At 68.8% G+C, this 229568-nt stretch carries 206 protein-coding genes, 7 tRNA genes, 1 other RNA gene, 1 pseudogene and 1 riboswitch (2 of these 216 cut by a window edge); of the genes and pseudogenes, 71 read left to right on the forward strand and 144 right to left on the reverse strand.

Annotation, left to right across the window (positions count from 1 at the left end; all coding sequences use genetic code 11):
- The 4 genes from gnd to LF262_RS02365 form a co-directional block, all read right to left on the reverse strand.
- Nucleotides 1-1213: the 5' portion of an NADP-dependent phosphogluconate dehydrogenase gene (gene gnd / locus LF262_RS02350; protein WP_235778663.1), read on the reverse strand. 227 nt of this gene lie to the left of the window's left edge; only the first 1213 of its 1440 coding nucleotides appear in the window; the start codon lies at nt 1211-1213; its stop codon lies beyond the left edge, outside the window.
- A 343-nt stretch (nt 1214-1556) separates the two neighbouring features.
- Nucleotides 1557-1629 (reverse strand) — tRNA-Val (locus LF262_RS02355).
- A gap of 110 nt (nt 1630-1739) precedes the next feature.
- A complete protein-coding gene (locus LF262_RS02360) occupies nt 1740-2234 on the reverse strand; it encodes a peroxiredoxin (RefSeq protein ID WP_235778664.1) in 495 nt (164 codons plus the stop codon).
- Nucleotides 2231-2647, reverse strand: coding sequence for a DUF3052 domain-containing protein (locus LF262_RS02365; RefSeq protein ID WP_372462709.1), 417 nt, complete (start codon nt 2645-2647; stop codon nt 2231-2233). The genes LF262_RS02360 and LF262_RS02365 overlap by 4 nt, the downstream gene beginning before the upstream one ends.
- A gap of 440 nt (nt 2648-3087) precedes the next feature.
- Between LF262_RS02365 and aceE the strand changes: the two genes are divergently transcribed.
- From aceE to fabF, 6 genes are all read left to right on the forward strand, one after another.
- Nucleotides 3088-5829 carry a pyruvate dehydrogenase (acetyl-transferring), homodimeric type gene (gene aceE / locus LF262_RS02370; RefSeq protein WP_235778666.1) on the forward strand — a complete coding sequence of 914 codons (2742 nt, stop codon included), beginning with the start codon at nt 3088-3090 and terminating at the stop codon, nt 5827-5829.
- A 167-nt stretch (nt 5830-5996) separates the two neighbouring features.
- The gene (locus LF262_RS02375; protein ID WP_235778667.1) at nt 5997-7235 is read left to right on the forward strand and encodes a PucR family transcriptional regulator; all 1239 of its coding nucleotides are present in this window, start codon (nt 5997-5999) and stop codon (nt 7233-7235) included.
- Nucleotides 7236-7344: 109 nt separating this feature from the next.
- Nucleotides 7345-8298, forward strand: a complete 954-nt coding sequence (locus LF262_RS02380) for an ACP S-malonyltransferase (protein ID WP_235778668.1) — start codon at nt 7345-7347, stop codon at nt 8296-8298.
- A gap of 2 nt (nt 8299-8300) precedes the next feature.
- Nucleotides 8301-9356 (forward strand): beta-ketoacyl-ACP synthase III, encoded by a 1056-nt coding sequence (locus tag LF262_RS02385; protein ID WP_268933478.1) that lies wholly within the window; start codon nt 8301-8303, stop codon nt 9354-9356.
- A 101-nt stretch (nt 9357-9457) separates the two neighbouring features.
- On the forward strand, nt 9458-9703 hold the full coding sequence (locus LF262_RS02390; protein WP_235778670.1) for an acyl carrier protein: 246 nt from the start codon (nt 9458-9460) through the stop codon (nt 9701-9703).
- A 98-nt stretch (nt 9704-9801) separates the two neighbouring features.
- The gene (fabF, locus tag LF262_RS02395) at nt 9802-11037 is read left to right on the forward strand and encodes a beta-ketoacyl-ACP synthase II (protein ID WP_235778671.1); all 1236 of its coding nucleotides are present in this window, start codon (nt 9802-9804) and stop codon (nt 11035-11037) included.
- Between the two features lie 70 nt (nt 11038-11107).
- Here fabF and LF262_RS02400 read toward each other — a convergent pair whose 3' ends face one another.
- The 16 genes from LF262_RS02400 to LF262_RS02475 all read right to left on the reverse strand — a co-directional run bounded on the left by LF262_RS02400 (nt 11108) and on the right by LF262_RS02475 (nt 23064).
- Complete coding sequence (locus LF262_RS02400; protein ID WP_235778672.1) at nt 11108-11611, reverse strand: DUF3145 domain-containing protein; 504 nt, start codon at nt 11609-11611, stop codon at nt 11108-11110.
- 190 nt (nt 11612-11801) lie between these two features.
- Nucleotides 11802-12734, reverse strand: a complete 933-nt coding sequence (locus tag LF262_RS02405; protein ID WP_235778673.1) for a tyrosine recombinase XerC — start codon at nt 12732-12734, stop codon at nt 11802-11804.
- Between the two features lie 179 nt (nt 12735-12913).
- Nucleotides 12914-13828: a DNA-processing protein DprA gene (gene dprA / locus LF262_RS02410; RefSeq protein WP_308190480.1), complete on the reverse strand. Its 915-nt coding sequence runs from the start codon at nt 13826-13828 to the stop codon at nt 12914-12916.
- A 338-nt stretch (nt 13829-14166) separates the two neighbouring features.
- Entirely contained in the window at nt 14167-15717 is a 1551-nt protein-coding gene (locus tag LF262_RS02415) for a YifB family Mg chelatase-like AAA ATPase (protein ID WP_235778674.1), read from the reverse strand.
- Nucleotides 15717-16073 (reverse strand): YraN family protein, encoded by a 357-nt coding sequence (locus LF262_RS02420; protein ID WP_235778675.1) that lies wholly within the window; start codon nt 16071-16073, stop codon nt 15717-15719. Before LF262_RS02420 ends, LF262_RS02415 begins: the two co-directional genes overlap by 1 nt.
- 101 nt (nt 16074-16174) lie before the next feature.
- Nucleotides 16175-16498 carry a DUF2469 domain-containing protein gene (locus tag LF262_RS02425; protein ID WP_208712739.1) on the reverse strand — a complete coding sequence of 108 codons (324 nt, stop codon included), beginning with the start codon at nt 16496-16498 and terminating at the stop codon, nt 16175-16177.
- A complete protein-coding gene (gene rnhB, locus LF262_RS02430) occupies nt 16495-17241 on the reverse strand; it encodes a ribonuclease HII (RefSeq protein ID WP_235778676.1) in 747 nt (248 codons plus the stop codon). Before rnhB ends, LF262_RS02425 begins: the two co-directional genes overlap by 4 nt.
- 35 nt (nt 17242-17276) lie before the next feature.
- On the reverse strand, nt 17277-18032 hold the full coding sequence (gene lepB / locus LF262_RS02435) for a signal peptidase I (protein WP_235778677.1): 756 nt from the start codon (nt 18030-18032) through the stop codon (nt 17277-17279).
- Nucleotides 18032-18718: a signal peptidase I gene (lepB, locus tag LF262_RS02440; protein ID WP_235778678.1), complete on the reverse strand. Its 687-nt coding sequence runs from the start codon at nt 18716-18718 to the stop codon at nt 18032-18034. The genes lepB (LF262_RS02435) and lepB (LF262_RS02440) overlap by 1 nt, the downstream gene beginning before the upstream one ends.
- A gap of 17 nt (nt 18719-18735) precedes the next feature.
- The gene (rplS, locus tag LF262_RS02445) at nt 18736-19095 is read right to left on the reverse strand and encodes a 50S ribosomal protein L19 (RefSeq protein WP_235778679.1); all 360 of its coding nucleotides are present in this window, start codon (nt 19093-19095) and stop codon (nt 18736-18738) included.
- Between the two features lie 226 nt (nt 19096-19321).
- Nucleotides 19322-20131 (reverse strand): tRNA (guanosine(37)-N1)-methyltransferase TrmD, encoded by an 810-nt coding sequence (gene trmD / locus LF262_RS02450; RefSeq protein WP_235778680.1) that lies wholly within the window; start codon nt 20129-20131, stop codon nt 19322-19324.
- Nucleotides 20132-20644, reverse strand: a complete 513-nt coding sequence (gene rimM, locus LF262_RS02455; RefSeq protein WP_235778681.1) for a ribosome maturation factor RimM — start codon at nt 20642-20644, stop codon at nt 20132-20134.
- A 124-nt stretch (nt 20645-20768) separates the two neighbouring features.
- Nucleotides 20769-21011, reverse strand: coding sequence for an RNA-binding protein (locus tag LF262_RS02460; protein WP_235778682.1), 243 nt, complete (start codon nt 21009-21011; stop codon nt 20769-20771).
- A 1-nt stretch (nt 21012) separates the two neighbouring features.
- Complete coding sequence (rpsP, locus tag LF262_RS02465) at nt 21013-21420, reverse strand: 30S ribosomal protein S16 (RefSeq protein WP_235778683.1); 408 nt, start codon at nt 21418-21420, stop codon at nt 21013-21015.
- A gap of 194 nt (nt 21421-21614) precedes the next feature.
- Nucleotides 21615-22073 (reverse strand): hypothetical protein, encoded by a 459-nt coding sequence (locus tag LF262_RS02470; protein WP_235778684.1) that lies wholly within the window; start codon nt 22071-22073, stop codon nt 21615-21617.
- Between the two features lie 97 nt (nt 22074-22170).
- Nucleotides 22171-23064, reverse strand: coding sequence for a VOC family protein (locus LF262_RS02475; protein ID WP_235778685.1), 894 nt, complete (start codon nt 23062-23064; stop codon nt 22171-22173).
- Between the two features lie 217 nt (nt 23065-23281).
- A riboswitch (TPP riboswitch) is annotated at nt 23282-23389 on the forward strand.
- On the opposite strand from LF262_RS02475, the gene thiC reads away from it, so the two are divergent.
- Complete coding sequence (thiC, locus tag LF262_RS02480) at nt 23388-25139, forward strand: phosphomethylpyrimidine synthase ThiC (protein ID WP_308190481.1); 1752 nt, start codon at nt 23388-23390, stop codon at nt 25137-25139. Its footprint overlaps the riboswitch before it by 2 nt.
- A 111-nt stretch (nt 25140-25250) precedes the next feature.
- Here thiC and ffh read toward each other — a convergent pair whose 3' ends face one another.
- Complete coding sequence (gene ffh / locus LF262_RS02485) at nt 25251-26840, reverse strand: signal recognition particle protein (protein WP_235778686.1); 1590 nt, start codon at nt 26838-26840, stop codon at nt 25251-25253.
- Nucleotides 26841-26981: 141 nt separating this feature from the next.
- Between ffh and LF262_RS02490 the strand changes: the two genes are divergently transcribed.
- Complete coding sequence (locus LF262_RS02490) at nt 26982-28520, forward strand: glucose-6-phosphate dehydrogenase (protein WP_308190482.1); 1539 nt, start codon at nt 26982-26984, stop codon at nt 28518-28520.
- Between the two features lie 73 nt (nt 28521-28593).
- On the opposite strand, the gene LF262_RS02495 is transcribed toward LF262_RS02490, so the two are convergent.
- The 4 genes from LF262_RS02495 to LF262_RS02510 all read right to left on the reverse strand — a co-directional run bounded on the left by LF262_RS02495 (nt 28594) and on the right by LF262_RS02510 (nt 32353).
- Nucleotides 28594-28932: a P-II family nitrogen regulator gene (locus LF262_RS02495; protein WP_235778687.1), complete on the reverse strand. Its 339-nt coding sequence runs from the start codon at nt 28930-28932 to the stop codon at nt 28594-28596.
- Entirely contained in the window at nt 28929-30356 is a 1428-nt protein-coding gene (locus LF262_RS02500; RefSeq protein WP_235778688.1) for an ammonium transporter, read from the reverse strand. The genes LF262_RS02495 and LF262_RS02500 overlap by 4 nt, the downstream gene beginning before the upstream one ends.
- A gap of 273 nt (nt 30357-30629) precedes the next feature.
- On the reverse strand, nt 30630-30968 hold the full coding sequence (locus LF262_RS02505; protein ID WP_235778689.1) for a P-II family nitrogen regulator: 339 nt from the start codon (nt 30966-30968) through the stop codon (nt 30630-30632).
- Nucleotides 30965-32353 carry an ammonium transporter gene (locus LF262_RS02510; RefSeq protein WP_235778690.1) on the reverse strand — a complete coding sequence of 463 codons (1389 nt, stop codon included), beginning with the start codon at nt 32351-32353 and terminating at the stop codon, nt 30965-30967. The genes LF262_RS02505 and LF262_RS02510 overlap by 4 nt, the downstream gene beginning before the upstream one ends.
- 207 nt (nt 32354-32560) lie before the next feature.
- Between LF262_RS02510 and LF262_RS02515 the strand changes: the two genes are divergently transcribed.
- A complete protein-coding gene (locus LF262_RS02515; protein ID WP_235778691.1) occupies nt 32561-33784 on the forward strand; it encodes an MFS transporter in 1224 nt (407 codons plus the stop codon).
- 91 nt (nt 33785-33875) lie between these two features.
- Here the strand turns inward: LF262_RS02515 and ftsY are convergent, their stop codons facing one another.
- The 7 genes from ftsY to coaD all read right to left on the reverse strand — a co-directional run bounded on the left by ftsY (nt 33876) and on the right by coaD (nt 41945).
- Entirely contained in the window at nt 33876-35096 is a 1221-nt protein-coding gene (gene ftsY / locus LF262_RS02520) for a signal recognition particle-docking protein FtsY (RefSeq protein WP_235778692.1), read from the reverse strand.
- A gap of 52 nt (nt 35097-35148) precedes the next feature.
- Nucleotides 35149-38775, reverse strand: coding sequence for a chromosome segregation protein SMC (gene smc / locus LF262_RS02525; protein ID WP_235778693.1), 3627 nt, complete (start codon nt 38773-38775; stop codon nt 35149-35151).
- A gap of 60 nt (nt 38776-38835) precedes the next feature.
- A complete protein-coding gene (gene mutM, locus LF262_RS02530) occupies nt 38836-39795 on the reverse strand; it encodes a bifunctional DNA-formamidopyrimidine glycosylase/DNA-(apurinic or apyrimidinic site) lyase (protein WP_235778694.1) in 960 nt (319 codons plus the stop codon).
- Nucleotides 39796-39801: 6 nt separating this feature from the next.
- A complete protein-coding gene (rnc, locus tag LF262_RS02535; RefSeq protein ID WP_235778695.1) occupies nt 39802-40515 on the reverse strand; it encodes a ribonuclease III in 714 nt (237 codons plus the stop codon).
- Nucleotides 40516-40533: 18 nt separating this feature from the next.
- Entirely contained in the window at nt 40534-40737 is a 204-nt protein-coding gene (rpmF, locus tag LF262_RS02540) for a 50S ribosomal protein L32 (protein ID WP_235778696.1), read from the reverse strand.
- A gap of 30 nt (nt 40738-40767) precedes the next feature.
- A complete protein-coding gene (locus tag LF262_RS02545; RefSeq protein WP_235779273.1) occupies nt 40768-41298 on the reverse strand; it encodes a YceD family protein in 531 nt (176 codons plus the stop codon).
- A gap of 164 nt (nt 41299-41462) precedes the next feature.
- Entirely contained in the window at nt 41463-41945 is a 483-nt protein-coding gene (gene coaD, locus LF262_RS02550; protein ID WP_235778697.1) for a pantetheine-phosphate adenylyltransferase, read from the reverse strand.
- A gap of 80 nt (nt 41946-42025) precedes the next feature.
- Here coaD and LF262_RS02555 point away from each other — a divergent pair, with 80 nt between their 5' ends.
- A complete protein-coding gene (locus LF262_RS02555; RefSeq protein ID WP_235778698.1) occupies nt 42026-43264 on the forward strand; it encodes an aminotransferase class I/II-fold pyridoxal phosphate-dependent enzyme in 1239 nt (412 codons plus the stop codon).
- Nucleotides 43261-44040, forward strand: coding sequence for a spermidine synthase (locus tag LF262_RS02560; RefSeq protein WP_235778699.1), 780 nt, complete (start codon nt 43261-43263; stop codon nt 44038-44040). The genes LF262_RS02555 and LF262_RS02560 overlap by 4 nt, the downstream gene beginning before the upstream one ends.
- 78 nt (nt 44041-44118) lie before the next feature.
- On the opposite strand, the gene LF262_RS02565 is transcribed toward LF262_RS02560, so the two are convergent.
- From LF262_RS02565 to LF262_RS02590, 6 genes are all read right to left on the reverse strand, one after another.
- Nucleotides 44119-44316, reverse strand: a complete 198-nt coding sequence (locus LF262_RS02565; protein WP_235778700.1) for a hypothetical protein — start codon at nt 44314-44316, stop codon at nt 44119-44121.
- A gap of 93 nt (nt 44317-44409) precedes the next feature.
- Complete coding sequence (locus LF262_RS02570; RefSeq protein ID WP_235778701.1) at nt 44410-44760, reverse strand: hypothetical protein; 351 nt, start codon at nt 44758-44760, stop codon at nt 44410-44412.
- The gene (gene rsmD, locus LF262_RS02575; protein WP_235778702.1) at nt 44757-45389 is read right to left on the reverse strand and encodes a 16S rRNA (guanine(966)-N(2))-methyltransferase RsmD; all 633 of its coding nucleotides are present in this window, start codon (nt 45387-45389) and stop codon (nt 44757-44759) included. The genes LF262_RS02570 and rsmD overlap by 4 nt, the downstream gene beginning before the upstream one ends.
- 21 nt (nt 45390-45410) lie before the next feature.
- Nucleotides 45411-47648: an ATP-dependent DNA helicase RecG gene (locus LF262_RS02580; RefSeq protein WP_235778703.1), complete on the reverse strand. Its 2238-nt coding sequence runs from the start codon at nt 47646-47648 to the stop codon at nt 45411-45413.
- Nucleotides 47632-48627, reverse strand: coding sequence for a DAK2 domain-containing protein (locus tag LF262_RS02585; protein ID WP_235779274.1), 996 nt, complete (start codon nt 48625-48627; stop codon nt 47632-47634). Before LF262_RS02585 ends, LF262_RS02580 begins: the two co-directional genes overlap by 17 nt.
- Before the next feature lie 22 nt (nt 48628-48649).
- The gene (locus tag LF262_RS02590) at nt 48650-49630 is read right to left on the reverse strand and encodes a thiamine-phosphate kinase (protein ID WP_235779275.1); all 981 of its coding nucleotides are present in this window, start codon (nt 49628-49630) and stop codon (nt 48650-48652) included.
- 118 nt (nt 49631-49748) lie between these two features.
- Here LF262_RS02590 and LF262_RS02595 point away from each other — a divergent pair, with 118 nt between their 5' ends.
- Nucleotides 49749-50339 carry a DUF3515 family protein gene (locus LF262_RS02595; RefSeq protein WP_235778704.1) on the forward strand — a complete coding sequence of 197 codons (591 nt, stop codon included), beginning with the start codon at nt 49749-49751 and terminating at the stop codon, nt 50337-50339.
- Between the two features lie 10 nt (nt 50340-50349).
- Here the strand turns inward: LF262_RS02595 and LF262_RS02600 are convergent, their stop codons facing one another.
- The 6 genes from LF262_RS02600 to leuC form a co-directional block, all read right to left on the reverse strand.
- Complete coding sequence (locus tag LF262_RS02600) at nt 50350-51471, reverse strand: D-alanine--D-alanine ligase family protein (protein ID WP_235778705.1); 1122 nt, start codon at nt 51469-51471, stop codon at nt 50350-50352.
- A 4-nt stretch (nt 51472-51475) separates the two neighbouring features.
- Entirely contained in the window at nt 51476-52474 is a 999-nt protein-coding gene (locus LF262_RS02605) for an NAD(P)H-dependent glycerol-3-phosphate dehydrogenase (protein ID WP_235779276.1), read from the reverse strand.
- Between the two features lie 80 nt (nt 52475-52554).
- Entirely contained in the window at nt 52555-53307 is a 753-nt protein-coding gene (locus LF262_RS02610) for a lysophospholipid acyltransferase family protein (protein ID WP_235779277.1), read from the reverse strand.
- Nucleotides 53308-53339: 32 nt separating this feature from the next.
- A complete protein-coding gene (gene murA / locus LF262_RS02615) occupies nt 53340-54665 on the reverse strand; it encodes a UDP-N-acetylglucosamine 1-carboxyvinyltransferase (protein WP_235778706.1) in 1326 nt (441 codons plus the stop codon).
- Nucleotides 54666-54810: 145 nt separating this feature from the next.
- Nucleotides 54811-55410 carry a 3-isopropylmalate dehydratase small subunit gene (gene leuD, locus LF262_RS02620; RefSeq protein ID WP_235778707.1) on the reverse strand — a complete coding sequence of 200 codons (600 nt, stop codon included), beginning with the start codon at nt 55408-55410 and terminating at the stop codon, nt 54811-54813.
- Between the two features lie 15 nt (nt 55411-55425).
- A complete protein-coding gene (gene leuC / locus LF262_RS02625; RefSeq protein ID WP_235778708.1) occupies nt 55426-56853 on the reverse strand; it encodes a 3-isopropylmalate dehydratase large subunit in 1428 nt (475 codons plus the stop codon).
- A 136-nt stretch (nt 56854-56989) separates the two neighbouring features.
- On the opposite strand from leuC, the gene LF262_RS02630 reads away from it, so the two are divergent.
- Both LF262_RS02630 and LF262_RS02635 read left to right on the forward strand, forming a co-directional pair.
- The gene (locus LF262_RS02630; protein ID WP_235778709.1) at nt 56990-57709 is read left to right on the forward strand and encodes an IclR family transcriptional regulator; all 720 of its coding nucleotides are present in this window, start codon (nt 56990-56992) and stop codon (nt 57707-57709) included.
- A gap of 42 nt (nt 57710-57751) precedes the next feature.
- On the forward strand, nt 57752-58294 hold the full coding sequence (locus LF262_RS02635) for a DUF1697 domain-containing protein (RefSeq protein ID WP_235778710.1): 543 nt from the start codon (nt 57752-57754) through the stop codon (nt 58292-58294).
- Between the two features lie 141 nt (nt 58295-58435).
- Here the strand turns inward: LF262_RS02635 and LF262_RS02640 are convergent.
- The 14 genes from LF262_RS02640 to ilvD all read right to left on the reverse strand — a co-directional run bounded on the left by LF262_RS02640 (nt 58436) and on the right by ilvD (nt 73831).
- Nucleotides 58436-58508: transfer RNA gene (locus LF262_RS02640), tRNA-Glu, on the reverse strand.
- A gap of 106 nt (nt 58509-58614) precedes the next feature.
- A tRNA-Glu gene (locus tag LF262_RS02645) sits at nt 58615-58687 on the reverse strand.
- Between the two features lie 65 nt (nt 58688-58752).
- Nucleotides 58753-58824, reverse strand: a tRNA-Gln gene (locus LF262_RS02650).
- Nucleotides 58825-58977: 153 nt separating this feature from the next.
- Nucleotides 58978-59811: an HAD family hydrolase gene (locus tag LF262_RS02655; RefSeq protein ID WP_372462710.1), complete on the reverse strand. Its 834-nt coding sequence runs from the start codon at nt 59809-59811 to the stop codon at nt 58978-58980.
- Nucleotides 59804-61327, reverse strand: coding sequence for a glutamate--tRNA ligase (gene gltX / locus LF262_RS02660; protein ID WP_235778711.1), 1524 nt, complete (start codon nt 61325-61327; stop codon nt 59804-59806). Before gltX ends, LF262_RS02655 begins: the two co-directional genes overlap by 8 nt.
- A 132-nt stretch (nt 61328-61459) precedes the next feature.
- On the reverse strand, nt 61460-62248 hold the full coding sequence (locus tag LF262_RS02665) for a fumarylacetoacetate hydrolase family protein (RefSeq protein ID WP_235778712.1): 789 nt from the start codon (nt 62246-62248) through the stop codon (nt 61460-61462).
- Nucleotides 62249-62378: 130 nt separating this feature from the next.
- Complete coding sequence (locus tag LF262_RS02670) at nt 62379-63491, reverse strand: branched-chain amino acid aminotransferase (protein ID WP_235778713.1); 1113 nt, start codon at nt 63489-63491, stop codon at nt 62379-62381.
- 153 nt (nt 63492-63644) lie between these two features.
- The gene (locus LF262_RS02675) at nt 63645-64697 is read right to left on the reverse strand and encodes a 3-isopropylmalate dehydrogenase (protein WP_235778714.1); all 1053 of its coding nucleotides are present in this window, start codon (nt 64695-64697) and stop codon (nt 63645-63647) included.
- Between the two features lie 222 nt (nt 64698-64919).
- Nucleotides 64920-66479 (reverse strand): methionine--tRNA ligase, encoded by a 1560-nt coding sequence (gene metG / locus LF262_RS02680; protein WP_235778715.1) that lies wholly within the window; start codon nt 66477-66479, stop codon nt 64920-64922.
- A 155-nt stretch (nt 66480-66634) separates the two neighbouring features.
- Nucleotides 66635-68227 (reverse strand): phosphoglycerate dehydrogenase, encoded by a 1593-nt coding sequence (serA, locus tag LF262_RS02685; RefSeq protein WP_235778716.1) that lies wholly within the window; start codon nt 68225-68227, stop codon nt 66635-66637.
- A gap of 128 nt (nt 68228-68355) precedes the next feature.
- The gene (gene ilvC / locus LF262_RS02690) at nt 68356-69381 is read right to left on the reverse strand and encodes a ketol-acid reductoisomerase (RefSeq protein WP_235778717.1); all 1026 of its coding nucleotides are present in this window, start codon (nt 69379-69381) and stop codon (nt 68356-68358) included.
- Nucleotides 69382-69417: 36 nt separating this feature from the next.
- A complete protein-coding gene (ilvN, locus tag LF262_RS02695; RefSeq protein ID WP_235778718.1) occupies nt 69418-69930 on the reverse strand; it encodes an acetolactate synthase small subunit in 513 nt (170 codons plus the stop codon).
- A 2-nt stretch (nt 69931-69932) separates the two neighbouring features.
- The gene (locus LF262_RS02700) at nt 69933-71807 is read right to left on the reverse strand and encodes an acetolactate synthase large subunit (RefSeq protein ID WP_235778719.1); all 1875 of its coding nucleotides are present in this window, start codon (nt 71805-71807) and stop codon (nt 69933-69935) included.
- A 296-nt stretch (nt 71808-72103) separates the two neighbouring features.
- Nucleotides 72104-73831: a dihydroxy-acid dehydratase gene (gene ilvD, locus LF262_RS02705; RefSeq protein ID WP_235778720.1), complete on the reverse strand. Its 1728-nt coding sequence runs from the start codon at nt 73829-73831 to the stop codon at nt 72104-72106.
- A gap of 152 nt (nt 73832-73983) precedes the next feature.
- Between ilvD and LF262_RS02710 the strand changes: the two genes are divergently transcribed.
- Nucleotides 73984-74445 carry a hypothetical protein gene (locus LF262_RS02710; RefSeq protein ID WP_235778721.1) on the forward strand — a complete coding sequence of 154 codons (462 nt, stop codon included), beginning with the start codon at nt 73984-73986 and terminating at the stop codon, nt 74443-74445.
- Between the two features lie 112 nt (nt 74446-74557).
- Here LF262_RS02710 and LF262_RS02715 read toward each other — a convergent pair.
- A tRNA-Lys gene (locus LF262_RS02715) sits at nt 74558-74630 on the reverse strand.
- Nucleotides 74631-74816: 186 nt separating this feature from the next.
- Between LF262_RS02715 and LF262_RS02720 the strand changes: the two genes are divergently transcribed.
- The 7 genes from LF262_RS02720 (at nt 74817) to LF262_RS02750 (ending at nt 83883) form a co-directional block, all read left to right on the forward strand.
- A complete protein-coding gene (locus LF262_RS02720; RefSeq protein WP_235778722.1) occupies nt 74817-75311 on the forward strand; it encodes a peroxiredoxin in 495 nt (164 codons plus the stop codon).
- A 28-nt stretch (nt 75312-75339) separates the two neighbouring features.
- A tRNA-Leu gene (locus tag LF262_RS02725) sits at nt 75340-75421 on the forward strand.
- Nucleotides 75422-75546: 125 nt separating this feature from the next.
- Nucleotides 75547-77214 (forward strand): ABC transporter substrate-binding protein, encoded by a 1668-nt coding sequence (locus tag LF262_RS02730; RefSeq protein WP_235778723.1) that lies wholly within the window; start codon nt 75547-75549, stop codon nt 77212-77214.
- 116 nt (nt 77215-77330) lie between these two features.
- Entirely contained in the window at nt 77331-78821 is a 1491-nt protein-coding gene (locus LF262_RS02735) for a malate:quinone oxidoreductase (RefSeq protein ID WP_235778724.1), read from the forward strand.
- 116 nt (nt 78822-78937) lie between these two features.
- A complete protein-coding gene (locus LF262_RS02740; protein WP_235778725.1) occupies nt 78938-82144 on the forward strand; it encodes an efflux RND transporter permease subunit in 3207 nt (1068 codons plus the stop codon).
- Between the two features lie 105 nt (nt 82145-82249).
- The gene (locus LF262_RS02745; RefSeq protein WP_235778726.1) at nt 82250-83380 is read left to right on the forward strand and encodes a CE1758 family FMN-dependent luciferase-like monooxygenase; all 1131 of its coding nucleotides are present in this window, start codon (nt 82250-82252) and stop codon (nt 83378-83380) included.
- Nucleotides 83381-83448: 68 nt separating this feature from the next.
- A complete protein-coding gene (locus LF262_RS02750; protein WP_235779279.1) occupies nt 83449-83883 on the forward strand; it encodes a MarR family winged helix-turn-helix transcriptional regulator in 435 nt (144 codons plus the stop codon).
- Nucleotides 83884-83903: 20 nt separating this feature from the next.
- Here LF262_RS02750 and LF262_RS02755 read toward each other — a convergent pair whose 3' ends face one another.
- Nucleotides 83904-84707, reverse strand: coding sequence for a transglutaminase-like domain-containing protein (locus tag LF262_RS02755; RefSeq protein ID WP_235778727.1), 804 nt, complete (start codon nt 84705-84707; stop codon nt 83904-83906).
- Between the two features lie 22 nt (nt 84708-84729).
- Entirely contained in the window at nt 84730-85602 is an 873-nt protein-coding gene (locus LF262_RS02760) for a hypothetical protein (RefSeq protein ID WP_235778728.1), read from the reverse strand.
- A gap of 42 nt (nt 85603-85644) precedes the next feature.
- Here LF262_RS02760 and LF262_RS02765 point away from each other — a divergent pair, with 42 nt between their 5' ends.
- From LF262_RS02765 to LF262_RS02800, 8 genes are all read left to right on the forward strand, one after another.
- Nucleotides 85645-86373: a DUF1684 domain-containing protein gene (locus LF262_RS02765; RefSeq protein ID WP_235778729.1), complete on the forward strand. Its 729-nt coding sequence runs from the start codon at nt 85645-85647 to the stop codon at nt 86371-86373.
- A 131-nt stretch (nt 86374-86504) separates the two neighbouring features.
- Nucleotides 86505-87230, forward strand: a complete 726-nt coding sequence (locus LF262_RS02770) for a FadR/GntR family transcriptional regulator (RefSeq protein ID WP_235778730.1) — start codon at nt 86505-86507, stop codon at nt 87228-87230.
- 91 nt (nt 87231-87321) lie between these two features.
- A complete protein-coding gene (locus LF262_RS02775; protein WP_235778731.1) occupies nt 87322-88464 on the forward strand; it encodes an asparaginase in 1143 nt (380 codons plus the stop codon).
- 88 nt (nt 88465-88552) lie between these two features.
- Nucleotides 88553-90043, forward strand: coding sequence for an aspartate ammonia-lyase (locus LF262_RS02780; protein ID WP_235778732.1), 1491 nt, complete (start codon nt 88553-88555; stop codon nt 90041-90043).
- A gap of 64 nt (nt 90044-90107) precedes the next feature.
- On the forward strand, nt 90108-91637 hold the full coding sequence (locus LF262_RS02785) for an amino acid permease (protein ID WP_235778733.1): 1530 nt from the start codon (nt 90108-90110) through the stop codon (nt 91635-91637).
- Nucleotides 91638-91741: 104 nt separating this feature from the next.
- Nucleotides 91742-92770: a glycosyltransferase family 2 protein gene (locus tag LF262_RS02790; protein ID WP_235778734.1), complete on the forward strand. Its 1029-nt coding sequence runs from the start codon at nt 91742-91744 to the stop codon at nt 92768-92770.
- A complete protein-coding gene (locus LF262_RS02795) occupies nt 92767-93186 on the forward strand; it encodes a GtrA family protein (protein WP_235778735.1) in 420 nt (139 codons plus the stop codon). Before LF262_RS02790 ends, LF262_RS02795 begins: the two co-directional genes overlap by 4 nt.
- Before the next feature lie 19 nt (nt 93187-93205).
- Entirely contained in the window at nt 93206-94984 is a 1779-nt protein-coding gene (locus LF262_RS02800) for a glycosyltransferase-like membrane protein (protein ID WP_235778736.1), read from the forward strand.
- A gap of 25 nt (nt 94985-95009) precedes the next feature.
- Here LF262_RS02800 and LF262_RS02805 read toward each other — a convergent pair whose 3' ends face one another.
- From LF262_RS02805 to LF262_RS02830, 6 genes are all read right to left on the reverse strand, one after another.
- Entirely contained in the window at nt 95010-96167 is a 1158-nt protein-coding gene (locus tag LF262_RS02805; RefSeq protein WP_235778737.1) for a cysteine desulfurase family protein, read from the reverse strand.
- On the reverse strand, nt 96164-97129 hold the full coding sequence (gene nadC / locus LF262_RS02810) for a carboxylating nicotinate-nucleotide diphosphorylase (protein ID WP_235778738.1): 966 nt from the start codon (nt 97127-97129) through the stop codon (nt 96164-96166). The genes LF262_RS02805 and nadC overlap by 4 nt, the downstream gene beginning before the upstream one ends.
- A 1-nt stretch (nt 97130) precedes the next feature.
- The gene (gene nadB / locus LF262_RS02815; protein WP_235778739.1) at nt 97131-98816 is read right to left on the reverse strand and encodes an L-aspartate oxidase; all 1686 of its coding nucleotides are present in this window, start codon (nt 98814-98816) and stop codon (nt 97131-97133) included.
- Nucleotides 98813-100099, reverse strand: coding sequence for a quinolinate synthase NadA (nadA, locus tag LF262_RS02820; RefSeq protein ID WP_235778740.1), 1287 nt, complete (start codon nt 100097-100099; stop codon nt 98813-98815). The genes nadB and nadA overlap by 4 nt, the downstream gene beginning before the upstream one ends.
- Nucleotides 100096-100983 (reverse strand): NUDIX hydrolase, encoded by an 888-nt coding sequence (locus LF262_RS02825; protein WP_235778741.1) that lies wholly within the window; start codon nt 100981-100983, stop codon nt 100096-100098. The genes nadA and LF262_RS02825 overlap by 4 nt, the downstream gene beginning before the upstream one ends.
- Nucleotides 100984-101146: 163 nt before the next feature.
- Nucleotides 101147-101617: an Lrp/AsnC family transcriptional regulator gene (locus LF262_RS02830; protein WP_235778742.1), complete on the reverse strand. Its 471-nt coding sequence runs from the start codon at nt 101615-101617 to the stop codon at nt 101147-101149.
- A 309-nt stretch (nt 101618-101926) separates the two neighbouring features.
- Here LF262_RS02830 and LF262_RS02835 point away from each other — a divergent pair, with 309 nt between their 5' ends.
- The 5 genes from LF262_RS02835 to LF262_RS02855 all read left to right on the forward strand — a co-directional run bounded on the left by LF262_RS02835 (nt 101927) and on the right by LF262_RS02855 (nt 106907).
- Nucleotides 101927-103270 carry an amino acid permease gene (locus tag LF262_RS02835; protein ID WP_235778743.1) on the forward strand — a complete coding sequence of 448 codons (1344 nt, stop codon included), beginning with the start codon at nt 101927-101929 and terminating at the stop codon, nt 103268-103270.
- Between the two features lie 357 nt (nt 103271-103627).
- Nucleotides 103628-104629, forward strand: coding sequence for a thiamine pyrophosphate-dependent enzyme (locus LF262_RS02840; RefSeq protein ID WP_235779280.1), 1002 nt, complete (start codon nt 103628-103630; stop codon nt 104627-104629).
- Nucleotides 104622-105695 carry an alpha-ketoacid dehydrogenase subunit beta gene (locus LF262_RS02845; protein ID WP_235778744.1) on the forward strand — a complete coding sequence of 358 codons (1074 nt, stop codon included), beginning with the start codon at nt 104622-104624 and terminating at the stop codon, nt 105693-105695. The genes LF262_RS02840 and LF262_RS02845 overlap by 8 nt, the downstream gene beginning before the upstream one ends.
- Nucleotides 105688-106017: a biotin/lipoyl-containing protein gene (locus LF262_RS02850; RefSeq protein ID WP_235778745.1), complete on the forward strand. Its 330-nt coding sequence runs from the start codon at nt 105688-105690 to the stop codon at nt 106015-106017. Before LF262_RS02845 ends, LF262_RS02850 begins: the two co-directional genes overlap by 8 nt.
- Before the next feature lie 71 nt (nt 106018-106088).
- Nucleotides 106089-106907 (forward strand): alpha/beta fold hydrolase, encoded by an 819-nt coding sequence (locus LF262_RS02855; RefSeq protein ID WP_235779281.1) that lies wholly within the window; start codon nt 106089-106091, stop codon nt 106905-106907.
- Between the two features lie 22 nt (nt 106908-106929).
- On the opposite strand, the gene LF262_RS02860 is transcribed toward LF262_RS02855, so the two are convergent.
- Nucleotides 106930-107436: a hypothetical protein gene (locus LF262_RS02860; protein ID WP_235778746.1), complete on the reverse strand. Its 507-nt coding sequence runs from the start codon at nt 107434-107436 to the stop codon at nt 106930-106932.
- 172 nt (nt 107437-107608) lie between these two features.
- Between LF262_RS02860 and LF262_RS02865 the strand changes: the two genes are divergently transcribed.
- Genes LF262_RS02865 through LF262_RS02890 form a run of 6 tightly spaced genes read left to right on the forward strand, consistent with a single transcriptional unit; the run spans nt 107609 to nt 114349 of the window.
- Nucleotides 107609-109192: a fumarylacetoacetate hydrolase family protein gene (locus LF262_RS02865; RefSeq protein ID WP_235778747.1), complete on the forward strand. Its 1584-nt coding sequence runs from the start codon at nt 107609-107611 to the stop codon at nt 109190-109192.
- A complete protein-coding gene (locus LF262_RS02870; protein ID WP_235778748.1) occupies nt 109189-109896 on the forward strand; it encodes a GntR family transcriptional regulator in 708 nt (235 codons plus the stop codon). Before LF262_RS02865 ends, LF262_RS02870 begins: the two co-directional genes overlap by 4 nt.
- Nucleotides 109897-109953: 57 nt before the next feature.
- A complete protein-coding gene (hpaE, locus tag LF262_RS02875) occupies nt 109954-111507 on the forward strand; it encodes a 5-carboxymethyl-2-hydroxymuconate semialdehyde dehydrogenase (protein ID WP_235778749.1) in 1554 nt (517 codons plus the stop codon).
- A gap of 44 nt (nt 111508-111551) precedes the next feature.
- A complete protein-coding gene (gene hpaD / locus LF262_RS02880) occupies nt 111552-112718 on the forward strand; it encodes a 3,4-dihydroxyphenylacetate 2,3-dioxygenase (RefSeq protein WP_235778750.1) in 1167 nt (388 codons plus the stop codon).
- Nucleotides 112719-112721: 3 nt separating this feature from the next.
- On the forward strand, nt 112722-113507 hold the full coding sequence (gene hpaH / locus LF262_RS02885) for a 2-oxo-hept-4-ene-1,7-dioate hydratase (RefSeq protein WP_235778751.1): 786 nt from the start codon (nt 112722-112724) through the stop codon (nt 113505-113507).
- Complete coding sequence (locus LF262_RS02890; protein ID WP_235778752.1) at nt 113492-114349, forward strand: HpcH/HpaI aldolase family protein; 858 nt, start codon at nt 113492-113494, stop codon at nt 114347-114349. Before hpaH ends, LF262_RS02890 begins: the two co-directional genes overlap by 16 nt.
- A 144-nt stretch (nt 114350-114493) precedes the next feature.
- Here LF262_RS02890 and LF262_RS02895 read toward each other — a convergent pair whose 3' ends face one another.
- The 4 genes from LF262_RS02895 to LF262_RS02910 all read right to left on the reverse strand — a co-directional run bounded on the left by LF262_RS02895 (nt 114494) and on the right by LF262_RS02910 (nt 118538).
- Complete coding sequence (locus tag LF262_RS02895; protein ID WP_235778753.1) at nt 114494-115120, reverse strand: DnaJ family domain-containing protein; 627 nt, start codon at nt 115118-115120, stop codon at nt 114494-114496.
- A gap of 286 nt (nt 115121-115406) precedes the next feature.
- A complete protein-coding gene (locus LF262_RS02900) occupies nt 115407-116201 on the reverse strand; it encodes an alpha/beta fold hydrolase (RefSeq protein ID WP_268933481.1) in 795 nt (264 codons plus the stop codon).
- 179 nt (nt 116202-116380) lie between these two features.
- On the reverse strand, nt 116381-117742 hold the full coding sequence (locus LF262_RS02905; RefSeq protein WP_235778755.1) for an MFS transporter: 1362 nt from the start codon (nt 117740-117742) through the stop codon (nt 116381-116383).
- Nucleotides 117743-118001: 259 nt separating this feature from the next.
- Nucleotides 118002-118538, reverse strand: a complete 537-nt coding sequence (locus LF262_RS02910) for a flavin reductase family protein (RefSeq protein ID WP_372462734.1) — start codon at nt 118536-118538, stop codon at nt 118002-118004.
- A gap of 207 nt (nt 118539-118745) precedes the next feature.
- Between LF262_RS02910 and LF262_RS02915 the strand changes: the two genes are divergently transcribed.
- Complete coding sequence (locus LF262_RS02915; protein ID WP_235778757.1) at nt 118746-119462, forward strand: IclR family transcriptional regulator; 717 nt, start codon at nt 118746-118748, stop codon at nt 119460-119462.
- 78 nt (nt 119463-119540) lie between these two features.
- On the opposite strand, the gene LF262_RS02920 is transcribed toward LF262_RS02915, so the two are convergent.
- From LF262_RS02920 to LF262_RS02940, 5 genes are all read right to left on the reverse strand, one after another.
- Nucleotides 119541-122684 carry an AAA family ATPase gene (locus LF262_RS02920; protein WP_235778758.1) on the reverse strand — a complete coding sequence of 1048 codons (3144 nt, stop codon included), beginning with the start codon at nt 122682-122684 and terminating at the stop codon, nt 119541-119543.
- Nucleotides 122681-123844, reverse strand: a complete 1164-nt coding sequence (locus tag LF262_RS02925) for an exonuclease SbcCD subunit D (protein ID WP_235778759.1) — start codon at nt 123842-123844, stop codon at nt 122681-122683. Before LF262_RS02925 ends, LF262_RS02920 begins: the two co-directional genes overlap by 4 nt.
- 82 nt (nt 123845-123926) lie before the next feature.
- Nucleotides 123927-124922: an MIP/aquaporin family protein gene (locus tag LF262_RS02930; protein WP_235778760.1), complete on the reverse strand. Its 996-nt coding sequence runs from the start codon at nt 124920-124922 to the stop codon at nt 123927-123929.
- A gap of 79 nt (nt 124923-125001) precedes the next feature.
- Nucleotides 125002-125370 carry a DUF202 domain-containing protein gene (locus LF262_RS02935; protein WP_235778761.1) on the reverse strand — a complete coding sequence of 123 codons (369 nt, stop codon included), beginning with the start codon at nt 125368-125370 and terminating at the stop codon, nt 125002-125004.
- Nucleotides 125367-125723 carry a YidH family protein gene (locus tag LF262_RS02940; RefSeq protein ID WP_235778762.1) on the reverse strand — a complete coding sequence of 119 codons (357 nt, stop codon included), beginning with the start codon at nt 125721-125723 and terminating at the stop codon, nt 125367-125369. The genes LF262_RS02935 and LF262_RS02940 overlap by 4 nt, the downstream gene beginning before the upstream one ends.
- Nucleotides 125724-125853: 130 nt before the next feature.
- On the opposite strand from LF262_RS02940, the gene LF262_RS02945 reads away from it, so the two are divergent.
- Entirely contained in the window at nt 125854-126834 is a 981-nt protein-coding gene (locus LF262_RS02945) for an ADP-ribosylglycohydrolase family protein (RefSeq protein ID WP_235778763.1), read from the forward strand.
- Nucleotides 126835-126878: 44 nt separating this feature from the next.
- Here LF262_RS02945 and LF262_RS02950 read toward each other — a convergent pair whose 3' ends face one another.
- Nucleotides 126879-127499: a DUF4395 domain-containing protein gene (locus tag LF262_RS02950; protein WP_235778764.1), complete on the reverse strand. Its 621-nt coding sequence runs from the start codon at nt 127497-127499 to the stop codon at nt 126879-126881.
- Nucleotides 127500-127579: 80 nt separating this feature from the next.
- Nucleotides 127580-128608 carry an exonuclease domain-containing protein gene (locus LF262_RS02955; RefSeq protein ID WP_235778765.1) on the reverse strand — a complete coding sequence of 343 codons (1029 nt, stop codon included), beginning with the start codon at nt 128606-128608 and terminating at the stop codon, nt 127580-127582.
- Nucleotides 128609-128713: 105 nt separating this feature from the next.
- Here LF262_RS02955 and LF262_RS02960 point away from each other — a divergent pair, with 105 nt between their 5' ends.
- Nucleotides 128714-129496, forward strand: a complete 783-nt coding sequence (locus tag LF262_RS02960; RefSeq protein WP_372462712.1) for a DedA family protein — start codon at nt 128714-128716, stop codon at nt 129494-129496.
- Between the two features lie 28 nt (nt 129497-129524).
- Here LF262_RS02960 and rdgB read toward each other — a convergent pair whose 3' ends face one another.
- From rdgB to clpS, 6 genes are all read right to left on the reverse strand, one after another.
- On the reverse strand, nt 129525-130157 hold the full coding sequence (gene rdgB, locus LF262_RS02965) for an RdgB/HAM1 family non-canonical purine NTP pyrophosphatase (protein WP_235779283.1): 633 nt from the start codon (nt 130155-130157) through the stop codon (nt 129525-129527).
- A gap of 68 nt (nt 130158-130225) precedes the next feature.
- A complete protein-coding gene (gene rph, locus LF262_RS02970; RefSeq protein ID WP_268933482.1) occupies nt 130226-130990 on the reverse strand; it encodes a ribonuclease PH in 765 nt (254 codons plus the stop codon).
- A gap of 85 nt (nt 130991-131075) precedes the next feature.
- Nucleotides 131076-131873, reverse strand: a complete 798-nt coding sequence (locus LF262_RS02975; protein WP_235778766.1) for an MBL fold metallo-hydrolase — start codon at nt 131871-131873, stop codon at nt 131076-131078.
- Entirely contained in the window at nt 131870-132835 is a 966-nt protein-coding gene (gene murI / locus LF262_RS02980) for a glutamate racemase (protein WP_235778767.1), read from the reverse strand. Before murI ends, LF262_RS02975 begins: the two co-directional genes overlap by 4 nt.
- The gene (locus LF262_RS02985; RefSeq protein WP_235778768.1) at nt 132828-133409 is read right to left on the reverse strand and encodes a DUF2017 domain-containing protein; all 582 of its coding nucleotides are present in this window, start codon (nt 133407-133409) and stop codon (nt 132828-132830) included. Before LF262_RS02985 ends, murI begins: the two co-directional genes overlap by 8 nt.
- Nucleotides 133402-133719, reverse strand: coding sequence for an ATP-dependent Clp protease adapter ClpS (gene clpS / locus LF262_RS02990; RefSeq protein ID WP_235778769.1), 318 nt, complete (start codon nt 133717-133719; stop codon nt 133402-133404). Before clpS ends, LF262_RS02985 begins: the two co-directional genes overlap by 8 nt.
- Nucleotides 133720-133789: 70 nt before the next feature.
- Between clpS and LF262_RS02995 the strand changes: the two genes are divergently transcribed.
- Nucleotides 133790-135118, forward strand: coding sequence for a nicotinate phosphoribosyltransferase (locus LF262_RS02995; RefSeq protein WP_235778770.1), 1329 nt, complete (start codon nt 133790-133792; stop codon nt 135116-135118).
- Nucleotides 135119-135133: 15 nt separating this feature from the next.
- Here LF262_RS02995 and LF262_RS03000 read toward each other — a convergent pair whose 3' ends face one another.
- The 9 genes and pseudogenes from LF262_RS03000 to LF262_RS03040 form a co-directional block, all read right to left on the reverse strand.
- Nucleotides 135134-135727, reverse strand: coding sequence for an isochorismatase family protein (locus LF262_RS03000; protein WP_235778771.1), 594 nt, complete (start codon nt 135725-135727; stop codon nt 135134-135136).
- Nucleotides 135728-135797: 70 nt separating this feature from the next.
- Complete coding sequence (locus LF262_RS03005; protein ID WP_372462713.1) at nt 135798-137606, reverse strand: DEAD/DEAH box helicase; 1809 nt, start codon at nt 137604-137606, stop codon at nt 135798-135800.
- Nucleotides 137603-139006: an MFS transporter gene (locus LF262_RS03010; RefSeq protein WP_235778772.1), complete on the reverse strand. Its 1404-nt coding sequence runs from the start codon at nt 139004-139006 to the stop codon at nt 137603-137605. The genes LF262_RS03005 and LF262_RS03010 overlap by 4 nt, the downstream gene beginning before the upstream one ends.
- 70 nt (nt 139007-139076) lie before the next feature.
- Complete coding sequence (locus LF262_RS03015) at nt 139077-139412, reverse strand: DUF3039 domain-containing protein (RefSeq protein WP_235778773.1); 336 nt, start codon at nt 139410-139412, stop codon at nt 139077-139079.
- A 26-nt stretch (nt 139413-139438) separates the two neighbouring features.
- Nucleotides 139439-139830: pseudogene (locus LF262_RS03020) on the reverse strand (sugar phosphate isomerase family).
- A 43-nt stretch (nt 139831-139873) separates the two neighbouring features.
- Nucleotides 139874-141472 carry a transporter gene (locus tag LF262_RS03025; protein WP_235778774.1) on the reverse strand — a complete coding sequence of 533 codons (1599 nt, stop codon included), beginning with the start codon at nt 141470-141472 and terminating at the stop codon, nt 139874-139876.
- On the reverse strand, nt 141457-142230 hold the full coding sequence (locus LF262_RS03030) for an ABC transporter ATP-binding protein (RefSeq protein ID WP_235778775.1): 774 nt from the start codon (nt 142228-142230) through the stop codon (nt 141457-141459). The genes LF262_RS03025 and LF262_RS03030 overlap by 16 nt, the downstream gene beginning before the upstream one ends.
- 14 nt (nt 142231-142244) lie before the next feature.
- Entirely contained in the window at nt 142245-143252 is a 1008-nt protein-coding gene (locus LF262_RS03035) for a tetratricopeptide repeat protein (protein ID WP_235778776.1), read from the reverse strand.
- A gap of 108 nt (nt 143253-143360) precedes the next feature.
- Nucleotides 143361-145085 carry a DUF8094 domain-containing protein gene (locus LF262_RS03040; protein ID WP_308190483.1) on the reverse strand — a complete coding sequence of 575 codons (1725 nt, stop codon included), beginning with the start codon at nt 145083-145085 and terminating at the stop codon, nt 143361-143363.
- 186 nt (nt 145086-145271) lie between these two features.
- Here LF262_RS03040 and LF262_RS03045 point away from each other — a divergent pair, with 186 nt between their 5' ends.
- The gene (locus LF262_RS03045; RefSeq protein ID WP_372462714.1) at nt 145272-146579 is read left to right on the forward strand and encodes an AI-2E family transporter; all 1308 of its coding nucleotides are present in this window, start codon (nt 145272-145274) and stop codon (nt 146577-146579) included.
- Nucleotides 146580-146636: 57 nt separating this feature from the next.
- Here LF262_RS03045 and LF262_RS03050 read toward each other — a convergent pair whose 3' ends face one another.
- Both LF262_RS03050 and LF262_RS03055 read right to left on the reverse strand, forming a co-directional pair.
- Nucleotides 146637-147434: an alpha/beta hydrolase gene (locus LF262_RS03050; RefSeq protein ID WP_235778778.1), complete on the reverse strand. Its 798-nt coding sequence runs from the start codon at nt 147432-147434 to the stop codon at nt 146637-146639.
- A gap of 49 nt (nt 147435-147483) precedes the next feature.
- The gene (locus LF262_RS03055) at nt 147484-147828 is read right to left on the reverse strand and encodes an Rv1322 family protein (RefSeq protein WP_235778779.1); all 345 of its coding nucleotides are present in this window, start codon (nt 147826-147828) and stop codon (nt 147484-147486) included.
- Nucleotides 147829-147917: 89 nt separating this feature from the next.
- Between LF262_RS03055 and nucS the strand changes: the two genes are divergently transcribed.
- The 3 genes from nucS (at nt 147918) to LF262_RS03070 (ending at nt 150412) form a co-directional block, all read left to right on the forward strand.
- Nucleotides 147918-148613 (forward strand): endonuclease NucS, encoded by a 696-nt coding sequence (gene nucS / locus LF262_RS03060; RefSeq protein WP_235778780.1) that lies wholly within the window; start codon nt 147918-147920, stop codon nt 148611-148613.
- Between the two features lie 60 nt (nt 148614-148673).
- Nucleotides 148674-149915 carry an N-acetylglucosamine-6-phosphate deacetylase gene (locus tag LF262_RS03065; RefSeq protein WP_235778781.1) on the forward strand — a complete coding sequence of 414 codons (1242 nt, stop codon included), beginning with the start codon at nt 148674-148676 and terminating at the stop codon, nt 149913-149915.
- A 293-nt stretch (nt 149916-150208) separates the two neighbouring features.
- Entirely contained in the window at nt 150209-150412 is a 204-nt protein-coding gene (locus tag LF262_RS03070) for a cold-shock protein (RefSeq protein WP_235778782.1), read from the forward strand.
- Between the two features lie 106 nt (nt 150413-150518).
- On the opposite strand, the gene LF262_RS03075 is transcribed toward LF262_RS03070, so the two are convergent.
- The 25 genes from LF262_RS03075 to LF262_RS03195 all read right to left on the reverse strand — a co-directional run bounded on the left by LF262_RS03075 (nt 150519) and on the right by LF262_RS03195 (nt 179986).
- A complete protein-coding gene (locus LF262_RS03075) occupies nt 150519-153029 on the reverse strand; it encodes a bifunctional lysylphosphatidylglycerol flippase/synthetase MprF (protein ID WP_235778783.1) in 2511 nt (836 codons plus the stop codon).
- A complete protein-coding gene (locus tag LF262_RS03080; protein WP_235778784.1) occupies nt 153026-154345 on the reverse strand; it encodes an alpha/beta hydrolase in 1320 nt (439 codons plus the stop codon). Before LF262_RS03080 ends, LF262_RS03075 begins: the two co-directional genes overlap by 4 nt.
- A gap of 7 nt (nt 154346-154352) precedes the next feature.
- A complete protein-coding gene (locus LF262_RS03085) occupies nt 154353-154784 on the reverse strand; it encodes a DUF2550 domain-containing protein (RefSeq protein WP_235778785.1) in 432 nt (143 codons plus the stop codon).
- 10 nt (nt 154785-154794) lie between these two features.
- On the reverse strand, nt 154795-155076 hold the full coding sequence (locus LF262_RS03090; RefSeq protein WP_235778786.1) for a F0F1 ATP synthase subunit epsilon: 282 nt from the start codon (nt 155074-155076) through the stop codon (nt 154795-154797).
- A 1-nt stretch (nt 155077) separates the two neighbouring features.
- Complete coding sequence (atpD, locus tag LF262_RS03095) at nt 155078-156529, reverse strand: F0F1 ATP synthase subunit beta (protein WP_235778787.1); 1452 nt, start codon at nt 156527-156529, stop codon at nt 155078-155080.
- A 67-nt stretch (nt 156530-156596) separates the two neighbouring features.
- Nucleotides 156597-157487, reverse strand: a complete 891-nt coding sequence (locus tag LF262_RS03100) for a F0F1 ATP synthase subunit gamma (protein WP_235778788.1) — start codon at nt 157485-157487, stop codon at nt 156597-156599.
- Between the two features lie 77 nt (nt 157488-157564).
- A complete protein-coding gene (atpA, locus tag LF262_RS03105) occupies nt 157565-159202 on the reverse strand; it encodes a F0F1 ATP synthase subunit alpha (RefSeq protein WP_235778789.1) in 1638 nt (545 codons plus the stop codon).
- A 90-nt stretch (nt 159203-159292) separates the two neighbouring features.
- On the reverse strand, nt 159293-160126 hold the full coding sequence (locus LF262_RS03110; protein ID WP_235778790.1) for a F0F1 ATP synthase subunit delta: 834 nt from the start codon (nt 160124-160126) through the stop codon (nt 159293-159295).
- Nucleotides 160126-160680: a F0F1 ATP synthase subunit B gene (locus LF262_RS03115; protein WP_235778791.1), complete on the reverse strand. Its 555-nt coding sequence runs from the start codon at nt 160678-160680 to the stop codon at nt 160126-160128. Before LF262_RS03115 ends, LF262_RS03110 begins: the two co-directional genes overlap by 1 nt.
- A gap of 56 nt (nt 160681-160736) precedes the next feature.
- On the reverse strand, nt 160737-160940 hold the full coding sequence (gene atpE / locus LF262_RS03120; protein WP_066498570.1) for an ATP synthase F0 subunit C: 204 nt from the start codon (nt 160938-160940) through the stop codon (nt 160737-160739).
- An 80-nt stretch (nt 160941-161020) separates the two neighbouring features.
- Nucleotides 161021-161821: a F0F1 ATP synthase subunit A gene (atpB, locus tag LF262_RS03125; protein WP_235778792.1), complete on the reverse strand. Its 801-nt coding sequence runs from the start codon at nt 161819-161821 to the stop codon at nt 161021-161023.
- Nucleotides 161822-161909: 88 nt separating this feature from the next.
- Nucleotides 161910-162200 carry an AtpZ/AtpI family protein gene (locus tag LF262_RS03130; RefSeq protein ID WP_235778793.1) on the reverse strand — a complete coding sequence of 97 codons (291 nt, stop codon included), beginning with the start codon at nt 162198-162200 and terminating at the stop codon, nt 161910-161912.
- Nucleotides 162193-162705 (reverse strand): hypothetical protein, encoded by a 513-nt coding sequence (locus LF262_RS03135; RefSeq protein WP_235778794.1) that lies wholly within the window; start codon nt 162703-162705, stop codon nt 162193-162195. Before LF262_RS03135 ends, LF262_RS03130 begins: the two co-directional genes overlap by 8 nt.
- Before the next feature lie 115 nt (nt 162706-162820).
- Nucleotides 162821-164359, reverse strand: a complete 1539-nt coding sequence (locus LF262_RS03140) for an MraY family glycosyltransferase (protein ID WP_235778795.1) — start codon at nt 164357-164359, stop codon at nt 162821-162823.
- Between the two features lie 3 nt (nt 164360-164362).
- A complete protein-coding gene (locus tag LF262_RS03145) occupies nt 164363-166258 on the reverse strand; it encodes a glycosyltransferase (protein WP_235778796.1) in 1896 nt (631 codons plus the stop codon).
- Between the two features lie 58 nt (nt 166259-166316).
- Nucleotides 166317-167117, reverse strand: a complete 801-nt coding sequence (locus LF262_RS03150) for an L-threonylcarbamoyladenylate synthase (RefSeq protein ID WP_372462715.1) — start codon at nt 167115-167117, stop codon at nt 166317-166319.
- A gap of 80 nt (nt 167118-167197) precedes the next feature.
- Entirely contained in the window at nt 167198-168244 is a 1047-nt protein-coding gene (locus tag LF262_RS03155; RefSeq protein ID WP_235778798.1) for a N5-glutamine methyltransferase family protein, read from the reverse strand.
- Nucleotides 168241-169314: a peptide chain release factor 1 gene (gene prfA / locus LF262_RS03160; protein ID WP_235778799.1), complete on the reverse strand. Its 1074-nt coding sequence runs from the start codon at nt 169312-169314 to the stop codon at nt 168241-168243. The genes LF262_RS03155 and prfA overlap by 4 nt, the downstream gene beginning before the upstream one ends.
- Before the next feature lie 101 nt (nt 169315-169415).
- Nucleotides 169416-171560, reverse strand: a complete 2145-nt coding sequence (gene rho / locus LF262_RS03165) for a transcription termination factor Rho (RefSeq protein WP_235778800.1) — start codon at nt 171558-171560, stop codon at nt 169416-169418.
- Nucleotides 171561-171874: 314 nt separating this feature from the next.
- On the reverse strand, nt 171875-172876 hold the full coding sequence (gene thrB / locus LF262_RS03170; protein ID WP_235778801.1) for a homoserine kinase: 1002 nt from the start codon (nt 172874-172876) through the stop codon (nt 171875-171877).
- Complete coding sequence (gene thrC / locus LF262_RS03175) at nt 172876-174006, reverse strand: threonine synthase (protein ID WP_235778802.1); 1131 nt, start codon at nt 174004-174006, stop codon at nt 172876-172878. The genes thrB and thrC overlap by 1 nt, the downstream gene beginning before the upstream one ends.
- Complete coding sequence (locus tag LF262_RS03180) at nt 174006-175406, reverse strand: homoserine dehydrogenase (RefSeq protein WP_235778803.1); 1401 nt, start codon at nt 175404-175406, stop codon at nt 174006-174008. The genes thrC and LF262_RS03180 overlap by 1 nt, the downstream gene beginning before the upstream one ends.
- A gap of 31 nt (nt 175407-175437) precedes the next feature.
- Nucleotides 175438-176979, reverse strand: coding sequence for a diaminopimelate decarboxylase (gene lysA / locus LF262_RS03185; protein WP_235778804.1), 1542 nt, complete (start codon nt 176977-176979; stop codon nt 175438-175440).
- Nucleotides 176980-176981: 2 nt separating this feature from the next.
- Nucleotides 176982-178640: an arginine--tRNA ligase gene (argS, locus tag LF262_RS03190; RefSeq protein ID WP_235778805.1), complete on the reverse strand. Its 1659-nt coding sequence runs from the start codon at nt 178638-178640 to the stop codon at nt 176982-176984.
- Nucleotides 178637-179986 (reverse strand): MFS transporter, encoded by a 1350-nt coding sequence (locus tag LF262_RS03195; RefSeq protein WP_235778806.1) that lies wholly within the window; start codon nt 179984-179986, stop codon nt 178637-178639. Before LF262_RS03195 ends, argS begins: the two co-directional genes overlap by 4 nt.
- Nucleotides 179987-180008: 22 nt before the next feature.
- On the opposite strand from LF262_RS03195, the gene LF262_RS03200 reads away from it, so the two are divergent.
- A complete protein-coding gene (locus LF262_RS03200) occupies nt 180009-180251 on the forward strand; it encodes a DUF2630 family protein (RefSeq protein WP_235778807.1) in 243 nt (80 codons plus the stop codon).
- A gap of 96 nt (nt 180252-180347) precedes the next feature.
- Nucleotides 180348-180423: transfer RNA gene (locus LF262_RS03205), tRNA-Arg, on the forward strand.
- A gap of 188 nt (nt 180424-180611) precedes the next feature.
- On the opposite strand, the gene catA is transcribed toward LF262_RS03205, so the two are convergent.
- Nucleotides 180612-181469, reverse strand: a complete 858-nt coding sequence (catA, locus tag LF262_RS03210; protein ID WP_372462716.1) for a catechol 1,2-dioxygenase — start codon at nt 181467-181469, stop codon at nt 180612-180614.
- A gap of 251 nt (nt 181470-181720) precedes the next feature.
- Between catA and benA the strand changes: the two genes are divergently transcribed.
- From benA to LF262_RS03240, 6 genes are all read left to right on the forward strand, one after another.
- Nucleotides 181721-183154 (forward strand): benzoate 1,2-dioxygenase large subunit, encoded by a 1434-nt coding sequence (benA, locus tag LF262_RS03215; RefSeq protein WP_235778809.1) that lies wholly within the window; start codon nt 181721-181723, stop codon nt 183152-183154.
- 43 nt (nt 183155-183197) lie between these two features.
- On the forward strand, nt 183198-183716 hold the full coding sequence (gene benB / locus LF262_RS03220; protein ID WP_308190484.1) for a benzoate 1,2-dioxygenase small subunit: 519 nt from the start codon (nt 183198-183200) through the stop codon (nt 183714-183716).
- 21 nt (nt 183717-183737) lie between these two features.
- On the forward strand, nt 183738-184799 hold the full coding sequence (gene benC, locus LF262_RS03225; protein WP_235778810.1) for a benzoate 1,2-dioxygenase electron transfer component BenC: 1062 nt from the start codon (nt 183738-183740) through the stop codon (nt 184797-184799).
- Nucleotides 184796-185608 carry a 1,6-dihydroxycyclohexa-2,4-diene-1-carboxylate dehydrogenase gene (locus LF262_RS03230; RefSeq protein ID WP_235778811.1) on the forward strand — a complete coding sequence of 271 codons (813 nt, stop codon included), beginning with the start codon at nt 184796-184798 and terminating at the stop codon, nt 185606-185608. The genes benC and LF262_RS03230 overlap by 4 nt, the downstream gene beginning before the upstream one ends.
- A gap of 140 nt (nt 185609-185748) precedes the next feature.
- A complete protein-coding gene (locus LF262_RS03235) occupies nt 185749-187191 on the forward strand; it encodes an MFS transporter (RefSeq protein ID WP_235778812.1) in 1443 nt (480 codons plus the stop codon).
- A gap of 88 nt (nt 187192-187279) precedes the next feature.
- Nucleotides 187280-190225, forward strand: a complete 2946-nt coding sequence (locus LF262_RS03240) for a helix-turn-helix transcriptional regulator (protein ID WP_235778813.1) — start codon at nt 187280-187282, stop codon at nt 190223-190225.
- On the opposite strand, the gene LF262_RS03245 is transcribed toward LF262_RS03240, so the two are convergent.
- On the reverse strand, nt 190180-190890 hold the full coding sequence (locus LF262_RS03245; protein ID WP_235778814.1) for a DJ-1/PfpI family protein: 711 nt from the start codon (nt 190888-190890) through the stop codon (nt 190180-190182). The genes LF262_RS03240 and LF262_RS03245 overlap by 46 nt on opposite strands.
- Nucleotides 190891-190959: 69 nt before the next feature.
- On the opposite strand from LF262_RS03245, the gene hrpA reads away from it, so the two are divergent.
- Entirely contained in the window at nt 190960-195066 is a 4107-nt protein-coding gene (hrpA, locus tag LF262_RS03250; RefSeq protein WP_235778815.1) for an ATP-dependent RNA helicase HrpA, read from the forward strand.
- Between the two features lie 23 nt (nt 195067-195089).
- On the opposite strand, the gene LF262_RS03255 is transcribed toward hrpA, so the two are convergent.
- From LF262_RS03255 to LF262_RS03265, 3 genes are all read right to left on the reverse strand, one after another.
- Nucleotides 195090-195518 carry an HIT family protein gene (locus tag LF262_RS03255; RefSeq protein ID WP_235779288.1) on the reverse strand — a complete coding sequence of 143 codons (429 nt, stop codon included), beginning with the start codon at nt 195516-195518 and terminating at the stop codon, nt 195090-195092.
- Between the two features lie 116 nt (nt 195519-195634).
- Nucleotides 195635-196555, reverse strand: a complete 921-nt coding sequence (locus tag LF262_RS03260; RefSeq protein ID WP_235778816.1) for a sulfurtransferase — start codon at nt 196553-196555, stop codon at nt 195635-195637.
- Nucleotides 196556-196778: 223 nt separating this feature from the next.
- Nucleotides 196779-197462, reverse strand: a complete 684-nt coding sequence (locus LF262_RS03265; RefSeq protein ID WP_235778817.1) for an MBL fold metallo-hydrolase — start codon at nt 197460-197462, stop codon at nt 196779-196781.
- Between the two features lie 41 nt (nt 197463-197503).
- Here LF262_RS03265 and LF262_RS03270 point away from each other — a divergent pair, with 41 nt between their 5' ends.
- Entirely contained in the window at nt 197504-198025 is a 522-nt protein-coding gene (locus tag LF262_RS03270; protein WP_235778818.1) for a Fur family transcriptional regulator, read from the forward strand.
- Nucleotides 198026-198065: 40 nt separating this feature from the next.
- On the opposite strand, the gene LF262_RS03275 is transcribed toward LF262_RS03270, so the two are convergent.
- The 5 genes from LF262_RS03275 to LF262_RS03295 all read right to left on the reverse strand — a co-directional run bounded on the left by LF262_RS03275 (nt 198066) and on the right by LF262_RS03295 (nt 203429).
- On the reverse strand, nt 198066-198977 hold the full coding sequence (locus tag LF262_RS03275; RefSeq protein ID WP_235778819.1) for a metal ABC transporter permease: 912 nt from the start codon (nt 198975-198977) through the stop codon (nt 198066-198068).
- Nucleotides 198974-199843: a metal ABC transporter ATP-binding protein gene (locus LF262_RS03280; RefSeq protein WP_268933483.1), complete on the reverse strand. Its 870-nt coding sequence runs from the start codon at nt 199841-199843 to the stop codon at nt 198974-198976. Before LF262_RS03280 ends, LF262_RS03275 begins: the two co-directional genes overlap by 4 nt.
- Nucleotides 199844-199884: 41 nt before the next feature.
- A complete protein-coding gene (locus LF262_RS03285) occupies nt 199885-200850 on the reverse strand; it encodes a metal ABC transporter solute-binding protein, Zn/Mn family (protein ID WP_235778820.1) in 966 nt (321 codons plus the stop codon).
- A gap of 117 nt (nt 200851-200967) precedes the next feature.
- Nucleotides 200968-202059: a hemolysin family protein gene (locus tag LF262_RS03290; protein WP_235778821.1), complete on the reverse strand. Its 1092-nt coding sequence runs from the start codon at nt 202057-202059 to the stop codon at nt 200968-200970.
- Nucleotides 202059-203429, reverse strand: coding sequence for a hemolysin family protein (locus LF262_RS03295; protein WP_235778822.1), 1371 nt, complete (start codon nt 203427-203429; stop codon nt 202059-202061). The genes LF262_RS03290 and LF262_RS03295 overlap by 1 nt, the downstream gene beginning before the upstream one ends.
- A 410-nt stretch (nt 203430-203839) precedes the next feature.
- Here LF262_RS03295 and LF262_RS03300 point away from each other — a divergent pair, with 410 nt between their 5' ends.
- The 5 genes from LF262_RS03300 to LF262_RS17205 all read left to right on the forward strand — a co-directional run bounded on the left by LF262_RS03300 (nt 203840) and on the right by LF262_RS17205 (nt 210413).
- Nucleotides 203840-207691 carry a multifunctional oxoglutarate decarboxylase/oxoglutarate dehydrogenase thiamine pyrophosphate-binding subunit/dihydrolipoyllysine-residue succinyltransferase subunit gene (locus LF262_RS03300; protein ID WP_235778823.1) on the forward strand — a complete coding sequence of 1284 codons (3852 nt, stop codon included), beginning with the start codon at nt 203840-203842 and terminating at the stop codon, nt 207689-207691.
- 225 nt (nt 207692-207916) lie between these two features.
- Nucleotides 207917-208519 (forward strand): GDSL-type esterase/lipase family protein, encoded by a 603-nt coding sequence (locus LF262_RS03305; protein ID WP_235778824.1) that lies wholly within the window; start codon nt 207917-207919, stop codon nt 208517-208519.
- Between the two features lie 138 nt (nt 208520-208657).
- Complete coding sequence (locus LF262_RS03310; protein ID WP_308190485.1) at nt 208658-209512, forward strand: DUF4097 family beta strand repeat-containing protein; 855 nt, start codon at nt 208658-208660, stop codon at nt 209510-209512.
- Entirely contained in the window at nt 209509-210252 is a 744-nt protein-coding gene (locus LF262_RS03315) for a PadR family transcriptional regulator (RefSeq protein ID WP_235778825.1), read from the forward strand. Before LF262_RS03310 ends, LF262_RS03315 begins: the two co-directional genes overlap by 4 nt.
- An 86-nt stretch (nt 210253-210338) precedes the next feature.
- Nucleotides 210339-210413, forward strand: coding sequence for a 50S ribosomal protein bL37 (locus LF262_RS17205; RefSeq protein WP_369299106.1), 75 nt, complete (start codon nt 210339-210341; stop codon nt 210411-210413).
- A gap of 103 nt (nt 210414-210516) precedes the next feature.
- Here the strand turns inward: LF262_RS17205 and rsrA are convergent, their stop codons facing one another.
- Together rsrA and LF262_RS03325 are read right to left on the reverse strand one after the other, a co-directional pair.
- Nucleotides 210517-210774 (reverse strand): mycothiol system anti-sigma-R factor, encoded by a 258-nt coding sequence (gene rsrA, locus LF262_RS03320; protein WP_235778826.1) that lies wholly within the window; start codon nt 210772-210774, stop codon nt 210517-210519.
- Nucleotides 210771-211436, reverse strand: a complete 666-nt coding sequence (locus tag LF262_RS03325; RefSeq protein WP_235778827.1) for a sigma-70 family RNA polymerase sigma factor — start codon at nt 211434-211436, stop codon at nt 210771-210773. Before LF262_RS03325 ends, rsrA begins: the two co-directional genes overlap by 4 nt.
- A 198-nt stretch (nt 211437-211634) precedes the next feature.
- On the opposite strand from LF262_RS03325, the gene LF262_RS03330 reads away from it, so the two are divergent.
- The 7 genes from LF262_RS03330 (at nt 211635) to LF262_RS03360 (ending at nt 218596) form a co-directional block, all read left to right on the forward strand.
- Nucleotides 211635-212234 (forward strand): DoxX family protein, encoded by a 600-nt coding sequence (locus LF262_RS03330; protein ID WP_235778828.1) that lies wholly within the window; start codon nt 211635-211637, stop codon nt 212232-212234.
- Nucleotides 212231-213604, forward strand: coding sequence for a 3-phosphoshikimate 1-carboxyvinyltransferase (gene aroA / locus LF262_RS03335; RefSeq protein WP_235778829.1), 1374 nt, complete (start codon nt 212231-212233; stop codon nt 213602-213604). The genes LF262_RS03330 and aroA overlap by 4 nt, the downstream gene beginning before the upstream one ends.
- A 1-nt stretch (nt 213605) precedes the next feature.
- Nucleotides 213606-214712 (forward strand): ribosome small subunit-dependent GTPase A, encoded by a 1107-nt coding sequence (gene rsgA / locus LF262_RS03340; RefSeq protein ID WP_235778830.1) that lies wholly within the window; start codon nt 213606-213608, stop codon nt 214710-214712.
- 53 nt (nt 214713-214765) lie between these two features.
- On the forward strand, nt 214766-215584 hold the full coding sequence (gene hisN, locus LF262_RS03345; RefSeq protein WP_235778831.1) for a histidinol-phosphatase: 819 nt from the start codon (nt 214766-214768) through the stop codon (nt 215582-215584).
- A gap of 134 nt (nt 215585-215718) precedes the next feature.
- Nucleotides 215719-216483: a class I SAM-dependent methyltransferase gene (locus LF262_RS03350; protein ID WP_235778832.1), complete on the forward strand. Its 765-nt coding sequence runs from the start codon at nt 215719-215721 to the stop codon at nt 216481-216483.
- Nucleotides 216484-216594: 111 nt separating this feature from the next.
- Complete coding sequence (locus tag LF262_RS03355) at nt 216595-217875, forward strand: Nramp family divalent metal transporter (RefSeq protein ID WP_308190486.1); 1281 nt, start codon at nt 216595-216597, stop codon at nt 217873-217875.
- 10 nt (nt 217876-217885) lie between these two features.
- Nucleotides 217886-218596, forward strand: a complete 711-nt coding sequence (locus LF262_RS03360) for a metal-dependent transcriptional regulator (protein WP_235778833.1) — start codon at nt 217886-217888, stop codon at nt 218594-218596.
- A 24-nt stretch (nt 218597-218620) separates the two neighbouring features.
- Here LF262_RS03360 and LF262_RS03365 read toward each other — a convergent pair whose 3' ends face one another.
- From LF262_RS03365 to LF262_RS03415, 11 genes are all read right to left on the reverse strand, one after another.
- Nucleotides 218621-220093 (reverse strand): MFS transporter, encoded by a 1473-nt coding sequence (locus LF262_RS03365; protein ID WP_235778834.1) that lies wholly within the window; start codon nt 220091-220093, stop codon nt 218621-218623.
- Nucleotides 220094-220234: 141 nt separating this feature from the next.
- Nucleotides 220235-220603: a transfer-messenger RNA gene (ssrA, locus tag LF262_RS03370) on the reverse strand.
- Between the two features lie 104 nt (nt 220604-220707).
- The gene (locus LF262_RS03375) at nt 220708-222024 is read right to left on the reverse strand and encodes a glycoside hydrolase family 3 N-terminal domain-containing protein (protein ID WP_235778835.1); all 1317 of its coding nucleotides are present in this window, start codon (nt 222022-222024) and stop codon (nt 220708-220710) included.
- A 37-nt stretch (nt 222025-222061) separates the two neighbouring features.
- The gene (smpB, locus tag LF262_RS03380; protein WP_235778836.1) at nt 222062-222532 is read right to left on the reverse strand and encodes an SsrA-binding protein SmpB; all 471 of its coding nucleotides are present in this window, start codon (nt 222530-222532) and stop codon (nt 222062-222064) included.
- A 69-nt stretch (nt 222533-222601) separates the two neighbouring features.
- Nucleotides 222602-224173 carry a M23 family metallopeptidase gene (locus LF262_RS03385; protein ID WP_235778837.1) on the reverse strand — a complete coding sequence of 524 codons (1572 nt, stop codon included), beginning with the start codon at nt 224171-224173 and terminating at the stop codon, nt 222602-222604.
- A gap of 27 nt (nt 224174-224200) precedes the next feature.
- The gene (gene ftsX, locus LF262_RS03390; RefSeq protein ID WP_235778838.1) at nt 224201-225115 is read right to left on the reverse strand and encodes a permease-like cell division protein FtsX; all 915 of its coding nucleotides are present in this window, start codon (nt 225113-225115) and stop codon (nt 224201-224203) included.
- The gene (ftsE, locus tag LF262_RS03395; RefSeq protein ID WP_235779291.1) at nt 225112-225828 is read right to left on the reverse strand and encodes a cell division ATP-binding protein FtsE; all 717 of its coding nucleotides are present in this window, start codon (nt 225826-225828) and stop codon (nt 225112-225114) included. Before ftsE ends, ftsX begins: the two co-directional genes overlap by 4 nt.
- A gap of 117 nt (nt 225829-225945) precedes the next feature.
- The gene (locus tag LF262_RS03400; RefSeq protein WP_235778839.1) at nt 225946-226968 is read right to left on the reverse strand and encodes an alpha/beta fold hydrolase; all 1023 of its coding nucleotides are present in this window, start codon (nt 226966-226968) and stop codon (nt 225946-225948) included.
- Nucleotides 226961-227617, reverse strand: coding sequence for a TetR/AcrR family transcriptional regulator (locus LF262_RS03405; RefSeq protein WP_235778840.1), 657 nt, complete (start codon nt 227615-227617; stop codon nt 226961-226963). The genes LF262_RS03400 and LF262_RS03405 overlap by 8 nt, the downstream gene beginning before the upstream one ends.
- Entirely contained in the window at nt 227614-229173 is a 1560-nt protein-coding gene (locus LF262_RS03410) for an AMP-binding protein (protein WP_235778841.1), read from the reverse strand. The genes LF262_RS03405 and LF262_RS03410 overlap by 4 nt, the downstream gene beginning before the upstream one ends.
- Nucleotides 229170-229568, reverse strand: the 3' portion of a protein-coding gene (locus tag LF262_RS03415) for a branched-chain amino acid ABC transporter permease (protein WP_235779292.1). 666 nt of this gene lie beyond the right edge of the window; 399 of the gene's 1065 nt are visible here — the last part of the coding sequence; the start codon falls outside the window, past its right edge; its stop codon occupies nt 229170-229172. The genes LF262_RS03410 and LF262_RS03415 overlap by 4 nt, the downstream gene beginning before the upstream one ends.

A 229568-nucleotide genomic window follows, 5' to 3' on the forward strand; every position in this document is an offset into this window, starting at 1 on the left:
GCCACGCCGGGACAGCCTTGCCCACGGACGCGACGAAGGCCGGAGCGAACAGGAGGTTCGCCGGGGCCTCAGAGCCCTTGTAGGCCTCCATGATCACCTTCAGGAGGTCGGCGCGGATGATGCAGCCTGCGCGCCAGAGCGAGGCAATCTGATCGAGCTTGAGGTCCCAGCCGTACTCCTTGGCCGCGCTTCCGAGCATGTCCAGGCCCTGCGCGTAGGAGATGAGCTTGGAGGCGTAGAGCGCCTGACGGACGTCCTCGACGAATCCCTCGGGGACCTCGACCTCGGCCTTGTGGCCCTCCAGCGTGTTCTGGGCGATAGCGCGCTGGGCGGTCTGGGAGGAGATCCCGCGCGCGAACACGGACTCCGCGATCCCTGATACCGGGGAGCCGAGGTCGAGCGCGGACTGGACCGTCCAGCGGCCCGTGCCCTTCTGGCCGGCGGCATCCACAACGACATCGACGAACGGCTTGCCCGTCTTCACGTCGACATGCGCGAGGACCTCTGCCGTGATCTCGATCAGGAACGAGGACAGCTCGCCCCGGTTCCACTCCCCAAAGATCTTCGCCTGCTCGGCAGGCTCGATGCCGGCCGCGCTGCGAAGGAGGTCGTAGGCCTCGCCGATCACCTGCATGTCGGCATACTCGATGCCGTTGTGCACCATCTTCACGAAATGACCCGCACCGTCGGTGCCGATCCACGCACAGCACGGAGCGCCGTCGTCTGCCTTCGCCGAAATCTTCTCCAGCAGCGGCCCGAGGGCCTTGTAGGACTCCTCGGAGCCGCCCGGCATGATGGACGGGCCGTTCAGTGCGCCCTCCTCGCCGCCGGACACCCCTACCCCCACGAAGTGCAGGCCCTTCTCGGCCAGGGCGGCCTCGCGCCGACGAGTGTCCTGGAAGTGCGAGTTGCCGCCGTCAATCACAATGTCGCCCTCCTCCAGGAGGGGAACGAGCTGGTCCACGACCGCGTCCACCGGCGCGCCGGCCTTGACCATGATCAGCACCCGGCGCGGCTTCTCCAGCGCGTCCACGAGTTCCTGCAGGGTCTCGGTGCGCACGAAGTCGCCGTCATCTCCGTGCTTGGCGAGCAGGGCGTCCGTCTTCTCCATGGAGCGGTTATGCAGCGCCACGGTGTAGCCGTTGCGCGCGAGGTTTCGGGCAAGGTTGGCGCCCATCACCGCAAGGCCGGTGACGCCGATCTGTGCAGGCATGTACTCTCCGTCTCTTCACTGGGAATCCGAGGTCAAGGGTAGTTGACCGGGCGGCTCTTTGACATCGTATTTCGGTATGCCTCAATTTTGTGGCAAGCGATTGCCAGCAAACCTTCTACAGGAAGGCGCCAGGTAACCACGATCGGAACGCGAGGGCTGCGTGTTCGATTTGAATCCTTGCGGGGCTCACCCTATATTCATCTGCAGAGCCTCCCGCCGCGGCGAACCCCCCAATGGCCGCGGCGGGAGGCTCATTCCATGCCCGTACGCGCCCGCGCACCCCCTGCAACGGAAAACGCCCGCGACTCCGGAGCAGAACTCCGGACCACGGGCGGTGCAGCAGTGGGTCCTACCGGGATCGAACCGATGACATCCACGGTGTAAGCGTGGCGCTCTACCAGCTGAGCTAAAGACCCTGGCCTCCAGGACGAACACGGCGCCCTGACGGGCTCCAAGACTACCCCACACCGAGGTGAGGTCGAAACGACGGCGACCACCCATCGTCGTCAGGGCTATCGACCCAGGCCTAGGCGCTCGGAACGCCGACAATCTCTGCCAGCGCCTCCCAGTACGCCCCGATTTCCCGGGCCTGGCCACGCGGGTTGATCACCCGGTACCGGACCACGCCGCGGCCGTCGAGGATGAATGTCCCGCGCAGTGCCATGCCGCTGTCCTCATCGAATACGCCGTAGCGGCGTGCCACGTCCCCGTGCGGCCAGAAGTCTGCCAGGAGCGAGAACTCAAATCCCTCCGCGGCCGCATACGCGCGCTGGACAAACTTGCTGTCCACGGACACGGCGAGAACCCGCGCATCGGCCCTCGCGAACGGTTCCCAGCCGTGACGGATCTGGGACAGTTCCTCCGTGCAGATCCCGGAGAACGCGAATGGGAAGAAGTGCACCACCAGAGGGTGCCTACGGAGTGCCGACAGCCTGACGGGCTCACCGAACTGGTTGGGCAGCTCGAAGTCCGGGGCGGCCTCGCCGAGACGCGGCGAACCGGCATCCGAAACTGTAGTCATTGCTTCTTCCGCACAAGCCGGGTTGCGCTCCAATCCTTGGACACGCCTACTGACGACGTCGAGTGGAGGCCCGCTGTAGGAGCGGCCTCCTGCACCTCGACAGGGCGAACATGCCCCTCGCGGCCCTGCTTGGGGGTAAGGAGCCACACGACGCCAGCCTCATTGAGCGTCGTCTGCGCGTCCATGAGCATGTCGACCAGGTCGCCGTCACCCTCGCGCCACCACACGATGACCGAGTCGACCACGTCATGGTCTTCCTCATCGAGGAGATCGGACCCCACAGCCTCCTCGATCGCGTCGCGCAGTTCGAAGTCCACGTCCTCGTCGTAGCCGAACTCCTGGATCAGGTCGCCGTCCTTGAAACCCAATCGCGCCGCCACATTGCTATCCGCGGCGGTGTCGGTCTCGCCCACGTCGTGTCCTCCTTTGTCTGCTGTGCGCATGGCACTTCTCGAGCGGGGCCATCGGGATGCCTCCACGAGGGAAGCGCGCCTTGACCGTGACGCCTGCCGTAGCTATAAGCCAACTACGTTTGGCCCGCTGCTTCAAGCGCGCGCTGCATCGACGGCCCCGCGCCACCGCGGAAACCACCCGCTCGGCCGCACCCAGCGCGCCTGCACCGCATTCCGTACCGCGCTCAAACATCGTGAACATGAACGGCCGTACCCTGTCCCGCTAACTATCCCTTCCCGCGCGCGGCTAGAGTGGCAACTGAACGGCTTGGACCCGAAAGACCTTGGGCTCCCGGACGCTCAGAGTACGAACGGCCCTGCACGCACAGGGCAACGCGACGAGACTGCCCGTTGGCGGCTGCCACCAGCTCCGGCCCACGGGCTCGAAAAGAGGTTTGGACGTGTCTGTAGGAGAAGAAACCTCGCACATCCTCAGCGGCCTGACGGATCAGCTGCCGGACCGTGACCCCGAGGAGACCGGCGAGTGGATCGAGTCCCTCGACTCACTCATCGAAGATCAGGGGACGGCGCGCGCGCAGTACATCATGCGCAGCCTCCTCCAGCGGGCGGGCTCTCGGAGCGTGGGCGTGCCGATGGTCACGACCACGGATTTCGTGAACACCATCCCGGCGGACCAGGAGCCCGAATACCCGGGCAACGAGGAGTTCGAGCGCCGGTACCGCGCGTACATGCGCTGGAATGCCGCCATCATGGTGCACCGCGCCCAGCGGCCGGGCATTGGCGTGGGCGGCCACATCTCCACCTATGCCGGCGCCGCGACGCTATACGAGGTGGGGTTCAACCACTTCTTCCGAGGTAAGGACCACCCCGGCGGCGGGGACCAGGTGTTCTTCCAGGGCCACGCCTCCCCCGGCATGTACGCCCGGGCGTTCATGGAGGGACGCCTGTCAGAGGAGGACCTCGACGGGTTCCGCCAGGAGAAGTCGCGCGAGGGGCACGCCCTCTCGTCCTATCCGCACCCCCGCCTCATGCCGGAGTTCTGGGAGTTCCCGACGGTGTCGATGGGCATCGGGCCCATGAACGCGATCTACCAGGCCCAGACCAACCGGTACCTGCACAACCGCGGCATCAAGGACACCTCCGAGCAGCACGTCTGGGCGTTCCTGGGCGACGGCGAGATGGACGAGCCCGAATCGCGCGGCCTGCTCCAGCTCGCGGCGAACGAGAACCTCGACAACCTCACCTTCGTGATCAACTGCAACCTCCAGCGCCTGGACGGCCCTGTGCGGGGCAACGGCAAGATCATCCAGGAGCTCGAGGCGTTCTTCCGGGGCGCGGGCTGGAACGTCATCAAGGTTATCTGGGGCCGCGAGTGGGATTCCCTGCTGGAGCGCGACGACAACAACCAGCTCGTGAAGATCATGAACGAGACGCTCGACGGGGACTACCAGACCTACAAGGCCGAGTCCGGCGGGTTTGTCCGCGACCACTTCTTCGGCAAGACGCCCGAGACGAAGGAGCTCGTCGCCGACTACACGGACGAGCAGGTCTGGAACCTCAAGCGCGGCGGCCACGACTACTGGAAGGTCTACGCGGCCTACCGGGCCGCCACCGAGTTCACGGGCAAGCCGAGCGTGATCCTTGCCATGACCGTCAAGGGGTACGGCCTGGGTCCGCACTTCGAGGGCCGCAACGCGACCCACCAGATGAAGAAGATGACCCTGCAGGACCTCAAGGACTTCCGCGACCATCTGCGGATTCCGATCACGGACGAGCAGCTCGAGGCCAACCCCTACGAACCGCCGTACTACCACCCGGGGCAGGACGCCCCTGAGATCCAGTACATGATGCAGCGCCGCAAGGAGCTCGGCGGCTTCCTGCCGGAGCGCCGTGACCCCCACGAGGGCATCGTGCTGCCAGCCGAGAAGGCCTACGAGGTCGCCAAGCGCGGCTCCGGCAAGCAGCAGGCCGCGACCACCATGGCGTTCGTCCGCTTGCTCAAGGACCTCATGCGGGACAAGGAGTTCGGCAAGCGGATCGTGCCGATCGTTCCCGACGAGGCGCGCACCTTCGGCATGGATGCGTTCTTCCCGACCGCGAAGATCTACAACCCGAAGGGCCAGAACTACCTGTCCGTGGACCGGGACCTCGTCCTGGCCTACAAGGAGTCGCCCCAGGGCCAGATCCTCCACGCCGGCATCAATGAGGCCGGTTCGGTGGCCGCCTTCACAGCCGCCGGGACCTCCTACGCCACCCACGGCGAGACGCTCGTGCCCGTGTACGTCTTCTACTCGATGTTCGGCTTCCAGCGCACCGGCGACGGAATCTGGGCCGCAGGGGACCAGATGGCCCGCGGCTTCATCATCGGCGCCACTGCTGGCCGCACCACCCTCACGGGCGAAGGCACACAGCACGCCGACGGCCACTCCCCCATTCTGGCGTCGACGAACCCGGCCGTCGTGGCGTATGACCCGGCGTACGGCTACGAGATCGGGCACATCGTCAAGGCCGGCCTCGAGCGGATGTACGGCGGGCAGCACCCGAACCCGAACGTCATGTACTACCTGACGGTGTACAACGAGCCGATCGTCCAGCCCGCCGAGCCGGAGGAGCTTGACGTGGAGGGCGTGGTCAAGGGCATCTACCTCCTCGCCCCGGCCAAGATCGATGGTCCTCGCACCCAACTCCTGGCCTCTGGAGTTTCCGTGCCGTGGGCGCTCGAAGCGCAAAAGATCCTCGCCGACGAGTGGGGCGTCTCCGCAGATGTGTGGAGCGTCACTTCATGGAATGAGCTGCGCCGCGATGGTCTCGCAGCCGAAGAGGAGGCCTTCCTCAATCCCGGACAGGAGCCGCGTGTTCCGTTCGTGACCCAGCAGATGGCTGGCGCAACCGGACCGATCGTCGCGGTCACGGACTACATGAAGGCAGTGCCGGACCAGATCCGCCAGTTCCTGCCCAACGAGTTCGCAACCCTCGGCGCCGACGACTTCGGCTTCGCGGATACCCGCGCCGCTGCGCGCCGGTACTTCCACATCGACGCCCACTCGGTCGTGGTGCGGGCGCTGCAGATGCTCGCCCGCCGCGGCGAGGTCGACGCCGAGGCACCGCGCCAGGCGTTCGAGCGGTACCGCCTGCTCGACGTCAACGCGGGGACGACCGGAAACGCGGGCGGCGAGAGCTAACCCAAGTAGTCCGGCCCGCGAGCCTGCTGGCGTTCGCGGCCACCGCCGACGGCGGCCCGCCCCATCTGGGAGGGCCGCCGTCGTGCGTCTGGAGATGTGGCCTTGCACACGGCTGCTTGTAGCCTTCACACAAAAGCCCGGGCCGAGCGCTCGCTATGCTCTTGTCCATGGCCCAGCCGCAGCACTCCCCCGGCAGCTCAGCGAACAGCAAGCTGACCATTTCCCCCGCCAAAGCGGAAACAGTCAAGAAGCTCCGGGCCAATGTCGGGCAGCTCTCGACGACCACGATGCGCGAGCTCGAGCGTGCGCTGCCCTGGTACTCGCGCCTCAGTGCGGACGAGCGCTCAGCCTTGGGGCTCGTGGCCCAGAACGGCATTGCGGCGTTCGTCACCTGGTATGAGCGGCCCACCCTGCCCACGTGGATCCTCTCGGACGTCTTCGGAGCGGCGCCGACGGAGCTCACCCGCTCGATCAGCCTTCAGAAGGCCCTCCAGCTCATCCGCATCGTGGTCGAGACGGTCGAGGACCAAGTCCCACATCTGGCTCCCGAGGATGACCAGCCCGCGCTCCGCGAGGCCGTGCTGCGCTACTCCCGTGAGGTCGCGTTCGCTGCGGCCGATGTCTATGCGCGTGCCGCCGAGACCCGCGGCTCATGGGACACCCGGCTAGAGGCCCTGATCGTGGACGCAATCCTTCGCGGAGAGAACACCGATGCGCTGCGCTCACGCATCGCCGCCCTCGGATGGAAGGCCCAGGAGCGGTTCACGGTCATGGTGGGGTCGTCGCCGCTCGAGCCCAGCCCCACCTATGTGGGAGAGCTCCGCCGCACAGCAGGACGATACGCGCAGGACGCACTCGTAGGCATTCAAGGTGATCGGCTCATCCTGATCCTCGGCGGACTCGAGGACGCTCAGCTCGCGATGTCCCGGCTCGCGGAGCTGTTCGCTCCCGGTCCGGTGGTCTACGGGCCCGAGGCGGCGACGCTGCCCGAGGCCAGCACGTCGGCCCAGGCCGCCTTCGCTGGCCTCTCGGCCGCGCGCGCATGGCCGAATGCTCCGAGGCCCGTCTCTGCTGACGACCTGCTGCCGGAGCGTGTCGTCGCAGGCGACGACGCGGCCCGCCGGGCGCTCGTGCAGAAGATCTACCGCCCGCTTGTGGCCGCGTCGAACGGACTCGTCGAGACCTTGGGCGCGTACCTCGAGCTGGGGCATTCGCTCGAGGCCACAGCCCGCCAGCTCTTCGTCCACGCGAACACCGTCCGGTACCGGCTGCGCCGGGTATGCGACGTCACCGGATGGGATCCGCTCCTTCCGCGCGAGGCCTTCGTCCTCCAGACCGCCCTCGTGGTCGGCCGCCTTGCCGCACCGCCGAAACCGCCGCCCGAACGGCAGCCGCAACGCTCCTGAGCTCGCTGTCCCGACCGGGCCGCGTTGTAGACTTTCTACAAACGGTGTTCTGGAGCTTGGTACGCGTTGCCCCCGCTTGGATGCCCCTCGATTTGGAAAGCTTGGTTACGTGCTAGCAATTGTCTGCCCTGGACAGGGCTCACAGACGCCCGGGTTCCTCGCGCCTTGGCTCGAACTGCCCTCCGTCGCCGACCGCCTCGGCGTGCTCGGCGAGGTCGCGGGCCTCGATCTCGTGGCCCACGGGACCACGTCCAACGAGGAGACGATCAAGGACACGGCGGTTGCGCAGCCGCTGCTCGTGGCTGCGGGCATCGTTGCGGCAGAGGCGATGTTCGACGCCGAGCTCTCCGACCTTCCCGTCGTGCTCGCGGGGCATTCGGTGGGCGAGATCACGGCATCCGCCCTCGCCGGCGTCCTCAGTGCTGAGGACGCGATGCGCTTTGTGGCTGTCCGTGCGCGAGGCATGGCACGGGCCGCTGCCCTCACACCCACCGGCATGAGCGCCGTCGTGGGCGGAGACCGCGAAGAGGTCCTGTCTGCGATCGCTGCGGCGGGCGCCGAGCCCGCCAATGTGAACGGAGGTGGTCAGATTGTGGCTGCCGGGACGTTCGAGGCACTCCAGAAGCTCGCGGACAATCCGCCCGCCAAGACACGCGTCATCCCGCTCAAGGTGGCGGGTGCGTTCCACACGCAGCACATGGCCTCCGCGGTCGCCGATCTCGAGGCCCTCCGCCCGGACCTCACGGTTCGTGACCCAGATGTTCCACTTCTGTCGAATTTCGACGGCGCCGAGGTCACCTCGGGCGATGCCGCAGTCGCGAGCCTGGTGGCTCAGGTGTCGCGGCCGGTCCGGTGGGACCTCTGCATGGAGACCCTGGTGGACCGCGGGGTCACCGGCCTCATCGAGCTGGCCCCGGCCGGCACCCTCGTCGGCCTCGCAAAGCGAGGCATGCCGGGTGTGAAGACGGTGGCCCTCAAGACCCCTGCCGACGTCGATGCTGCCCTTGCGCTGTTCGCCGCCGACGCCATGGGCGACGCCCAGACCAACAAGGAGACAGTGTGAACATGCCCACGCTGAAGCAGGCCGAGACCCACCCCCACGCCCGGATCGTCGGCATCGGCGGATACCGTCCGTCCATCGTCGTCACCAATGACGACGTCTGCCAGTGGATCGACTCCTCTGACGAGTGGATCCGGCAGCGCACCGGCATTGTGACCCGCCGCCGGGCGCCTGAAGACGTCAGCGTCCTCGACATGGCCGAGGGCGCGTCCCGCGAAGCGCTCGTCTCGGCAGGGATTGACGGGAGCCAGCTCGGCGCGATCATCGTCTCGACCGTCTCCCACCCGTACGCAACGCCGTCGGCCGCTGCGGCCCTCGCCGACCGCCTCGGCGCGACCCCTGCACCCGCCTACGACATCTCGGCAGCCTGCGCCGGCTACTGCTATGGAATTGCTCAGGGCGACGCGCTGGTGCGGGCCGGGGCCGCAGACTACGTCCTCGTGGTCGGCGCCGAGAAGCTCAGTGACTTCATCGACAACACCGAGCGGAGCATGTCCTTCCTGCTCGGCGACGGGGCAGGCGCGGTCGTGATCGGCCCGTCCGACACTCCCGGGATCGGCCCGTCCGTGTGGGGCTCCGATGGGAGCAAGTGGAACACCATCGGGATGACGCACTCCCTCCTGGACATCCGTGACCTCTCCGACGAGGCCGAGCGCAACGGAGCCGGCAACGCCGCCGCGGTCCTGGGCACGGAGGCCAAGATCTGGCCGACCCTCCGCCAGGACGGCCAAAGCGTGTTCCGCTGGGCGGTATGGGAGATGGCGAAGATGGCCAAGCGCGCGCTGGAGTCCGCCGGCATCGGCCCAGAGGACCTTGCGGCCTTCATCCCGCATCAGGCCAACATGCGGATTATCGACGAGATGGTCAAGCAGCTCAAGCTGCCTGAGACGGTCCTAGTCGCCCGGGACATCGCCGACTCCGGCAACACCTCGGCGGCATCCATCCCGCTCGCCACGATTCGCCTGCTGGAGGAGCATCCGGAACTCCATGGCAAGCTCGCCCTGCAGATCGGCTTCGGCGCGGGCCTCGTATTCGGTGCCCAGGTCGTGGCCCTCCCGTAAGACCATGGCGCACCCCGCCCGGGGTGAGCCGAGACCACGCCGCGGAACGCGGCTGGAACCCTGATCCGGCGGAGCGCCGGGAACCAAGAGAAGGAGCCGACATGGCAACGAACGAAGAGATCCTCGCCGGTCTGGCCGAGATCGTCAACGAGGAGACTGGCCTCGCCACCGACGCGGTCCAGCCCGACAAGTCGTTCACGGATGACCTCGACATCGACTCGATCTCGATGATGACCATCGTGGTCAACGCCGAGGAGAAGTTCGGTGTCCGCATCCCCGACGAGGAGGTCAAGAACCTCACGACCGTCGGCGACGCTGTCGACTTCATTGCCAAGGCCCAGGCCTGAGGACGTCACCTCGGCGGCCGGCGCCCCGTGCGCCGGCCGCTTCCTTTCTCCCGCCGGAGCTTCTCTGGCATCCTCCGCACCACGGAAAGTAGCAATGCATGGCTCGCAAAGTTGTTGTGACCGGCCTCGGCGCCACGACGCCGATCGGCGGCGACGTACCCACCCTGTGGCAGAACGCCCTCAAGGGAGTCTCCGGGGTCAGCAGACTCACCGATGACTGGGTCGAGCAGTACGAGCTGCCCGTCAAGATTGCCGCCAAGCTTTCCACTCCCGCCGAAGAGGTCCTCAGCCGCGTCGAGATGAAGCGGATGGATCCCTCCACCCAGTACGGCGTCATTGCCGCACGGGAGGCGTGGAAGGATTCCGGGATCGAGGAAATCGACCACGACCGGCTCGCGGTGGCATTTGCCACCGGCATCGGCGGCGTGTGGACTCTCCTGAACGGGTGGGACACCCTCAAAGAGAAGGGCCCCCGCAGAGTCCTGCCGATGACTGTCCCCATGCTGATGCCCAACGGTGTCGCTGCTGCCGTGAGCCTGGACCTCGGGGCTCGGGCCGGTGCCCACACGCCCGTTTCGGCATGCGCCTCCGGCACCGAGGCCATGGCTGTCGGGCAGGACCTCATCCGATCGGGCAAGGCTGACGTGGTCATGGTCGGCGGTGCGGAGGCGGCGATCCATCCCATGCCTCTTGCCTCGTTCGCCGCGATGCAGGCGCTGTCCAAGCGCAACGACGATCCCGAGCATGCCTCCCGCCCGTATGACATCGATCGGGACGGGTTTGTCATGGGCGAGGGCGCCGGGGCTCTCGTGCTAGAGGCCGAAGAGCATGCACTCGCCCGCGGCGCACGGATCTACGCAGAGCTTGCCGGCACTTCCGTCACGGCCGACGCTTACCACATCACCGCCCCCGATCCCGAGGGTCTCGGTGCGACGCGCGCGCTCAAGGCAGCGATGTTCGATGCGCGGGTCCAGCCTGAGGATGTCGTGCATGTCAATGCCCACGCCACGTCGACCCCTGTGGGCGACAAGCCGGAGTACACAGCGCTCAAGGCCGCCCTTGGCGCCCACGTGGACGGTGTGGCGGTCTCTGCCACCAAGTCCCAGATGGGGCATCTCCTCGGGGCGTCGGGTGCGGTCGAAGCTGTCCTCACTGTTCTGGCGGTCAAGGAGCGGCGCGCACCCGCAACGATCAACCTCGACCATCAGGATCCCGAGATCCCGCTGGATGTGGTCACGACGGCGCGGGAACTTCCTGAGGGCGACATCATTGCCCTCAGCAACTCGTTCGGCTTCGGCGGGCACAACGCAGTCATCGTGATCCGCAACCACTGACCTGCATGCTGCAGCGAAGGGGACCCTCCGATCGGCGGGTCCCCTTCGCTGTGGAGGATGGATCTGGACGTCAGCCGACCTGATGGAGCCAACGGACGGGCGCGCCCTCGGCCGCGTGGCGGAATGGCTCGAGTTCCTCGTCCCAGGCCTCGCCGAGGGCGAGGGAGAGCTCTTGATAGACGACGGCGGGGTCCCCTGCACCGGATTCGTACGCGTAACGGATCCGATCCTCGGAGACGACGACATTGCCGTGGACGTCCGTCATGGCGTGGAAGATGCCGAGCTCGGGGGTGTGGGACCACCGGGCACCGTCCACGCCCGGGCTCGGCGCTTCGGTCACCTCGTAGCGCAGATGCGTCCAGCCGCGCAGCGCCGACGCCAGCCGCGCCCCGGTGCCGGGCTTGCCGGCCCAGGACATTTCGGCGCGCAACATTCCCGGAGCGGCAGGCTGGGCCGTCCAGTCGAGGTCCGTGCGCTTGTCAACGACCGAGCTGATGGCCCACTCGACGTGGGGGCACAGCGCGCTCGGTGCCGAGTGCACGAACAGCAGACCACGGGTCATCACTGCAGACATTCCATCCTCCATCGCTGTCGGTACGTCTTCCCCTACGACCGTCAGCTGGCGGTGTCCATCGATCCGCGGCTATGAAATTGTCCCGCTCGGTTGCGACGCCCGCATGAAGTGTCTTCACGAGGGCCCGCACCAAGCGGTTTCCCAACCATTCTGCCGGACGCCGTGGCGATGCGCCAGTGCGGCCCGCCGACTATGCGCGCGGATGGGCCGCGATATAGCTGGCCCGGAGGCGCTCGACCGAAACGTGCGTGTACAGCTGGGTGGTCGCGAGGCTCGCATGGCCCAGTAGCTCCTGCACGCTGCGGAGATCAGCCCCTCCGTCGAGGAGATGGGTTGCCGCTGTGTGTCTGAGTGTGTGCGGCCCACGCGCCGACGTGTCGCCCAACCCGCGGAGCGCACGGTCGACGACCTCGCGCGCCTGCCTCTGCCCGAGCCGGGCACCACGCCTTCCGAGGAAGAGCGCGGCTCCGCTGTGGGCGTTCGCCAGCGCGACGCGTGCGCTTAGCCATTCGGTGAGGGCCTCACCGGCAGGTGCTCCGAAGGGGACTGTGCGCTCCTTGTCGCCTTTGCCGAGGACCCTGAGGGTACGCCTTTCGAAGTCGACGTCGTCGACGTCCAGCCCCACGAGTTCACCGACTCGGACCCCGGTGGCATACAGCACCTCGATGAGGGCCAGATCGCGAACGGCGACCGCGTCGCCGCACCCCGCCTCAACCGCCGCATCATCGACGAGTCGCCGCGCCTGGCCTTGATGGAGGACCTCGGGAAGGTTCTGCTGCCGTTTGGGAGCCGCGAGGCGGATCGAGGGGTCCGAGTGGATGAGCGACTCCCGTGCGGCCCAGCCGAGGAATGACCTCGCCGCGGCAGATCTGCGCGCGAGCGTGGACCGGGAGAGCCCGGAGTCGCTCTGGCGCCCAAGCCACCGGCGCAGCATCGGCAGGTCGATCGCCCCCAGATCTACCGCTCCATCCCCGGCGGCGGACTCAAGCATGGACCTCAGGTCGGACTCGTAGGCGCGGACCGTATGGGCTGACCGGGATCGTTCGAGGGAGAGGTACCGCAAGAAGGCTGCGAGAGGACGGTTCAGCGAATCCGTGACGGACGGCCTGTCCTCGCCTTCCATCGACCTCTCCTCCCGAGCAGACCGCCGCGCATTGCGCTGATTCCCCTCCCAACGATCCCCCGAACGATGGGGTCCGCCAAGCCGACACGCCCCGAAGACCGGGATCCTGCTACCGCATGCCGCCGCTGGTCGAGGCCAACGTTCTCCATGGGGCCTGTAACTGCGGTCGGTTCCCGTCCTCAGGCGTCCTGGGTGCGCCGCCACCCGCCCTCGACGCGTTCGGCGAGGCCTGAGAGCGACAACCTCCCGAGCCCGGCCCGGGTCTCCGCTTCGCTCAGTCCGGCCACCACAGCGAGATGCCCGATCTCGGCGCCTCGGCGCACCGGAAGCGCATCAAGGACCATGAGGTCGACGAGCGATAGCCCGTCATGTGGCTTCACGGGTACGGTCCTATCCTCTACAAGCCCCTCACCGGCTTGCCTGATAAGCTCGTAAGCTTCCTTTGCCTCGGTAACGCACGTTGCGCCATCGCGCAGAAGACGGTGGCATCCGGCCGAGTTGGCGCTGTACACGGAGCCGGGGACCGCGGCGACGTGACGGCCTAGGTCCACGGCCCTACGCGCAGTGCTCAAGGCGCCGGACCGCCAGCGCGCCTCCACCACGATCGTCAGTGCCGACATCGCCGCGATGAGACGATTGCGCTTCAGGAATCGATGTTTTGACGGAGAGGCCCCCGGCGGGAGCTCGGACACAAGGTGCCCGCGCTTGGCGATCTCGCGCAGCAGGTCCTCATTGCCTGATGGGTAGTAGCGGTCTGCCCCTCCGGCAAGTACGGCGACGGTGGGCACAGCCGGGCCAGACGAGGTGAGCGCAGCCCGGTGTGCCTGCCCGTCGATCCCATATGCACCACCGCTGATCACCGTGAGGCCCTGGTCAGCGAGTCCCCGTGCCAGCTCGCCTGCGACGGACAGGCCATAGCCCGTGGCATCCCTCGAGCCGACGATTGCGACAGTTCGCTCATAGTGCGGCAAGGGCTCCTCACCGCGCACCCACAGGCATAGCGGAGCCTCCGCTCCAAGGTCCACGAGGCCCTCGGGCCATTCGGGGTCTTCCGGAATGACCAGCCGGCCCCCGAACCGGGCTATCGATTCCACGTCCCGTTCAGGTGCGAGATGCTCAACACGAGGACGCCACCTCTCAAGCGCTGCCGACATGGTGCCAACGGCGTTCCCAGTCCGCTCCCCTGTTGATCCCCCACGGGTCCCGGCAGCCTCACCGAGGACCCTCGCGAGGGATGTCATCTCCTCAGCAGTTGCCCGCCCACAGGCGATCCGAAGAGCGTCCTGAGGCCCAAGCGCCTCTACCAGGAGCGTTCCCATGGCATCCAGCGGCTCGAAGAGCCTCGAAAGTGCCGCGCGCGCTAGCCGTGTCTGGTCCATGGCCGCCCCTCCTGCGGTGCCGATCCAGCCGCCGCATACTCGATGCTCGCTGCTCATGCCGCCGCCACCGCCTGCCGCAGGAGGAGGGCTTGACCCACTTCGTCGTCGCCGGGCCGATCGATCCCGCCCAAGTCAGCCACCGACCAAGCCAAGCGCAATACCCTGTCGAATCCGCGCGCTGTCAGCGTGTTGTTGGCCATCGCGCGGTCCAATGACGCCGTGGTGGCGGAATCGAGCCTCAGTTGACCGCGCAGAAGCCGACCTGGGACTTGGGAATTGGTCTCGAGACCGAAGGGCCGGAGGCGCTCTGCCTGCCGCCGCCGCGCGTCCACCACTCGTGATGCGACGTCCGCCGTGGCTTCACCGGTGGGCCCGGCGCCGAAGTCGGCAGCCGACAGCTTGTTCACAGGGAGCTGTATGTCCACCCGGTCGAGGAGCGGCCCAGATATGCGGCTAAAGTAGCGGCGCTTCGCCTGGGCGGTGCAGGTGCATTCAAGGCCTTTTCCAATGCCCTTGCCGCAGGGGCACGGATTGGCAGCGAGGATGAGCTGGAACCGCGCCGGATATGCGGCTGTGCCGGCAGCACGATGGATCACGAGCTCGCCGCTCTCGAGCGGCTGGCGCAGTGAGTCGAGGACTCGCCGCTCGTATTCGGGAGCCTCGTCGAGGAACAGAACTCCTCGATGCGCAAGCGAGGCGGCACCGGGTCTCGGGATACCGGACCCTCCGCCGATGATCGCCGCTGCGCTGGCGGTGTGGTGTGGGCTCTCGAAGGGGGGCCGCCGGATCAGTCCCCGACCGCTCCCCGCCACCGCCGAGAGCGAGTGGATCGCGGTCACCTCCATGGCTGCCTCGTCCTCGAGATCCGGCAGGATTCCCGGAAGCCGCTCGGCAAGCATCGTCTTACCCGCCCCCGGGGGCCCCACCAGCATGAGGTGATGGCCTCCCGCGGCCGCTACCTCGAGCGCAGCGCGGGCCTCTGACTGCCCCGAGACATCGCGCAAATCCGGCTCCGCGAGCGGTGTGGGCCTCGCGCTCATCTCCGCCTCACTCCTGTCGACTGACTGAGCGGGTGGGACAGCCACCGCCTTGGGATCTGCGCCAAGGTCGAGCGCGAGCTGCCCTAGCGACGCGTAGGAATGCACGCGCGCCCCGGGGACGAGCTCAGCCTCCTGCGCATTCGCGAGTGCGACCACGACGTCGGGACGACCGCAGCGCACGGCAGCCATGACCGCCGGGAGGACGCCTCGCACGGACCGCAGCTGCCCATCGAGGCCGAGCTCTGCGAGGAACACGACGCCAGCGGGCGGCCTGAGGTCCCCCGCAGCAGCGAGGGACGCGACCGCTATGGCCAGATCGAAGCCCGTGCCACGCTTGGGAAGCGATGCGGGAATCAGGTTCACGGTGAGCTTGCGCCTGCTCAACGGGAGCCCACTGTTCTTCGCCGCGCTTCGGATACGCTCACGGGCCTCGTTCAGCGCAGAGTCGGGCAGACCAAGCAGGACGAAGTTCGGGAGCGTCTGCCCGATATCGGCCTCGACTTCCACGAGATACCCGTTGAGGCCCACGAGTGCCACACCGAGAGCCCTGCCGACGCCGCTCATCACGCCACGCCCTTGAGGTGCTCGAGGACCGACTGCGCACCTGCCGGGCCGGTCACAGCGACGACGTCGATGCGTCTCGCGTCGCTGCGCACTCCATGTCCCTCGGCCCACGCTCCCAGAAGGCGGATGATGCGTCCCAGCTTGCAGGCATCGACCGCCTCGAAAGGGTGCCCATAGTCCCACGAACGCCGCGCCTTGACCTCGACCGCCACGAGTGCGCCCGCATCGGCGGCGACGATGTCCAGCTCGCCGCCCGAACCCCGCCAATTGCGGTCCAGAATCACCGCGCCCGTCGCCCGAAGGTACTCTTCCGCGAGTCGTTCCCCGCGCTGACCGAGTCTGTCCTTAGCTCTCATGGGACCAGACTCGCCCCTCGGCGATCCGGCGGGGAACGGGGATTTTGCGCTATGTGGACGACTCGCCGAGGCATACTCCTGTGGAGGAGAAGCCAGCGGCCTCAGGTACCCAGGCCGCCCTTGGGAAGGCCCAGATCCTCAACCTTGGGAAGCTCCTCCACATTGACATCCTTGAAGGTGATGACCCGCACGCTCTTGACGAAACGCGCACTCCGGTACACGTCCCAGACCCATGCGTCCTGGAGGGTGAGGTCGAAGTACACCTCGCCGTCGGCCGAGCGGGCTTGGAGGTCTACATGGTTGGCGAGGTAGAACCGGCGCTCCGTCTCCACCACGTAGCTGAACAGAGAGATGACGTCCCGATACTCGCGGTAGAGCTGGAGCTCCATGTCCGTCTCATAGTTCTCAAGGTCTTCGGCGCTCATAGTCCTATCTTCCTCCCCGTGAAATCTGCGTCGGCCTCGAGGACGACCTCGTCCGCGAGCCCCTCGCACACTGCGGTGCCGAGATGCCACGAACGGCGATGCAGGACAGTGGGCCCATGCTCGAGGATCGCTGCCCGGTGCTCGGGAGTCGCGTAGCCTTTGTTCACAGCCCAGCCGAACCGGGGATCATCCGTGCCGTAGCGGATCATGAGTTCGTCGCGTGCAACCTTGGCCACGATGCTCGCTGCGGCGACCGCTTGGCACGAGAGGTCCGCCTTGATCGTCGTCTGGACGGGGAGCACCGGCAGTGCCATCGGCGGGTCGAAGAGTGAGCTCTGGCCGCCGCGCGAGAGCCAGTCGTAGTTCCCATCGAGATGGACGACGTCAGGAACGACGCCGGACGCTGCGAGCTCCTCGAGGGCCCGCACGCCGGCGAGGCGGAGCGCCTCCATGAGCCCGACCGCGTCGATCTCCTCGGCGCTGGCCTGCCCGACCGCGGCGCCGATGCCCCACGAGCGGATGAGCGGTACGAGCTCCACACGCCGCTCAGGCGTGAGGAGCTTGCTGTCCCGGAGGACCGTACGCGTCACCACACTGCGAGCATCGACCACGACGACACCGACGGTGACCGGACCGGCCAAGGCTCCCCGGCCCACCTCGTCGCATCCCGCGACGAGTGGCCCGTAGGCGGAGGCAAGCCTGTTGACGAAGCGCAGGGTCGGTGCTGAGGCCCTTCTCGGCACCGCTCCGTGTGCCTTCCCGGCTGCTACGCGGATACTCATTTCGGTGCGGGCACGTCTTTGAACGTGTCGGGGTAGCTGTCGAGGGCATGGATCCGGTTCAGCGGCCACGCGATGACCGCGGCTTGGCCCTCGACGTCTGCGATGGAGACGAAGCCTGAACCCGGCTGGGCGGCGTCGTGGTACCGGGAATCTGACGAGTGGTTCCGGTTGTCGCCCATGACCCAGATGTGTCCCGCCGGTACGGTGACATCGAACGGGACCACGCGGGGGACCTCCGCCGGATTGACGTACGGCTCGGTCAGCGCCTGGCCGTTGACGGCGATGTGCTGGGACGTGTCGCAGCAGACGACATGGTCCCCCGGAAGCCCGATCACGCGCTTGATGAGGTGCTGCTGCGACGTGTCCGGGAGCAGGCCCACGAATTCCAAGGCGTCCGTCAAGGGGTTCGCAGGGGCCGACGGAACCGCCGGCAGCCAGCCCTTCGTGTCCTTGAACACGGCGACGTTGCCGCGCTGGAGGGCAAAGTTCCGGGGCACGAACAGGTTCACGAAGATCCGGTCGTTCTCCTCGAGGGTGGGAACCATCGACTCAGAGGGGATGTAGAACGCCTTGAACAGGAATGTCTTGATGAGGAAGGACAGGACGATCGCGACCCCGAGGATGATGGCGACCTCGCGGATCCAGGCCATGAGTCCACCGCGCTTGGCGTCGTCGTCGTGCCCGCCGACACCTGTGCCCGCACGTTCCGGCACCGCCCCGGCGGCGTCGGATCCGGCGTGTCGGCTGCGCATCACTTGGTGTCCTTCTCCTTGGTGTGGGTGGTCAACCCGCCCAATCTATCAAGCGGCCAGAGGATCGCCACCGGCCTGCCAATCACCTTGTCCTCGCGTACGAGCCCCCCGCCGGGCGCGCCAAGCAGTGCCCGGGAGTCCGCGGACTCCGAGCGGTGGTCGCCGAGGAGCCACAGGCGCCCGGCCGGCACGACGACGTCGAACACCTGAGCGCTCGGCGCATCGCCGGGGTAGAGGTATGGCTCCTCGAGCGGCACTCCATTCAGCTCGATCTTCCCACCGGCCGTGCAGCAGCGCACACGGTCTCCGCCGACTCCCACCACTCGCTTCACGTACACCGTTTCATTGGGCACGAGGCCGAGCCACTCGGCGACGCCCCGCACGACGTCGGCGGGCCAGCCGCGGCCGGACGAGAGGGGGGCGAAGGAGCCACGCCCGTCGAAGACCACCACGTCTCCCCGGGCAATCGGGGCCGAGTCGAGAGTGGCGCGCACGACGGCGATGCGGTCGCCCTCGTCCAGGAGCGGCTCCATGGAGCCCGAGGGGATGTAGAAGGCCTCAAACAGTACGGCCCTGATCACGCCCCACACGACGAGGGCGAGAACCAGGGCGATAACGACCGAGCGCCAGCCCCGGAGTCGGGACTGGCGCTCTGTTGCTGCCCTGGAGACGGCGTTGTTGCGCACGCTGGGCGCCGCGGGGACTACTTGCCGGCGGTGTAGTCGCGCTTCTCCTTGATCTTCGCGGCCTTGCCACGGAGCTCGCGCATGTAGTAAAGCTTTGCGCGGCGGACATCACCCTTGGTCACAACTTCGATCTTGTCGATGATCGGCGAGTGCACGGGGAACGTGCGCTCGACGCCGACACCGAAGGAGACCTTGCGGACCGTGAAGGTCTCGCGCACACCGTGGCCCTGACGGCCCACGACGAAGCCCTGGAAGACCTGGACGCGGGAGTTCTTGCCCTCGATGATGTTCACGTGCACCTTGATGGTGTCGCCGGGACCGAAGCTGGGGACATCGGAGCGCAGCGAGGCGGCATCGACAGAGTCGAGGATGTTCATGATCTTCTCCTGGCAGATGCCACAGGTCACCTGCTTTGGTGTACGGGCCGCACCGCACGAAAGCGACCGGACCCGAATCCTTGACCGCCTGCCGAAAGCCCCGGCGCGGCGGCGTGTCCTTCACCGTTGGCTCAGGCCCCCTGTGGCAGGTCCAAGCCCGGCAGACACAACGATCCATTGTGCCACATCGACGGCTCGTCCGTCACCTTCGCGGGCCGGAACAGGCCTAGCTCGCGACCCTGCGCAGCCGGCCGTCCACAACCTCGTATCCGAGCTCGCGCAGCACGGCCCGCTCGCCCTTGCCGAAGGGCGCCGCCTCGGCTCCCTCGAGCAGTTCGGGGCGCCGCGCCACGGTGCGCCGCAGCTGCTGTTCAAGCCGCCATGACGCGATCTTCCCGTGGTTGCCTGAGAGGAGGACCTCTGGGATGTCCAAGCCCCGCCACGACGAGGGCTTCGTGTAGACGGGGTACTCGAGGAGGCCAGCGGAGTGGGACTCCTCGACAAGCGACTCGGGATTGCCGACGACGCCGGGCAGGAGTCGCCCGACGGCCTCCACCATGGCCATCACCGCCACCTCTCCCCCATTGAGCACATAGTCCCCGAGGCTCACCGGGCGCACCTCGAACCGTTCGCCGGCCCAGTCCAGGACCCGCTCGTCGATGCCCTCATAGCGCCCGCACGCGAACGCGAGCGTGGGCTCCTCTGCAAGCTCGTAGGCCATGGCCTGGGTGAAGACCGTGCCCGCCGGGGACGGCACGACCAGCACGGGGCGGCGCGGATTATCGGCGGCGCCGTGCGCACCGGCCTGCCTCTCGAGGACGTGCTCGAGGGCGAGCGCCCAGGGCTCGGGCTTCATGACCATTCCGGCGCCGCCGCCGTAGGGCGTGTCGTCGACCGTGCGGTGGCGGTCGAACGTGAAGTCGCGCAAGTCGTGCACGGCCAGCGTCAAGAGCCCGTCCTCCTGGGCACGGCCCAGCAGGGAGAGTCGCAGCGGGGCCAGGTACTCCGGGAAGATGCTGACGACATCGATCCGCACCTAGCCCTCCCGGTTGAGCTCGAAGAGGCCCGGCGGCGGCACGACGACGATGAATCCGCCTTCGGGATCGACTTCGGGAACGATCTCGTCGACAAACGGCACGAGCACCTCGCCCTGGGGGGTATCGACGACGAGGAGGTCCTGGACGGGCATCGTCTGCAGCGCCACCACCGTCCCAACGTCGCGCCCGTCGACGCGAGCGACCAGACCTACAAGCTCGTGCTCGTACCAGCCCGCATCGTCATCGTCCTCGAGCTCTTGGGTGTCCACGAACAGCTTCGCCCCGCGGAGCTCCTCGGCCCGGTTGCGGTCCGCAACTTCGGCGAACGAGAGGAGGAGGACGTCCTTGTTCCACCGCGCTCCGCGCAGGGTCAGCGGCCCGTGGGCCGCGGGCTCGACCGTGAACTCCGCGCCGGGGACAAACCGCTCGTCCGGGGCGTCGGTGAGGACATGGACGGTGACCTCGCCACGGATGCCGTGTGGCTTGCCGATCCTTGCGACCTGGACGTGCATCGGGTTCTGCGCTCTCCTCGAAGTGGGCGGCCCCCAGGCCTTCGTACTGGCGGATTGGGGGTGCAAAAGCTCCGGCCCCTCACCCTAGCGGGCGGAGGGGCCGGTGTACTGTGGCGGACCGGTGTCAGCGGCGCCTGTCGGTGTCGACCACGTCGACGCGGACCGGCTCGCCGTCTGCAAGGGCAGCGATCACTGTCCGCAGCGCGCGGGCGGTGCGTCCCTGACGGCCAATGACCCGGCCAAGGTCGTCCTGGTGGACGCGCACCTCGAGGATGTCCCCGCGGCGATTGCTCTTTGTCTGGACCGCGACGTCATCCGGGTTGTCCACGATGCCGCGGACAAGGTGCCCGAGGGCCTCGGCGAGCAAACTACTCAGCCTCGGCCTCGGCGGGAGCCTCGGCCTTGGCCTCAGCCTCCTTGGACGCCTTCGGCGCCTCGGGAACGATCACGGAGCCCTTATCGGGAGCCACGAAGGCCTCCTTGCCCTTGGGCATCTTCAGCGTGCCCTCGGCACCGGGAAGGCCCTTGAACTTCTGCCAGTCACCCGTGACCTTGAGGATCGCCGCGACCTGCTCGGTCGGCTGGGCACCGACACCGAGCCAGTACTGGGCGCGCTCGGAGTTGACCTCGATGAACGACGGGTCCTCGGTGGGGTGGTACTTGCCGATCTCCTCGATGGCACGGCCATCGCGCTTGGTGCGCGAGTCCGCGACGACGATGCGGTAGTACGGGGCGCGCATCTTGCCGAAGCGCTTGAGTCGAATCTTAACGGCCACTGGTGTGGTCACTCCTGTTTCTGCACATAAGGCGAGCCCGGACTTTTCCGCTCCCGTGGGGCGGGCCGTACTTTGCCTGGGCTCCGATGGACGCGATGCGCACGGAGAGAGGGGACCGCGCGGATCGGGTACCTGTCTATTGTGCCAGATGCGACGCCGTTTTGCATGCTGAGGGGCGCACGCGCCATAGCGCGTCAGGAACCCGCCCAGACGTAGAGCTCCTGCCGGTCCGAGTCGTCGACATCGGCCGCGAGCTTCGCGAGCTGCTCGACGTAGTCGTACGCTTCCTTGGAGTCGAACGGGAGGTCCTCCTGATCGACCCAGGCGGCGGCGACGAGCTCGACGGCGTTGCCCTCGCCCTCCTCCGACTCGTACCCGAGGAGTTCGGCCAGCGCGCGCACCATCGTTGGCGGCACGGCCAGGAGACTGTCGGAGGCGACGTCCACCATCGTGAGCTCGTAGTCCGCCCCGGGGGCGTGCACGGCTGCGCCCACGAGGGTCCCGAGCTGCTCGATCTCGTAGTCGGAGACGCCGGGAATGCGGAGTCCGCCGGCGTCGTCGGCAACTCCGACCTCGTCCAGCTGGGCCGCGCGCTGGAGCGCATCGGTGTGGGTGGAGACGAAGATTTCGGCGAAGGGACTGGGAGCGGACACTTCTTCCCCCTCTACGGGCGCTTGGCGGTTCGCCATGGTTGAACGGCTCAACGTGCCCGCGGGAACCGCGGACACGTTGAGCGTAGCGCAGGGAGTCTCAGGCTTCCATGACAGCCATGCGGAGGTGGTTCCTCCACGGATCCTCGAAGCGGAGCTCCGCACCGGTGTGCGCTGTGGCGACGCCCGCGACCCTGAGTCGGTCCGCCGCAGCGAGCAGGTCATCCTGCGCTGGAACCCTGATCAGGACCTCGCCGAGGCCGAGTGTGTCCTTGCGGGGGCCCGCTCCTCGCGAGTTCCACACATTCATGGCCATGTGGTGGTGATACCGGCCTGCCGAGACGAAGAGGGCCTGGCCGTGCCACCCCGCCGTCCTCTCGAACCCAAGGGTGTCGACATAGAACTTCTCGGCCGTCGCGACATCGCCCACCTGGAGGTGGACATGGCCGATGCCGGCAATGGCCTCGCGCTGTCCGCCCAGCGAAGCCTCGGTGAGGTTCTGGTTCAAGAAGGCCTGGGGAGGCAGCGGGAGGCTGTCCATGACCACCTGGCCGCCCTTCCACTCCCAGGACTCGCGCGGCTTGTCGAAGTAGAGCTCGACCCCATTGCCCTCGGGGTCAGTGAAGTAGAAGGCCTCGGAGACGAGATGGTCGGCGCTGCCGGCGAAGAGCCGCGGATCGTACTGGGCGGCGGTGGCGACAGTCGCCGCGAGGTCCGCCCGGTTGTCGAACAGGATCGCGGTGTGGAAGAGCCCCGCTTCACCGCGTCCGGGAATCTGCAGGCCGGCGGCCGGGCTCAGGTGGATGACCGGGAGCCCCTTGCGGCCGAGGTAGACGCCGCCGAGCGATTCCGCGATCGGAACGAGGCCGAGGGCACGCTCGTAGTAGTCGAGCATGAGCTTCATGTCCCCGACCTTGAGCATGACGGTGCCCATGGAGAGGTCTGCGGGGAGAAGGTCCTCGGCGGGCAGTGCGGGTGCGGCGGGGGTGCTCATGGCGGCTCCTGGATGGTCGGCGTCTGAAATCAAGGCTACGTTAACTTGAACCTTCAATCAACGTCGACTATTCCCTGGCGATTGGTCAGGCGCGTCCGATCTGCGCGCCTTCGCGGAACACCCGCAGCCCACGCCGCGCGCGGCTCCCGCGAGGATCCGCCCGGTGAGCCGGCCGACGTAACCCATGTACTGAGCGTAGCGATCATGCTAGGGTCCAACGCGTCCACACGGGTGCCCTCGCAAGGGCTGAGATCAGGCTGACGCGGCCTGCGACCGTCGAACCTGTCCGGGTCATGCCGGCGTAGGAAGTGAGGGCTCAGCACATGAGCACATCTGAAATGGAACAGCACCCCGCCCACTCGCTCGCCTTCATCGAGGATTCCGAGCATGGCATCCGGGTCCCGGTCACGGAAATCGCGCTCGACGACTCCCCCAACGGCGAGGCCAACGCGCCACTTCGGGTGTACCGCACGTCGGGCCCGGGCAGTGACCCGGTGGTCGGGCTCCCGGCGTACCGGGCCACGTGGATCGCTGACCGGGACGACGTCGAGGAGTACACGGGCCGCGAGCGGAACCTGCTCGACGACGGCCGCTCGGCAGTGCGGCGCGGCGCAGCATCCGAGGAGTGGAAGGGTGCGAAGCCCGTCCCGCTGCGGGCCAAGCCCGGGCGGCGGGTCACGCAGATGCACTACGCCCGCGCCGGCGTCGTCACCCCCGAGATGCGCTACATCGCGCTGCGGGAGAACTGCGACGCCGAGCACGTCCGCTCCGAGGTTGCCGCCGGCCGGGCCATCATCCCGTCCAACATCAACCACCCGGAGTCCGAGCCGATGATCATCGGCAAGGCGTTCCTCGTGAAGATCAACGCGAACATCGGCAACTCCGCGGTGACGTCCTCCATCGCCGAGGAGGTCGACAAGCTCCAGTGGGCCACCAAGTGGGGCGCCGACACCGTCATGGACCTCTCCACGGGCGACGACATCCACACGACCCGCGAGTGGATCGTCCGCAACTCCCCCGTCCCGATCGGCACAGTGCCGATCTACCAGGCGCTTGAGAAGGTCAACGGCGACGCGTCCGCGCTCACGTGGGAAGTCTTCCGGGACACCGTGATCGAGCAGTGCGAGCAGGGCGTGGACTACATGACGATCCACGCGGGCGTGCTGCTGCGCTATGTCCCGCTCACCGCGGACCGCGTCACGGGCATCGTCTCCCGCGGCGGATCGATCATGGCGGGGTGGTGCCTCGCGCACCACGAGGAGAACTTCCTCTACACCCACTTCGACGAGCTATGCGAGATCTTCGCGCAGTACGACGTCGCGTTCTCCCTCGGCGACGGGCTGCGCCCTGGCTCGACGGCGGACGCGAACGACGCCGCACAGTTCGCCGAGCTGGACACGCTCGCCGAGCTGACGAAGCGTGCGTGGAAGTACGACGCGCAGGTCATGGTAGAGGGGCCCGGGCACATCCCGTTCCACCTCGTCCGCGAGAACGTGGAGCGACAGCAGGATCTCTGCGACGGCGCGCCGTTCTACACGCTGGGCCCGCTCGTGACGGACGTCGCCCCGGGCTACGACCACATCACCTCGGCGATCGGCGCCACCGAGATCGCCCGGTACGGCACCGCGATGCTCTGCTACGTCACCCCGAAGGAGCACCTCGGCCTGCCGAACAAGGACGACGTCAAGACCGGCGTGATCACATACAAGATCGCCGCACACGCCGCGGACCTCGCGAAGGGCCACCCGGGTGCCCACGAGCGCGACGATGCCCTCTCCAAGGCACGGTTCGAATTCCGCTGGCGCGACCAGTTCTCGCTCTCCCTCGACCCGGCCACGGCCGAGGCCTTCCACGACGAGACCCTTCCCGCCGAGCCGGCCAAGACCGCGCACTTCTGCTCGATGTGCGGGCCGAAGTTCTGCTCCATGCGGATCTCGCAGGACATCCGGAACGAGTTCGGATCGAAGGAGGCGCAGGAGGCGATCGCGGGGATGGCACAGAAGTCCGAGGAATTCCTTGCCTCCGGCGGGAAGGTGTACCTGCCCGAGACGATCGCGGTCGGCGCGCCGGAATAGCCCGCCCTCCTCGGCTAACTCACCCCGTGAGACGCCGAGGGTGGCGTGAGACGCCGAAGGGGCGCCTCCCAGCGGAGGCGCCCCTTCGGCGTCGTGCTCAGGCTGTCGCTGCTACTTGCCGAGGTACTTCTCGAAGCCCTTGGGCAGGTTGAGGGACGCCGGATCGAAGTCCTCCGCCTGGGCGCCGAAGGACGAGCCCTGAGCCGCGCTGACCGCTTTCGAGGCTCCGGCGGCGCGGCGTGCCTCCGCCTCGCGCAGCTGCTGGGCGGCCTTGGCCGGGTTGCCGGACTTGGCCTTCTTCTTGCCCTTGGCGAGACCCTTCTTGGAGCCGCCGAGCCCCCCGCGGAGGCCGGGCATCCCCGGCATGCCCGGAATGCCGCCGCCCTGGGCCATCTTGCGCATCATCTTCTGCGCCTGCCCGAAGCGCTCGAGGAGGCCATTCACCTCGGAGACGTGCACTCCCGAGCCCTTGGCGATGCGGGCGCGGCGCGATCCGTTGATGATCTTGGGGGCGACCCGCTCGTGCGGAGTCATGGACCGGACAATGGCCTCGACGCGATCGATCTCGCGCTCGTCGAACTGCTCGAGCTGCTGCCGGAAGTTCTGCGCACCCGGCATCATCATGAGCATCTTCTTCATCGAGCCCATCTTGCGGATCTGCTGCATCTGGGCGAGGAAGTCCTCGAGGGTGAAGTCCTCCTGGTCGGCGAACTTCTTCGCCATCCGGGCGGCCTCGTCCTTGTCCCAGCTGGCCTCGGCCTGCTCGATGAGCGTGAGGACGTCGCCCATGTCGAGGATGCGGGAGGCCATGCGGTCCGGGTGGAACAGTTCGAAGTCGTCCAGGCCCTCGCCCATCGAGGCGAACATGACCGGACGGCCCGTCACGGACGCGACGGAGAGGGCCGCACCGCCGCGCGCATCGCCGTCGAGCTTTGAGAGGACGACGCCGGTGAAGTCGACGCCCTCCTCGAAGGCCTTCGCGGTGTTGACTGCGTCCTGTCCGATCATCGCGTCGATGACGAAGAGAACCTCGTCGGGGTTGACGGCGGCGCGGATGTCCGCGGCCTGCTGCATGAGCTCGGCGTCAACGCCGAGACGACCCGCGGTGTCGACGATGACGACGTCGTGTAGGCGGCTGCGTGCCTCGGCCACACCGTCCCGCGCGACGGCGACCGGATCGCCGGTCGGCGCCTCGAACTCGGACTGGACGCCCGGATGCGGCGAGTAGACCGCCACCCCGGCGCGCCGCCCCACCACCTCGAGCTGGGTGACGGCGTTGGGGCGCTGGAGGTCGGCGGCGACGAGGATTGGCGAATGCCCCTGCCCCTTGAGCCACTTCCCGAGCTTGCCGGCGAGGGTGGTCTTGCCGGAGCCTTGGAGGCCAGCGAGCATGATCACGGTCGGGGGGTTCTTCGCGAGGCGCAGTCGGCGGGTCTCGCCGCCGAGGATCGTGACGAGCTCCTCATTGACGATCTTGACGATCTGCTGGCTCGGGTTGAGGGCGCCCGAGACCTCTGCGCCGAGCGCCCGTTCGCGGATGCGCGCAGCGAAGTCGCGGACTACGGGTACCGCGACGTCCGCATCGAGGAGCGCGCGGCGGATCTCGCGGACTGTGGCGTCGACGTCCGCCTCGCTCAGGCGGCCCTTGCCGCGGAGATTCTTGAACGTCGCAGTTAGACGGTCCGAAAGGGAGTTGAACACGTGCCCGAGTCGCTTTCAGTCGTGGTTCAGGGAGGTGAGCGCTGGACCCAGCGGTCCGGCGATCTGGTGCGGCTGAGCCGCGAGAGCGGTTCGAGCCATCCTTAAGGTTACCAACCTAGCGAAGGATGGCATGCTGGCCTCGTGACGACGCAGACAGGGAACACGGCCCAGAGGACCGAGCGCGTAGGCGAGGAGCCGGGCGGGGAACGGCGGGAACGGCCAGCCACGGCCGTCCGGAGCCTCCTGATTCTGGGGGCGTCGGGAGACCTCACGGGCCGCTTGCTCTTCCCGGGCCTCGCCCGCCTCCTCGCCACCGGCAGGCATGCCGGCCTCACCGTAGTCGGCGCCGGTGCCGAGGATTGGACAGCGGAGCAGTGGCGGCAGCGTGTTCACGACGCGACGGCGGATGCCCTCCGGGACGCGACGCCCGAGGGCCGCACCGAGCTCGAACGTCTCCGCAGAGACTCGGCCTACCTGCAGGTCGACGTCACAGCCCCCGGCGCCCTCGCCGCCGCGATCGCGAAGCTCCCGGCGCCGGTGGCCGTCTACTTCGCGCTGCCGCCGGCTGTGGCCCAGAAGGCCTGCGGGCTCCTGGCCCCCTCGGATCTCCCGGAGGGCACCCGCCTGGCGCTGGAGAAGCCCTTCGGCACCTCGGCGGACTCGGCGGCGAAGCTCAATGACGCGCTGCGCCGGCTCGTGCCGGAGAGCCAAATCCACAGGGTGGACCACTTCCTGGGCAAGGGCACGGTCCTGAACATCCTGGGCCTGCGCTTCGCGAACAACTTCCTCGAGCCCGTCTGGAACCGGGACCACATTGAGAAGGTCGAGATCCTGTTCGACGAGGACCTGAGCCTCGAGGGCCGGGCCGGATACTACGACCGTGCCGGCGCGCTCCGGGACATGATCCAGAGCCACCTTCTCCAAGTCATGGCAGTCCTCGCCATGGATCCGCCCGCGCATCTCGACGAGCGCGACCTGCGGGACCGCATCAGCACACTGCTGCGCTCGGCGAGGGTCGACGCGCCGTTCAGTTCATCCACGCGTCGCGCCCGGTATACGGCCGGGAGCATCCATAGCCGCGACGTGCCGGACTACACGGCCGAGCCCGGCGTCGATGCCTCGCGGAACACGGAGACCCTCGCCGAGGTGACAGTGACCCTCGCAAGCTGGCGCTGGGCGGGGGTGCCATTCATCCTCCGTTCCGGCAAGTCCTTGGGGGCCAGGCGGAAGGAGGCCGTGGTGACGTTCAAGCCGGTGCCCCATCTTCCGGTGGGGTTCCGCGGTGTCGACGAGCCCAATCGCCTCCGCATCGGCTTCGGCCCCGATGTGCTCCAGCTCGACGTTGACGTCAACGGTCCCGGCGACGTGCTGACCTTGAATCGAGTCACCCTCGACGCCGATCTCAGCGAGACCGCTCTGCTTCCGTACGGCGAGGTCCTCGATGGGGTGCTCAACGGCGACCCCCTCCTGTCCGTGCGCGGCGACACGGCCGAGAGCTGCTGGCGGATCGTGGAGCCCGTGCTGGAGGCCTGGGCCGCCGGCGACGTGCCGATGGACTCCTACCCCGCCGGAAGCCGTGGGCCAGAGGGGTGGGCGACGTCACAGCGTGGCGACGACGGCACTGCCCCAGAGGATGGCACTTCCGCAGAGGATGGCACTTCCGCGGGCTCGCGCCGCTGACTGCCGGCAGCAGGAGCGGGCGCACGACGGCGCGTGCGCTCCCGCCGCTGGGTGCCTGCCCCGGTGCTCGGCTTCAGATCGCGGAGGCGCCGCGTTCTCCCGTGCGGACGCGAACGGCGTCGTGGACATCCAGAATCCAAAGTTTGCCGTCGCCTTGGGAGCCGGTCGAAGCAGCCGTGATGATGGATTCGAGGACCTCCTCGGCCTGCTCGTCCGTGGTGAGGACCTCGACCCGGATCTTGGGGATGAGGTCCACGCTGTACTCGGCGCCACGGTACACCTGGACGTAGCCACGCTGGCGACCGTAGCCGCTCGCGCCGCTGACGGTCAGGCCCTGGACGCCCTCGGACTCGAGCTGTTCACGGATGGCGTCGAGCTTCTCTGGCCGGACGATGGCGGTAATGAGCTTCACGGGCCAACAGTACCCGCGGAGACCGCTCCGGCCAGCACCCCCTCTGGATGGGCCGCGGGGCGCGGGGCGCCGGAGGAGTGGAGCTTCTCGAGATGCTGCTCGAGGAGCGCCTCGACCGTGTGCCGGACGCCCTGCGGGTGAAAGCCGCCGCCCGTGGCAGACGAGGGCGAGGCGTACGCGGTCTCGGCGTGGATCACGAGGTCGACACCGGTCTCCTCGACGTCCCTGGCCACCCGGAAGCCCATGACCGCCTTGATCGCGAGACCGAGCCCGAGTGCGACGCTGAAGGAGTATGCGAGGACGACCACGGAGCCGAGGGCCTGGGTCCCAAGCAGGGCGAAGCCGCCGCCGTAGAACAGCCCCTGGCCGGGAACCGGTGCGGCCGGATCGGCGGCGAGGCCGATGAAGAGCGTGCCGACGATCCCGCCCACGAGGTGCACGCCCACCACATCCAGCGAGTCATCGAAGCCCAGACGGTATTTGAGGCCCACCGCGAGCGCGCACACGGCGCCCGCCACGAGGCCCAGGACGACGGACCACAGGGGATCGATCGTGGCGCACGACGGGGTGATGGCCACAAGCCCGGCCACCGCGCCGGAGGCCGCTCCGAAGGAGGTGGCGTGGCCATCCCGGATCCTCTCGACCGCCAGCCATGAGAGCACCGCGGCGCAGGGGGCCACGAGAGTGTTGATCCAGGCGAAGGCGGCCTCGCCATTCGCGCCGAGGGCGGAGCCGGCGTTGAAGCCGAACCAGCCGAACCAGAGGAGGCCGGCGCCGAGCATCACGAGCGGGAGGTTGTGCGGCCGGTGTTCGGGGTCCTTCCCGAACCCGACCCTGCGCCCGAGGACCAAGGCGAGCGCGAGGCCCGCGGCGCCCGCGAGGACCTCGACCGCCGTTCCGCCGGCGAAGTCGATGAGGCCGAGATTATTGAGCCAGCCACCGATGAAGGTCCCGTTCGCGTCCTTCTTCGAGTCGAAGACCCAGTGGGCCACCGGGAAGTAGACGAGGACGGCGAAGGCCCCAGCGAACACCATCCACGAGCCGAACTTGGCACGGTCGGCGATCGCGCCAGAGACGAGCGCGACGGTGACGGTCGCGAAGACCCCCTGGAACCCGACGAATACGATCTCGGGGATGGTGCCCACGAGCGGCATGTCCGCCCCGGTCGCAAGCAGGTTGTGCAGGCCGAACTCCTCGAACGGGTTGCCGAAGAGCCCGCCTCCCGCGTCAGTTCCGAACGCGATCGAGTATCCGAAGAGAACCCACAGGACACCGACGAGGGCGAGGGCCCCGAAGCTCATCATCATCATGTTCAGCATCGACTTCACCCGGGTCATGCCCCCGTAGAAGATGGCAAGGCCCGGGGACATGAGGAGCACGAGGGAGGCCGAGACGAGGACCCAGGCGGTGTCACCGGTGTTCATTTCGGGGTGGCCTTTCGACGAGACGTGACCAGTCCTTCCAAGAATCGCTTCCCGGTGTTTCCTTCCGGCGCCACGCATGTTGCCCTCGTGTTACGGGATGTGGCGAGAAGTTAAGGGTTCATCACACCGACGTTAACGCGATGTTTCGCGGCTCTCGTCCGGCCTCCCTCTCCCTGCCCCCGCCACACAGAAGCAGACGACGGCGGGGGGTGGCCCGCCGTCGTCCGTCGTGTTCTCCGCCCGACTCGCTACCCGTTCGGCGGTGCAACGCCGCTAGATGGCAGCCGCCCCGCGCTCGCCTGTCCTGACCCGGATCGCCTCGTGGACGTCCACAGTCCAGACCTTGCCATCGCCGGCCTGGCCGGTGTTGGACGTCGTGATGATCACGTCGAGGATGTCATCCGTCTGGTCATCCGTGGCGAGGACCTCGATGCGGATCTTCGGGAGGAGGTTGACGCTGTACTCCGCGCCGCGGTAGACCTCGGTGTAGCCGCGCTGCTGGCCGTAGCCGCTCGCCGCACTCACCGTGATGCCCTGGACCCCGTAGGCCTCAAGGGCTTCACGGATCACGTCGAGCTTCTCGGGGCGCACGATCGCCGTGATGAGTTTCATGCGTTGATCCTCTTTCCCTTGGGATTCGTCAGGAGATCGTCTGCATTGAATGCGTCGGCCTCGGCCTGGGCTTTCGAACCGAGCGGATGGAAGCTGGCACCAGTCGAGCCTGCCGTTCCGGCCGAGTAGGCCGTCTCGGCGTGCAGCGCGATGTCGACGCCCGCCTCTTCGGCCTCCGTCGAGACACGGAAGCCCATCGTCTTGGAGATGATCCAGCCGATCACGAGGGAGAGGACGAACGAGTACACGAGCACCGTGCCGGCGCCTAGCGCCTGCTTGCCGAGGAGCTCGAAGCCACCGCCGTAGAAGAGGCCCTGGCCCTTGGACGGGGCGCCGGGGCCCGCCGCGAGGCCGATGAAGAGCGTTCCGACGATGCCGCCAACGAGGTGGACCCCCACCACGTCGAGCGAGTCGTCGTAGCCGAAGCGGTACTTGAGGCCCACGGCGAGAGCACAGACCGCGCCGGCAATGAGGCCGAGCACGATGGCCCACAGGGGCGAGATCGCCGCACACGCGGGGGTGACGGCCACGAGCCCCGCCACTGCGCCCGAGGCCGCACCGAGGGACGTCGCGTGGCCGTCGCGAAGCTTCTCCACGATGAGCCATCCGAGTACCGCCGCGCAGGGAGCCACGAGCGTGTTGATCCAGGCGAACGCAGCCACGCCGTTGGCCCCGAGGGCGGAGCCCGCGTTGAACCCGAACCACCCGAACCACAACAGGCCCGCGCCGAGCATCACGAAGGGGAGATTGTGCGGGCGGTGGTTGGGGTCCTTGCCGAAGCCGCTGCGCTTGCCGAGGATGATGGCGAGGGCAAGGCCAGCCGCGCCGGCGTTGATGTGGACCGCGGTGCCGCCAGCGAAGTCGATCACGCCGAGGCCGTTGAGCCAGCCCCCGATGAAGTTGCCGTCGGCGTCCTTGTTGGCGTCGAACACCCAGTGCGCGACCGGGAAGTAGACCAGGATCGCGAAGAAGAACGCGAAGACCATCCAGGCGCCGAACTTGGCGCGGTCCGCGATCGAGCCGGAGATGAGCGCCACCGTAATAATGGCGAAGACGCCCTGGAAGCCGACGAATGCCAGTTCCGGAATCGTCCCGGCCAGCGGCATGTCGTCTCCCGTGGAGAGGGTCCCGTGGAGGGCGAACTTGTCGGCGTTGCCCACGAGCCCACCGAACCAGTCGGAGCCGAAGGACATCGAGTACCCGACGAGCACCCAGAGCACGCCCACGAGGGCAATGGCACCGAAGCTCATCATCATCATGTTCAGGACGGACTTGGCGCGCGTCATGCCGCCATAGAAGAACGCGAGCCCAGGCGTCATGAGCAGCACGAGCGCTGCCGAGGCGAGCACCCAGGCGGTGTCTCCCGCGCTGAGGGTGGGTGTCATGGCATTGCCTTTCGAGGGGAGGACGGGGACCTGCACGGACCCTGCGCCGGGCGGTGTGCTCGCCGGCGTTTGGGCCTGATGGGACTAGATTCCTCCAACGGTGTTTCGATGAGGCGCGGGCCACATTGCGCGGCCGTTACAAGTGGCTTGCGGGCGTTAAGGGTCTGTCACGGGAACGTTTCAGAGGTGTTTCGTTAGGGTGGGTCCATGCCGAGTGCCGTTCCCCGCACGCCCGTGCCCCGCGACGTCTGGGTGCTCGTGGCCGCGGCGTTCGTCATCGCGGTCGGCTTCGGACTTGTGGCCCCTGTGCTTCCGCAGCTGGCTACGAGCTTCGGCGTGGGAGCAACGGCCGCCTCGGTGATCGTGAGCGCCTTCGCACTCGCCCGGCTCACGCTGGCACCCACCGCCGGCTCGCTGGTGGACAGGCTCGGGGAGCGGCCCGTCTACGTCATCGGCCTGCTGCTTGTGGCGGCTTCGAGCGCCGCATGCGCCTTCGCACCCGACTACTGGACGCTCCTCGCCGTCCGGGGTCTCGGCGGGATCGGGTCCACGATGTTCACGATCTCGGCCTCGGGCCTCATCGTGAGGCTCGCCCCGCCAGACGCCCGGGGCCGGGTGAGCGGCGTCTACGCGGCGTCGTTCCTCCTGGGCAATATTGCCGGGCCCGTGATCGGCGGGCTCCTGGCGGGCTTCGGCCTGCGGGTGCCGTTCCTTGTCTATGCGGCCGCACTGGTGGTCGCCGCCGCAGTCGTCCAGCTGCTCCTCGGTCGCGGATCGGTCACCGAGGCGCGCACGACGGCGGCCGGGCGGCCGCCGCTGCTCCTCACCGAGGCCCTCCGAGAGGCCCCCTACCGGGCCGCCGTCGGCTCCAACTTCGCCAACGGCTGGGCCGCCTTCGGCATCCGGATGGCGCTCGTCCCTCTCTTCGCGACCGCGGCGCTCGGGGCCGGCCCCCAAGCGGCAGGACTGGCGCTCGCCCTCTACGCCGGAGGCACCGCCGCAGCGCTCACCTTCTCGGGCAGGCTCGCGGACCGCTGGGGCCGCCGGCCCGTCGCGGTCCTGGGGCTCGTGGCCACGGCTGTTCCCACGGCCTTCCTGGGGTTCAGCGGCTCCGAGCCGGTCTTCTTCGCGCTCTCGGTGGCCGCAGGATTCGGGGCCGGGTTCCTCGGGCCGTCGCTCCAGGCCACTGTCGCCGACACTATCGGCTCCGACCGCAGCGGGGGCAAGCCGCTCGCGGTCTTCCAGATGGCCTCCGACGTCGGCAGCATCCTCGGACCGCTCGTTGCGGGAGCCCTGGCCGATGGGATCGGCTACGGCTGGGCCTTCGCGGTGTCCGGGGTCTGCCTGCTCCTCGCCGTGCCGCTGTGGGCTTGGCGCGCAGCGGCAGAACCAGAGAGGCGGCTCCACGTCCGCGAGGACAAGCACACCTGACACAGCCCAGCCCCATCAGGATCCGCTCAACCGTGCCGCGTGGCGATGGTGGGCGCCGGGTTTCCCGAGCGCCGTCGCGCCTTCAGCGGTGTCAGGCGAGGATCGCGTCCACGAAGTCCTCGGCGTCGAAGGGAGCGAGATCGTCCGGGCCCTCGCCGAGTCCCACGAGCTTGACGGGTACTCCGAGCTGCTTCTGGATCGCGACGACGATTCCGCCCTTGGCCGTGCCGTCGAGCTTCGTGAGGACGATGCCCGTGATGTCAACGACCTGGCCGAAGACCTTCGCCTGGGTGAGGCCGTTCTGGCCCGTCGTGGCGTCCAGGACGAGGAGGACCTCGTCAACCTCGGCCTGCTTCTCAATCACACGCTTGACCTTGCCGAGCTCGTCCATGAGGCCGACCTTGTTCTGGAGGCGGCCCGCGGTGTCCACCATCACGACGTCGACCTCCTGCTCGATGCCGGCCTTGACCGCCTCGAAGGCGACCGAGGCAGGATCAGCGCCGTCGACGTCCGACTTCACGGTGGGGACCCCCACACGCGCGCCCCAGGTCGCCAGCTGCTGGGCAGCGGCGGCACGGAACGTGTCCGCAGCGCCGAGCAGCACATCCTTGTCCTCGGCGACGAGAACTCGTGCGAGCTTGCCCACGGTCGTGGTCTTGCCCACGCCGTTGACGCCGACCACGAGCACGACGGCCGGCCTGCCATCCGCGCGGGAAACCTTCAGCGAACGATCCATGCCCGGATCGACGAGCTTGACGAGTTCTTCCCGGAGCATCGACTTGACTTCGTCGGGGCTGCGCGTGCCCATGACCTTGACGCGGTCGCGCAGGGTGTCCACGAGCTCGAGGCTGGGCTCAGTGCCGATGTCCGCGAGCAGGAGGGTCTCCTCGACCTCGTCCCACACGTTCTCGTCGATCGTGTCGCTCGCCAGCAGGGCGAGGAGACCCCTGCCGAACAGGTTGTTGCTCTTGACGAGCCGCTCCCGCAGGCGCTGCAGGCGACCAGCGACGGGTGCCGGTGTCTCGGTGGGGACGCGCTCGATGACAGACTCGTCGAGCACATCCTGCTCGGGCGCCTCCCCCACGGGCCCGGACGGCGCCGGTAGGGTGCCGACGCCACCGGGTGGGGCCTGTTCGGCGTCGAGGGCGCTGGGGCGGTCCGACGTGATGACCGGATCGTTGGCGTCGCGAGGCCCGGTGTAGTCGATCTTCTTCCGGCGGCCACTCACGAGGCCGATGACGATCCCGGCGATGACCAGGACCACGATTGCAATGATGATGATGACGGGCAGCAGGGCGGAGAGGTCTGTCACGACACCTAGCTTCTCACAGCCCCACCACGCGCCTGAGCCGTGTGGGCACCCCTCACGCCTCGACCCGCTCGAGCTTCTGACCGATCACGGCCGAGACGCCGTCGCCCCGCATCGACACGCCGTAGAGCGCGTCCGCGACCTCCATGGTGCGCTTCTGGTGCGTGATCACAATGAGCTGGCTGGATTCGCGCAGTTCCTCGAAAATCGTGATGAGCCGGCCCAGATTGGTGTCGTCGAGGGCGGCCTCTACCTCGTCCATCACGTAGAACGGCGAGGGCCTTGCCTTGAAGATCGCGACGAGCAGCGCGACGGCAGTGAGTGAGCGTTCCCCGCCGGAGAGGAGCGAGAGCCGCCTGATCTTCTTTCCGGCGGGACGGGCCTCGACCTCGATGCCGGTGCCCAGAAGATCCTCCGGGGCGGTCAGTACGAGCCGGCCCTCACCACCCGGGAAGAGGCGGCCGAATACCCGCTGGAACTGGACGGCTGTGTCCGCGAACGCTTCCGCAAAGACCTTCTGCACCCGCTCGTCGACCTCGGCGATGATCTGGAGCAGGTCCTTGCGGCTCTTCTGCAGGTCCTCGAGCTGCGACGCAAGGAACTGGTGCCGTTCCTCGAGCGCGGCGAATTCTTCGAGGGCGAGCGGATTGACCTTGCCGAGCGCGGCCAGGTCACGCTCGGCCTTCTTCAGGCGCTTCTCCTGCTCCGCCCGCACAAACGGCTTCCCCCTCGCGAGGGGCCGGCCGTCGTCGTCCACCTCGACGCGGAGCGCAGCCCACTTGTCCTCATCCTCCCCGGGGGGAACCGGGACGGGCTGGTCCGGTCCGAACTCACGCACCAGATCCGCCGCTGCCACGCCCAGCTCGTCCACGGCGCGCTCGGCGAGGGACTCGAGGCGGAGCCGCTGCTCGGCCCTAGCAAGCTCGTCGCGGTGTGCGGCGTCGTTGAGATCAGCGAGCTCACGCGTGAGCTCGTCGTTGCGGCGGCGCAGCACGCCGAGCCTCTCATCGAGCTCGGCGCGACGGGCCTCCGCCTCGTCCCGTTCCCGACCAGCATCGTCGACGGCCCTGTCCATCCTTGCCAGACCGGTTTTCGCCGCTGCCGCAACGGAGCTCGCCCGGGCTGCATCCCTCGCCCTGCGTTCAGCCCGGCGGCGCGCTTCTTCTGCCGCACGTCGCTCGGACTCGGCCGCGCGCTCGAGCGACTGCACCCGGGCCTCGAGGGCACGGCGCTGCTCCTGCGCCGCACGCAGAGCGAGCCTGGCCTCGAGCTCGCGTGCGCGGGCCGTCGCCGCCTCGGCCTGGAGCCGGTCCCTGTCCCCCGAGTCCGGTTCCTCGGAGTCGGGGGCCTCCTCGGCGAGCTCGAGCCGCTCGGCCGCGGCCTCGAGGGCGAGCTGCTCGGTCTCGAGCTGTGCCCTAGCTGATTCGAGGGCGGCGCGGTGACGCTCTTCCTCGGCCGATGCCCCGCGCAGCTGAGTGCCGAGCGCCGCGAGCTTCTCAGCCACCGCAGCGAAGCGCGCATCCGAGTCGTTCAGGGCGGCCAGGGCTGCCTCCGCACGCTCCCGCGCCTCGCGCTCGCGCTCCTGGGCACCCGCGAGGGCGAACCCACACCGCTCGTACTCCGCCTGGGCCGCCGTGTGCTTCTCGCGGGCCGCGTCGAGTAGACCCTGGAGCTCGATCGTCGAGGGTGCGCCGGGGGATCCTCCGCGCAGGCCCGCAGCGGTGACCACATCGCCGTCCTGCGTCGTCACTGTGAGCGTTGGACGGGAGGCGACCATGTCGATCGCCTCCCCGAGGGTGGGCACGACGGCGGCCTCCCGGACCAAGCGGGCGACCGTACCGGCAATGCCGGGGTCCGCGTCGACGACGTCGGCGAGCCACCGCGCTCGATCGGGGAGCACGTACCCGGGATCGGGACCCCGCGGACTCTGTGCCCGAGACACTGGAAGGGGGGAATCATCTGTACCTGGGACATCGGGGGCGGCGACGAGCAGGGCAGCCTGGCCGGCGTCGTCCGCCTTGAGCTCGGCCAGCGCCGCGGCCGCAGCCTCCGTCCCAGCGATCGCGAGGCCCTCCGCAAAGGGGCCGAGCACGGCGGCGGCAGCAGCCTCGAAGCCGGGCTTGACGCTGATCAGTTCCGCTACCCGTCCGAGCACGCCCAAGGCGGTTGCCGCGACGGCGCCCGTTCCGTCACGATCCTTGAACCCGGCCGTAAGCGCCTCAATGCGCGCCTCCTGGGCGTGCCGCTCCGCGGCGGCCCTCCTCCGCCGCTCGAGGAGCACCTCCCGCTCGGACTCGGCGGCCGCCAGCTCGGCCGCGGCCTCCTCGTACTCGGTGTCGAGGTCCTCCTCGCCCGACTCCACACCAGCAATCTGCGACTCGAGGACCGTGTACTCGATCTCCGCGGCACGCTGGCGCTCGGCGGCGCCTGCGAGGGTCTCGCGCAGGCGCCCTATCTCACCCTCGGCCGACTCGACGCGGCTCCTCGCTGCAGCGACCTGCCCTGCGAGACGGGCGAGCCCCTCGCGCCGGTCGGCCTGTGCCCGCAGGAGCGCGGTATGGCGACGGTCCGCTGCGGAGGCGGCCTCCTCGGCGGTGAGCCGTGTCTCCTCGGCCTCGGCGAGGGCTTCGCCACGCAGCTCGACGGCATCGTCGACGGCCTCGAGCTCGAGCCGCAGCTCCCCCGCCTGCCGCTCGAGGGCCTCGGGGCTCCGTCCGCGGGCAGGAGGCTCCGAGGATCCAAGGAGGCGACGGCGCTCCTCGGCGAGCGAGGCGAGCGCCCTCAGCCGCTCGCGCCCCTGTGAGAGTCGGTACCAGGTCTCGCGCGAGGCGTTGACCAATGGTGTTGCGGCGGCAGCGGAGCGCTCGGCCTCGGCCTGGGTGCGCCGGCCGGCATCAAGCTCGCGCTGGACTGCGATGCGTCGCGCATCCAGGGCGCTCTGGTCCGCCTCCTCCTGCTCCATGGCTGTGCTCAGTGTGACGATGTCATCGGCAAGCAGGCGTGCGCGGGCGTCGCGGACGTCTGCCTGGATGCTCTGGGCACGGCGCGCGACCTGCGCCTGCCGGCCGAGAGGCCCCAGCTGGCGCCGCAGCTCCGCAGTGAGGTCGCTGAGCCGGGCGAGGTTCGCCTGCATGGCCTCGAGCTTGCGCACGGTGCGCTCCTTGCGGCGACGGTGCTTGAGGATCCCTGCCGCCTCCTCGATGAAGCCGCGGCGGTCCTCCGGGGTGGCGTGCAGGACGCGGTCCAGCTGCCCTTGGCCCACGATCACGTGCATCTCGCGGCCGAGCCCGGAGTCGGAGAGGAGTTCCTGAATGTCCAGGAGGCGGCAGGGGCTGCCGTTGATGGCGTACTCGGATCCGCCCGCCCGGAACAGGGTCCGCGAGATGGTGACCTCGGAGTACTCGATCGGAAGGGCGCCGTCTGCATTGTCGATCGTGAGGGCCACATGGGCCCTGCCGAGCGGGGGGCGACCCGCGGTCCCGGCGAAGATGACGTCCTCCATCTTCCCGCCCCGGAGCGTCTTGGCACCCTGCTCCCCCATGACCCAGGCGAGGGCGTCGACGACGTTCGACTTGCCCGATCCGTTGGGGCCGACGACAGCCGTGACCCCGGGCTCGAACTCGAAGGTCGTAGCCGAGGCGAAGGACTTGAAGCCGCGGATCGTCAGGGTCTTCAGGTACAAGGGTCTACGGGCCTCCTCTCGTGTCGCTCATTGTGCCACCGGGGGCCGACAGAACGCGTGCTACCAGCGGGCGTTGCGCGGAACCGGCTGGCAGCGCGTGCACCGGTACGAGGAGCGGTTCATGAAGGGCTCCCGGACAATGAGCCCCGCTGCGCCCTCCTGGGCACACCGACGGCAGGCGAGGCCCACGCGGCCGTAGGCATCGAGGGAGCGGGAGAAGTACCCCGATGCTCCATTGACATTGACGTACAGCGAGTCGAAGCTCGTGCCCCCTGCGGCGAGGGCCCGGGCCATGACGTCCCGGACGGCTTCGGCAACGCGTTCTGTCTCCCGCCGCCGCAGCGTGTCCGTTGGCCTCGCGTAGTGCAGGCGCGCATTCCACAGGGCCTCGTCCGCGTAGATGTTCCCAATCCCGGACACGAGGCGCTGGTCGAGGAGAGCGCGTTTGATGCCTGTGCGGCGCGAGCGCAGACGGTAGTGGAATGCGGCCGGGTCGAACAGGGGATCCAGCGGATCCCGTCCAATGTGGGAAACCTCAGGCGGGACGAGCGCGAGGGAGGATTCCGCGCGGCCGCCCGGACCGCCGTCGTGCGTCGCCACGAGGGGGACCACGGCGAGGCCGCCGAAGATGCGCTGGTCCACGAACCGCAGCTCGGCGGGCATCCCCCGGACCTCGCTGAGCCGGAGACGGACCTTGAGGTGCTTCTCATCTGGCTGGCCCGCGTCCTCCACGAGGAGCTGGCCGCTCATGCCCAGGTGTGCAAGGAGCGCTGTATGCGGTACGTAGGCGGGGTCCGCCGGATCGTCCTCCGGGCCCGCGAGGGGCATCCACAGGTACTTGCCACGGCGGACCGCATCGAGTACCCGCGCGTCCTCAAGCTGTCCGCGGAAGTCCTGGGCACCGCGTGCGTGCCGTCGAACAGAGCGGGGATCCACCACCTGCGCCGACTCGATGCGCCGGCCCACCACCCATGCGGCCAGACCCCTGCGCACCACCTCGACTTCGGGGAGCTCCGGCATCTCCCCTCAGCTGCTCTGCTGTTCGGCAACGCCCGCTGCGCCGTCGGGGCCGAGTACCTTCCACGCATTCGCCGCGGACTGCTGCTCGGCCTCCTTCTTGGAGTGGCCGGTTCCGGTCCCGTAGGCGGTGCCGCCGATGAGCAGTGTGGCCGTGTACACGCGGGCGTGGTCCGGCCCATCTCCGACCACCGCGTAGTGGATGGTGCCGAGCTGGCGGTTCGCGGCCAGTTCCTGGATGTGGGTCTTCCAGTCGGTGCCCGCGCCGAGCACAGCGGCATCCTCGAGGAGCGGCTTGACGAGCCGGACGACGAACTGCCGCGCCGTCTCAAGGTCATTGGAGATGAACGTGGCGCCGATGAGCGCCTCCATGGTGTCGGCGAGGATCGAGGACTTGTTCTTCCCGCCGGTGAGCTTCTCGCCCTGGCCGAGGAAGATGAAGTCGCCCACGCCGATGCGCCGCGCAATCGCGGCGAGCGCGCGCGTGCTCACGACGGCGGCGCGCCGCTTCGCGAGGTCGCCCTCGCTCAGGCTTGGGTGCTCACGGTACAGGAGCTCGGTCACGGAGAAGCCGAGGATGGAGTCTCCGAGGAACTCGAGGCGCTCGTTGGTGGGGATCCCGCCGTTCTCGTAGGCGAAGGAACGGTGGGTCAGGGCAAGACGAAGCGTCTCGGCGTCGATGTCGACGCCGAGACGCTTCGCAAGCTCGTCATGAGGGCTCATGCGCGAGAGTCCACCGAATCAGGCGTCGGCGACCTTGCGGCCCTTGTACTCGAGGAAGAGCTCGGTCCCTGCGGAGTCGGTGACGACCTTCGCCTGATGCGGCAGGCTGTACGTCACGCGGCCGTTCTCGACGGTCTTGACCAGAGTCGGGACGGAAGCCTTCCACTGCGAGCGGCGGGCGCGGGTATTCGAGCGAGACATCTTCCGCTTGGGAACAGCCACGGCTAACTCATTTCTCTAAAGTGCCAACACTTACTCATCGTCGTGCCGGTCTGGCTTCGCCAGATCTGCCAAGGCAGCCCACCGGGGGTCGACGACCTCATGGTGGTGCCCCGGCTCGTCCGCGAGCCGCACTCCGCATTCGGAGCACAGGCCTTCGCAGTCTTCCCGGCACACCGGCTGGAACGGCAGCAGCGGTACCACTGCGTCCCGCAACACCGGCTCAAGATCGATGGAATCGCGCTCGACTCGACGTTGCTCTTCATCGTCTTCTCCATCCGAGAAGCCCATGCCCTCGAAGAAGAAAAGCTCTTGCACCTCGGCATCGAGTCCGTACTCGATAGGATCCAGGCACCGGCCACATTCACCCGTCACCGTGACGTGCGCGGTCCCCGAGACCAGGATCCCCTCGTGCACTGACTCGAACTTCAGGCCCAGATCCACGGGGGATCCTCGCCTGACGCCGATGAGCGCCACACCGAGGTCGCTCGGTGCGGGTACATGCTCCGTCAGGGTCCGCATCGCCCCCGGGCTGCGCCCGAGATCCTTGACGTCGAACATCAAAGACGAACGTGCCACGCGCTTAATGAGAACTCCTGTAGAACATAGACCGACACACTATCCTAGCCTCTGCGGCTCCGCGCCCCAAAACGGACAGGGGCTCACGGCAGGACAACGTGCTGCTGCGCCCGTCTATTCTAGCCGCTCTGCGGGGCGGGCGTGGGAGATCAGCGCTCTGGGCGCGTCTCCGCGAGCCGCACGAGCACTGAGCGCGGCACGAAGTCGGAGACATCGCCGCCAAGATCGTGGACCTCCTTGATGAGCGTCGAGGAGAGGTGGACGTAGTGCGCTTCAGCCGGCAGGAAGACGGTCTCGACGCCGGTGAGCTGTCGGTTCATGATGGCCATTGGCAGCTCGTAGTCGAAGTCCGACGACGAGCGCAGCCCCTTGACCACGGCAGTGGCACCCCGCTCGCGGCAGAATTCCGCCAGCAGTCCGTCTCCCATGGGCTCGACGAGGATGCCGCTGATCGCCCCGAGGGTGCGCCGGGCCATGGTGAGCCTCTCCTCGACGCCGAACCGGTACTTCTTCGCATAGTTCGTCGAGACAGCCACGATGACCTCGTCGAAGAGGTTCGCGGCACGCGCGATCACCTCGAGATGCCCATTATGGATGGGATCGAAGGAACCGGGGCACACCGCGCGTCGCATACGCCTCAAGATACTGCATGGCCTTGGTCACCGGGCCACTCTTCCGCCGTCGGCATGGCCCGCATCGATAGCATGGGCGGATGACATCGGCACAGCAGCGACACGTGCAGGCGGGACCCGCAGAGCGTTCGGCGTGGCAGCGTACGGCCGCGGGCGCCAACCTCCTCGGTGCGGACGGCAAGCTCGGCGTGACGATCTTCGAGGAGATGACGTCCCTGGCGGTGAAGCACGGGGCGATCAACCTCGGCCAGGGCTTTCCCGATGAGGACGGCCCGGCGGAGATGATGGAGGCCGCACGCGCGGCGATCCTGAACGGCGCCAACCAGTACGCGCCCGGGCAGGGCATCCCCCGCCTGCGGGAGGCCGTCGCCGTGCATCAGGAGCGCTTCTACGGCATCACGCTGGACCCCTGGCGCGAGGTGATCGTCTCGACCGGCGCGACGGAGGGCATCGCCGCGGCGGTCCTCGCCCTCGCGGGGCCCGGCGACGAGGTCCTGACGTTCGAGCCGTTCTACGACTCCTACGGCGCCATGATCGCCCTCGCCGGGGCCGAGCACGTCACCGTGCCGCTGCACGCGCCGTCGTTCCAGCCACACCTCGCCGAGCTCGAGGCTGCGTTCACGCCCCGGACGCGGCTCGTCATCGTGAACAACCCGCACAATCCGACAGGGGCAGTGTTCGGCCGCGACGTGCTCGCCCGGATCGTGGAGCTCGCCGGGAAGCACGACGCCGTGATCCTCACCGACGAGGTGTATGAGCACCTCGTGTTCGGCGAGCCGCACATTCCCGTGGCCTCACTGCCGGGCGCGGCCGCGCGGACACTCACGATCTCCTCCGCGGGCAAGACGTTCTCGTTCACGGGCTGGAAGGTCGGCTGGGTGACGGGCCCAGAAGAGCTCGTGGCGCGGGTGCGCACCATCAAACAATTCCTGACGTACAGCTCCGGCACCCCGTTCCAGGAGGCCGTTGCCCAGGGGCTGGACTACCCTGACGAGTTCTTCCGGGGCATTGCCTCTGCGCTGGAGGCCAAGCGGGACATTCTCGCCGAGGGGCTTCGGGCCGCGGGCCTGGACGTGTTCATGCCGCTGGGCACGTACTTCATCACGGCGGACGCCGCGCCCCTCGGATTCGACGACGCGCTGGACCTCGCGCGCCGGCTCCCGGAGCTCGTGGGCGTCGCGGCCATCCCGGTCTCGGTATTCTGCCACCCCGAGGGCGCCGAACGGACGCGCTCGCTGCTGCGGTTCGCCTTCTGCAAGAAGGAGCCGCTCCTCGCCGAGGCCGCCGCCCGGCTCTCACGGCTCGTGGACCTCGTGTGAGCGAGCAGAGGGCCACGCGGTTCCTGCGCGGCATCGGGGCGCATGCCTCCGTGGAGCCGGACGAGATCGTGGCCGGGGCGTACATCCTGTCCATCGCGGGCGCCGAACAGTCCCACGTGGACCTGGCTCACCCCGAGCATGTCTTCTACGCGTACCTCCGCCGCATGGCGAACGTCGTCGACCTGATCGCGCCCCACGGAGAACCCATCCGGGCCCTGCACCTCGGCGCCGGTGCACTGACCCTCGCACGGTACATCGAGTCGACCCGGCCCGGTTCGCCCCAGACGGCGGTCGAGCTTGAGCGCGAGCTGCTCGACTTCGTGCTCGAGCAGCTTCCCCTCCCGCCTAGCACGGACCTCTACGCCCACCTCGGGGACGCGCGGTGGGAGCTTCCGGCGGTATCCGCAAGAGGGCCGTTTGACGTGATAGTGCTCGACATCTTCTACGGCCCGGACGCACCACAGCACATCGCGCACCGGGACTTCTACGCCGAGGCGTCCGCACTGCTGTCCCCGCACGGCGCCGTCCTCGTCAACATCGGCGACGATCCCCCCCTGACGCTCGTGCGCTCGCAGCTGACCGCGATGCGCTCGGTCTTCGACCACGTCGCGGCACTGGCGGAACCGGACATGTTCACCGGGAGGTTCCCCGGAAACGTCGTGGCGATGGGGGTGCAGGGCTCCTGGCCGGATGGGTGGACCTCGGCCCTCCCCGCGGCGGGCCCGCATCCGACCCAACTGCGGTGCGGCGTTGAGCTGGACAGACTCGCCGGCTAGACCAGTCCGGTACGAGTGCGGTGGAAGGCGTGATCACGACGCCGGCCTGCCCTCCCGCCGTCGCCTCGGCCCCGGCTGTCAGCTCGCGAGCTTCTGCTCCGCGAGGCGTTTGACCCATTCAGGGGTCGGCCGGTTGAGCCGCTCGTCAAGCACCACCCGGAGCTTGGCCGCGGCAATCTGAACCCGTCGGTCGGACGAGCCCGGGCGCCGCTCGGGCGTGGGCTCCTCGGTGTGCCGCCCGGTGTCCTCGCCGGGGAGCGACTGATCCTTGCTCACGGCCTCTCCTTGCCTGCCTGCCGGTATTTGCCTGCCAGCGGGTACCCCCCAGTATCCCCTGAGCCGCGCGGGGGTGTCCACGGCGCGCGGAAGCTACTGGCCCTCATCGCCGAGCTCCTCATCAAGACCAGCATCCTCTGCCTCAGCAATCGGCTCAATCCAGACGGCGTCCAGCAGTTCGAGTTCCTCGTCGCTCGCGATCAGGTCGCTCTTGGCCAAGCTCGCGAGCACCATGGTTCCCATGGCCGCGAGCTGCGGGTCCGGCGATACCGACGCCTCGAGTGCCCATTCGGTGCGCCGCCAGAACTCCGCCCTGCGATCCGCGTACGAACGCTGGCGGAGGGTGCCGAGCCCGATGACTGCCGCGACGACGGCCGCCGCAAGCGTCCCGAGCGGAGCGAGCGCCGAGACGACCTCCCACCACTGCGGTTCCGGAACCGTCATGGCGCAGTTGTGCGCGGCGACCGGGATTCTTCCTGCCCGCCGACCGCGCCCTCCTCACCATCGCTCGAAGGCTCGGCGAACCAGAGGTGCGTCTCGCCGTACTTGCGGTCTCCCATCGGGGCCATTCCGACTGGCCAGGCAGGCTCGGGCGAACGGGACGAGCGCTCGACGACGACAATGGCGTCCGCAGCGAGGTGCGGGGTGAGGGATTTGAGGACAAGAGCTGTCTGTTCCTCGCCCAAAGCGTACGGGGGATCCATGAAGACGAGGTCCCAATGCCGCCCCGGGACGGTTGCCTCGAGGAAGGAAACGACCTTGCCTCGGTGCACGGTCACCGCGCGCCGACCGACCGCGTCGTTCACCGACCGCGCGTTCCGCTGACAGGTGCTCGCGGCCTTCGCGTCCGATTCGACGAGCTCCGCGGTGGAGGCTCCACGGCTCACCGCCTCGACTCCCAGAGCGCCGGAGCCGGCATAGAGGTCGAGCACACGGGCGCGGGTGATCATTCCGAGGGCCTCAAGCCTCGAGAAGAGGGCCTCCTTCACGCGGTCCGTGGTGGGCCGCGTCGCAGAGCCGGGGACGGACGCGAGAGGCGTGCCCCCGCAGATCCCCGCGATGATCCTGCTCATCGTGCTGCCCGAGATATCGTCTCAACCACGCTCGAGGAACACCTCCTTCTCCGGTTCGAGGTATGCGTCGATGGATGCTCTCAGGTCGGCGTGCCGTTCCAGGTCCGGATCGTCGCCCACGATCTGGAGGGCGTCCGCGCGGGCCCGCTCGATGACGTCGGCGTCCCGCAGGACCCGCAGCAGGCGCAGGGTGGAGCGACGCCCCGACTGTGTGGCCCCGAGGATGTCACCCTCGCGGCGGTTTTCAAGGTCCTTCTGGGCCAGGACGAAGCCGTCGGTGCTCGAGGCGACGGCCTCTAGTCGCGTCCTGCTCGGGTGCCCCGGCTCGAGGGAGGTCACGAGGAGGCATGTGCCCTGATGTCCCCCGCGGCCCACCCGACCGCGGAGCTGATGGAGCTGGGCGATCCCGAACCTGTCGGCATCGAGGATGACCATGAGTGTTGCGTTCGGCACGTCGACGCCGACTTCTACGACAGTGGTCGCGACGAGAAGGTCAGTGGATCCCGAGGCGAACGCCTCCATCGCGGCAGCCTTCTCGGTTCTCTCGAGCCTGCCGTGCAGGACGCCGACCCGGGTTCCGGCGAGCGCGGGCTCCTCCGCGAGCTGGGCGACGACGGCGGCCACGGAAGCAGCAGGCTGGCGCTCCTCGAGCGGGCCCAGTGCCGTTCCTCCCCACGTAGCCTCGTCGAGGGCCTCGAGGTCACCCTCGTCCTCCCCCGACTCGCCGATCGTGGGGCAGACCACGTAGACCTGCTGCCCGGCGTCGATCTCCTCCCTCGCCCGCGCCCAGATCCGGCGTTCCCATGAAGGGTTCTCCACGAGCCCGACCACATGGGTAGCGATCGGCGAACGTCCGGCCGGGAGCTCGCGCAGCACCGACGTCTCGAGGTCCCCGAACACCGTCATGGCGACGGTCCGGGGAATCGGCGTCGCGGTCATGACGAGCAGATGCGGGGTGGCGAGGCTCTTGGCGCGCAAGGCGTCGCGCTGCTCCACGCCGAAGCGGTGCTGCTCGTCCACGACCACGAGGCCGAGATCCGCGAATTGGACGTGCTCCGAGAGAAGGGCGTGGGTTCCGACGACGATTCCCGCCTCGCCGCTCGCCGCCGCAAGGAGCGACCGCCTGCGCTCGCCGCCACTCTGCGAACCGGTGAGCAGGACGACCTCCACGTCAGGCACGTCAGAAGCTCCCGCGCTGAGGATCCCATCCCGGGCGAGGGGGCCGAGCGTGCGGCGGATCGACTCGTAGTGCTGGCTGGCGAGCACCTCGGTGGGGGCCAGCAGCGCGGCCTGCCCGCCGTCGTCGACCACCTGCAGCATTGCGCGCAGGGCGACCACCGTCTTGCCTGAACCAACCTCACCCTGCAGGAGCCGGTTCATCGGGTGGTTCGCGGCCAGCTCGGCCGCCAGCGTCCTGCCAACGTCGCGCTGCCCCTCGGTCAGGGTGAAGGGGAGCCGGGCGTCGAACGCCTCGAGGAGACCACCTCGGCGCGCGGGGCTGGGGCGGGACGGCAGCTGAGCGTGCTGGGCCTTGCGCCGGGCGAGGGCGGTCTGCAGCACGAGGGCCTCCTCGTACTGGAAGCGCCTCCGCGCGAGCGCCCATTCCTGGGCGTTCACCGGAGTATGGACCATGCGGTAGGCCTCGGCGATAGGTGGCAGCCCGTAGTGCTCCCGCAGCGCGGCGGGGAGAGGGTCTGGGAGCGTGGAAAGGTCAATCTGGGCTAGAAGGGTCTCGGTTGCCTGGGCGATCTTCCAGCTGGGCAGCTTGGCCGTCGCGGGATACACCGGGATCGGCTTGTCGGCGAGCTCCTCTGCGCTCAGGCCGTCCGCGGAGCCCCCGTCGAGCAGGACGTAGTCCGGGTTCGTGAGCTGGAGCCGGCCGCGGTACGTCCCGACGCGGCCGGAGAACATGGCGACTGTGCCGGGCGTCAGCTGCCTCGCAGCCGCAAAACTGTTGAAGAACGTGAGGCTGATCGTGTCGAGGGCGCCGTCGAGGCCGTCAGTGACGAGGACCTCGGTGATGCTTCCCCTGCGTGCGGCCATCTTCCGGTTCGTGACCTTCACGACCCGCGCGAGAAGCGTGACGTCGGTATCGACCGGGAGCTCGGCGATGCGGGTGAGCTCGCCCCGCTGGGCATAGCGGCGCGGGAAGTGGTCCAGGAGGTCTCCCGCCGTCGCGAGGCCGAGGTGGTCCTTGAGCTTCTTGGCCGAGGCTCCCCCGATGAGCTTGGCCAAGCCGATCTCACGCTGAGCGGCCACGCGTTCGCTCCTCAGTGAAGCCGTCCGACGGCGCGTCCTCCCCTGCTTGACTCTCGGAGCGCAGCTCGGTCAACGCGACGCGTTCCGGCTCGCCGGCCGCACCGATGAGCGCAAGGGCCTTCTCCGGATCCACGACGTGGACGTGCACGCGCCAGCGGCACACGCCCGACTCGTCGTCGAAGGCCCCGACTGGGCTCATGATGACCGAGTCGCCCACCTCGTCGAGGCGCTGGCGGAGCCCGGCCGCGTCGAGCGGGCTCAGCTGGATCGTGCACATGATCTCGACACCCTCGGCCTCCGGTTGGGATCCATGGATGTGGGGGTCCTGAACCCTGAAGCCGTGCAGCGTCTCGAGCGTGTCCTCGGGGATCCCCTCCCCTAGGACCGCGGTGCGCAGCGCGGCGAGGACCAGGAGCAGCCCCACCCCGCCGGCGTCGACCACGTGCGCCGAGGTGAGGATGCCGAGCTGGGTCTCCGTGGCGACGACGGCACCCAGGGCAGCCTCGACGGCGCCGTCAAGCGCCGCAGCGAGGGCCACGTTGCTGTCCTCGTCGGCACTCGCCGCCGATGCCGCGGCCGCGCCTTCCGCGGCCGCCTCGAGCACGGAGAGCATGGTGCCGCCCACGGGGTCGCTCAGGGCGGACCATGCCCGGATCTGGGCCCTGTGGAGCGCGCGGGCCAGCATCGGTCCGCTCATGCGCACCTGGCCGGCCAACGCGGCAGCGAAGGCATCGAGGAAGACGGCGAAGAGGGTGCCGGAGTTGCCCCAGGCCTCCTCCATGGCAGCCTGCCCAGCAGCTCCGAGCAGCTTTCCGAGGTCCGTGCCCGGCGTCTCGGCAGCCGTCGAGGAGGCCGCCCGCACCGTGTGGTAGAGATTCGTGCCGGTATCGCCGTCCGCCACAGGGAAGATGTTGATGGCGTCGAGGCGGTCGCTGTGGTTGCCGAGCGCGGTCTCGGCATCGGCGAGCCACCGCCGCATGGCGGCGGCATTCGAGGCGATCTTAGCGTGCAAAGTGATCCCATCCGCTCGGTTGCGCGGGGCGCCCGGCGACGGCGACACCGCCCGGCCCACCTGCCGCAGGCACCACCGAGCCTATCGCAGTGAAGCCGCGGGGAAGCTGTGCGGAGGGCTCGAATGCGGCGAGCAGTCCGTGGTCCTCGCCCCCGCCCAGGACCCACAGGAGCGGATCCGCCCCCATGAGGCTGGCCGGGCCGGCGAGGAGCTCGGCGTAACCACGGAGCACGGCCGCATCGAGGTCGAGCACCACGCCGCTCGCCCGGCCCAGCCGGTCCCCGTCCTTGAGGAGCCCGTCCGAGAGGTCCATGAGGGCGTTAGCCCCCGCACGCGCCGCCTCCGGGCCGGCGGAGAGTGGCGGCTCGGGCCGGCAGTGGGCGCGGATGACGTCGCGGAGCGCGGCCTGCAACCCTTCGTACGCGGGGCCGTGCTCGAGGAGGGCGAGCCCCGCAGCGGCCCAGCCGAGCCTCCCGGCCACGGCAAGCACGTCCCCCGGGCGCGCACCCGAGCGCAGGAGCGGCGCGCGTCCCTCGAGGTTCCCGAGCACCGTCACGGTCACAGACAGCTCCCCGCCCATCCCGAGGTCCCCGCCGGCGACCGTGCAGCCCGCCGCCCCCAGGGAGCGGATGGCCTCGACAAGTCCGTCCGCGAGCCCGTCCACCCATTCGGCCTCCGTCTCCGCGGGAAGCGTGAGGCTCACGACCATACCGGTTGCCACAGCGCCCATCGCATTGATGTCGCTGAGGTTCTGCGCGGCAGCCTTCCACCCGACGTCGGCACCGGAGCTGTGGTACCCGTTGGGCCAGAAGATCCTAAAGTCCTGACCCTCGGTCTGGGTGTCAGTGCTCACCACGACACGTCCGTCGGGGGCGGCGAGCACCGCGGCGTCGTCCCCGGGCCCGAGCAGCGGCGAGCCCAGTACCGCGAGCCGGGGGAAGATCCGCGCAAGGAGCTCGCCCTCGCTCATCTCACGCACACGGGTGCCGAGCCCCTCGGAATCTGCCACACCCCCAGCCTATCGGCGCCGGCCCCGCGCTCCGCGGCGGTAACCTGAAGAGACCCCCATGTCCCCCGGATGGAGAAGCATGTCCGCACCCAGCCACGCCCGCACGGCCCGGTACGGCGCCTCGGCACTCCTGCTCGTCCTCGGCTCGGCGCTCGCCGGCTGTTCCGCGCCCGTGACCGTCCAGCCCGCGCCGAACGCTGCGAATCCCGCATGTGCTCCTCTCATGCTCGCGCTCCCAGACACACTCGGTAACGCACAGCTGCGCAAGACGACAAGCCAGGCGACTGCGGCCTGGGGCGACCCGTCCGCGGTCGTGCTTCGGTGCGGTGTAGCCTCTCCTGGCCCGACGACGGATCGCTGCGTGAGCGTGAACGGGGTCGACTGGGTGATCAAGGAGAACAGCACGGAGGGCGGCTCTGCATCAGGCGTTGCGCCGGGCGGGGGCCCGGCGTCGCCCTCGCCCGCTCCGTCAGTTACGCCGGAGGAAACCGGAGGGACTTACACGCTCACCACGTTTGGCAGGGAGCCTGCTGCAGAGCTGCTCTTGGATGCGGGCCGGATCAGTTCTGCCACGGTGCTCGCAAGCCTCTCCCCCGCGGTGTCCAAGATCCCGGCGACCCGCCACTGCGTCGGCCAGGAAGACCTCGCAAAGCTGCCCGCCAACGGCTGATGGAACGTGACTAGCGGAGGCCAGTGGGACGGGCGAGGGCGAGCTGGATGAGCTCGTCGATCAGGTCGCTGTAGCCGATCCCGGTCGCGGCCCACATGGCCGGGTACATGCTGATGGGCGTGAATCCCGGCATCGTGTTGATCTCGTTGATGATGAATTCGCCCTCGGGCGTGTAGAAGAAGTCCACCCTGCTCAGGCCTTCGCCGGAGACGGCGTCGAACGCGGTTCCTGCGAGCTCGCGCACCCGGTCGATGGCCGCCTGCGGAAGGTCGGCGGGGCATGAGAGCGAGGCGGCATCGTTCTCGATGTACTTCGCCTCGAAGTCGTAGAACGTGTGCTGCCCGCCCTGCACGACGATCTCGCCGGGCAGCGAGGTACGGGGCGCGTCGCATCCGCGGCCCTCGAGCACGCCGCACTCGATCTCCCGGCCCGTGATGGCCGTCTCGATGACGAGCCTCAGGTCGTGCCGGCGCGCCTCCGCGATCGCGGCGTCAAGTCCCTCGGGACCGTCCACCTTGGAGATGCCGACCGAGGAACCCGCGCGGCACGGCTTCACGAACACGGGGAATCCGAGACGGCCGACGGCGTCACGCACCGCCTCCGGGTCACGGCGCCACTCCTTGTCGGTCACCGTGACGTACGGCCCGACGGCGAGACCTGCCGCCTCGAAGGCCACCTTCATGAAGTGCTTGTCCATCCCCACCGCAGAGGCGAGGACACCGGCACCCACGTAGTGGACGTCGGCCAGCTCGAGCAGGCCTTGGACCGTGCCGTCTTCGCCGAAGGCACCGTGGAGGAGCGGGAAGACCACGTCGACGTCGCCGAGCTCGCGCGGCACTTGGTTGGGCTCCGTCACGACAAGGTGGGCGGCTCCGTTGGACTCTGCGAGGCGCACGGTGGACTCGCTGGCCTGGACCTCGGGCGGGTGGCCTGCGTTGAGCGCCCACTGGTGCCAGTCTCCGCGCGAGAGGACCCACTGGCCCTCTCGCGTGATCCCGACGGGCACTACCTCGTACTTGTCCGTGTCGATGGCGCTCATGACGCCCGCTGCAGTCACGCAGCTCACGGCGTGCTCGCTCGAGCGGCCGCCGAAGAGGAGAGCCACGCGCGTCTTGTTCTTGGTCTCTGTCACGCTTTTAGTCGCCTTCTGACTTGAGCTGCCGGGCGAGCAGCAGTGGTTCGAGCTGGTCTACCGGTAGCTCACCCTTCAGGACGGCCACGACGGCGGAGGTGATGGGCATGTCGACGCCGTGCCGCTGGGCGAGCTCGAGCACAGCGGGGGCCGACTTGATGCCTTCCGCGACCTGGGTCATGCGCGCGCCGACCTGGTCGACGTCCATGCCCTGCCCGAGGAGGCTGCCGGCGGTGTGGTTGCGGGAGAGCTTCGAGGAGCAGGTGGCGACGAGGTCACCGAGTCCCGCGAGCCCGGACATGGTGATGGGATCGGCGCCGAGGGCCACGGCGAGGCGGGTCGTCTCCGCGAGGCCACGTGTAATGACGGTGGCCTTGGTGTTGTCCCCCATCTCCTTGCCCTCGCAGATCCCGACGGCGAGGGCGATCACGTTCTTGACGATCCCGCCGATCTCGACACCGACCACATCCGTGCTCATGTAGGGGCGAAAGTAGGGGGCGGTACAGGATTCGGCGATCCACTGGGCCGTCTCGTGGTCCGTGCACGCGACTACGGCTCCTGTCGGCTGGGAACGCGCGATCTCCATGGCGAGGTTCGGTCCCGAGAGCACGGCGATCTGAGAAGTCGGAAGGCCGGTCAGCTCCGCGATGACCTCGCTCATCCGCTTGTCAGTGCCGAGCTCGAGCCCCTTCATGAGGGAAAGCACGACGGCGTCGGGCGGCACGTGCGCCGTCCAGCCAGCCAACTGTGAGCGCAGCGACTGCGCAGGCACGGCCAGGACCACGAGTTCGGCGCCGTCGAGGGCCACAGCCGGGTCCACTGTGGCGGTGATGCCCTCGGGCAGCATGATGCCATCGAGGTACTTGACGTTGCGGTGCCGGGAGAAGTCAGCGACAACCTCGGGGCTGCGCCCCCAGACGCGGACGCTGCGTGCGAAGCCATGGGTGGCCGCGGCGTCTCCGAGGACCTTGGCGAACGTGGTGCCCCAGCTTCCAGCTCCCATGACGGCGATGCGCCGAAGGGGTCCTCGCGCGGACGCCTGCGCGGCGGCGACCGCGGTGTTCGCGGTGTTGTTCCGAAGGCTCACGCGGACGTCCCCCCGCGCTCGACATCGCGCCCCCGGAGGGTCTGCTGATGCTGCGAGGGGTCCCAGCGCTGCGCGGGCGCCTGTTCGCCGCGGAGTTCCGCGAGCAGTGCTGTGATCGCGTCCATGATCCGATCGGTGGCTGCGACCAGCGTGGTCTTGTCGAGAGGGTGGTCCGCCAGATCGCTCAGGTCCACCGGGTCGCCCACGAGCACAACGGCCTTCTTGCGCGGGAACGGGTACAAGCGCTTGGCGTAGCGGGGAAACAGCTCGTGGTCGCCCCAATGGGCAATGGGCACCACGGGCGCGCCCGTCTTGAGCGCGAGCCGCGCTGCCCCCGTATGGCCCTTCATGGGCCACAGGGCAGGATCGCGCGTGAGAGTTCCTTCGGGGTAGACGATGATCGCCCCGCCCTCGTCGAGGACCTGCCGTGCGACCTCGAGTGACGATCCGGCACCGGTGCCGCCGCGGTCCACCGGAATCTGCTTGGTGGCACGCATGAGCTGCCGGAGGAACGGAGGCTTGAAGAGTCCGGCCTTGGCGAGGAAATGCGGCGGTCTGCCCTGGTTGTAGAGCATGTGCCCCACCGTCAGGGGGTCGATCTCCGTGCAGTGGTTGGGGCACGCGATGAACCCTCCCCCGCCGGGCAGGTTCTCTAGCCTCTCGATGCCCCTCCACTCCTTTCGCATGAACAGGTTCAGGAGGGGTCGGGCAATGCCGGCAGCGAGGGCGAATCCGGCCTTCTCGCCCATAGTCTCGCGTGCGGCCTTCTGCGGCGAATCGCTCACTTAGCTTCCTCGAGGTCGAAGTCCGCACCGAGCGCACTGAGCTTCTCGGTGAAGTGCTCGTAGCCGCGCCGGATCACGCCGACCCCGGTGGCGCGCGAGACGCCCTCGGCGGCGAGGGCCGCGATGAGGTGGCTGAACCCGCCTCTCAGGTCCGGGACGTCGAAGTCCGCGCCATGCAGCGCAGTGGGGCCGGAAATGACCGCGGAGTGCAGGAAGTTGCGCTGGCCGAACCGGCAGGGCACGCTGCCTAGGCACTCGCGGTGGAGCTGGATGGTGGCTCCCATGCGGACGAGTGCTTCCGTGAATCCGAATCGGTTCTCGTACACAGTCTCGTGCACAATCGAAACACCCTCGGCTTGGGTCAGGGCGACGACGAGCGGCTGCTGCCAGTCGGTCATGAAGCCGGGATGGACGTCGGTCTCAAGGACGAGCGGCGTGAGCTTCCCACCGGGGTGGTAGAAGCGGATGCCCTCCTCGGAGATGGTCAGGCCGCCGCCGAGCTTCCTGTACACGTTGAGGAAGGTCATCATGTCCCGTTGGCTCGCACCCTCGACGAAAATGTCGCCCCCGGTGGCGAGCGCCGCGGACGCCCAGGATGCCGCCTCGTTCCTGTCTGGGAGGGCACGGTGGGTGTAGCCGCCCAGCTCAGGCACGCCCTCGATCCGGATCGTGCGGTCGTTGAGTATTGCGATGATGGCGCCCATCTTCTGGAGCACTGCGACCAAGTCGACGACCTCGGGCTCGATGGCAGCACCCGTGAGCTCGGTGACACCCTCGGCGCGGGTCGCGGAGAGGAGAACCTGCTCGGTCGCGCCGACGCTCGGGTACGGCAGGGAGATCTTGGCTCCCTTGAGCCCGTGCGGCGCAGAGATGCTGATGCCCCCAGGGCGCTTCTCGACGACGGCGCCGAACCTGCGCAGGACGTCGAGGTGGAAGTCGATGGGCCGGTCGCCGATGCGGCAGCCGCCCAGATCGGGGATGAACGCCTCTCCGATCGAGTGGATGAGCGGACCGCAGAGGAGGATTGGAATGCGGGAGTCACCGGCGTGGGCGTCGATGTCCGCCACCCGGGCGGTCTTCGCATTGGTGGGGTCGAGCGTGAGGTCACCGGTCATCGGATCTCGTTCAACTCTCACGCCGTGCAGCTGCAGCAGGCTCGTGACGATGTCGACGTCCTTGATCTCCGGGACACTGCGCAGCTGGGACGGCGCGTTGCCCAGGAGTGCGGCCACCATGGCCTTCGGAACGAAGTTCTTGGCGCCCCGGACGGTTACCTTGCCCGACAGCGGAATCCCGCCCCGGACGGTCAGGACACTGCTCATCTGCACCTTGTTCCTCACTGGCCCCCAGAGCCTCACCGCACGGTCCCGCCGGGTGCGGAACCCTGCTAAGCATAGAAGCTCGCGTCCGGGGAGGTGAAAACCCCGAACGCGAGCATCACGTCGAGTCGCGCCCTGACGGCATGCGTCAAGTCCGCGCGGGGAGGGTGGTGGGCTTGAAGGAAGAGCGAGTGCGCTCGAAAGCGGCGATCTCGTCCCCGTGCTGGAGCGTGAGCCCGATGTCGTCGAGGCCTTCCAGGAGGCGCCAACGGGTGTAGCCGTCAATCTCGAATGGGGCGACGATGTTGCCGCATGTTGCGGTCTTGGACTCCAGGTCCACCGTGATCGTGGTGCCCGGGTGGTTCTCGAGCTCCTTCCAGATGAGCTCGATGTCGTCCTGGGCTACGGCAGCGGCCAGAAGCCCCTGCTTGCCTGAGTTGCCCCGGAAGATGTCCGCGAACCGGGACGAGAGGACCACCTTGAAGCCGTAGTCCTTGAGGGCCCACACGGCGTGTTCGCGGGATGAGCCCGTGCCGAAGTCGGGGCCGGCCACGAGCACGGAGCCCTTGTCGAATGGCGCCTGGTTGAGGATGAAGGACTCGTCCTTGCGCCAGCTCGCGAAGAGGGCGTCCTCGAAGCCAGTGCGCGTGATGCGCTTGAGGAACACGGCCGGGATGATCTGGTCGGTGTCCACGTTGGACTGCCGCAGCGGGACTCCGATGCCGGTGTGGGTGGTGAACTTCTCCATGGCTGGTGTCCTTCCTTAAGCCGCGGCGCCCGCGGGGACGGGGTCGAGGTCCGAGGGTGATGAGAGCGTTCCGCGGATCGCGGTGGCTGCCGCGACGACGGGCGAGACGAGGTGGGTACGGCCGCCCTTGCCCTGGCGCCCTTCGAAGTTGCGGTTCGAGGTCGATGCGCAGCGCTCCCCCGGGGCGAGCTGGTCGGGGTTCATGCCTAGGCACATGGAGCAGCCCGCGAAGCGCCACTCGGCGCCGAACTCGGTGAACACCTTGTCGAGCCCCTCGGCCTCGGCCTCGAGCCGCACGCGAGCCGAGCCGGGAACCACCAACATGCGGACGTTCGGATCCTTCGTCCGGCCTCGGACGATCTCGGCGGCGGCACGAAGGTCCTCGAGGCGCGAATTGGTGCACGAGCCGAGGAACACCGTGTCGACACGGATGTCCTTCATCGGCGTGCCCGCCGCGAGGCCCATGTAGTCGAGCGCGCGGCGCGCTGCCGACTTGGCGTTCTCGTCGGCGAGCTCGTCCGGGTCGGGGACGGTCTGCGAGAGGGAGACGCCCTGACCGGGGTTCGTGCCCCACGTGACGAACGGCTCGAGCATGTCCGCGTCTAGGAATACCTCGGCGTCGAACACCGCGTCGTCATCCGTCTGCAGCGTGTTCCAGTACTCGACCGCGGCGTCCCACTCGGGGCCCTGCGGCGCGTGGGGGCGGCCCTTCATGAACTCGTACGTCGTCTCGTCAGGGGCGACCATGCCCGCTCGAGCACCTGCCTCGATCGACATGTTGCAGATGGTCATCCGAGCTTCCATCGACAGCGCGCGGATCGCTGACCCGCGGTACTCGAGCACGTAGCCCTGGCCCCCGCCGGTGCCAATCTTGGCGATCACCGCGAGGATGATGTCCTTCGAGCTGACCCCCGGCCGCAGCGTCCCCTCGACAGTGATGGCCATCGTCTTGAACGGCTTGAGCGGCAGCGTCTGGGTAGCCATGACGTGCTCGACCTCGGACGTCCCGATGCCCATCGCGAGGGCGCCGAACGCACCGTGAGTAGACGTGTGCGAGTCACCGCACACGATCGTCAGCCCGGGCTGGGTCAGGCCGAGCTGGGGTCCCACGACGTGGACGATGCCCTGCTCCTTGTCACCCAGGGAGTGCAGGCGCACGCCGAACTCGGCGCAGTTCGACCGAAGGGTCTCAATCTGGGTCCGGCTCGTCGGATCAGCGATCGGCTTGTCGATGTCGATCGTGGGCGTGTTGTGGTCCTCGGTCGCGATCGTGAGGTCCGGCCGGCGGAGCTGCCTGCCCGCGAGGCGGAGGCCCTCGAACGCCTGCGGAGACGTCACCTCGTGCACGAGGTGGAGGTCGATGTACAGCAGATCCGGCTGCCCGTCCTCGCCTTTGCGCACCACATGCGCGTCCCAGACCTTCTCGGCCAGTGTGCGTCCCACGGCCTACTCCCTCCAGCTCGTGCCAGTGTGCCTGGCCAGCCTCCGTGGCTGTCTCTGTACCAGTGGACCAGCGGAGGGCCCAAACTGGCCACCCCACCGACTTGCATCTCAGATAATGAGACGCCAATATCATCCTATGGACAATTCTAGTGGCGTTGGAGTGATCGACAAGGCTGCCCTCGTGCTCGACGCACTCGAGGCGGGCCCGACCACCCTCGCCCAGCTCGTGGCTGCGACCGGCTTGGCCCGCCCCACCGTCCACCGCCTCGCACTCGCCCTCGTGCATCACCGGCTCGTGGCCCGGGACATGCAGGGAAGGTTCGTGCTCGGCTCCCGCCTCGTCGAGCTCGCCTCCGCTGCCGGCGAGGACCGCCTCATCGCCGCCGCCGGGCCGATTCTCGTCCAGCTCCGGGACGCGACCGGGGAGAGCGCGCAGATCTTCCGCCGCCAGGGCGACTCGCGCGTCTGCGTGGCCTCGGCCGAACGTCCCGTGGGACTCCGCGACACGATCCCCGTGGGCACCCAGCTGACGATGAAGGCAGGCTCGGCCGCACAGGTCCTCGTGGCCTGGGAGGACCACGACAGGCTGCTCGAGGGGCTGAACCAGGCGCGCTTCACCCCCACCGTCCTGGCCGGCGTCCGACGCCGCGGCTGGGCTCAGTCCCTCGGCGAGCGCGAGCCTGGGGTCGCCTCGGTCTCCGCCCCGGTGCGGGGGCCCTCGGGCCGGGTCATTGCGGCGGTGTCCATCTCCGGACCCATCGAGCGCTTGACCCGCCAGCCGGGCCGCCAGCATGCTGAAGTCGTGTGCAACGCCGGACGGCTGCTGACCGAGGCCCTGCGAAAGGGCAACGACTGAGCCGCCGGCCTCGCTGACGGAGCCGACCGGCGGGAGTGACCAGTGCCTGATTATGCGGTGTTCCTGCGCGGCGTGAACGTGGGCGGCATCACCATCAGGATGGCTGACCTGCGCACAGCGCTCGCCGCACTGCCGGTCACGGGAGTCAAGACCCTGCTCGCCAGCGGCAACGCCGTCCTCAGCACGGACGCGGACAGGGAGGAGCTCAAGGATCTCGTTGAGGACGCCCTCCGCACCGCATTCGGGTATGACGCGTGGGTGGTCCTCCTGTCGAAGGACGAGGTCGGCTCGCTCGTCAGTTCATGCCCCTATCCCCCGGATGACCCCGCTGTCCACACCTACATCACGCTCACCTCGGACCCGACAGCGCTCGACAGCCTTCTCGACAGCGCGAGGGCCCTTGCGGGTGACCCGCGGGATGGCGACTACACCCGCCTGTCGCCGCGCGCGCTCGCGTGGCAGTGTCCCCGCGGGGCTACGCTCGACGCTCCCCTGTCCAAGGCGTCGGCCAAGCCTGCCTTCAAGGCAAGCACCACGACTCGCAACCTCCGCACTCTCCTGAAAGTCCAGGCGGCCTTCGGCTGAGCCTCCCGCGGCTCTCAGCCCCGGGCACGAAAGCTGCAGCCCGGCCGAGGGGCCGCGGTGCTGGATTGGCATCCGCCTCGCGCACAAGGCTTGGGGACGAGCAGAAGGGCCCAGTCCGCATGGACTGGGCCCTTCATCAGGTGACCCCAGCGGGATTCGAACCCGCGTTACCGCCGTGAGAGGGCGGCGTACTAGGCCGCTATACGATGGGGCCGAGCACTGCGCCGATCGCGCCGACCATTGTCGCCACGGACGCTCCTGCCTTCCGACGGGGAAGGCGCATGAAGAAAAAGTCCCAGCGTTCGCCGGAACTCTCTCCGTGACCCCAGCGGGATTCGAACCCGCGTTACCGCCGTGAGAGGGCGGCGTACTAGGCCGCTATACGATGGGGCCGTGGTACTTTACCGTGCTCTGATCTGAGCATTCCTTCTTCCCTGCCCATGGGCGGGTGTCCGGAGCTGGGATACCAGGACTCGAACCTAGAATGACGGTACCAGAAACCGTAGTGTTGCCAATTACACCATATCCCAAGGTGTCTTCCGGGCTGGGCAGCAGGATCTCTCCATGCCTCACCGTGCCCCTCAGCACGAGTAATTACTTTACCCGATGCTCTCTGGTGCCACAAATCGACGCAGACGCCCAGGAAGCCCTTCGCGACGCGGCGCCGAGGAGTCGCAAGACGCTCAGGAGAGGCCGAGGAGCACCGGGATTTCTCTGAGGGTTACGACCTGTTCGGGCACCAATCGTGCTGCGTCGGGGGGGAGGACCGTGGCACGGCGGTTGAGCCAAATACCGCGGATGCCTGCGCTGGCGGCGCCGATCACATCGTGCGCGGGATTGTCCCCCACGTACACCGTCTCCTCGGCGAGAGTCCCGAGCTGCCGCAGGCCCTCTCGGAAAATGGCCGGGTCCGGCTTGGCCACGCCGACGGCATCGATGCCCACCAGCACGCCAATGCGCGCCAGGCCTGCATGGTCAAGCTTCGCGCGCTGGTAGTCGTGCACGTTGTTGCTCACCGCGCCGTAGGCGATGCCGGCAGCCTCGAGTGCGTCGAGAAGGGGGGCCACGTCGTCGAACGCGCGGACGTAGCCCGGTTGCGCCGTCTCGTACGCCTCAAGCCATTGCGCGGCCTGCGCCCCCGACTCGAAGGCAGCACCGAAATGCGCGAGGCACCGCTCGGCACGCAGGACGCGCTGCTGGGCGAAAGTGACCTCCCGGGCCATGTAGCGGTCATAGATGTCATCCGACCCGCGCGTGAAGATACGGCAGAACGTGACCCACTCAGCCTCGGAGAGGCCGGGCAGCAGGGCCGCGCTCACCTCGCGCAGCGCGAGGTCCATGGCGCCCTCGAGGTCTACGAGCGTCTCGTCGATGTCGAGCAGGACGCCCCGCACGCGTGCCGTCCCCACACCCATGCCGCCGCGTACGACGGCGGGTGAGGACTCGCCGTCGTACGTCGCCTCGGCCGGAACCACCATAGGGGCCGCCGCCCCCGGCTCCGCCACGGCCTCAGCCACGGAAGGCCTTGAGGCGCGCAAGCGAGGACTCCTTGCCCAGGATCACCATGGACTCGAAGAGCGGCGGGGAGATGCGGCGGCCGGACACCGCAGTGCGAACGGGGCCGAACGCGAGGCGCGGCTTGATCCCGAGGCCGTCCACGAGGGCAGCCCGCAGGGCAGTCTGGATCGACTCGGCGGTCCAGTCGACCAACGGCTCGAGCGCAGCCAGGGCGGCGTCAAGCACCTCGGCGAGGTTCTCGGGCATGCCCTTGAGCGCATCCGAGGCGACCTCAATGGCCGAGTCCTCGGCGAAGAGGAAACCGAGCATCTCCGGCGCCTCGCCGAGGAGGGCGATGCGCTCCTGGATGAGCGGGGCCGCCTCCGTGAGGATCTCCTCCTGCCGGGCGGAGAGGGTCTCCCCCACAAGGCCTGCCGAGCGCAGGTACGGCACGAGGCGGTCGCGGAAGTCGAGCGCCTCCAGCATGCGCACGTGGGTTCCGTTGATCGCCTCGGCCTTCTTCACGTCGAAGCGGGCGGGATTGGGCAGCACATCGGCGATATCGAATGCTGCGGTTAACTGATCCACGGTGAAGATGTCCTCATCCGCGGAGAGGGACCAGCCCAGCAGCGCGAGGTAGTTCAGGAGGCCCTCGGGGATGAAGCCGCGGTCACGGTGGTGGAACAGGTTCGACTGGGGGTCGCGCTTGGAGAGCTTCTTGTTGCCCTCCCCCATGACGTACGGGAGGTGGCCGAACAGCGGCATGTAGCTCGCGACGCCCACAGCGTGCAGCGCGTAGTAGAGCGCAACCTGGCGAGGGGTCGAGGAGAGCAGGTCCTCGCCGCGGAGCACGTGGGTGATGCCCATGAGTGCGTCATCGACCGGATTCACGAGAGTGTACAGCGGCGAGCCATCCGCACGGACCACGACGAAGTCCGGCACCGAGCCGGCCTTGAAGCGGATTTCCCCGCGGATGAGGTCGTTGAAGACCACATCCTCCTCGGGCATCTTGAACCGCAGTACGGGCTCGCGGCCCTCCGCCCGGAACGCGGCCTTCTGCTCCTCGTCCAGGTCGCGGTCGGAGTTGTCATACCCGAGTTTGGGGTCGCGGCCGGCCGCCTTATGGCGCGCCTCGATCTCGGCCGGGGTCGAGAAGGACTCGTACAGGAAGCCGGCGTCCTTGAGCTTCGCGGCCACGTCCTGGTAGAGGTCCAGACGCCGGGACTGCCGGTACGGCTCGTGCGGCCCGCCCACATCGATACCCTCGTCCCAGGTGAGGCCGAGCCAGCGCAGGGCCTCGACGATCTGCTCGTAGCTCTCCTCGGTGTCCCGCTGCACATCCGTGTCCTCAATCCGGAAGACGAACGTGCCCCCCGTGTGGCGCGCATAGGCCCAGTTGAACAGGGCCGTGCGGACCATGCCGACGTGCGGGGTCCCCGTCGGGGACGGGCAGAAGCGCACGCGCACCGGCGTGTCGGCGTTGACGGAGGGGATGGAGGCAGGGTCGAGCAGGTGCTCAGCGGACGAGGAAGTCATAGTGACATCCATTCTAGAGGCGCGAACGACGGCCCCTTGTCCGGGGGACGCTCGCCGCCCACCCGCCGTCGTGTGCGCCGTCCTGCACGGCTCGGCCCGGCTCTTCGCTCCGGCCTTCTCGCCCGCTGGCAGCTAGCGGCGCACGACCGGGTTCGCGAGCGTTCCGAGGCACTCGATCTCGACCTCGACGCGATCGCCCTCCTTCACGAGGCCGACGCCGGCCGGGGTGCCGGTCATGATGACGTCGCCGGGCAGGAGAGTGAACGCTGAGGACGCCGCCGCGACGAGCTCGTTGACACCGAAGACCATGTCCGCCGTGGTGCCGTCCTGCTTGACCACGCCGTTGAGCTTCGTGGTGAGGCGGAGGTCCTCGACATCGAGCTCGGTCTCGATCCACGGGCCGAGCGGCTTGGACGTGTCGAACGACTTCGCGCGGGCCCACTGGAGATCGGCGCGCTGCTTGTCCCGCGCGGTGAGGTCATTGCCCACCGTGTAGCCGAAGATCACGTCCGGCACCCTCTCGGCCGGGACGTCCTTGCAGATGCGCCCGATCACGATGCAGAGCTCTCCCTCGTAGGAGACCTCCTCGGTCCACTCGGGAAGCACCACGGGATCGCCCGGGCCGACCACTGCGGTGTTGGCCACGAGGAACATGGACGGCTCGGTGGGCAGGTCATTGCCCATTTCCTTCGCGTGATCCGAGTAATTGCGGCCGATCCCCACGATCTTGCTGCGCGGGATGATTGGCGCGAGGAGGCGGACGTCGTCGAGCGAGTGGGTCTCGCCTGTCGGCTCGACCCCGTTGAAGAAGGGGTCGCCCTTGATGGCGGCGACCGTCTCACGGCCGGGCTCCCCCTGGACCACTCCGTAGAAGGGCGCCGAATCCTCGGAGGAAATGTTGACACAACGGGCAATGCGCATGGGTTCACCCTACCGCGGGAGAGGTCGCACGGCGCCTGCCCTCTGCGGGGCTCGTAGTCAGCTCCGACGGGCGACGGCGCGTCCCCACCTCAGCCGGGGACGCGCCGTCGTGCGCTGCCTGGTTCTGCTGCTACGCGAGCTGCGTGAGCCACCCGTGCAGGTCCTCGACTGTGCCAGTCTGGATCCCCAGGAGCTGCTCGCGGATGCTCATCGCCACCGAGTCCTCCGGCAGGGGCGGGGTCACGAGCGAGCCTTCCTTGGTCTTGAGCTCGCCGATCGGCGTGATCACAGCCGCGGTGCCGCACGCGAAGACCTCGGCGAGCGTGCCGTCGGCAGTCGCCTTGCGCCACTCGTCGATCGTGATCTTGCGCTCCTGGACGGTCAGACCGCGGTCGGAGGCGAGCTGGAGGACCGAGTCACGGGTGACGCCGTGGAGGATGTTGCCATTGAGAGCCGGCGTGACAAGCGTGCCGTCCGTGAAGACGAAGAACACATTCATGCCGCCGAGCTCGTCCACCGCGTTGTCGTTGGTCGGATCGAGGAACAGGACCTGCTTGCAGCCGTTCTCCTCGGCCTCGATCTGCGCTGCGAGCGACGCCGCGTAGTTGCCGCCGCACTTCGCCTCGCCCGTGCCGCCGTGCCCGGCACGCGCGTAGTTCTCCGACAGCCAGATGGAGACGGGCTTGAGCTCTCCGCCGAAGTAGTTGCCCGCTGGGGATGCAATGACGCGGTAGGAGACCTCGCGGGCCGGGCGCACGCCGAGGAACGCCTCAGTGGCGATCATGAACGGTCGCAGGTACAGGGACTCGCCTTCCTCGGCCGGCACCCAGTCCTTGTCCACGGAGACGAGTTGGCGCAGCGACTCGACGAACGCCTCGGCGGGCAGCTCCGGCAGCGCGAGGCGCTTGGCCGACTTGTTGAACCGGCGGGCGTTGGCCTCCGGGCGGAACGTCCACACACTGCCGTCCGCATGGCGGTACGCCTTGAGCCCCTCGAAGATCTCCTGGCCGTAGTGCAGGACGGCCGCGGCCGGGTCCATCGGGATCGGCCCGTACGGCTCGATCCGCGCGTTGGACCAGCCGCCGTTGCCCTCGGCATCGACGGTGAAGTCGATGACGGCGGTGTGGTCGGTGAAGTAGTGGCCGAAACCCGGGTTCGCCAGGACGGCCGCACGCTCCTCGGCGGTCTTCGGGTTCTCCGAGAGCCGCCGTGTGAATTCAACGCCGAGGGCGTTCTGGGTCATGATTCCTCCACATCATTCGGGCGCACGGCGCCTCTGCCGCAGGGCCCGGAGCCTGTCAGTGCAACCAGCTTACGCCTCGGGGTTGGGCCGGAAACGGGAGCGTACGACGGCGGGTGCGCGCCCGCCGTCGTACGCTCCTGCCTGTTCGGCGCGCTACAGGCGGGACGCGACCGAATCGCCGACGGCCGCAGTAGTGCGGGCCCCGCCGGCGGCACGCGATTCAACGTCCGCCGAGACCGCGCTCTGGACGCGCGCGGCAGCCTCGGGCTGGCCGATGTGGTCCAGCAGGAGGGCGGCAGAGAGGATTGCGGCGGTCGGGTCGGCCTTCTGCTGGCCGGCGATGTCGGGGGCCGAGCCGTGGACGGGCTCGAACATGGAGGGCGCCGTGCCGTCGAGGTTGATATTGCCGCTCGCCGCGAGCCCGATGCCGCCCGTGACCGCGCCGGCGAGATCGGTGAGGATGTCGCCGAACAGGTTGTCCGTGACGATGACGTCGAACCGGGACGGGTCTGTAACGAGGAAGATCATCGCGGCATCGACGTGCAGGTAGTCGTGCTCCACGTCGGGGAAGTCGGCGGCGACGGCCTCGACTGTGCGACGCCACAGGTGGCCAGCGTGGACGAGCACGTTGTGCTTGTGGACCAGCGTGACCTTGTTGCGGCGGGTGGTGGCCCGGCGAAACGCCTCGCGGACCACGCGCTCCACGCCGTACGTGGTGTTGACCGAGACCTCGGTGGCGATCTCGTGCGGCGTGCCGACACGCAGCGCGCCGCCGTTGCCCGTGTAGGGGCCCTCCGTGCCTTCGCGGACCACGACGAAGTCGATCTCGCCCGGGTCCGCGAGCGGGCTCGGCACGCCCGCGTACAGGCGGGACGGGCGGAGGTTCACGCAGTGGTCGAGGCTGAAGCGCAGCTTGAGCAGGATGTCCCGCTCGAGGATCCCTGACGGGATGCGCGCGTCACCGGGGGCTGCGCCCACCGCGCCGAACAGGATCGCGTCGCGGCCTCGGATGTCCGCGAGGGTCTCCTCGGAGAGCGTCTCGCCGGTGGCGAGCCAGTGCTCCGCCCCGAGGCTGTAGTGCGTCTCCTTGACCTCTAGCCCCGTTCCCTCGAGCGCCCTGTGGAGGACCTTGAGAGCTTCGGCCGTCACTTCAGGCCCAATGCCGTCTCCGGGGATCACTGCGAGGTCGAGTTGAGTCTGCGTCATGGATTCAGGCTAGCGCGGAGATCCACATGCTGGTCACATCAGTCTCACCATCCGGACGGAGCGATGGCCGAAGTCATCTCTAGGGGCGCCGAAATCGCGCCCAGAGGCAGCCCACCCAACGTCGGAGCACCCAACTTGTCCACATGGAGCGCCAGGGAGCAGCCGATACCAGCCCGAGAAGGCACGCTACCCCCATGGACCTCAATGTGACCTCGGCGGGGGTCAGGTTTCCTTCGGTTCCTCGTACTTGGGGAAGACCGGGACGGGCGCCGGGAGCTGCGTGCCGGGCGCGATCGGCACCGTGAGCGCGGCGAACTGGCGGGTGTCGCCCTCAGGCTGCCCGAGCACCTCGAGGAGCTTCGCCGCGGAACCCGGCATCACAGGCTGCACGAGCAGCGCGACCTTCCGGACCACCTCGAGTGTCACATACAGGACAGTCGCCATGCGGGCCGGGTCAGTCTTGCGCAGCACCCATGGCGCCTGGTCAGCGAAGTACGCGTTTGTGTCCCCCAGCACCGCCCAGATCGCCTCCAGCGCGCGGGAGAACTCCTGCTTGTCAAACGAGGCCCGCACCGACGCGAGCAGCGATCGGGCGGCGTCGAGGATCTCGCGGTCAGCTTCGGTGAACTCGCCGGGCTCCGGCACGACCCCGTCCAGGTTCTTGGCGACCATCGAGAGAGACCGCTGGGCCAAGTTGCCGAGGTTGTTGGCAAGGTCGGCGTTCATGCGGCCCACGATCGCCTCGTGGCTGTAGCTGCCGTCAGCGCCGTACGGCACCTCGCGCAGAAGGAAGTAGCGGACCGAGTCGAGGCCATACTGGGCGATCATGTCCGCGGGCGCCACGACGTTGCCCAAGGACTTGGACATCTTGACGCCGTTGTTCTGCAGGAACCCGTGGATCATCACCCGCCGGGGAAGCTCGAGCCCCGCGCTCATGAGGAACGCGGGCCAGTAGATCGCGTGGAAGCGGGAGATGTCCTTGCCGATGATGTGCACATCCGCGGGCCAGTACTTCGTGAACTGCTCCGACGACGTCTCCGGATACCCGACGCCGGTGAGGTAGTTGGTCAGGGCATCCACCCACACGTACATGACGTGGCCGGGCGCGTCCGGGACGGGCACACCCCAGTCGAACGAGGTACGTGAGATCGAGAGGTCCTCAAGGCCGTGCTTGACGAACGAGATGACCTCATTGAACCGGTACTGCGGCGCACCGAACTCGGGGTGCGACTCGTAATACGCGAGAAGCTTGTCCTGATAGGCGGACAGGCGGAAGAAGTAGCTCTCCTCGGCCGTCCAGGTGAGCTCGGTGTCGGTCTCCTTCGAGTACCGCACGCCGTCTCGCTCCACCGTCTCGTCCTCCGGGTAGAAGGCCTCGTCTCGCACGGAGTACCAGCCCTCGTACTTGCCGAGGTAGATGTCCCCGTTGGCCTCCATACGCTTCCAGATGTGCTGGGCGGCCGCGTAGTGGTCCGGATCAGTGGTTCGGATGAGCCGGTCGTAGCTCGTGCCGAGGAGCTCATGGACGTCCCGGTAGACCGCGGCCTGGCGGTCCACGAACTCCTTGGGGGTAATCCCCTCCTTTTCGGCGGCCTGGGCGATCTTGAGCCCATGCTCGTCGGTGCCGGTGAGGAAGAAGACGTCGGATCCGTCGAGCCGCTTGAAGCGGGCCATCGCATCGGCGGAGATGTACTCGTAGGCGTGGCCGATGTGGGGGGCGCCATTGGGGTACGTGATGGCTGTGGTGAGGTAGAAGGGAGCCTTCTCAGATGCGGACGTCACCCTACGAAATTACCGGATACGCCGTGCAACGACGAAAGCTGGGGCGAACGCACACCGGAGGCCTCTGCGGAACCCCGCCACGCACGACGGCGACCCCCACCGCGTGCGGTGAGGATCGCCGTCGTCCGTGCCCGCCGCTGGCGGCATGCGTTCGATCAGTCCTCGAGGTCGACCTCGCGCAGTACGGTCGCGCCGATCTCGCCCTTGACCGTGTCGAGGACGGTGGAGGGGATGGCGGAATCGACCGTGAGGAGGGCCATGGCCTGGCCCGTCGCGTCCGCCCGCGCGACCTGCATGCCGGCGATGTTGATCTCGTTCATGCCGAGGATGTGGCCGATCGTTCCGATGACGCCGGGGCGGTCCGAGTAGAACATGACCACAAGGTGCTCGGAGATGGGGATCTCGACGTCGTAGCCGTTGATGCCCACGAGCTTCTGGACCTGCTTCGGCCCGGTGAGGGTGCCGGCCACGGAGACCTGCGTGCCGTCCTGCAGGAGGCCGCGGATCGTGAGGACGTTGCGGTAGTCCTCGGCGTCCGTCGTGGTCAGGAGGCGCACGGCCACGCCGCGCTGCTCCGCGAGCACCGGCGCGTTGACGTAGGAGACCTTCTCCGACACGACATCGGTGAAGACGCCCTTCAACGCGGCGAGCTCGAGGGACTTCACGTCGAGTGCAGCGATCTCGCCGGCGACCTCCACGTCGATCTGGGTCACCGAGTCGTGGGCAAGCGCGGTGAAGATGCGCCCGAGCTTCTCGATGAGCGGGATGCCCGGACGGACCTCAGGCGCGATGACGCCGCCTGCGACGTTCACGGCGTCGGGCACGAGCTCGCCTGCGAGGGCGAGGCGTACGCTCTTGGCGACCGAGATGCCCGCCTTCTCCTGGGCCTCGTCGGTCGAGGCTCCGAGATGCGGGGTCACGACGACATTCTCATTGCCGAAGAACGGCAGGTCGGTGCTCGGCTCCTTGGCGAAGACGTCGATTCCGGCACCGCCGATCTGCCCGTCCTCGAGTGCCTGGGCGAGGGCCTCCTCGTCGACGAGGCCGCCGCGGGCCACGTTGACCACGTACGCGGTGGACTTCATCTTCGCAAACGCGTCCTTGCCGAGCATCCCCACGGTCTCCGGGGTCTTGGGCATGTGGATCGTGATGAAGTCGCTCTGGGCGAGGAGCTCGTCGAGGGTGACGAGCTTGACGTTGAGCTGCGCGGCGCGGGCGGCGGTCACGTACGGGTCGTACGCGAGGACCTCCATCTCGAACGCCTGCATGCGGGCGGCGACTAGGGCGCCGATGCGTCCGAGCCCTATCACGCCGAGCTTCTTGTCCAGGAGCTCCGTGCCAGCGTACTTGGAGCGCTTCCAGGCCCCGCCCTTGAGCGAGACGTTCGCCGCCGGGATGTTCCGCGCGAGGCTCAGGATGTGGCCACATGTGAGCTCGGCCGCCGAGACGATGTTCGAGGTCGGAGCGTTCACCACCATGACGCCTGCCTGGGTGGCGGCCTTGATGTCCACGTTGTCGAGACCGACGCCTGCGCGGGCGATGACCTTGAGCTTCTTCGCCGCCTCGATGGCTTCTGAGTCGAGCTGAGTCGCGGAGCGGATGAGGATCGCGTCCACGTCGGCTATTGCCGGCAGGAGCTGGGAGCGGTCGGCACCGTCGGTGTACCGGATCTCGAAGTCCGGGCCGAGCGCGGCGATGGTGGCGGGAGAGAGTTCTTCGGCGAGGAGGACGACGGGCTTGGTGGTCACTGGGGGCTCTCCAGATCAGGCAGGGGTGGGGCAGAGGGTGGCGGAACGGGGTGTGGTCTCGGGTCGGGTGCCGGCCCGGAGGCCGCAGCGGCGGGCGTTCGTCCCGCCCGCCGCTGCGGTCAATTGGGTCAGCGCGCGGCCGAGCCCTCGGTGTAGTCGGCGTCCTGCTGCTTCCAGGAGAAGTGGGAGCGCAGAGCGCGGCCAGTGGCCTCGATGGGGTGGCCGGCCTCCTTCTCGCGGAGCTCGAGGAACTCCTTGGCACCATTGTCCTGGTCGTCGATGAAGCGCTTCGCGAACGCACCGGACTGGATGTCCGCGAGGATCTCCTTCATCGACTCCTTGACGGCCGGGGAGATGACGCGCGGGCCGGAAACGTAGTCGCCGTACTCGGCGGTGTCGGAGATGCTCCAGCGCTGCTTGGCGATGCCGCCCTCCCACATGAGGTCCACGATGAGCTTGAGCTCGTGGAGAACCTCGAAGTAGGCGATCTCGGGCTGGTAGCCGGCCTCGGTCAGGGTCTCGAAGCCCGCCTGGACGAGGTGGGACACGCCACCGCAGAGCACGGCCTGCTCGCCGAAGAGGTCAGTCTCGGTCTCCTCGGTGAAGGTGGTCTTGATGACACCGGCGCGAGTGCCGCCGATCCCCTTCGCGTAGGACTTGGCGAGGTCCCAGGCCTTCCCCGAGGCGTCCTGCTCGACGGCGATGATATCCGGGATGCCGCGGCCGGCCACGAATTCGCGGCGTACGGTGTGGCCGGGGGCCTTGGGGGCAACCAGGATGACGTCGACGCCGGCCGGCGGCTGGATGTAGCCGAAGCGGATGTTGAAGCCATGTCCGAAGACGAGGGCGTCGCCTTCCTTGAGGGCGGCAGCGATCTCGTCGGCGTACAGGTGGCGCTGGACCTGGTCGGGGGCGAGGATCACGACGACGGCGGCCTCCTGCGCCGCCTCGCGCGGGGTCAGAACGCGCAGGCCCTGCTCCTCCGCCTTGGCACGGCTCTTGCTGCCCTGCTGAAGGCCGACGCGGACGTCGACGCCGGAGTCGCGCAGGTTGAGGGCATGGGCATGGCCCTGGCTGCCGTACCCGATCACGGCGACCTTCCGGCCCTGGATGATCGAGAGGTCTGCGTCGTCGTCGTAGTACAGCTCTGTCACTTCTTGTCTCCTTGACTTGGATTCAGGTAAGGGGGTCTAGCTGGCGCGGAGTGCGCGGTCGCTCATGGACCGCGAGCCGCGGCCGACCGCGAGCGTTCCGGACTGGACGATCTCGCGGACGCCGAACGGCTCGAGGACGCTCAGCAGCGCCTGGATCTTCTCGGTGGTGCCGGTGGCCTCGACGACGAGCGAATCGGTGGAGACGTCGACGATTGAGGCGCGGAACAGGTCCACGGCCTGTGTCACCTGCAGGCGTGTGACCGCGTCGGCCCGAACCTTGATGAGCAGGTGGTCCCGCTGGACCGAGCTCTCAGGGAGGAGCTCGACGATCTTGATGACGTTCACGAGCTTGTTCAGCTGCTTGGTCACCTGCTCGAGGAGATCGCCCTCGGCGTCCACCACCACGGTGACCCGTGAGACGCCGTCGACCTCCGTGGGGCCCACAGCGAGGGAGTGGATGTTGAACGCGCGGCGGGCGAAGAGACCCGCGACACGCGTCAGGACGCCGGGCTTGTCCTCGACCAGCACGGACAGGGTGTGGCGCGACATGCTCAGTCCTCCTCTTCCCAGTCGGGGGTGGAATTGCGGGCGACCTGGATGAGGTCGTTGCTGACGCCGGACGGCACCATAGGCCAGACCATCGCGTTGGGGCTGACCACGAAGTCGATGACCACGGGGCGGTCGTTGATCTCGAGGGCCTTGGCGATGGTGGCGTCGACGTCCTCCTCGCGCTCGACCCGGAAGGACGCGCAGCCATATGCCTCACCGAGCTTGACGAAGTCCGGGATGCGCACCGTGTCGGCGCCCGTCTGGAGGTCAGTGTTGGAGTACCGGCCGTCGTAGAAGAGCGTCTGCCACTGGCGGACCATGCCGAGCGAGGAGTTGTTGATGACCGCAACCTTGATCGGGATGTTGTTCAGGGCGCAGGTGGCGAGTTCCTGGTTCGTCATCTGGAAACAGCCGTCGCCGTCGATGGCCCAGACCACGCGGTCCGGATTGCCGACCTTGGCGCCCATCGCAGCGGGAACGGAATAGCCCATCGTGCCGAGGCCCGCCGAGTTGAGCCACGAGTGCGGCCGCTCGTACTTGATGAACTGCGCGGCCCACATCTGATGCTGGCCGACTCCCGCCACGTAGACGCCCTCGGGACCCGTGAGCTCGCCGATCCGCTGGATCACGTGCTGCGGCGTGAGGAGCCCGTCCTCGGCGTCGGTCCAGCCCAGGGGATAGTCCTCGCGCAGCTTGTCCAGGAAAGACCACCAGGCCGTGAGGTCCGGCGCGCCGTTCTTCCCATAGAGCCCCTTCAGAGTCTCGGAGATCTCGGGGAGGATCTCCTTGACCGAACCCACGATCGGAACGTCCGCGGCGCGGTTCTTGGAGATCTCGGCCGGATCGATGTCCGCGTGGATCACCTTGGCGTTCGGGGCGAACGTGCTCAGGACTCCGGTCACGCGATCGTCGAACCGCGCCCCGAGCGTGATGAGCAGGTCAGCCTGCTGCAGGGCCGTGACGGCCGCGACGCCACCGTGCATGCCGGGCATCCCAAGGTGCTGGCGGTGGGAGTCCGGGAACGCTCCCCGCGCGGTGAGGGTCGTGACGACCGGTGCACCCGTCGTTTCGGCGAGGGCCAGGAGCTCGGCCGAGGCATGGGCCTTGATCACGCCGCCGCCGACGTAGAGGACGGGCTTGGACGCCGAGGCGATGAGCTTCGCCGCCTCCCTGACCTGCTTGCTGTGGCCGCGGGTCACCGGTCGGTAGCCCGGGAGATCGATCTTCGGCGGCCAGCTGAACACCATCTTGGCCTGCTGGGCGTCCTTCGCCACGTCGACGAGCACGGGCCCGGGGCGGCCGGTCGAGGCGAGGTGGAATGCCTCGGCCAGGACCTGCGGGATGTTCGCGGCATTCGTGACCAGGAACGAGTGCTTCGTGATGGGCATGGTGATGCCCACGATGTCGGCTTCCTGGAAGGCGTCCGAGCCGATCACCGAGCTGGCAACCTGCCCGGTGATGGCTACGAGGGGGACAGAGTCCATGTGCGCGTCGGCGATCGCGGTCACGAGATTGGTGGCGCCCGGGCCCGACGTCGCAATGCAGACTCCCACACGCCCGGTGACCATCGCGTAGCCTTGGGCCGCGTGGCCTGCGCCCTGCTCGTGGCGCACGAGGATGTGGTTGATCTTGGAAGCCATCAGAGGGTCATAGGTCGGCAGGATCGCGCCGCCCGGGAGACCAAAGACATCATCCACGCCCAGTTCCTCGAGCGAGCGGACAATTGCTTCAGATCCAGTCATCTCGGTGGGCTCAACAACACGGTTGGGCCCCAAGACGGCAGAGGCAGAGTCGACGGTGTCGACAGGATCCGCGGCCTTGGCCGAGGACGGCTTCGAAGCCATCAGCGACGGGCTGATTGGCGTTCCTTTGCTCATCAGTCTCTTCCTTAGGATCTTCGTGGCGAAGGTTGTGTGCTCAGAAACGAAAAACCCCCCGGCCGCCTGGCGTCTCGAGGGGTTGCGCGTGACAGATCGTGCCAGACGGGCTCAGTGAGCCACGCGCTCGGCAACGACGACGACATCGAGCACCATGTTCGCCGGGTCGATCTGCATGCCCACAGTCTCGCGAATTGAGCTCTGGAGTGTCAATTTGGCCCATGGGCGTCTCAGGATACGGACAACAATCCAGCAAGTGAGATCCCCGTGTCGAGGGGACGCCCGAAGGCCAGGTTTCAGCCTAGGACGGCCCCCTCACTCGCAGAGTGGACGAGCTTGGCGTACTTCGAGAGCACACCCCGCGTGAACTTGGCCGGCAGCGGCGCCCAGCCCTCACGGCGGGAGGCGAGCTCCACGTCGTCGACGAGCAGGTCCAGCCTGCGGTTCGGGATGTCCACGCGCACGGGGTCTCCATCCCGCAGGAAGGCGATCGGCCCACCGTCGACCGCCTCGGGCGCCACATGGCCGATGCACAGGCCAGTCGTGCCGCCGGAGAAGCGGCCATCGGTGAGCAGGAGGACGTCTTTGCCGAGGCCCGCACCCTTGATCGCGCCCGTGATGGCGAGCATCTCCCGCATCCCGGGGCCGCCCTTGGGGCCCTCATAGCGGATGACGACGACATCACCTGCCGTGATGGCTCCGGCCTCGAGCGCTTCGAGGGCGCCCTGCTCCCGTTCGAACACCCGAGCGGTGCCTTCGAAGACTTCGGCGTCAAACCCGGCCGTCTTCACCACAGCGCCCTCCGGTGCCAGGGAGCCATGGAGAATGGAGAGTCCACCGGTGGCATGGATCGGGTTGTCCATGGCCCGCACAATCTTCCCGTCGAGGTCCGGCGGTGCGATCTCGGCGAGGTTCTCGGCCACGGTCCTGCCCGTGACCGTGAGCGCATCGCCGTGCAGCAGGCCAGCATCCAAGAGGGCACGCATGACAACAGGGACACCACCGACACGGTCGAGGTCGTACATGACGTACCGGCCGAACGGCTTGAGGTCTCCCAGATGCGGGACCCTGTCCCCGACACGGTTGAAGTCCTTCAGCTCCAGCTCGACCTCTGCCTCGCGCGCAATGGCGAGGAGGTGGAGCACCGAGTTGGTCGAGCCACCGAACGCCATGGTCACGGCAATCGCGTTCTCGAACGCCTCGCGCGTCAGGATGTCCCGCGCGGTGATCCCCTGCTTGAGGAGGTTCACGACCGCCTCGCCGGACCGGTGCGCGAACATGTCGCGCCGGCGGTCCGCGGAGGGCGGGGCGGCAGAGCCGGGCAGGGACATGCCCAGCGCCTCGGCGGCGCTGGCCATCGTGTTCGCTGTGTACATACCACCGCACGCACCCTCCCCCGGGCAGATGGCCCGCTCGATCCGGTCGAGGTCGCCGTGGGACATCCGGCCCGCGGCGCACGCGCCGACGGCCTCGAAGGCATCGATGAGGGTGACGTCCTTCTCCGTGCCGTCCTCGAGCTTCACCCAGCCCGGCATGATCGAGCCCGCGTAGAGGAACACGCTCGCGACGTCCAGACGCGCGGCAGCCATGAGCATGCCCGGCAGGGACTTGTCGCACCCGGCGAGCAGGATCTGTCCGTCGATGCGCTCAGCCTGCATGACCGTCTCGACCGAGTCCGCGATGATCTCCCGTGAGACGAGTGAGAAGTGCATGCCCTCGTGGCCCATGGAGATGCCGTCGGAGACGGAGATCGTGCCGAACTGCATGGGGAATCCGCCCGCCGCATGGACGCCTTCCTTTGCCGCCTTCGCCAACCGGTCGAGAGAGAGGTTGCAGGGAGTGATCTCGTTCCAGGAACTCGCGATGCCCACCTGGGGCTTGGCGAAGTCCTCGTCGCCGAAGCCGACGGCGCGCAGCATGCCGCGGGCTGGGGCTGCGTGGATGCCGTCGGTGACGACCCGGCTGCGTGGCTTGGAGTCGATGCCCTCGCGGGGGGCTGCCTGGGTCTGGCTCTGCTCGCTCATGGCCCACAGTCTAGGGCCCTCTCGTGATGTGGATCACGGACTTGAGACGAGGAATCCCCCAGCGAACGACGGCGAGTGCTCACCATGCGCGCAGACCCTCCGCCCGCAGCGGATCGGTACGTAGACTGACTGCGGAGAAAGGAGCACCCCTCGTGAGCAGCACAGTCTCGGACGATTCGTTCCCAAGGTCCGATAACGCGCTTAAGTCCTCTCTTCACCGCGTGTTCGACAGCCAGATTCCTAACTACGGCGACTACAACCTCGTCTGCGTGACTGAGTGCGGCGGCACGGTCTCGGGGCAAAGGGTGGGAATCCCGGTCCCCACCGGGCAGATCCTGGGTTACCGTCGGCGGCCCGTCGAGCTGGTCATGGCCCCCTTCCACCGCGAGACCCTTGCTCCCCTGGGCCAGCCGACGACGATCGACCTCACCAATCTCGCCTACGTCGCGGAAAGCGCTCCTGAAACGTTCGACGTCGCCACGAGCACCGGCCGGATCGTCACCTTTACGCTGCGTTCCGCCTGCACTCTGGGCCCGGAGCATGGTATGGCCTTGGGCCAAGATGAGGATGCCGCCGATCTGGCCGAATTCCTCCGCGAACTGATAGGGCTCTGAGGCCATCCAGCACTGAGTGGATGCTGGCCCCATATCCCGATGGCGGCATACCGATGCTGGCCTTTAAAACGCCGTGAGGACCCCGACTTCTGCCGGAGTCCTCAGACCTCTGTGCGCCCCCCGGGACTCGAACCCGGAACCCATTGATTAAGAGTCAATTGCTCTGCCAGTTGAGCTAGAGGCGCATATGCACTGCGGGCCGGTTTCGAACCATCTCCGTGCCCCGCAACGACATGAGACTCTACAGGAGTTCCTCAGGAATATGAAATCGACAGCGTGGACCGGGACGCGAGCTGATCGGGCGGATGTCGGCGTGAGCAAGCCGGTCCAGCGGGCGCCGCGGGCTGGCCGAATGCAGCTAGGCTCGGCTCGTGACTTCCTCTGGACCTGCCCACCGCCTTGCCGTGGGCGAGCCTGCGCCCGCCTTCTCGCTTCCGGACTCCGAGGGCGGCACTACGTCGCTCTCCGACCTCGTCGGGGCAAGGACCATCCTCTACTTCTTCCCCCAAGTCGATACCCCTGCGTGCACGCAGGAGGCCTGCGACTTCCGTGACGGACTCCCCGGTCTGGCCGCCGCTGGCCTGAGCGTCGTGGGGATCTCCCCCGACCCCCTTGAGGCCGTGCGGAAGTTCGCCGACGCGCAGGACCTTGGGTTCCGCCTGCTCGCCGATGCGGACCACGCTGTCTCGGAGGCCTACGGCACCTGGGGCGAAAAGCTCAACTACGGCCGCACCTACCAGGGCCTCATCCGCTCGACATTCGTGATCGGCGCAGACGGCAGGATCGAGCTCGCCCAGTACAACGTGCGGGCCAAGGGGCACGTGGCCAAGCTCCACCGAGACCTCAGGATCGGACCGGTAGACTGATCGGGTTGCCCCGCGATTGCGGGGCCGAGCGCGAGTGGTGGAATTGGCAGACACGCAGGATTTAGGTTCCTGTGTCCTAGGACGTGAGGGTTCAAGTCCCTCCTCGCGCACCGCCTCCGGCCCTTGCCGCCGCCTCGGTCGTTGCGTCCGTCGCGGTTATTCCAGGCCGAGCAGGTCGACACCCAATGAAGAGGGCGCCGGGCATGCGGCGGGGAGCGAAAGGCGTGGAGAATCCGTGAGTGGTTCGGGGACCATCAGGCGCAGGGAGCTGTTCCAGGCAGCGGCAGCGGCCGTCCTGCTCAGCGGGTGCACGGGATTGCCCTCCCCGGCACCCTCTCCCACAAAGAGCGGAGCGCCGGGGCAGACGGCGAAGTTCACGTTCGCCACCCCCGCTCCGCCCATCGGCTTGGATCCGGCCGTGACGCCAGACCTCGAGTCATGGCGCATCACCCGTCAGGTGCTCGAGTGCCTCGTGACCCCGGATCCCGACACCGGCGTGCCTGCACCGGCACTCGCCACGAAATGGTCGCAGGGCGCAGACCAGACGTCGTGGACGTTCACGCTGCGGGAGGGCGTGGTGTTCCACGACGGCACGCCCTTCAACGCCGCCGCCGTGAAGGCCAACTTCGACCGCTGGTACGCCTTCTCGCCGCAGTTCCGCTCGGTCCACCCGGGCCTCTCCTTCACGTCCGTCTTCAAGGCGCACTCGGATCAGGCGTCCCTCTCCCTCTACAAGGGCTGCACGGTGCTGAACGACCACGAGGTGCGGGTCGAATTGACGCAGCCCCTCACGAGCTTCCTTGCCGCCATGACGGCGCCGGCGTTCGCGATCTCCTCCCCGACGGCGCTCGCGGCCGGAACGGCAGATGTCGAGGACCAACTCTCCTCCGGGACGAAGGTCTCCAAGTACGGGCAGCACCCGGTCGGCACCGGACCGTTCCGATTCCGCGAGTGGACCAAGGACGCGGTGGTTCTCGAGAGCTCCGCGGACTACTGGGGTGAGCGGGGTCAGATCTCCGAGCTCTCATTCGTCGTGTACGACACCCCCCAGAGCCGCCTGCAGGCGCTGGTCGCGGGCCGGATCGACGGCTACGACGCCGTGACCGTCTCCAACATCGAGACGCTCGTCCGCAAGGGGTTCCAGGTAGTGCGCCGCGACCCGTTCTCCGTGGTCTACCTGGGGATGAACCAGGCGGTGCCCCTGCTCCAGAACGACAAGGTGCGCCAAGCGATCGCCATGAGCATCAGCAAGGATGCGGTCATCAAACCGCTCTTCCTCGAGGACACCAAGGCTGCCTCGCAGTTTGTCCCGCCCAAGCTCAGCGGCTTCAACCCCTCCGGCGGCTTCCCGTCCTACGATCCCGAGAAGGCCAAGCGGCTCCTGAGCGAAGCCGGGTACAAGGGCGAGGAACTCACCTTCTACTACCCCCGGAACGTGACGCGGCTGTACTTGCCGAACCCCGAGAAGGTGTACGCGGAGATCGCAGCGCAGCTGACGGTCCTAGGGCTGAACATCAAGCCCGTACCGATGGACTGGTCAGACGGCTATCTTCAGAAGGTCACGTCTCCGGGCGACCACGCCTTCCATCTGCTGGGTCGATACGGCACTTACGCCGACCCGGACGACTTCCTCGCTCCGCTGTTCGGCGCGAAGAACGGCGAGTTCGGCTTCTTCGACGCCCAGATCTTCAGCAAGATCGAGCGCGCGCGAGGCCTGCCGGACGGGACCGAGCGGACGCAGGCCTACCAGAACATCAACGGCCAGATCGGCTCGACGGTGCCCGCGGTCCCGATCGCCTTCCCCATCTCGGCCGTGGCGGTCTCGGCACGCGTGGCCACCTATCCAGCCTCGCCGGTGCTCAACGAGCCCTTCAACCACGTCAAGCTCGCCTCTGGAGCATGAACGCACAAGGGCAAAAAACCTGCGCGGAGGACTTGACTGCACGACCTTGAAGGATTTAACGATTCCGCCGGGCGAGGGATATTCTGCCACTGGTCCATTTGTGCAGGGAGACTTCAGTGACCTTCATTTCCACCACGCGATCTGCCGATGTCGTCCTCATCGGCGGGGGCATCATGAGCGCCACCCTCGGCGCATTCCTCAAGAAGCTGGAACCTAGCTGGAGCATCGTGCTCTTCGAGCGCCTCGACGAGGTGGGGCTCGAGAGCTCGGGGCCGTGGAACAACGCGGGCACTGGGCACGCGGCTTACTGCGAGCTCAACTACACGCCTCAGGCCAAGGACGGGTCCATCAATCCAGCGAAGGCGCTGGGCATCAACGAGGGCTACCAGCTCTCGCGCCAGTTCTGGTCGCACCTCGTCGACGACGGCAGCATCGGCGACCCGGCGGACTTCATCCACAACGTGCCCCATATGAGCTTCGTGATCGGCGATGCCCAAGCGGACTTCCTCAAGGCCCGCTACAAGGCCCTCCACCCGAACACCCTCTTCTCATCGATGGAGTACAGCGAGGACCCGGCGCAGATTGCCGCATGGGCTCCACTCGTCATGGGTGGCCGGGGTTCCGGCCGCGTCGCCGCAACGCGCGTGGCCGAGGGCACCGATGTCGATTTCGGCAGGCTCTCGAAAGAGCTCGTGGGCTTCCTCGGGCGCAACGGGGTTGAGATCAACTACGGCACCGATGTCACGGGTCTGGAGCGTTCGCGAGGCGGATGGAGCGTCGCCACAAAGCACAGGGCCTCTGGCGAGCGGGGCGGCATCCACGCCAAGTTCGTCTTCGTGGGTGCCGGCGGCGGTGCCCTGCACCTCCTCCAGGCCTCCGGGATCGCGGAGAGCAAGGGCTACGGCGGGTTCCCGGTCTCGGGGCAGTTCCTGCGCAGCACTGACGACTCGATCACGTCCACGCACAACGCCAAGGTCTATGGCCAAGCATCCGTCGGCGCCCCGCCCATGTCCGTTCCACACCTCGACACGCGCTATGTCGACGGCAAGCGCTCCCTGCTGTTCGGGCCCTACGCGGGCTTCTCCACAAACTTCCTCAAGCACGGCTCCCTCTGGGACCTTCCGGGCTCGATCCGGCCCAGCAACGTCATCCCGATGCTGGCCGTGGCCAAGGACAACATGGATCTCACGGCGTACCTCGTCAAGGAGGTCGTCAGGAGCCGCGACGCGAAGATCGACGCACTGCGCGAATACTTCCCCAAGGCGTCGGGCGACGGTTGGGAGCTCATCACGGCCGGCCAGCGGGTCCAGATCATCAAGAAGGACTCGGCCAAGGGCGGCGTCCTCCAGTTCGGCACCGAAGTGATCACCTCCCGTGACGGCTCGATCGGCGCTCTTCTCGGTGCCTCCCCGGGCGCATCGACGGCGGTGCCGATCATGCTCGAGCTCATGCAGCGCTGCTTCCCGAAGAATTTCAAGGGGTGGGAGCCCAGGCTGGCAGAGATCATGCCCGGCTACGGCGTCAAGCTCAACGACAACCCCGACCTCGCGGCACAGGTCGCGGCCACCACCGCCGCGTCCCTCGGCCTCACCGCCGCTGCGCACTGAAGGCCTGACAACCGGCGGCCCGCGCCCCACCCCGACCGGGTGGGCGCGGGCCGCAGGTGACTCCGGGGGCCCTGCCCCTGACCTCGACCCGCGATAGAACCTCGAAGGGGGCCAACATGTTCCGCCTCGCCCGTCTCTCCATGGCGAACAAGGCCCTGATCGCGCTCATCACGGTTTTCGCTGCCGTGTTCGGCGTCATTACCGCCGGCAACCTCAAGCAGGAGCTAATCCCCTCGATCGAGTTCCCCCAGCTCACCGTCGTCTCGTCGATGCCCGGGGCGTCGCCTGAGGTCATCGACAAGCAGGTGGGCCAGCCTCTCGAACGGGCGCTCCAGGCGGTCGAAGGCCTCGAGAGCTCCGCCTCGACGTCCCGGACGGGGATATCGACGATCCGCCTTTCCTTCACCTACGGGACCAACCTCGACCGAGCCCGCAATCAGATGGACCGCGCGATCTCGACCGTGAAGCGGCAGCTGCCCGCCGACGTCGAGCCCCAGACAGTCGCAGGCAGCATCTCGGACTTCCCAATCGTCTTCCTCGCGGCCTCGAGCGAGAAGTCGCTGAGCGAGCTCAACTCCCAGCTCGCCGAGATTGCCGTGCCCAAGATCCAGAAGATCGCAGGCGTTCGGGGGGCCGATGTGACCGGCGGCGCCACCCGGCACCTGCAGATCACCCCTGATCCCGCCAAGATGGGCGCCCGCGGGGTCGATCCCGGATCCATCAAGACGGCGCTGCAGAACAACGGGTCCCTCACCCCGATCGGCACGGTCCAGGGCGAAGGGAGGACGCTTTCGCTCCAGGCAGGCAGCCCGCTCGACTCGACCGACGCCGTCGGAGCGCTCCCCCTCACTGGGGCCAAGACACCCACGGCGATCCGCGATGTCGCGAGCGTAGCCCTTGAGGACGACGCCGCAACGTCGATCACCCGTACCGACGGCAGGCCTACCCTCGCCCTCTCGGTGACCAAGAAGCCCGAGGGCGACGCGGTCGCCATCTCCCACGCTGTGCGGGACCTCATTCCCCAGCTCCAAGCCGAGCTCGGCTCGAACGCCAAGCTCACCACCGTATTCGACCAGGCCCCGTTCATCGAGAAGTCCATCAAGGACCTCACTACCGAAGGCCTTCTGGGGCTCGGATTCGCGGTGCTGACGATCCTCGTCTTCCTGCTCTCGGTCCGCTCGACGCTCGTGACGGCCGTCTCGATTCCGCTGTCCCTGCTGATCACCTTCATTGGCCTGTACGCCACGAAGTACTCCCTGAACCTCCTCACTCTCGGCGCGCTCACCATCGCTATCGGCCGTGTGGTTGACGATTCGATCGTGGTCATCGAGAACATCAAGCGGCACCTCTCCTACGGCGAGGAGAAGACGACGGCGATCCTCGCCGGCGTTCGCGAGGTCGCTGGGGCAGTGACCGCCTCAACCCTGACCACTGTGGCAGTCTTCCTCCCGATCGCGTTCGTCGGCAGCCTGGCCGGCGAGCTGTTCCGCCCGTTCGCCCTCACCGTCACGATCGCGCTCCTCGCCTCCCTCGCGGTCTCCCTCACGATCGTCCCAGTGCTCGCCTACTGGTTCCTGGGCCACCGGGCCGCCAGGGGCATCGACCCCGCCGAGGCACGGGCCGAGGCACAGGAGAAGGAGAAGTCCTCCCGCCTCCAGCGCGGCTACCTGCCGATCCTCCACACCACCCAGCGGCACCCGGTCATTACGCTCGCCGCGGGGGTGCTCGTCCTCGGGGCAACCTTCGCAATGACACCCCTGCTACAGACGAACCTCCTCAGCGGCACCGGCGAGAATTCCTTCACTGTGCGCCAGACGATGCCCGCGGGCACGAGCCTGACGGCGACTGGGACAGCCGCCGGCCGCGTCGAGGAAGTCCTCCGGGGGACGGACGGCGTCACCACAGTCCAGTCCACGATCGGCAACTCGACGACCGGATTCGGCACCTTCCTCTCCGCGGGCGCGTCGAGCGCGACCTTCACCGTCATCACGGACGAGTCGCACGATCAGGGGGCTCTCCAGGCCAAGGTGCGTGACGCCGTCGGCCGCCTCGACGGGGCCGGCAGGATCACTGTGGGATCCCAGCAGGGCGGCTTCGGCACCTCCTCGACCGTTGACGTGACGGTCAAAGCGCCCGACGCCGACTCGCTCACCGCCGCGAACGACGTCGTCATGAAGGCCCTGGGCGACCTGCCGGGTGCAACCGACGTCACGAGCAACCTCATAGGCGGGCAGCCCGTGGTCCAAGTCCGGGTGGACCGGGCCAAGGCGGCCGCAGCCAATCTCAACGAACAGCAGATCGCGGGCGCGCTGGCCGCGAGCGCGAGCCCGGTGCCGGCCGGCACCGTGCGCTTCGGCACCACCGACTATCCGGTGCGGATCGGCCGCGGGACGCCGTTCGCCAGCGTGGACGCGGTGAAGAACACACCGATCCCGGGTGCGCCGGGGGGACTCACGCTCGCTGCGATCGCGACCGTCGAGCAGGCTGACGTCCCCGTCACGGTGACGAGCACCTCGGGCCAGCGCACCGCGACGGTCTCCGTGTCACCCCAGGACACCAACCTCGGAACGGTGAGCGCCGAGGTGCAGCGCCGTGTCTCCGGATTGGCCCTCGAGCGGGATGCGACGGCGAGCGTGGGCGGCGCGAGCGCCCAGCAGGCCGAGTCGTTCAGGCAACTGGGGCTCGCACTGCTCGCCGCGATCGCGATCGTCTACGTGATCATGGTGGCGGCGTTCAAGAGCCTCATCCAGCCGCTCCTGCTCCTCGTCTCGATCCCGTTCGCCGCGACGGGGGCCATCGGGGCACTGCTGGCGGCCAGAATCCCGCTCGGGCTGCCCGGCCTCATCGGCATGCTCATGCTCGTGGGCATTGTGGTGACCAATGCGATCGTGCTGATCGACCTCATCAACCAGTACCGCCGGCCGGGGCCCGGCCGTCCTGCACTGGACCTGGCGGAGGCGATCGAGCGCGGGGCGCGGCAGCGCCTGCGGCCGATCCTCATGACCGCACTCGCGACCGTGTTCGCCCTCACGCCCATGGCGCTGGGCCTCACGGGCGGTGGCGGCTTCATCGCGCAGCCGCTAGCCGTCGTCGTGGTCGGCGGGCTCGTGTCCTCGACAGCCCTCACGCTCATCCTCGTCCCCGTGCTGTACCGGCTCGTCGAGGGGCGCCTCGAGAGGCGCCGGCTCCTGCGCGACCTCAAGCGGACACCGGCGGTCCGCGAGCGGGAGAAGGACGGGGGCAGGACCGAAGCGGAGCTCGACGGCGACTGGACCACCGGCGCCGTGCCGAGGGTGAGCGGACGCCGCGTCGCGAAGGGCTGAATCCGGCGAGGGAATGATCCGGCGAGCGCGCCCGTTGAGATAGATGCAAATGCATTTACCTCAGACTCCGCAGCGGCCACGGGCCGGGCAAGGAAAGGTCATCCCATGCAGTTCGGCATCTTCAGCGTCGGCGATGTCACGCTCGATCCCACCACGGGCCACATGCCCACTGAAGGAGAGCGGATCCAGGCGATCGTGAAGATCGCCAAGCATGCCGAGGAGGTGGGCCTCGACGTCTTCGCGACCGGCGAGCACCACAACCCACCGTTCTACCCGAGCTCCCCCACCACACTCCTGGGCTACATCGGGGCACAGACCGAGAAGCTCATCCTCTCGACCACCACAACCCTGATCACAACCAATGACCCGGTCAAGATCGCCGAGGACTTCGGCATGCTCCAGCACCTCGTGGGCGGCCGGACGGACCTGGTGCTGGGCCGCGGCAACACTGCTCCGGTCTACCCATGGTTCGGCAAGAGCCCGCAGGACTCCCTTGAGCTCACCATCGAGAACTACGCACTGCTGCGCCGACTCTGGGACGAGGAGACCATCACGTGGAGCGGCAAGTTCCGCACTCCACTGCACAACTTCACCGCAACTCCCCGCCCGCTCGACGAGGTTCCTCCGTTCGTGTGGCACGGCTCGATCCGGACCCCGCAGATCGCAGAACTCGCGGCGTACTACGGCGACGGCTTCTTCGCCAACAACATCTTCTGGCCGAAGGAGCACTACATCCGGCTCATCAACCTCTACCGTGAACGGTTCGAGCACTACGGCCACGGTAAGGCCCATCAGGCAATCGTTGGCCTCGGCGGCCAGTTCTTCATGCGCAAGAACTCCCAGGACGCCAAGCGCGAGTTCCGCCCCTACTTCGACAACGCCCCCGTCTACGGGCACGGTCCCTCCATGGAGGACTTCACGGCCCAGACCCCGCTGACGGTGGGCAGCCCAGCTGAGTTCGTCGAGAAGACCCTCGCGTTCCGCGACTACTTCGGTGACTACCAGCGCCAACTCTTCCTCGTTGATCACGCGGGCCTGCCCCTCAAGACCGTGCTCGAACAGCTGGACCTGCTGGGCGAGGTGCTCCCGGAGCTCAAGGCAGGCTTCGCCGAGGGCCGCCCGGCGGACGTCCCGGAAGGCCCTACCCATGCCTCGCTCGTCGCCGCCAAGCGCGCGGCGACCGCCGCTTCCGAGGCGGCTGCAGCTGAGCCCCTCGAGGAGGCGGCGGCAAAGTGAGCGCAGTGCCCGCTGGGGGCGGGACTGTCTCCAGCCTGCCCCCAGCGCAGGTTCCTTCCCTGCGGGAGATGTCCGAGGCGTGGGAGTCCCTCTTCCGCGCCCAGGTGGCCGTGATGCGCCGCCTCCAGCGGGACCCTGCCTTCAGGACGCTGGGCATCAACGCCTATGACGTCCTGTTCACGCTGAGCTCCTGCGAGGGGCATTGCCTCAGGCTCAATGAGCTCAACGACCACGTCCTGCTCGCCCAGTCCAGCCTCTCCCGGCTGGTGGAGCGGCTCGAGAAGCAGGGACTGGTGTCCCGCGAGAGCACGCCGTCAGACGGCCGCGGCGTCGTCGTCCGGCTCACGGAGGAGGGTGCGCGGCTGCAGCGCGAGATAGGGCGCGCGCACGTGCGGGAGATCGGCCGCATCATGGGCGGTGCGCTCGACGCCGCGGAGCTGGCCGAGCTGAGGGACCTCACCGCAAGGCTGCGCGCCCACGTCATGGGCCGGCATCCGCTCTGAGGCGCCTCCCGTGACGCGACTCAGGAGAGGCACACGCGCGTGCCCGGGTCCTCGGACGGCAGCTCGTCCGCCTCGGCCGTGACGCTCAGCCGGTTGAGAGTGAGGCGGCCGCCCACTGTCGAGAGGAACGCCGTGTCCGACGAGTCCCGCCCCGCGGTGATGCGCAGCATCGCGGCTCTCGGCGCGAGGCCCGTGGGGTCGATGGCATGCCATGCGCCGTCAACACAGGCCTCGGCGACGGCGTGGAAATCCATGGGCACCAGGCCCGGCGCGTACACGGCTGCGAGGCGGGCGGGGACGTCTTTCGCGCGCAGCAGCGCGATCGCGAGATGGGCGAAGTCCCGGCATACCCCTTGTCGGTGCAGGAGCGTCTCCACGGCGCCGTCCGTCCCTCGGGACGAGCCGCTCACGTAGGCGAGCTGGGCATGGACCCATTCGCGCACGGCCTCGACCAGCTCGTAGCCCTCGAGGGAGCCGAATTGGGCGTACGAGATCGGCAGGAGCCGGTCGCTCTCAGCGTACCGGCTCGGGCGCACGTAGCGGATGAGCTCCATCTCGTCGATGGGCTCCGGCGCGCTGGCCCCCACAACCCGGGCGCTGTATTCGACCTCGACCTCCGCAGGCTCGGACAGTTCGAGCACGTGAAACCGCCCGCCGTGCCCGCCGCGCAGCTCGCGCGGTTCAACCCGTTCGCCGTCCGCTGTCACCACGAGGTCTTCCTCGAAGGAGGCAAAGCCGGGCTGACGGGCGACCGCGATCGCCATCGCGAGCTTGGTCCGCGCCACGGTGGTGAACGACAGATGGGCACCGACGGTGCGCTGCATGGGGCTCCAGGAGTGTTAGTTCTCAGGTGAAGGCCAGCGACATGATCATGCGCTGCGCGTCCGCGAAGTCGCCCGAGTCACGGACGTAGGCCGACGCCTGAGCAAGGCTATCGAAAGATTTCAGCGGCGCAACCTTCGTCTCCGTCGAGGGTGGCGCGACCTCCGTGGTGTCGGCGAACGAGTATCCGCCGATGCCCGCGGGGCCCGGGACGAGGTTGCTCAGCTGGCACGCCTTGCCGTCCTGGGCCGCAGTGGCGAGGGCCGTGAGGCCGAAAGAGCCGAAGAACTTGTAGCCCTGGATCACGCGGAACACGAACCTCGGCGTGATGACGTTCGGGCCGTCTGCGAACGGGACCTTGGCTGGAACGCTGTTCAACACGGAGTACACCTTGGCCTGGGCAGGGTCGCACGCTGCGGTGGAGGGGACGGGCAGCCCGGTGGCGAGGGCGGCGACGAACGTCCCGTCCCGCTTCTTGACCTCGAGGCGCAGGGAACCAGGTGCCGCACCGGGAGCGGGATCGGTGGACTGGACGATCCAGGCGGCAGGAAGCTCGAACCTGACCTTCTTGGCTGGGTCCGTGTACGTCTTCCACTCGGTGCTCGTGGCGCCCGGTGAGGGTGTTCCGCTGCCCCGGGCAGTGGCGGCCGACGACGCGGCGGAACCGCTCGCCGCCGGCCCACCTGGCGTGGGGCCCCCGGGAGCGGCCGTCGCCGAGGACGTTCCACTCGCCACCCCAGTCCATACGGGAGCGCCCGAGCCGGCGCCGCACCCTGCCAGGATGAGGGCCAGGAGCGCCGCACCGCCGGCCGCCAGGATCCTGATGGGCGCGCGGCGGGTCACGCGTGCAGCCCCGGAGAATCCTCGACGGCGTCCAGTGCGGGAATCGGAGACCATGCCCCACACCCTAGCGAAGGCCCATGGGCGTAGTCTGGCGCCATGCCCGATGCGGAGTGGTCCGATCCCTACGGGGAAGAAGCGCAGGCTGGCCTGGACATCCCGGCCCATGAGGTGGCCGACTGGCGCATGCAGGTCTTCTCCCTCTACGAACAGGTCCGCGAGGCCGCGACACCCCCCGAGGGCCACGAGCTCTGGCGCCGGGGACGTGACGAGCTCGTCGGCACACATCCGGCCTCGCCGCTCCTGTTGCGCGACCGTGCGGCGTTCGGCGGGCTCAGGGTGGCCCCCTACGATCCCGCCTTCCGGTTCGAGCTGCCACTCGGACCAGGAGGGGCAGGCCAAGAGCGTCCGGTGGCCACGGGCACGGACGGCGTGGTGCCGTTCGTCCGCCTGGGCACGTTCGAGATCCCCGGAATCGGATCCCTCGCAGCGTGGGGGCACCGAGGCTACGGGGGCGGCATCTTCGTGCCGTTCCGCGACGCGAGCGCTGGGCGTCCCGGCGGCTCCTACGGCGCGGGCCGGTATCTCATCGACACCATCAAGGGGGCGTTCCTAGGCGTCGTGCGCGGTGCGGGCTCGCCGGGGAAGGCGCCGGGCAGCGGTGGGCACGACGTCGGGGAGCCGCCCGTGCGGTACATCCTGGACTTCAATTTCGCCTACAGCCCGAGCTGTGCGTACAACGAGGCGTGGGCGTGTCCATTGCCTGGACCGGAGAACCGCGTGAGTGCCGAGGTGCCCGTGGGCGAGCTGCACCCAGGCCGGACCTGAGCCACGTTCCCGTCGTGATACCTTCCGCTGGCGCCGACTGAAGCCATCCGTGACCGGCGAACCGAGGTGAGCTTCGGCGTCGTGCGTCCTGCCCTTTGACAGCATCGTGTGATGCGTGCCATATTGGTGGCGTGAACCTGTCAGACAGCCGTACACGCAGACAGCCTGAAGCAGCGGAGCGTCGCCCGGTAGTGCGCGTCGGTGCTGCTGAGGCTGTCCTCGCCGAGCTGCGCGGCGACATCGAGGCGGGCCTCGCGCCTGTGGGGTCCAAGCTGCCCTCCGAAGCCGCCCTCGCCTCAAGGTACGAAGTGAGCCGGTCGGTGGTGCGCGAGGCGCTCCGCTCCTGTGCGGCCCTGGGCCTCACCGAGACACACACGGGCAAGGGAACCTTCGTGGTCTCCGCCCGGGTCTCGGGCGACCTCGTGCTCGGCCGCTACTCTGCGAGGGACCTCACCGAAGCCCGTCCCCACATCGAGGTCCCCGCCGCTGGCCTCGCAGCCGGCAGACGCAGCGAGGACGACCTCGCCACGCTCAGGGGCATCATCGCCGAGAGCGCTCTCGAGGACGACCCGGCCGCGAGGGTCGCCCTCGATGCGGCGTTCCACAGCACGATCGCCACGGCGAGCGGGAACCGGGTCTTCGAAGACGTCCTCGCCGACCTCCGCGAGGCCTTGGCCCACCAGTCGGAGACCCTCAACCTCCTGGCGGACCGCCAGGCCGCATCCGACCACGAGCACCGGGAAATCCTCGACGCCATTGAGGCTGGATCCCCCGAGCGCGCCAGCGCCGCCATGGCCCGACATCTCGCAGCCGTCGACGACGCCGTCGAGCGGCTCGGGGCACCGCCACTCATGTAACCCGCGTCTCACCCAACCGCTGCCCCCTGTGCCGCTCCCCTACCACCCGTAGACCAGCGCGCCACGATCGATCCCCTACCCCAAGCGAGCCATGACCTCTTCCACCCCCATCACGCCACCCGCTGCGCTACGCGCTTCAGCCCCAGCGCTCAAGGACGTCCCTGCGCACGTGCCGCTCGCGGCCCAGATCCGCGGCGGCGCCGTCGAGGGCGTGCACTACGGCAGCGTCGCGGCAACGGACGCCGCGGGCGGCCTCCTGTGGGCCGCGGGGACGGCGACCGAACCGGTCTTCCCGAGGTCTGCACTCAAGCCGCTCCAGGCGGTCGCGATGGTGCGGGCCGGCCTCACCCTCCCTGACCCGCTCCTCGCCCTCGCGGCCGCAAGCCACTCCGGCGCGGCGGTGCACCGAGACGGCGCCCGGCGTATTCTCGCTCTCCACGGCCTTGACGAGTCAGTGCTCGCGAACACCCGGGACCTGCCCTACGGCGTCCAGGAGCGCGAGGCGTGGCTCGCGGCCGGCAGGAGTGCCGATCGCGTCTGCCAGAACTGCTCGGGCAAGCATGCGGCCATGGTCGCTGTGTGCGCCCTCAACGACTGGCCGCTGGCGGGGTACCTCGAACCCTCGCATCCGCTGCAGAGGCAGATCGCCGAGACCGTGGCGGAGCTCACGGGCGAGGTCCCCGCCCTGTGGACCACCGACGGCTGCGGCACGCCCCTGCCCGCTCTGAGCCTGACGGGGATCGCTCGCGCCTACGGCCGGCTCGCGAGGGCGGCCACCGGCGATGAGCGGGACAGCGCCGTCGGGCAGGACGACGGCGGCTTCCGGGTTTGCGATGGGAGCCGCAAATGCGCCGTCGAGCATGGAAAGGGATCGCAGGCCGCCGAGGCAGCGGTGGCGCGTGCGATGATGCGGCACCCCGAGATGGTCGCGGGCGAGGGCCGCGACGTCACGATCCTCATGCGCACTGTCCCTGGCGCCGTCGCCAAGGACGGCTTCGAGGGCGTCCAGCTCGTGGGGCTGCCGGACGGCCGTGCCGTGGCCATCAAGATCGCCGACGGCGGCGACCGGACGCGCATGCCGATCACCGTCCGCGCTCTCGCGGCCCTCGGCATCCCCGAGGCTGCCGAGGACGGCCCGCTCGCGGAACTCGCCAGGCCCGCAATCCTCGGCGGCGGCCGTCAGGTCGGCGTGCTCACTGCCTTGGACGACGCGTTCCCCGCTGACACGGTCTGATTCCCACTCCGCTCCTCCTCCTGCCACCTTCCCGCCCGCTTCCTGTCCCATTCCCGCCCCCGAGCACCGCCCCCAGAAAGGCACCGCCATGCCCCGCAACCCCACCGCTTCAACGGTTGCCCGCGACGGCGTCACGGCACCCACCGCGACCGCCGGCAGCGCCGCCAGCCCCACCTCCGCCCCCACAGGCTTCCGTTCCGAGCACGACCTGCTCGGTGACCGGCTCGTCCCCGCCGACGCCTACTGGGGGATCCACACGCTCCGCGCCGTGGAGAACTTCCCGATCACCGGGCGCCCCCTCTCGACCAATCCCCATCTCGTGCGCGGCCTCGCCGCGGTCAAACTCGCCGCAGTACGGGCGAACCGCGAGCTAGGCCTGCTCGATGCCGAGCGCGGAGAAGCGATAGAGGCCGCCTGCACGGAAATCCTGGACGGAGCGCTCATCGACGAGTTCGTGGTCGACGTCATCCAGGGCGGGGCGGGCACGTCGTCGAACATGAACGCGAACGAGGTGATCGCCAACCGTGCCCTCGAGCTCCTCGGCCGCGAGAAGGGGGACTACTCGTCGCTCCACCCCAACGACCACGTCAACCTCAGTCAATCGACCAATGACGTCTACCCGACGGCCGTTCGGGTCGCCACGGTCCTGGGCCTCGGGGAGTTGCTCACCGCGCTCACCGAGCTCGAGGACGCCTTCGCCGCGAAGGCCACGGAGTTCTGCACGGTCGTCAAGATGGGCCGAACGCAGCTGCAGGACGCGGTTCCGATGACCCTGGGCCAGGAGTTCGGCACCTACGCCGTGACAATCGGCGAGGACCGGGAACGCCTGGGCGAGTCCTCGGGCCTCATCCATGAGATCAATCTCGGGGCGACCGCGATCGGAACGGGCCTGAACGCCCCCGCAGGATACGCCGCAGCAGCGTGCCGACATCTCTGCGGGGTCACCGGCCTGCCGCTCGTGACCGCAGTCGACCTCATCGAGGCAACCCAGGACATGGGGGCGTTCGTGCACCTCTCGGGCGTCCTCAAGCGCGTCGCGGTCAAACTGTCCAAGATCTGCAACGACCTGCGGCTGCTCGCCTCCGGCCCGCGCGCCGGACTCGCCGAGATCAACCTCCCGGCAGTGCAGTCCGGCTCCTCGATCATGCCCGGCAAGATCAACCCCGTGATCCCCGAGGTGGTCAGCCAGGTCGCCTTCGAGGTGATCGGCAACGACGTGACCATCACGATGGCCGCCGAGGGCGGGCAGCTCCAGCTCAACGCGTTCGAGCCCATCATCGTCCACAGCCTCCACCAGAGCATCACGCACCTCACCGCGGCAGCCCGCACGCTTGCCGTGCGATGCGTCAGCGGCATCACCGCGAACACCGCGCGCCTGCGGGAGAGCGTCGCGCAGTCCATCGGACTCGTCACCGCGCTCAATCCCTACCTCGGGTACGCCGAATCCACGGCGATCGCCCAGGAGGCGCTTGCGAGCGGCCGCGGCGTGGCCGAGCTTGTCCTCGAGCGCGGTCTCCTCACCGCAGCAAGGCTCGAGGAGCTGCTGCGCCCTGAGCGGCTCGCCAATCTGGGGTCCTAGGCCCCGACCCCCACACTTCCCTCGCACCCCCTGACCGACCTCCCCCCAACCGAAAGGGACCCCGATGTCCTCTGCCACCCCTGCCCAGCCCCAGGGCACTCCAGAGATCCCGGACCACCACGAGGACCACGGCCATGCCCATGCCGCCGACCACGTCATCCACGCCGAGGACGCTGGCTACCACAAGGGGCTCAAGGCCCGGCAGATCCAGATGATCGCCATCGGCGGCGCTATCGGCACGGGCCTGTTCCTCGGCGCCGGCGGACGGCTCTCAGCGGCCGGACCGTCGCTCGTGTTCGCCTACGCTATCTGCGGCGCATTCGTCTTCCTGATCCTGCGTGCACTGGGCGAACTCGTGCTCCACCGTCCGTCCTCAGGCTCGTTCGTCTCCTACGCCCGCGAGTTCTTCGGCGAGAAGGCGGCATACATCTCGGGCTGGTTCTACTGGATCAACTGGGCGATGACCACGATCGTGGACACCACCGCGGCCGCCCTGTACATGCACTTCTTCGGGAAGTACGTGCCGTGGATCGCCGCTGTGCCGCAGTGGCTCTGGGCCCTCATCGCGCTCGTGCTCGTCCTCGCCCTGAATCTCGTCTCGGTCAAGGTGTTCGGCGAGATGGAGTTCTGGTTCGCCCTGATCAAGGTCGCCGCACTCGTCGCCTTCCTCGCCCTGGGCATCTACTTCGTCCTCTTCGGCACGCCCACCGGCGCCCCCACCGGATTCTCGCTCATCTCAGACCACGGGGGCATCTTCCCCCTCGGGATCGCCCCCATGATCCTGCTCATGCAGGGCGTCGTCTTCGCCTACGCCTCCGTCGAGCTCGTGGGCACCGCGGCTGGGGAGACGAAGAACCCCGAGAAGATCATGCCGCGGGCCATCAACTCCGTGGTGTTCCGTATCGCTGTGTTCTACGTCGGCTCGGTCGTTCTCCTCTCCCTCCTCCTGCCGTACACCGCCTACGAGAAGGGCGTCTCGCCCTTCGTCACGTTCTTCGGCTCTATCGGGGTCCAGGGCGTGGACGTCATCATGAACCTCGTAGTCCTCACGGCCGCCCTCTCGTCCCTCAATGCCGGCCTCTACTCCACCGGCCGCATCCTTCGCTCGATGGCTGCCGCCGGTTCCGCCCCCAGGTTCGCCCTGCGCATGAACAAGGCGGGCGTCCCCTACGGCGGCATCGCGATCACCGCCGTCGTCTCCCTGCTCGGCGTCCCGCTGAACTACCTCGTGCCCTCGGACGCGTTCGAGATCGTCCTCAACGTCGCCTCCGTGGGCATCATCTCCACCTGGGCCGCGATCATCCTGTGCCAGATCCAGCTTCAGCGCTGGGCCGCGAAGGGCTGGACGCAACGTCCCGCCTTCCGCATGCCCGGTGCGCCCTATACCGGGTACGTGACCCTCGTGTTCCTCGCCGCTGTCCTCGTCATGGTGCTCGCGGACTCCCCCTGGACTCTCCTCGCGACCGCCGTCGCCTGCGGCCTCATGGTCGCCGGTTGGTACGCGTGCAGGCACCGGATCCACGAGATCGCCGAGGCCCGCGTGGGCTTCACCGGTGCGGCTCCCGTGGTCGCCAACAGGCCGGCTGGCCGCTAGTCAAGGCTGCGCCACCGCTGTCCGCGCGCCATGTGGGCGGACAGTGGTGGCCGGGGCCGGCGTGTGGGAGGGAGGGCCTCGGAAACGCCTCTATACTCGACTCTGTGCCTGAGAACCCAGAGGAGCCGAATCGTCAGGTCGGGCAGGACCTGGTCAGCTTCGTGCTCCCCGTGCACAACGAGGCCGGCAATATCCAGACCCTCCATATGCGTCTGGAACAGATCACCGAGGCGGCCGACTTCCGCGCGGAGTTCGTCTACGTCAACGACGGAAGCGGTGACACGTCCCTGGAGATCCTTCGTCAGATCAGCAGTGCCGACCGCCGCGTCACAGTCCTCGACTTCTCCCGCAACTTCGGTCACCAGATCGCCGTGACGGCCGGACTCGACATCGCGCGGGGCGACGCCGTCGTCATCATGGACACCGATCTCCAGGACCCGCCCGAGGTGGTCCTCCAACTCGTCTCAGCGTGGCGCGAGGGCGCCGACGTCGCCTACGCGCAGCGGCGGACCCGGAAGGACTCGCTGTTCAAGCGCATGACCGCTGCCGCCTTCTACCGGTTGCTCAGCAGGCTCTCCGACATCGACATCCCCCAGAACACCGGCGACTTCAGGCTAATGGACCGCCGTGTGGTCGATGAAGTGAAGAAGTACCGCGAAGTCGACCGGTACCTGCGCGGGATGGTCAGCCACGTCGGCTTCACGCAGGTTGCCGTCCCGTTCGACCGCGACGAGCGGCTGAGCGGCCAGAGCGGCTATCCGCTCCGCAAGATGCTGAAACTGGCTGCTGACGGAATCCTGGGCTTCTCGACCTTCCCCCTGATCATCATCTCGCGCGTTGGGTTCCTGGCATCCGGTCTGGCCGTCCTCGGGGCCCTCTACGCGTTGGCCATGAAGCTCTTCGCGCCGGAGAACGTCGTGGAGGGCTGGACGTTCATCGTCATCAGCGTCCTGTTCGTCGGCGGCCTGCAGATCAGCATGCTCGGAATCCTCGGCGAATACATCGGCCGCATCTACCGTGAAGTCCAGGATCGGCCGCTCTACACGGTGAGATCCGTCATCCGGGGCGGAGTGGATACCTTCCGTCGCGGACCATCGCAGATCCAGGACCTCGGCAGGGTCGAGGCCCGGTGACCGAGGTGGCGGACAGGACCCCCGGCAGACTGGGACGGGTCCTCAAGTTCGGCGTTGTCGGCGTCATCAACAATGGAGTGGGATACGCGCTGTTCGTAGTCGCGTCGCTGCTCGGGGCAGGCCATATCGAGGCCATGACGGCCAGCTACCTTGTGGGCATGGCCATCAGCTTCTGGGGCAATCGCGCATGGACCTTCGGGCACGGCGGTCCCGTCTGGCCCTCGCTGCTGCGGTTCCTCCTGGCGAATGCGGTGGGCTACGGGGTCAACTACGTCGTGTTGAATTCCCTCGTGACAGGTGCCGGCATGGCCCAGATTCCGGCACAGCTGATCGCAACAGCTGTCGTCGCTGTCTGCACGTTCACCCTCATGCGCCTGTGGGTCTTCCGCGAACCGAGGGCTGCTGGCCATGCTTAGGCGCGCGGAAGCCCGCGCCGTGAACGTGAGGTTCCTCCCGCTGAGACTGCTGTTCGGCGGGGTGGCCGCGGTCCTCTGCTTCGCGGCCTTCGCGCCGCCCGTTCTTCCGGTGCCCGCTGCAACGCTGGCAGGAGCTGCCGGCGGGCTCCTGGTAGGCGGCCTCGACGTGATCGTCCGGGATTATGCCGCCTTCGGGCGACGCGCGTTCCAGGCTCTGGAACAACGGTCCGGCCTGGCGTGGCCGCTCGGAATCGCCACGTGGCTGTTCTGCAGCATCATCCTCTTGCTGCTGGTTCCGGCACTCATCCAGCCGGTGAACGACGAGTTCGTGAAGTACGACCAAGGCCCCGTCCTCATCCTCGCAGCCGCCATCCTGGCCCTGCTGCCTCTCCTGTTCCGGGGATGCGCGCGGGTGGGATCGTTCTTCCCGGGCAGACACCGCGCTCTATGGGCTGCGTTCCTTGTGCTGGTCGGGGCGGTCCTCGTGACAGTCCAGATTGCCCTCGGCGCCGCAGTACGCATCCCGCTGGACTGGGACGCCGGCATGGTGCTGGACACGGCGACCGCCCTTTCCAGGGGGGAACCCTTCGCACCCGCCGAGCGCTACTACCAGTGGTACCCCAACAACCTGATGCTGACGTGGGTCCTCTGGGTGTACTTCAGCGCAATCAGGAGCTTCGGCGGAACGGACCCCCTGCTGGCGGCCATTGTGCTGCATTCGATCATCATGTCAGCGAGCGTGCTGCTCGTGGCCTCGGTGGCGCGCCGTCTCGCCGGGTACGCCGCCGCGGTCTTCTTCCTCGTGCCGTCCTTCCTCTTCGTTGCCCTCGGGGGCTGGAACTCCGTCCCCTATTCCGACACCTTCGGGATGTTCTTCCCGGCGGCAATACTGTGGCTCGTCGTTGCCGGGCGGGGGCATTCGCTTCCCGCGCGTCTCGGCCTCTGGGGCGTGGCCGCCATGGTCGCCGCGGTCGGAGTGCAGATCAAGCCCACGGTGCTGTTCTCGCTCATGGCGGCGTGGGCCGTGACCCTGTTATGGAAGGTGGAAATCCGGCGACGGCTCATCGCAGAAGTCGTGACCGTGGCCATTTCCGCAGCGGTGCTCCTCGGCAGCGCCGTCGCGGTCCAGGGAGCCCTGCAGGATGCGGGCGTGGTCAAGGTCGACCTGCGCTCCAATACCTCCCAAGTGCCACTGACCCACTTTCTCAAGCTCGGTTCAACCGGACGCGGCAGCTTTCAGGAGGATGACATCCGCGAAACCCTAGGCATCAAGGATCCGCAGGAGCGCTTCCAGAACGGGATCGACGTGTACCTCGAGCGAGTGCAAGAAATGGGCCCGATCGGGTATGCGCAGCAGATCGTGACGAAGATGACATGGTCGGTGGGAGACGGATCATTCTTCGCGTGGGGTGAGGGGCTCGCCCGCCAGAGGGACAACTTCACGGCAGAGGACATCTCCAGCGCCACCATCCGGCACTACTTCACCGTGCAGGGCGAGCACACTGGGATCATCCGGACCCTGTGGCAGGCCGGATGGCTCGTGGTGCTCCTGCTGGTCGTCGCCCCCTTAGCGCTGCGCAGCCGGACGCTGTTCAGCCCCGCCGCGACGATGATGAGGATCTCGCTGCTCGCACTGGTGGTGTTCTTGGCCGTCTTCGAGAATCGGTCCCGGTACCTCTACCTCTATGTGCCCTACTTCCTGCTGCTGGCGAGCCTCACCGTCGCGTCCGCAGCAGGCATGGCCAGGTCCCACCGTCATCTGTCGGGACAGCGGAGTGGGGCGCGGGTCAGGGACTGACCCGCGCCGTTCCCCTCACCGGGGGCTAACGCGTTCCGAGGCTGGCGACGGCGTCGTAAGCCTGCGCCACGGCGTCAGCGGCCCGGTCGAGCTCCTCGGCATCGGCGGTGCCCGGCAGCGTGAACCGAACGGCGGTCAGGGCGACCACCGGGGCGATGCCCATCGCTGTGAGGACGTGTGACGGGTCGCTGGACCCCGCCGCGCAGGCCGATCCGGACGAGCAGACGATGCCGCGCCGCTCGAGCTCGAGAAGCACGGACTCTCCGCTGACCCGGGGGAAGCAGAACGAGGCGCTGCCGGGCAGCCGCTCCGTGGGGTGGCCGGTCAGCATGGCATCGGGAACCAGCGCCAGGACCCGTCCGATGAAGGCGTCGCGCAGGCCGGCGAGGCGCGTAGCCGACGTCGTGCGCTCGGCATCGGCGAGGCGGAGCGCGGTGGCGAACGCGACGGCGCCGGCGACGTTCTCCGTGCCCGAGCGCAGCCCGCGCTCCTGGCCGCCCCCGTCCACGAGGGGCTCGACGGCGACCCGTCCCGCGACGAAGAGCGCCCCGACGCCCTTGGGTGCACCCAGCTTGTGCCCCGAGAGTGAGAGCGCCTCGACGCCCAACGCGCGGACGTCCAGAGGCAGCCAGCCGGCGGCTTGGACAGCGTCTGTGTGGAACGGCACGCGGACAGCCCGGGATGCCGCGGCAAGCTCTGGAACCGGCTGCACCGTGCCGACCTCGTTGTTCGCGTACATGATGGAGGCGACGGCGGTCTGCGGCCCCACGGCGTCGGCGAGCGCCTCCGGCGTCACGCGGCCCACGGAGTCCACGGGCACGACGTCGACCTGAAACCCGTGCAGGCGGGCGAGGCTCCGGGCGGACTCGAGGACGGCGGGGTGCTCAATCGCGCTCACAGCCACACGGTTCCGCCTGGAGTCCGCCGCACGGCGGGCCAGCGCGATACCCTTGACCGCGAGATTGTCCGCCTCGGTACCGCCCGACGTGAAGGTAACCTCGGACGGGCGGCAGCCCAGGACCGCGGCGACCTCGGCACGAGCAGCCTCGAGCCCCTCCTGCGCACGGGCACCCAGCTCATGGTGGCTCGAGGGGTTCCCGAACTCCCCGGTGAGGTAGGGCCACATGGCCTCCAGGACCTCAAGCCGCACGGGCGTCGTGGCGGCGGAATCGAGGTAGATCATGACGTTACGGGCTCCCCGCCGGGAGTGCCAACGGTGACGTCGACCACGACGTCGAGCCCGAGGTCGAGGTTGACGACGGAGTGGGTCAGTGCGCCGACGGAGATGACGTCCACGCCCGTCGCCGCGATCTCTGCCACCGTGCCGAGATTCACGCCGCCGCTCGCCTCGACGATTGCCCGGCCAGCGATCATGGCCACACCCTCGCGGAGCTGCTCGGGCGTGAAGTTGTCCAGCATGATCGTGTCCACGCCGGCGGCGAGGACGGGCTCGATCTGCTCGATGCGGTCGACTTCGACCTCGAAGTGCGTCGTGTGGCCGAGCCGTTCGCGGGCCGCGCTCAGGACACCGGTGAGCCGGGAGGCATCGCCGCCGGTCAGGACTGCGAGGTGGTTGTCCTTGGCCATCACGGCGTCCGAGAGGCTGAAGCGGTGGTTCCGCCCCCCGCCGCAGCGCACGGCGTAGCGCTCAAGCTCGCGCAGGCCGGGCGTCGTCTTGCGCGTGTCGACGATGCGCGCCCTCGTGCCGGCCGTGAGCGCGACATATCGGGCGGTGACCGCCGCGATAGCGCTGAGGCGCTGCACGAGGTTCAGGACCACGCGCTCGGCCGTGAGGATGGCCCGCGCCCGGCCTGTCACGCGCGCGAGGACGGCGCCGGCGTCGAACGCCTCCCCTTCCGCGGCGACGAGCTCGACGGCTGCCTCCGGGTCGTGCAGGCGGAAGCCGGCCTCGATGACCGGTCCCCCGGAGAAGATGCCGGCCTCCCGGGCGCGCAGCTCGGCCGTGGCTCGGGCTTGGGCTGGGATGAGCAGGAGCGAGGTGAGGTCGCCGCTCGGGGCGTCCTCGGCGTACGCCAACTCGAGGACGTGGCGCACTGCCGCGGGCGGGAGCGGGATGGGCGCCGTCTGCTCCGGGGAGACGGCCACAGTGCCCGGGGCAAGGGGGGTGGGGGTGGTGGCTGCCATGTCAGGCGGTCCTTCCTGCCAGCTCGGGCTGGCGGACGACGTCGATCCTCGCCCGCGCCCCGGCCGCGCCGTGGCCGGTGGGGCCGTGGGCTAGGCTGCGCTGCGGGAAGTCGAGGCGGAAATGGGCTCCGAGGGACTCCTCCCGGGCGGCCGCGGCCGCCGTGAGGAGTCGGCCGAGGAGCAGGAGGTTCGCGGTCTCAGGATCGTCGGCCGACCAGGAGCCGAGGATGCTGGCGAGCCGGCCCAGGCCGTCCGCATCTCGGAGGACGCCCGCGTCGGCCTGCATGGCCTCGGCAAGGCGGGAGCGGCCAGCGCCCCCGCTGAGGAGTTCAGCGGCGGGGTCGGGAATGCCCTCGAGGACCAGTGGCCCGCCCCGGCCTGCGTCCGTCGCGGCGGAGCTCTGCCCCTCCGCCCCCGAAGCATCGCCAGAAGCTCCCCTGGTCAGGACGTGGTCCACTGCGCGCGCGGCGAACACGGCACCTTCGAGGAGCGAGTTGGAAGCGAGCCGGTTCGCCCCGTGCACCCCGGTGCGGGCCGCCTCCCCGGCGGCGTACAGTCCAGGGATGTTCGTGGCGCCCTCGAGGTCCGTGACGATCCCGCCCATCCAGTAGTGAGCAGCGGGGCCGATCGGCAGGGGGTCCCGTCGCCAGTCGAAGCCGGCGGCCCTGGTCATTGCGTCGAGCCCCGGGAAACGCCGGGCCAGGAAGCCGCGGCCGTGGAGGTCCTCGAGACCGGTGGCGTCGAGGTAGGCCTGGCCGCCGCCGGCCCTGCGGTGCAGTGCGAGGGCCCGGGACACGGCGTCGCGGGGGGCGAGCTCCCCCAGCGGGTGATAGTCGGCCACGAATCGGCGTCCGTGGGCGTCACGGATCACGGCGCCCTCTCCGCGCACTGCTTCGGAGACGAGCTGTGAGCGCTGACGACCGTCGGGGCCTACAGTCTCGAGGGCCGTCGGGTGGAACTGGTAGAACTCGAGGTCGGCCAGGACCGCTCCGGCGCGGAAGGCGAGCGCGAGGCCGTCGCCCGTCGCGACGGCGGGGTTGGTGGTCTGGGAGAAGAGCTGGCCGGCCCCGCCGGTGGCAATCAGGACTGCGTCTGCAGCTAGGTGGTGCCGTCCGCCCAGGTCGGTGTAGTCGACTCCCGCCACTGTCCCCGCGTCGAGGACGATGTCACTGGCCTGGGCGTACTCGATGACGGTGAGCCGGCCTTCGGCCTCGAGCCGTCTGACGGAGTCGGCCAGGGCCAGGGTGATGACGGCCCCACTCGCGTCCCCGCCGGCGTGCAGGATGCGGGGGAACGAGTGGGCTGCCTCGAGGCCGAGGGCCAGGCTGCCGTCAGGGTCGCGGTCGAAGGCGACGCCGTGGGAGAGGAGGGCGTCCACGGCCTCGGCCGCCTGGGCGCACATCGTCTGGATCGCAGGGCGGCTGCCGTGGCCGGCGCCGGCAGCGATCGTGTCCGCCATGTGGCTCGCGACCGTGTCCCCGGGGGTCCGCTGGCCCTCGGGCAGCACAGCGGCGAACCCGCCCTGGGCGAGCATGCTGTTGCTGTCGGTGAGCCGCGCCTTGGTCAGGAGGACGACGTCGGTGCGCGCCGCCGGGTCGGTCGCCGCGCGGACGGCCGCGGTGAGCCCTGCGACGCCGCTGCCCAGGATCGCGAGGCGCCGGCGCGGCGTCGTGCGACTTCTGGTCACGGCCGTGCCGCCAGCATGCGCTCGAGGGCGACGCGGGCCGTCGTGGCCACAGCTGGGGGGACCTCAATGCGGTTCCGCACCTCTCCCTCGACGAGGCCCTCCAGGACCCAGGCGAGGTAGCCAGGGTGGATGCGGTACATGGTCGAGCACGGGCAGATCACGGGGTCGAGGCAGAAGACCGTGTGCTGCGGGTACTGGGCCCCGAGCCGGTTGACGAGGTTGACCTCAGTGCCGATGGCGAACACCGTGGGCTCGGTGGCGGCGGCGATGGCCTTGCGGATGTAGTCGGTCGAGCCGAACTCGTCCGCGGCGTCGACGACCTCCATGGGGCACTCGGGATGCACGATCACGCGCACGCCGGGGTACTCGGCACGGGCCTTCTCGATCTGGGCCACGTTGAAGCGCTTGTGGACCGAGCAGAAGCCGTGCCACAGGATCACGCGGGAGTCCTGGAGCGTGGCCGCGTCGTTGCCGCCGAGCGGTTTGCGCGGGCTCCACATCGGCATCTGCTCTAGCGGCACGCCCATTGCCTTGGCGGTGTTGCGGCCGAGGTGCTGGTCGGGGAAGAACAGGACGCGCTGGGCGCGCTCGAAGGCCCACTCGAGCACGGTGCCGGCGTTCGAGGACGTGCACACGATCCCGCCATGCTCTCCGCAGAAGCCCTTGAGCGCGGCCGAGGAGTTCATGTAGGTGACCGGTATGACGGGTACGCGCCCGTCGGCGTCGGGCTCAGTGCCGAAGAGGTCCTCGAGCTGGGCCCACGCCTGCTCGACCGAATCGATGTCAGCCATGTCCGCCATCGAGCAGCCCGCCGCGAGGTTGGGCAGGATCACGGCCTGGTCCTCGCGCGAGAGGATGTCCGCAGTCTCGGCCATGAAGTGCACTCCGCAGAAGACGATCGCCTCTGCGTCCGGCCGGGTGAGGGCGGCGTTGGCGAGCTGGAACGAGTCACCGACGAAGTCCGCGTGCTGCACCACCTCGTCGCGCTGGTAGAAGTGGCCCATTACCACCACGCGGTTCCCGAGCTTCTCCTTCGCCGCGGTGATGCGCTCGTGGAGCTCCGCCTCGGTCGCGTCCTTGTACTCCTGCGGCAGCTGGCCCTGACGGGGGGTGGACGACGGCGCGTGGTCGCCGCTCGAGGCGCCCGGACCGTAGGCGGGCGCACCGCGGAGTGCTTCTCCGGCATCGAACTCCCACGGACCCTTGGCCAGATCCGGGCTGCAGGTGCTCGTGGCACCCCCCGGTCGAGCAGAGAGGCTGATGGCGGTGGCGACAGATGTCATGACGTGCTCCTGAGGGATGCTGTTGAGCCGGGCGGAGGTGAGTCCGATGAAGGTGACTGCGGCCATGGGTCCGCGGGCGAGGGCGGCCCAGTGCTTGGATCGAGTCCTCCTCGCGCCCCCGTGTAGCGGTAGAGCCGTGGAGGACGGTGGCGGCCGCCCTCGAGGAACTGGTCCGTCGGCTCGATCTCCGCCATGCCCTTGAGCTGACGGCGGAAGTTGGCGGGGTCGAGGGGCCGGCCGAGGACGGCCTCGTGGACTTCGCGGAGCTGGGCGAGCGTGAACGTCTCGCCGAGGAAGTGGTAGGCGATCTGGGCGTACTCGAGCTTGCTGCGCAGGCGCCACAGGGCGTAGTCGACGATCTCCCGATGGTCGAAGGCGAGGCTTCCCTCGCGGTGGCCGGCGGTGTCAGCTCGGTGCCACGCCACGTTCTCAGGGTGCAACAGCTCCTCCCCGGTGCCGAGGAGTTCGGCTTCAGTAGGCCGCACGAGTGCCCAGTAGACGATCGAGACGACGCGTTGGCTGCCGCGCTCGGGCCGGCTTGAGCGGTTGAGACCGCCGAAGGCGTATAGCTGCTCGAGGTACTCGGGCGCGAGGCCCGTGGTCTCCTTGAGGTTGCGCCGGGCGGCGTCCTCGAGGGACTCGACGGCCGCAAGAGGACCGCCGGGGAGCGCCCACTGGCCTCGGAAGGGCTCCCTGACGCGGCGCACGAGCGGGATCCAGAGCGTGGGCCGCCCCTGGGCCTCGCTTCCTTGCGCATGGTCGGGGGTGAGGGCGAAGATCACGGTCGAAATGGCGAGCGAGGGCGGCAGCTGAGCGCGTTCGGCAACGTTCGCGCCGAGGCTGGCCGCAGCGCGGGCGGGCGCTGGATCGAACATCCCGCTCATGCGCCGCCTCCCTGCCGCAACAGTGCTTCTGCAAACGGCTGTCGGCGCGCTTGCTTTCCCTAACTGCTTTCCGTAACCCTGAGTTAAAGTCAATTTGACTCTAACTAATGATACGCCTCGGCGCAGGCGAGGGCAAAAAGTGACGTTGCGGCGAAGCTGCGGCTCAGCCTCTCGCTGCGGCCTCGAGCAGCGGCAGGGTACGTCCCTCGAAATGAGTGTTGAGGACAATCACGGAGGATGAGCGCACCACGGCCCGGGTGGCAGTGACGGCGTCCAGGACGCGCTGGAGGTCCGAGTTCGAGCGGGCCGCGACCCGCGCCATGAGGTCGCTGTCCCCAGAAACGGTATGCACCTCGAGCACCTCGGGGATTCGTGCGAGCGCCGTGGCGACTGCATCGTGCCCCAGGTCCTGGTTGATGGTCAGGAAGCAGAAGGCCAGGACAGGGAACCCGAACGCCTGAGGCTGGGCGTGCGGCGCCCAATGCCCGATGACGCCACTGGCGACCATGCGGTCGAGCCGGGCCTGGACGGTCGCCCGGGCCACCTTGAGGATCCGAGACGCCTCGAGCACGTTCATGCGCTGCTCGTCGGTGAACAGACGAATGATCCTGGCGTCGAGCTCATCGACCTTCATGCGTTCCTCCAGATGCTGGCAAGGGGTACCCCGAATGCTACAGATTGATGACCGGCTGCGCATGCACTGCGCATTCTGTCAACTGCAGCAGGGTCCAATGAGCGGATACTGCACAGTGTGCACAGGCCCGTGAGGTGCACCACACACGGTCGACACAAAGGCGCTATGGTCATCAGGTCCTCTGGCCCGACGCGACCACCCCACGCGCGGCCACCGCTGATCCGAAAGACGGAAATGACAGCTATGCACACGTCAGATGGCCTCGCCACCTCGTCGAAGACGACGCAGGAACCGAGGCTGGGACACTCCATGTCGCCCCGCCAGCTCACGATGATGGGGCTCGGCAGCGCGATCGGAGCCGGCCTCTTCATCGGCTCCGGAGCAGGGATCCAGGCAGCCGGACCCGCAGTCCTCATCTCCTACCTCGTCGCAGGCACCCTCATCATCATCGTGATGTGGGCCCTCGGCGAGATGGCTGCCGCGAACCCGAACAGCGGCGCCTTCTCGGTGTACACCGGCAAGGCGCTCGGCCCAGTGGCAGGCGCGACCATCGGCTGGCTGTGGTGGGCCCAGCTCGTGGTTGTGATCGCCGCTGAGGCGCTCGGCGCAGCCGGTCTCCTGGCCACAGTCTTCCCCATGCTGCCGGTATGGCTCATGGCCCTGATCTTCATGGGCTTCTTCACGGCAGTGAACCTCACGGGCGTGCGGAACTTCGGCGAGTTCGAGTTCTGGTTCGCCCTGCTCAAGGTCGCAGCGATCGTCGCCTTCCTCCTTGTCGGTGCCGCCCTGCTCCTCGGCTGGATCCCCAATGCCTCCTCCCCCGGCCTGAGCCACTTCGCCATCGACAGCGGTTTCGCACCCAACGGCATGGCGGGTATTGCCACAGGCCTGTTCGTCGTGGCCTTCGCCTTTGGCGGCACCGAGATTGTCTCGGTTGCTGCAGCCGAGACGCGAGACCCCGAGCGCAGCGTAGGCCGTGCGGTCCGCACGGTCGTGTGGCGCATCATGGTCTTCTATGTGGGCTCCATCTTCGTGATCGCGGCCGTGATCCCGTGGAACTCTCCCGAATTGAAGAGCCCGTTCGCCGGCGTCCTCGACATGGCAGGCCTTCCCGGCGCCGCGACCGTCATCACCCTCGTGGCCGTCGTTGCCCTGCTCTCGGCTCTCAACGCCAACCTCTACGGCGCCTCGCGCATGATCTTCTCCCTCGCCGAGCGCCAGGAGGCCCCACGCGCCCTCAAGGCGCTGACCGGTGCCAGGGTTCCCGCACTCGCCGTCGCAGCGTCGGTCGCGTTCGGCTTCATCGCCACCGTCCTCGAGCTGCTGTTCCCGGACCACGTCCTGCCGCTCCTGCTCAATTTCGTGGGCTCCACGTGCCTCGTCGTCTGGGGCTCGGCCCTCGTCTCCCAGATCATCCTCCGCCGCAGGGCGGACGCCGCCGGCACGCGGCTGCCCCTCCGGATGGCCGGATTCCCGTGGCTCTCGGGGTTCGGAGTCCTGCTCCTCGCGGCGACCTTCGCCGTGGGCCTTGCGGGTGCCGACAGCCGCACGCAGCTGTTGAGCACCTTCGCCCTCGTGGCCGTTATTGCGGGCGGGTCGTGGCTGCGCCGACGCTCACTTGCGAACCAGCCGGCAGGGCCAGCACGCGGCTGAGCCACACACGGCCGAAACCGCAGTGCCCGGCCTGACCCAACGAGCCCTCGGCGGGGCCCGGAACCACCGCATCCAGCGCGTGGGTCCGGGCCCCGCCAGTCTCACCCCGACGCCGGTGTGCACGATGCTCAGTGACGTGGAACACCAACTCTCCTCGAGTAAACAAAATGTCTAGTTAATAGTGGACATATTGCACAGAATGAGGTGCGGATCTACCGTCGTGCTATGCAGACTTCAGTACCTCCGAGGATGACGGTTGGCCGCGCCGGACGCGCCGGGGCACCCCCAAGGCCCGTCCCCGACCTGCCCGAGGCCGCCCGCGTGACAGGCGACGAGCTCCTGGAGCTCTACCGGCTCATGACGGCCGTGCGGCACCTCGACCAGGCGGCCATCGCCTGGCAGCGTCAGGGCATCCTGCCCGCCTACGCTCCCGAGCTCGGCCAAGAGGCCGCCCAGGTGGGCTCGGCCCTCGCGATGGACCTCTCCCGCGACTTCATCTTTCCCACGTACCGCGAGATGGGCGTGGCCCGGGCCGCAGGCGTGGACATGGTGCAGTACATGGCCACCCACCTCGCCACCTGGCACGGGGGTCTCTGGGATCCCACTGCAGCGCACGTCGCCCCGATCCAGGCCGTGGTGGGCGGTTCCGTACTGCACGCTGTGGGCTGGGCGCACGGCCAGACGCTCCAGGCCAGTTCCGTGGCTCTGGGCGCCGGCCCCGCAGCGCGTGCCCGGGACGGGCTGGCCGTGGCCCTCACGTACTTCGGAGACGGCGCCTCGAGCCAGGGCGACGTGCACGAGGCCATGAACTTCGCGGCTGTCTTCAAGGCGCCTGTCGTGTTCTTCGTCCAGAACAACGGCTGGGCCATCTCGGTGCCGACAGAACGGCAGGTGGCCGGTGGGAGCGTCGCCGCCCGCGGAGCCGGCTACGGTATCCCGGCACTCCAGATCGACGGCAACGAGGCCGCCGCCGTGCTCGAGGCGGCCCGGCGCGCCGTCGCCCATGCCCGGGCGGGCCGCGGCCCCGTGATCGTCGAGGCCATGACCTACCGCCGCGGGCCGCATGCGACAAGCGACGACCCAGGTCGCTACCGCACGCTCGACGAGGAGCGAACCGACGGCGGCGCCGACCCGATCGCCCGGCTGCGCGAGCGCATCCTGGCGGCCGGCATCGCGGACGAGGCGACGCTCGACGCCCGCGATGCCAAGGCCGCGGCGGAGGCCGAGGAGGTCCGCACCGGCGTCCTCTCCCTGGGGCCGCGCCCCGGCGCGGAGATGTTCGACCTCGTCTTCGACGAGCCCACTCACGAGCTACAGCGCCAGAAGAGCCAATGGCGCGAGGAGTCCGAACATGCCTGAGATCATCACCGACACCCGCGAGCTCTCCCTGCAGGGAGCCCTCAACCTCGCACTCGACGAGCTCCTCGCCGAGGATCCGAAGGTCCTGGTCCTTGGCGAGGATGTCGGCACCCTCGGCGGTGTCTTCCGCGTCACGAACGGGCTCGCCGTCGCGCACGGGGCTGAGCGCGTGTTCGACACGCCCCTGGCCGAGTCCGGCATCCTCGGCATGTCGATCGGCCTCGCCATGGCCGGCTTCCGGCCCGTGCCCGAGGTCCAGTTCGACGGCTTCGCGTACCCCGCGATGAATCAGATCGTCACTCAGCTGGCCCGCATGCACTACCGCTCGCGCGGCACCATTCCCATGCCGGTCACCCTGCGCGTGCCGAGCTTCGGGGGGATCCGTGCCCCCGAGCACCACGGGGAGAGCCTCGAGGCCGTCTTCGCGCACGTGCCGGGCCTCAAGGTCGTCTCCCCCGCCGACCCGCAGCAGGGCTACACGCTGCTCAAGGCTGCGGTGCGCATGAACGATCCCGTCATGTTCATGGAGCCCAAGTCCCGCTACTGGCAGAAGGGCCCGGTGGTCACGGAGCTGGAGAGCGCCGACGCGGAGGCTAGGGGCGCGCACGACGGCGACGCCTCGCCGTCGGCCGCCGCCGCGCCCGAGGCGTGGAAGGCGACCGGGGCACGCGTCGCCCGACCGGGACGGCACCTCACCCTCGTCGCCTGGGGGGCCATGGTGGCCCGCTGCCTGCAGGTCGCCGAGCTCGCCGCCGAGGACGGCATCGACGTCGAGGTCCTCGACCTCCGCTGGCTCAAGCCGATCGATGCCGAGGCTCTGGCGACGTCCGTCGCCAAGACGCGCCGCGCCGTCGTCGTGCACGAGGCACCGCTCACCGCCGGCCTGGGCGCGGAAGTGGCCCAGCTCATCACCGAGCGCTGCTTCCGCACGCTCAAAGCGCCCGTCGAGCGCGTGACCGGCTTCGACGTGCCCTACCCGTCAGGCGACCTGGAGGACGAGTACATCCCGAATGTCGACCGCATCCTGTTCGGCATCCAGAGAGTATTGGAGTACAAGCGTGGCTGAGATTTCCTTCCCCCTCCCCGACCTCGGCGAAGGCCTCATCGAGGCCACCGTGCTCGACTGGCTCGTCGCCGAGGGCGACCAGGTCGAGCGCAACCAGCCGATGGTCGAGGTTGAGACCACCAAGTCCGCCCTCGAGCTGCCGTCACCGCAGGCAGGCGTCGTCAAGAAGGTGTACGGCGCGCCCGGCGAGGTCATCAAGGTCGGCGAGCCCCTCATCGTGTTCGAGGTCGCGGACGAAACGGCCGGGATCGTGGGCACGGTCCCCTCAGAGGGCACGCCGAAGCGGCGCGTGCGCCTGAACACCCCTCTGGACGAGGATTGATGCAGGGGTCCACGCTGGACCTCGAAGGAGCACGCGGTGCGGCCGCGGTCGATGAGGAGATGGCGCACATGATGGCAGGGCAGCACGCGGGAACCGCGGTCCAGCACACAGTCGAAGGCACGGATCCGGGGCTCCACCTGGTCGTGGCCGAGCCCGAGTCCCCCGCCGCGCTCCCGCCCGTGCTCCTGATCCACGGATTCGCCTCCTCAGTGGCGCTCAACTGGGAGCAGAGCGGGTGGATTTCAGCGCTGCTCGAGGCAGGGCGGCGCGTGATCGCCGTCGACCTTCCGGGCCACGGTGCGAGTGCGGCGCCCGAAGACGTCGACTCGTACACCCCGGGACGGATCCGAGCCGACCTCCTGCAGATCGTCACCGATGCGGGTGCGAGGCCGATCTCGGACATGCGGCGGGACAGCGGGCTCGACGTGATCGGGTACTCGCTCGGCTCGCGGCTCGCCTGGGAGTTCGGGGCAACCCAGCCCGCCCTCGTGCGGCGCCTCGTGCTCGGGGGCCCGTCGAGCCGTGACCCACTCGCGGAGTTCGACCTCCCGGCCGCCCAGCGGTTCCTCGCCGATGGGACGCCGGTCGAGGACGCCTCCACGGCCAATCTGGTGGCCATAGCGCAGGCTTCCCCCGCGTCCGACATGTACGCGCTCCTCTCGCTCGTGGAGGGCATCAAGGAGGAGCCGTTCGATGCGGCCGAGGCGGTGCCCCTTCAGCCGGTCCTCATGGTCGCGGGCGAGAAGGACGAGCGCGTCGCCGCCCTCGAGGTCCTGAAGGGCCTCGCCCCCTCCGCCGAGGTCCTCGTGGTCCCCGGGCGCAATCACGTCAATGTGGTCACGGCGCGGGCGTTCAAACAGGCTGCGATCGATTTCCTCGCCCGGCCCTGACTCGCAGCAGACCCCGGCCCCGTCACGGCGTGGACTCGGTGCTCCTGGGGCCGAAGTATGGCCGCGCAGCGCGGCTCCACAGCAGCCCCACGGGCACGAAGACCAGAAGGACAGTGACGCCCTGGGTCAGGACAGTGCCGGCGGCGGAGAGGAGAACGGTTCCGAACGGAAGCTGGTGCGGCGTGTACCGGCCGGAATCGATGAGGCCTAGGACCATGGCGGCGAACATCAGGACGAGCGCGACTGCGGGAACAAGTGTGACGACGAGCCGCGGCCATCGCCCGCCGCGGCGCAGGGACAGGGCACAGACGATGTCGGTGAGGCTGGCGAGGATCATGACCGAATAGATGGTCATGGCCGGCAGCGCGGTCATCGGGGACACGGATCCACTCATCCCCAACAGGAAGACGAAGGTCGGCACCGCGGTCAACAGGCCTGCTGCCCCCAGGGCAAGAAGGATCCACACGGCGGCCTTCTTGCGTGCTGGGAGTTCAGCCCAAGTGCGCGGGGCAACGGTCTTCTCACTCATGCGTTGACGATGGGAGCGCCGGTCGTCAAGGGTTAGAGCACGAGGTCCCGGATTCGTCGGCGGCAGGGGTTGACGGCTTGGGTGTTCCACGGCACACTGGATCGTATACGATGATCGTATACGATTTGGCTCCCTCTGAGATGAGGGGCTGCAACTCGAGGGAGAGGGACCCGTGGAGCGAGCAGAACAGCGTGAGCAGCTGCGTCAGGACACCATCAGCGGCGCCGGCAAGGTCATCGCCGTCCACTTGAACTACCCCAGCCGCGCCGCCCAGCGCGGACGCACTCCCGCAGTGCCGTCCTACTTCCTCAAGCCCGCGACCTCGCTCGCACTGAACGGCGCCAAGCTCGAGCGTCCGCAGGGCGTCGAGCTCGTCACAGTCGAGGGCGAAGTCGCCCTCGTGATGGGCGCCGACGCCCGCAACGTCTCCCCTGAGCACGCCTGGGCGCACGTGGGCTACGTCACCGCGGCAAACGACGCTGGCCTGGCCGACCTGCGCTGGCCGGACAAGGGCTCCAACCTGCGCTCGAAGGGCGGCGACGGAATCGCACCGATCGGGCCGGCCCTGCTGCCCGCACAGGAGGTGGACCCGGCCGGTCTCCGCGTGAGGATGTGGATCAACGGCAAGCTCATCCAGGAGGACTGGACCTCGACCCTCATCTTCCCATTCACCCAGCTCATCGCCGATCTATCCCGCCTCATGACCCTCGAGGCCGGCGACGTGATCCTCACCGGCACCCCGGCCGGCGCCACGGTCGCCGAGCCGGGAGACGTCGTGGAGATCGAGGTCGACGGCGCAACGCTCGGGGGAGCAGGGCACGACGGCGCAACGCTCACCACCGGGCGGCTCACCAACACCGTGGTTGACTCCTCGCTCGTCCTCGAGCCTTACGGAGCCCTGCCCAAGCTGACCGACGCGGACCGCATCGACGCGTGGGGTTCCGCCGAGGCCGCTGGAATCGCCTCCGGGGAGGGTGCAGCGGAAGGCGAGGCGGCGCCGTCGTCCGCCGAGGACTCCCGCCCGGCAAGCGTCCTCACCCCCGAGCTCACCGAGAAGCTCAAGAGCGTGGGCACCGCGACCCTGAGCGTGCAGATGCGCAAGCGCGGCATCCAGAACTGCCACATTGAGGGACTTACCCCGACCAAGCCGGGCGCCCAGGTGGTCGGAACCGCCCGGACCCTGCGGTACATCCCCGCACGCGAAGACCTCTTCAAGCAGTTCGGCGGCGGCTACAACGCGCAGAAGCGTGCCGTGGACTCCCTCCGCCCGGGCGACATCCTCGTCATGGACGCCCGCGGCGAGAAAGGCACCGGCACGCTCGGCGACGTGCTCGCGCTCCGGGCCCAGGTGCTGGGAGCCGCGGCCGTGATCACCGACGGCGGCATCCGCGACTTCGGCCCCGTCTCGGGGATGGACATCCCCGCATGGGGCGCCAACCCGCATCCAGCGGTCCTCGGCCGCCGGCACGTGCCGTGGAGCGTCGACGACACCGTCGCGTGCGGCGGTGCTGCCGTGGTGCCTGGCGATGTGATCGTGGGCGACGAGGACGGACTCGTGGTCATCCCTCCCTCGCTCGTCGAGGAGATCGCAGACGACGCCATCTCCCAGGAGCGCATGGAGGCCTGGGTCGCGGACCGGGTCATGGAGGGGCACGCCGTTGACGGGCTGTTCCCCATGAATGCCCAATGGCGCGCGAAGTACGAGGAGTACCTCGCGGGCCAGGCGCAGCGTCAGACGGGCGCCGACCAGTCATGAGCGTTGCCCCTCCCTCGGCGAGCAAGTCCGAACTCGCCTATGAGTGGCTCCACGAGCAGATCGTCTCGGGCGGGCTCGCCCCGGGAGCCCGGCTCGTCCTCTCGCAGGTGGCGGACAAGCTCGATGTCTCGGTGGTGCCCGTGCGTGAGGCCGTGCGGCGGCTCGAGGCCGAGGGGCTCGTGACGTTCGAGAAGAACATCGGAGCCACAGTGGCCGGGATCGACCCGACCGAGTACCTGTACACGATGCAGACGCTCAGCCTCGTCGAGGGCGCTGCCACCGCACTCTCGGCGCCAGCAGTCACAGCCGCGGATATCGCCGCTGCCCGCGAGGTCAACGAGCGGATGCGCGAGTTCCTCGCCGCTGGCTCTGGTCATTCTGACCCGCTCCACTTCGACCCCGTCGGGTTCACGGCGCTCAACCGGGAGTTCCACTCCGTCCTGTTCGAGCGCTGCCCGAACCCGCACATCCTCGACCTCGTCCACCGGGGGTGGAACCGGCTCAACGCGCTGCGCGGCTCGACCTTCAGCTACGTGCCCGAGCGTGCCAGCCAGTCGATCGAGGAGCACGAGGGCCTCCTCGACCTCATCGAGCATGGCGCTCCCACCTCCGAGATCGAGCTCGCGGCGCGACGCCATCGCTCGGCGACCCTCACCGCCTACCTCGCCCACACCGGTGAGAACCCGGGTTTCCCGACCCTCTAGCACCCACCTCCGTCTCCCACCCACTCTTCAGATTTCCACTAGCGAAGGATCCTCACCGTGAGCAACCACACCGTTCCTCAGGACCTCCCGGCCCGTATCCAGCACTACATCGACGGCGAGTTCGTGGACTCGGTCGACGGCGACACGTTCGACGTGCTCGAGCCCGTGACCAACGAGGTGTATGTCAAGGCCGCCGCCGGCAAGAAGGCCGACATCGAGCTCGCCGTCGCTGCCGCCAAGCGCGCGTTCGACGAAGGCCCTTGGCCGAAGATGCTCCCCCGTGAGCGCTCCCGCGTGCTGCACCGGATCGCCGACATCGTTGAGTCCCGGGACGCGCGCCTGGCCGAACTGGAGTCCTTCGACTCCGGCCTTCCGATCACCCAGGCGCTCGGCCAGGCCCGCCGCGCGGCTGAGAACTTCCGCTTCTTCGCGGATCTGATCGTGGCCCAGGCGGATGACACGTTCAAGGTGCCCGGCCGCCAGATCAACTACGTGAACCGCAAGCCGATCGGTGTCGCGGGCCTCATCACCCCATGGAACACACCGTTCATGCTCGAGTCCTGGAAGCTCGGCCCGGCACTCGCCACGGGCAACACCGTGGTGCTCAAGCCAGCCGAGTTCACCCCGCTGTCCGCTTCCCTGTGGGCGGGGATCTTCGAGGAGGCGGGCCTCCCCCGCGGCGTGTTCAACCTCGTGAACGGTCTCGGCGAGGACGCCGGCGACGCGCTCGTCAAGCATCCCGGCGTGCCGCTGATCTCCTTCACTGGCGAGAGCCGCACCGGTCAGATCATCTTCGGCAACGCGGCCCCGTACCTCAAGGGCCTGTCGATGGAGCTCGGCGGCAAGAGCCCCGCCATCGTATTCGCGGACGCGGACCTCGATGCGGCGATCGACGCAACGATCTTCGGGGTCTTCTCCCTCAATGGCGAGCGCTGCACGGCCGGAAGCCGCATCCTGGTCCAGCGCGACATCTACGACGAGTTCGTAGAGCGCTACGCCGCCCAGGCCAAGCGCGTCAAGGTCGGCTACCCGCACGATCCCGAGACCGAGGTCGGCTCGCTCGTGCACCCCGAGCACTTCGAGAAGGTCATGGGCTACGTCGAGGTCGGCAAGAACGAGGGACGCCTCGTTGCCGGCGGCGGCCAGCCGGAGGGCTTCGAGTTCGGCAACTTCGTGGCGCCGACCGTTTTCGCGGACGTCAAGCCGGATGCCCGCATCTTCCAGGAGGAGATCTTCGGCCCCGTCGTGGCGATCACGCCATTCGACTCCGATGAGGAGGCCCTCGATCTCGCCAACAACACCAAGTACGGCCTCGCCGCGTACGTGTGGACCTCCGACCTCAAGCGCGCGCACAACTTCGCGCAGTCCGTGGAGGCAGGCATGGTCTGGCTCAACTCGAACAACGTGCGCGATCTCCGCACCCCGTTCGGTGGCGTGAAGGCCTCGGGACTCGGGCACGAGGGCGGCTACCGCTCGATCGACTTCTACACCGACCAGCAGGCCGTGCACATCACGCTCGGCAAGGTGCACAACCCCACCTTCGGCAAGGCCCAGGAGGCCGAGGCCGAGACCCATGCGCCGACCGACCTCGACGACCCGGACCCCCGCTGAACCGGCCCCACCGCCCCGCACCACCAGAAAGCAAGGACGCTGCCATGACCAACCGTGAAGACATGACCCTCACTTCCTCCGGGTTCTACGTGTCCCAGGAGGCCCCCATCAAAGCCGACAACCCGGTGCCGACTCCGTCGGTCCCGGCGCCGGACATCCTGCGCTGCGCCTACATGGAGCTCGTGGTCACGGACCTGTTGCGCTCGCGCGACTTCTACGTCGACGTGCTCGGCCTCACCGTGACCGAGGAGGACGAGAACGCCGTCTACCTGCGCTCGCTCGAGGAGTTCATCCACCACAACCTCGTGCTGCGCCAGGGCCCCGTCGCCGCCGTCGCCGCCTTCTCCTACCGGGTTCGCACCCCCGAGGACCTGGACAAGGCCGTCGCGTTCTACACCGAGCTCGGCTGCCGGGTGGAGCGCCGCAAGGATGGCTTCACCAAGGGCATCGGCGAGTCGGTGCGCGTGACCGATCCGCTCGGCTTCCCGTACGAGTTCTTTTATGACGTCGAGCACGTCGAGCGCCTCGCGTGGCGCTACGACCTGTACACCCCCGGCGCCCTCGTACGCCTCGACCATTTCAACCAGGTCACCCCGGACGTCCCGCGTGCCACGAAATTCATGCAGGACCTCGGCTTCCGCGTCACCGAGGACATCCAGGACCAGGAGGGCACGGTCTACGCCGCGTGGATGCGCCGCAAGCCCACCGTCCACGACACTGCGATGACCGGTGGCAACGGCCCCCGCATGCACCACGTCGCGTTCTCGACGCACGAGAAGCACAACATCCTCGCGATCTGCGACAAGCTCGGAGCGCTGCGCATGTCCGATGCGATCGAGCGCGGACCCGGCCGCCACGGCGTCTCGAACGCGTTCTACCTCTACCTGCGCGACCCGGACGGCCACCGCGTCGAGATCTACACCCAGGACTACTACACGGGCGATCCTGACAATCCCGTCGTCACGTGGGACGTCCATGACAACCAGCGCCGCGACTGGTGGGGCAACCCGGTGGTCCCGTCCTGGTACACCGAGGCCTCGCTGGTCCTGGACCTCGACGGCAACCCGCAGCCCGTCGTCGAGCGCACCGAGGCCTCCGAGATGGCAGTGACCATCGGCGCCGACGGGTTCTCCTACACCCGGGCAGACGACGAGTCCGGCTCGTACCGCGGCGAGGCCTCGAAGGGCTTCAAAATCGGCCACCAGCTCTGAGCCATGCTGAACAAGGAGACCATCGCGGCAATCGCCGACGAACTCGTGGAGGCGGGGCGGACGCGCACGCCCGTCCCGCTCCTGCACACACGTTACGAGGGCATGGACGTCGAGGACTCGTACGCGGTCCAGAAGCTCTGGGCCAGCAGGCTCGAGGCCGAGGGGCGGCGGGTGGCCGGCCGCAAGATCGGACTGACGTCCAAGGCCATGCAGGCCGCCACCGGCATCAGCGAGCCGGACTACGGCGTGATCTTCGACGACCAGGTCCTCGAGAACGGTGCCGTCGTCGAGTGGAAGCGCTACACGCACCCGCGCATCGAGGTGGAGCTCGCCTTCAAGCTCGGGCGCGACCTGAAAGGACCGGGCGTGACCATGTTCGACGTCCTGGACGCGACCCACTACGTGGTGCCCGCGCTCGAGATCCTAGACTCGCGGATCGAAATGGAGGGCCGCACGATCGTGGACACGATTTCGGACAACGCCGCGCTCGGCGCCATGGTGGTCGGCGGGCGCCCGGTGCGGCCGCACGATGTAGACCTCCGCTGGGTGTCCTCCCTCCTGTACCGCAACCAGGAAATCATCGAGACCGGCGTGGCGGCCGGTGTCCTCAACCACCCGGCAACCGGCGTGGCATGGCTCGCGGACAAGCTCGCCCAGCACGGGCAGGACCTGCGTGCAGGGGACCTCATCCTGGCGGGCTCGTTCACGCGGCCCATGTGGGTGTACGAGGGCGACACGGTGTTCGCGGACTACGGGCCTCTGGGGACAGTGACATGCCGTTTCGTCTAGAACCCGAACGGACGTTCCGCCACGCGCTCGCGGCCTCCGCGGCCGCGGGCGAGGGTCCCCAGATCGGCCTGTGGGTATGCTCTGGGAGCTCGCTCGTGGCCGAGATCATGGCCGGCTCGGGCGCACAGTGGCTCCTCATCGACGCCGAGCACAGCCCCAACTCGCTCGAGTCGGTCCTCGCCCAACTGCACGCGGTCCACGGCTACCCCGTGCTGCCCATGGTGCGGCTGCCCTGGAATGACACGGTGCTCATCAAGCAGTACCTCGACCTCGGGGCGCAGAACCTCCTCATCCCGATGGTCAGTACCGCCGAGCAGGCCCGGTCCGCTGCCGCCGCCGTGCGCTATCCCCCGCATGGGGTCCGCGGCGTCGGCTCCGCCCTCGCGCGCGCAGCGCGGTGGAACCGCATCCCGGACTACCTCGCGCGAGCGGACGAGACGATCTCGCTCATGGTGCAGATCGAGACGTCAGAGGCCGTGGACAACGTCGAGGAGATCCTCGCCGTGGACGGAGTGGACGGGATCTTCATCGGCCCGTCCGACCTGGCCGCGTCGATGGGGCTGCTCGGCCAGCAGGAGCACCCCGAGGTGCGTGCCGCCGTCGAGCGCTGCCTTGCCGCGGCGAGCGCAACGGGCAAGCCCGCGGGGGTCAACGCGTTCGTCGAGGCGACGGCTCGGCACTACCTCGACCACGGCGCCCAGTTCGTGCTCGTGGGCGCTGACGTGTCCATCCTGGCCCGCTCGAGCGAGGAGCTCGCCTCACGCTTCGCGGCTCCTGCTACGGAAGGAGCGCCTGCAGACGGAGTGCCTGCGCACGACGGCGACAGGCCGGCAAGCTACTGACCTCGCCACCCGTGGTGACTGAGCGGAGTCGGGGTCCTGAGCCTCGGCTCCGCTTCGCCGTTCCTCAAGACCCAACTGACGGGCCGTTCGAGGGCATTCGGCCCGGTATCAGGGTTGGGTTGTGCGTGTAGGCACGCACGGCGCTCAGCCTCCCCGCCAGCGCCGGAGCACGCGGTCCCAGAACCGCGGCGGCCGGGCGGCGGCGTCGTGCGCCTCCTCCGCGGCCCGCACAGCCTCGGATGCCGTGCGCCGCTCGCGCCACTGGGCGACCTCACGTTCGACATCCCTGAGCTTCGTGACCACCGGGGGCCCACCTAAGAGCTGGCGGCGCGCCTCGACGATGCGGCGGTTGAACGCCTCGACGCTCTCGCGGACCTGCTTCTCGGTATAGAGCGCGTCCAGCGTCTCCGTGAGGCGCGCGTCCTCGACTCTCAGGACGAGCGCCTCGGGGCCGAGGCCAGTGAGCTGCTCGCGCTCGATGAGCCCCTTGAGCCACCAGTCGGGATCATGGACGTTGTCCAGATTGGGAATCGGCTTGCCTGCGTACTTGAGGTGGTCGAATTCGCCACGCGCGATGGCATCGCGGACGATGTAGTCGGCGCGGCGGGCGGAGTCGACCTTGCGCCGCCTGCGGTTGAGCTCGTCCTCTCGGGCGATCTCCTCGGCTTCCTCGGGGCTCTGCGCCACCTCCCCTGCTCGGATTTCGGCGGCGCGCTCGAGCCGACGCCGCAGCTCCTCTTCGCGCCGACGGCCTGGCCCGTAGTCTGCCATGTGCTCGCCTCCCATTCCTTGCCTGGCCGGGCCCGCCGCGCGCGGACCTGACCCTGCACCGGGTACTACCCCGCGTGGGCGGGCAACCTCCGGGGCATGCCACCGTGCCGTCACCTCCACGGTAGGACGCGGCGGCCCAGAGACGCGAGCGGGTTGGCTGCCCGTGGAACCAGGCTGTACTCAGTCATCCTCGCCAAGGTGTTGCGCCTTCGCTCCTTCCTCGCCATGGCAGATCCGAGCGGTGCGGGCTGCACGGGTGCCGCGGACGCGCTCGTGCGAATGACTGTCATCGGGAGCCCGCACGCAGGAACGGCACGAGCTCGTCGAGGATGGGGCCCGCGGGGGCGAGGGTTGCGGCGTGCGTTCGGCCCGGCAGCTCGACGAGCCTGGCGTTCGGCATGAGCTCGGCGGCACGCCTCGAGTCTGCGAGCCGCTGGGGATCACGCGTGCCTGCCATGAGGAGCGCCGGGAGGGTGAGCTGGGCGACGACCGCCTCAGGTAGCCCGGGATCTTCCTCGGTGCCCGTGAAGCACGCCGAGAGGGCGGCAGGATCATTGGCGAGGAACGCCTGGCGCGTCGCCGGGTCCACCCGCTTCCCCGCCGCGTCGAGGCCCTCCACGAACGCCTCGATGCGCCCTGTTTGAAGGGCCTCGAGGTACCCGGGGAAGAAGACCTTTGCCACCTCTCCCCCTTGTGGCCGGTACGTTCCGCCAAGCGCGGTCAGAGAGGTGATGCGATCGGGGACGGTGGCCGCGAGCGAGAAGGCGACACGCGAGCCGAGCGAGTACCCCACCAGGTGGGCCCGATGGATCCCCTCGGCATCAAGCACCGCGAGGACGTCTCCCGTGTGGCTCGTCATGCGGTAGGCATCGGCGTAGTCCGGTTTGCCGCTGCGCCCGTGTCCGCGCAGGTCGACCCGCACCACTCTGAAGCCGTCGAGCGCCCTGACGTAGCCGAGGCCGCGCCAGATCGCCTTGGACAGGGCCGAGCCATGGAGGAGGACGACGGCGGGGCCCTCCCCCGCGGCCTCGTAGGAGATCTCGATGCCGTCAGCGGGATTCAGGGCCGTGCTCACCGGCATACCCTACCGCCGAGCGCGTCCGGGCTGGGAAGCGCCGTGGGCCTTGCCTCAGGAGACGTGCGACGGCGCCACCCACCGTCCGCTGACGGCGGGTAAGGCCGCTCACGGCAGAGCGGCGGGCCCTCCCGGATGGGAGGACCCGCCGCCTCTTCAGGTGCTCCTAGTGTGTGGCCACCCGATCAGCGTGTTGCTTCGGGATGCTCGTGGACGTACTCCGCGTGCGCCTCGGCGACGTGCAGGTCCACACCCTTGGTCTCCTTCACCAGCGAGACTGCGATGAGCGAGATGACCGCGGTGACCGCGATGTACACGCCGATCGTCCAGGACATCTTGAACTCGTTCATGAGCATTTCGGCGATCATGGGGGCGAACGCACCGCCCAGGATCGCCCCGAGGGCGTAGCCGATTGAGACGCCCGAGTAGCGGACCTTCGCCGGGAACATCTCGGCGTACAGTGCGGACTGCGGGCCATAGGAGAGGCCGAGGCCGAGGGTCATGACGAAGAGCGCGGTGAAATACCAGACGATGTTCTTGGTGTCGATGAGGAACCACATCGGCACCGCCCACACCGCCAGGAACGCGTAGCCGATCTGGAACGTGCGCACGCGGCCGAGCCGGTCCGAGATGATCCCGCCCCACAGCGTGAAGATCAGCCATCCGAAGGACGCGAGGGTGGTCGCGAGCAGCACCGTGGCCTGATCCATCTTCAGGGCCTTGACCGCGTAGGTCGCGAAGTACGCGATGAGCAGGTAGCCGGCCGCGTTGTTCGCGATGAAGATGACCGCGGTGAGGATGACCTGCTTCCAGTTGTAGCGGAAGAGCTGGCCGAGGGGTGCCGAAGACTCCTTCTGGCGCTCCTGGAGCTGCTTGAACACCGGGCTCTCCTCGACGGCACGGCGGATCACGTAGCCCACGACGATGAGGATGATCGAGAACAGGAACGGGATGCGCCAGCCCCACTCGTTGAAGGCAGGGCCCATGAGGGTGGTGAGGATCCACAGCGTGAACGTCGCGAGGATCATGCCGATGGGGACGCCGATCTGCGGGTAGGCGCCGAAGTAGCCGCGGCGGTCCTTCGGCGCGTGCTCAACGGACATGAGGGCAGCGCCCCACTCGCCGCCGGCTGAGAAGCCCTGCAGGACACGGAGCAGGATCAGCAGGACCGGTGCGAGGACCCCTACCTGCGCGTACGTGGGAAGGACGCCAATGAGGGATGTCGAGAGGCCCATGAGGATGAGCGTGAACACGAGCATCTTCTTGCGCCCGAGCCTGTCGCCGAGGTGGCCTGCGACGATCGCGCCGAGCGGGCGGAAGAGGAAGGAGATGCCGATCGTTGCGAAGGCGATGATCTGGGACAGGCCCGGGTTCTCCTTGGCGACGGGGGCAAGGAACAGCGGACCGAGCACAACGCCGGCCGCCTGGGCATAAATGAAGAAGTCGTACCACTCGATCGTGGTGCCAACAAGGGTGCTAGCCAGAACCCGGCGCTCCTCGCGCGACATTGCTGAGGCGGGCTGGGCGGCGTTGACTGCCTGGGTCATTCGAACTCCGTGGGTTTCTCTGGGTGCGGGGCCCTGGCGGGCCAAATCCATTGACGTGGACCGGCGACGGTCCCCGACCTCCCGATTTACTTACCGATTGGTCGGTCAATAAAAGGAGGATACACGAAATGTGAAGTGCGGCACACCATCCTTCGCCTCTAGTGGGGAAGTGGACCGAGCGGTATTTTCCACGCGCCGGGCGGAAGCGTGCCACGCGGTGGCCTCGTGTGCCCCCGTCGTGCAGGCCTCGCGGAAGCCTCTAGAGGAGGTCATCGACGCCCAGCTGGTCCTCGCGGAGGGCGGTGAATCGGCCGCCTTGGAACGCCAGCGCGTCGCCGGAGCGGTAGCCGAAGTCGAGGACCTCTCCCAGGTACAGGGTGTGGTCACCCCCGTCATAGGCCGCCCAGGGCGTGCACTCGAAGTAGGCCAGTGGTCGGGTGAGCCGTGGCGCCGTCGGACCCTCGACCCAGAGAGGCTCCTCGTCGGAGGCCAACCCCGGCTTGCCCGCGAAATGGAGGGCGAGCGCCACCTGCTCGGCACCGAGGACGTTCACCGTGAAGGGCCGCCCCGCGAGCTCGTCGTGGGCCCTCGTGCTCCTCGCGATGCTCACGAGGACGAGCGGCGGCTCAAGCGAGACTGAGGTGAAGGAGTTGACGGTGATCCCGTGGCGCTTCGTCGCGCCGTCGAAGCCCACGACAGCCACACCCGTTGCGAAGCGGCCGAGGCTGCCGCGGAAGTGGTGGGACCGGGACCCGCTCGCCCGTCCCGCCTCCGCAGCGGCACCAGGATTGACGATGATGGTCGCTCCTCCCCGTCGGCCCGGCGCCCTTGCTTGGACAGCAGGTCTGTCCGATACTTTAGCTCTGTTCTATATTTGAACTACATGTGCTGATATCGAACATTGCTTACTGTAGGACGCCGAGGTGCAGGGGACAACCCTCTGCCGGGGCGTCGCGCGCCGAGGCCCGCAGCTGCGGCACGCCTGTCCCAACCGTACGTGAGGATGACCATGCCGCACACTGCCGAGACCGGACCGCACTCACAGACCCTCTCTCGTGGCATCCGCGCCCTCGAGATCCTCGCGGACGCGAGGAACCCGTTGACGATCGCCGAGCTCTCAGCCGCGCTCGACGTGCACCGCTCGATCGCGTACAGGATCGTGCGCACCCTCGAGGACCATACGCTCGTCACGCGCGACGATTCCGGGCGCCTCCAGCCCGGGGCTGGCCTCGCCGTCCTCGCACGCTCCGTCTCCAGAGACCTCCAGGCCGCCGCGCTGCCCGAGCTGGGACGCCTCGCAAGCGAATTCCATATGACGGCCTTCGTGGCCGTGTGGGACCGCACCGACTGCATCACGCTCGCCACCGTGGAGCCACAGCACAACGGTGCCACCCTCGCCCAGCACCCCGGCACGCGCCACCCGCTCGACCGGGGCGGTCCGGGGATTGCGATCCAGTCCGCGCTCGGGCGTCAGGAGTGGGAGCAGCGGGTCCCCGGGGTGGCATACCGGGCCGAATCCGATGCCTCCCGAGCGCGCGGGTATGCCCTGAGCCACGACGAGGTCATCCCGGGCCTCTCCTCGGTTGCCGTCCCACTTCTGCTGCCGCACCAACGGCCCGCGGCGCTCGCAGTCGTCTACCTCGGAACCGGAATCGATCCCGAGCCGATCGGCGCTGCACTCGGCGCAGCGGCGGCGAGGATCGCGCGCGCCGTCGGCTAAGCCTCAGCTGGGGTCCCCGGCGCAGGACGAGCAGCGCAGCGACGAGCAGCGCAGCTGCGGCCGCGATGGTTGCCCGATTCAGGCCGAGCGGGGAATGAGGCCTACAGACTCGACGTGGGAACCCGTGCGACCCTTGCTCACCCGGATCTGTGCGGGAATGCGCTGTTTGAGCTCAGAGACGTGGCTCACCAGGCCGACTACGCGTCCGCCCACACGCAAGCCTTCCATCGCGTCCATGACCTGTTCGAGGGCCTGCTCGTCGAGGCTCCCGAACCCCTCATCGACGAACAGTGTCTCGATGTCGATCCCTCCCGACTCCTGCTGGACCACATCGGCGAGTCCGAGCGCGAGAGCAAGCGAGGCCATGAACGACTCGCCGCCAGACAGAGTCGAGGGGTCGCGCCTCTGGCCAGTCCACCCGTCCACCACCTCGATGCCCAGCCCAGAGGCGGCGCCGCGCGCGGCCAGCGCATCGGTGTGATCGAGGCTGAAGCGGCCGTCACTCATGGCAAGCAGCCGCTGGGTCGCCGCAGCGGCGACCTGTTCGAGGCGCGCCGCGAGGACGTAGGAGTGCAACGACATGCGCCGGTCATTCTCTCCCTGGCCACGGATGGTCTTGGCAAGCTCACCGAGGGCATGGGACCTGCTGCGGGCCTTCTCGAGCGTCGGGACTGACGCCTCGAACTGCTCACGCAGCACGGCGCTTCGCGCTCGCGCCGACTCGGCTTCCCTCGCCGCGAGTTCCGCGGCCCTGACCCGACGCTCGCAGGCCGCCTCCACGGTCCTGAGGCCAGCAAGGGATTCCGCTGATGCGATGCTGCCACCACCCTCCGCCTCAAGTGCACGGAGAACCGCCGCGGATGCGAACAGCCCGTTCAGCTGTTGGCCCTCCGCCTCATGGGCCGCAGTCTGGGCCTCGAGCCGTTCCGCCTCGGGACTGTCCATGAGCGCCGACCGCGCGTCCGCCTCGTCGGCGAACTCAGTGTCGGCGAGTGCCGCGCGGAGGGCGTCGCTAGCCCGGACCCGTGCCGCAGCGGCTGCGCTATACCGCACGAGCGATTGCTCGAGCGCCCCGAGCGTACGCGCGCGGGCCTCCACGTCCGCCTGCCGTTGAGCGACGCTCGGGAATCCGGCGCGCCAACGGACAACCTCGGCACCCCGCCGCTCGATCTCCTCGTTCCTGCGAGCCAACGTCTCCTCCGCACGGATCCGCTGGGCAGACGCCTCGTCCAGTTCGGCGATGACAGCCGCACGTCGTTGGGCACCCCTCAGTGCCTGCTCGGAGACGGTGGCGAGGTTTACTCGGGCGTCCCTCGCGTTCCGGACCAGCGCGAGCTTGTCCTCACGGACGCGCACCGCCTTGTCCGGGTCGGTCGATCCGCCGCGCGCGTCGACGCCGGCCAGACGCTCCCGGGCTGACGCGACGGCATCGTGGGCCCGGCGCTCGAGCTCGGAGGCCGCGTCCGACTCCCGCGCCGCCTTGCGTTCCGCATCCACAAGCGCCAGCGGATCCTCGGTGGCGGCCGCGGGCGCGGGATGGTCCGGCGAACCGCACACAGGACAGGGTGCGTGGGGGGTGAGCTGGGCTGCGAGCTCTGCCGCCGTCTCGTCCAGACGGCGTTCGCGCAGCTCGAGCCACGCCTTCTTCGCGTCGAGGGCAGCGCCACGGCACCGCACATGCTCTGCCTCCGCAGTGGTGGCGGCTCGGAGCGCCTCCGCATGGTCTTGGACGGCCTTGACCACGGCTTCGGCAGCCTCGGCCTCCATCTCGGCGACCGGAAGGGTCGAGGCTATCGGCTCGAGCCGGGCGCGCTCGTCCTCGAGCGCAGCCAGCTCGCGGTTCAGGCTCTCCAACTCCGCTGCCAAGCGCCGAGCGGTCCCGACTGCGCGTTCGAGCCCACTACGGTCCGCGTCGCGTTGGCCCTCAAGTGCGGTGAGTTCGCGTTCGAGCGGGACCCGCTCGGCCAGCACGGCCGCCTCCGAGGACGCTGACGACGCCGCCGCACGCACCTGCCCTGCATCCGGGAGAGCCGGTCCGCCGGGCGCCAGCGCCAACGTCGGCGGCTCCCAGCCGGTCGCGGACGCCGCCTCAACTGCGGTGGCGGCGTCGGCTTGCGCAATCGTTGCCTCCCGGGAAGTGCGCCCGGACTCCCCGAGAGGAGACCGCAGGGAGCCCGCCGCACGGTGCGCCGCGAGTCGGGACAGGCGCTCTGCCTGGGCGCCGGCCTGCGCCTCCCATGTCACCCTCCGTGCCCGGGCCCGTTCGAGCTCTCTGGCGTCCTCGAGCAGCCGCTCGGCGGCAGCGGCCTCCGTGCGCACCCGGACAAGCTCGCCCCGGGCCGAGCCGCACTCGCCCAGAGCCTCGGCGTGCCGTCTGCTGAAGGATGAGTCCGCCCAGTCGAACAGCTCCCTCACCCGGAGGGGATCCACTGGTTCCTGCGGATCCAGCATGGCCGCTGTGCCGCGGATTCCTGGATCGGTGTCCGTCTCGTGCTCCCCTTGCACCTTCCCTCCGGACGGAGACTCACCGTCCGGATCGGGGCGGGCGTGCTCCGCGAGCTCGGCCTCGAGCCTCCCGACGGGTGCCGCAGAGGCACGCTCGGCGCTCTCGGCCGCCGCGCGCGCATTCTGAGAGAGGGTGCCGAGTTGGGCCTCGACTTCCGCGAAGCGCTGCGTCCCGAACAGCTTCTCAAGGAGATCCACCCGCTCAGACGCCTTGGCCCGCAGGAACGATGCGAACTCGCCCTGTGGAAGGAGCACCACGCGAGTGAACTGCTCGCGTGCCATGCCGAGGACCGAGGCCAGGAGCGACCCTGCCTCATCATTGCGGGACGTCAGCGGCCGCCAGTCGCCGTCCACGAACTCTCGCACGTGGGTCGAGGCCTTCTGCACGGACGAGCCCGCGGCGGCTCGGGTACTGGGCTTCGACCACTCCGGTGTCCGCCTGACTTCGAGCCGGCGGCCCTGTGCCGTGACTTCGAGCAGGACCGAGGGCTCTGCGTCTGCGGGTGAGTGGTGGCTCTTGAGTGCCCGCGTCCCTTGGCGTGCTCCGGGGAGACTGCCATAGAGGGCGAAGCAGACCGCGTCGAGGATGCTCGTCTTGCCGGAACCGGTCGGGCCGTTGAGCAGGAAGAGCCCGTGCTCGGCGAGGGCGTCGAAGTCGATGGTCTCGCGACCGGCGAAGGGGCCGAAGCAGGTGATCTCCAGCCGGTGCAGCCTCATCGCGAGACCTCTGCGAGCCTGACGGCTTCGAGCGCCTCGGTCAGTGCCGCTTCTTCCGTGCCGTTCGCGCTACGTCCTCGGACGTGCTCGAGGAATCCGCAGCACACCTCGAGATCGCTCCGTGCCTCCGCGAGCCGTTCGCTGTAGCTGGCCACTGCGGCCCTCGCGCCGCCCTCGGGGTCGAAGGCGAGCGCGACCGTGAGCGGAAACCGGCTGCGGAGCCGCTCCATGGCCCTCTGCGGCCGCTCGGCATCCGTGAGCGTCACGTGGCAGTACGCCGTCTCTGCATGCTCGTGCGCCTGATCTGCCAGCAGGTCCTCAAGGGTCCCCCTCAGGACGGCAAGCCGGTGGCTGGTGGGCCAGCTAACTGGCTCGATCGAGCTGATCCCGGCGGACCCTACCGTGAGCATCCAGACGCCCTTCGCCTGGCGCGCTTCCGAGAATGAGTAGGCGAGGGGCGAACCGGAATAGCGAATCTCCCGCGTGAGCTCCTGCCGCCCATGGAGATGGCCGAGCGCGACGTAGTCGAACCCTTCGAAAACGCTCAACGGAACGACATCGAGCCCTCCGACCGACAGGGACCGTTCGCTGTCCGTCGGAGTGCCGCCACCGGCGAACGTGTGTGCCATGACGACGGCGTGCACTGTTCCCTCCTCCCGTCGGCGCGCGAGATCCTCCCGGACCCGCGAGAGTGCCGCAGTGGTGACGGGGACATGCCCCGACCCGCTGGCCCCGAGTGACTCAGCGACGAGGCGGGGTTCCAGGTAGGGCACTCCATAGACCGCAACCTGGCTGCCGGACTCCAAGGGGAGCATGACGGGGGCAGCAAGGTCCTCCACCCGTGTCCTGAGGTGGACGCCCCCCCGTTCGAGCAGCCGCGACGCGAAACCAAGGCGGACGGCCGAATCGTGGTTGCCGCTGCTGATGATTACGCGGGCACCTGCCTCGGTGAGCCGGACGAGTGTGCGGTCCAGGAGTTCGACGACATCCACGGCCGGAAGGGCCCGATCATAGACGTCCCCCGAGATGAGGACCGCATCGACCCCCTCCGACACGACGCAGTCGACGAGGCGGTCAAGCCATTCGGACTGCGCACGGAGCATTCCCACGCCGTGGAACGAACGGCCCAAATGCCAGTCCGAGGTGTGCAGGATCTTCATGCCAACGACGCTAGTCGGTGGCACCGACATTCCTGGGGTGCCACCGGCGCGTGCCGCCATTCTTGCCGGCGGCGGCTCGTGCTCAGCGGTTCTTGTCGAAGAAGTCGCGCGCGTCGTCGTCCGGCGTCCGGCCCGCAGTCGGCTCGGGCGCTGCTGGCTCCGAGCCGGTGACTGCACGATCTGCACCGGTGTCGGCGACGTGCTTGGGCTCGGCGGCTTCCGCCGTCGTGCTCACGGGAGTTCCCTCGACAGCTTCGGAGACACGCACGCTGTCATCGCGGGTGGCCTCCGCAGTCAGGTCGGTGACGCCGCCGGCAGTTGCGCTATGCAGCTCGTCTGGGGAGCCGAAGCCGCGGAAGATGAGGCCCGTGATCGCCCCGCCCAGGATCGGGGCGACCCAGAAGATCCACAGCTGGCCGAGAGCAGTCCAGTCGGCAAACACCGCGGTCGCGGTAGAGCGGGCTGGGTTCAGGGAGGCGTTCGTGATCGGGGCAATGGCCTGGACGAGGACCGCGAGGCCGAGGCCGATGGCCCAGGGCGCCATGCCCTTCACGGCGCGCTTGCTCGTGACGAAGAGGATGATGGCCACGAACGCGGCGGTCGCGACGACCTCGGCGAGGAGGCCGCCGGCCATCGGGAACTTGCTCGGGGAGAGATCGTCAACGCCATTCGACAGCTGTGTGAAGATCGTCTGGACGTTGTTGCTCTGGGCCAGGCTCGGCAGCGTGCGCACGGTCACCCACAGCAGCAGGGTGCCGACGATGCCGCCGACCAGCTGGGAGGCGATGTACCCGGGGACGAGGCGCCAGTTGGTGCGCCCAGCCACGGCGAGACCGACCGTCACGGCGGGGTTGAAGTGGCCGCCCGAGATGTGCCCCACAGACGCGATGCCCACGGCGATGCTGAGGCCGACCGCGAAGGGGGTCGGGATCGGAGCTGAGGAAGGGCTGCTGAACAGGGCGACGCCGAGGGCGCCGAACGTGAGCAGGAAGGTGCCGAAGGCCTCTGCGACGAGCTTGGAGACGACGCCGAATTCGGCTGGCGCCTTGACTGCGGTGGCGGGCACGCCTGTGGTCATGGTGAATCCTCTTTTCGTGGGAATGCATGCGGCGCGCCCGCGCCGTGAGCCGGCGCGGCACCCGTGATCCGTGTGAAGACTACCGCCCCAGCACGGCGACGGCGATTGTGGCCAGCCCGAGCAGTGCGAAGGCGGCCGTCGCTGTACGCATGACGACGGCGGGAGGCGCCTCGGTGCCGTGACGAAGCTCACGCGCACGGACCCGGGCGCAGACCGCCAGCACGAGGGTCGATGCAGCGGCTGCAAACGCGCACACGCTCAGGACGGCGACGATTCCCGGGCCGTGGTCACCGCGTCCCTCGAGGGCAAGGAGCCATGCCCTGAAGATCAGCAGGTCCAGGACGAGGAGGGACAGGAGCGTGCGCCGCCAGGCCAGCGAAGTCCGCTCCGGCTGGAGTCCCGGATCGCGGGCGGGCTGGCCGGCCGTCGGCGCCGGCGGGACGGTCACGGCCTCACCACGACGAGCACCGCGAACACGAGGGCGGCGAGGAAGACGGTGACAGTCATGGCGAGCATGACCCTTGAGAACGGCAGCTCACGGCCGTGGCGCATGGCCTGCTCGGCGTGGGCCCACCGGCGGTAGGCGAGCACGGCGAGGGAGGCACCGACGCCGGCGAGCGCCACGGCGAGGACGCCGCGCACGAGGGTCGGGGCGATGTTGGGGGTGAGCTGGTCCAGGGCGACCGCGCCGGCGAGCAGTGCCAGCGACGTCCGCAGCCAGGCGAGGAAGGTGCGCTCGTTGGCGAGGGAGAAGCGATAGTCAGGGGTGTTCCCACTCCTGCGCCACTCGGGTTCCCGCATAGACCTCTCCTCCGTCGTCTGGCCAGGCGAGGTGCCCGTGCAGGCAACGCCTGCGGCCGCCCGTGCAGGATACCGTGCGGACGGCGCTCGACTGGGACGGGGCCGCGGAGGGACCGGTAGATTGTGGCCCATGAGCTCCCCCTCCCCCGCGTCCCGCATCCAGGGCTGCCTCGTGGGCACGGCCGTTGCCGAGTCGGCGGTGCTGGCCGGCCTCTCCGCCGAAGGGGCGGGAAACGAGGGGACCCTGCGCCCGTTGGGGGCCGCGGGACAGCTCACGCTCTTCACGGCGGATGCGCTCCTGGAGGCCATCGAGTGGGCCAACAGCGGCGTCCATGCCGACGAGGCGGCGTGCGTATGGCTCGCCTCGCTGCGCTGGGTCTCGGCCCAAGGGGTGCCGATCTCGCCGACCGCCCCCGTCGGCCAGCCGCGTTGGCTCGACACGCAGGACGGCGTCCTCGTCCCGGTCGCGTCTGCGCCGGCCTGGACGAGCTCTCTCACGGGCGGGGAGATGGGCTCGCCGTCACGGCCCGTCGGCCTGGAGTTCGACGACGCCGGCGCAGCCGCCCATGCCGCCCCCTTCGGGCTCGTCCCCCACATCACGGCCGCGGCTGTTGCGAAGATGAGCGTCGACGGCGCATCGCTCACGCACGGCGCGGCCGTCGCTGTGCAGGCCGCCGCCGCTGTGGCCTGCGTCGTGCACTTCCTCACGCTCGGCGCAGACCTCAGGACGGCCGCGGAGTCCGCGCGCGCACAGATCGGCTCGTTCCGCTCCCCCGAGGCGGGCATCTCCGAGGCCCTCGAACCGGTGCCGGAACCGGAGGCGGACTTTTCCGGGGACCGTCGCGGCGCCGGAAGGACTCTCGCAGGAGCTGTCTCGGCCGTCCTGGCCGCGGAGAGCGCGGCGGAAGCGGGCGACGCCCCACAGGCGGCCTTCGTGGGAGGGGTTCAGCTGGCGGCCGCTCACGGGCCCGATGCAGCAGCGATCGCAGGTGCGCTGCTCGGGACTCGGTGGGGGCGCGAGGCCGTCCCTTCACGCTGGGTTTCCGCAACGGCGGGGATGAAGGCTGCAGCGGGTCTCGCCGCTCGGCTCGCCGAGGCCGCCGGCGCCTGACCGACCTCAGCGTCCTCGTCGCGCCCTTGGCATGCTTCGCGCCCTCAGGCGTCCTTCGCACGAGTCGGGCCGGACCGCCGGACGGCGAGGTCGCTGCACGCCTCGCACACGGAGGCCGGCACGAGGCCCGCGAGCTGGAGCCTGCCGAAGATCCAGCATCCGAGGCAGAATCCGGCGAACGCCTCAAGCGAGGCAGCCGCGATGAGGACCACGAGCACCGCCCATGCCGCCGGAGCGAGGCCCACCGCGGCCAGAATCGCCGCGGTGGTCGAGACTGCGGCCCCGATGCCCTGGGCGAACCGCTTGGGCGGCCCCGCGACGAGCCGCGCCGGCCCCAGACGAGGGGCGATGACGTGGACTGCGATCCGGCCCACAGGCGAGAAGCGCGGACCCCAGGCCAGCCGGAGCCAGAACCCCACGGCGATCGCCCAGAGCCCCCAGACCGAGCCCGTGGCAAGCCCGAGCGCGAGGACCACCGCGCTGAGCACAACGACGATTCCGGCAGTCGATCGCGCGGCGAACTCGTTGACCGGGTTGGGGAACGGGAACAAGCGCGCCGCGAAGCGCCGCGCGGGTTCCACGGGCGCCACCAAAGGCTCGGCGGTCGCATTGTCGAACACAGAGGCAATGGCGGAATCGGAGTCAGGAAGCGCTCGCGTGGACATGCAGCCATGCTAGGAACGGGCGCTGGGATCAGGAAGGAACGTTGCTCCGCATGACGCTGAAGGCGGCGATGGAGCGCGTGTCAGACACTGGCTGCCGGCCAGCGGACGCCGAGCATCTGCAGGAACTCACCCTCAGAGAGCACCTCGACGCGCTGCCCCCTCTCCCGCAGCGCGAGCGCCCGCCGTGCCTTGTTGGTGGCCCGGCCGGCGCTGAGGTCAGCGGCCACAAACCCGTCGCCGACCACGAGTAGCGTGGTCGCGCGAGTGACTGAGCTGGCCGGCTGGGCGCCGAGTTCGGCGGCGCGGGCCTTGGCCTCGCTCCGCGGCATGCCGAGGGCACCGGTGAAGACGATCCGGTGTCCGAAGAGCGGGTGGTGCGGGTCGGCGGCTGTGTTCGCCGGCGGGTTCGTTCCCTCGTCCGGCCAGGGCACCCAGGTGCGGCCGGCGCGCGGGCCGCTGCCCGCCGTCGTGCGTCCGCCGGTGCCCGCGCTGCGGGCGAGGATGCGGGCCGTGGCGGGCGAGACGGCGTCGCCGGGCGTGAATGCCTGCTGACGCGGCAGGGGGAGCCCCAAGGCGCCATACACGCCGGCGACGCTTTCGGCGCCGTGCCGACGGGCAATGTCGATGAGGATGCCAGCGCACGCCGCGGCGTCCTCAGTCGCATCATGATGGTGCTCGAGCGGAACCCCGGCCTCGGCGGCGGCAAATGGCAGCGAGTGGGACACGAGCCGGTACGTCCTGCGGGAGAGGACCACGGTGCATGCGTAGTCGTAGGCGGGAGCCGCCATGCCGCTCACCTCAAGTGCCGAGCGGATCACCCCGAGGTCGAAAGCAGCGTTGTGGGCCACCAGCACGTCCTCACCGATGAAGCCGCCGATCTCGGCGAACAAGTCTGCGAAGCGGGGCGCCCCTGCGACCTCGTGCGGGCGGATCCCGTGGATGGCGACATTCCGCGGGTCGAACTCGTCGTACCCCTCGGGCGGCCTCATGAGCCAGGAGGCGCGTTCGACGGCGCGCCCTCCCCGGACCTTGATGAGGCCGACGGAGCAGGGGGAGCCTCGGAATCCATTCGCCGTCTCGAAATCGATCGCGGTGAAGTCCAATGCCACGCGGCGAGCCTAGCGCGAGAGCGGTCGAGGACCCGGGAACGGCGCGCAGTCCAAACGTGGGGGCCTCCGCGGATCCCGCGTCTGCGGGGCCGGTACCCTTGGATGGTGATCCCTGCAGCCCTGGCCGACGCCGCCTCCGTCCTCACGCTGGCCGTCCAGCCCAAGACCGCCTCGTTCCTTCCCGACTGGCTCAACCCCGACGTGTTCCTGCGGGACTCGCCCCTGGGGCCGTGGGTCGTCCTCGTTGTCTGCGGAATCATCTTCGCCGAGACTGGCCTGCTCGTCGGCTTCTTCCTCCCCGGCGACTCGATGCTCTTCACTGCCGGCCTGCTCGTAGCCACGGGCGCCATCAAGTTCAACCTCTGGCTCATGGCCGCGCTCGTCATCGTCGCCGCCATCATCGGCAATCAATGCGGCTATCTGATCGGCTCCAAGGCAGGCCCAGCAATCTTCAACCGGCCGAATTCTCGGCTGTTCAAGCGCGAGAACGTCGAGAAGGCCCACGCGTTCTTCGAAAAGCACGGGGGCAAGGCCCTCATCCTGGCCCGCTTCGTGCCGATCATCCGCACCTTCGTTCCCGTCATCGTCGGCGTGGCCGGCATGAACCGCGCGCGATTCTTCCTCTTCAACGTGATCGGTGCCGTGCTGTGGGGCGGTGGCGTCACGCTCCTGGGCGCATGGCTCGGGCAGTACGAGTGGGTGGGGAAGAACATCGACGTCATCTTCATCGCGATCGTCCTCGTCTCGATTCTGCCCATCGTGATCGAGTTCGTCCGAGGCCGCTCCGCCAGGCGCCAGTCAGAGGCGTTCGGCACCGACCCGGTGGACGAGTTCATCGAGGAGCACGAGCCGATCGAGGAGCGCAAGACGCGCCCCGACTGGAAGTAGAGCAGCGGGCACAAGGCCACCAGCCCAGTCAGCCCGCGAGGGCGGTGACGATCGCCGGCAGAAGGGCGCGGAACGCATGGCCGCGGTGGCTGATCGCATTCTTCTCCTCGCGGGTCAGCTCGGCGACGCTCACCCCCAGGCCATCGGGCCGCAGGATCGGGTCATATCCGAACCCGCCATCTCCGCGGGGCTCGCGCAGCAGCGTTCCCGGCATCTCGCCCAGCTCCACCGCCTCATGCCCTGCGCTGGCGGTGCCGGGCACCGCAAGAGCCGCGGCACACACGAAGGCCGCCTGCCGATGCTCGTCCCTCACATCCTTCAGCTGGGCCAGGAGGAGCTCGAGGTTCGCCTGGTCGTCGCCATGCCGTCCCGACCATCGGGCTGAGAAGATCCCCGGCGCGCCACCCAGCACTGCAACGGACAGCCCCGAGTCGTCGGCGATCGAGGGCAGGCCGGTCGCATGGGCTACCGCCCTGGCCTTCTTCAGGGCGTTCTCCTCGAACGTCACCCCGTCCTCCACCACGTCCGGTGCGCCCACTGCGCCTGCGTCCACCACCTGGACGTCCACGTCGAGGCCTGGGACCTGGCCTCGCAGGAGCTCTCGCAGTTCGGCGAGCTTGCCCTGGTTGTGCGTTGCGAGCACGAGCCTGGGGCGGCCCACCTCGGCGGTGGGCCGGACGGACGACGGCGAATGCTCGCCCTCGTGCGCACCGCCACCGTGCTCGGCGCTCACCGCAGTGCCTCGGACAGGGTCTCCCTCTGGATATCCGCCAGCTGGGTCGTCCCGATGAGGGCAAGGTCAAGCAGGCTGTCGAGCTCCTCCCGGTCGAACGGCACGCCCTCAGCGGTGCCCTGCACCTCGACGAACTTGCCCGAACCGGTGACCACCACGTTCATGTCCGTCTCGGCACGCACATCCTCGACATAGGGCAGGTCCAGCATCGGCACCCCGTCGATGATGCCCACCGAGACGGCGGAGACGGTGTCGACGAGCGGCTCGGCCCCGGTCTCGACGAGCCCCTTGTCCTTCGCCCAGCGAACGGCCTCCGCGAGGGCGACGAAGGCACCGGTGATCGCAGCCGTGCGGGTGCCCCCATCCGCTTGGAGCACGTCGCAGTCCAGCACGATCGTGTTCTCACCCAGCGCCTGGGTGTCGATGATGGAGCGCAGCGACCGTCCAATGAGCCGGGAGATCTCATGCGTCCGCCCACCGATACGGCCCTTGACCGACTCCCGGTCGGAGCGGGTGTTGGTAGCGCGCGGGAGCATCGCGTACTCGGCGGTCACCCAGCCGCGGCCCTCGCCCTTGAGCCAGCGCGGCACGCCCTCCGTGAACGAGGCGGTGCAGAGCACACGGGTGTTGCCGAACTCGATGAGGGCGGATCCTTCGGCCTGCTTCGACCAGCCTCGTGTAATCGAGATGGGTCTCAGCTGGTCGGGGGCGCGCCCGTCTGCGCGCACAACAGTAGGACTTCCAGGGGTGCTCGGGGTCATGGCACCAGCTTATCGACTCGGTCCCACGGTCGGTGAAGTCCGCACCGTCGCCCTGCCCAACCGGCGTCATCGCGATCCCCAGGGGTCAGACGGTGTAGTGCACCCCCGCGACCGCGACGGCGATCGGCCCCTCGTACGCCTTCTGGGCCTCCGCGACAGAGAGGTTCGCGTCATTCCACACCGGGAGGTGGGTCAGCAGCAGGCGCTTCGCATCGGCGTCGTGCGCCGCCTGGCCCGCACGCAGGCCGGTGAGGTGGACACCGTCGATCGCGTCGTCCCGTCCCTCGTGGTACGCGGCTTCGCACAGGAACAGGTCCGCCCCACGTGTCGCCTCGACGAGCCCGGAGCACGAGTCGGTGTCCCCGGAGTAGGCCAGCACCCGGCGCTCCACCCCGCCCGCGGTGTCGGGCTCGGCGCACTCGACGCGCAAGGCATAAGCCTCCGCGATCGGATGGCGGGCCACGAAGGGCGTGAACCGGAAGGGGCCGAAGTCGACGGCCTGCCCGGCCTTCCACTCGTGGAACTCGAAGTCCTCGTCGAGGTCCGCCTCGGGTTGCATGTCCAAGGCGGTCGTGATGCGCTTCTTCGTCGCAGCCGGCCCCCATACGGGCACGCGCCCGGCGGTCCATCCGTTCGGGTCCCAGTGGACCGCAACATGCAGGCCTGTCAGGTCCATGCAGTGGTCCGGGTGCAGGTGGCTGAGGAGGACACCGTCGATGTCGGCCAGGTCGACATACCTCTGCAGGACGCCGAGCGCGCCCGAGCCGAGGTCCAGCAGGATCCGCCAGTCCCGCTCTCCGTCGTTGGCTGTCAGGAGATAGCACGAGGCGGGGGAACTCGGGCCCGGAAACGAGCCCGAACAGCCGACGATGGTGAGCTTCACGGTGCCATCCTCCCGGTGTCGCGCGCGGCGAAGTGGGAGATCCGCGCCGACCCGCCGCGGGCGCGCGCCGCCTCGAGCATCTCGGGGGTGATCTTGGCCAAGCTTGCCGTGGGATAGCGGGCCGCGACGTGGTCCGCGTGCTGGACCCCCTGGACCTCCGGTCCGAGGAAGCGCCGCGCCAGGACTTCGAACTGGACGGGGTCGCCGGTCGCGACGAAGCTGTGCATCGGCGGCCCGTCACCGGAGCGAACCAGCCCGTTGCGCATGAGCGCGCGGTACACGTCCTTGGCGGTCTCCTCCGCGCTCGAGACGAGGGTCACACCCTCGCCCATGACATAGGAGATGACGCCGGTCAGCAGCGGGTAGTGGGTGCAGCCGAGCACTAGCGTGTCTACCCCGGCCGCCTTGAGCGGGGCCAGATAGCGCTCTGCGACCTCGAGGAGCTCGGGGCCGGTGGTGATCCCTGCCTCGACGAACGGCACGAATGCGGGGCACGCCCCAGACGTGATCTCAAGGTCCGGGGCCGCGGCGAACGTGTCATCGTAGGCCCGCGAGCCGACCGTCGCGCTCGTCCCGATCACCCCGACGCGGCCGTTGCGGGTGGCGACGACTGCGCGCCGCACGGCCGGCTGGATCACCTCGATGACGGGAATGCCGTAGCGGGCCGTGTAGCGCTCACGGGCATCCCTCAGGACCGCTGCCGAGGCCGAGTTGCAGGCGATCGTGAGGGCCTTGACCCCCGAGGCCACGAGCTCGTCCATCACGCCGAGCGCGAAGGCCCGCACCTCGGCGATGGGCAGCGGACCGTACGGTCCGTTCGCGGTGTCTCCCACGTAGACGATCGATTCCTGGGGCAGCTGGTCGATCACTGCCCGAGCCACCGTGAGGCCGCCCACCCCCGAATCGAAGATGCCGATCGGCCGTTCGGAGGCCGGCAGTTCCGCTGTGCCCGGCTCACTCATGGCCGCTGCCGTGGGAACGGGTCCGGTGTGCGTCCAGCATGGCCTCGAGGAGTGTGGTCTGGAGCCACGTGACGAAGTTGTACACCAGGGCGAGGTACGCATCGACGTCCTCGGCCTCTGACCAGTCGGTAATCCCGTGGACCTTCTCGGCATCCTCCTCGCTGCGGATGCCGAGGCGCTCGGCGAGGACGAGGCGCACGTCGTTGAGCGCCGTCGACCAGTGCCGGGCGGCGGCGTCGTCAAGGACGAGATGCACGGACTCGAGGGACAGCGAGGCGGCACGCAGCGCACCGGCCTTCCCTTCCCTCAGCGAGCGTTCGGTGAGCCGACGGAAATCCAGGGAGGCCGCGGCGTCGTCCGTGAACGCATTGGGAAGCAGCCGGGCCAGGGCGGGGTCCTCGGGCTCGCTCGCATTCGGGCTGAAGCCCACGAGCGCCTCAAGCGGGTCCTCGTCGGCAGGGCCGAGATCCAGCATGCCCACCACGTCGTTGAAGAGCCCGCGGAGCAGCTCCCGCTCTGGTTCCTCGAGGCGCCCGGTGATGCCCCGGCGACCATACGTGAACGGTTCAGCCATTCTGTCCGGACCTCTCCACCGTGGCCCACAGGCCGTAGGTGTGCATCGCGACCGCGTGCTGCTCGACGGCCTCCTTCGATCCGTGGGTCACGATCGAGCGGCCCTCGGTGTGGACCTGCATCATGAGGGCGTCCGCCTTGGCCTCTGTGTAGCCGAAGTACGTCTGGAACACGTAGCTGACGTAGCTCATCAGGTTGACGGGGTCATTCCAGACGACAAGGTTCCACGGGGTCAGCCGGACTGTGTCCTCCCTCGCCTCGGCCTGCCCGGCGACCTCCTGCGAAGGCTCGGTGGCGACGCTGATGCTCATGGCGTCCATTCTAGGCAGGCTGGATCGCACTGCCCGGCCCCAGCGCGCCGCGCGCGTATAGAGTGGCAGCGTGACCGACACGAGTCCGTGGGTGCAGCCCCGCACTTCACTGTTCACCGACCACTACGAGCTCACGATGCTCCAGGCCTCGCTCCACTCCGGTGCCGCACAGCGTCGGTGCGTGTTCGAGGCCTTCGCCCGCAGGCTTCCGGACGGGCGGCGGTATGGAGTGGTGGGCGGCACCGGACGCCTGCTCGAGGGCATCATGGACTTCCGGTTCTCAGATGCCGAGCTCGGCTTCCTCGAACGCACGCACGTGGTCAACCGCGAGACGCTCGACTACCTCGCGAACTACCGCTTCACGGGTAACGTGTACGGCTACGCCGAGGGCGAAGCCTACTTCCCGAACTCGCCAATCCTCATCGTCGAGTCCACGTTTGCCGAGGCCTGCATCCTGGAGACCTACGTCCTGTCGGTGCTCAACCACGACTCGGCGATCGCTGCCGCGGCCTCCCGCATGACCACGGCGGCCCATGGACGTCCGTGCATCGAGATGGGCTCGCGTCGAACCCACGAGGAATCCGCGGTCGCCGCCGCGCGCGCTGCCGTCATCGCCGGGTTCGCCAGCACCTCGAACCTCGAGGCGGGACTGCGGTACGGCATCGCAACGGTCGGCACGGCGGCACACTCCTTCACGCTCCTGCACGACACCGAACGGGACGCCTTCGAGGCACAGGTTGCGTCGATGGGCGTCGGGACGTCGCTACTGGTGGACACCTACGACGTCGAGACGGCAGTCCGCAGTGCCGTCGAGATCGCCGGTGACAAGCTAGGCGCAGTCCGCCTCGACTCTGGCGATCTGATCGAACAGGCGCACTGGGTCCGCGAGCTCCTCGACGAGCTCGGCAACGTCAACACGCGCATCATGGTCACCTCGGACCTGGACGAGTACGCGATAGCCGCGCTGCAGTCCGCGCCCGTGGACGCGTACGGCGTCGGCACCTCCCTCGTCACCGGCTCCGGCGCCCCCACCGCGTCCATGGTGTACAAGCTCGTGAGCCACACCGACGACGACGGCAGGGAGGTCTCCGTCGCCAAGGCGTCCAAGAACAAGGCGACCGTGGGCGGCCGCAAGTACGCCCTCAGGCGCCTGGACGAGCGGGGGCGTGCGACGCACGAGATCATCGGCGTGGGACACCGCCCGCACGACGACGGCAATGACCGCCCGCTGCTAGAGCACTTCATCGTCGACGGCGAGCTGAAGCCGGGATGGACGGGCCCGGAGGGCGTTGCACGCGCGCGGGAGCGCCATGCGGCGTCGCTTGCCGAGTTGCCCTCCTCCGTCCAGCGCATGCACCGGGGAGAAGCTGCAATCCCGACGGTCTACGAGGACAACTGACGTCCAGGCCGGTGCTCAGGACTCGAGGGTTACGCCGGCTGTCTCGAGGTCACGGTACGTAAGCGTGAGATCCTGCGCGATTCCCGCACAGAGTCCGGTCAGGACCCGAGTGCTGTAGCCGGCGTGCGCTGCGTCGAGAGCCGTCGCCTTGACGCAGTAGTCGGTCGCGATGCCGACGACGTCGACCGCTTGGATACGGCGTTCGCGGAGCCACTCGTCGAGCGTGGAGGAATCATCTGCATGGCCGGCCGCGTCGCCGTATTGGGCGAGATGGCCCTCAAAGCCCGAGTATGCCGCGGCATACTGCCCCTTGCGGAACATCGCGTCCACACCTGCAACGTCGAGCGAGGGGTGGAATTCCGCGCCAGGGCTCCCTGCCACGCAATGCGCGGGCCATGAGTCGACGAAGTCCGGGTGCTCCGAGAAGTGGTCGCCCGGGTCAACGTGCCAATCCTGGGTGGTGACGATCGCGTCGTACTCGGCCGCATGCTCCGCGAGGAACGAGCTGATGCGGGAGGCGGCTGAAGCGCCGCCCTCGACCGCGAGGGAGCCGCCCTCGCAGAAGTCATTCTGGACATCGACGATCACGAGTGCGCGGGATGCATCCATGGCACCATTCTCGCCCTTACTTCACGCAGCGCGTGATGGCCAGAAGGCTCGCCCTTAGGAGGGGAGGATGTCAGGCGCGCCCAACGAACCAGTCCGCAAGCTTCGCCAGCCGCGCCTTGAGCTGCTCCTCGCTCGCCTGCGCCACAGCGGGGCCCCCGCACAGCTCGCGGAGCTTGTTGTGCACCATTCCATGGGGGGTGCCGGTGCGGGCGCTCCAGGCTGAGACGTTCTTCGCGAGCTCGTGCCGCAGGTCCATGAGCCGGCGGTGGTCGGGGACGCCGGACGGCCCCGAGGACGGGGGCCGCGAGCGGTGCCGTGAGACCTGCTCCTGCTGTCGCTGCCTCAGCAGCGTCGCGACCTGGTCAGCGTCGAGCAGCCCCGGGATGCCGAGGAAGTCGAGCTCCTCGTCCGAGCCGACGTCGCCGCCCATACCGAACTCGCCGCCGTCGAACAGCACGCGGTCAAACGCCGCCTGCGACTCGAGGGCCTCGTACGTGCCCTTGGCCAGGGTATCGGAGGCCTTCTCCTCACGGTTTGCCTCCTCCATGAGGGACTCCTCGAGGTCCATGAGCCCGTCCTCGTCATGGGACGGCCGGTCGAGCGCGTGGTCCCTCTCGAGCTCCATGGAGTTCGCGAGCGCCATGAGCTGCGGCACCGAGGGCAGGAAGACCGAGGCTGTCTCCCCCCGGCGCCGAGCGCGCACGAACCGCCCCACCGCCTGGGCGAAGAACAGCGGCGTCGATGTCGACGTCGCGTAGACACCGACCGCGAGGCGCGGCACGTCGACGCCCTCGGACACCATGCGGACCGCTACCATCCAGCGTTTGTCCCCGGCTGAGAAGTCCTCGATCTTGGTGGAGGCCTTTGCGTCATCGGACAGGATGACCGCGGGCGACTCGCCCGTGATCTTCTTCAGCAGGCCAGCGTACGCCCGCGCGTCGTCATGGTCGGTCGCGATGACGAGGCCGCCGGCGTCCGGTACTGAGCGGCGCACCTCGGTGAGCCTCCGATCGGCGCCCGCGAGCACCGCAGGAATCCACTCGCCCTGTGGGTTGAGGGCCGTCCGCCACGCTTGGGCGGTCACGTCCTTGGTCACGGCGGCCTCTCCGAGGGACGCGGCCATTTCCTCGCCCGCGCTCGTGCGCCACCGCATCTGCCCCGAGTACGCCATGAAGATCACGGGCCGGACCACGTGGTCGCGCAGAGCCTCCCCGTAGCCGTACGTGTAGTCGGCCTTGGACCGGCGGATTCCGTCCTTGTCCTCGGCGTACTCAACGAACGGGATCGGCGAGGTGTCCGAGCGGAAGGGGGTTCCGGTCAGGGCAACGCGTCGGACGGCGGGGTCGAACGCCTCACGGAGGCCGTCGCCCCACGAGAGGGACTCCCCGCCGTGGTGGATCTCGTCGAGGACCACGAGCGTCCGTGCGGCCTCGGTCTTGGCCCGGTGCAGGAGGGGCTTGCTCGCGACCTGCGCATAGGTCACGGCCACCCCGACGAAGTCGCGGCCGTGCGCGCCGTCGGCGTTCTTGAAGTTCGGGTCGATGGCAATGCCGACGCGTGCAGCGGCATCAGCCCACTGGCGCTTGAGGTGATCGGTCGGCGCGACGATGGTGACCCGGTTGACGATGCCCCGCTCGATGAGTGTCGACGCGACGCGCAGGGCGAAGGTCGTCTTGCCGGCGCCGGGCGTCGCGACGGCGAGGTAATCCCTCGGTGCGAGGGATAGGTACTTGTCGAGCGCCTCCTGCTGCCATGCGCGCAGCTTTGGTGCGGTGCCCCAGGCGGCCCGGTCGGGGAACGCAGGGGGGAGGGTGGGAGAGGCCGGGGGGAGGGATGAACCGGGGGTCGACGACGGATCCCCGAACAGGGTTTCCCTCACGCGCTCTCCCCGTCGGCGCGTCCCTCGGACACAGGCGACCGCGCGTCGCGCGACCTCCCACTGGCGGACGCTGCCAGAAGCGCAGAAACCATGAGGGCCGTGGCCAACGGGACGAAGACCGAGGGCCCAGGAACCGCCCCCGGGGTCAGTAGCAGCGAGTACAGCGTTCCAGCTCCGGCGGTTCCAATCACTCCACCGAGCATATCGGCCATCTGGAGGGAGGCCGAATTCCGCCCCCTCGTGGCGGCATCACTGTAGTCGAGCACGAGCACCGATGTCGTAGTCACGGACAGGCCCATGCCCGTCCCGGCGAGGAACCACGAGGCCGCGAGGAGCCACGGGGTGACTCCTGCGGCGACCGTGGCGGCGATGGATCCGAGGCCTACCGTCAGGATCACCGACCCGAGCACGAGGAAGGCCGGCTTGGGGAGCCATCCACGGGCCTGCGCGAACGAGCCGATGGTCCATCCGACAGCCCCGCCGGTGAGGGCGAGGCCCGCGACCGACGGCTCGAGTCCGTACGCGTCGACCAGGATGAGGGGAATGAAGGCCTCCGCGCCGAAGAACGCGAGGGTCAGGAGCGCGCGCACCACCATGACGGCTGGCAGCCCCCTCGCGACCCGTGCCACACCGGGGGGCATGAGCCTCGGTGCCGTCGCCACGACGCCTGCGATCCCGGCAAGCACGACGGCGGCGAGTGCGGCCGGCGGGATTGTCACCGCCGTCCCGGGGTCGGCCCAGGATTGGACCGCCCATTGCGCCCCTGCGACGCCACCGGCGAGGATGACGCCCAGGAGGGCACGCCGTCGTCCTTCGCCGCGACCCAGTGCGACCTCGTCGGGTGCCCCCAGTCCGCGCACGCGTGGCCACGTCAGCCCTACCGCCACCACGACAATCGGTGCAACCCCGAAGAACACCCATCTCCAGCTCGCGTGCTGGGCGAGGAGCCCCGAGACGTATGGCCCCACGAGGGACGGGACGACCCACGCGGCCGAGAACCAGCTGAACAGGACGGGCTGGAGGGCGGACGGCAGCGTCTGGCCGATGATGACGTAGAGCGGGACAATCATGAGCCCGGTGCCCGCACCGGATACCATGCGCCCGATCGTGAAGACCGAGAAGTCCCACGCGCCGCCGGCCAGCACGAGCCCGCCGGTCATGAGCACGAGCCCCGTCAGGAGGGATGGCCGGGGCCCGCTGCGGTCGCACCACGGACCGGCAGCCGCAGTGGCCGCCAAGGACGCCGTGAGGAAGAGGGAGAACGCGAGCCCGTACGCACGCTGGCCGCCGAGGTCCGCTGCGACAACCGGCATCGCCGTCGTGACGGCCATCGCCTCGAACGCGCTGCACGTGACGATAGCCAGGAGCCCGATCACCAGTCCCCGGTAGACGGAGGACATGAGCCGGGGTGAGCGCGACGGGGTTCCAGCTGCCCCGTGGGGACCGTCCCCCACAGGTGCCGTCACCGGGTCAGGACTTGTTGTCGTCGCCGCCGGGGCGCAGGCCCTCGTAGATCTCCTTGCATGTAGGGCAGACAGGGAACTTCTTGGGGTCGCGGCCTGGGGTCCAGACCTTGCCGCAGAGCGCGATCACAGGTTCGCCGGTGAGGGCGGACTCCATGATCTTCTCCTTGCGCACATAGTGGGAGAACCGTTCGCGGTCACCAGGCTCAAGCTCCTCACGGAGTTCCTCGCGCTCGATCGTCGCGGTGGATCCGCCGCGCGTAGGCTCGCCGGGGTCGGTGCCGAAGGGATCGCCGGGCTGGGACTGGAATGGGTCCGGAGGCATCGTGGTCATGGATTCCATGCTAGCTCGCGCGCATGGACCTGGGCTCAGAGCTTCTGCCACGGCGGCTTGTTCTCGTAGGCGTGGCGGTAGTAGTCGGCGAGCCGGAGCGAGGACGCCGCCGCCTCGTCGACGATCACCGTGGCGTGGGGGTGGAACCTCGTCGATCGAGGCCGCCTCGTACGCACCGCAGGGCGCCTCGAGGTCGTCGGCGCAGGCGTCCGGGCTGTGGACCCGCTCTGGGTCGATGGTGACGCGCGAGGCGAAGTCGCGCCGGATGACTCACCGGTACGACTCCGGATGGTTCGCCGGCAGGCCAACGTACTCGTCCAGCACGAACGCGGAGGACTCCGTCCGGCTTGCTCTCCAGGAGCGTCGAGAATACTGACGCAGCGATCCTGCCCACATCCCGCGAGTCCTTGAGGATGACAACTTCCAGGGTGGATCTCCCCTCGCCTGGCCTGCAGCCGGTGTGCGGACCGTCACCCCGCCTTGGTGAGGCTTGCGTACAGTTCCGGGGCGCGCACATCCATGAGCCTGCCGCCCAGGAGGACTCCGAGGGCGAGGAGTCCGCCGCCCAGCAGGACCCCGACACCGAGGCATGCCCACCCGTACACCGGCGCGCCGCCCGTCGCGGCGAGGGCAGTGAGCACGATCTCGGGCAAGGCGAGGATTCCGAGTGCCGCGATCCCGCCGAGCTGGACGAGGATGGTCTGCGTGCTCGCGCCAGCCGGCCTGCGGAAGGGGCTCTCCCCCGGCAACGGCACCGTGACCGTGTAGCGGGCGGAGACCACCGAGGAGAGCCCGACGCCGGAGAGGAGCACGCCGAGTGCGAGTCCCAGGAAGGACGGGAACAGCCGCCAGTCTCCCGCGAGCAGGAACGGGAGCGCTGTGATCAGGGTCATTATGGGGAGTGCGAACAGCAGCAGCGCCGCCGCCCGTCCCATCCGGTCGGACCGGCCCCTCACTCCGGCGGAAACGTGCAGCGAGAAGGCTGTGGAGTCGTACGAGACGTCCGCGGAGATCGACCACGCGAGGATGAATGCGGCGAGCGGGCCGGCGATGACAAGCGGCCCGTCGAGCAGCGAGACGTGCTCCGCGCGGCGGGTGATCGAGGAGGCGTAGAGGACCACGGGCAGGAGCGGAACGACGATCAGGCCAGTGGTGTACCGCGGGTCCCGGATCCAGTAGGTCAGGGCGCGGGCGGCGACCGCCCCCGCAGGGCTCGGCGGCATCCATCCGAAGGCCCCGAGCCCGCGGCGGGAGGACCGTGCCCTCGGCGCCGAGCGGCTGCCCGGGCTCTCGAGCGCCCGCGCCAAGGCCCAGGACCAGCCCCAGGCGGCAAGGACGAGGGCCGCGGCCGCGATGACGAGCTTGGCCAGTGCCTCGAGGACGTTGCCCTCGGCCGCGGCGGCAGGCGCCGAGAACGGTGCGCCCAGTGGAGTCCAGGCCAGTACGTCGGCCCAGGCGACGAGGCCCGGTGTCCCGCCGCCGCCCATGCCCCTCGCCAGCAGGGAGATAGCCGGCCCGAGCAGCATGAGGGGGACGACGAACGCGATCCGGCTCACGTCGCGGAAGCGGCGCGAGGAGGCCAGCTCCGAGGCGATGCTCGCGACGAGCCGGCTCACGACCACGCACAGTCCGAGCGCGAGCACCGCCCCGACAGCCGCCACGATGAAGGCCAGCAGCCCACGCGTCCAGGGAACCGTCGACGCGGCAAGTACGAGCGTGGTGCACACTCCGGGCACCCCGATGAGCCCCGTGACTGCCTGCCCCATGAGGAGCTGGCGCAGCGGGATGGGGAAGAGCGCGAAGCGGGCCGGGTCCAGTGTGAGGTCGATGCCCGCGAAGAGGACCGGCGTGAGCGCCCACCCGACCACCAGGAGCGAACCGGCCAGAACCATCACCGTCTCGGCCAACGGCGTGGGCAGCACACTGAGCGCGAGGAGGCCCACGACCGCGAGGAACACGAGCCACAGCCCGTAGAGGGCGCCGAGAACGATGCCCACGAGCTGCCACGGGCTGCGGCGCAGGCCGTTGCGCAGAAGGAGCAGCTTGAGCCGGATCAGGTGTGCAACCACGTCAGGCCCTCGGTGTGCCCCCGGCCTCCCATGAGGGCCACGAAGCGGTCCTCGAGGGTCTCCCCATCGCGGACCTCATCCACCGTCCCGGCGGCGAGGATGCGGCCCTGGGCCACGACGGCGACGTGGTCGCACATGCGCTGGACCAGGTCCATGACGTGGCTCGAGACCACAACGGTGCCCCCCGAGCGGACGAAGTCGGACAGGATGGCCCGGATGCTCGAGGCCGAGACCGGGTCCACCGACTCGAAGGGCTCGTCGAGGACGAGGACCTTCGGCGCGTGGACCAGCGATGCCGCGAGCGCGATCTTCTTGGTCATGCCCGCGGAGTAGTCGACGACGAGCGTCCGAGCGTCCGGTGTCAGGTCGAACGCCTCGAGCAGGTCGCGGGTGCGCTGTGCCACGGTGGCGCGGTCCAGACCGCGGAGCAGGCCCGAGTAGGTCAGGAGCTGCTCGCCGCTGAGCCGGTCAAAGAGCCGGACACCGTCAGGGAGGACGCCCAGCAGGCGCTTCGCTGCGAGGGGGTCCGCCCACACGTCCACACCAAGCACGGATGCGCTTCCCACGTCGGGCCGCAGGAGGCCCGTGGCCATGGACAACGTGGTGGTCTTGCCCGCGCCGTTCGGCCCGACGAGGCCGTAGAACGACCCCGTGGGAACCTCGAGGCTGATGCCGTTGACGGCGACCTTGCCGCCGAAGGCCTTGACCAGGCCGCGCAGCGACAGCGCGGAGTGCGTGGACGGGACGGGATCAGCCATGAGAGCCTGCCGGACTAGAACAGGGCCCGGGCAAGCTGCTGCCGTGCGGAGCTCACGCGGGGGTCCGTCGGCCCGACGACCTCGAAGAGTTCGAGGAGCCGGACCCTGGCGGCCTCGCGGTCCTCTCCCGCGCTTCGGGTGATGAAGGCGACGAGCCGGGAGAACGCGTCCTCGACGTGGCCGCCGGCGACGTCGAGGTCCGCGACGGCCAGCTGCGCCTCGAGGCTCTCGGGGGCCGCCGCCGCTTGGGCGCGCGCCTTCGCGGCACCGGGATGGTCCACCTCGGCGACGCGCGCCATGAGCTGGACCTGGACGAGCCCGGCCTTCGCCTCGCGGTCCGCGGGCTGCTCGGCCAGGGCCTTCCGGTACGCGGCTTCCGCAGCAGCGAAGTCGCCGCGGTCGATCGCGTCGAATGCCTCCTGATGCAGCGGTGGCAGCTCGGGCTCGGCGGCAGCGGCAGGGGCGCCGTCTACCGTACCAGTCACACCGTTGGCCTCGGCGACCCGAAGGAGCTCGTCGAGGAGCTGACGAGACTGCTGCTCAGCCGCTGCCCCCTGGAAGAGCGGGATGGGCTGGCCCTTCAGGATCGCCACCGCCGTCGGGACGGACTGAGCCTGGAAGGCCTGCGCGAGCTGGGGGAAGGCCTCTACGTCCGCAGTGGCATAGAGCAGGCGGCCGCCGTACGAGCCGATTATGGTGCCCAGCTCGTCGCGGAGGCGCTGCGACTCTGGGGAGTAGGAGGCCCAGAGGAGCACGACGACGGGCACGGTCGCCGAGTGCTGGACCACGTCCCCGAAGGTGCGCTCGTCGAGGTCGATCCGGCCGGAGGACGGCGCCGGTGCACTGCCTTCGCCCGCCGGAACGCTCGCGCCTGCAGCCTGGGCGCCCCCTGGTGGGGCAGCTGGGCCATTGGGCGATGCGGCCGGGGGCGTCGCGGTGGCGCGGGCCTTGAGGGCCGAGAGGTCGACGGCGCCGCGGAAGTTCAGCTGCGGCTGGGGCTGGCGGGAACCGGGAACGCTCATGGGTCCAGCTTAGCGAAGGGCCGGGGCGCAGGAGGGCGGGTCGAGAAGAGCGGGACGGCACCCTCCGATGGGGTGGTGCCGCCCCGCACCTGGCGGCTTCGCAGCTGGTCAGCTCACGCTGGCAGCCGAGAGATTGCGCGTGGCGCCGATGAGGTTCACCGGCTGCGCTGCCCCGTCCTTGGACACGTAGAGCATGACCGACTCCCGGAACGTCAAGGCCATCTTCTTACTGGCCTCCTTGCCGCCGGCCAGCGCGGCGGCGTCATCCTGCAGGGTGACCTTGTCGCCTTCGGCCTTCGGAGTGCCCTCCACGACGAAGTCGAGCGGGGCGATGACGATCGCGCCCCCGTCGGCGGTGCGGAACGCCGCGGCCTCGTCGCCGACCGGCGAGTGCTTGAAGGTGAACGTGGCGTTCTCGGCCTTGGAAATGTCGGTCTGGTAGCCGAAGGTGTCCTTGATGTAGGCGTTGTCCGGGATCTTGTCCTTCCACGCGCTGCCACCGGTGGACAACCTGTCTGCCACGCCTCCGATCGCGTCCTTGGGGCTCACGGCGAGACCGGCCTTGTCATCGAGGGAGATCTGGTCAGCTCCGGATTTGGGCGTGCCGGGGAACGTCGCACCCGGCAGGAGCGGGGCGGCCTCGATGAGCTTGTAGTTGTCCCGTGCCGACGCCTGGCGGAGCGTGACGAGCTGTGGGGTGCTGTTGCCCTCGCCCTGCGTCACGGCAACGACAGTCCGCGGCCACGATCGCTGCGTGGTCACGACGCTCGTGAGGAGCTTGGACGCGCGGACGGGTGCGATGGCGGGTGCATTGGCCACGGCCGCCCGGACCTTGTAGTTCTGGGTGCGTGCGAGCAGCGCCGAGCCATCGACGCGCGCGGCGAGCTTGCCCGCGTCCTTCGCGTCGTCGCCGCCCTGGACAGCGTTCGCGGTCTGATCGAGGATGCGCGAGAGCTGGTCCTCCGTGACCACCCGGGCCTTGGCCGGCTCCGACGCACTCGGCGTCGGCGTGCTCGTGGCCTGGGCCGGGAGGGCGCCCACCCCGCTGCCGAGGACAGCCGCGAGCACGACGGCGAGCGGCCCGCCCAGGCGGCCCAAGGCACTCAGGCGAGGCACGGCGTCGGGCGTGCGCTCAGACTTTCCCGGCGCGCGGCGGGACGCCTCCGGGATGGCGGCGGTCGCCGGATCGTTCGTTGGCGCGGTACGGCGCCGCCCAGCGCCGCGGCCGGAACCCCCCCGACCGAGCCTGTCCAGAGCGGCGAGGACCACGGCGCCGACTATGAGGAGTGCCCCGATCACGAGCAGGGGGACGGCCCAGGGCGTGGTGGCGTGGCTCGGCCACGTGATGCTGACGTCCTGCGGGGCCGCAGCCTTTCCATCGCTCGCGAGGAGGAGCTGCCAGTCTCCCGAGTCAGGGAGGTCCCAGTGGTACTCGAGAGTGCCGCTCGCGCTCTGCGTGGCGGCGAACAAGTCCGCGCCAGCCGGGCTGGGCGACTCTGCGTCGCCGTCCGCGTGGGTCGCGGCGAGCATCTTGCCGTCCTCCGAGGCGCCGGCAATAGTGGTGTGGGCGGCCTTGCCGACCCAGGCGGCCATATCGTCCGGACGTGCCGTGGCCAGGACGTAGTTGCCCTGGCCGTGGATGGTCAGTGTTGCCTCTCCCCCACGGAGATCACGGAGCTTGGTGTCGATCACGGTCAGCGGAGCAGCCGGGGTGTCTGCGGGGAGCGTGGCCGTGACCTGCTCGTCCGGCGCCCACCACGTCAACTGGCCGATGCCGGCCACAAGGGCTACAAGGCCGAGCAGCAGGAGCGCGGCTGCGGTCTTCAATCGCACAGGAATAACCTCACGTCGGGGAAGGGGACGCATCCATGGTAACCAAATCGTGATCATCGGGCCGCATCGGACCGGCTGGTAACGTGTCCGCGTAAGGTGCGGGGACGCCCGTACGGCCGGCGCCGGGCGGTGCAATGGGCGCCTGTCGCCGACCGTCAGGACCCAAATCGAGCAGAAGGCGGGGGCGTGGGAGAGAAGCACCAGCCGGGACCGATCGATCCGAAGTCTCCTTCATCGGCCGATCCTCATCCTCCGATCAGCAAACCCGTCATCGGCGGCGACCTGCCGCAGGCGCACGGGGTGAGAAGACTCGCGCGCGGTGTCCTCCGCCGGCTCCGGACGCCGCTGCCCGGGGCACAGCCACGGATCCGCTTCGAGATGCCGCCCCTCGCAGAGGACGAGTCGGCCCATATCCTCGAGCCGGGTGAGCACGGGTTCGGAGAGCCCGGACCGCGCGTCTCCGCGCGCAACCCGGTTTACATGGGCTTCATGGGCGCGGTCGGCGTTGGGATCGCCCTCGCACTGTATTACGTGGTGGCCCACACGACCCAGCTCCTGCTGTGGATCTTGGCAGCGCTCTTCATCGCCCTCGGGCTGGACCCAGTCGTCCGGTGGCTCGAATCGCACCGCATACCCCGGGCGCTGGGGATCATCGCGACGATCTTCGCGCTCCTGGCGATCCTGGGCGCATTCTTCGGAACGCTCATACCGACGATGGTCGAGCAGATCACGCAGCTGGTGAACAACGTTCCAACGTGGATCCAGGACTTCCTGAAGTCCGACTTCTACCGCAGCATTGACGAGCAGTTCGGCATCAAGAACCGCGTCACAGAGGAGCTGCAGAAGTTCGGCCAGGACTCGACCGCGATCACGAACATCTTCGGCGGGGTCCTCGGCTTCGGCACCACGGTGGCCAATTCCCTGTTCGGCGTGCTGATCGTCGTGGTCCTGAGCCTCTACTTCCTCGCGGCGATGCCGACGATGAAGCTCTGGGCCTACCGGCTCGCGCCGCGTTCGCGCCGCCGCCGGGTCCAGGCACTGAGCGAGGAGATCACCCGCTCGGTCGGCAACTATGTGATCGGGCAGGTGTGCGTCGCGGCCCTGAACGCTACGTTCGCCTTCGTCGTCATGAGCATCCTGACGGTGCCCTTCGCCGCGCTGCTCGCGTTCATGGTGGGGTTCCTCGCGTTCATCCCACTGGTCGGCGGCGTCGTGGCGGGAACCATCATCTCCCTCGTCGCCCTGACCTCGGGATGGCAGACGGCCGTCATCCTGGCCATCGCATACTTCGCATACCTCCAGTTCGAGGCGTACTTCGTCTCACCGCGCATCATGCAGCGTGCGGTGGCCGTCCCCGGCCCGGTGGCGGTCATCTCGGTGATCGCCGGCGGTACCCTTCTGGGCGTGCTCGGAGCACTCATCGCAATCCCTACCGCCGCCTCGGTGATGCTCCTAATCAGGGAGGTCTTCATCACACGTCAGGACCAGCACTGACCGCTCAGTGCCGGCTCTGGCACTGGAGCGCCGGGACAGCATTGTCGGCGCGCGGCCCTATGCCGCCGTCGCGGAAGGACCCTCCCACGTCGTCGGAATACCGTCAGGGCCAGACCCGGCGCTTGTGGTCTCGTCGACGATCTCACTGAGTGCCCTGTGCACGAACTTCTCCCCGACCCACAAGTGCTTCGCGCCGTCGACTCCAACGACTCTGGCCTGTGGCACTCGGGCGAACCGCCGGGCGGCCTCGGCTGGGCGGAGATAGTCGTCGAACTCCGGCACGAGTGCCGTGAGCGGGGCGCCCGATGCCGCCCAGGCATCCAGATCGGCATCGCCCGCTCGGTGCAGGGGCGGTGAGAGCAGGACTGCGCCCTCAATCTCGCTGACGACAGGGGCGAGGGCGCCGTATTTGAGGACGAGTTCGGTGCCGAACGACCAGCCGACGAGCCAGCGGTGGGGAAGCCCGCGGTCACCGGCGAAGCGCACGGCGGCCTCGATGTCGGCCCTCTCCCCGACCCCGTCCTCGAAGCTGCCCTCGCTCGTACCGCGGGGGCTCGCGGTCCCGCGGGTGTTGAACCTCAGCACGGCCAGCCCTGCGAGTGTGGGAAGGCGGAACGAGGCCTTGCGGAACACGTGCGAGTCCATGAACCCGCCGTGGGTCGGCAGGGGGTGGAGGGTCACGAGCGTGGCGACTGGCTCCCGGTCCATGGGCAGGGCAAGCTCGCCGACGAGGGTGAGCCCGTCCTCGGTGTGCAGTTCGATGTTCTCCCGGCGCGCGGGCAGTACCGTGTTGGCGCGGATCTGCGTCGGACCGTCTGACTCGGCGAACACATAGGATGCGGGATCGAAGCTCATGCGCCCCACAGTATCGGCTGCGTGCTGTGTCCCTGGCCGCGCTGCTGGGCTATCGGCGGCGGTACGTGCGCGTGCGCCAGCAGTGCGTGTGCCAATGGCGCCGGTCCGCGATGGCCGCCTCCTCGCCGAAGAGATGGTCCTCGGCCCAGACGACCACATGGGCAACCCCCGGCGGGATGATCCGCGAGCAGCCGGGGCAGGTGTAGTCCTTCGCCGCGTTCCGGGTCGTCACCCGCCGGACTCGCCACTCGCCGTCGGGCGCAGACTCGAGCCGCGCGAACCCCGCAAGGACGCGTTCGGGGTTGAAGTCGTCGAGCTCCTCGCGTGCTCCCGCCGCTGCACGCTCGGCCCGGGGGACGGCGGGACGGCGGCGGGGTCGGTTCGAGCGCGGCATGCCTCCATTCTGCCGTGCTGCGCCCACCGGGCCGCCCGCGGGGGATCTCGGTTCAGCCCGGCGGCGGTGCCGAAAGGTAGAGTTCTCGGGTGCGACTTGTCATTGCCCGCTGCTCCGTCGACTACGTGGGGCGCCTCAAGGCCCACCTGCCCCTCGCCACGCGCCTCCTCGTGGTCAAGGCGGACGGCTCGGTGCTCGTGCACTCCGACGGCGGGTCCTACAAGCCGCTGAACTGGATGAGCCCGCCAGCCCGCCTGCACGTTGTAGGCCCCGATCAGACGGAGCTCGAGGAAGGGGTCCTCGAGCAGTGGACGGTCCAGTCGGCGAAGGCGGACGACCGCCTCATCGTCAACGTCCACGAGTTCCTCCACGACTCCTCGCATGAGCTGGGGGTGGATCCCGGGCTCGTGAAGGACGGCGTCGAGTCGGACCTGCAGCGGCTGCTCGCGGAACAGATCGAGACGCTGGGCGCGGGCTACACGCTCATCCGGCGTGAGTACTACACGGCCATCGGACCCGTGGACATCCTCGCCCGCGACGCGACTGGAACCACCGTGGCAGTGGAGCTCAAGCGGCGCGGCGACATCGACGGCGTCGAGCAGCTCACGCGCTACCTCGAACTGCTCAACCGGGATCCCCTCCTGGCCCCCGTCCGCGGCGTCTTCGCAGCCCAGCAGATCAAGCCTCAGGCGCGCGTCCTGGCGCTCGACCGGGGCATCGACTGCGTGACGTTGGACTACGACGCGATGCGTGGAGTGGATGACGTGGAGTCCCGCCTGTTCTGACCGGTCCCAGTCCGAGGTGGACCGGGGTCGAGAATGCCGACCCTCGCCTAAGGTAGAGCCATGACCTCCGCAGAGTCTTCCGCTACGGTTCCCGCCCGCCTGACCCTCACGGGCAGGATCGTGAGTGATGGCACGGAACTCGAGGACGGCCTCGTCGCCGTCGAGGACGATCGGATTGAGTATGCGGGAGAAGCCTCGGGCTTCGATTCTGCGGCCTTCGGGGGCACGCAGGTCCCGCTGCCCACCGGTGCGCTCCTGCTCCCCGGCCTCGTGGACCTGCACTGCCACGGCGGGCAAGGGGTGGACTTCACGAGCACCGACGAGGACGGGGCGCGCCGCGCGATCGCACTCCTCCATGCGGAAGGCACCACCATGCTGCTGGCGAGCCTCATGACGGCGTCGAAGGACGAGCTCCTGCGCGGCGTCGCCCTCTTCTCCCAGCTCGACGCGGAAGACCTGATCGCCGGCGTCCATGCGGAAGGCCCGTTCCTCTCCCCCTCCCGCTGCGGGGCGCAGAATCCCGACTTCCTCCTGGAGCCGGACGTCGACGTCGCGATGGAACTCATCGAGACGGCCGACGGCGCGCTCGCCACGATGACGTATGCTCCGGAACTGCCCGGCGCGTCGGACCTCGTGGACCTCCTGACCGCGCACGGCGTGACGCCCTCGCTGGGGCACACCGACTGCGACGACGCGACCGCCGAGGCGTCCCTCGAGCAGGCCCGCGATGGCCTCACGGCCGCGGGGTTCGATGGCGCCGAGGGCCTGCCCACCGTGACCCACCTCTTCAACGGCATGCCTCCCCTCCATCACCGCTCCCCTGGTCCGGTTGCGGCGTGCCTTCGGGCGGCAGCGGTTGGCGGGGCGGTGGTCGAACTCGTGGCCGACGACGTGCACCTCGCCCCGGCCACGGTACGGACCATGTTCGGGCTCGTCGGCTCGGCCAACATCGCGCTCGTGACGGATTCCATTGCTGCCGCAGGGCTGGGCGATGGGCACTACATGCTCGGCCCGTCCTCCGTGACGGTCGCGGGCGGAGTGGCGACGCTCGACACGACGGGGGCAATTGCGGGCAGCACCGCAACACTCCTTGACGTCGTAGCCCACGCCGCCGCCGCGGGCGTTCCGCTGGCCGACGCCGTGTTCTCGGCCAGCGCCGTCCCCGCCGCGGTGCTCGGCAAATCGGACGAGTTCGGCAGCCTCCGCCGAGGACTGCGTGCAGACATCGTGGCCACTGACCCGGACCTGGGACTCGTCTCCGTCGTCCGTTCTGGCGTTCTCCTTCCCCCCAAACTAGGCTGAGTTCTCAACGGAAGAAAGTCGCGTCCGGGGGGACCGAGAACGGGTTCTCTCTGCGTTCGCCTGAATTTCTTTCGGACGTTGAGAAGAAAACGGTGGTGTGCCGTTGACCGCACATGCCTGTCATGATTGGCTAGTGCCAGTCTTGATGTAGGTAGCAGTGTTTTTCATGCAATGCATGCTCGCAAGACCGTTGCGAGCGTGGAGTTCCCGGTAGCCCGGGTCCTCCCGCGGAGTAACTCGGCCGGCACATAAGTGCCGGTGTCACGATGCAATTCCACAGGAGAACGCAGGACATGGCACAGGGGACCGTCAAGTGGTTTAACGCAGAAAAGGGCTTTGGCTTCATCACGCCAGATGACGCCGAGTCGGACGTTTTCGTCCATTACTCCGAGATCAAGTCGAATGGCTTCCGGACGCTCGAGGAGAATCAGCGCGTCGAGTTCGAAATCGGTCAGGGCGCGAAGGGCCCGCAGGCGACAGGTGTGATCGCTCTCTGAGTGATTGATCGAGCCGGTCGATGCCGGCGGAGGGGTTCCGGTTCGCCGGAACCCCTCCTTTTTCCTTGAGGTGACGCTAATTGCAATTGCTCACGTCCGATGCGGATTATGCAACCATCTGCCGCAGGATTCTCATCCGGTGGCGCATTGTCAGGCCCGGCAGATAAGCCTGCGCGAGGGCCTGCCCGATGGCTGGGAGTTGGAGCGGATCCTGATAATACATATACAGTGAGTGGTATTCGGGTTGAAACCGTGACTTGAACTTCGCAAGCGACCGGAAGCCGTAGACAGGCTCCAAGGCATGTCCCACAGCGTTCAGGAGCCCCGAGAGAAGCTCATCCCCGGCATCGACTTCAGCACGCTCGCTTGCCGGATCGGCCGCGAGCGGCGAGCCGGAGAGCGAGATCCATTCGACACTATTACGCAGCTCCGTGACGGCCGAGGCGATGAGGAATTCCATGACGCCTGAGAAGGCGCCCGGTCCACGGCGCATGAAGTCCAGGGTCCAGCCCACCACCCGGTTCTCCTCGAACACCGGCAGCCAGCTCGTGACGGCGTGGATCTTCCCGTCCCCGTCCATGGCCAGGCAGACCAGCACCTCAGGGTCGTCGATCTCGTCGAGTCCTCCGAGGGTGAACCCCATGTCGGGCAAGGCCTTCTGGGCTGACCATTCCTCCGAAAGCGCGCTGAGCTGCTGGCGCTGCGACGGCGAGAGCAGGTGGTACCGCGTCCACACCGCCCGCACTCCGAGCTTTCCGGCCTTGTTCACGGCGGTGCGGACGTTCTGCCACTCCTTGCCGACGAACTCGAGTTCACGCACCGACAGGCGGGTCTCCTGCGCCACCTCGACGCGGTGGAAGCCCCTCGAGCGGAACGTCGGCCACAGGTCGCCCGAGAGTGAGTAGAAGCAGGGTACGAGTGCATGCTCGGCGCAATGCGCTATGAATTCCCCGACAGCTGCTGGCCCTCTGCCCGGCGCACCGATGGGCCCGGCGACCGAGAGCGCGACTCGGCCGTGCAGTTGGAACGCGAGTCCCGCCGTAGCATGGCTGTCGAACCAGAATTGGTTGGGTGGCCAGAGCGTCATCCATGAGAGCGAGCCTCCACCCCGGCGCACAAGGCTGCGCGCCAAGTGGAGGCTGTCATCCCGAGCACCCAGCGACTGGCGTCCCTTCAGCACCACGACCGCCACGAGGATCAGGCCCACGAGCCACAGGATGAGTCCGCTGTGGGTGAACAGCCAGAGCTCAGCGGCACTCCGGTTCCGGAACACCACCTCGTAGCTGTTGGGGATCGGCGATGGGAGGTACTGGCGGACGAGCTCTGTCAGGAGTCCCCAGACAGAGTCGCGGCGGCCCAGTCCTCCCCCCTGCCACCACAGCACTGTGTAGGTGAGCACGAGTCCTCCGGCCACCACGGCCGCTACACCACCCAGGCGCCGCCGCATGCCCCTCGCCGTCTCGACCGGAAACAAGTTGCGGTTGAGCAGGAGCACCACGATGAGAGCCACCGCGGTCAGGGCAATGGGCAGGATGTGCACGAACCCAGAGGCGAGGAGCGAGAAGCGCGGCCGCCGTGGCGAGGCCGGCATCCTCAAGAACAGTGCGAGGTAGCCGATGGCGAGGACGCCCACCGCAACCTGCACGGCGACGGCCAGCCGCAGTGCCACGCTGCGACCGCGCCGGAGGCCCTCAGCGCATACCAGCAGGATGGCCATCGGCACGAGCGCCGTCACATATCCCTCCGGCGAGAGGAAGGCCGGCTGCGCCGCCTGAAGGCACCCAGCATCCACCGTACCCCCGCAGTCCTGCTGCAGCTGGACCAGGGCGGGCATCGGGTTGAGCACCATCTCCCGCACGAGCGCGAGCGGACCGGACGGGCTGAGCGAGAGCGCGGTGAGGACCGGGCCGACCGCTGCGAGGGTGACGATGACCACGATGATGTTCCGGCGCTCGCGGACGGATGGAACGACCAGGTGTGGTGGGTCGTGACGCCGGCCTCTGAACCACCAGGAGGCAACGATCCCGAGCGAGGCCCCGATGAGACCAAGGACGGTCTCCGAGTGGCCCACATACAGCGTGAGCATCGCCGCGATCCCCACGACCGCTGTCCGGAGTCGGCGCCGCCAGAGGATCCCAAGCGATGGGCTCGCGGCCATGGCGGTAAAGAGCGCGGCCGGGTAAGGCCCCAGGACCGGGTCCTCTACCATCGAACCCAGCCAGCCGTCCCCGCCAATCCGGGCAAGCTGCGTGAGCGCGAAGAAGACCGTGACCGATGCGAAGTCGCCGACGAAGAACAGGGCTGCGGCCTTCAGCGTTCCGTAAGCTGTCTCCGCCACGGGAACGAGCACGCCGACCACCACGGTCGCGGCGAGGTAGGCGAGCGGATTCGTGACGAAGAAGATCGACGTCATCGCTGCCCACCACTGGCCCGACTGCAGCGAGCCGAGGTCGCCGCCCACCACGTCGAGGACCTCCGGCGACGGACCGGACAGGATGCTGCCCGTGGCCAGACCGGCAATCCACATGGCCGCGATGACAGAGAGCGTGAAGGGGACTCGCCGGGCACCGCGCAACGCGGCCTTCCCCGGCGACACCAGGGCGGAGGGCCCGATCATGGCAGCCGCCATCGCGTCGCGAGCATGTCAAGGCCTACGGGAATCGCCTTGGCAATCATTTCCCACGAATGGGCCTCGCCCGGCACGAACTCCTCGTGCACCTCGGCGCCACCGCCTCGGGCCTGTTTCGCGATGACGTCTGCTTGGGCCATGAAGTCAGGATCCCGCCTGCCGGCCGCGAGGAAAAGGAATTGGCCCTCATGACCGCCCTCTGCGAAGAAATGGGCGGGGACCTGCGCCTCGAAGGCGGCCTCGTCGCCGTCGAACGCAGTGTCGATCGTCTTGCGGCGCTCCTTGGCCAGCGCAGGCTCCTTTTCGGCCCCGAATCCGAGCGCGGAGCTGAACAGCTCGGGGTGCTGGGCCAGCAGCTGGACGGCGCATGTGCCGCCGAAGGAGAACCCGCCCGCGGCCCAATGGGTGGGATCCTTCGCCACCGTGAGGTGCTCCTTGATCCATGGGACAACGTCCTGGGTGAGGTAGGTTTCGACCTTGCCGAGTTTGGTGTCCATGCAGAGCGTGTTGTTGCTCGGCGTCCCGATCGGATCCACGACCACGGCGACGGGGGCAACGCCGCCGTGCTTCGCGGCGAGCCGGTCCATCGTGGCCCTGAGCCTGCCCCCTGAGAGCCAGTCCGAGGGATTGCCCGGCTGGCCCGCCATGAGGACGAGGACCGGCAGCTCGGGCCGAGGCACGGCGAAGTATGCAGGCGGCATGTACACGTAGGCGTCTCGGGCGGAGAACCCGGACGCCGCGTTGGGGAGGTGGACCTTGCGGAGTTCGCCATTGTCGGGGAGGTCCGCCGGCGCCCTCCAATCGGCCAGGGGCACAGAAGCTGCGCCTGCGCGCTCGAGTGCCTGGCTCATCGGCTGGATGCGGTTCACCGAGACCCCCGCGAGATCCGCGATAGTCAGATTGAGGCCGAAGTATGCGTTGACCTGCTGGGCGGACAGGAGCACTGCGGCAACCACGGAAACGACTGCGGCCGCTCGACGGCCCCATGCGCGTCGGGCCGCACCGAGCCTGATAATTCCGACGAGGCCCAGCACCACCCCGAGAATGCCGACACCCGACCAGAAGAGCACCTCGGGCGGCAGGTCCTCCGGGAAGATAGACAGGACATCGACGATCAGCCAATGGAGCACCAGTGTCGCAGCCACCGCGAAGGCCGCCGATGCGACTGCCAGGATCGCACCGCGGGCACGGGGCCGGGGCACCAGGACGAGGGCCGCGAGGAATGCCAGGCCGGCAATTCCCAGCACCCAGCATGCGACAGCCACGGGCCCGTCGACGACGCGCAGCTCGTAAAGCCAGTCCATCCCGGCCTCAGCGCCACGTTCCGATGCCGATGACCGGTCCGGCTTCAAGCCAGGACGCCAGACCTGCGTAGGCACTGAAGTCCATCGCAAAGCGGACCGTCTCGCTGAGGTACTTCAGCTCGACGACGACGACATCAGCCTGAACACGTGTGCGCTCGGACTCCGTCGGGGCCCTCCGTCCGAGCAGTTCGAGTGAACTGCGGGTGAACCGATGCCGGGGCACCGGGCTGAGGGAGAGCAGATTGAACCATTCGAGTTCAGTGTCCTGATAACGGCAAACCCCCATCCGCCACGGCCCGGAGGCCATGGAGATGGAGGCATCAACCGTCCCCAGGGTGCGCCGCAGGACGAACCGGCGCACCCCGAGGGCGCACAGCATCGCTGCGAGGAGCAGGAAGACCGCTGCCAGGACGATGAACGGAAGGGCAGAATCGTCCATCGAGGTCAGGCTAACGGGTTCCCGCGGCCGATTCGCCGATCTGGGCGTTGTCGGCGACAATCACGACTCGGTCGGAGTCGACCGAGAAGAACCCGCCGTCGACCGTCGCCGTAATCCTCGAGCCGGAGGCCGGCTCGATCACAATGTCACCCGCATGCATAATCGCGAGGACGGGAGTGTGGCCCGGAAGAATCCCGATTTCCCCGTCCGCTGTGCGGGCCTTGACCATCTTCGCCGGGCCAGACCACACGAAGTGGTCCGCCGCGACGATCTCGACCTCGAGCTCAGCCATGCTACTTGGTCTGTTCCTGGATCTTGGCCCAGGCGCGCTCGACGTCGTCGAGGCCGCCGACGTTGAAGAACGCCTGCTCGGCCACGTGGTCCATCTCGCCATCGCAGATGGCCTTGAAGCCCTCGATCGTGTCCTTGATGGACACGGTCGAACCCTCGACACCCGTGAACTGCTTCGCGGTGTAGGTGTTCTGCGAAAGGAACTGCTGGATGCGACGGGCACGCGCCACGACGATCTTGTCCTCTTCGGAGAGCTCGTCGACGCCGAGGATCGCGATGATGTCCTGCAGTTCCTTGTTCTTCTGCAGGATCTGCTTGACGCGCAGGGCTGTGTCGTAGTGGTCCTGACCGATGTACTGCGGGTCGAGGATGCGCGACGTCGAGCTCAGCGGATCAACAGCGGGGTACAGACCACGCGAGGCAATGTCGCGGGAGAGCTCCGTCGTCGCGTCCAAGTGCGCGAACGTCGTCGCCGGGGCCGGGTCGGTGTAGTCGTCAGCGGGGACGTAGATCGCCTGCATCGACGTGATCGAGTGGCCGCGCGTCGAGGTGATGCGCTCCTGGAGGAGACCCATCTCGTCGGCGAGGTTCGGCTGGTACCCGACGGCCGAGGGCATGCGGCCCAAGAGGGTCGACACCTCGGAGCCCGCCTGCGTGAAGCGGAAGATGTTGTCGATGAAGAGCAGCACGTCCTGGTTCTGGACGTCGCGGAAGTACTCCGCCATGGTCAGGGCTGAGAGCGCGACCCGGAGGCGCGTGCCTGGCGGCTCGTCCATCTGCCCGAACACGAGGGCGGTGTCCTTGAGGACGCCAGCCTCCTCCATCTCGACCCAGAGGTCGTTGCCCTCGCGGGTGCGCTCGCCCACACCGGCGAACACCGAGGTGCCGCCGAAGTTGCGAGCAACACGGGTGATCATCTCCTGGATGAGCACGGTCTTGCCGACGCCGGCACCACCGAACAGGCCGATCTTGCCGCCCTTGATGTACGGGGTGAGGAGGTCGATGACCTTGATGCCGGTCTCGAGCATCTCGGTCGAGCCCTCGAGCTGGGCGAAGGACGGGGCCTTGCGGTGGATCGGCCAGCGGTCTGAGGCGTCGATCTCCGACTCTGCAACGTCAAGGGGCTTGCCCAGGACGTTGAAGATGTGGCCCTTGACGCCGTCACCCACGGGGACGGAGATCGGGGCGCCGGTGTCGACGACCTTGGTGCCGCGGACGAGTCCGTCGGTGGCCTGCAGCGAGATGGCGCGGACGAGGTTGTCGCCGAGGTGCAGGGCGGTCTCGAAAGTGATCTCTCGGGTGTGGTCGCCGAGCGTGATCGTCGTCGTCAGTGCGTTGTAGATCTCCGGAATCGCGTCGGCCGGGAACTCGACGTCGACAACCGGCCCGATCACGCGGGCAATACGGCCCGTCGCGCCAGCGGTCGCAACCGCTTCAGAGGCAGTGGCAGTCATCTCTCTCACTTCTTCAGTAGATGGCGTGGAATCAGTCTATCGGTGGGTGCTCGTACGGACCGTGCGCTCAGGCACTGAGCGCGTCCGCGCCAGCGATGATCTCGGTCAGCTCTTGCGTGATCTCCGCCTGCCGGGCGGTGTTGCGCAGTCGCGTGTACTTCTTGATCAGGTCGGTCGCGTTGTCGCCCGCGTTCTTCATGGCACGCTGGCGCGAGGCGAGCTCGCTGGCGGCGGCCTGCAGCATCGCCGCGAAGATCCGCGACTCGATGTAGCGCGGGAGTAGCGCGTCGAGCACCTGCTCGGGCTCGGGCTCGTACTCGTAGAGCGGCAGGATCTCGTTCGGGTCCGCCACGTACTCCTCGACGACCTCGAGGGGAAGCAGCCGGATCACGGTGGGTTCCTGCACCACCATCGACTTGAACTGGGTGTAGACGACATGGATCTCGTCGACCCCGCCGTCCTCATAGCGCTCAGCGAAGGCCTCGAGGAGCACCTTGCTGATCTCGCGTGCGGTCGAGAATTCTGGATTGTCGGTTCCGCCAGTCCACACCCGCACGTAGTCGCGGTTGCGGAAGTCGAAGTAGGCTTGGCCCTTGCGGCCGACGATGTAGCTGGACACCTCTTTGCCCTCTCCGCGGAGGAGCTCGGCAAGGGACTCGCCCTGCTTCAGGATGCTGGCCGAGTAGGCGCCGGCCTGGCCCCGGTCTGCCGTGAGGACCAGCACCGCCGCGCGCCGCACCTGCGTGGGTTCGGTGGTCAGCGGGTGGTCGATCTCGGACGAAGAGGAGACAGCAGAAACGGCGCGAGTAATGGCATTCGCGTACGGCAGGGAAGCGGCCACGCGGGCACGCGCCTTGCCGATGCGGGAGGTAGCAATCAGCTCCATCGCCTTGAACATCTTGCGCATCGACGACGTCGAGGCAATCTTCTGGCGGTAGACCCGGATCTGGGCTCCCATTCTTGTCCTTTCCTCACCCTCGCTGACTGGCCGGGTCGGTGCCATGGGCCCCGACCCAGCCGATCAGCCGCAGGGAATCAGCGCTTCTGCTTGACGATCTTTTCCTGGTTGACATCGCCCTCGGCAAGAGCGGCGTGCTCTTCGTGGCCGGCGCCGACCAGCTGGTTGTCGCCCTCGCCGAAGAAGCCCTTCTTGAAGTCCGTCACCGCGGTCTTGAGGGCCTCGACGGTGTCGTCCTCGAGCTTGCCGGTCTGGGCGAGCGTCGTCAGGATCGAGGTCTTGCGCTTGAGGTAGTCAAGGAAGTCGGCCTCGAAGCGACGGACGTCCTCGACAGGGACGTCGTCCAGATAGCCGCGGGTGCCGGCCCAGATGGAGACGACCTGCTCCTCGACGGGGTAGGGGTTGTGCTGGCCCTGCTTGAGCAGCTCCATGAGGCGGGCGCCACGGGTGAGCTGCTGACGCGACGCGGCGTCAAGGTCCGACGCGAACATCGCGAACGCCTGCATGTCGCGGTACTGCGCGAGGTCCAGTTTGAGCGTGCCCGAGACCGCCTTCATCGACTTGACCTGAGCGGCGCCACCGACTCGGGAGACGGAGATGCCGACATCCACCGCGGGGCGCTGGTTCGCATTGAACAGGTCCGACTGGAGGAAGATCTGGCCGTCCGTGATGGAAATGACGTTGGTCGGGATGTACGCCGAGACGTCGTTCGCCTTGGTCTCGATGATGGGGAGGCCAGTCATCGAGCCAGCACCGAGCTCGTCCGAGAGCTTCGCGCAGCGCTCGAGCAGGCGGGAGTGCAGGTAGAACACGTCACCCGGGTAGGCCTCGCGGCCCGGCGGCCGGCGCAGGAGGAGGGAGACGGCGCGGTAGGCCTCGGCCTGCTTCGAGAGGTCATCGAAGATGATGAGGACGTGCTTGCCCCCGTACATCCAGTGCTGGCCGATGGCGGAGCCGGCGTAAGGGGCGAGGTACTTGAAGCCGGCCGGATCGGACGCCGGCGAGGCCACGATCGTCGTGTACTCGAGGGCACCGTGGTCCTCGAGGGTCTGGCGCACGCCAGCGACCGTCGAAGCCTTCTGACCGATCGCGACGTAGATGCAGCGGACCTGCTTCGTGGCGTCGCCTGAAGCCCAGTTGGCCTTCTGGTTGATGATCGTGTCCACCGCGATGGCCGTCTTGCCGGTCTGCCGGTCACCGATGAGCAGCTGACGCTGGCCACGGCCGATCGGGATCATCGCGTCGATTGCCTTGAGGCCCGTCTGCATCGGCTCGTGGACCGACTTACGCTGTGTCACGCCCGGGGCCTGGAGCTCGAGCGCGCGGGTGGTCTCCGCGGCGATCGGCCCGAGGTCGTCGATCGGCGCACCGAGCGGGTCGACCACGCGGCCCAGGAAGGCGTCCCCGACCGGCACCGAAAGGATCTGGCCGGTGCGGTGCACCTCCTGGCCCTCCTCGATACCGCCGAAGTCGCCGAGGATGATGACGCCGATTTCGCGGACGTCGAGGTTCTGGGCCAGGCCCAGGGTTCCGTCCTCGAAGCGGAGGAGCTCGTTCGCCATGACCGAGGGGAGGCCCTCGACACGGGCAATGCCGTCGCCGGCGGTGGTCACCCGACCGACCTCGACGCGCTCAGCCGTGCCAGGCTCGTAGGAAGCCGCGAAGTCGTTCAGCGCGCTGCGGACGTCGTCGGCATTGATGGTCAATTCGGCCATCTTGCAGTCCTGCTCTCTTGATTCTCGTGGTCACCGAAGAGCCGTACTGCCTGCGATGACCGAATTGTCTGATACAAGTGTGCTGATGCCTCAGCGTGCCTGCACGGCGAGCTGACGGCGCAGCTCGCCGAGCCTCGTCACCGTCGAGGCATCCAGCACCTCGTCGCCGACCGTCACGCGGACGCCGCCGACAAGCGACGGGTCCACGGTCGTGTTGATCTTGAGCTCGCGCCCGTAGAGGGCATTGAGCCCCCTCTGGAGCCGCTCAGCCTGCGCCCCGCTAAGGGGGCGAGCGACGGCGACGTCGGCGATCCACCGCTTCTGGCGCCCTGCGGCGAGGGAAGCGAACTTCTCGACGAGTGCAGTCGGCTTGCTCCCGCGGGGAGCCGTGACGGCCTGGCTGATGAGCAGCTTCGCCTCCTCGGAGACATCCGGCACGAGCCGGAGCGCGAGGGAACGCCTCGCCTCAGGCGAGGCCTGCTGCTCGGTCAAGGCCGACTGGACCTCGTGGCTCGACTCGACCGTGTGGTTGAAGGCGAACAGATCGTTCTGGATCTTCTCCAGACCGCTGAGGCCGCTCGCGGAACCGGAGCCTTGCTCGGCCACAGCGATTGCCACCGTCGAGGCAAGGGTCTCGAGTGCATCGCTGACGTCGCGAGCGTCGGCCCAGCGCGAGGCGGCCAGCTTTGCCGTGATCTCCACGGCCTCAGCAGATGCCTTTCCCTCCAGCAGGCTCCGTACGAGCGCCGACTTCTCCGTGCCCTCGCGGGATGGATCGGTCAGCGCACGGCGAAGGCCGGCGGAGCTGTCAAGGACGCCCAGGATGCCGAAGAGCTCCCGCGCCAGCGACAGCGAGGCCGTGGGCAGCGTGGTCTCCAGGTCGGCCAGCGCGGCGGCCAGCGATTCGCTCGATACTCCTGCCATTACTTCACCGCACCTGCGTTCTGGGATTCCAGCTCGGCAAGGAAGCGATCCACGACACGCCCAGCCCGGGCATCGTCGTCGAGCGACTCGCCGACGATCCGGCCGGCCAGCGTCGTGGCCAGCGAGCCGACCTCGGAGCGCAGCGATGCGACAGCCTGCGTCCGCTCCGCCTCGATCTGGGTGTGGGCCTGTTCGGTGATGCGGGCGGCCTCGGCGGCCGCCTTTTCCTTGAGCTCCGCGAGGATCTGCGCGCCCTCGGCGCGGGCCTCCTCCCGGATGCGGTTGGCCTCAGTACGCGCATCAGTGAGCTGCTGCTTGTACTCCTCGAGTGCTGCCGAAGCCTCCGCCTGGGCCTTCTCGGCCTTCGCGATGCCGCCCTCGATGGCCTCCGCACGCTCGGCAAACGTCTTCTCGAACGCCGGGACGACGAACTTGACGACGATCCAGAGCAGGACTGCGAAGCCCACGGCAACGACCAGGATCTCCCACCAGTTCGGCATGAGCGGGCTCTGGCTGCTGCCTTCGGTGGTGGCGCGAACAATGAACTGATGCATGTTGTGCACCCCTCCTATCTACTCGGTTCTGGCTGCGTGCGCCGTGTTCTGGAGGATCAGAGCACGAAGGCGAACACGAGGCCGAGGATCGCGAGCGCCTCGGTGAGCGCGAGGCCGAGGAAGGCGATCGGCTGGAGCACGCGCTGCGCCTCCGGCTGGCGGGCCACGCCGTTGATGTAGGCCGCGAAGACGAGACCCACGCCGATGGCACCGCCGATGGCGGATAGACCGTAGCCGACGAGGTTGAGGTTGCCGGTCATTGTGTTCCTTTCAGGTTGCCCAGGCGGGCTGATTGAGTGTTCGGTTCATCCCCCGAAGGGGGGAAGTCTCAGGGGTGGATTCAGTGCGCGTCCGCGTGGAGCGCGCCCTGGATGTAGATGGCGGTCAGAAGGGTGAAGACGTACGCCTGCAGGACCATGATCAGCGCCTCGAGCATGTACATCGCGGTCGCGCCGACGAGTACGAGGAGCGAGGTGCCCTTGAGCAGGACGCTCTCCTGCGCGATGAGGAATGCGATGCCGGAGCCGGCGAGGGCAACCACGAGGTGCCCGGCAAGCATGGTCGCGAAGAGACGGAGGCTGTGCGTCATCGGGCGGACGATGAAGTTCGAGATGATCTCGATGGGGACGACGATTGGCAGGATGTACCACGGCACGCCTGCCGGGACGACGGTGAGCTTGATGAACCGCGCGCCGAACTTGCGCAGGCCGACGCCGATCCAGGTCACGTAGACGAGGGCAGCAAGGAAGTAGGCGCCGCCGACGTGCGACATCGTGGGGAGCTGGAAGAACGGGATCGCGCCGTAGATGTTGTTGACCAGGATGAAGAAGAACAGCGCGAAGAGCAGTGGCACGAACTTCATGAAGTCGCGGCCGCCGATGATGTCCTTGCCGATCGAGTTGCGCACGAACCCGTACAGGTACTCGCCCGCGAACTGGAGCTTGCCGGGGACGAGCTGGCCCCTGCGGGACGCAACGAGGAAGAACCAGGCGATGAAGACGACGGAGAGCAGGACCATCAGCATCTGCTTCGAGAAGCCTTCAGCTGCGCCCCACGGGAAGATGGCCGGGAGGTGCATTTCCTCGAGAGTGGGCGGGGTGAAGGCGCCGGTGTCATCGGCCGGAAGCGTGAGCGGGGTCAACGCGATTCCTCTCTGCAGTGTCCATCGTCGGGCAGATGCCGGGGCGAGTAGCTTTCGACCCCCACATGTGAAATTTTCGGGTGCTCCATCAGCGACGTTCCGTCTCGGCGTCGTCCCCTGAGCCCTGAGGCTCGCCAGAGCTCTTTCGGTGCGTGAGGAGCCCATGCTTCATGGTCAGGTAGATGCCACCGGCAATCCCCACCAGAGCGCCAACGAGCACAAGCCAGCGCGTTTTCAGGAGATTGTCCAGCCCCCACCCTATCAAACTCCAGACAACGATCCCGCCAATTACATAGCTGAAGACCGCCATCCCGGAGTTGTAGCCGCGGTCACCCTCGGGGGCGCCGGAAGGCCTGTTCGCCGGGTTCTTCTCAGGCATGGGGGCCCTCCTGGCCGGACGACGGCGCCGCGTCTGACCGCCCGCTGCCGGTAGGGGGTACGTCGTCGAAGATCTGCAGCCGGAGGCGGCTGAACGCGAGAACTTCGACTGTCTGCCAGATCACCACCGTGGCGATTCCAGCCGCTCCGAACCAGGGGCCAGCCACCCATGCGGGCTTGCCGAGCCACAGCAGGAGTGCGGCGAATCCCACGACCTTGAGCACGTAGACGACCGCGAAGACGCCGATCGCCCCCGAGGGGTTGTTGCGTCCCGCGAAGTGGCCGGCAATGAGGCTCAGCGCGAAGAAGGCGATCACGATTCCGGCGGCGAAGAGCACGCTGCCAGCCGCGCCGGGGCCCGAGGCGACGAGTCCCGCGATCGCCAGCAGGATCGCCCCTGCCGCCGAGGCCGCCGAGGATGTGGCGGCGAGGCCGAGCCATGGAGTCCGCCCGCCGCCGGATCCGCCGACGCGGGGACGGCCGACGAAGCCGAACTTGCGCATCATAGGGTCCATTTCATGCCAATTCGTCGGCGGCCTGCAGCCAGGAGGCCGGCGGGGAGGGGTGCGAAACTATTCTACACGGGATAGAACTGGGCCCGTGCCGGCAGGGAGGCCAGCGTCAGGAGGCGCTCCGCCGCGCCGTCGTGCGCCATCTCCGTTCGAGCGCGCGCCACTGCCACACCGCGACGCACACCTGGGCGAGCAGCCACACGGCCGCAGAGGTGGCCAGAGTCAGCCAGAACCAAGGGGTGTCCGACCACGGCAGCCTCTGAACGACGAGGAGCACGATGGAGGAGGCGATGACCTTCATGAGCGCATCGGCGACAAGGGTGCGGCGTCCAAACGGCAATGACCGCGCCGCGAAGTGCAGGATCATCACGGCCGCTCCCCCGCACACGGTGACGACGCCGAGCGCGAGGAACGTGGGATAGATCATGGGCACACCGCCGATGCCCAGGCCGGTGAAGCCGAGCAGCGTGGTGGCGGCCACGACGGCGGTGATGGGGACCGAGAAGCGCTTGGTCCACGCGCTCGGGTGGAGCCAAACTGGCCGTCCCTGCCCGCTCCCGACCGCGTCTCGGGCCCAGGGGTGCAGCGTGAGGAAGGCCATGGCCGGCAGGACGATCGCATTGACGATCGTGAGCGGGATCCACGGCACGAACGCATAGGCCACTCCGCCGAACGCCACGAGCGCCGTCCAGACGTACATGACGGCCACTGCCTGACGGTGCGTATAGCCGAGGTCGAGCAGCTTGTGGTGGACATGCTCACGGTCCGGCGAGAACGGCGAGCGGCCACTCGTGGTCCTCCGGAGCACCGCAAGGACAAGGTCCAGGAAGGGAAGGAGCATGACGACGATGGGAAGGACGACCGGGATGAAGGTCGGGATGCCCTCCGCCCGGTCGTAGAGGCCTGACGCAACTTGGCCGGTCGCCACCACAGCACCGGTCGCCATGAGGAGCCCGAGCAGCATGGACCCCGAGTCCCCCATGAAGATCCGGGCGGGATGGACATTGTGTGGGAGAAACCCGAGACAAATCCCCACGAGGAGTGCCATCAGCAGTGTGGCGAGGTCCGTGTAGTCCGGCAGGAAAGCATTGCGGTGCACCCAGTAGGCCGTGAGGAAGAACGCAATGCCGCCAATGGCGGCGACGCCCGCGGCGAGGCCGTCCAGTCCGTCGACGAAGTTGATCGCGTTGACCGTGAGCACGATGAGGAACATCGTCAGGCCGATCTGGAGCCACTCGGCGGTGATCGGGATGGAACCGAGGGGCACGAAGGTGACACGTGGTCCCCACAGCGCCACGACTCCGGCGGCGAGGGCCTGTCCACCGAGCTTGACCCAGCTGTTAAGGTCCACCACGTCGTCGACGGCCCCCACGACGGCGATGACCGCGGCGCCACCCAGCACCGCCCACGGTTGGGGGGTGTCGAGGAAGATGGCGCGCACCCAGACCGTCTGGGACGCCGCCCAGAAGGCCACGGCGAATCCAGTCAGCATCGCCACGCCCCCGAGGCGGGGGACGCTGCGGGTATGCACATCACGTTCGCGCACGGGAGAGACGATGCCCCAATGGAGCGCGAGCACCCGGACTACTCCGGTGGCCGCGTAGGTGACAATTGCCGCGAGCATCGCCACGAGGACGTATATGAACATGGGCTAGCCGGCGGCCTCTCCGGAGCCGCGTGCGCCGATCAATGACGACGCCTCCTCGGGGCGCTCGGTGAACGCCCGGCGGTACCCCCGCCGTCGCAGCCGGGTCGGAACGATGCGGTAGATCCCACGCACGAGCACGTTCCGGGCGAACGTCCACGGGCCGATGTAGTGTGCTTCGAGCATTTTCGACTGGAGGCGCATCTCGGCCATGAGCATGCGCAGGCCACCTCGACGTGCGTACGCGCCCTCACTGACCCGGTAGAGGACGAGCACGTCGGGCACATTCGCTCCCCTGCTGCCGCGATGCAGCATTCGGACCCAGAGCCAGTAGTCCTCCATGTCGGGGACGCCGCGGTATCCTCCAGCGGCCCGCACCGCCCCGGCACGGTACATGACGCTGGGGTGGTTGAACGGCGTCCGGAAGGCGAGCTGCGCCATGATCTCACGATGGGAGGCGGGGACCGGACGGCTCGCGAGCACCTCCGATTCGTCCTCACCGACCTCGGCAATGGCCGACCCGACGACGTCGTACCCCTCCGCCAGAAGCCTCAGCTGACGCTCGAACCGCTCTGGGAGCGCCACGTCGTCGGCGTCCATACGAGCCACGACGTCGTGGCGGCACCGATCGAGGCCCTTGTCCAGTGCTTCGGCGAGCCCGACGCCCCGGGCCAGGCGCAGAACCTCCGTGACACCGCGGCCCGACCGCTCGGCGTCCACCAGGGCGCTTTCAATGTCCGAGTCGACCGGGCCGTCGCGCACGATGACGAGCTGTGCCGGGCGTACCGTCTGGGCCGTGGTCACCGACTCGATGGCCCGCCGAACGCGGTGGGCGGAGTCTCCGGCGTAGACGGGCAGGAGCACTGAGAACTGGGGCATCGATTCGCCGTCCTGCACCTCCCGGGCGAAGGCCGCTTGGCTGACTCCGGGCGCAGGGAGCGCCCCGGCGGCCGCCAGCACGTCCTCGGTGGGCCGGGGCCCCCGCGCGAGCGCCTCCCTCAGTCCGGCGAGCCCCGCCGCCAGGACGACACCCGGGCGAGGGCTACGGCCTACCATGGTCCCCCAGCGGCAAATAGTCGATGCACCGTAGAGCACCTTCTCTACGGGTGCGAGGGCGGGCGAGCGGAAGAAAGTCCAGATCTTGTTGCGGACCTCGAACCGGAACCGTGGCCCTACATCGGCCGTGAACGAGTCGTAGACCTTCGTGTGGTGCTCCACCACGGAGTCGACGCTTGCGAGGGCGAGCCGGTGGCGGGCCAGCCGCGCGGTGAACTCGAAGTCGTCGTTCCAGAGGAAGAAGTCCGCGACGGGCAGGCCGTGCGCGCGGACCGCGGCGGCATCCACGAACAGCGACACGAATGATGCCGAGCGGACGGCCCGGGCGCGATGCCGGGCCGCATAGTCGCGGTCCTGGTATGAGGCGTCCCAACGGTCACGCATCGTGTTCATCGGGTGGTCGCGGCTGTCGGTCCAGACGACCCGGCTCGCAATGAACGCGGGCTTGTCCGTCTCCGGGTAGGCGTTCCACAGCCGGACGGCCTCCGCGAGGGTCCCCGTGAGCGGCACTGTGTCATCGTCCATGATCCACAGCAGGTCTGGCGCGTGCCGCGCGAGGGCCGCCGCCATCCCGGCAGCGAACCCCCCAGCGCCGCCGGTGTTGTGGTTCAGGCGGACCAGCTCATAGGCGAAGGGGAACGTCAGCCCGGCGAGGTACTCCGGCGACGAGTCGGTCGAGGCGTTGTCCACGACGACGAGCGCGTCGGGCGTATGGTCACCAGCAGCGAGCGCGGCGAGCGAGCGCTCGAGGAGCTCGCGCCGGTTGTAGCTCACGACGACGGCAACCACGCGCGGGGCCGTAATGGCGCCGGAGGCGCTCGCGACGCCGGACGATGTGGTGCTCATGCAGGGGCAGACCTCTGGGAGTTCGAAGGTGGCAGGTTCACCCTACCGAATGGGCGGGCTATGCTGCGGGTCCTGCTGAGTCGGTGGGCGTGCCGGTTTCCGTGGCGCCCTCGCGCACGGGAGCGGCCCCTGCCTCAGAGGCCTCTGCCGTCGCCGCGGCACCGGGAGCGTCCTCGGGCTCCTCGCCGAGCCCGAGGACATCTGGGGCAACCTGGCGGATCGCCTCGATGCTGAGGGCTCCCTGGCGGACTATGCGCAGCCTTGCGCCCGTGCAGTCCACGATGGTGGAGGGAAGCCCTGCCGAGCCGTCCGCTCCTCGGCCGGCACCAGGGCGGAAATCCTCCTCGAGGTACACCTCGACGCTCTCCGCGAGCTGCTCCCGCGCCTCCGCCGCCGTCTGCGCGGCCGCGTGGCCGGTGCGGTTGGCACTCGAGACCGCGAGCGGGCCGGTGATCGTCAAGAGCGCCTGGGCGAGCTCGTTGTCCGGGATACGCAGTGCCACCGTTCCCTTGGTCTCGCCGAGGTCCCATGTGAGCGAGGGCTGGGCGTGGAGGATGAGCGTCAGGGGCCCCGGCCAGAACTTCTCGGCCAGCGCGCGCCCGGCCGTGGGAATCTCGGTGGCGAGGCCGTCCATGGTCTGCAGGCGCGGAATGAGGACGGGTGGCGGCATGGACCGTCCGCGGCCCTTCGCCGCGAGGAGCGTGGCGACCGCCTGCGCCGAGAATGCGTCCGCTGCGATGCCGTAGACCGTGTCGGTGGGCATCACCACACATTGCTTCTGGGCGATCGCGCGCTGTGCATGGGCCAGGCCCTCGGCGCGCTGTTCGGGATCGATGCAGTTGTAGGTCGCGGTGGTCACGGGGTCCATTCTTCCACGCGGCCTCCGGTGGCCCTGTCAGATCTGGCACTCGTCCGGGACGCGCCACGGTCCATGGTTCCTCACGCTCTGACGGCGCTGGTGGCGCGGGGAAGGTCGTTGAGGTCGGTGTGGGACCGAACGTGCGTCCAGAGCGGGCTAGCGCCCAGGAGCTCGGCGAGGCGCCCGGTCTGGACCTCCGCGTGCTCCATGACGAAGAATCCGCCCGGGGCCAGCAGCCTCGCAGCCGAGGCCGCCGCCGCGAGCGGAAGCTCGAGCCCCCCGTCCGCTCCCCCGTACAGTGCCATCTCCGGGTCGTGCAGCGCCGCCTCGGGCTCCTTCGGGACCATGCCGGGCGGGATGTACGGGGGGTTGGACACGACGACGTCCGCCGTCCCGTTCAGTTCGGGCAGCGCCGTGCGCAGGTCGCCGAGGACCAGATGGACCCGACCGCCCGCTTCGGGCAGGGCAACGTTGCGGGCGGCCCACGCATGCGCGAGTTCGGAGAGCTCGACGGCATGGACCGTGGCCCCGGGCGCCTCGTGCGCGACAGCGACGGCGATCGCCCCCGAGCCTGTGCCGAGGTCGACGACGATCGGTCCCTTCCGAGCCGGGAGCGAGGCAGCGCCGTCGTGCGAAGAGGACGACGGCGCCGGGCCGGGCGCGCTGGGTCGGGTCTGGGCCGGCGGAGCCTCCACGGATTCCGGGAAGTGCTGGGCGATCCAGTCGAGGGCGATCTGCACGACACCCTCCGTCTCGGGCCTGGGCACGAAGGCGCCCGGACCGACGGCGAGCGTGAGGTGCCTGAAGTGGGCGGTGCCGGTGAGGTGCTGGAGGGGGACGCGGCGCGCCCGTTCGGCAACGAGCTCCGAGAAGGCGTCCCAGAAGCCTGCCGGCAATGGGGCGCCGGTGATCGCCAGGGCCCGGAGGCGGCCCAGGCCTCCTCCGCCGAGTCCCCCGCCCCCGGGTTGGCGCGCGAGGAGGTGTTCCGCGAGCAGCTCCGCGTCCACGCGCGGACTCGGGACACCGGCTTCGGCGAGGATCGCGGCGGCGCGCCGCAGCGCGGAGCTGAGGTCCTGCGGCCGGGCCTCCTCCCCGGGGCTGGATCGCCCGGCGGGCGGCAGGCTCACTCCCCGATGGCCTCGAGGCGGTGCTGCTCGTCGAGGTCGATGCAGGACTGGATGACCGGCCCGAGGTCCCCGTCCATGACCGCGTCGAGGTTGTACGCCTTGTAGCCGGTGCGGTGGTCCGCGATCCGGTTCTCGGGATAGTTGTACGTGCGGATGCGCTCCGAGCGGTCCATGGTGCGGACTTGGGACTTGCGGGCCTCGGCGTTCTCCGCGTCGATCTGCTCCTGCTGGTGCGCGAGGAGGCGAGAGCGGAGCACGCGCATGGCAGCCTCGCGGTTCTGCAGCTGGGACTTCTCGTTCTGCATCGCCACGACGATCCCCGTGGGGAGGTGGGTGATGCGCACGGCGGAGTCGGTCGTGTTGACGCTCTGCCCGCCCGGACCGGACGAGCGGTACACATCGATCTTGAGGTCGTTGGCGTTGATCTCGATCTCCTCGGGCTCGTCCACCTCGGGGAACACGAGGACGCCGGCGGCGGACGTGTGGATGCGCCCCTGGGACTCCGTCACCGGGACCCGCTGGACCCGGTGCACGCCGCCCTCGTACTTCAGGTGCGCGAACACGCCCTCCGCCGGATCGCTGGACGTGCCCTTGATCGCAATCTGGATGTCCTTGTAGCCGCCGAGGTCCGATTCGGTCGAGGACAGTACCTCGGTCTTCCAGCCCTTGGACTCGGCGTAGCGGGTGTACATGCGCGTGAGGTCCGCCGCGAACAGGGCCGCCTCGTCGCCGCCCTCGCCGCCCTTGACCTCGAGGATCACGTTGCGGGTGTCGTTGGGGTCCCGCGGGATGAGGAGGCGGCGGAGCTTCTCCTGGGCCTGCTCATGGCCCGCTTCGAGGTCCGGGACCTCCGCGGCGAAGTCGGGGTCCTCGGCGGCCATCTCGCGGGCGGCATCGACGTCATCCCCGAGCTGCTTCCACCGGTTGTAGGCCTCGACGATGCCGTTGAGCTGGGCCGAACGGCGTCCGAGCTTCCGTGCGAGGGCCTGGTCCTGGTAGACCGAGGGGTCGCTCAGCTGCTTCTGGAGGTCGGCGTGCTCGTCCAGGAGTCCTTGCACGGACTCGAACATGTCAGGGCCTTTCTGGGGGCGGGAATGGGAGACGTCCATGACGACGACGACGACGGCGGCCGGCGCCGGTGGTGTCCGGTGCCGGCCGCCGTGCGAGGGCGCTAGTGCCTGTCGCTCTCGCCCTTGCCGGCGAGGGTCGTCTTCTGCACCTGGAGGAGGAACTCGACGTTCGAGCTCGTCTCGCGGATCTTCGTGGTGAGCAGCTCGAGGGCCTGCTGCGTGTCGAGGCCGGAGAGCACGCGGCGCAGCCGCCACATGATCTTGACCTCTTCCGGCGAGAGCAGGTTCTCCTCGCGGCGGGTGCCGGACGCGTTGACGTCCACAGCCGGGAAGATGCGCTTGTCTGCCAGGGCCCGCGAGAGGCGGAGCTCCATGTTGCCGGTGCCCTTGAACTCCTCGAAGATGACCTCGTCCATCTTCGAGCCCGTCTCGACGAGAGCCGTGGCGAGGATGGTGAGTGAGCCGCCGTTCTCGATGTTGCGCGCGGCGCCGAAGAAGCGCTTCGGCGGGTAGAGCGCGGCCGAGTCGACGCCACCGGAGAGGATACGGCCCGAGGCCGGCGCCGCGAGGTTGTACGCGCGGCCGAGTCGGGTCATCGAGTCAAGGAGCACGACGACGTCCATGCCCATCTCCACAAGGCGCTTGGCGCGCTCGATCGCGAGCTCGGCCACGGTCGTGTGGTCATCGGCGGGACGGTCGAAGGTCGAGGCAATGACCTCGCCCTTGACGGAGCGCTGCATGTCCGTGACCTCTTCGGGCCGCTCGTCCACGAGCACCATCATGAGGTGGACCTCAGGGTTGTTGATGGTGATCGCATTCGCGATGGACTGCAGGATGAGCGTCTTGCCGGCCTTCGGCGGAGAGACGATGAGGCCGCGCTGGCCCTTGCCGATCGGGGCCACGAGGTCGATCACACGGGGGCCGATCCTCTTCGGGTCCGTCTCGAGGCGCAGACGTTCGGACGGGTAGAGGGGGACGAGCTTGGTGAACTCGACGCGCCCCTTCATCTCCTCGGGGCTCTTGCCGTTGACGCTCGTGACACGGACGAGGGCGTTGAACTTCTGGCGGTTGCCGTGGCCCTGACGGCCACCGCCGCCCTGGTTCTCCTCGCCGTCGCGCGGGGCGCGGATCGCCCCGACCACGGCGTCACCCTTGCGCAGGCCGTGCTTCTTGACCTGGGCGAGGGGGACGTAGACGTCGTTCGGTCCCGGGAGGTAGCCGGACGTGCGGATGAACGCGTAGTTCTCCAGAACGTCGAGGATACCTGCCACGGGGAGGAGGACATCGTCCTCGGTGACCTCGGTCTCGTCGACCTCCGGGCCGGCGTTGCGGCGCCCGCTGCGGTCCCGCACCCGCTCGTTGCGGTCGCGGAAGCGCTCGTTGCGGCCTCCCTGATGGGTCTGGGCTTCCTCTCGGTCGCGGCCCCGGCGGTTGCGGCGCGAGCGGCGCGAGCCGCCCTCCTCGCCGTCGTGCTCGTCGCGGCGGCGTTCCTGTCGCTCCTGCTGGCGGTCCTGCTGCTGGCGGTCCTGCTGCTGGCGGTCCTGCTGGCCGCGGTCACCCCGACGCTGGCGCCCTTCGCCGGCTTCCTCGTGCCGCGTTTTTGCCTCGGCCTGCTCCTGCACCGGAGCCTCGCCGCGCTCCTGGGCGGGAGCCTCGGCGCGCTCCTGCGCTGGCTGGGCCGCGGTGCCCTCGTCGCCGGTGGCCTGGGCTGCCTCGGCGGAGCCCTCTGCGGCCTCGGCACGGCGGTTCCGGTTGCGCGTGCGGGTGGGACGCGTGCCCTCGGCGGGAGCCTCGGCCGGCGCGGCGGCTGGTGCCTCGGCGGCGGGGGTTGCTTCCGCGGTGGGTGCGGACTCCTCCGCCTGCGGCGCAGCGGCGGGGGTGACGACGCCGTCGCTGCCGGCACGACGCCGGGTGCGGCGAGCGCGTGGCTGGACGGGTTTGGCCTCAGGCTCGGCAGCCGGTGCCGCCTGGGCAGCCGGCGCGGCAGCCTCGGGCAGGGGCAGCTCGGCGAGGGCCTCGGCCGTCGCTGACGCGTCGCGGCGCTCGGCCGGGCGTCCCATGGGCTCGCCCTTCTGGTGGGCGGTGATCGCGGCGACGAGGTCGCCCTTGCGCATGCGGGAGCCACCGGTGATGCCCAGCTGGGATGCCAAGGCCTGCAACTGCGCGAGCTTGAGGCCGGCGATCCCCTTGGACTCCGACGCGGAGGAGGCTTCCACTGCTGGGTTCAGCTCAGTGGTCTGTGTCACGGATGGTCCTTCCGAGGTCGAGACGCCGGCAATTTCGGAGCCGGCGTATCGTGGTCGTGGCTGCCGACTGGAGCGGCGGCCAGGCTGGCGGCACTGCAGGGCCGGTGGGCCGGGCAGCGCCGTAATCGTTCAGCCCGCCCCGAGCGTGCGAGGTCTTGGATTGCCTTGTGCTGCGTGCGGGTCAACCCGCAGGCAGCCAGACCGGCAGCAGAGCTGGAGGGGCGGCATCCCTGATGGGAAAGCTGGTTCAGGGTGTTGTGGCGGATGATATCAGGACGATGCCTGTCCGGAAGCAGAATCACCACTGATCAGATTTACCGTGGATGCACGTCCACTCTAGCACCTTCGCGGTCCACAGCCAGACGCAGGACACGCCAGCGTGTCAGAGACTCGGCGCCCTGCTCGGGGTCGAGCACGCTCACGGCGAAATGCTCGACGGCGCTCTGCACCTCGTCTGCCTCGGCCTCGCCGTTCGCGAGGGCCAGGACCGTTGGGCCCGCGCCCGAGACCACCGCGGCATGGCCCTGGTCGCGCAGCTGGCCGATGAGCCGCGCGCTGGGTTCCATGGCGCTCGAGCGGTAGCTCTGGTGCAGGTAGTCCTCGGTGGCGGGCAGGAGCAGCGACGGGTCCTTCGTGAGCGCGTGCACGAGCAGCGCCGCGCGCCCGGAGTTCGCCGCTGCCGCGTGGTGCGGAACGGACGAGGGCAGGAGGGACCGGGCAAGCTCTGTCGAGAGCTCGAAGTCGGGGATGGCTACGATCGGCACGATGCTCGGCGCGACCTCGGCGACGGCAGCGTGGAAGGCATCCCCGTCCTGCCAGGACAGTGCGAGCGAGCCGTAGATCGCGGGGGCCACGTTGTCCGGATGCCCCTCGATCTCGCCGCACAGCTGGAGCACCCAGGCGCGGTCGGGGCGGTCCTCCGGGGCCACGAGAGAGGCCGCCGCGAGCACCGCGGCGACCGTCGCGGACGCGGACGAGCCAAGCCCGCGCCCGTGCGGGCTCACATTCTCCGCGACGACCCGCAGCCCGGAGCGGGCATACCCCAGACGCGACAGCGCGGCGTCGAGGGTGCGCACTACGAGGTGACTCTCATCCCGCGGGAGCGTGTCGGCACCCTCGCCCTTCAGGTCGAAGGACAACGCGCCGTCGTCCGTCGTCTCAACGCACACGGTGTCGTAGAGCGCGAGGGCGAGGCCCAGGCTGTCGTAGCCGGGGCCGAGGTTGGCGCTTGTGGCCGGGACGCGGACGCGCACGCGCTGCCCCGCCGCGACGAGACGCAGGCCCGTACCGAGGCGCGGTTCGCTGGCTGTGGTCATCAGACGGCGGACTCCAGCCCGAGCGCAGCGGCGACGCTCACGACGTCGTTGCCCACCTTGACGGGCTCGACGTCGCCGCCTTCGGCGGTCTTGAGCGCCCACTGCGGATCCTTGAGTCCGTGGCCCGTCACCGTGCACACGATGGTCTTGCCCGTGGGGACGTTGCCGGACGCGTGCATCTTGATCAGACCGGCGACGGACGCGGCCGAGCCGGGCTCGACGAACACGCCCTCCTTGGAGGACAGCCAGCGGTGGGCGGAGAGGATCTCCTCGTCCGTGACGGCATCGATAAGGCCGCCGGACTCGTCCCGCGCCGCGACGGCCGTCTCCCACGAGGCGGGGTTGCCGATCCGGATGGCGGTCGCGATGGTCTCGGGATGGCTGATCGGGTGGCCGGCCACGAACGGTGCCGCGCCGGCGGCCTGGAAGCCCCACATGACGGGAAGCTTCGTGGCAACGGCCGGGAGGGTGCGCGGCTCCGCATCCGAGGTGGAACCGAAGGAGTAGTCGGTCGGGGCCGCGTACTCCTTGTAGCCCTTCCAGTAGGCCGAGATGTTGCCCGCATTGCCCACCGGGAGCACATGGATGTCCGGGGCATCGCCGAGCGCGTCGACGATCTCGAACGCGGCCGTCTTCTGGCCCTGGATGCGTGCCGGGTTGACGGAGTTGACGAGAAAGACGGGGTACGAGTCGGCGAGCTTGCGCGCAATCTCGAGGCAGTCGTCGAAGTTGCCGTCGACCTGCAGGAGCGTGGCGCCGTGGGCGATCGCCTGGCTCAGCTTGCCCATGGCAATCTTGCCCTCGGGCACGAGCACTGCGCAGGTGAGGCCCGCGGTCGTCGCGTAGGCCGCGGCGGAGGCCGAGGTGTTTCCTGTCGAGGCGCATACGACCGCCTTCGCACCGGCCTCGACCGCCGCGGTCATCGCCATCGTCATGCCTCGGTCCTTGAAGGAGCCGGTCGGGTTCATGCCCTCGACCTTGAGGTAGACAGTCGAGCCGGTCAGCTCTGAGAGCTCCTGCGCGTGCACGAGCGGGGTGCCGCCCTCCCCCAGCGTGATGACACGCGTGGATTCGGTGACGGGCAGGCGGTCTGCATACTCGCGGATGACTCCGCGCCACTGGTGGGCCACTAGACTCCTTCGACTCTCAGGACGCTCGTCACGGATTCGACGACGTCGAGGTTCTTGATGTCGGCAACGGTTGCCGCGAGGGCGGCCTCGGACGCCCGGTGCGTCACGAAGCGCAGCTGAGCGCGCGATGCCGTGCTCGTGCTCGCACGGGCTCCGTCGGCCAGGGGCGCCACTCCGGCTTCCGCGCCGGCGCCATCGATCTCCTGGCGCATCGTCTCGATCGAGACGCCGTGCTCCGCGAATACGGAGGCAACGCGGGAGAGGACGCCCGGCTGGTCCGAGACCTCGAGTCCGATGCTGTAGCTGGTCGTGATGCCCTCGGGCCCGACCATCGGGAGGAAGCGCGTCGCGGTCCCAGTGCGGCCCGGGGACCCGGCGACGATGCGGCGGGCGGTCGTCACGACGTCGCCCATGATCGCCGAGGCGGTCGGGGCGCCGCCCGCGCCGGCCCCGTAAAACATGAGGGACCCGGCGTTCTCGGCCTCGATGAACACCGCGTTGTAGGCACCGCGCACGGCTGCCAGCGGATGGGTGCGCGGCAGAAGGGTCGGGTGCACGCGCACGCTCACACCCTCGGAGCCACTCTCACCCCTGACGAGTTCGGCGATCGCAAGGAGCTTGATGGTCAGGCCGGCGTCCTGCGCCGCAGCGATATCCGCCGCGCTGACCTTGGTGATGCCCTCGCACCGCACATCGTCCAGGCTCACCCGCGTGTGGAACGCGAGGGAGGCGAGGATCGCGGCCTTCGCAGCGGCGTCGAGCCCCTCGACGTCTGCGGTCGGGTCGGCCTCGGCGTACCCGAGGCGCTGGGCCTCGGCCAGGACATCGGCGAACTGCGCACCGGTCGTGTCCATCGCGTCGAGGATGAAGTTCGTGGTTCCGTTGACGATCCCGAGGACGCGTGTGATGCGGTCGCCCGAGAGGCTCTCGCGGATCGGGCGGATGATCGGGATGGCGCCGGCCACGGCCGCCTCGAAGTTGAGCTCGGCGTCGTTCGCGTCCGCCTCGTCGAACAGGGTCGCCCCGTCCTGGGCCAGGAGGGCCTTGTTGCCGGTCACCACAGAGGCGCCGTGGCGCAGGGCGGCGAGGATGTGCGTGCGGGCTGGCTCGATTCCGCCCATGAGCTCGATCACGAGGTCCGCGGAGGCCACGAGGCCCTCGGCATCGGTCGTGTAGAGCTCGCGGGGCAGCTCGACGTCCCGCGGCGCGCCGATGTTGCGCACCGCGATGCCTTCGAGCGCAAGGCGTGCACCCGCACGGGCAGCGAGGGCCTCTGCGTGGTCGACCAGGATCCGGGCCACCTGCGACCCCACCGTCCCGCCGCCCAGCAGCGCCACCTTGAGCACGCGTGGGGCGTCGGCGGCCACCTGCGGCTTCGCGGCCTCGCTCGTCTCCGTCATCGTCTCTCCCATCGGTTTCTCCCCCACCCGGTCACACTCCCATGTCGCGGGAGAGCAAGTCGTCCTCGGTCTCGCCCCGCACGATCCACCGCGCGGCACCGTCCCGCACCGCGAGGACCCCCGGGCGCGCGAGGTAGTTGTAGTTGCTCGACAGTGCCCAGCAGTAGGCTCCGGTGCCCGGGACCGCGAGGAGGTCGCCGGCCCGCACATCGCCGGGGAGATAGGCGTCGCGGACCACGATGTCACCGCTCTCGCAATGTTTGCCGACCACGCGCACGAGCTGCGCGGGGGCCTGTGAAGTGCGGTTCGCGAGGATCACCGAGTAGTCCGCGTCGTAGAGGACAGGGCGGGCGTTGTCGCTCATCCCCCCATCCACCGAGATGTACCGCCGGACGGAGGTCTCCCCTGTGGCCTGACCACCCTGTCCGGGTGCAGGGACGTCCACGACGACGTCCTTGATGGTCCCCACCTCGTAAAGGGTGAACGTCGTCGAGCCAACGATCGCACGGCCGGGCTCGATCGAGATGCGCGGGGCGGAGATGCGAAGCCGGGCGCAGGTTTCACGCACGACGCCGGCCAGCGCCGTGGCGATCTCGGCTGGCGGCCGCGGCGTGTCCCCCGGCACATACGCGATCCCGTAGCCCCCGCCGAGGTCGAGCTCAGGGAGCGCGACCCCGTACAGCGCACGCATCGCGGCGACGAACTCGAGCAGCCTCACGGCTGCCGCCTCGAAGCCCTCGGGCTCGAAGATCTGCGAGCCGATGTGGCAGTGGACGCCGAGGAGTTCGATGCTGTCGTGGCCCGCGGCGGCAGCGACAGCCTCTTCGGCCATGCTGGGCGCGCTGCCCGGCTCCTCGTCGGCGAAGGCGGCACTGGCGGTGCCCGGCGCCATCGAGAGTCCGAACTTCTGGTCCTCATGGGCCGTCGCGATGAACTCGTGCGTGTGCGCGTGCACGCCGGGGGTCAGCCGTAGCATGACCTTGGCCCGTGGCGACTCCATGCCGGGGTCCTCGCCCGGTGTGTCGGTACCTCGCGCCGCCGCGATTGCAGCGACCCGATCGAGCTCGTCGAGGCTGTCCACGATGATCCGGCCGGCACCCAGATCGAGCGCCCGGCGGATCTCGGCATCGGACTTGTTGTTGCCGTGCAGTCCGATGAGCTCGCCCGGCGTGCCCGCCCGCTCCGCGACCGCGAGCTCGCCGCCTGAAGCCGTGTCGAGCCGGAGGCCTTCCTCACGGACCCAACGCGCAATGGCCGTGCAGAGGAACGACTTTCCGGCGTAGTAGACGTCCACACCACCGCAGATGTCAGCGAACGCGGCATCGAACGCGGTCTTGAACGCCCGGGCGCGCGCGCGGAAGTCGGCCTCGCTGAGCACGAACACCGGCGAGCCGAACTGCGCCTTGATCTCCGTGGCAGTGAGCCCCCCGAGGGCGAGCTCACCGCCCGCTGTCCGCGCGGCGTCGTGCGCCCACAGCGCGGGGAGGAGCTCGTTGAGGTCTTCGGGCACGGAAAGCCACTCAGGGGCGAGCGGCGAAGGGGCCGCCACGGCCTTGCGAGTCGTCTCGGCCACCGCTACATCCTCTCCGGCGCCGAGACGCCCAGGAGCGACAGGCCATTGGCAAGGACCTGGCTCGTAGCGTCGTTGAGCCACAGGCGCGTGCGGTTGAGGTCCGTGACCTCCTCGTCGCCCTGGGGGGAGATGCGGCAGGTGTCGTACCAGGAGTGGTAGGCGCTCGCGACGGCCTCGAGGTGCCGGGCCACCCGGTGCGGTTCGCGGAACTCAGCGGCCTTGGCCACGATCGACGGGTACGCCGCGAGGTGGGCCAGCAGGTTGTTCTCCGTCGGGTGGGTGAGCAGCGCAGCATCAAACGCGTCGCTGCCGTCCACCGTACGGTCCACGCCCGCGGCCTCGGCGTTGCGCGCCGCGCCACGGGAGCGCGCGTGCGCGTACTGGACGTAGAACACTGGGTTCTCGTTCGAGTTCTTCTTCAGCAGCTCGGGATCGAGCGTGAGCGGCGAGTCTGCCGGGTAGCGCGCCAGCGAGTAGCGCACAGCGTCCTTGCCGAGCCACTCAATGAGGTCCTTGAGCTCGATGATGTTGCCGGCGCGCTTAGAGAGTTTGGCGCCGTTGACGGAGACGAGCTGGCCGATGAGGATCTCTATGTTCGTCTCGGGGTCGTCGCCTGCGCACGCCGCGATCGCCTTGAGGCGGTTCACGTATCCGTGGTGGTCGGCGCCGAGGAGGTAGACCTTCTCGCCGAAGCCGCGGTCCTTCTTCGAGAGGTAGTACGCGGCATCCGCGGCGAAGTAGGTCGGTTCGCCGTTGGCGCGGATAAGGACGCGGTCCTTGTCGTCGCCGAAGTCCGTGGTGCGCAGCCACACCGCCCCGTCCGCGTCGAACACGTGGCCCTGCTCGCGCAGCCGCTTGACGGCCGCCTCGATCGAGCCGGACTCGTGGAGGCCCTCCTTCTCCGAGAAGTAGACGTCGAACGCCACGTCGAAGGCCGCGAGGGTGGCCTTGATGTCCTTCATCTGCGCTGCGTACGCCGCCTCGCGCACGATCGGCAGGGCCGCCTCGTCCGTGAGCTCGCGCACGTCCGGGTGCTGGGTGAGCACCTGGTGGCCCAGGTCCACGATGTACTGACCCGGGTAGCCGCCCTCGGGGACCTCGCCCCCGTGGAGGCGCGACAGGACGGATCTGGCGAAGACGTTCATCTGGTTGCCCGCGTCGTTGATGTAGTACTCGCGGGTCACCTGGGCGCCGGAAGCCCTCAGCACGCGCGCAATCGAGTCGCCGAGCGCAGCCCAGCGCGTGTGGCCGATGTGAAGGGGACCGGTCGGGTTCGCGGACACGAACTCCATGTTGATGACGTGGCCCGCGAGCGCCTCGTTCGTCCCGTACTCGGCGCCTGCCTCGACGATCGCCTTGGCGAGGGCACCGGCCGCTGCGGCGTCGAGGGTGATGTTCAAAAAGCCCGGTCCGGCGACGTCGACCGAGGCCACGCCCTCTAGCGCCCCGAGGCGGCCGGCGAGGATCTCGGCGAGCTGGCGCGGGGGCATGCCGGCCTGCTTGCCCAGCTGGAGCGCGATATTCGTGGCCCAGTCTCCGTGCTCCCTGTTCTTGGGCCGGTCCACTCGGATACCCTCCGGCACGCCCACAGAGATCTCGCCGGCGCGGACGGCGTCGGCGAGACAGGCAGAGATAGCGGCGGAAAGTTCTTCGGGAGTCACCCCCCTAGCCTACCGGCGCGGCGTGTCCGGGTTGAAACCGCATCCCCAGCGCCGTCGTCGCCCCACCGGCCGTCGACTGGCTCGACCACTCGCGGGTGGTCGTCGATGAAGTGCGGCCGGCTGATGACCCACCCGGACACGCCCATCACCGCGAGCGTGACGCCGAGGAACAGGAACGACGCCGTCCACCCGCCCGTCGCGTCATGCAGGAGCCCCGCGACGAGGGGCCCCGAACATGCGGCCACATACCCGATGCCCTGGGCGAAGCCGGAGACTGCACCGGAAGCCTGATGCGAGCGCGTCCGCAGGTTCACCAGAACGAGGGCGAGCGGGAACGTCGCGGGTCCCAGTCCCGCGAGCGTGGACCAGAGCCACGTGACGCTCCCCGGCGCCACGAGCAACCCGACGTAGCCGACCAGGAACGTGAGCACCCCGAACGCGACGACCGGGAAGGGGCTGCGGAGCCGCGTGGCGAGGATCGGCACCGCAAGGCTCAGCGGCAGCCCCAGCCCTGCGAAGATCGACAGCTGCACGCCGGCTTCCGCGGCGCTTAGGCCCGCACCAGTCACGATCGACGGCAGCCAGGCAAACATGGTGTAGGTGTTCAGCGACGTGCAGCCGAAGAGGAACGCGAGTGCCCATGCGGCAGGGGCACGCCAGGGGCGGACGACGACGCGTGGCGGCGGCGCGCCGTCGTGCGCACCATCCGCACGGCGAGGGGCAGCGTCCACCGCCCGGCCGCCACCACGGGTTCCCGAGCGGGCCGGCCACACGCTCAGCCACGGAAGGATGGCGACGACGTTGACCGCCGCCCACCAGCCCAGCGACATGCGCCACCCCACGGCGTCGGCGATCGGCACGGCGAGGAGAGGCGGGACGGTGGTGCCGAGGTTGATGACTGAGACGTACAGGGACGTGAAGAGGCCAATTCGCGCCGGGAAGTACTTCCGGACGATCGGCGGCAGGACGATGTTGCCCGCACCCATGCCGGCGAGCGCGAGCGCTGAGCCCGCGAGGAAGAGGCCGGTCTCAGGTGCCAGGGCGCGCACGGTCTGGCCGATCGCCGAGGCAACCATTGCCGCGACGGCGATCGCCTCGACGCTCCAGAGGCGCATGAGCAGCGGGGTGAGCAGGCCGGCGACCCCGAAGAGTGCCGTGGGGAGCATCCCGAGGACGCCCACGAGCCACGATGGCAGGAACATCTCCCGGGCGATACTGTCCGTCAGGGGCGGCACGCTCGTCACGGCAGTGCGCAGCGTGAACGCCACGAGGACGAGGCCTGCCGCGACGAGCAGCCGGCCCCTCCATGCGCCGCGGGCGCCGAACCCACCATGGTGTCGTGTCACCCCCTGACGCTATCGTGCTGACATGGACAAGGACATTCAGAACCGGATCCGGGACCTCCTTGATGAGGAGCACTCGCTGCGCGCGGCGCACACCGCCGGCACCGGCAAGGACGAGACCACGTCGTCGAGGCTGAATGAGGTCGAGACCCAGCTGGACCAGTGCTGGGACCTCCTTCGCCAGCGCCGCGCCAAGCGCGAATTCGGAGAGGACCCCGATGAGGCCGCAGTTCGCCCGCCCACCATTGTCGAGAACTACCGGGAGTAGCCTGACCGCTGTCCGGTGGCCCCGTTTGCATTGGGCCCGGCCGCACCTGATAAGCTCGATGAGTTCGCGGGGCGGTTCCGCCCGGCGGGCACGGATGCCCTCGTAGCTCAGGGGATAGAGCGTCTGCCTCCGGAGCAGAAGGCCGTAGGTTCGAATCCTATCGAGGGCACCAGACAGAAGGCCCCCGGTCCTTGCGACCGGGGGTCTTCTGCATCCCCGGCCCGGCTGCCGCCACCTCGCGGATCAGACGTCCGCGGATCGCAGAAGGGAGGCCCTGCCGAATGCATCGGCGGGGCCTCCCTGTGCCAGATTCCTGGCGGTTCTGCTGGATGCCTTCCTGCAGAATCCTGGTGCCGGGGCTCAGCCCTCGGGGTCGAGGACGAAGTCGTACACCATCTCCTCGCCCTTGCCGTCGGCGGACGGCTTCGGGTCGAGGATGAGCTCGGGCTTGACGGCCGAGGCGATGTCGTCTTCATTGTGCGCGTCGCCGGGGAAGTAGAGCTGCGCGGTGATGAGCTCGTGACCGGGGGCGGAGACCTTGACGTGGATGTGCGCGGGCCGCCATGCGTGCCAGCCGGCCGCCGCGATGAGCTTGCCGCACGCGCCGTCGGTCGGGATCTGGTAAGGCGCCGGGCGCATCGTCTGGATCTCGAAGTTGCCGTTTTCGTCGGCGAGGACCGTGCCGCGGAGGTTCCACTCGGGCAGGCCCGGGGCGTACTGCGAGTAGAAGCCGGCGCCGTCGGCGTGCCAGATCTCCACCTTGCCGGGCAGGCCCTTGCCATCTAGGCTGCGGATCTGGCCCTTCCAGGTCAGCTCGGTGCCCGGCTCGTCGTCGCGACGCGGCAGGCGGGCAGGCGTGGACTGCTCGGGCGAGTTCGGCACGTAGTACGGGCCCTCGATCGTGCCCTTGGAGCCCTTCCGGTTCTCGGTAGCGACCTCCTCGACGACGTGCTCGACCCACACGTCGAGGAAGAGCGGCCACTCGCCGTCCTCGCCGACGCTGATCAGCCAGTCCTTGAGGGCGTTGTACTCCGCGTACGTGACCTTGTGCTTGCGGATCGTGGCGTAGACGGCCTCCAGCACCTCGCGGGCCAAGAGCGAGACGCGCTCCTTCGGGACATCCAGAGCGGCTCGCTTCGCGCTCTCCTTGAACCGCTCGGTCGCCTTGTTGCCGGACTCGGCAGCCTTCGCGTCGAATTCGGAAAGGGTCTGGCTCATAGTCATCCTCCTCGATGATCGCCATGAACTGGTGATGGGCGGCACAGTGGCACGCACTGACTTCACCGTAGGAGCAGTCATTGCGTCTGCACAAATACCTAGTTCCATCCAATTGATATCTGGAGCGTTTGAAAAGCACCCTTGGCCAACCCTAGGCAAACCCCCAGTGTGATCAGCCTCACCCCTTGACAGGATCTTCACAGCCCGCGACGAGGACGTCGTGGAAGGCAACAGGCAAGGGAGAGAACCCCATGACGGAAACCCTGGACCATGTCCGCGCCCAGCTCTCGGATGCGCTCATCGAGGACGCCTCGACCGGGACCTACAGGGCCAAGCGATCGATCTTCACCGACGAGGAGCTGTTCGAGCTCGAGATGAAGTACATCTTCGAGGGCAACTGGGTCTACCTGGCACATGAAAGCCAGATCCCGAACGTCGGCGACTACTTCACCACCTACATCGGCCGCCAGCCCATCGTCATCTCGCGGGCCAAGGACGAGCAGCTGCACGCCCACATCAACGCATGTAGCCACCGCGGGGCCATGCTGTGCCGGCGCAAGACGGACAACCGCACCACGTTCACCTGCCCGTTCCATGGCTGGACCTTCTCGAACAACGGCAAGCTCCTCAAGGTCAAGGACCCGAGGGACGCCGGCTACCCGGAGCAGTTCAACAAGGAGGGCTCCCATGACCTCACCAAGGTGGCCCGGTTCGAGAGCTACCGCGGCTTCCTGTTCGGCAGTGTCAACCCGGACGTCAAGCCGTTGACGGAGCACCTCGGTGAAGCGACCAAGATCATCGACATGATCGTGGACCAGTCCCCCGAGGGCCTTGAGGTACTCCGCGGCGCCTCCACCTACACGTACGACGGCAACTGGAAGGTTCAGGCGGAGAACGGCGCGGATGGCTACCACGTGTCCGCAACCCACTGGAACTACTCGGCCACGACCTCCCGCCGCGGCACGGGCGAGTCAACCAATGAGACAAAGGCCATGGACGCCGGCACGTGGGGCAAGCAGGGCGGCGGCTACTACTCGTTCGAGCACGGCCATCTCCTGCTGTGGATGTGGTGGGGCAATCCGCAGGACCGTCCGAACTTCGACAAGAAGGATGAGTGGACCGAGCAGTTCGGTGCCGAGCGCGCCGAGTTCATGGTCGGCGCCTCCCGCAACCTGTGCCTCTACCCGAACGTCTACCTCATGGACCAGTTCAGCTCGCAGATCCGGCACTTCCGCCCGATCTCAGTGGACAAGACCGAGGTCACGATCTACTGCATCGCGCCGAAGGGCGAGTCGGCGGAGGCCAGGGCCAACCGCATCCGCCAGTACGAGGACTTCTTCAACGCCACCGGGATGGCCACGCCGGACGACCTTGAGGAGTTCCGCTCGTGCCAGAAGACGTATCTCGCCTCCGCGGCGCCCTGGAATGACATGAGCCGTGGCCAGACGCACCAGCTCAACGGGCCGGACGAAACGGCCAAGGGCCTCGGCCTCAACCCGATGTCGAGCGGCGTGAAGACGGAGGACGAGGGCCTGTACCCCATCCAGCACGGCTATTGGCGCGAGAGGATGCGCGCCGCCGTCGAGGCGGAGGAGCGGCTCGAGGAGGCCGCGCGGCTCGGTGCACCGGCGTGCCCCGCGGCGCACCTGCAGTCGGCGTGCTCGCACGAGACCGAGTCCAACTGATCCGGGCACGGACCCGCAGAGTTCCTTCAAGGAGACAGACCCCATGACCCTCATGACCACCATCGTGCCCGGGACGATCGGACTCGACGATGTGCGCCAGTTCCTCTACCGCGAGGCGAGCTTCCTCGACGACCGCGAGTTCGACCGCTGGGTGGACTGCTACCACCCCGACGCCGAGTTCTGGATGCCCGCGTGGGCCGACGACGACACGCTCACCGAGGACCCCCAGCGCGAGATCTCGCTCATCTACTACCCCAACCGCGGAGGCCTCGAGGACCGCGTGTTCCGCATCAAGACGGAGCGCTCGGGCGCCACGAGCCTGCCAGACCCGCGCACGGGCCACAACATCACCAACGTCGAGATCCTGGGCCAGGAAGGCGACGTCGTCGACGTCCGCTTCAACTGGTTCACGCTCTACTACCGCTACAACACGGTCGACACCTACTTCGGAGTCTCGTTCTACACGATCGACTTCTCCGGTACGCAGCCGGTCATCACCAAGAAGAAGGTCGTCCTCAAGAACGACTACATCCACCACGTCGTGGACATCTACCACATCTGAGAAAGCCTTCAGGAGGACTCCATGACTGACACGAACCACTCCGTTGCCCTCGCCTTCGAGGACGGCGTCACCCGCTTCATCAACGTCGCGCCAGGACAGACAGTCGCGGACGCGTCCTACCGTGCCCGCATCAACATCCCCCTGGACTGCCGCGACGGCGCCTGCGGCACCTGCAAGGCCTTCTGCGAGTCCGGCAAGTACGACGGCGGCGACTACATCGAGGACGCGCTCACCGATGACGAGGCCGACGCCGGCTACTGCCTGCCCTGCCAGATGACGCCCGAGAGCGACCTCGTGCTGCGCATCTCCGGCACCGCTGAGATGGCCAAGAGCGGGGTCGGCCAGTTCACGGCCACGATCGAGAAGCTCCACTGGTACGCCGACAACACGGCGGGCCTCACGCTTGTCGTTGAGGACCGCGAGAAGCTCGCATACCTCCCGGGCCAGTACATGAACGTCAAGGTTCCGGGCACCGACGAGGAGCGCAGCTACTCCTTCTCGAGCGGGCCCGACGCCGGCAAGCTCACGTTCCTGGTCCGCACGGCGCCCGACGGCGTCATGACCACCTATCTGAAGGAGCGTGCCGCCGAGGGCGACACCCTCACGCTCGAGGGCCCGAAGGGCAGCTTCTTCCTCCGCGACGTCAAGCGTCCCGTGCTGATGCTGGCAGGTGGTACGGGGATCGCCCCGCAGCTGGCAATGCTCGAGAAGCTCAAGGACTCAGCGGAGTCCGGAGACGCCCCCGGGTTCCCGATCCACCTCGCGTACGGCGCGACGTGGGACAAGGACCTCGTCGAGGTCGAGGTGCTCGAGCGCTATGCCGCGGCCATCCCGGGCTTCACGTTTGACACGATCGTCGCCGACGCCGGGTCGGAGCACCCGAAGAAGGGCTATGTGACGCAGCACCTGCTGCCTGAGCACCTCAACGACGGCGATGTGGACGTCTACCTGTGCGGCCCGCCCGCGATGGTCGACGCCGTACGCCGGTACTTCGACGGGGAGGGCATCGTTCCAGCGAACTTCTACTACGAGCGGTTCGCCGTCGGCGTCAACGCTCCGGCCCTCGCGGGCGCCGCCGCATGACGACGGCTGCAGACCGCCGCCCTGGCGTCTTCGCCGGGCGCTTCGCGAGGCGTGCCGTGCTCATCACGGGCTCGGCCCAAGGTATCGGGCGGGCGGTCGCCGAGCGCATCGCGGCGGAGGGCGGCGAGGTCACCCTCGTCGACCGCGCTGAGCTCGTCCACGAGGTCGCGGACGGGATACGGGCAGCCGGGGGGAAGGCACACAGCGTGACCGCCGATCTCGAGACGTTCGACGGCGCTGTGGCCGCCGTGGACGGTTCGCTCGCCGCTGCCGGACGCATCGACATCGTGATCAACAACGTCGGCGGGACCATCTGGGCCAAGCCGTACGAGCACTACACCCCCGAGGAGATCGAGAAGGAGGTGCGCCGCTCGCTCTTTCCGACCCTGTGGATGTGCCGTGCGGTGCTCCCCCACCTGATCGCCCAGGAGTCCGGCACCATCGTCAACGTCTCCTCCGTGGCCACGCGCGGCGTCAACCGCGTCCCGTACGCCGCATCCAAGGGCGGGGTCCGGGCCATCACCACGGCGCTGGCCCTCGAGGCCGCCCCGCACGGGGTACGCGTCGTCGCAACCGCACCGGGGGGCACTGAAGCGCCGCCGCGCGCCGTCCAACGCGGGCCCCTGCCCGCGACCGCGCAGGAGAAGGCCTGGTACCAGCAGATTGTGGACCAGACCGTCGACTCCTCGCTCCTGAAGAGGTACGGGACCCTCGCCGAGCAGGCTGCGGCGATCTGTTTCCTCGCCTCCGACGAGGCGTCCTACATCACGGGCACCGTCCTGCCCGTGGCCGGAGGCGACCTCGGCTGAGGCCACTCCCCAAGGCGTCGCCGCCCCCGGACCTCCACGGGCCCGGGGGCGGCTTCGAATCAGCAGCATGGCAGCACAGAAGTACAGCAGCACCAGCATTTGTCCAGCTTCAGATCCCAGCACAGACATCGGAGTCTTGCATGTCATCTTCAGCACACACTGCCCTCGGGCAGCGGCAGCGCAGCACCCTGGCCTGGGTCGTCGCCCTCGGCACGGCGGCCCTCACGTTCGACGGCTACGACCTCGTGGTCTACGGCACGGTCGTCTCGGGCCTCATGAGGGACCCGGCCCAGATCGGCCACCTCGACCCTGCCACCGCGGGCGTCCTCGGCAGCTACGCCCTCATCGGCGTCATGGTCGGCGCGCTCGCCAGCGGCGCGATCGGCGACTTCGTGGGCCGCCGGAAGGTCATGCTCACCGCGCTCGCCTGGTTCTCCGTCGGCATGGGCGCCACGGCTCTGTCCACCGACCTCGTGGCGTTCGGTGCCTTCCGGTTCTTCACCGGGATCGGGGTCGGCTCGCTCGTGGCCACCGCGGGCGCGATCGTCGCCGAGTTCGCGCCACCGCGCCGGCGCAACTTCTACAACGCGATCGTCTACTCGGGGGTCCCGGCCGGCGGTGTGCTCGCCTCCCTGCTTGCGCTCGCGTTCGCCAATGGCGCCGACTGGCGCCCGCTCTTCTGGGTCGGTGTCGCCCCGCTCGTGGTCCTCCTCCCGCTCGCCGCCGCGAAGCTGCCCGAGTCGCCGATGTGGCTCCTGGCCCGCGGGCGCACGTCCGAGGCCGAGGCACTCAGCCGCCGCACCGGCGTCGTACTGACCCAGCCGGCCCGGGTGAGCGGGGAGAGCGTCCCCGCGCACGACGACGAGCGCTCGGGTTTCGCGGGCCTGGCCACGCGCCGCTTCGCCCTCCCCACGGCCCTCCTGGGCCTCATGAGCTTCGCCGGGCTCCTGCTCACCTACGGGCTCAACACCTGGCTTCCGGAGATCATGGGCCAGTACGGATTCGGCAAGGCGTACTCCCTGACGTTCCTGCTCGTGCTCAACGCTTCCGCGATCGTGGGTGGCCTGGTCGCGTCGGCGACCGTGGACAGGACCGGCCCCAAGCGGATCATCGCGGGCACCTTCGCACTCGCGGCGCTCGCCCTGATCCTGCTGACGTTCGACATGCCGTTCGGCGTGCTGCTCACAGCCGTGGGCATCGCGGGCATCGGCACGATCGGGACGCAGGTCCTGGTCTACGGCTTCGTATCCAACTTCTATACGACACGGACCCGTGCTGCGGGCGTGGCGTGGTGTGCCGGATTCGGGCGGCTCGGCGGGATCCTCGGTCCGATCGCGGGCGGGCTCCTGCTCTCCGCTGGCGTGACCGGCCAGACGGCGTTCTACCTCTTCGCCGTCGTCGCGCTGCTCGGCGCCGTCGTGACGGCCCTCGTCCCGCACCCGCGCGGTCGGGCGCACGACGACGCCGCAGCTGCGAGCGCCTCCGGCGCGAACGTCCCCACCGGCGTTCCTTCTGCTGAGGAGGAGGCCGCCCCCGTCGAGGGCACCCTGCCCGACGGCGAGCCGGAGCCAGCCGTCCGGTGATCCCGCCGAGCGCCATGGTCGGGACCCGCGACTGTTCCGCGGCGTCCCTGAGGATGCATTGTGTGACCGCGGCGACTACCGTCGAGGCATGCTGACACCCCACGAGGACGTGGTCTCGCGCGCCCAGGAGCTGTCTGAACTCGACACGCTCCTGGGCGCTGCCGCGTCCGGGGGCGCCCAGTGCGCCGTGCTGGAAGGACCGCCGGGCATCGGCAAGACTGCCCTCTGCGAGGCGTTCGCGGCGCGCCACCCGGAGCTCGCGGTCCGCCGGGTCGAGGCATCAGCATGGGAGCACGGCCTCAGAGGTGGCGTCCTCGCGCAGCTCGGCGTGCTGCCGGCACGCTCGGCAGACAGGGAACCGACCGAGGATTCCTGGGGACGGGACAGGGACCAGCCCTCGTGGCTGCCCGCCGGGCGCGCGGCCCTCGAGGCGCTCTCCCGGCTCGCCGCGGACGGGCCCGCGCTCGTGGTGGTCGACGCGATCGAGCATGCCGACACGCTGTCCCTCGAGGCTTTGGCCTACGCCGTGCGGCGGGTCCACGATCCGCTCGTCCTACTGGCGACGCACGGACCGGCAGGGAGTCTCCCTGGCAGCCCGGCCGCCACGTTCGCCGACGCGGTGAGGGCCCGGCGCATCGTCCTCGCCCCCCTGGCGCCCGAGGCCCTCCGCGCTCTCGCCGCGGCACGCGCCAAGGTGGACCTGACCCCGGAGGCCACGCAGGCGCTGTGGCGGGTGAGCCGGGGCAACCCAGAACTGGCACTGGAGGCGCTGGCGAACGGTGCCGATTCGATCGGAGCGGAAGGCCTGGCCGCCCAGGGACCGCGCGCCGTCGTCCCATCCGTCGCCGCCCGCGCGGCGGCCGCGCTCGGGCGGCTTCCCTCAGCCGCCCGCGCGCTCGTCGAGGCGGTCAGCGTGCTCGGTGGCACCCCGACGGGAGCGGTGGCCGCCCGGCTCGCAGGTCTGGACGAGGGCGATGCCGAAGCGCTCCTCGCCGCGGCCGACGCCGCGTGGTCGGCCGGGCTCCTCGAGTGCCGCACCGTCGCGGGAATCCTCCAGCTCACGATCCGCGACCCTCTCCTGCGGGACGCCGTTGAGGAGGCCCTCGGCCCGATCGAGCGCGCGGCACTGCACACCCGAGCTGCCGAGCTCGCGGGCTCCACGCGGGACAGGGTGCGGCATCTGGTCGCGGCGGCGGTCATGCCCGACGCCGCGAGGGCCGCGGAGGCGGATCGGCTCGCGGCCGAGGAGGCCGGCGAAGGCGATTGGAGTGCTGTGGCGGACGCACTCGTCGCGGCGAGCCAGCTGCATGTGAACCCCACTCTCCGCGAAGACCGCCTCCTGCGCGCTGCCGAGGCCATGGTCGGAGCGGGCGACCTCCCTAGGGCCACACCGCTCGCCCGCCGCATCGAGTCGCTTCCGCAGAGCGCGGCCAGGGACGCCGTGCTTGCCTACTACGCGATCCACAAGGGCCACGCCCGCCGCGCCGGGGCGCTTCTCGGCCGGGCATGGGAGACGAGGCCCCCGCTCGGCTCCACGGACCTCGCCGCCCGCATCGCTCAGTACCGCGTCCTCGACTCCCTCGCGGAATGGGACATCCCTGCCCTGCTGGACTGGACCGAGACGGCCGTGCGCCTCGCCGGCCCGGACAGCACCGCGGGGGTCGAGGCACGCGCGATGCTCGGCCTCGGCCTCGGCTCGGCGGGCCGTCTGGCCGAGGCCCATGCCGCCTACGAGGAGCTCGCGGCCACTCCGGCGCTCGGAGCGCGCGACCAGCGGCTCCACCTCGGCCGCGGCTGGCTCGCGCTGGGCGTCGACGAGTTGGACGAGGCGCGGCTCGAGCTGCGCGCAGCGATCACCTCGGCGCGCAGCCCCGGTTCGCTGCGCATCACCCTCTGGGCCTATGCGTGGCTCGCCCGCGCCGAGTTCGCTGTGGGCCGCTGGGACGAGGCGCTCGCGGCCGCCCGCACCGGAATCACCCTCAACGCGCCCATCGGGATGGACCTCTTGGCACCGATCCTGCACCTCACCGCCGCACAGATCCACGCGCTGCGAGGCGAATCGGCCGAGGGCGCGGAGCACAGCCGGCTCGCCCAGCCGGGGCCCGAGGCCTACCCCGTCATGCATCTGGCGGGTGCGCTCGCAGCAGCAGCGGTCGCCGAGAGCCTGGGCGACTACGCCGGAGTGCTGCGGGCGTTCGAGCCGATCGTGCGAATGGACCGGTCGCGCGGCATCGATGAGCCGGGATTCTGGCCTTGGCAGGATGTTTACGCCAACGCGCTCGTCATGACAGGACGCATCGACGACGCGGACGCGTTCCTGCGCCCGCTCGAGGCCGCCGCACGATCGGCGGAACACCGGAGCACCATCGCCCGCCTCGGGTACGTGAGGGGCCGGATCTTCGGCGCGCAGGGGGCGCTCGACGACGCGGTGGCATGCTTCGAGGACTCTCTCGCCGCGCTCGAGGGGCTGCCACTGCCATACAACACGGCCCGCGGGCGGTTCGCGTACGGGCAGACCCTGAGGCGCTTCGGGCGGCGGCGCGACGCGACCGAGATCCTGGCCTCCGCGCGGGATGCCTTCGCGGGCGTCGGGGCGCAGGTCTACGTGGCGCGGTGCGAGCGTGAGCTCCAGGCCGCGGGTACCGGGTTCTTCCGGACTACTCCCCACTATCAGGTGGGCCAACACCAACGGGTGCAGCACCCCAGAGCCCAGCACTCAGGCGGCCAGCACCCCGGAGCCCTACTCCCGGGTGGCCATGACCCCGGCACCCCGCATCCCGCCCAGGCTCCCGAGGCCTGGAACTCGTCGGGGCCGTCGGTGCCCGCGTTCACGGCCCAGGAGACCGCCGTGGCCCGCCTGGTCGCATCGGGCCTGAGCAACCGTGATGCCGCCCGGGAGCTGTTTGTGTCCGTCAAGACGGTCCAGTACCACCTCACACGGATCTACGCGAAGCTCGGGATCAGCTCGCGTGCGGAGCTCGCCGCTGTCTACCGTCCGCCGGCGGATGAGTCCTCGGCCGCGAACAGCTCGTAGAACGCGGCCGCGTCGCGGTCCCGCCAGAACCGCAGCCACGCGGCCGCACGGGCAGCCGAGAGCGCCCCGAGTTCGGCCAGGACCACGGCAGCGAAGTCGGTCGGCGCCCACGATCCAGCCGTGACGAGCACGCCGCCCCATGGCGTCACGCCGCTCACCGCACGCGGCTCGCGCACGAAACGTGCGCTCCCGCGGTATCCGGGCGACCGCTCGAGCTGGCCGAGGTCGTTCCCGGTGTGCTCTACATCGTCGAGGAGTCCTGCCCTGCCGAGCGCGTCGACGCCCCCGCAGATCGCCGCCACTAATGTGCCTGTGGCTTTGCGTCGCTCCGCCAGGTCGAGCACCTCGCGGTTCGCGGCGTCGTCGTCGTACCACGTTGTGCCGCCGCATAGAACGAGCGCGTCAAACCGTTCGTCGACGATATCGGCGAGCGCGGCTGTCGGGCTGACCCTCAGTCCTCCCATGCTCGTGACCGCTTGGCCCGTGGCCGTCGCAGTGGTGAGCTCGGCCGCCCGCTCGGTCACGTCGTGCTGGCGCAGCGCGCTCATGAGGTATCCCACCTCCCAGTCGGCCATTCCCTCCGGCAGGTAGACGAGCACCCTCAAAGGCGCGTTGACAGCGTCGGCGGGCGCCGCCGTCGTGCGCTCATCAGTTCGTGTGTCCATGCAACGAGGCTAGGCCTTGACGCGGACAGGGCGTGTCCGCAGCGTGCCCCCAACTAGACTGGATCAGCCATGGCACTGACGATCACGTACCCCGCCAGCCTCCCGGTCTCCGAGCGCCGCGACGAGCTCATGGAGGCCATCGCCGCCCACCAGGTGACGATCATCGCAGGGGAGACCGGCTCGGGGAAGACGACCCAGATCCCGAAGATGTGCCTCGAGCTCGGCCTCGACGAGAAGGGGCTCATCGGGCACACGCAGCCCCGGCGCCTCGCCGCGCGGACGGTGGCCGAGCGCATCGCCGAGGAGCTCGGCGTCGAACTGGGCCAGGAGGTCGGCTTCCAGGTCCGCTTCACGGGCGAGGTCGGCCCGAAGACCAGGGTCAAGCTCATGACCGACGGCATCCTGCTCGCCGAGATCCAGCGCGACAGGCTCCTGAAGCGCTACTCGACGATCATCATCGACGAGGCCCACGAGCGCAGCCTCAACATCGACTTCATCCTCGGCTACCTGAGGCGCATCCTGCCGCAGCGGCCGGACCTGAAGGTCATAATCACGTCCGCGACGATCGATCCGCAGCGGTTCGCCCGGCACTTTGCGCGCGAGCTCCCCGACGGCAGCGCCGAACCGGCGCCGATCGTGGAGGTCTCGGGCCGCACGTATCCGGTCGAGGTCAGATACCGGCCGCTGGTCGCCGACCCTGCAGGCACAGGAACGGAGGACGAGGAGAACGCGAGCGACGACGCCCTCGAGGAGGACCGCGACCCTGTCGACGCCGTGTGCGACGCCGTCGACGAGCTCTCCCGCGAGGCGCCCGGGGACATCCTCATCTTCTTCTCGGGCGAGCGCGAGATCCGCGACGCCGCAGAGGCCCTTGCGAGCTCCATCCAGAAGAACCCGCGGATGGCCGGCGCCGAGATCCTCCCGCTCTTCGCCAGGCTCTCGCTCGCCGAGCAGCACCGTGTGTTCTCCCCTGGCGGCAGGCGGCGCATCATCCTGGCGACGAACGTCGCCGAGACCTCGCTCACCGTGCCGGGCATCAAGTACGTCATCGACACGGGCACCGCGCGCATCTCGCGCTACTCCCACCGCACCAAGGTCCAGCGCCTGCCGATCGAGCGAGTCTCACAGGCCTCCGCAAACCAACGTGCGGGCCGCTGCGGCCGCGTTTCGGACGGCATCTGCATCCGCCTCTACTCGGAGGAGGATTATCTCTCCCGGCCCGAATTCACGGACCCCGAGATCCTCCGCACCAACCTCGCGGCCGTCATCCTCCAGATGACCGCCATGGGGATCGCCCGCGGACCCCAGGACGTCGCCGCGTTCCCCTTCGTCGAGCCCCCGGAGTCGCGCGCGATCAACGATGGCGTGACGCTCCTGCGCGAGCTCGGCGCCCTCGCCGATCGCTCGGCCGGCGACGGCGCGAAGACCCCCGCCGACGCAGCGCTTGCGGGGCGTGCCCACCGCCGGGAGCGGCGCGCCGGTGGTGCGGCCGACGGCGGCGGGCGGGGCACCCAAGGCGGGCTCACCGCCGTCGGCCATCAGCTCGCCCAGCTGCCGGTCGATCCACGCCTTGGACGCATGATCGTCGAGGCCGCGCGGCGCGACTGCGCGCGTGAGGTCATGGTCCTCGCGGCAGCGCTGACCATCCAGGACCCGCGCGAGCGCCCGTCGCAGGAGACCGGCAAGCGCCAGGCCGCTGACGAGAAGCACGCACGGTTCAAGGACGAGAGCTCCGACTTCACGGGCTACCTGAACCTGTGGAACTACTTGCAGGAGCAGCAGCGCGAGCTCTCGTCCTCGGCGTTCCGGCGTCTGTGCAAGGCCGAGTACATCAACTACCTGCGCGTGCGCGAGTGGCAGGAGCTCTTCACGCAGCTGCGCCAGCTCGCCCGGCCGCTGGGAATCGCGCCGGGGCGGGGGCGCGAGACGGATCCTGTGGGCAAGCACGACGCCGTCCACCAGTCGCTGCTCGCCGGCCTCCTGAGCCACATCGGACTGCTCGACGAGCGCAAGCGGGACTATCTGGGCGCCCGCGGCACCCGTTTCGCGATCTTCCCGGGATCGGCGCTGTTCAAGAAGAACCCGACGTTCGTCATGGCGGCCGAACTCGTCGAGACGAGCCGGCTCTGGGCACGGACCGCGGCCACGATGGACCCGGCCTGGGGCGAGCTCGTGGCCCCGCACCTCGTCAAGCACAGCTATTCGGAGCCGCACTGGTCCAAGCGCGCCGGCTCGGTCCAGGCGTTCGAGAAGGTCACGCTCTACGGCGTGACGCTCGTGGCTCAGCGCCGCATCAACTACGGCCGCGTTGATCCCGAACTGGCACGTGAGCTGTTCATCCGCCACGCCCTCGTCGAGGGCGACTGGAATACGCGCCATCACTTCTTCAAGCGCAACCGTGAGCTGCTCGAGGAGGTCGACGAGCTCGAGACGCGCGTACGGCGTCGCGGCCTCCGCGTCGACGACGAGACGCTCTTCGAGTTCTACGACGCCCGCGTCCCGGCCGATGTCGTGTCCGAGCGGCACTTCGACGCGTGGTGGAAGAAGGCGCGGCACGCGGACGAGCACCTCCTCGACTTCGATCGTGCACTCGTCCTCGGCGAGGCTGCGGCCGACACCGCTGACGCCGCCGACGCCGCCTACCCGACGGTATGGCGGCAGGCTGGGTTCGACCTGCCACTGGCCTACGAGTTCCATCCCGTCGCCCCCGGGGGCACTCCCGATCCGACGGACGGCGTCACGGCCGAGGTGCCGGTCCTGTTCCTGAACCAGCTCGATCCCGAACCGTTCCGTTGGCAGATCCCGGGCCAGCGGGTGGACCTCGTGACGGCACTCATCAAGTCGCTTCCCAAGCAGATCCGTAAGAACTTCGTCCCCGCGCCCGACGTCGCGCGGCAAGCGGTCGCTGCCCTCGAGGCGGACTTCGACCCAGCCGACGATTCCCTCGAGGAGTCCCTCGAGCTCGTGCTGCGCCGGCTCAAGGGGCAGATCATCCCGCCCGGCTCGTGGAACTGGGACGCTGTCCCACCGCACCTCAAGATGACCTTCAGCGTGGTCGACTCGACCGGGAAGGTGCTCGGCGCAGGCAAGGATCTCACTGCCCTCCAGGAGCAGCTGGCGCCCGCCACGCGCCGCGCCATCGCCGACTCCCTCGGCGCTACCCCGGCCACCACCTCGCCGAAGTCACCCCACGGGGGCCCGACGTCACCCGAACCGCGCACGACGCCGCCCAGCACCTCCCGCGGAGGCCCCACCGAACGCTCGAGGCTGGCCGAGAGCAGCGGGCTGACAACGTGGGCCGTGGGGACGATCCCGCGCACAGCGAGCACTGTCGTCGCTGGCCACACCGTGACGGGCTACCCTGCGCTGATCGACGAGGGCCGCAGCTCCCGAAAGGGACAGCTCGATGCGCCACGCGGCACCGCCGGGCTCCGAATCTTCCAGACTGAGGAGGACCAGCTTCGCGCCCACCGGGGCGGGGTCATCCGACTCCTCGCCCTGCGGATCCCGCCGCCGGATCGGTACGTGCTCGAGCACCTGAACAACAGGGAGAAGCTCACGTTCAGCCAGAACCCCCACGGCTCGGTGGCGGAGCTCATCGCCGACTGCTCGCTCGCGGCGATCGACCGGCTCGTCCCGGCCGAACTCCCTTGGACCAGCGCGGCGTTCGACGCGCTCTACGACGAGGTCCGGGCCGAGCTCATCGACACGGTCTTCAAGGTGACCGCGATCGTCGAGCAGGTCCTGGCTTCGGCGCTGCGGATCGGAAAGCAGCTGAAGGGGACCACGAGCCTCGCGCTCATCAGCGCCCTGAATGACATCAAGGCGCAGCTCGAGCAGCTCGTCTACCCTGGATTCGTCGCCCGGACGGGCTACGCGCAGCTCGAGCACCTCCCGAGGTACCTCAGGGCCATCGAGCGCCGCCTCGAGAAGCTGCCCTCCAATGTCCAGCGTGATGCCGTGGCCATGGCGACCGTTCAGGCCCTCGAGGACGAGTACGACGACGCCGCGGCAGCGCTCGCTCCGAGCGGGCGCAATGAAGCCCGGATCGAGAAGGTCCGCTGGATGATCGAGGAGCTGAGGGTCAGCCTGTTCGCCGTCGAACTCGGCACGGCCGGGAAGGTTTCGGAGAAGCGAGTCCGGCAGGCCCTCAACGAGGCGCTCGCCCCAGCCTGACCGGGTTCAGCACCTCGGCGAGGCTAGGCTGCCGGGACGTTCTCGCCGTGCCCGGCGGCGCGCAGGGCCGCACGGATCTTCTCGGCCGCGGCGTCCATGACGGCGGGATCCGGATTCTGCTGGACTTTCTTGAAGTCGTACTCGGCCTCGGAGAACGAGGGCCACACGTGCAGGTGCAGGTGATTGATCTCGAAGCCCGCGATGATCACGCCGGCGCGCGGCGCCCCGAATGCTTCCATCTGCGCTCGGCCGATGGTCTGAGCGACGAGCGTGACCTTCGCCAGAAGCTCGGGCGAGGCATCGGTCCACTTGTCGACCTCCGCGCGCGGCACCACGAGCACGTGCCCATCGGCGAGGGGGCCGATGCTCAGGAATGCGACGACGTCCGGGGCCTTCCAGACGAAGCGCCCGGGCAGCTCGCCCTCGATGATCCGTGTGAACAGCGTGCTCATGGCTCTCCTGTCAGGTGGGTTCTGGGTGTCCGGCGTGCGCGAGTCCTGCGTCTCGGCAGCCGAGGCAAGGTCCGCACGGATCTTGTCCGCGCCCGGGATGACGGGCCGTCCGGGGTTCATCGTTCCGACGCTATCGCATCGGGTCCGGGAGCCGCGCCGGGGCGGGGCCCCACGGCCACGGGCCGGGAAGGGTCGCGGGACCACTGCGAGAACGATCCGGGGTACAGCGCTGCGTCGATGCCCACGACGGCCAGCGCCGCGACGTCGTGCGCCGCAGTGACGCCCGAGCCGCAGTAGACGGCCACCGGCTCCCCGGGCACGGCCCCGAGGCGCGTGTACCGCTCGCGCAGGGCCTCGGCTGGCAGGAACGTCCCGTCCGGGGCGAGGTTGCCCGACGTCGGCGCGCTCACCGCGCCGGGGATGTGTCCCGCGCGCGGGTCCACGGGCTCGACGTCGCCCCGGTAGCGTTCCGCCGCACGCGCGTCGAGGAGGACTCCGCCGCTCCCCGAGGGTCGCGGCGCGGCGAAGAGGGCCGCAGCGTCCGCGTCGATCCGGGGCATCTGCCCCTCGCCGAGCGTCACCGTGCCCGGCTCGGGGTCCGCGCGGCCGGTCTCAAGCTCCCCGCCGGCTCGGGTCCATGCCGCGAGGCCTCCGTCGAGGATCCGCACATCGGCGAGGCCTGCGTCGCGCAGCATCCACCACGCACGCGCCGCTGCCTGGCCCGAAGTCGCGTCGTACACGACCACCGCGTCGCCGTCGTCGATCCCCCACCGACGGGCCGAGTCCTCGAGGGCCTCCCTCGTCGGGAGGGGGTGGCGCCCGCCCGCGGCCTCCTCTGCGCTCCCGGGGGCCACCGGCACCGCGAGTTCCGTCTCGAGGTCTGCGAACACGGCTCCCGGGATATGCCCCGCCTCGTATTCCCCGCGGCCATCGGGGCCGCCCAGGGCCCACCGCACATCAAGCACCACGGTTGGCGTGCCGGCCGCGAGGAGTCCTGCGAGATCGTCCGCCGCGACGAGAATCTGTTCTGCGCCCATGACCCCACCCTAGCCGTGCCACCGCGCGGGTGGCCTGGCGGCGAAGCACGTGCATGAGACGGACACCCTGTCCGGATGAATCCCCTCGCCGCGAGCCACGAGATCGACCCGCCTGACCGTGCCGTGCCAGACCGCGCCTGGACCGACGGAACGACACGGCTACGTACTCGAGGAATTCTTCGAGACGGGCCGCTGGCCCGGTTGACCTCGGCCGGCGGCGCCTTCAGAGCTCAACCGACTCCCCCGGCTCGAGGTGCGTGAACTCGGTGCCGTAGAGCTCGGAGATGCGCTCGGCGTGCTTCTCGACGAGGCCCGTGCCGCGCTCGTTGAGCAGCGCGTTGTGGATGGGGAGGGCCCGGGGCGCACGCACCGCGATGATGAAGTCGAGCACCTCGCCGATCTTGCTCCAGGGCGCGTGGATCGGCACGAGGAGGGTACCCACTCGCGCTCCATGGGGAACCGTGAAGGAGTCCCCCGGATGGAACAAATCGTCGTCCACGAGGTACCCAATGTTCGCCACGACCGGTACGGACGCGTGAATGAGCGCATGCTGGCTCCCGAACGTCTTGAGCCGGAACCCGCCGGCCTCGAATTCGGCATCTGGTTCCGTGACGTGCACCCGCTCGGCGCACGACGGCGCTGCCTCCTTGAGCTCGCGCGCCGCCTTTGCCGGAGCCCAGGCCTCCAGGCTGGGGCTCTTCTCGAGCACGGCAGTGACGCGGGCCATGTCGAGGTGATCGGGGTGCTCGTGTGTCACGAGGAATGCGTCGGCGCCCTCGAGCGCGTCCTCGACCTCCGAGAAGTTCCCGGGGTCGATCACGAGGACCCGCTGGCCCCGGCCGGAACCGGCAGGCTCCCCCGGCTTCTCGATCCGCACGCACGAATGGGTGAACTTCGTCATCCGCATTGCGCCAGTCTAGAACCGTTCTTGGTAGGCTTGAAGGTCCGATGGGTGTGCAGGAGGAATCCGTGTCAGAGAGCCCGGCCCGCAGGCCGGCGGAGAAGCCCCGCGAGCAGCGCGTGACCAAGCAGCGCCTCGCCGTCTCGGCCGCGCTGGACAAGCTCGAGGACTTCGTCAGCACCCAGGAGCTCCACAGGATGCTGCACGAGGAGGGCGCGGCGGTCTCGCTCGCGACCACTTACCGAATCCTGCAGTCCATGTCCGAGGACGGGCTCGTAGACGTGCTGCGCGGCGATGACGGCGAGGCGGTCTACCGAAGGTGCGAGGCCAGCGGCCACCACCACCATCTCGTGTGCCGCCGCTGCGGCAAGGCCGTCGACATCGAGGCACCCTCCGTGGAGACGTGGGCGAGCCGCGTGGCGCGGGAGCACGGCTACACGGCGGTCGAGCACACAGTCGAGGTCTTCGGGCTGTGCCCCGAATGCACGCTCGCGGTCGCGCGCGAGCGGGCGGCCGGGGAACAAGGCGGCCGCACCGCTGGCGGCCCCCCGGGAGCGCCGGCACTCTAGTGCACGACGGCGCGCCCCGCCCACGGCGCGCGGCCGCGCCTCAGGCTGCGATCGGCGTCGTGCGCTGGGCCGAGTCCTCGGCCGGACGAAGCCGCCGTCCGTTCCTCCCCGTCCGGTGCCGCACCCACCCGATGACAGCGCACACAACATAGAAGAGGAACGAGAGGGTCGTGATGTAGGGACTGATCGGCAGGCGGCCGCCCAGGGCGAGGAGGATCCCTCCCACGGTCGCCGTCATGGCGAACCCGACGCTGAGGGCGAGGACGAGCGTCGGCGAGGACGTCACCTTGAGTGCCGCCGCAGCCGGGGTAATGAGGAGGGCGAGCACGAGCAGAGCCCCCACGACCTGGATGGAGAGCGCCACGCTCACACCGAGCAGCACCATGAACACCACCGAGAGGAAGCGGACGGGCACCCCCCGTGCGAACGCCATGTCCGGATCGACGCTCGCGAACGTGAGTGGACGCCACACCACCACAAGCACGCCGATCACCAGCGCTGCGGCGACGGCAAGGGTCTGCAGCTGAACGGTGTCCACGGCCACGATCTGCCCGGTGAGCAGACCGAACTTGTTTGCTGCTCGGCCTTGGTAAAGCGCGAGGAAGAGGATGCCCAGCCCTAAGCCGAACGGCATCAGGACGCCGATCACGGAGTTCTTCTCCCTAGCACGTCCACCCATGAGCCCGATCACGAGCGAGGCGGCGATGGAGCCGACGAGGGACCCGGTCACGACGTCCGCACCTATCAGCAGGGCGAAGGCTGCCCCCGCGAACGAGAGCTCGGAGATGCCGTGCACGGCGAACGCGAGGTCCCGCTTCATGACGAACGTTCCGACCACCCCGCCGAGGAGACCGAGGATCGCACCGGCCCAGACCGAGTTCAGCACGAGGGCGAGGATCTCCCCGTAGTTCTCGAAGGAGAACACGGTGCTCCAGAAGTCTGCCAGATTCATGCGGGCTGCTCTTCCCCTTCGAGTTCCGGCGCGTGCGGGTGGGTCGTGGCATCAGGTAGGCCGACGACCACGATCCTGCCGTTGATGTGAGAGACCTCGACTCGGCTTCCGTACAGCTCGGAGAGCACCTCCGTCGTCATGACCTCCCCTACAGTGCCGATGCGGAACTTTCCATCCGCGATGTACAGGACACGGTCGAGATAGTCGAGCACCGGATTGATCTCGTGGGTGACGAAGACGACCGCGGCGCCCTCACGCCGGCGCTGGTCGATGAGCTCGCTCACCGCCTGCTGGTGATTGAGGTCGAGCGAGAGGAGCGGCTCGTCGCACAGCAGGACGCGCGGGCTGCTGGCGATCGCCTGTGCAACGCGGAGGCGCTGCTGTTCACCGCCCGAGAGGAGTCCGACGGGAAACGTGGCGTAGTCGGTGGCGCCAACTTGCGCGAGGAGCTGGTCGACCCGGCGGTCCACAGCATGCGAGCGGAGGCGGATGCCCCACTTGTGGCCGTCGATGCCGAGCGCCACGAGGTCCCGTGCGCGCATCGGGGTGCTGGGCGGGAACATCTTCTGCTGCGGGATGTACCCGATACTGCCGCCGCGGCGCCGAGGGGCGTGCCCGACGATCTCGACCGTACCCGAGGTGAGGGGGGCGACTCCGAGCAGCGATCTGAGGAACGAGGTCTTTCCGCTGCCATTGGGCCCCAGGACGGCGAAGAACTCGCCCGGGCGGATCTCCAGGTTCAGACCCGACCAGAGGGTGCGTTCGCCGAAGGCCAGAGAGGCGTTGCGGAAGCGCACCACCGGCGCCGTCCCGCCCCCGGACGGCGGATCCTCGTTCGCCGCCTCAGCGGACGCTGCGCGTGTCATGGTGGCCAAGTCTAAAGGCCCATCCTGAGAATCATCCTCGATCACGTGAGGGACTTGGCGAGGGCGTCCACGTTGGAGTTCATCCAGTCCAGATAGCCCATGCCCTCCGGGACGGTCTCGGTGAAATCGACCACCGGGACCTTTGCTGCCTCGGCGGCCTTGCGCAGCTGCTCTGTCTGGGAGCTTTCCGTCTGCGGGTTGTACGCGAGGAGGGCCACCCGCTTGGAGCCGATGAGGTCGAGCACCTCCTTGAGAACCGCCGGCGGGACATCGTGCCCCTCTTCGATCGCCGAGGTGAAGGCCTCGGGCGTCACATTCTTCAGCCCGGCTGCCTCGAGGAGGTAGAGCGGCACGGGCTCGGTCATGGCGGCGCTCCGGTCTGCCGAGTGGGCCTTGATCTGAGAGACCTTGTCCTCGAGAGCCGTGAGCTTCGTGTCCACGTCCTTGGCGCGCCTGTCGAAATCGGCCGTGCCCGACGGGTCGAGCCGGGCGAGGCGGTCCGCGATCGCGGTGGCGACCTTCTTCATGGCTGAGACGTCATACCAGACGTGCTCGTTGTAGGAGGGGTGGCCACCGGCTCCGGCGCTGCCCGTGCCACGGCTGCCTGACTCGAGGCCCGCGGCGTGGACCGCGGTGATCACGGTGTCCTGACCGGATTCGCGCACGAGGGCGTCCATGAAGGGGTCGTACCCGCCGCCGTTCTCGATCACGATCTTGGCCTTCGAGACGGCGAGCCGGTCCTGAGTCGTGGCTTCGTAGGAGTGCGGGTCCTGGCTTGCCTTGCTGACCAGTGAGATGACGGAGACCCTATCGCCTCCGATCTCCTCGGCGAGGTCGCCGTAGACATTCGTGGAGGCCACGATTCCGATGGCGCCTCCGCTGCTCGAGGTGGCGGAGCCCGACGAGGAGCCTGGGGCACATGCCGCGAGGCCCAGTGTCGCGGTGAGGGCAAGGGCAGCCAGCACGCGGGATCGGGACCGTGCCTGGGGAACAGTGAAGGAACGCAAGAAATCCTCAGTTCTGGGTAAGTGTCTGCGCACGAGCTGCTGCATCCGGCCGGGCCTAACCGCCTGAGAACCGCTCGCAATAAACCCACAGTACCGCTTCTTGGGAACAATTCCCATTTAGCTCTCGGCGGTGCTCCGGCCCGTCCCCTGCCCGGACCCTGCCCAGCGAAGCGCTTGGTTCTGCGTCGCGTCCCGGATCTCACCCACCAGCTGCTCGATCACGTCTTCGAGGAACACGATGCCGAGGGTCGCACCCTCGGGGCCGATCACGCGGGCCAGATGGAATCCGGACTTCTGCATGGTGGCGAGGGCGTCCTCGATCTCGTCGTCGGGCGAGAGGTTCGCAAGGGAGCGGACGCGGCTTTCCCCGATCGGCTGAGCCCGGTTCTCGGGGGCAATCGCGAGGACGTCCTTGAGGTGCAGATAGCCCACGAGCTCGCCGTCGTCGTCGACCATCGGGAAGCGGGAGAAGCCGGTGCGGGACACAGCGCGTTCGAAGTCGGCGGGGGTCGCCGTCGTCGGCAGGGACACGAGGTCTTCGAGCGGAACCATGATGGACTCCGCACTTTGGTCCGAGAACTCGAGCGCCCCCGACAACAGCCCGGACTCATCGTCGACGAGGCCACTGCGGGTCGACTCCTGGACGATCGACTGGACCTCCTCCAGGGTGAAACTCGACGTCACCTCGGCCTTGGGCTCGATCCCAATGAGGCGCAGGACAGCGTTCGCAGATCCATTGAGGAAGTAGATGACCGGCCTCACGAACCGCGCCATCCCCAGCAGCACCGGTGCCAGGAGCACAGCGGCCCGGTCGGCAGCGGAAACCGAGATGTTCTTCGGCACCATCTCGCCCAGCGTCACGTGGAGGAACGTCACGACGGCGAGCGCCACGAAGAAGCCGAGGGAGTCCCCGAGCTCGGCGGGAATCCCGGCCGCGTGCAGGGGGGCGCCGATGAGGTGGTGGATCGCCGGCTCGGCGACCTGGAGGATGAGCAGCGAGCACACGGTGATGCCCAGCTGGGCGGCCGCGAGCATCAGCGAGACGTTCTCCATTGCGTACAGTGTCGTTTTGGCCCGCCCCGAGCCCGCGTCGGCGAGCGGCTCGATCTGGCTGCGCCGCGCGCTCATGATCGCGAACTCGGCACCCACGAAGAAGGCGTTGCCAAGCAAGAGCACGGCGAGCCACAGGATTCCTGCCCAGTCCCCCATCAGGTGCTCCTCCCTCGGTGACGGGCAGCGCCGTGTCCGGACGTATCCGGTCCGGCGCCCTCGTCGGGAGCCCACGGCTCGTCACTGGGGGGCGTGAACTTGAGCCGGTCGACGCGGCGGCCGTCCATCCGCACCACGGTGAGGAGTCCGCCGCCGACCTCGAGGGCATCACCGGTCTCGGCGACCCTGCCGAGTGCGCTCATGACGAACCCGCCCACCGTCTCATAGGCGGGGCTGTCCACGACGCCGAGCCCGGGCACCTGCTCGGACACCTCGTCGGGACGCATGAGCCCGGGGAAGTACCAGTCGCCTCCTGAGCTCTGGAGGACCCCGGGGGCCCGCCGGTCGTGCTCGTCGGCGACATCGCCGACGATCTCCTCGACGAGGTCCTCGAGGGTGACGATTCCCGCCGTGCCCCCATACTCGTCGAGCACGACGGCGAGCTGGAGGTTGCCGTCCCGCAGCTGCGAGATGAGCGCATCGAGGTGGATGGTCTCGGGGACCTGCAGGATGTCGGTCATGATGGCCCCGGCGGGGACCTTGGTCCGCTTCTTGGCGGGCACGGCGACCGCCTTCTTCACGTGCACGACGCCCCGCACGTCATCGGGCGAGTCTCCGATCACGGGAAACCGCGAGTGGCCTGTCGCGCGGGCCGCCACCACGACGGCGTCCACCGGATCGTCCACGTCCACCGTGGTCACGCGGATGCGCGGCGTCATGACGTCTGCTGCCGTACGGGCTGAGAAGCGGAGCGTGCGGGAGACGAAGCGTGCCGTCCCGGGATCGAGCGTTCCGAGTTCGGCCGAGCGGCGAACGAGCGACGATAGTTCGGCGGGCGAGCGGGCGCCAGAGATCTCTTCCTTGGCCTCGAGGCCCATGAGGCCCAGCACGCGGTTTGCGAAGCCGTTGAACAGCACCACAGCGGGCTTGAAGACCGCTGTGAACACGAGCTGGGGCCGTGCGACGGCGCGGCCCACCGTGAGGGCGCGGGCTATCGCGAGGTTTTTGGGGACGAGTTCGCCGATGAGCATGGAGAGGAGCGTCGCGAAGACCATCGCGACGATGAGCGAGATGGCAACGGCACCGGGAACCCCGAGTGCGGTCAAAGGCGCTTCGAGCAGCCGCCCGACCGAGGGCTCCATGACGAACCCCGTCAGGAGCGTGGTCAGGGTGATCCCGAGCTGGCAGCTCGAGAGCTGCGTGGAAAGCGATTTGAGGCAGCGAAGGAGTGCAGCTGCGCCGGGTTCCCCGGCGTCGACACTGCGCTGGACCGTGGACTGGTCAAGGGCTACAAGGGAGAACTCGACGGCCACGAAGAACCCCGTGCCGAGGATGAGCACCAGCCCGGCGCCCAACAGGAGCCATTCCATATCAGCGGTACAGCTCCTCGCTCCGCGCGGGCAGCTTCCGCACCGGAACCACTCGGGCGAGAGTGGAGTGGCCAAGTACACGAGGTATGCCGGCGCTATGGCCACAGGGGGCGCCATGGCTCCCGCGGCCGGGCCGGCATCTAGAGGTGCCGTCCATAGTGAATCCAGACTAGCAGTGGCCCGCCCGGGGCCGTCCCGGGAAACAAGCTTGTGACTGTCGACTCACAATCACGCGAATCGCCGCACGGTTTACTAGACTGTTCACTTGAGTGTGGGCTCCTGACGGCGCCCACGGCGGTCGGCGGATACGTCCAGCCCCCACAAATCGCCTAGTGGAGCACGCGGGCGCGCGGTATGGGGGCAGGGCCACGGAAGCCGCTGAAAGTATCGATGGAAGAGGCGTATCTCCAGTGCCAGAACTGCCAACCCACCGCCTGCCCGAGGAATTCGGAGGCAACGAGTGGCTTGTGGACGAGCTCTACGAGCAGTACCAGCAGAACAAGAACTCAGTGGATGCCAAGTGGTGGCCGTTGTTCGAGTCCTTCGACTCGGACAGCGGCCACACGTCCAATGGCACGGCGAAGGCGCCTGCCGTAGACACGCTGACGCGGCAGATCCCCAAGGTCAAGGCGTCTGCAACCCAGGCTTCGGCACAGGCGGCGCCTGCACCGCCCGCGCCTGCGCCAGCCGCCTCCGCTCCTGCCGCGCCCGCACCGGCCGCCTCCGCTCCTGCCGCGCCGACACCGCCCGCGCCGACCCCGGCCCCGGCCGCGCCCGCCCCCAAGAAGGGGGCCGCCGGCGTCGTGCGTGACGGTGCGAGGCCGTCCAGCACCGGCCTGATCCCGGCGCAGCTGCCCAAGACGGCCAAGGACGAGACGATCGAAGAGGACGTCGTCTCGCCGCTCCGCGGCCCGGCCAAGGCCATCGCGTCGAACATGATCTCGAGCCTCACCGTCCCAACGGCCACCACGGTGCGTGCTGTGCCCGCGAAGCTGCTGATGGACCAGCGGGTCGTCATCAACAACCATCTCACGCGCGTGCGCGGCGGCAAGGTCTCCTTCACACACCTCATCGGCTTCGCCGTGATCCGTGCCCTCAAGCTGATGCCGTCGATGAACGTCTCGTACGACGACGTGGACGGCAAGCCGGTCGCGATCCAGCACGCGCACGTCAACTTCGGCATCGCCATTGACCTGCCGAAGCCGGACGGCTCCCGCCTCCTCGTGGTCCCGAACATCAAGAAGGCCGAGACGATGAACTTCTCGGACTTCTGGCATACCTATGAGGGCCTCATCAAGCGGGCCCGCGACGGCAAGCTCACCGCCGACGACTACGCAGGCACCACTGTCTCCCTGACCAACCCAGGCGGCATTGGCACGGTGCACTCGGTTCCCCGGCTCTCCAAGGGCCAGGCCGCGATCATCGGCGTGGGCGCGCTGGAGTACCCGGCAGAGTTCCAGGGCGCTTCGGAGAAGATCCTCGCCCTGCAGGCCGTCGGCAAGATCATCACCCTGACCTCGACCTATGACCACCGCGTCATCCAGGGCGCGGGCTCGGGCGAATTCCTCCGGATCGTGCACCGGCTCCTCCTCGGCGAGCAGGGGTTCTACGACGAGATCTTCGAGTCGCTGCGCATCCCCTACGAGCCGGTCCGCTGGAGCCCCGACCTCCAGGTCAACCCAGAGGACGCCATCAACAAGGTGGCGCGCATCCAGCAGCTCATCCACGCCTTCCGGGTGCGCGGGCACCTCATGGCGGACACCAATCCGCTCGAGTACGTCCAACGGCACCACCCGGACCTCGATGTCCTGACCTATGGCCTCACGCTGTGGGACCTCGACCGTGAGTGGCCCACAGGCGGGTTCGGCGGCAAGCCGAAGATGAAGTTCCGCGACATCCTCGGCGTACTCCGCGACGCGTACTGCCGCACGACCGGCATCGAGTACATGCACCTCCAGGAGCCCGCCGAGCGCAAGTGGTTCCAAGATGAGCTCGAGCACCCGTACAAGAAGCCCAGCCGCGAAGAGCAGCTGCGCATCGTGTCCCGCCTCAATGCGGCCGAGGCTTTCGAGACCTTCCTCCAGACCAAGTTCGTGGGCCAGAAGCGCTTCTCGCTCGAGGGCGGAGAGTCGCTCATCCCGCTCTTGGATGCCACGCTGTCCGAGGCTGCGGAAGACGGGCTCGACGAGGTCGGGATCGGCATGGCCCACCGCGGCCGCCTGAATGTCCTGACGAACATCGCCGGCAAGACCTACGCCCAGGTGTTCCGCGAGTTCGAGGGCACTCAGGATCCGAAGAGCGTCCAGGGCTCCGGCGATGTCAAGTACCACCTCGGCACCGAAGGCTCGTTCACGGCCGAGAACGGCAAGCAGACGAAGGTCTACCTCGCCGCGAACCCCTCGCACCTCGAGGCTGTCGACCCTGTCCTCGAGGGGATTGTCCGCGCCAAGCAGGACCGTCTTGACAAGGGCGAGGCGTTCCCCGTCCTGCCGATCCTCGTCCACGGCGACGCGGCCTTCGCCGGCCAGGGCGTCGTCGCCGAGACGCTCAACCTCTCGCAGCTGCGCGGCTACCGCACCGGCGGCACGATCCACATCGTCGTGAACAACCAGGTGGGCTTCACGACGTCACCGTCCGCGTCGCGCTCGTCGGTGTACTCGACGGACGTGGCCAAAATGGTGCAGGCACCGATCTTCCACGTGAACGGCGACGATCCGGAGGCCGTGGTCCGCGTGGCGCAGATGGCCTACCGGTTCCGCCAGCGGTTCCACAAGGACGTCGTGATCGACCTGGTGTGCTACCGCCGGCGCGGCCACAACGAGGGCGACGACCCGTCGATGACGCAGCCGATGATGTACAACCTCATCGAGGCGAAGCGTTCGGTCCGCAAGCTCTACACCGAGAGCCTGATCGGCCGTGGCGACATCACCCAGGAGGAGGCCGAGCAGCTTCTGCGCGACTACCAGGAGCGCCTCGAGCGCGTCTTCGCCGAGACCCATGCTGCGCAGACCTCGCCGATCCCGGTCATCACCACGGACGCGAAGGCCGTCTCGGACCTCGAGCGCCCGCTCGCACAGCAGCAGGATGACGCCGCAGGGACTGTCCAGCGTCCGACCGCGATCAGCGCGGAGATGCTCGCACGCATCGGCCAGGCCCACGTGACGATCCCGGAGGGCTTCACGGTCCACCCCAAGCTCAAGCAGCTCCTCGAACGGCGTGAGCAGATGTCCCGCGAAGGTGGGATCGACTGGGGCTTCGGCGAGGTCGTGGCTTTCGGTTCGCTCGTCGCCGACGGCGTCCCTGTGCGCGTCTCGGGGCAGGATTCGCGCCGCGGCACGTTCGTGCAGCGCCACGCGGTGTTCCATGACCGGAAGGACGGCGACGAGTGGATGCCGCTCTCCAGCCTCTCGGATGACCAGGCGAAGCTCTCGATCTACGACTCCTCCCTCTCGGAGTACGCGGCCCTCGGCTTCGAGTACGGCTACTCGGTGGAGCGCCCGGACGCGCTTGTCGCATGGGAGGCGCAGTTCGGCGACTTCGTCAACGGCGCCCAGACGGTCATCGACGAGTTCATCTCCTCGGCCGAGCAGAAGTGGGGCCAGCGCAACTCGCTCGTCATGCTCCTGCCGCACGGCTACGAGGGCCAGGGCCCGGACCATTCGTCCGCGCGCATCGAACGCTTCCTGCAGCTGTGCGCCGAGGACAATATGATCGTGGCCCAGCCGAGCACACCGGCGTCGCACTTCCACCTGCTCCGGCGCCAGGCGTTCAACCGTCCACGCAAACCGCTCATCGTCTTCACGCCGAAGCAGCTGCTCCGCCTCAAGGCAGCGGGCTCGAGGGTCGAGGACTTCACGTCGGGCAGCTTCCAGCGCGTGATCGGGGAGCACGAACAGCTGGATGCGAGCGCCGTGGACCGAGTGGTCCTGGTGTCGGGCCGCCTGTACTACGACCTGCTCTCGTCGCGGACCAAGGCCAAGGACTCCAAGACCGCGATCATCCGCGTCGAGCAGCTCTACCCGCTGCCGCAGCCCGAGATCGAGGCGGAGCTCGCGAAGTACCCGAACGCAGAGGTCATCTGGGCGCAGGACGAGCCGGCGAACCAAGGGCCGTGGCCGTACATCGCCGTCTCCCTGGCCCCGGTCCTCGACCGGCGCCTGCGGCTCGTCTCGCGCGCGGCCTCGGCCGCCACGAGCGCGGGTTCGATGAAGCGGCACACAGCGGAGGGGGACGTCCTCGTCCGCGAGGTGTTCGCTCGCTAACCCTGCCGGATCGCCTTTGGGCGCAGCGGTGAGTACGACGGCGGCTGGTCCCCACGCGGGGGCCAGCCGCCGTCGTCGTGGGCGCCTTGCCCGCGTGCCCTGGCCGCAGCCGAACGTGCCGAATGGCCGTGGCGCGCACCGCCTCCGCCGAGGGTGGGGTTGCCTTCGCTAGACTCAGAAACCGAAGGCGGGGCCAGCAGGACCCCACTGATGATGGGAGTGTGGATGCCCCACGAGAGGAAGCTTCGCATTGCGGCTATCGGCGACGAGCTGCTGGCTGGCAACGGGGATCCGAGGGCCCTGGGCTGGCTGGGCAGGGTCTTGGCGCGGACGCCGCGGGAGGAGTTCGTCCTCGAGTCCTACGTTCTGGCTGCGCCTCAGGAGGGCACCGAGACCCTCGCCGGGCGCTGGGAGGCCGAGGCCTTGCGGCGGTTCGGGGGCGGGTACGAGAACCGTCTCGTGATCGGACTGTCCGGCCGCGACATCGAGTTCGGCCTCTCCCCCGCCCGCAGTAGGCTCAACGTCGCCAACATCCTCGATTCCGCGCAGCAGAACGGCGCCGAGGTCTTCGTCGTCGGGCCTCCGCCGACGCTCGACCCTGCGCAGAACCGCCGTCTCGCGGAACTCAACACAGCCTTCGCCGACGTCACGACCCGCCGGAACTACTACTACGTGGACACGTTCTCGCCTCTGCTCAACCACGAGCAGTGGCGCAGTGACCTCGCCGCGAACGCGGGCGTGCCCGGGCAGGCCGGCTATGGCCTCATCGCCTGGCTCGTGCTGCACCGCGGCTGGTTCCCGTGGCTGCGCCTGCCGCAGCCGCAGTAGCCCCCGCTCTAGGCCAACACCGGTCACCGCGGAGGGAGTTCTGGCGCGGCCCTTGTCCTTTTCCGAAACGCGATATATCTTGTTCTCCAGAACGCGATATATCGTGTCGGATCCGAGGAGGGACATGGAAGCGGAATCATGGTCCGTGACGGGCCCGCAGACCATAGACATCGAGGCCGTCCGCTCGCTGCGGTCGTCGAGGGCCGGCTGGACGTGATCGCACATGACGGCGCCGGTGCCCGTGTCGAGGTCTCCGAAGTACGCGGGGATCCAGTGACCGTTACCCTGACCGACGGGCGGCTCGAGGTGCGTCACCGCGAGGACGGCGCTCAAGGCTGGTTCAGAAGCCTCATGAACACGGCGTCCGGCAGCAGCCTGAACTATGCGGTGGTGGGCATTGCGGTGCCCCGCGGAACAAGTGTGGAGATCGCCACGGTCACCGGCGAAGGCTTTGTCTCAGGCGGCGGCCCGAGCACCCGCATCAACACGGTCTCCGGGTCGCTGCTGGCAGACGGTACCGAGGGCGAGCTGCACCTCAACACGGTCTCCGGGGAAATCATCGCGCGCGGCCACACGGGGATCCTCACAGCCAAGACCGTCTCTGGGGAGATCACGGCCTCAGGGGCACTCGCCGACATCCGCGCGAAATCGGTCTCGGGCGACCTGTCCTTCGATGTCACCGGGTCCTGCCGCAGTGTCGGAGCGAGCACGATGAGCGGCGACCTGACGGTCCGTGTCCCTTACGATCTCGGAGTCGACCTGGCGGCGAGCATGGTCTCGGGGCGTGTGGTGGTCGACGACGAGCGCTTCCGCGCGTCGGGAGGCAAGGTCACGGCTGTTCTAGGACCATCCGACCGCCGTGTGGCAATGCGGGTGAAGTCCGTCTCAGGCGACATCTCGGTGCTCCATGCGCCCGCAGGTACCCACCCCGAACCCGGCAGGGCGGACGGGGACACTCTGCGCAGTGAGGACACCGAGGGCGAAGACCGATGACGCCCCCGGTCTTCGCCCACGGCGCCCTGCGCCTGTACCTCCTGGCGCTGCTCGAGGACGGCCCCAAGCACGGGTACGAGCTCATCAAGGCCCTCAGTGACAGGTTCGGCGGGACCTACTCCCCGAGTGCCGGCACCGTCTACCCCCGATTGGCCAAGCTCGAGGAAGAAGGGCTCGTGGCGACATCGCGGGACGGGCGCCGGACCGTGTACTCCATCACCGATGCAGGCAGGGCCGAGCTCGAAGACCGCAGGGACGAGCTCGCCGACGTCGAGCAGGACATCTCGGCGTCGGTGCGGCGACTCGCGGACACCTTGCGAGACGAACTGCGTGCCAGCATGCGCGGGCTGCGCGCGGATCTCGCCGCGACGGCCGAGACGGCACGCCAGGCTGCAAAGCGTGGCGGCCACGCGCCGTCGTCCAGGTGGGACGCGGCGCCGGCCCCCGGCTCACCGGACGCCCACGTGCCCAGCGCAGACGCCGGACCTGCCAGCGGGCGCGAGTGGGCGGCGGAGACTGGCGCAGCGTCTGCCTCAACTCCACCCGGCAGAGCGGAGACGCTGTGGGACAACCGCGGGCGTCTGGCAGAGGCCGAGATGCTCGTCCAATCGTTCCGTGACGACATCCGGATCGAGCTGCGCTCCTATGCGGCGACCCATACCGTGACCGACGTGGCGCTCGAGGCCCTCAGACAAGCCCTCGAGGCCACGCGGGCGGCCATCCGCACGGCTCTGCGCTAGACTGGACGATGGCCTTCTGGGCCACTCGCCCCGTCCGACCCGACTCCGACGGGGTCACCAGTGAAGTCGAGAGAAGGAGGCCAGCCATGAGCAAGCGTGCACGCAAGCGCCGTGACCGTAAGCGCGGCGGCGCGAACCACGGCAAGCGCCCCAACACCTGAGCGCCTGCTTGGTCCGCAATGCGGAACAGGATGAGGCCCCTGACCGAACGGTCCGGGGCCTCATCCTGTTCCGGCCTCGCCTTGGGCCTGGCCTCTCTCGGGGTCAGGCTTCGGCGCGGAGCCCGTGGATCTTGCCCAGAATGGAATCCTTGAGGGACGCGGGAGCATGCTCGTGGCAGCTGCGCTTCATGGCCGAGCGGATCATGCACTCGAGGTCGTGTTCGCCGAGGCACTCGGGGCACGATTCAAGGTGAGAGCGGATCTCGGCAACCTCGTGCGCCGGCAGTGCCCCGTCCAAGTACTCGTACAAACGGTGGAGGCGGCTTTCGCTGCAGTCGCCCAGCCCTTGGCAATCGCTCATTGTTCCTTCTCCTGAGATGCTGCTGCGGTGCGGGCGCCCGCGAATCCGCGTTCTGCGGCGTAGTCTGCGAGGCGGTCACGGAGCAACTTGCGGCCGCGGTGGAGCCGGCTCATGACCGTGCCGATCGGTGTGTTCATGATGTCCGAGATCTCTTTGTACGCGAAGCCTTCTACGTCCGCGAAGTACACCGCGAGGCGGAACTCTTCGGGAATGGACTGGAGCGCGTCCTTCACATCGGAGTCCGGAAGGCGGTCGAGGGCCTCCGTCTCGGCTGAGCGTAGCCCGGTCGAGGTGTGGGATTCCGCGCGGGCGAGCTGCCAGTCTTCGACGGTGTCCGTCTGGGCCTGTTGCGGCTCGCGCTGCCGCTTCCGGTAGAGATTGATGTAGGTGTTCGTGAGGATCCGGTAGAGCCAGGCCTTCAGATTCGTGCCGGGCTTGTACTGGTGGAACGCGGCGAACGCCTTCGCGTACGCCTCTTGGACGAGGTCCTCGGCATCCGCCGGGTTCCGGGCCATCCGCATCGCAGCCGAATACAACTGGTCGACGTACTGCATCGCGTCCCGCTCGAAGCGGTCGCGACGCTGCTCGTCTGACTCGGAGACGACGTCAACGCGCGGATTGTGGCCGGCGGGCTGGGATTCAGCGGACTCAGCAGTGCTCATTGCCGCCCAGTCTACTGTCGCCAGCGGCATCACGAGCGGTACTTCCAGATGGCGGTCAAGGACCAGCACGCGCTTCCTTCCTCCCCTGCGTCTTCTCGAGAACACCAGCCACAACGCGCCGGGGGAAGGAAAATATTCCCCAAAGGTGCGAGACTGGGTGCCGTCGGAACACGCCCGAACCCATCCTCAGGAGGCCTGATGTCCGCAGTCCGAATCCTCGCCCGACCACTCCTTGGCTCGTCGTTCATCGTCGCCGGTGTGGGGAAGCTGAAGAATGCGGATGACACGGCGGAGCATCTCTCCCCGGTGCTGCGCCGGGCAGCCGATGCCCTCCCCGTTCAGGTCGACGAGAAGCTCCTCGCCCGCGCGGTGGGAGCCAGCCAGCTCGGCGCCGGTCTGCTCTTTGCTCTCGGCAAGGCCCCCCGCCTGTCCGCTTCGGTACTCGCGCTCACCAGCGCGCTCAATGCGTTCGTCGAGTGGCGTAGCGCGGATATCAGCACCCCCGTAGGGCGTGAGGCGCGCCGGTCCGGCCTGCTCAAGAACCTCTCGCTCCTGGGCGGTGTCCTGCTCGCGAGCGTCGATACGGCTGGACGCCCGTCCATTGCGTGGCGCGCACAGAACCTGGCCTCGGGCACGGCGAAGGCCAGCCGCCGGCAGCTGGCGAGTGCCGAGAAGAGCATCGCGAGCGCCCAGAAGGGCACGGGCAAGGCCCTGCGGAAGGCGGCGCGCCGCGCCGAGCGGACCGTGCGCTCGGCGGCCAAGGAGACTGCGGACACCGCCTCGGGCATCTTCGCGTGACGGACCTCTGGCCCGCGCCGTTCGCGGACCATCCGGTGGACGCGACGGTCACCGTTCCAGGCTCCAAATCGCTCACCAACCGCTATCTGGTTCTCGCCGCGCTGGCCGACGGCCCGTCGCGCCTGCGCGCGCCACTTCACTCGAGAGACTCGGCACTCATGGTGGCCGCGCTCCAAGCCCTTGGTGCAGGCGTAAGGGAGGTTGCGGGCGACGGCGAGTACGGGCCGGATCTGGAGGTCTCCCCCCTCCCCGCGGCGGGCACCGCCGCAAGGCACAGCCTTGGCCACGCGGCCGTCGACTGCGGCCTTGCGGGCACCGTCATGCGGTTCGTGCCGCCCGTCGCTGCACTCACCCGCGGAGAGATCGCATTCGACGGCGATCCCCACGCCCGCATGCGCCCCATGGGCCCGGTGATCGACGCATTGGCCGCACTTGGCGTGAGCCTCTCGGCCCCCGCGGGCAGTTCTGGCTCGGAGAACGTGCGGCCCGCGTCGCTGCCCTTCACGGTCCACGGCGCCGGAGAGGTCCGCGGCGGCCACGTTGTCATGGACGCCAGCGGCTCGAGCCAGTTCGTCTCCGCCCTCCTCCTGGCCGGTGCGCGCTTCACCGAGGGCCTGCACCTCGAGCATGCCGGCAGGGCCGTGCCGAGCCTCGACCACATCGCGATGACGGTCGCGGCACTGCGAGGCGTCGGGGTCGAGGTGGACGACTCCGTCCCCAACCACTGGATCGTCAGGCCGGGACCGATCCGGGCCTTCGATGTGCGGATCGAACAGGACCTCTCCAATGCGGGCCCCTTCCTCGCCGCCGCACTTGCGACCCGGGGCACCGTCCGGGTCCCCAACTGGCCTGAGAACACCACCCAGGTGGGCGACGCATGGCGGCAGATCCTGCCGCAGCTGGGCGCCACCGTGACGCTCGACGGCGGAACGCTCACCGTCCGCGGCGGGGAGCGCATCAGGGGGGCGGACCTCGCGGACACCAGCGAGCTCGCGCCGACGGTCGCGGCGCTGTGCGCCCTCGCCGATTCCCCCTCGCGCCTCTCGGGGATCGCCCACCTGCGAGGACACGAGACCGACCGGCTCGCGGCACTCGTGCATGAGATCACAGGCCTCGGCGGGGACGCCGAGGAGACCCCCGACGGGGTCGTGATCCGGCCCGCGAGGCTACACGGCGGCATCGTGCGCTCCTACGCGGACCACCGCATGGCTACCGCTGGGGCAATCCTTGGCCTCGCCGTGCCCGGCGTGGAGGTCGAGGACATCGCGACCACGTCCAAGACCATGCCCGAGTTCCCGCAGATGTGGGCACGCATGCTCGGTGCCTCCCCGGCGCGGGGCGCTATTCAGGGCGTGGGGGCCGACGCCTAGCATGGCGCGGCGCGAGTGGGACGAGAGCGACGTCCGCATCCGCCCCAACAAGCGGGGCACCCGGCCGCGCACCAAGGACCGGCCGGGCCACGAGGACGCTGTCCTGGGCCGCATTGTCACCGTTGACCGGGGGCGGTACACGGCCATCGTCGCCGAGGACACCCCTGAGGAGCGGATCGTGATCGCCGCGAGAGCCCGTGAGCTGCGCCGCACCCCGGTAGTGCCCGGCGACGTGGTGGGCCTCGTCGGAGACGTGAGCGGGCGCCCCGACACGCTCGCCCGGCTAGTGCGGGTCGAGGAGCGCAGGACTGTGCTGAGCCGAAGTGCCGACGACACGGACCCGATCGAGCGGGTCGTCGTCGCGAACGCGGACCAGCTTGTCATCGTGGTCGCTGCCGCGAACCCCGAGCCGCGAACTGGGTTCATCGACCGTGCCCTCGTGGCCGCGTACGACGCGGGGATCGAGCCTCTCCTGCTCGTCACCAAGGCAGACCTCCGCGACCCGGCCCCGCTCCTGGCAAACTACGAGCTCCTGCCGCTGGTCGTGGTGGTGAGCAGGACTGCCGAGGATGCGCTCGGTGCGGGAATCGATGCGCGCGGCGCTGACGGCTCGTCGGCGAAGCTCGACGACGAGGCAGTCGCCGAGCTCCGGGGGCGCCTCGATGGACACATCACCGTCCTGCTGGGCCACTCGGGCGTCGGCAAGTCGACCATGGTCAACGCGCTGACCGGGGCTGATCGGGCCACGGGCGGCGTCAACGCGGTCACGGGCCGCGGCCGGCACACCTCCTCCTCGGCACTCGCGCTGCGGCTCGCCGATGCCCGGCCTGGGAGCTGGATCATCGACACCCCGGGCATACGCTCGTTCGGCCTGGCCCACGTGGATCCGGATCGGATCCTGCACGCGTTCCCCGACCTCCAACAGGGCATCGAGGGCTGCGCTCGCGGCTGCAGGCATGACGCGGGGGCGGTGGGCTGCGGCCTCGACGGGTGGGTGGCCGGGGGGAACGCGGGCGACGCCGGCCCCGCCCGCCTCGCGTCGCTCCGCCGCCTCCTCGGCGCCGACCCGCGCGAGGAAGTGCAGGAGTCCAAGGAACTGGGCTCCTGAGGGGCGGCCATGCCTCACTCGTTTCTCATCCTCGCCGCGATAACGTGAAGGCCATGATCTCTGCGCCCGAGACGTACACCGACGACCTCCGCCTCGCCCACGTGCTGGCCGACTCGGTCGACGCCCAGACCATGGAGAGGTTCAAGGCCCTCGACCTCAAGGTCGAGACCAAACCGGACCTCACCCCCGTCACTGATGCCGACCGCGCCACGGAGGAGGCCATCCGTGGGCAGCTTTCACGGTCGCGTCCGCGCGATGCAGTGATTGGTGAGGAGTTCGGCACGAGCGGACACGGCTCGCGTCGCTGGATCATCGACCCGATCGACGGCACCAAGAACTTTGTGCGCGGCGTTCCGGTGTGGGCCACGCTCATCGCCCTCGCGGACGGCGACGAGATGGTGGTCGGAGTGGTCAGCGCCCCCGCCCTCGGCCGTCGCTGGTGGGCCGCGAAGGGGGTCGGCGCGTACACGGGCCGGTCGCTCGCCTCCGCCACACGCCTCAGGGTCTCGAACGTGTCCACCCTGGCCGACGCATCCCTCTCGTACTCGTCCCTCTCGGGCTGGAAGGAGCGCGGGGGCCTGGACGACTTCCTCGGCCTCACGGATGAGGTATGGCGCACGCGGGCCTACGGTGACTTCTGGTCCTATTGCCTGGTGGCTGAGGGTGCGGTGGACATTGCGACCGAGCCCGACCTGGCGCTCTATGACATGGCCGCTCTCGTTCCGATCGTCACGGAGGCCGGGGGGAGGTTCACCTCCCTCGACGGCTCCGACGGTCCTTGGGGAGGAAATGCGCTCGCGACCAACGGGATCCTCCACTCCGAGGTGCTGGCAAGGCTCAACCCGGACCACGAGGACCTGCTCCAGTCCTGACCCGTGCGGGCCGAGGGTGCTGGTCACCATTCGCCCGGCCGGCGGTGCGCCATGCCTCCTCGGTGGGTGAGCGCCGTCGTCCGTCCCCCGGCTGCGCCGTAGAGTAGGCAGGCGGACCGGGCAGAAAGGGAACCATGGCACGCGGCGGGCCGAAGTTCGACGACGCACGACGGCGGGAGCTCGCCGCGGCCTTCGCGGCCGGCGGTGAGCACTATGAGAAGGTCCGCCCGGGCTACCCCCGCGAGATCCTCTCCTGGATCGCACCTTTGGGGGCACGCACCGCGGTCGACCTCGGGGCCGGGACGGGGAAGTTCACCGAACTCCTTCTCGGGGCAGGACTCGAGGTCACTGCGGTCGACCCGTCCGGGGACATGCTCGCACAGCTGGCCCGCCGCATGCCGTCCGTGGCCTGCGTCGAGGCACCGGCCGAGCACACGGGCCTGCCGGATTCCTTTGCCGATGTGGTGGTCGCCGCCCAGGCCTGGCACTGGTTCGACACAGAGTCCGCCAGCCGGGAGGCCTCGCGCCTCCTGCGGCCGGATGGGCGGGTGGGCCTCGTGTGGAACCAGCTCGACACAGGTGTTCCGTGGGTTCACCGGCTGTCCCGGATCATGCACGCCGGGGACGTGCACAAGCCCGACTACCACCCGCCCTCCGGGCCCGAGCTGACAGGTTGGGAGAGCCACGAGGTGCGGTGGGAGGACGCGGTCACCCCAGAGGGCATCATCGAGCTCGCGAAATCCCGCAGCTACTACCTCCGGGCGTCCCAGAAGCGCCGGCAGAAGGTCGAGGACAATCTCGCGTGGTACCTGTTCGGGCATCTGGGCCATAGTCCCCACGAACCGCTAGCCCTGCCCTATATCACCCAGGCGTGGCGTGCCACGCAAGCACGGCCCTGACCTGCACCTCCGTCTGCAACTCGTCGATGTGGCCTACAATTTAGGCACACCGAAAAAGTGCTGTCTGGTCTGTCTAACTGCCGGGCGGCCCGCGTCCGAGAGGCTTCCAGGGTGGACAGGATGACCACGTCCGGTGAAGCGGCCACCTCCGCCCGCTCGCGCTGGGCGCTGCGCATCGGCATACTGGGCCCCGCCTTCGTCGCCTCTGTGGCGTACGTCGACCCAGGCAATGTCGCTGCCAACCTCACCGCCGGCGCACGCTACGGATACCTCTTGATGTGGGTGCTCGTGGCCGCGAACTTGATGGCCATGCTCATCCAGTACCTCTCCGCCAAGCTCGGCGTCGTCACGGGACGCACCCTGCCCGAGCTCCTCGCCCAGCAATTCCGACCACGGGCACGCCGGCTGTACTGGGCACAGGCCGAGATCGTGGCGCTCGCCACCGACCTCGCCGAGGTTGTGGGCGGTGCGCTCGCACTGCAGCTCCTGTTCAGGATCCCCTTGCCACTCGGAGCCGTGATCGTCGGCGTCGTGTCCATGGGGATCCTGGCCATCCAGGACTTCCGCACCCAGCAGCGCTTCGAGCTGGCGATCGTGGGGCTCCTGAGCGTCATCACCATCGGATTCCTGGCAGGGCTCGCAGTGAGCCCTCCCAGCCCATCAGGCGCACTGGGCGGACTCCTGCCGCGGTTCGACGGCTCCGACTCCGTCCTGCTCGCGGCTTCGATGCTCGGAGCGACGGTCATGCCGCACGCCATCTACGTCCACTCCGCCCTCTCCCGCGATCGGCACCGTGCAGACCCGGACGGGCATCATCCGGGCCACCCTGCCATCCGCAGACTCCTGCGCGGCACCCGGGTGGACGTTGTCGTCGCACTCGGCGTGGCCGGCGTCGTCAACATCGGCATGCTGCTCTTGGCTGCGTCCACCCTGGGCGGCAACGACGGCACCGACACGATCGAGGGCGCCCACGCGGCGATCGAGAACGCCCTCGGCCCGCTGGTCGGCGTCGTGTTCGCCGTCGGGCTCCTCGCGAGCAGTCTGGCCTCGACCGCCGTCGGCTCGTATGCGGGTGCCACGATCATGCAGGGGCTCCTCGAGAGGCGCATCCCCATCGCGGCGCGCCGGGCCTTCACGCTGGTGCCCTCCATCGTGGTTCTTGCGCTCGGCGTGGATCCCACATGGTCGCTCGTCGTGAGCCAGGTCGTGCTGAGCTTCGGGATCCCGTTCGCGCTGATCCCCCTCATCCGCCTCAGCACCTCGAAGGCCATCGTCGGGGATTACACCCTGCGGACCCCGCTCGTCGTTGCCGCCTGGGCGAGCGCCGTGCTCGTGGTGGTGCTCAACGGGGCGCTTCTCGTGCTCACCTTCGCTCCCTTCGCCGAACGGTAGGGTGGACGGTGTGAAGAGCCGGCTCTCCTCCTCCACAGAGGACTACCTGAAGACGATCTACGCCTTCACTGAGTGGCAGGACACCCCGATCACGTCCTCCCAGTTGGCCACGCGTCTGGGCGTGGCAAACTCGTCCGTGTCGGAGATGGTGCGCAAGCTGAAGGACATGGGGCTCGTGGACCACCGCCCGTACGGGGCCGTCCACCTGACCGAGGAAGGCCTTCGTGTTGCCCTCACGATGGTCCGCCGGCACCGGCTCCTCGAGACATTCCTCGTTAACGACCTCGGATACAGCTGGGACGAGGTGCACGTCGAGGCTGAGCGCCTCGAGCACGCCGTCTCCGACCTGTTCGTCGAGCGGCTCGCCGCCCGACTGGGGAACCCGGAACGGGATCCCCACGGCGACCCCATCCCCTCGGCGTCCGGCGACATCCCACGAATTGACGCCCACCGCCTCAGCGAACTCGACCCAGGCCACGAGGGGACAATCACGCGCATCAGCGACGAGAACCCCGAGATGCTCAGGTACCTCGCGCATGAGCGCATCCACCTCGACACTGAGGTCACGGTGGTGCGCCGCAAGCCGTTCGGGGGCCCACTGGTAGTCCGAGTCGGCCAGCACGGCGCAGCCCGTGACTTCGACGTCCCCGACGAGGTGGCCGAGGCGGTGTGGGTCGAGAGCACTCGCGAGCACGCGGGCTGTACCGTGGGCGGGAGCTGACGGGCGCCGAGATCACGAGGTCCGTTACGGCGCTGGCCCCGGGTCCTGGCCGGTTCCCCTCCGAGCCATCCGCTGGCGCCGGCCCGTGCGCGGCGAAGCCGGCCTGACGGTGGGGATCCAGATCGCGGAGGTCACGGCCGCGGCGACGAGGAGGATTGCGGTGGCCGAGGCTCCGCGACGGAACCCGGCGTCGTCGAGCACTCCCCCGACGATCGCGCCGGACGCAGCGATCGCCACAAGCGAGGCGATGCGGGCCACCGCGTTGTTCACAGCCGAGCCCACCCCCTCGGATCCGCGCGGCACAGCGCCGAGAACAGTGGAGGTCAGAGGTGCGACCATGACCGCCAAGCCGAGCCCTAGCAGCAGCATGGGGCCAAAGACGTCCCGCCAGTACGTTAGAGGCGGAGCCGCAAGCGCGAGCCACACGAATCCCGCTGCCGCGATCGCGGGGCCCACGGCCATCGGCAGGCGGGGACCGCTGAGCGCCGAAAGCCTCGCGACCGTGGCCGAGAGGAACAGCATGGGCAGAGTCGCCGGGAGCATGCCGATCCCCGCCGCGAGCGCGGTGAGGCCCATGCGCTGTTGGAGGTACAGGCCCACGAGGAAGGCTCCCAACCCGAGCGCCCCGTAGGCCCAGAGGGTTGCCGCGTTACCCGCCGCGAAGGCCCGCTCACGGAAGAGTCCGAGCGGGAGCTGCGGCTCGTCGGAATGGCGTTGCCGCACCATGTAGGCGGAGCCCGCCGAGACTCCGACGACCAGTGACCCCCACACCACCGGGTGCGCCCATCCCAGGCCCGCCTGCCAGATGAGCCCCAGCACGAGGCCGCCGAGCGCAGCGACGCTCAGGCCAGCACTCACGAGGTCGAATGGGCCGTGCGGTCGCGAGGGGCGGTCCGCCTCGCGACCCAGCCGCAGCAGGGGGCGGGCCAGGATCGCCGCGGGGATGAGGTTGATCAGGAACACGAACCGCCAGCTGCCGAGGGTCACGAGAGCGCCGCCGATGAATGGGGCCGCCACCGAGGCGGCAGCGGTCCACGCAGTCCACCGGGCGATCAGGCGCAGACGCATCGATCCGCCCGCGGCTGCCGTGATGAGCGCAAGGGCGCTAGGGGTGATCACGGCCCCCGACGCGCCCTGCAACACGCGTGCGGCGACGAGGAACCACCCGTTCGGTGCGAGCCCGCAGGCCACGGACATCACCGTGAAGGCGAGAGCGCCCGCGGCGAGGACCCGCTCCGTGCCGTACCGGTCGGCAAGGGCTCCCGCCGCCAGGAGGAGCGACCCGAGGGTGAGGAGGTAGCCGTCCACGACCCACTGCTGGAGAAGGAGCCCGCCGCCGAACTCACGCTGGATTGCGGGAAGGGCCAGGCTGACGGCCGTTGAGTCGATGATGACGAGGCAACTCGACGTCACGGCCACGAGCAGGACGCGGCGCAGGGCTCGTGCTCCCGTTTCCGTGCCCTCGCCGGTTCCCACGCCTGCTCCCGGGGTACTCACAGCCCCATCCTGCTCCTCCAACGCCCCGCCCGCACAGCTCCCATGACGTCGCCGATGCCGCCGCGTAGGACACGGGGGTCGTGCCGTGTGACCGTGGCATGCAGAACGCCCCCGGTCCGAGAGGACCGAGGGCGTTCTGCATGGTGGAGATGGGGGGAATTGAACCCCCGTCCGGTGCGGTTTTGCCAGGTATTCTCCGGGCGCAGTGTGCGTTGGGATTTCTCGGCCCCAGCCATCATGCACACCAGTGGCTGACCCGGGCCCAGTCGCCTAAAAGTCCCAGCAGCTCCAGCGACGAAAGCTGCCAGCAGTGGCTATCTAAATGACGCCAGGATCCGGGACGATAGCATTCCCGGGCTGACGGACTTTCCCGCTACTTAGGCAGCGAGGGTGAAGTCAGTGCGCTTTTTGTTGGCACTTATTGGTTTGCAGAGAGCGTTGACGAGATGACTCTGCATCCTCGGCCCGCTTCCCCTGTCTCGACCTACACCGTCGAAACCGATCATCCCCGTATTCGGTTGTCAACCGGGCCCGAGGGCCCGGTTCGACCGGCAGCCTCACGACCCACCGGAACAGCCAGTATAGCGCGCCACCAGTCGAAGATATTCCGGCCCCTAGTGCGGCAGGAGTCCAGCCTGGTCCTTCGCCTCGAGAACTGCCAACGCGGCAGCGGAGACCGTGGCGGCGAAGCCGGCATCCCCCGTGGCCCGGTCCACGATTCCCGCCCAGATGCGTGGTGCGAGCTCGGCGTTCGTGCACAGCACCATCGTCCCGCCGGCTGCGAGGAAGGCCGCCCCACGATGCTCGGGCGGGACGCCGGAGAATTGGACGGCGTCGCACACGTCGTCGGAGACAATGATGCCGCGGAAGCCGAGGTCACCGCGGAGCATCCCGCCGATCACGGTGGGCGAGAAGACGGCGTAGCTCTCCCGGTCGATCTGGGGATAGAGGGCGTTTGAGACCATCACCCAGGTGACCCCGGCCCGCACCGCCTCGGCGAAGGGGCCGACATAGGCATCGTGCCGACCGGTCGTCGAGTCTTCCACTCCGGAGGCCGTGTCGGTGTTGGCCGTGACGCGCCCAAGGCCGGGGAAGTGCTTGGGCGTCGCGGCGACGCCGGCATCGGCCATCCCCTGTGCGAACGCCAGCCCGTGGGCGGAGACCGCCTCCGGCATGTACCCGAACTCACGCTGGAAGGCACCGATGGGTGCATTCTGCGATGCAAAGCCCGCAGAGGGCACTGTGTCCATGACGGGCGCGAGGTTAACGTTGACCCCGGCGGAGGCGAGCTCGCGCCCCCACCCCGCGGCGGCCTGGCGGAGGGCTGCTGGGGCCATGGTCCCCTGAGCCAGTGCGGCGGGCATGTCGGAGAACCCGGGTCCGCGCATGATCTGGACCTGCCCACCCTCCTGGTCCGTGGCGATGAACTGGCCCACGCCCCTAGTCGCGCCCTCGGTGGCCTCCCCCTTGAGCGCGGCGACCACCCGCGCAACCGCCGCCGCGCCCGCCGTCGTGCGCCCCTTGAGGAAGACGTTGCCGACCTTCAGGCGCCGCAGGGCGCCGAGGGTCGCGGCATCCGGGCCCGCCACCGGGGAGCTGACCATCATGACCTGGCCCACCTGCTGCTCGAGGCTCATGGAAGCGAGGAGTGCGGCGGCGCGGCTCCTCGCGGGGGGCGACGCGGCAGGGGGAGGCACAGACGACGGCGCTGGGCCGCTTGTCGCAGAACCGGTCGCGGGAACGCTTGGGGAACCACCCGCACCGGCCGGTGGGGTGGTCGAGGCCGACGCGGATGGCTCGGCAGGTGCGGGTGTTGGCGCCGCGGAGGTCTGGCCGAGGAAGCGTGGGACCGTAAGCGCGGCCACGGTGCCGACGAGGGCGAGCAGGCCGGCGATGACCGCCGCCCAGACCTTGATGTTCCGCCGTGCCATGGCCCTCCCGTCTGGCCGGATAATGGCCTGCCGTGCGTCAGCGGCGGTTGCGCGCCCTCATCTCGCGGAGCGCCTCACGCTTGTCCTGTGCCTCACGCAGGGCCTGGCGCTTGTCGTAGTCCTTCTTGCCGCGCGCGAGAGCGATCTCCACCTTGGCCCGACCATTGTCGAAGTAGACCTGCACAGGCACCACAGTCAGGCCGGACTCGTTGACCTTGTGCTCGATCTTGATCAGCTCCTCCCGGTGGAGGAGCAGCTTGCGCTTCCTCTTCGAGGGATGGTTGGTCCACGACCCCTGCGAGTACTCAGGAATGTTGACGGCCTCGAGCCACAGCTCTCCCCGGTCGAAGTGGCAGAATCCCTCGCCCAGGGAGATGTGGCCCTCCCTCAGCGACTTGACCTCCGTGCCCATGAGCACGAGTCCGGCCTCCCACGTGTCGATGATGTGGTAGTCGTGCCGAGCCTTGCGGTTGGTGGCCACGACCTTCCGGCCACTCTCTCTGGGCACGGCTGCACTCCTCGGGCTTGGATCGGACAGGCCTGCGCCGGGCAACGCCGGCGCAGAGATCATGACAGTCTACAGGAGGCCCATCGGATCCACGGGCTTGCCATTGAGCCATGTCTCGAAGTGCGCGTGGCAGCCGGTCGAGTTGCCGGTGCTGCCGGAGTAGGCGATGACCTGCCCTTGGCTCACATGCTGTCCGGGCGAGACCAGGACGCTCGAGTTGTGGTAGTAGACCGTGGTCAGTGAATTCCCGTTCACCACGCCGTGGGAGATCATGACGGTCCAGCCGCCACCGGCTGTGGTCCACCCGCCGACAGTCACGGTGCCCGCCGCGGCCGCGTGCACGGGCGTCCCGCACGCTGCACCGAAGTCGATGCCGGTGTGCATATAGCCGCCGGTGCCGTAGAAGTCGATGGTGCCGGCCGGCGTCGCCCGCCAGCCGAAGCCCGAGGTAATGGGGATGCTGCCGTCGAACGGGTGGATGAGCCCGAACGCCGACGATGTCACGGCGCCAGGCTGCACCTGGCGCGTCGCCTCCGCTGCCTTGCTGGCGGCAGCCCGCGCAGCCGCCTCCGCCGCGGCCCGGGCCTCCCCCGCCCGCGCTGCCGCCTCCGCCGCGGCCCGGGCCTCCCCCGCCCGCGCTGCCGCCTCCGCCGCGGCCCGGGCCTCGGCCTCCCGCGCAGCCGCCTCCGCCGCGGCTTGGGCCTCGGCCGCCCGGATCGCCGCCTGACGGGCCTCTTCTGCCCGCTCGGCAGCGATGCGCCGCTGTTCGGCCTCCCAAGCCTCGCGCAGTTTCCGGTCACGCTCCTGGATCTCGTCCGCGATCTGGTCCTGATGCGCCTTGACGTCCGCGATCTGCTGCTGGATTGCCGGCTTCTGCGCCTCGAGCTCCTTGCTCAGGCGGCTCGTGTCATCGACCAGCTTGTCCACGGCGGCCTTCTTCGCCGCGGCGTCGTCGCGGGCGGCCTGCTCCTTCCTGAGCGCCTCGTCCGCCTTGCCCTTGAGGTCCTTGATCTCCGCCTCCACCGCCTCGAGGCGCGCTTGGGAGTTCACGTTGGCGGCGTTCTGTTGGACGAGCTGTTCAAGGGCGCTGTTCTGGCTCTCCATGACCGTGTCGGCGAGGTCGAGCGAACCGGCCAGCGAGCTTTGGTCGCTCGAGCCGAGCATGAGGCTGAGGTTCGAGGGCACTCCCCCGGACATGTAGGACTCGCTGGCGATCTCCCCGATGACCTTCTTGGTGCTATCCATCTTTCCGCGGTCGGACTCGAGCTGCGCGGTGATCTTCGCCTTGTTCTGCTGGGCTGCATCCACGCGGACCGCGAGGGCGTTGACCTCGTTCGTCGCGGCCGTCACCCGGGACTGGGCGTCGAGGAGCGCCTGTTGCGCTCCGGGGAGCTGGGCCTGGTAGGTAGCCAGGTCCGCGGCACTCTGCTGGATGTGCGCGTCGAGGAACTCGAGCGATTCGCGCACATCCTCGGCGCGCTTCTCGAGCTGGGCCTTCTGATCGTCGAGATTGTCCGCGGTCGCGGCCGAGCCGCTCACTGAGAGCCCGACGGCGAGGGCAACGGCAGTCGAGAAGCCTGCAGCGCGGCGGAACCCGGCGCGGAGTCGCCCGGGCGTGGCACTTCGTGCGGGAACAGACATCTGGATCCTCAATTCGCCTCTTGCCGCCTAGACCTTGAGATACCTACGAAGGGTCAGCATAGACGACACGCCTGCGAGCACGACGCCGGTACCGACGAGCAGGGGCGCGAGCATGAGCGTCTGGGATGGCGAGATGAATGCCGTCCCTGGGTACTGCGACGTCAGGACGTCGCCAAGGAAGAACTTCGCCACGGCCCACAGCGTCCCCGAGGCGAGGGCGGCCCCGACCACGGCGGCGATCGTCCCCTCCAGGACGAAGGGGAGCTGGATCATGAGCTTGGACGCACCGACGAGGCGCATGATCCCCGTCTCACGTCGGCGGCTGAAGGCTGAGAGTCTGATGGTCGTGGCGATGAGCAGGATCGCGCAGACGATCATGATTCCGGCGATGACGATCGCTACGAGCGAGGCGGCGTTCATGACCGAGAACAGCCGCTCGAGAACCTCGCGCTGGTCGCTCACGAGACGCACGCCCGGCCGGGAGGAGAAAGTCTCGCTGATGATCTGGTACTTCTGCGGATCCTTGAGGTTGACGCGGAAGGAGGCGGGGAGCTGGTCCGGCGTCACGGAATCGACAATCGGCGAGTTCGCGAACTGCTCCCGGTAGTGCTGGTAGGCCTCTTCCTGAGACTCGTAGTGGTAGTCCGCCACGTACTGGCCCACGGCAGGCGAGGCCAGGAGGTTCTCAAGGGACGCGCGCTGATCATCGGTGACCGCGCCCGAGAGGCATCCGGGGGCCTTCGACGTGCCGTTGCACAGGAAGATCGCCACCTGCACGCGGTCGTACCAGTAGCCCTTCATCTGGTTGATCTGGAGCTGGAGCATCCCCGCGGCGCCCACGAAGGTCAGCGACACGAACGTCACGAGCACCACGGAGACCACCATGGTCAGGTTCCGCCGCAGTCCCCCCGCGATCTCCCCGAGGATGAACGCGGCCCTCATGCCCGCTCACCCTGCTGGAGCGCCGGGATCATCGAGGTGTAGAGCGCCTTGGCCTCGTCCCGCACCACACGCCCGTCCACGAGCTCGATCACGCGTCTGCGCATCGAGTTGACGATGTCGGTGTCGTGCGTGGCCATGACCACGGTGGTGCCGTTCTGGTTGATGCGGTCGAGCACCGCCGTGATGCCCTGGCTCGTTGTGGGGTCGAGGTTGCCGGTCGGCTCGTCGGCGAGGAGAATGCCGGGCCTGTTCACCACGGCACGCGCTATGGCGACCCGCTGCTGCTCACCACCCGAGAGCTCGTGCGGCATGCGGTGCTCCTTGCCCTCGAGGCCCACCGTCTTGAGCACCTCCGGGACGGCGTCGCGGATGATCGCGCGGCTGCGCCCAATGACTTGCATGGCGAAGGCCACGTTGGCGAAGACGGTCTTCTGCGGCAGGAGGCGGAAATCCTGGAACACGACGCCGATCCCGCGCCTCAGGCGGGGAACCCGCCAGCTTGGCAGGGACGCGACATTCTGCCCGGCGACGAAGACGGAACCACTCGTGGCGCGCTCCTCCCTCATGACGAGGCGGAGGAACGTGGACTTGCCCGACCCGGACGCGCCAACGAGAAACGCGAACTCCCCCCGCTCGATCTCCAGAGTTGCGGAGTCGAGCGCGGGACGGGCCTTTCTGTCGTAGACCTTCGTGACATTCTCGAAGCGGATCATGGCTCTCGGGCCCGTCGGGACGCGCACGTCCTGCACCCGGCGCACGGGCGAGGCTCGGAGGCAGAAGGCGCCGGCTGCTCGACTATAACCACACCCGCCCCGAGGCACGCAGCATCATCACGGCGTGTCGGTTTCCCGCACAGCTGTGGCGGCAGGCCCCAGTGCCCGCGGAGCAGGCGCGGCGAGCACCTCGCGCACCACTTCCGCGGCGCCGTCGGGGGTCATGACGATGGTGTAGTGATTCGTGCCCCGCACATCCCGCACGCGTATGGCCGGGTACGCGCGCTGCCACCTCGCGAAGGCCTCGGCGGGGTAGAGGGGTGCTGGTTCGTCGAAGAGCCCGCGCTCGGCGCGCAGGAACACAGCCGGGACCTGCAGCCTCTCGAGTGCGCCCAGAAGGACCTCGCCCCCGTAGAGGTCAACGTTGCCATCGGGGATCGCAGCGGGGGCAGTGGCCGGGTGCAGATGGGGGGCTTCGCCGTCGAGGTCATACCGGACGTAGTCTTCGATCTCCGGGGCCCAGGCGTGCGCGAACGCCGGGTGTGGGCGCCAGTAGTCGATGTAGGCCGCTGGGCTGGCGAACTCCATGCCCAACCGCTCGAGCGTAGGCCCAAGCAGCGCCTCGAGCGCCTCGTCCCGGCTCAGCCCGGCGGGCGTGGCAAGGGGAAAGCCGCCGTCCACAAGCACGAGCCTGTCCAGGAGGTGGGGGTACCGGTCCGCCAGGACGAGCGCGGCGAAGGCACCCATCGAGTGGCCCACGACAACGGCGGGCCGCCGCTCGTCGACCCCGGCGGCCGCGAGCACTGCGGCTAGGTCCTCCGCATGCTGAGCCATGCCGTAAGGGCCGGGGAGCCCGTTGCTGCGCGCGCGGCCCCTAAGGTCCGGAGCGACGACTCGGGTGGGCCGACCGGTCGCCCCTGGCGGCGCGCCGTCGTCCGCCCGCACCAGCTCCTCCCCGCGGGAGCCGAGAAGCCCACGGGCAACGAAGGGCCAGGCGAGGTGCGAGGACGTCACACCATGCACGGCGAGCACCACCGGGCCATCATCTGCGCCGGCCGCGTCAGTGCGGGCCCATTCGCCAACCCGCAGCAGGCCTCCGCGCACCTCCACGTCGAAGGTGCGATAGGAGATGTCAGTCATGCGGCCCGTCCTCTCTCGGTGGGTCTGCTTCTGTCACAGCGGGCGCGAGGCCCCGGCGGACGAACGCCATGAGCTCATCGAGCACGTGGTCGGGGATGTCGTTGGGCGCTGACCCGGGACCGCGGTCGTCCGCCTCCCACAGGATGTAGCGCATGCCGAAGAGCTCCCCCATGCCCATGAGCGCCCACGCGCCGACCTCCGGATCCATGGGACGGACCTCGCCCACCGCCTGTGCACTGGCCAGCCCCTGCGCATAGCTGCGGACGATGTTCTCGTAGTGGCGCCGCTGCGCGGCCGGGGAGACGAACTCGGCCTGGCGGATGATCCGGTAGAGCGCAGGATGCTCCGCGGTGAATCGGAAGAACGCGCGGAAGCCCGCCCGCTCGGCCTCGAGCCGGGACCCGGACGCGCGCGCCGCACCCGTCATTGCCTGGCGAACCCGCGAGTTGAGGTCGTCGACGACCTCATCGAAGATCTCCTGCTTGCCCGCGAAGTAGAGGTAGAACGTACCGAGCCCGATCCCGGCCTGCTCCGTGATCTTCACGATCGATGCATCGTGGTATCCGACCGAGGCGAAGACCTCCTCGGCGGCCGCAACGAGCTTCGCACGGGTGCGCGTGCCGCGTGCAGTCCGCGGCTGGGCGCTCATCGCCCCTCCCCCGGCAGCGCGGTGCATGCACCTGCTTCTGGCCCGGGCCGGAGCCGCGATCTGGCGATCTTGTGGAGCCCCGTGCGTGGGATGTCCTCCACGAATTCGATACTGCGGGGGACCTTGAAGTGGGCGAGCACGCTCCGGAGGTGCTCGGTGAGCTCCTCCTCATCCGTGGCCGCGCCGTGGCGCATGACGACGAATGCCGCCCCCGCCTCTCCCCAGCGCGGATCCGGAACACCCACAACCGCAGCATCTGCCACCGCGGGATGCGAGAGCAGCGCCTGCTCGACCTCGGACGGGGAGACGTTCTCCCCACCCGAGATGTAGATGTCCTTCAGCCGGTCCACCACGCCCAGGAACCCGTCCGCGTCGCGTTCCACGACATCGCCGGTGTGCAGCCAGCCGTCGACGAGCACCTGGGCCGTCGCCGCGGGGTCATCGAGGTAGCCGGCGAACACGCCGGGCCCGCGGACCCACAGCTCGCCGCGCCCGGCCCCGTGGACCTCTTGGCCCATCGCCGGATCCGCAACCGCCACGTCGACGTGCGGGTACGGCGTCCCCGCAGACCCGACACGCCGCAGCGCCTCCTCCGGCGCGAGGCACAGGACGTTCGGTCCGGCCTCAGTCAGGCCGTAGCCCTGCGTAAGCGCGACGCCACGAGCATGCCAGGTGCGCAGGAGCGGCGCGGCCATCGGCGCCCCGCCCACGACGGCGCGCCGGAGGCTGCTCAGATCGGCGTCGCCGAATCCGGGGTGCTGGGACAGCAGGAGGTAGTGCGCAGGGACACCCATCATGGTGGTAACCCGGCGCTGGGCGATGAGCTTGAGCACACGGCCGGCGTCGAACCCGCGCTCGAGGACCACAGTGGCGCCCGTCCACCACGCAAGGAGGGCCTGGATGTTCCACCCACCCACATGGAACTGCGGCATGACGCACAGCACCACATCGTCCCGGCCTACCTCCACCGTGCGGGAGAACGAGAGATTGGTCCAGAAGCAGTTGGCGTGAGTCAGGACCGCGGCCTTCGGGCGGCCCGAGGTCCCGGACGTGAACACCGCCAGCAGCGGGTCATCGTCGGCCACTGTCCGGCGCGCCGCCGCCTCGCCGAGGCGAGGGAGCCCGCGCTCGATCCCGTCGCGGCCCGGCTCGGCCGAGGCGGGCGGCAGGGGAAGGAGGGCCATCGCTGCCGCTCCGAGGGCCCCGTGCTCGGGCTCGACGACGAAGAGCGCCGGCGCCGCGATGCGCAGCTGCTCTGCTAGTTCGGCAGGGGCGAGCCGCCAGGAGAGGGGCACGAGGGTGAGGCCTGCCTTCGCACAGGCGAAGAACAGGACCACGTGGTCCGAGCTGTTCCCCGTCAAAGTCGCAATCCGCTGCCCCGGCCCGTAACCCGCATCTTTGAAGGCATCGGTGAGCGCAGCCGCCCGCGCCTCAAGCTCGCGGTACGTCAGGGCCACGCCGCGGTCGTCGATCGCCGTGCGTTCCGGCGCGCTGCGCGCGCGGTCCGTGGTCCAGCGGCCGAGTGTGTGGAGGCCGTCGGGGGCCGGGATGTTCATGCGTCCTCCAAGACCTTCTCGAGCCGTTCGGCGGGCTCAAGGGCGGGGGCGCCCCCGCGGCGTCGTGCCCGCACCCTCGCGGCGGCGCCGGCCAGGCCGCCCGGCATGAACATCACTACGAGGATGAACAGCGTACCGAGGATGAACAGGGGTTCCGAGAGCGGGATTCGCAGCACCGGTGGCAGTTCCTTCACGGCCGGCGATGCCGCGAGCGCTGCCAACCGCTGGTCGAGCAGGGTGTACACCATTCCGCCCACTATCGCGCCCCACCGCGAGCCCACTCCCCCGAGGACGACCATCACCAGCAGGGTGATGGTCAGGTCCGTTGACACTGACCGGGGCACCGCGCCGGACTGCAGGAGCAGGTACACCATTCCGGCAACCGATGCGAGGGC

The sequence above is a fragment of the Sinomonas notoginsengisoli genome (genome assembly GCF_021554725.1).
GTDB lineage: Bacteria > Actinomycetota > Actinomycetes > Actinomycetales > Micrococcaceae > Sinomonas > Sinomonas notoginsengisoli.

Coding starts and splice junctions, on each gene's coding strand:
- LF262_RS02775 (WP_235778731.1), top strand. CDS start 87,322: ATGACCTCTTCCACCCCCATCACGCCACCCGCTGCGCTACGCGCTTCA.
- hisN (WP_235778831.1), top strand. CDS start 214,766: ATGATCTCTGCGCCCGAGACGTACACCGACGACCTCCGCCTCGCCCAC.
- LF262_RS03090 (WP_235778786.1), bottom strand. CDS start 155,076: ATGGCTGAGCTCGAGGTCGAGATCGTCGCGGCGGACCACTTCGTGTGG.
- LF262_RS03035 (WP_235778776.1), bottom strand. CDS start 143,252: ATGAGCGTTCCCGGTTCCCGCCAGCCCCAGCCGCAGCTGAACTTCCGC.
- benB (WP_308190484.1), top strand. CDS start 183,198: ATGACCCTCATGACCACCATCGTGCCCGGGACGATCGGACTCGACGAT.
- LF262_RS03140 (WP_235778795.1), bottom strand. CDS start 164,359: ATGTTCATATACGTCCTCGTGGCGATGCTCGCGGCAATTGTCACCTAC.
- LF262_RS02585 (WP_235779274.1), bottom strand. CDS start 48,627: ATGCGGCGGTGGCTCGCCGATGCCGAGACCGCGCTCGGCAACCACAGC.
- LF262_RS02570 (WP_235778701.1), bottom strand. CDS start 44,760: ATGACGGTTCCGGAACCGCAGTGGTGGGAGGTCGTCTCGGCGCTCGCT.
- LF262_RS03405 (WP_235778840.1), bottom strand. CDS start 227,617: ATGAGCGCCCAGCCGCGGACTGCACGCGGCACGCGCACCCGTGCGAAG.
- LF262_RS03000 (WP_235778771.1), bottom strand. CDS start 135,727: ATGGATGCATCCCGCGCACTCGTGATCGTCGATGTCCAGAATGACTTC.
- LF262_RS03350 (WP_235778832.1), top strand. CDS start 215,719: ATGGCACGCGGCGGGCCGAAGTTCGACGACGCACGACGGCGGGAGCTC.
- LF262_RS02510 (WP_235778690.1), bottom strand. CDS start 32,353: ATGACACCCACCCTCAGCGCGGGAGACACCGCCTGGGTGCTCGCCTCG.
- thrB (WP_235778801.1), bottom strand. CDS start 172,876: ATGACCACAGCCAGCGAACCGCGCCTCGGTACGGGCCTGCGTCTCGTC.
- LF262_RS02590 (WP_235779275.1), bottom strand. CDS start 49,630: ATGAGCGAGGGCGAGCTCCTTGCGCGGATCTTCCCCCGGCTCGCGGTA.
- rsgA (WP_235778830.1), top strand. CDS start 213,606: ATGGCGCGGCGCGAGTGGGACGAGAGCGACGTCCGCATCCGCCCCAAC.
- thiC (WP_308190481.1), top strand. CDS start 23,388: ATGAGCACATCTGAAATGGAACAGCACCCCGCCCACTCGCTCGCCTTC.
- LF262_RS02595 (WP_235778704.1), top strand. CDS start 49,749: ATGTCCGCACCCAGCCACGCCCGCACGGCCCGGTACGGCGCCTCGGCA.
- benA (WP_235778809.1), top strand. CDS start 181,721: ATGACGGAAACCCTGGACCATGTCCGCGCCCAGCTCTCGGATGCGCTC.
- LF262_RS02675 (WP_235778714.1), bottom strand. CDS start 64,697: ATGACGCAGACTCAACTCGACCTCGCAGTGATCCCCGGAGACGGCATT.
- LF262_RS03270 (WP_235778818.1), top strand. CDS start 197,504: ATGGGTGTGCAGGAGGAATCCGTGTCAGAGAGCCCGGCCCGCAGGCCG.
- LF262_RS02915 (WP_235778757.1), top strand. CDS start 118,746: ATGACCATGCCGCACACTGCCGAGACCGGACCGCACTCACAGACCCTC.
- LF262_RS02840 (WP_235779280.1), top strand. CDS start 103,628: ATGACGGCCGTGCGGCACCTCGACCAGGCGGCCATCGCCTGGCAGCGT.
- LF262_RS02760 (WP_235778728.1), bottom strand. CDS start 85,602: ATGGTCTCCGATTCCCGCACTGGACGCCGTCGAGGATTCTCCGGGGCT.
- LF262_RS03255 (WP_235779288.1), bottom strand. CDS start 195,518: ATGAGCACGCTGTTCACACGGATCATCGAGGGCGAGCTGCCCGGGCGC.
- LF262_RS02835 (WP_235778743.1), top strand. CDS start 101,927: ATGTCGCCCCGCCAGCTCACGATGATGGGGCTCGGCAGCGCGATCGGA.
- LF262_RS02630 (WP_235778709.1), top strand. CDS start 56,990: ATGGACAATTCTAGTGGCGTTGGAGTGATCGACAAGGCTGCCCTCGTG.
- LF262_RS02390 (WP_235778670.1), top strand. CDS start 9,458: ATGGCAACGAACGAAGAGATCCTCGCCGGTCTGGCCGAGATCGTCAAC.
- LF262_RS03080 (WP_235778784.1), bottom strand. CDS start 154,345: ATGGACTGGCTTTACGAGCTGCGCGTCGTCGACGGGCCCGTGGCTGTC.
- LF262_RS02925 (WP_235778759.1), bottom strand. CDS start 123,844: ATGAAGATCCTGCACACCTCGGACTGGCATTTGGGCCGTTCGTTCCAC.
- LF262_RS02855 (WP_235779281.1), top strand. CDS start 106,089: ATGGCAGGGCAGCACGCGGGAACCGCGGTCCAGCACACAGTCGAAGGC.
- LF262_RS03065 (WP_235778781.1), top strand. CDS start 148,674: ATGACCTCCGCAGAGTCTTCCGCTACGGTTCCCGCCCGCCTGACCCTC.
- LF262_RS03015 (WP_235778773.1), bottom strand. CDS start 139,412: ATGGAATCCATGACCACGATGCCTCCGGACCCATTCCAGTCCCAGCCC.
- atpA (WP_235778789.1), bottom strand. CDS start 159,202: ATGGCCGAATTGACCATCAATGCCGACGACGTCCGCAGCGCGCTGAAC.
- LF262_RS02700 (WP_235778719.1), bottom strand. CDS start 71,807: ATGAGCAAAGGAACGCCAATCAGCCCGTCGCTGATGGCTTCGAAGCCG.
- hpaD (WP_235778750.1), top strand. CDS start 111,552: ATGACCAACCGTGAAGACATGACCCTCACTTCCTCCGGGTTCTACGTG.
- LF262_RS02360 (WP_235778664.1), bottom strand. CDS start 2,234: ATGACTACAGTTTCGGATGCCGGTTCGCCGCGTCTCGGCGAGGCCGCC.
- LF262_RS02605 (WP_235779276.1), bottom strand. CDS start 52,474: ATGGGAGCTGGAAGCTGGGGCACCACGTTCGCCAAGGTCCTCGGAGAC.
- rsmD (WP_235778702.1), bottom strand. CDS start 45,389: ATGAGCAGGATCATCGCGGGGATCTGCGGGGGCACGCCTCTCGCGTCC.
- rph (WP_268933482.1), bottom strand. CDS start 130,990: ATGACCCCGAGCACCCCTGGAAGTCCTACTGTTGTGCGCGCAGACGGG.
- LF262_RS03100 (WP_235778788.1), bottom strand. CDS start 157,487: ATGGGAGCCCAGATCCGGGTCTACCGCCAGAAGATTGCCTCGACGTCG.
- LF262_RS03290 (WP_235778821.1), bottom strand. CDS start 202,059: ATGGGGGACTGGGCAGGAATCCTGTGGCTCGCCGTGCTCTTGCTTGGC.
- LF262_RS02870 (WP_235778748.1), top strand. CDS start 109,189: ATGAGCGTTGCCCCTCCCTCGGCGAGCAAGTCCGAACTCGCCTATGAG.
- LF262_RS03265 (WP_235778817.1), bottom strand. CDS start 197,462: ATGCGGATGACGAAGTTCACCCATTCGTGCGTGCGGATCGAGAAGCCG.
- rimM (WP_235778681.1), bottom strand. CDS start 20,644: ATGCACGTCCAGGTCGCAAGGATCGGCAAGCCACACGGCATCCGTGGC.
- LF262_RS03375 (WP_235778835.1), bottom strand. CDS start 222,024: ATGGCACGGCGGAACATCAAGGTCTGGGCGGCGGTCATCGCCGGCCTG.
- LF262_RS03085 (WP_235778785.1), bottom strand. CDS start 154,784: ATGGACGATTCTGCCCTTCCGTTCATCGTCCTGGCAGCGGTCTTCCTG.
- hpaH (WP_235778751.1), top strand. CDS start 112,722: ATGCTGAACAAGGAGACCATCGCGGCAATCGCCGACGAACTCGTGGAG.
- fabF (WP_235778671.1), top strand. CDS start 9,802: ATGGCTCGCAAAGTTGTTGTGACCGGCCTCGGCGCCACGACGCCGATC.
- LF262_RS02900 (WP_268933481.1), bottom strand. CDS start 116,201: ATGCCGGTGAGCACGGCCCTGAATCCCGCTGACGGCATCGAGATCTCC.
- LF262_RS03240 (WP_235778813.1), top strand. CDS start 187,280: ATGCTGACACCCCACGAGGACGTGGTCTCGCGCGCCCAGGAGCTGTCT.
- LF262_RS02985 (WP_235778768.1), bottom strand. CDS start 133,409: ATGGCTGAACCGTTCACGTATGGTCGCCGGGGCATCACCGGGCGCCTC.
- LF262_RS02905 (WP_235778755.1), bottom strand. CDS start 117,742: ATGACCCAGGCAGTCAACGCCGCCCAGCCCGCCTCAGCAATGTCGCGC.
- LF262_RS02415 (WP_235778674.1), bottom strand. CDS start 15,717: ATGAGCGGCGTCGGCAGGGCTCTCGGTGTGGCACTCGTGGGCCTCAAC.
- LF262_RS02785 (WP_235778733.1), top strand. CDS start 90,108: ATGTCCTCTGCCACCCCTGCCCAGCCCCAGGGCACTCCAGAGATCCCG.
- LF262_RS02895 (WP_235778753.1), bottom strand. CDS start 115,120: ATGGCAGACTACGGGCCAGGCCGTCGGCGCGAAGAGGAGCTGCGGCGT.
- LF262_RS02515 (WP_235778691.1), top strand. CDS start 32,561: ATGCCGAGTGCCGTTCCCCGCACGCCCGTGCCCCGCGACGTCTGGGTG.
- LF262_RS03070 (WP_235778782.1), top strand. CDS start 150,209: ATGGCACAGGGGACCGTCAAGTGGTTTAACGCAGAAAAGGGCTTTGGC.
- LF262_RS02860 (WP_235778746.1), bottom strand. CDS start 107,436: ATGAGTGAGAAGACCGTTGCCCCGCGCACTTGGGCTGAACTCCCAGCA.
- atpE (WP_066498570.1), bottom strand. CDS start 160,940: ATGACCGGCAACCTCAACCTCGTCGGCTACGGTCTATCCGCCATCGGC.
- LF262_RS02420 (WP_235778675.1), bottom strand. CDS start 16,073: ATGAGAGCTAAGGACAGACTCGGTCAGCGCGGGGAACGACTCGCGGAA.
- ftsX (WP_235778838.1), bottom strand. CDS start 225,115: ATGAGGGCCGCGTTCATCCTCGGGGAGATCGCGGGGGGACTGCGGCGG.
- LF262_RS03330 (WP_235778828.1), top strand. CDS start 211,635: ATGTCCGCAGTCCGAATCCTCGCCCGACCACTCCTTGGCTCGTCGTTC.
- LF262_RS02845 (WP_235778744.1), top strand. CDS start 104,622: ATGCCTGAGATCATCACCGACACCCGCGAGCTCTCCCTGCAGGGAGCC.
- LF262_RS02375 (WP_235778667.1), top strand. CDS start 5,997: ATGGCCCAGCCGCAGCACTCCCCCGGCAGCTCAGCGAACAGCAAGCTG.
- LF262_RS02755 (WP_235778727.1), bottom strand. CDS start 84,707: ATGCAGCGCACCGTCGGTGCCCATCTGTCGTTCACCACCGTGGCGCGG.
- LF262_RS02920 (WP_235778758.1), bottom strand. CDS start 122,684: ATGAGGCTGCACCGGCTGGAGATCACCTGCTTCGGCCCCTTCGCCGGT.
- LF262_RS02500 (WP_235778688.1), bottom strand. CDS start 30,356: ATGAACACCGGTGACACCGCCTGGGTCCTCGTCTCGGCCTCCCTCGTG.
- LF262_RS02425 (WP_208712739.1), bottom strand. CDS start 16,498: ATGAGCGCCGAAGACCTTGAGAACTATGAGACGGACATGGAGCTCCAG.
- LF262_RS02555 (WP_235778698.1), top strand. CDS start 42,026: ATGACATCGGCACAGCAGCGACACGTGCAGGCGGGACCCGCAGAGCGT.
- LF262_RS03200 (WP_235778807.1), top strand. CDS start 180,009: ATGGACAAGGACATTCAGAACCGGATCCGGGACCTCCTTGATGAGGAG.
- LF262_RS02670 (WP_235778713.1), bottom strand. CDS start 63,491: ATGACCCAGAACGCCCTCGGCGTTGAATTCACACGGCGGCTCTCGGAG.
- LF262_RS02475 (WP_235778685.1), bottom strand. CDS start 23,064: ATGAGCACCCCCGCCGCACCCGCACTGCCCGCCGAGGACCTTCTCCCC.
- LF262_RS03135 (WP_235778794.1), bottom strand. CDS start 162,705: ATGATGCGCAAGTTCGGCTTCGTCGGCCGTCCCCGCGTCGGCGGATCC.
- catA (WP_372462716.1), bottom strand. CDS start 181,469: ATGAGCCAGACCCTTTCCGAATTCGACGCGAAGGCTGCCGAGTCCGGC.
- LF262_RS02665 (WP_235778712.1), bottom strand. CDS start 62,248: ATGCGCATTGCCCGTTGTGTCAACATTTCCTCCGAGGATTCGGCGCCC.
- LF262_RS03275 (WP_235778819.1), bottom strand. CDS start 198,977: ATGAATCTGGCAGACTTCTGGAGCACCGTGTTCTCCTTCGAGAACTAC.
- LF262_RS02505 (WP_235778689.1), bottom strand. CDS start 30,968: ATGAAACTCATCACGGCGATCGTGCGCCCCGAGAAGCTCGACGTGATC.
- LF262_RS03245 (WP_235778814.1), bottom strand. CDS start 190,890: ATGGACACACGAACTGATGAGCGCACGACGGCGGCGCCCGCCGACGCT.
- LF262_RS03310 (WP_308190485.1), top strand. CDS start 208,658: ATGGTCCGTGACGGGCCCGCAGACCATAGACATCGAGGCCGTCCGCTC.
- lepB (WP_235778677.1), bottom strand. CDS start 18,032: ATGCGCAGCCGACACGCCGGATCCGACGCCGCCGGGGCGGTGCCGGAA.
- LF262_RS03010 (WP_235778772.1), bottom strand. CDS start 139,006: ATGTCCTCCGTCTACCGGGGACTGGTGATCGGGCTCCTGGCTATCGTC.
- LF262_RS02825 (WP_235778741.1), bottom strand. CDS start 100,983: ATGAGCGGGATGTTCGATCCAGCGCCCGCCCGCGCTGCGGCCAGCCTC.
- LF262_RS02950 (WP_235778764.1), bottom strand. CDS start 127,499: ATGTCCACGCGAGCGCTTCCTGACTCCGATTCCGCCATTGCCTCTGTG.
- LF262_RS03115 (WP_235778791.1), bottom strand. CDS start 160,680: ATGCATCAGTTCATTGTTCGCGCCACCACCGAAGGCAGCAGCCAGAGC.
- murA (WP_235778706.1), bottom strand. CDS start 54,665: ATGAGCAGTGTCCTGACCGTCCGGGGCGGGATTCCGCTGTCGGGCAAG.
- nadA (WP_235778740.1), bottom strand. CDS start 100,099: ATGACATCTGTCGCCACCGCCATCAGCCTCTCTGCTCGACCGGGGGGT.
- leuD (WP_235778707.1), bottom strand. CDS start 55,410: ATGGAGAAGTTCACCACCCACACCGGCATCGGAGTCCCGCTGCGGCAG.
- nadC (WP_235778738.1), bottom strand. CDS start 97,129: ATGGCAGCCACCACCCCCACCCCCCTTGCCCCGGGCACTGTGGCCGTC.
- LF262_RS02405 (WP_235778673.1), bottom strand. CDS start 12,734: ATGGAAGGCGAGGACAGGCCGTCCGTCACGGATTCGCTGAACCGTCCT.
- LF262_RS03235 (WP_235778812.1), top strand. CDS start 185,749: ATGTCATCTTCAGCACACACTGCCCTCGGGCAGCGGCAGCGCAGCACC.
- LF262_RS03145 (WP_235778796.1), bottom strand. CDS start 166,258: ATGAGCACCACATCGTCCGGCGTCGCGAGCGCCTCCGGCGCCATTACG.
- LF262_RS03400 (WP_235778839.1), bottom strand. CDS start 226,968: ATGACTGACATCTCCTATCGCACCTTCGACGTGGAGGTGCGCGGAGGC.
- LF262_RS02805 (WP_235778737.1), bottom strand. CDS start 96,167: ATGATCTACCTCGATTCCGCCGCCACGACGCCCGTGCGGCTTGAGGTC.
- LF262_RS02740 (WP_235778725.1), top strand. CDS start 78,938: ATGTTCCGCCTCGCCCGTCTCTCCATGGCGAACAAGGCCCTGATCGCG.
- LF262_RS02780 (WP_235778732.1), top strand. CDS start 88,553: ATGCCCCGCAACCCCACCGCTTCAACGGTTGCCCGCGACGGCGTCACG.
- LF262_RS03305 (WP_235778824.1), top strand. CDS start 207,917: ATGCCCCACGAGAGGAAGCTTCGCATTGCGGCTATCGGCGACGAGCTG.
- benC (WP_235778810.1), top strand. CDS start 183,738: ATGACTGACACGAACCACTCCGTTGCCCTCGCCTTCGAGGACGGCGTC.
- murI (WP_235778767.1), bottom strand. CDS start 132,835: ATGAGTGAGCCGGGCACAGCGGAACTGCCGGCCTCCGAACGGCCGATC.
- LF262_RS02830 (WP_235778742.1), bottom strand. CDS start 101,617: ATGAAGGTCGATGAGCTCGACGCCAGGATCATTCGTCTGTTCACCGAC.
- ftsE (WP_235779291.1), bottom strand. CDS start 225,828: ATGATCCGCTTCGAGAATGTCACGAAGGTCTACGACAGAAAGGCCCGT.
- LF262_RS03315 (WP_235778825.1), top strand. CDS start 209,509: ATGACGCCCCCGGTCTTCGCCCACGGCGCCCTGCGCCTGTACCTCCTG.
- LF262_RS03030 (WP_235778775.1), bottom strand. CDS start 142,230: ATGGCTGATCCCGTCCCGTCCACGCACTCCGCGCTGTCGCTGCGCGGC.
- LF262_RS02610 (WP_235779277.1), bottom strand. CDS start 53,307: ATGGGCGAGAAGGCCGGATTCGCCCTCGCTGCCGGCATTGCCCGACCC.
- mutM (WP_235778694.1), bottom strand. CDS start 39,795: ATGCCGGAGCTCCCCGAAGTCGAGGTGGTGCGCAGGGGTCTGGCCGCA.
- LF262_RS03180 (WP_235778803.1), bottom strand. CDS start 175,406: ATGACGGAGACGAGCGAGGCCGCGAAGCCGCAGGTGGCCGCCGACGCC.
- LF262_RS03325 (WP_235778827.1), bottom strand. CDS start 211,436: ATGAGCACTGCTGAGTCCGCTGAATCCCAGCCCGCCGGCCACAATCCG.
- LF262_RS03050 (WP_235778778.1), bottom strand. CDS start 147,434: ATGAGCTTCGATCCCGCATCCTATGTGTTCGCCGAGTCAGACGGTCCG.
- LF262_RS02945 (WP_235778763.1), top strand. CDS start 125,854: ATGAGCTCCCCCTCCCCCGCGTCCCGCATCCAGGGCTGCCTCGTGGGC.
- LF262_RS02385 (WP_268933478.1), top strand. CDS start 8,301: ATGCCCACGCTGAAGCAGGCCGAGACCCACCCCCACGCCCGGATCGTC.
- LF262_RS02765 (WP_235778729.1), top strand. CDS start 85,645: ATGCCCGATGCGGAGTGGTCCGATCCCTACGGGGAAGAAGCGCAGGCT.
- LF262_RS03130 (WP_235778793.1), bottom strand. CDS start 162,200: ATGCCTGAGAAGAACCCGGCGAACAGGCCTTCCGGCGCCCCCGAGGGT.
- rplS (WP_235778679.1), bottom strand. CDS start 19,095: ATGAACATCCTCGACTCTGTCGATGCCGCCTCGCTGCGCTCCGATGTC.
- LF262_RS02930 (WP_235778760.1), bottom strand. CDS start 124,922: ATGACCACAGGCGTGCCCGCCACCGCAGTCAAGGCGCCAGCCGAATTC.
- LF262_RS03260 (WP_235778816.1), bottom strand. CDS start 196,555: ATGGGCGCAGAACAGATTCTCGTCGCGGCGGACGATCTCGCAGGACTC.
- LF262_RS03230 (WP_235778811.1), top strand. CDS start 184,796: ATGACGACGGCTGCAGACCGCCGCCCTGGCGTCTTCGCCGGGCGCTTC.
- prfA (WP_235778799.1), bottom strand. CDS start 169,314: ATGTTCGAGTCCGTGCAAGGACTCCTGGACGAGCACGCCGACCTCCAG.
- LF262_RS03055 (WP_235778779.1), bottom strand. CDS start 147,828: ATGCCGCGCTCGAACCGACCCCGCCGCCGTCCCGCCGTCCCCCGGGCC.
- atpD (WP_235778787.1), bottom strand. CDS start 156,529: ATGACTGCCACTGCCTCTGAAGCGGTTGCGACCGCTGGCGCGACGGGC.
- ilvN (WP_235778718.1), bottom strand. CDS start 69,930: ATGTCGCGCCACACCCTGTCCGTGCTGGTCGAGGACAAGCCCGGCGTC.
- rsrA (WP_235778826.1), bottom strand. CDS start 210,774: ATGAGCGATTGCCAAGGGCTGGGCGACTGCAGCGAAAGCCGCCTCCAC.
- LF262_RS03075 (WP_235778783.1), bottom strand. CDS start 153,029: ATGATCGGGCCCTCCGCCCTGGTGTCGCCGGGGAAGGCCGCGTTGCGC.
- hrpA (WP_235778815.1), top strand. CDS start 190,960: ATGGCACTGACGATCACGTACCCCGCCAGCCTCCCGGTCTCCGAGCGC.
- ilvD (WP_235778720.1), bottom strand. CDS start 73,831: ATGAGCGAGCAGAGCCAGACCCAGGCAGCCCCCCGCGAGGGCATCGAC.
- LF262_RS02890 (WP_235778752.1), top strand. CDS start 113,492: ATGCCGTTTCGTCTAGAACCCGAACGGACGTTCCGCCACGCGCTCGCG.
- LF262_RS02745 (WP_235778726.1), top strand. CDS start 82,250: ATGCAGTTCGGCATCTTCAGCGTCGGCGATGTCACGCTCGATCCCACC.
- LF262_RS03295 (WP_235778822.1), bottom strand. CDS start 203,429: ATGGAATGGCTCCTGTTGGGCGCCGGGCTGGTGCTCATCCTCGGCACG.
- gltX (WP_235778711.1), bottom strand. CDS start 61,327: ATGACTTCCTCGTCCGCTGAGCACCTGCTCGACCCTGCCTCCATCCCC.
- LF262_RS03280 (WP_268933483.1), bottom strand. CDS start 199,843: ATGACACGCGCAGCGTCCGCTGAGGCGGCGAACGAGGATCCGCCGTCC.
- LF262_RS02750 (WP_235779279.1), top strand. CDS start 83,449: ATGTCCGAGGCGTGGGAGTCCCTCTTCCGCGCCCAGGTGGCCGTGATG.
- LF262_RS03110 (WP_235778790.1), bottom strand. CDS start 160,126: ATGGCAGGAGTATCGAGCGAATCGCTGGCCGCCGCGCTGGCCGACCTG.
- clpS (WP_235778769.1), bottom strand. CDS start 133,719: ATGAGCATCAGCGTCGCCACCGAGCCTTCGCAGGAGGTCGCCGGGCAG.
- coaD (WP_235778697.1), bottom strand. CDS start 41,945: ATGCGACGCGCGGTGTGCCCCGGTTCCTTCGATCCCATCCATAATGGG.
- rnc (WP_235778695.1), bottom strand. CDS start 40,515: ATGAGCCCTCATGACGAGCTTGCGAAGCGTCTCGGCGTCGACATCGAC.
- LF262_RS03385 (WP_235778837.1), bottom strand. CDS start 224,173: ATGTCTGTTCCCGCACGAAGTGCCACGCCCGGGCGACTCCGCGCCGGG.
- LF262_RS03410 (WP_235778841.1), bottom strand. CDS start 229,173: ATGAACATCCCGGCCCCCGACGGCCTCCACACACTCGGCCGCTGGACC.
- LF262_RS02400 (WP_235778672.1), bottom strand. CDS start 11,611: ATGTCTGCAGTGATGACCCGTGGTCTGCTGTTCGTGCACTCGGCACCG.
- LF262_RS02940 (WP_235778762.1), bottom strand. CDS start 125,723: ATGCGGGAACCCGAGTGGCGCAGGAGTGGGAACACCCCTGACTATCGC.